Origin of the sequence: Comamonas sp. Z3 (genome assembly GCF_008121565.1) — a bacterium.
GTDB classification, from domain to species: domain Bacteria; phylum Pseudomonadota; class Gammaproteobacteria; order Burkholderiales; family Burkholderiaceae_C; genus Comamonas; species Comamonas brasiliensis.
Map to the genome: position 1 here is coordinate 339,944 of NZ_VOQU01000002.1, position 228,608 is coordinate 568,551.

General features: G+C 63.2%; 193 protein-coding genes, 7 tRNA genes, 1 pseudogene and 1 riboswitch (2 of these 202 running past the window's edge). Of the genes and pseudogenes, 96 read left to right on the forward strand and 105 right to left on the reverse strand.

All coding sequences use genetic code 11. From position 1 onward, the window contains the following. From FSY59_RS06235 to hemA, 8 genes are all read right to left on the reverse strand, one after another. Positions 1-607 carry the start of a hemolysin family protein gene (locus FSY59_RS06235; RefSeq protein WP_003058523.1) on the reverse strand. 779 nt of this gene lie to the left of the window's left edge, so 607 of the gene's 1,386 nt are visible here — the first part of the coding sequence; it begins with the start codon at positions 605-607; the stop codon falls past the left edge of the window. A 97-nt stretch (positions 608-704) separates the two neighbouring features. Continuing rightward, entirely contained in the window at positions 705-1,163 is a 459-nt protein-coding gene (locus tag FSY59_RS06240; RefSeq protein WP_148728674.1) for a ribonuclease HI family protein, read from the reverse strand. Positions 1,164-1,196: 33 nt separating this feature from the next. Next, positions 1,197-1,517 carry a Grx4 family monothiol glutaredoxin gene (gene grxD / locus FSY59_RS06245; protein ID WP_003058519.1) on the reverse strand — a complete coding sequence of 107 codons (321 nt, stop codon included), beginning with the start codon at positions 1,515-1,517 and terminating at the stop codon, positions 1,197-1,199. A 127-nt stretch (positions 1,518-1,644) separates the two neighbouring features. Further along, positions 1,645-2,520, reverse strand: a complete 876-nt coding sequence (prmC, locus tag FSY59_RS06250; RefSeq protein ID WP_148728675.1) for a peptide chain release factor N(5)-glutamine methyltransferase — start codon at positions 2,518-2,520, stop codon at positions 1,645-1,647. A gap of 13 nt (positions 2,521-2,533) precedes the next feature. Next, entirely contained in the window at positions 2,534-3,067 is a 534-nt protein-coding gene (locus tag FSY59_RS06255; RefSeq protein WP_148728676.1) for an SUKH-3 domain-containing protein, read from the reverse strand. 9 nt (positions 3,068-3,076) lie between these two features. After that, a complete protein-coding gene (locus FSY59_RS06260) occupies positions 3,077-5,053 on the reverse strand; it encodes a PEP/pyruvate-binding domain-containing protein (protein WP_043370932.1) in 1,977 nt (658 codons plus the stop codon). Positions 5,054-5,124: 71 nt separating this feature from the next. After that, positions 5,125-6,204 (reverse strand): peptide chain release factor 1, encoded by a 1,080-nt coding sequence (prfA, locus tag FSY59_RS06265; RefSeq protein ID WP_003058512.1) that lies wholly within the window; start codon positions 6,202-6,204, stop codon positions 5,125-5,127. Positions 6,205-6,335: 131 nt separating this feature from the next. Further along, positions 6,336-7,640 (reverse strand): glutamyl-tRNA reductase, encoded by a 1,305-nt coding sequence (gene hemA, locus FSY59_RS06270; protein ID WP_148728677.1) that lies wholly within the window; start codon positions 7,638-7,640, stop codon positions 6,336-6,338. 72 nt (positions 7,641-7,712) lie between these two features. Here hemA and FSY59_RS06275 point away from each other — a divergent pair, with 72 nt between their 5' ends. Then, positions 7,713-7,988 carry a hypothetical protein gene (locus FSY59_RS06275; protein ID WP_034400790.1) on the forward strand — a complete coding sequence of 92 codons (276 nt, stop codon included), beginning with the start codon at positions 7,713-7,715 and terminating at the stop codon, positions 7,986-7,988. Between the two features lie 89 nt (positions 7,989-8,077). Here the strand turns inward: FSY59_RS06275 and FSY59_RS06280 are convergent, their stop codons facing one another. Further along, positions 8,078-8,983 (reverse strand): LysR substrate-binding domain-containing protein, encoded by a 906-nt coding sequence (locus FSY59_RS06280; RefSeq protein ID WP_003058507.1) that lies wholly within the window; start codon positions 8,981-8,983, stop codon positions 8,078-8,080. A 146-nt stretch (positions 8,984-9,129) separates the two neighbouring features. Between FSY59_RS06280 and FSY59_RS06285 the strand changes: the two genes are divergently transcribed. The 4 genes from FSY59_RS06285 to FSY59_RS06300 all read left to right on the forward strand — a co-directional run bounded on the left by FSY59_RS06285 (position 9,130) and on the right by FSY59_RS06300 (position 14,008). After that, positions 9,130-10,119, forward strand: a complete 990-nt coding sequence (locus FSY59_RS06285) for a tripartite tricarboxylate transporter substrate binding protein BugE (protein ID WP_003058506.1) — start codon at positions 9,130-9,132, stop codon at positions 10,117-10,119. An 11-nt stretch (positions 10,120-10,130) separates the two neighbouring features. Further along, positions 10,131-11,024, forward strand: a complete 894-nt coding sequence (locus FSY59_RS06290; protein ID WP_148728678.1) for an N-formylglutamate amidohydrolase — start codon at positions 10,131-10,133, stop codon at positions 11,022-11,024. Positions 11,025-11,214: 190 nt separating this feature from the next. Then, positions 11,215-12,843, forward strand: coding sequence for an SEL1-like repeat protein (locus FSY59_RS06295; protein WP_148728679.1), 1,629 nt, complete (start codon positions 11,215-11,217; stop codon positions 12,841-12,843). 181 nt (positions 12,844-13,024) lie between these two features. Then, on the forward strand, positions 13,025-14,008 hold the full coding sequence (locus FSY59_RS06300; protein ID WP_003058499.1) for a tripartite tricarboxylate transporter substrate binding protein: 984 nt from the start codon (positions 13,025-13,027) through the stop codon (positions 14,006-14,008). 289 nt (positions 14,009-14,297) lie between these two features. Here FSY59_RS06300 and ugpQ read toward each other — a convergent pair whose 3' ends face one another. From ugpQ to ugpB, 5 genes are all read right to left on the reverse strand, one after another. Then, entirely contained in the window at positions 14,298-15,074 is a 777-nt protein-coding gene (ugpQ, locus tag FSY59_RS06305; RefSeq protein ID WP_003058497.1) for a glycerophosphodiester phosphodiesterase, read from the reverse strand. A gap of 179 nt (positions 15,075-15,253) precedes the next feature. Beyond that, a complete protein-coding gene (locus FSY59_RS06315; RefSeq protein WP_003058495.1) occupies positions 15,254-16,261 on the reverse strand; it encodes a sn-glycerol-3-phosphate import ATP-binding protein UgpC in 1,008 nt (335 codons plus the stop codon). Positions 16,262-16,326: 65 nt separating this feature from the next. After that, positions 16,327-17,178 carry a sn-glycerol-3-phosphate ABC transporter permease UgpE gene (ugpE, locus tag FSY59_RS06320; protein ID WP_003058493.1) on the reverse strand — a complete coding sequence of 284 codons (852 nt, stop codon included), beginning with the start codon at positions 17,176-17,178 and terminating at the stop codon, positions 16,327-16,329. Between the two features lie 2 nt (positions 17,179-17,180). Continuing rightward, positions 17,181-18,062, reverse strand: coding sequence for a sn-glycerol-3-phosphate ABC transporter permease UgpA (ugpA, locus tag FSY59_RS06325; protein WP_003058492.1), 882 nt, complete (start codon positions 18,060-18,062; stop codon positions 17,181-17,183). Between the two features lie 117 nt (positions 18,063-18,179). Then, complete coding sequence (gene ugpB, locus FSY59_RS06330) at positions 18,180-19,493, reverse strand: sn-glycerol-3-phosphate ABC transporter substrate-binding protein UgpB (protein ID WP_003058490.1); 1,314 nt, start codon at positions 19,491-19,493, stop codon at positions 18,180-18,182. Between the two features lie 493 nt (positions 19,494-19,986). Here ugpB and FSY59_RS06335 point away from each other — a divergent pair, with 493 nt between their 5' ends. The 16 genes from FSY59_RS06335 (at position 19,987) to FSY59_RS06410 (ending at position 37,873) form a co-directional block, all read left to right on the forward strand. Further along, entirely contained in the window at positions 19,987-23,904 is a 3,918-nt protein-coding gene (locus FSY59_RS06335) for an FAD/FMN-binding oxidoreductase (RefSeq protein WP_003058488.1), read from the forward strand. A gap of 112 nt (positions 23,905-24,016) precedes the next feature. Beyond that, positions 24,017-24,454 carry an HIT family protein gene (locus tag FSY59_RS06340; RefSeq protein WP_003058486.1) on the forward strand — a complete coding sequence of 146 codons (438 nt, stop codon included), beginning with the start codon at positions 24,017-24,019 and terminating at the stop codon, positions 24,452-24,454. A gap of 74 nt (positions 24,455-24,528) precedes the next feature. Then, positions 24,529-24,948, forward strand: a complete 420-nt coding sequence (locus tag FSY59_RS06345) for a gamma-butyrobetaine hydroxylase-like domain-containing protein (RefSeq protein WP_003058483.1) — start codon at positions 24,529-24,531, stop codon at positions 24,946-24,948. 243 nt (positions 24,949-25,191) lie between these two features. Further along, positions 25,192-25,923: a bifunctional demethylmenaquinone methyltransferase/2-methoxy-6-polyprenyl-1,4-benzoquinol methylase UbiE gene (gene ubiE / locus FSY59_RS06350; RefSeq protein ID WP_003058482.1), complete on the forward strand. Its 732-nt coding sequence runs from the start codon at positions 25,192-25,194 to the stop codon at positions 25,921-25,923. Between the two features lie 51 nt (positions 25,924-25,974). Continuing rightward, complete coding sequence (locus FSY59_RS06355) at positions 25,975-26,973, forward strand: Tim44 domain-containing protein (RefSeq protein WP_148728680.1); 999 nt, start codon at positions 25,975-25,977, stop codon at positions 26,971-26,973. 147 nt (positions 26,974-27,120) lie between these two features. After that, positions 27,121-27,732 (forward strand): SCP2 domain-containing protein, encoded by a 612-nt coding sequence (locus FSY59_RS06360; RefSeq protein WP_003058478.1) that lies wholly within the window; start codon positions 27,121-27,123, stop codon positions 27,730-27,732. Beyond that, positions 27,729-29,297 carry a ubiquinone biosynthesis regulatory protein kinase UbiB gene (ubiB, locus tag FSY59_RS06365; RefSeq protein ID WP_003058476.1) on the forward strand — a complete coding sequence of 523 codons (1,569 nt, stop codon included), beginning with the start codon at positions 27,729-27,731 and terminating at the stop codon, positions 29,295-29,297. The genes FSY59_RS06360 and ubiB overlap by 4 nt, the downstream gene beginning before the upstream one ends. Positions 29,298-29,332: 35 nt before the next feature. Continuing rightward, positions 29,333-30,784, forward strand: a complete 1,452-nt coding sequence (locus FSY59_RS06370; protein WP_003058475.1) for a sodium:solute symporter family protein — start codon at positions 29,333-29,335, stop codon at positions 30,782-30,784. Positions 30,785-30,885: 101 nt separating this feature from the next. After that, positions 30,886-31,164 (forward strand): FmdB family zinc ribbon protein, encoded by a 279-nt coding sequence (locus FSY59_RS06375; protein WP_043370938.1) that lies wholly within the window; start codon positions 30,886-30,888, stop codon positions 31,162-31,164. A 14-nt stretch (positions 31,165-31,178) separates the two neighbouring features. Next, complete coding sequence (locus tag FSY59_RS06380) at positions 31,179-31,823, forward strand: DUF502 domain-containing protein (RefSeq protein ID WP_003058473.1); 645 nt, start codon at positions 31,179-31,181, stop codon at positions 31,821-31,823. 18 nt (positions 31,824-31,841) lie between these two features. After that, positions 31,842-33,647 carry an aspartate--tRNA ligase gene (aspS, locus tag FSY59_RS06385; RefSeq protein ID WP_003058472.1) on the forward strand — a complete coding sequence of 602 codons (1,806 nt, stop codon included), beginning with the start codon at positions 31,842-31,844 and terminating at the stop codon, positions 33,645-33,647. A 243-nt stretch (positions 33,648-33,890) separates the two neighbouring features. After that, complete coding sequence (gene nudB, locus FSY59_RS06390; protein ID WP_003058471.1) at positions 33,891-34,394, forward strand: dihydroneopterin triphosphate diphosphatase; 504 nt, start codon at positions 33,891-33,893, stop codon at positions 34,392-34,394. A gap of 14 nt (positions 34,395-34,408) precedes the next feature. Further along, the gene (locus tag FSY59_RS06395; protein ID WP_043370940.1) at positions 34,409-35,173 is read left to right on the forward strand and encodes an endonuclease/exonuclease/phosphatase family protein; all 765 of its coding nucleotides are present in this window, start codon (positions 34,409-34,411) and stop codon (positions 35,171-35,173) included. Positions 35,174-35,338: 165 nt separating this feature from the next. Further along, entirely contained in the window at positions 35,339-36,061 is a 723-nt protein-coding gene (gene folE, locus FSY59_RS06400; protein ID WP_003058469.1) for a GTP cyclohydrolase I, read from the forward strand. 195 nt (positions 36,062-36,256) lie between these two features. Then, the gene (locus FSY59_RS06405) at positions 36,257-37,147 is read left to right on the forward strand and encodes a DMT family transporter (RefSeq protein ID WP_003058467.1); all 891 of its coding nucleotides are present in this window, start codon (positions 36,257-36,259) and stop codon (positions 37,145-37,147) included. 78 nt (positions 37,148-37,225) lie between these two features. Beyond that, entirely contained in the window at positions 37,226-37,873 is a 648-nt protein-coding gene (locus FSY59_RS06410; RefSeq protein WP_050871695.1) for a LysE family translocator, read from the forward strand. A 13-nt stretch (positions 37,874-37,886) separates the two neighbouring features. On the opposite strand, the gene FSY59_RS06415 is transcribed toward FSY59_RS06410, so the two are convergent. Beyond that, complete coding sequence (locus FSY59_RS06415) at positions 37,887-38,279, reverse strand: 4-oxalocrotonate tautomerase (RefSeq protein WP_148728681.1); 393 nt, start codon at positions 38,277-38,279, stop codon at positions 37,887-37,889. 111 nt (positions 38,280-38,390) lie between these two features. Between FSY59_RS06415 and FSY59_RS06420 the strand changes: the two genes are divergently transcribed. After that, complete coding sequence (locus tag FSY59_RS06420; protein WP_003058463.1) at positions 38,391-39,242, forward strand: LysR family transcriptional regulator; 852 nt, start codon at positions 38,391-38,393, stop codon at positions 39,240-39,242. A gap of 27 nt (positions 39,243-39,269) precedes the next feature. Here the strand turns inward: FSY59_RS06420 and FSY59_RS06425 are convergent, their stop codons facing one another. The 5 genes from FSY59_RS06425 to FSY59_RS06445 all read right to left on the reverse strand — a co-directional run bounded on the left by FSY59_RS06425 (position 39,270) and on the right by FSY59_RS06445 (position 44,652). Further along, positions 39,270-40,757: an ABC transporter substrate-binding protein gene (locus tag FSY59_RS06425; protein WP_148728682.1), complete on the reverse strand. Its 1,488-nt coding sequence runs from the start codon at positions 40,755-40,757 to the stop codon at positions 39,270-39,272. A gap of 168 nt (positions 40,758-40,925) precedes the next feature. Beyond that, positions 40,926-41,756 (reverse strand): ATP-binding cassette domain-containing protein, encoded by an 831-nt coding sequence (locus FSY59_RS06430; protein ID WP_003058461.1) that lies wholly within the window; start codon positions 41,754-41,756, stop codon positions 40,926-40,928. Further along, positions 41,753-42,781, reverse strand: a complete 1,029-nt coding sequence (locus FSY59_RS06435; RefSeq protein WP_043370949.1) for an ABC transporter ATP-binding protein — start codon at positions 42,779-42,781, stop codon at positions 41,753-41,755. The genes FSY59_RS06430 and FSY59_RS06435 overlap by 4 nt, the downstream gene beginning before the upstream one ends. A gap of 6 nt (positions 42,782-42,787) precedes the next feature. Beyond that, complete coding sequence (locus FSY59_RS06440; RefSeq protein WP_003058459.1) at positions 42,788-43,693, reverse strand: ABC transporter permease; 906 nt, start codon at positions 43,691-43,693, stop codon at positions 42,788-42,790. Further along, entirely contained in the window at positions 43,690-44,652 is a 963-nt protein-coding gene (locus tag FSY59_RS06445) for an ABC transporter permease (protein WP_003058458.1), read from the reverse strand. Before FSY59_RS06445 ends, FSY59_RS06440 begins: the two co-directional genes overlap by 4 nt. Positions 44,653-44,825: 173 nt before the next feature. Here FSY59_RS06445 and FSY59_RS06450 point away from each other — a divergent pair, with 173 nt between their 5' ends. Beyond that, positions 44,826-45,086 carry a YfhL family 4Fe-4S dicluster ferredoxin gene (locus tag FSY59_RS06450; RefSeq protein ID WP_003058457.1) on the forward strand — a complete coding sequence of 87 codons (261 nt, stop codon included), beginning with the start codon at positions 44,826-44,828 and terminating at the stop codon, positions 45,084-45,086. 80 nt (positions 45,087-45,166) lie between these two features. Here FSY59_RS06450 and pth read toward each other — a convergent pair whose 3' ends face one another. The 7 genes from pth to FSY59_RS06485 form a co-directional block, all read right to left on the reverse strand. Beyond that, positions 45,167-45,805 carry an aminoacyl-tRNA hydrolase gene (gene pth / locus FSY59_RS06455; RefSeq protein WP_003058456.1) on the reverse strand — a complete coding sequence of 213 codons (639 nt, stop codon included), beginning with the start codon at positions 45,803-45,805 and terminating at the stop codon, positions 45,167-45,169. Positions 45,806-45,933: 128 nt separating this feature from the next. Next, complete coding sequence (locus FSY59_RS06460) at positions 45,934-46,557, reverse strand: 50S ribosomal protein L25/general stress protein Ctc (protein ID WP_003058454.1); 624 nt, start codon at positions 46,555-46,557, stop codon at positions 45,934-45,936. Positions 46,558-46,713: 156 nt separating this feature from the next. After that, positions 46,714-47,673, reverse strand: a complete 960-nt coding sequence (locus FSY59_RS06465; RefSeq protein ID WP_003058452.1) for a ribose-phosphate pyrophosphokinase — start codon at positions 47,671-47,673, stop codon at positions 46,714-46,716. Between the two features lie 44 nt (positions 47,674-47,717). Continuing rightward, a tRNA-Gln gene (locus FSY59_RS06470) sits at positions 47,718-47,794 on the reverse strand. A 30-nt stretch (positions 47,795-47,824) separates the two neighbouring features. Continuing rightward, a complete protein-coding gene (gene ispE, locus FSY59_RS06475) occupies positions 47,825-48,688 on the reverse strand; it encodes a 4-(cytidine 5'-diphospho)-2-C-methyl-D-erythritol kinase (RefSeq protein ID WP_148728683.1) in 864 nt (287 codons plus the stop codon). Between the two features lie 57 nt (positions 48,689-48,745). Beyond that, positions 48,746-49,267, reverse strand: coding sequence for a lipoprotein insertase outer membrane protein LolB (locus tag FSY59_RS06480; RefSeq protein WP_148728684.1), 522 nt, complete (start codon positions 49,265-49,267; stop codon positions 48,746-48,748). Then, complete coding sequence (locus FSY59_RS06485; protein WP_003058445.1) at positions 49,264-51,051, reverse strand: tetratricopeptide repeat protein; 1,788 nt, start codon at positions 51,049-51,051, stop codon at positions 49,264-49,266. Before FSY59_RS06485 ends, FSY59_RS06480 begins: the two co-directional genes overlap by 4 nt. 50 nt (positions 51,052-51,101) lie before the next feature. On the opposite strand from FSY59_RS06485, the gene mutM reads away from it, so the two are divergent. The 3 genes from mutM (at position 51,102) to mutY (ending at position 55,277) form a co-directional block, all read left to right on the forward strand. Then, positions 51,102-51,941 carry a bifunctional DNA-formamidopyrimidine glycosylase/DNA-(apurinic or apyrimidinic site) lyase gene (gene mutM, locus FSY59_RS06490; RefSeq protein ID WP_148728685.1) on the forward strand — a complete coding sequence of 280 codons (840 nt, stop codon included), beginning with the start codon at positions 51,102-51,104 and terminating at the stop codon, positions 51,939-51,941. A 266-nt stretch (positions 51,942-52,207) separates the two neighbouring features. Continuing rightward, positions 52,208-54,205 carry a dynamin family protein gene (locus FSY59_RS06495; RefSeq protein ID WP_148728686.1) on the forward strand — a complete coding sequence of 666 codons (1,998 nt, stop codon included), beginning with the start codon at positions 52,208-52,210 and terminating at the stop codon, positions 54,203-54,205. A gap of 4 nt (positions 54,206-54,209) precedes the next feature. Further along, entirely contained in the window at positions 54,210-55,277 is a 1,068-nt protein-coding gene (mutY, locus tag FSY59_RS06500) for an A/G-specific adenine glycosylase (protein ID WP_043370956.1), read from the forward strand. A gap of 63 nt (positions 55,278-55,340) precedes the next feature. On the opposite strand, the gene FSY59_RS06505 is transcribed toward mutY, so the two are convergent. The 7 genes from FSY59_RS06505 to FSY59_RS06535 form a co-directional block, all read right to left on the reverse strand. Then, on the reverse strand, positions 55,341-55,622 hold the full coding sequence (locus FSY59_RS06505) for a hypothetical protein (RefSeq protein ID WP_003058435.1): 282 nt from the start codon (positions 55,620-55,622) through the stop codon (positions 55,341-55,343). Continuing rightward, positions 55,619-57,043 (reverse strand): cell envelope integrity protein CreD, encoded by a 1,425-nt coding sequence (creD, locus tag FSY59_RS06510; RefSeq protein ID WP_148728687.1) that lies wholly within the window; start codon positions 57,041-57,043, stop codon positions 55,619-55,621. Before creD ends, FSY59_RS06505 begins: the two co-directional genes overlap by 4 nt. Positions 57,044-57,150: 107 nt before the next feature. Beyond that, complete coding sequence (creC, locus tag FSY59_RS06515; RefSeq protein ID WP_003058432.1) at positions 57,151-58,605, reverse strand: two-component system sensor histidine kinase CreC; 1,455 nt, start codon at positions 58,603-58,605, stop codon at positions 57,151-57,153. A gap of 5 nt (positions 58,606-58,610) precedes the next feature. Then, positions 58,611-59,294 (reverse strand): winged helix-turn-helix domain-containing protein, encoded by a 684-nt coding sequence (locus FSY59_RS06520; protein WP_148728804.1) that lies wholly within the window; start codon positions 59,292-59,294, stop codon positions 58,611-58,613. 30 nt (positions 59,295-59,324) lie between these two features. Next, positions 59,325-60,242: an RNase adapter RapZ gene (gene rapZ / locus FSY59_RS06525; RefSeq protein ID WP_003058428.1), complete on the reverse strand. Its 918-nt coding sequence runs from the start codon at positions 60,240-60,242 to the stop codon at positions 59,325-59,327. Between the two features lie 4 nt (positions 60,243-60,246). After that, positions 60,247-62,004: a DNA repair protein RecN gene (gene recN / locus FSY59_RS06530; protein WP_003058427.1), complete on the reverse strand. Its 1,758-nt coding sequence runs from the start codon at positions 62,002-62,004 to the stop codon at positions 60,247-60,249. Between the two features lie 2 nt (positions 62,005-62,006). Next, positions 62,007-62,906, reverse strand: a complete 900-nt coding sequence (locus FSY59_RS06535; protein WP_003058424.1) for an NAD kinase — start codon at positions 62,904-62,906, stop codon at positions 62,007-62,009. A 29-nt stretch (positions 62,907-62,935) separates the two neighbouring features. On the opposite strand from FSY59_RS06535, the gene hrcA reads away from it, so the two are divergent. The 3 genes and pseudogenes from hrcA to FSY59_RS06550 all read left to right on the forward strand — a co-directional run bounded on the left by hrcA (position 62,936) and on the right by FSY59_RS06550 (position 64,838). Further along, complete coding sequence (gene hrcA, locus FSY59_RS06540; RefSeq protein ID WP_003058393.1) at positions 62,936-63,943, forward strand: heat-inducible transcriptional repressor HrcA; 1,008 nt, start codon at positions 62,936-62,938, stop codon at positions 63,941-63,943. Positions 63,944-63,995: 52 nt separating this feature from the next. After that, a tRNA-Ile gene (locus FSY59_RS06545) sits at positions 63,996-64,072 on the forward strand. 132 nt (positions 64,073-64,204) lie between these two features. After that, a pseudogene (locus FSY59_RS06550) lies at positions 64,205-64,838 on the forward strand (IS5/IS1182 family transposase). Between the two features lie 257 nt (positions 64,839-65,095). Here FSY59_RS06550 and FSY59_RS06555 read toward each other — a convergent pair. The 9 genes from FSY59_RS06555 to FSY59_RS06595 all read right to left on the reverse strand — a co-directional run bounded on the left by FSY59_RS06555 (position 65,096) and on the right by FSY59_RS06595 (position 79,271). After that, entirely contained in the window at positions 65,096-65,704 is a 609-nt protein-coding gene (locus FSY59_RS06555; protein ID WP_232536079.1) for an ion channel, read from the reverse strand. A gap of 1,863 nt (positions 65,705-67,567) precedes the next feature. After that, positions 67,568-68,209 carry a response regulator transcription factor gene (locus tag FSY59_RS06560; protein ID WP_003058337.1) on the reverse strand — a complete coding sequence of 214 codons (642 nt, stop codon included), beginning with the start codon at positions 68,207-68,209 and terminating at the stop codon, positions 67,568-67,570. Continuing rightward, a complete protein-coding gene (locus FSY59_RS06565; RefSeq protein ID WP_148728688.1) occupies positions 68,206-69,279 on the reverse strand; it encodes a sensor histidine kinase in 1,074 nt (357 codons plus the stop codon). Before FSY59_RS06565 ends, FSY59_RS06560 begins: the two co-directional genes overlap by 4 nt. Positions 69,280-69,423: 144 nt before the next feature. After that, positions 69,424-70,152, reverse strand: coding sequence for an MgtC/SapB family protein (locus FSY59_RS06570; protein ID WP_029158589.1), 729 nt, complete (start codon positions 70,150-70,152; stop codon positions 69,424-69,426). A 201-nt stretch (positions 70,153-70,353) separates the two neighbouring features. Continuing rightward, a complete protein-coding gene (mgtA, locus tag FSY59_RS06575; protein WP_148728689.1) occupies positions 70,354-73,140 on the reverse strand; it encodes a magnesium-translocating P-type ATPase in 2,787 nt (928 codons plus the stop codon). Between the two features lie 28 nt (positions 73,141-73,168). Then, the gene (locus tag FSY59_RS06580; RefSeq protein ID WP_148728690.1) at positions 73,169-74,563 is read right to left on the reverse strand and encodes a TolC family protein; all 1,395 of its coding nucleotides are present in this window, start codon (positions 74,561-74,563) and stop codon (positions 73,169-73,171) included. Between the two features lie 17 nt (positions 74,564-74,580). Then, positions 74,581-77,757 (reverse strand): efflux RND transporter permease subunit, encoded by a 3,177-nt coding sequence (locus tag FSY59_RS06585; RefSeq protein ID WP_148728691.1) that lies wholly within the window; start codon positions 77,755-77,757, stop codon positions 74,581-74,583. After that, positions 77,750-78,883, reverse strand: a complete 1,134-nt coding sequence (locus tag FSY59_RS06590; protein ID WP_003058324.1) for an efflux RND transporter periplasmic adaptor subunit — start codon at positions 78,881-78,883, stop codon at positions 77,750-77,752. The genes FSY59_RS06585 and FSY59_RS06590 overlap by 8 nt, the downstream gene beginning before the upstream one ends. 70 nt (positions 78,884-78,953) lie before the next feature. Beyond that, a complete protein-coding gene (locus FSY59_RS06595) occupies positions 78,954-79,271 on the reverse strand; it encodes a hypothetical protein (protein WP_003058322.1) in 318 nt (105 codons plus the stop codon). Between the two features lie 1,252 nt (positions 79,272-80,523). Between FSY59_RS06595 and FSY59_RS06600 the strand changes: the two genes are divergently transcribed. Next, positions 80,524-80,600 (forward strand) — tRNA-Arg (locus tag FSY59_RS06600). 82 nt (positions 80,601-80,682) lie between these two features. Here the strand turns inward: FSY59_RS06600 and FSY59_RS06605 are convergent. The 5 genes from FSY59_RS06605 to FSY59_RS06625 all read right to left on the reverse strand — a co-directional run bounded on the left by FSY59_RS06605 (position 80,683) and on the right by FSY59_RS06625 (position 87,731). Next, on the reverse strand, positions 80,683-83,031 hold the full coding sequence (locus tag FSY59_RS06605; RefSeq protein WP_148728692.1) for a CHASE2 domain-containing protein: 2,349 nt from the start codon (positions 83,029-83,031) through the stop codon (positions 80,683-80,685). Between the two features lie 116 nt (positions 83,032-83,147). After that, positions 83,148-84,854, reverse strand: coding sequence for a FecR domain-containing protein (locus FSY59_RS06610; protein ID WP_019043315.1), 1,707 nt, complete (start codon positions 84,852-84,854; stop codon positions 83,148-83,150). Positions 84,855-84,928: 74 nt separating this feature from the next. Beyond that, positions 84,929-85,639 (reverse strand): response regulator transcription factor, encoded by a 711-nt coding sequence (locus FSY59_RS06615; RefSeq protein ID WP_003058316.1) that lies wholly within the window; start codon positions 85,637-85,639, stop codon positions 84,929-84,931. A gap of 79 nt (positions 85,640-85,718) precedes the next feature. Next, complete coding sequence (locus FSY59_RS06620) at positions 85,719-87,020, reverse strand: tryptophan--tRNA ligase (protein ID WP_003058315.1); 1,302 nt, start codon at positions 87,018-87,020, stop codon at positions 85,719-85,721. 42 nt (positions 87,021-87,062) lie between these two features. Continuing rightward, entirely contained in the window at positions 87,063-87,731 is a 669-nt protein-coding gene (locus FSY59_RS06625; RefSeq protein ID WP_148728693.1) for a site-2 protease family protein, read from the reverse strand. 225 nt (positions 87,732-87,956) lie between these two features. On the opposite strand from FSY59_RS06625, the gene FSY59_RS06630 reads away from it, so the two are divergent. After that, positions 87,957-89,213, forward strand: a complete 1,257-nt coding sequence (locus FSY59_RS06630; protein WP_148728694.1) for a methyl-accepting chemotaxis protein — start codon at positions 87,957-87,959, stop codon at positions 89,211-89,213. Between the two features lies 1 nt (position 89,214). Here the strand turns inward: FSY59_RS06630 and FSY59_RS06635 are convergent, their stop codons facing one another. The 3 genes from FSY59_RS06635 to FSY59_RS06645 all read right to left on the reverse strand — a co-directional run bounded on the left by FSY59_RS06635 (position 89,215) and on the right by FSY59_RS06645 (position 91,152). After that, the gene (locus tag FSY59_RS06635; protein ID WP_003058311.1) at positions 89,215-89,538 is read right to left on the reverse strand and encodes a hypothetical protein; all 324 of its coding nucleotides are present in this window, start codon (positions 89,536-89,538) and stop codon (positions 89,215-89,217) included. A 10-nt stretch (positions 89,539-89,548) separates the two neighbouring features. Continuing rightward, on the reverse strand, positions 89,549-90,193 hold the full coding sequence (locus FSY59_RS06640) for an L-threonylcarbamoyladenylate synthase (protein WP_003058308.1): 645 nt from the start codon (positions 90,191-90,193) through the stop codon (positions 89,549-89,551). A gap of 95 nt (positions 90,194-90,288) precedes the next feature. Next, positions 90,289-91,152: a 3',5'-nucleoside bisphosphate phosphatase gene (locus FSY59_RS06645; RefSeq protein ID WP_029158590.1), complete on the reverse strand. Its 864-nt coding sequence runs from the start codon at positions 91,150-91,152 to the stop codon at positions 90,289-90,291. Positions 91,153-91,341: 189 nt separating this feature from the next. Here FSY59_RS06645 and FSY59_RS06650 point away from each other — a divergent pair, with 189 nt between their 5' ends. Continuing rightward, positions 91,342-93,087, forward strand: coding sequence for a methyl-accepting chemotaxis protein (locus tag FSY59_RS06650; protein ID WP_050872092.1), 1,746 nt, complete (start codon positions 91,342-91,344; stop codon positions 93,085-93,087). Positions 93,088-93,214: 127 nt separating this feature from the next. On the opposite strand, the gene recJ is transcribed toward FSY59_RS06650, so the two are convergent. Genes recJ through FSY59_RS06670 form a run of 4 tightly spaced genes read right to left on the reverse strand, consistent with a single transcriptional unit; the run spans position 93,215 to position 98,346 of the window. Continuing rightward, on the reverse strand, positions 93,215-94,954 hold the full coding sequence (gene recJ, locus FSY59_RS06655) for a single-stranded-DNA-specific exonuclease RecJ (protein WP_148728695.1): 1,740 nt from the start codon (positions 94,952-94,954) through the stop codon (positions 93,215-93,217). Beyond that, positions 94,951-95,922, reverse strand: a complete 972-nt coding sequence (locus FSY59_RS06660) for a phosphoglycerate mutase (RefSeq protein WP_148728696.1) — start codon at positions 95,920-95,922, stop codon at positions 94,951-94,953. The genes recJ and FSY59_RS06660 overlap by 4 nt, the downstream gene beginning before the upstream one ends. 52 nt (positions 95,923-95,974) lie before the next feature. Next, on the reverse strand, positions 95,975-97,348 hold the full coding sequence (locus FSY59_RS06665; RefSeq protein ID WP_255439216.1) for a sulfatase: 1,374 nt from the start codon (positions 97,346-97,348) through the stop codon (positions 95,975-95,977). Then, positions 97,345-98,346 carry a tripartite tricarboxylate transporter substrate binding protein gene (locus FSY59_RS06670; RefSeq protein WP_003058291.1) on the reverse strand — a complete coding sequence of 334 codons (1,002 nt, stop codon included), beginning with the start codon at positions 98,344-98,346 and terminating at the stop codon, positions 97,345-97,347. The genes FSY59_RS06665 and FSY59_RS06670 overlap by 4 nt, the downstream gene beginning before the upstream one ends. 158 nt (positions 98,347-98,504) lie before the next feature. Here FSY59_RS06670 and FSY59_RS06675 point away from each other — a divergent pair, with 158 nt between their 5' ends. The 3 genes from FSY59_RS06675 to lolD all read left to right on the forward strand — a co-directional run bounded on the left by FSY59_RS06675 (position 98,505) and on the right by lolD (position 100,989). After that, positions 98,505-98,975 carry a MarR family winged helix-turn-helix transcriptional regulator gene (locus tag FSY59_RS06675; RefSeq protein ID WP_148728806.1) on the forward strand — a complete coding sequence of 157 codons (471 nt, stop codon included), beginning with the start codon at positions 98,505-98,507 and terminating at the stop codon, positions 98,973-98,975. A gap of 78 nt (positions 98,976-99,053) precedes the next feature. After that, positions 99,054-100,307: a lipoprotein-releasing ABC transporter permease subunit gene (locus FSY59_RS06680; RefSeq protein ID WP_003058286.1), complete on the forward strand. Its 1,254-nt coding sequence runs from the start codon at positions 99,054-99,056 to the stop codon at positions 100,305-100,307. Then, entirely contained in the window at positions 100,300-100,989 is a 690-nt protein-coding gene (lolD, locus tag FSY59_RS06685; RefSeq protein WP_003058285.1) for a lipoprotein-releasing ABC transporter ATP-binding protein LolD, read from the forward strand. Before FSY59_RS06680 ends, lolD begins: the two co-directional genes overlap by 8 nt. An 86-nt stretch (positions 100,990-101,075) precedes the next feature. Here lolD and FSY59_RS06690 read toward each other — a convergent pair whose 3' ends face one another. Next, positions 101,076-102,500, reverse strand: coding sequence for a methyl-accepting chemotaxis protein (locus tag FSY59_RS06690; RefSeq protein WP_003058284.1), 1,425 nt, complete (start codon positions 102,498-102,500; stop codon positions 101,076-101,078). Positions 102,501-102,669: 169 nt separating this feature from the next. Here FSY59_RS06690 and FSY59_RS06695 point away from each other — a divergent pair, with 169 nt between their 5' ends. The 9 genes from FSY59_RS06695 to FSY59_RS06735 all read left to right on the forward strand — a co-directional run bounded on the left by FSY59_RS06695 (position 102,670) and on the right by FSY59_RS06735 (position 111,893). Continuing rightward, the gene (locus FSY59_RS06695) at positions 102,670-103,491 is read left to right on the forward strand and encodes a TatD family hydrolase (RefSeq protein ID WP_255439218.1); all 822 of its coding nucleotides are present in this window, start codon (positions 102,670-102,672) and stop codon (positions 103,489-103,491) included. A gap of 99 nt (positions 103,492-103,590) precedes the next feature. Beyond that, positions 103,591-104,127: a DNA-deoxyinosine glycosylase gene (locus tag FSY59_RS06700; protein WP_050872100.1), complete on the forward strand. Its 537-nt coding sequence runs from the start codon at positions 103,591-103,593 to the stop codon at positions 104,125-104,127. A gap of 15 nt (positions 104,128-104,142) precedes the next feature. Next, complete coding sequence (locus FSY59_RS06705) at positions 104,143-105,006, forward strand: spermidine synthase (RefSeq protein WP_148728698.1); 864 nt, start codon at positions 104,143-104,145, stop codon at positions 105,004-105,006. Positions 105,007-105,073: 67 nt separating this feature from the next. Further along, on the forward strand, positions 105,074-105,436 hold the full coding sequence (locus FSY59_RS06710; RefSeq protein WP_148728699.1) for a FlxA-like family protein: 363 nt from the start codon (positions 105,074-105,076) through the stop codon (positions 105,434-105,436). A 105-nt stretch (positions 105,437-105,541) separates the two neighbouring features. Beyond that, a complete protein-coding gene (locus FSY59_RS06715; RefSeq protein WP_003058276.1) occupies positions 105,542-107,344 on the forward strand; it encodes a GspE/PulE family protein in 1,803 nt (600 codons plus the stop codon). A gap of 191 nt (positions 107,345-107,535) precedes the next feature. Next, the gene (locus FSY59_RS06720) at positions 107,536-108,024 is read left to right on the forward strand and encodes a tripartite tricarboxylate transporter TctB family protein (protein WP_003058275.1); all 489 of its coding nucleotides are present in this window, start codon (positions 107,536-107,538) and stop codon (positions 108,022-108,024) included. Positions 108,025-108,039: 15 nt separating this feature from the next. Then, a complete protein-coding gene (locus FSY59_RS06725) occupies positions 108,040-109,551 on the forward strand; it encodes a tripartite tricarboxylate transporter permease (protein WP_003058274.1) in 1,512 nt (503 codons plus the stop codon). Positions 109,552-109,679: 128 nt separating this feature from the next. Then, positions 109,680-110,987: a DUF3422 family protein gene (locus tag FSY59_RS06730; protein WP_003058273.1), complete on the forward strand. Its 1,308-nt coding sequence runs from the start codon at positions 109,680-109,682 to the stop codon at positions 110,985-110,987. A 108-nt stretch (positions 110,988-111,095) separates the two neighbouring features. Further along, a complete protein-coding gene (locus tag FSY59_RS06735; RefSeq protein WP_003058272.1) occupies positions 111,096-111,893 on the forward strand; it encodes an SDR family oxidoreductase in 798 nt (265 codons plus the stop codon). Between the two features lie 63 nt (positions 111,894-111,956). Here the strand turns inward: FSY59_RS06735 and FSY59_RS06740 are convergent, their stop codons facing one another. After that, positions 111,957-112,856, reverse strand: a complete 900-nt coding sequence (locus tag FSY59_RS06740; protein ID WP_003058271.1) for a DMT family transporter — start codon at positions 112,854-112,856, stop codon at positions 111,957-111,959. Positions 112,857-112,991: 135 nt separating this feature from the next. Between FSY59_RS06740 and FSY59_RS06745 the strand changes: the two genes are divergently transcribed. Next, a complete protein-coding gene (locus FSY59_RS06745; RefSeq protein WP_043370991.1) occupies positions 112,992-113,807 on the forward strand; it encodes a DUF4743 domain-containing protein in 816 nt (271 codons plus the stop codon). A gap of 13 nt (positions 113,808-113,820) precedes the next feature. Here FSY59_RS06745 and FSY59_RS06750 read toward each other — a convergent pair whose 3' ends face one another. Beyond that, positions 113,821-115,485, reverse strand: coding sequence for a Na/Pi cotransporter family protein (locus tag FSY59_RS06750; RefSeq protein ID WP_003058269.1), 1,665 nt, complete (start codon positions 115,483-115,485; stop codon positions 113,821-113,823). A gap of 212 nt (positions 115,486-115,697) precedes the next feature. On the opposite strand from FSY59_RS06750, the gene FSY59_RS06755 reads away from it, so the two are divergent. After that, on the forward strand, positions 115,698-116,447 hold the full coding sequence (locus FSY59_RS06755) for a hypothetical protein (RefSeq protein WP_148728700.1): 750 nt from the start codon (positions 115,698-115,700) through the stop codon (positions 116,445-116,447). 58 nt (positions 116,448-116,505) lie between these two features. Here FSY59_RS06755 and lspA read toward each other — a convergent pair whose 3' ends face one another. The 3 genes from lspA to FSY59_RS06770 form a co-directional block, all read right to left on the reverse strand. Continuing rightward, on the reverse strand, positions 116,506-117,021 hold the full coding sequence (gene lspA / locus FSY59_RS06760; protein WP_003058265.1) for a signal peptidase II: 516 nt from the start codon (positions 117,019-117,021) through the stop codon (positions 116,506-116,508). A gap of 117 nt (positions 117,022-117,138) precedes the next feature. Beyond that, positions 117,139-119,994 carry an isoleucine--tRNA ligase gene (ileS, locus tag FSY59_RS06765; RefSeq protein ID WP_148728701.1) on the reverse strand — a complete coding sequence of 952 codons (2,856 nt, stop codon included), beginning with the start codon at positions 119,992-119,994 and terminating at the stop codon, positions 117,139-117,141. Positions 119,995-120,099: 105 nt separating this feature from the next. Then, positions 120,100-121,161, reverse strand: coding sequence for a bifunctional riboflavin kinase/FAD synthetase (locus FSY59_RS06770; RefSeq protein WP_043370995.1), 1,062 nt, complete (start codon positions 121,159-121,161; stop codon positions 120,100-120,102). Between the two features lie 182 nt (positions 121,162-121,343). Here FSY59_RS06770 and FSY59_RS06775 point away from each other — a divergent pair, with 182 nt between their 5' ends. Beyond that, positions 121,344-121,901 (forward strand): HNH endonuclease, encoded by a 558-nt coding sequence (locus FSY59_RS06775; protein ID WP_003058259.1) that lies wholly within the window; start codon positions 121,344-121,346, stop codon positions 121,899-121,901. A gap of 65 nt (positions 121,902-121,966) precedes the next feature. Here FSY59_RS06775 and FSY59_RS06780 read toward each other — a convergent pair whose 3' ends face one another. From FSY59_RS06780 to FSY59_RS06795, 4 genes are read right to left on the reverse strand one after another with little or no spacing between them, the layout of a single operon-like run. Further along, positions 121,967-122,455: a nucleoside deaminase gene (locus FSY59_RS06780; RefSeq protein ID WP_003058258.1), complete on the reverse strand. Its 489-nt coding sequence runs from the start codon at positions 122,453-122,455 to the stop codon at positions 121,967-121,969. 23 nt (positions 122,456-122,478) lie between these two features. Then, entirely contained in the window at positions 122,479-122,814 is a 336-nt protein-coding gene (uraH, locus tag FSY59_RS06785) for a hydroxyisourate hydrolase (RefSeq protein ID WP_003058256.1), read from the reverse strand. 41 nt (positions 122,815-122,855) lie between these two features. Then, complete coding sequence (locus FSY59_RS06790; RefSeq protein WP_003058255.1) at positions 122,856-123,374, reverse strand: hydroxyisourate hydrolase; 519 nt, start codon at positions 123,372-123,374, stop codon at positions 122,856-122,858. 14 nt (positions 123,375-123,388) lie between these two features. Continuing rightward, on the reverse strand, positions 123,389-124,726 hold the full coding sequence (locus FSY59_RS06795; protein ID WP_003058254.1) for an MFS transporter: 1,338 nt from the start codon (positions 124,724-124,726) through the stop codon (positions 123,389-123,391). A 130-nt stretch (positions 124,727-124,856) separates the two neighbouring features. On the opposite strand from FSY59_RS06795, the gene FSY59_RS06800 reads away from it, so the two are divergent. The 3 genes from FSY59_RS06800 (at position 124,857) to FSY59_RS06810 (ending at position 127,584) form a co-directional block, all read left to right on the forward strand. Beyond that, on the forward strand, positions 124,857-125,789 hold the full coding sequence (locus FSY59_RS06800; RefSeq protein ID WP_003058253.1) for a LysR family transcriptional regulator: 933 nt from the start codon (positions 124,857-124,859) through the stop codon (positions 125,787-125,789). A gap of 68 nt (positions 125,790-125,857) precedes the next feature. Continuing rightward, positions 125,858-126,409 carry a 2-oxo-4-hydroxy-4-carboxy-5-ureidoimidazoline decarboxylase gene (gene uraD / locus FSY59_RS06805; protein WP_043370997.1) on the forward strand — a complete coding sequence of 184 codons (552 nt, stop codon included), beginning with the start codon at positions 125,858-125,860 and terminating at the stop codon, positions 126,407-126,409. A gap of 227 nt (positions 126,410-126,636) precedes the next feature. Continuing rightward, positions 126,637-127,584, forward strand: coding sequence for a bestrophin family protein (locus tag FSY59_RS06810; RefSeq protein ID WP_003058251.1), 948 nt, complete (start codon positions 126,637-126,639; stop codon positions 127,582-127,584). A 58-nt stretch (positions 127,585-127,642) separates the two neighbouring features. Here the strand turns inward: FSY59_RS06810 and FSY59_RS06815 are convergent, their stop codons facing one another. The 4 genes from FSY59_RS06815 to FSY59_RS06830 form a co-directional block, all read right to left on the reverse strand. Next, positions 127,643-128,137, reverse strand: a complete 495-nt coding sequence (locus FSY59_RS06815) for a nucleoside deaminase (protein ID WP_003058250.1) — start codon at positions 128,135-128,137, stop codon at positions 127,643-127,645. A gap of 163 nt (positions 128,138-128,300) precedes the next feature. Beyond that, a complete protein-coding gene (locus FSY59_RS06820) occupies positions 128,301-129,416 on the reverse strand; it encodes an acyl-CoA dehydrogenase family protein (protein ID WP_148728702.1) in 1,116 nt (371 codons plus the stop codon). A 131-nt stretch (positions 129,417-129,547) separates the two neighbouring features. Continuing rightward, a complete protein-coding gene (locus FSY59_RS06825; protein WP_003058245.1) occupies positions 129,548-130,729 on the reverse strand; it encodes an acyl-CoA dehydrogenase family protein in 1,182 nt (393 codons plus the stop codon). A gap of 234 nt (positions 130,730-130,963) precedes the next feature. Next, positions 130,964-131,650, reverse strand: coding sequence for a YceH family protein (locus FSY59_RS06830; RefSeq protein WP_003058243.1), 687 nt, complete (start codon positions 131,648-131,650; stop codon positions 130,964-130,966). Positions 131,651-131,736: 86 nt separating this feature from the next. Between FSY59_RS06830 and purN the strand changes: the two genes are divergently transcribed. Next, positions 131,737-132,315: a phosphoribosylglycinamide formyltransferase gene (purN, locus tag FSY59_RS06835; protein ID WP_003058242.1), complete on the forward strand. Its 579-nt coding sequence runs from the start codon at positions 131,737-131,739 to the stop codon at positions 132,313-132,315. A gap of 294 nt (positions 132,316-132,609) precedes the next feature. Here the strand turns inward: purN and FSY59_RS06840 are convergent, their stop codons facing one another. Next, a complete protein-coding gene (locus FSY59_RS06840) occupies positions 132,610-132,867 on the reverse strand; it encodes a DUF1653 domain-containing protein (protein ID WP_043371001.1) in 258 nt (85 codons plus the stop codon). Positions 132,868-133,007: 140 nt separating this feature from the next. Between FSY59_RS06840 and FSY59_RS06845 the strand changes: the two genes are divergently transcribed. The 3 genes from FSY59_RS06845 (at position 133,008) to FSY59_RS06860 (ending at position 137,778) form a co-directional block, all read left to right on the forward strand. Continuing rightward, a complete protein-coding gene (locus FSY59_RS06845; RefSeq protein ID WP_003058240.1) occupies positions 133,008-134,339 on the forward strand; it encodes an RsmB/NOP family class I SAM-dependent RNA methyltransferase in 1,332 nt (443 codons plus the stop codon). 123 nt (positions 134,340-134,462) lie between these two features. Next, positions 134,463-135,683, forward strand: a complete 1,221-nt coding sequence (locus FSY59_RS06850) for a fatty acid desaturase (protein WP_003058239.1) — start codon at positions 134,463-134,465, stop codon at positions 135,681-135,683. A 568-nt stretch (positions 135,684-136,251) separates the two neighbouring features. Further along, positions 136,252-137,778 carry a PLP-dependent aminotransferase family protein gene (locus FSY59_RS06860; RefSeq protein ID WP_235214252.1) on the forward strand — a complete coding sequence of 509 codons (1,527 nt, stop codon included), beginning with the start codon at positions 136,252-136,254 and terminating at the stop codon, positions 137,776-137,778. Positions 137,779-137,794: 16 nt separating this feature from the next. Here the strand turns inward: FSY59_RS06860 and FSY59_RS06865 are convergent, their stop codons facing one another. The 4 genes from FSY59_RS06865 to trxB form a co-directional block, all read right to left on the reverse strand. After that, positions 137,795-138,553: a hypothetical protein gene (locus FSY59_RS06865; RefSeq protein WP_050872129.1), complete on the reverse strand. Its 759-nt coding sequence runs from the start codon at positions 138,551-138,553 to the stop codon at positions 137,795-137,797. A 139-nt stretch (positions 138,554-138,692) separates the two neighbouring features. After that, positions 138,693-138,863 (reverse strand): 50S ribosomal protein L33, encoded by a 171-nt coding sequence (rpmG, locus tag FSY59_RS06870; RefSeq protein ID WP_003058233.1) that lies wholly within the window; start codon positions 138,861-138,863, stop codon positions 138,693-138,695. A gap of 20 nt (positions 138,864-138,883) precedes the next feature. Further along, positions 138,884-139,117, reverse strand: coding sequence for a 50S ribosomal protein L28 (rpmB, locus tag FSY59_RS06875; protein WP_003058229.1), 234 nt, complete (start codon positions 139,115-139,117; stop codon positions 138,884-138,886). 277 nt (positions 139,118-139,394) lie between these two features. After that, positions 139,395-140,348 (reverse strand): thioredoxin-disulfide reductase, encoded by a 954-nt coding sequence (gene trxB / locus FSY59_RS06880; protein WP_148728704.1) that lies wholly within the window; start codon positions 140,346-140,348, stop codon positions 139,395-139,397. 258 nt (positions 140,349-140,606) lie between these two features. Here trxB and FSY59_RS06885 point away from each other — a divergent pair, with 258 nt between their 5' ends. Together FSY59_RS06885 and lolA are read left to right on the forward strand one after the other, a co-directional pair. After that, positions 140,607-142,967: a DNA translocase FtsK gene (locus FSY59_RS06885; RefSeq protein WP_050872110.1), complete on the forward strand. Its 2,361-nt coding sequence runs from the start codon at positions 140,607-140,609 to the stop codon at positions 142,965-142,967. 22 nt (positions 142,968-142,989) lie between these two features. Next, the gene (gene lolA, locus FSY59_RS06890; protein WP_050872111.1) at positions 142,990-143,625 is read left to right on the forward strand and encodes an outer membrane lipoprotein chaperone LolA; all 636 of its coding nucleotides are present in this window, start codon (positions 142,990-142,992) and stop codon (positions 143,623-143,625) included. 131 nt (positions 143,626-143,756) lie between these two features. On the opposite strand, the gene brnQ is transcribed toward lolA, so the two are convergent. Continuing rightward, positions 143,757-145,085, reverse strand: a complete 1,329-nt coding sequence (gene brnQ / locus FSY59_RS06895; RefSeq protein WP_003058223.1) for a branched-chain amino acid transport system II carrier protein — start codon at positions 145,083-145,085, stop codon at positions 143,757-143,759. Positions 145,086-145,487: 402 nt separating this feature from the next. Between brnQ and FSY59_RS06900 the strand changes: the two genes are divergently transcribed. The 7 genes from FSY59_RS06900 (at position 145,488) to FSY59_RS06930 (ending at position 152,943) form a co-directional block, all read left to right on the forward strand. After that, positions 145,488-146,828, forward strand: coding sequence for a replication-associated recombination protein A (locus FSY59_RS06900; RefSeq protein ID WP_003058221.1), 1,341 nt, complete (start codon positions 145,488-145,490; stop codon positions 146,826-146,828). 350 nt (positions 146,829-147,178) lie between these two features. Then, positions 147,179-148,108: a branched-chain amino acid ABC transporter permease gene (locus tag FSY59_RS06905; protein WP_003058220.1), complete on the forward strand. Its 930-nt coding sequence runs from the start codon at positions 147,179-147,181 to the stop codon at positions 148,106-148,108. 10 nt (positions 148,109-148,118) lie between these two features. Next, positions 148,119-149,198, forward strand: a complete 1,080-nt coding sequence (locus FSY59_RS06910) for an ABC transporter ATP-binding protein (RefSeq protein WP_003058219.1) — start codon at positions 148,119-148,121, stop codon at positions 149,196-149,198. Between the two features lie 30 nt (positions 149,199-149,228). Further along, on the forward strand, positions 149,229-150,011 hold the full coding sequence (locus FSY59_RS06915) for an ABC transporter ATP-binding protein (protein WP_003058217.1): 783 nt from the start codon (positions 149,229-149,231) through the stop codon (positions 150,009-150,011). Positions 150,012-150,013: 2 nt separating this feature from the next. Continuing rightward, positions 150,014-150,772: an ABC transporter ATP-binding protein gene (locus tag FSY59_RS06920; RefSeq protein ID WP_148728705.1), complete on the forward strand. Its 759-nt coding sequence runs from the start codon at positions 150,014-150,016 to the stop codon at positions 150,770-150,772. Positions 150,773-151,265: 493 nt separating this feature from the next. Continuing rightward, entirely contained in the window at positions 151,266-151,913 is a 648-nt protein-coding gene (locus tag FSY59_RS06925) for a DUF47 domain-containing protein (protein ID WP_003058214.1), read from the forward strand. A gap of 19 nt (positions 151,914-151,932) precedes the next feature. Then, complete coding sequence (locus FSY59_RS06930) at positions 151,933-152,943, forward strand: inorganic phosphate transporter (RefSeq protein ID WP_003058213.1); 1,011 nt, start codon at positions 151,933-151,935, stop codon at positions 152,941-152,943. Between the two features lie 107 nt (positions 152,944-153,050). On the opposite strand, the gene FSY59_RS06935 is transcribed toward FSY59_RS06930, so the two are convergent. Next, on the reverse strand, positions 153,051-154,832 hold the full coding sequence (locus FSY59_RS06935) for a bifunctional diguanylate cyclase/phosphodiesterase (protein WP_029158595.1): 1,782 nt from the start codon (positions 154,830-154,832) through the stop codon (positions 153,051-153,053). Positions 154,833-155,035: 203 nt separating this feature from the next. Then, complete coding sequence (locus FSY59_RS06940) at positions 155,036-155,521, reverse strand: NINE protein (protein WP_003058211.1); 486 nt, start codon at positions 155,519-155,521, stop codon at positions 155,036-155,038. A 281-nt stretch (positions 155,522-155,802) separates the two neighbouring features. Between FSY59_RS06940 and rpsP the strand changes: the two genes are divergently transcribed. The 6 genes from rpsP (at position 155,803) to FSY59_RS06970 (ending at position 159,926) form a co-directional block, all read left to right on the forward strand. Further along, complete coding sequence (gene rpsP, locus FSY59_RS06945; RefSeq protein ID WP_003058210.1) at positions 155,803-156,057, forward strand: 30S ribosomal protein S16; 255 nt, start codon at positions 155,803-155,805, stop codon at positions 156,055-156,057. Positions 156,058-156,160: 103 nt separating this feature from the next. After that, positions 156,161-156,730: a ribosome maturation factor RimM gene (rimM, locus tag FSY59_RS06950; protein WP_003058209.1), complete on the forward strand. Its 570-nt coding sequence runs from the start codon at positions 156,161-156,163 to the stop codon at positions 156,728-156,730. Between the two features lie 51 nt (positions 156,731-156,781). Further along, on the forward strand, positions 156,782-157,561 hold the full coding sequence (gene trmD, locus FSY59_RS06955; protein WP_003058208.1) for a tRNA (guanosine(37)-N1)-methyltransferase TrmD: 780 nt from the start codon (positions 156,782-156,784) through the stop codon (positions 157,559-157,561). A gap of 137 nt (positions 157,562-157,698) precedes the next feature. Beyond that, positions 157,699-158,085 (forward strand): 50S ribosomal protein L19, encoded by a 387-nt coding sequence (gene rplS / locus FSY59_RS06960; RefSeq protein ID WP_003058206.1) that lies wholly within the window; start codon positions 157,699-157,701, stop codon positions 158,083-158,085. 111 nt (positions 158,086-158,196) lie between these two features. Continuing rightward, a complete protein-coding gene (locus tag FSY59_RS06965) occupies positions 158,197-158,895 on the forward strand; it encodes a CoA pyrophosphatase (protein WP_003058204.1) in 699 nt (232 codons plus the stop codon). Between the two features lie 47 nt (positions 158,896-158,942). Continuing rightward, the gene (locus FSY59_RS06970) at positions 158,943-159,926 is read left to right on the forward strand and encodes a CobD/CbiB family protein (protein ID WP_003058202.1); all 984 of its coding nucleotides are present in this window, start codon (positions 158,943-158,945) and stop codon (positions 159,924-159,926) included. A 57-nt stretch (positions 159,927-159,983) separates the two neighbouring features. Here the strand turns inward: FSY59_RS06970 and FSY59_RS06975 are convergent, their stop codons facing one another. From FSY59_RS06975 to FSY59_RS06990, 4 genes are all read right to left on the reverse strand, one after another. Beyond that, a complete protein-coding gene (locus tag FSY59_RS06975) occupies positions 159,984-160,874 on the reverse strand; it encodes a lytic transglycosylase domain-containing protein (protein ID WP_003058200.1) in 891 nt (296 codons plus the stop codon). 143 nt (positions 160,875-161,017) lie between these two features. Continuing rightward, complete coding sequence (gene rsgA / locus FSY59_RS06980) at positions 161,018-162,004, reverse strand: ribosome small subunit-dependent GTPase A (protein ID WP_003058198.1); 987 nt, start codon at positions 162,002-162,004, stop codon at positions 161,018-161,020. A 5-nt stretch (positions 162,005-162,009) separates the two neighbouring features. Then, positions 162,010-162,348: a 4a-hydroxytetrahydrobiopterin dehydratase gene (locus tag FSY59_RS06985; RefSeq protein ID WP_003058195.1), complete on the reverse strand. Its 339-nt coding sequence runs from the start codon at positions 162,346-162,348 to the stop codon at positions 162,010-162,012. A gap of 19 nt (positions 162,349-162,367) precedes the next feature. Beyond that, positions 162,368-163,669 (reverse strand): M48 family metallopeptidase, encoded by a 1,302-nt coding sequence (locus FSY59_RS06990; RefSeq protein ID WP_148728706.1) that lies wholly within the window; start codon positions 163,667-163,669, stop codon positions 162,368-162,370. 30 nt (positions 163,670-163,699) lie between these two features. On the opposite strand from FSY59_RS06990, the gene orn reads away from it, so the two are divergent. Next, positions 163,700-164,308, forward strand: a complete 609-nt coding sequence (orn, locus tag FSY59_RS06995) for an oligoribonuclease (protein WP_003058191.1) — start codon at positions 163,700-163,702, stop codon at positions 164,306-164,308. 283 nt (positions 164,309-164,591) lie between these two features. Further along, positions 164,592-166,715, forward strand: a complete 2,124-nt coding sequence (locus FSY59_RS07000) for a DEAD/DEAH box helicase (RefSeq protein WP_003058190.1) — start codon at positions 164,592-164,594, stop codon at positions 166,713-166,715. Between the two features lie 180 nt (positions 166,716-166,895). On the opposite strand, the gene FSY59_RS07005 is transcribed toward FSY59_RS07000, so the two are convergent. The 8 genes from FSY59_RS07005 to FSY59_RS07040 all read right to left on the reverse strand — a co-directional run bounded on the left by FSY59_RS07005 (position 166,896) and on the right by FSY59_RS07040 (position 172,032). Beyond that, positions 166,896-168,128: a multidrug effflux MFS transporter gene (locus tag FSY59_RS07005; protein ID WP_003058187.1), complete on the reverse strand. Its 1,233-nt coding sequence runs from the start codon at positions 168,126-168,128 to the stop codon at positions 166,896-166,898. Positions 168,129-168,286: 158 nt separating this feature from the next. Beyond that, positions 168,287-168,362: transfer RNA gene (locus tag FSY59_RS07010), tRNA-Lys, on the reverse strand. 49 nt (positions 168,363-168,411) lie between these two features. Further along, positions 168,412-168,487: transfer RNA gene (locus FSY59_RS07015), tRNA-Lys, on the reverse strand. 49 nt (positions 168,488-168,536) lie between these two features. Further along, positions 168,537-168,612: transfer RNA gene (locus tag FSY59_RS07020), tRNA-Lys, on the reverse strand. A 49-nt stretch (positions 168,613-168,661) separates the two neighbouring features. Beyond that, a tRNA-Lys gene (locus FSY59_RS07025) sits at positions 168,662-168,737 on the reverse strand. A gap of 79 nt (positions 168,738-168,816) precedes the next feature. Next, entirely contained in the window at positions 168,817-169,695 is an 879-nt protein-coding gene (locus FSY59_RS07030; protein WP_003058186.1) for an NAD(P)-dependent oxidoreductase, read from the reverse strand. A gap of 513 nt (positions 169,696-170,208) precedes the next feature. Next, entirely contained in the window at positions 170,209-171,186 is a 978-nt protein-coding gene (locus FSY59_RS07035) for a GMP reductase (protein ID WP_003058185.1), read from the reverse strand. 213 nt (positions 171,187-171,399) lie between these two features. Then, positions 171,400-172,032, reverse strand: a complete 633-nt coding sequence (locus FSY59_RS07040; protein WP_043371015.1) for a TetR/AcrR family transcriptional regulator — start codon at positions 172,030-172,032, stop codon at positions 171,400-171,402. Positions 172,033-172,138: 106 nt separating this feature from the next. Here FSY59_RS07040 and FSY59_RS07045 point away from each other — a divergent pair, with 106 nt between their 5' ends. The 4 genes from FSY59_RS07045 (at position 172,139) to FSY59_RS07060 (ending at position 179,179) form a co-directional block, all read left to right on the forward strand. Beyond that, positions 172,139-173,635, forward strand: a complete 1,497-nt coding sequence (locus FSY59_RS07045; RefSeq protein ID WP_003058183.1) for an efflux transporter outer membrane subunit — start codon at positions 172,139-172,141, stop codon at positions 173,633-173,635. A gap of 124 nt (positions 173,636-173,759) precedes the next feature. Continuing rightward, complete coding sequence (locus FSY59_RS07050; RefSeq protein WP_003058182.1) at positions 173,760-174,932, forward strand: HlyD family secretion protein; 1,173 nt, start codon at positions 173,760-173,762, stop codon at positions 174,930-174,932. Positions 174,933-174,939: 7 nt separating this feature from the next. After that, positions 174,940-176,520, forward strand: coding sequence for a DHA2 family efflux MFS transporter permease subunit (locus tag FSY59_RS07055; RefSeq protein ID WP_148728707.1), 1,581 nt, complete (start codon positions 174,940-174,942; stop codon positions 176,518-176,520). Positions 176,521-176,695: 175 nt separating this feature from the next. Further along, on the forward strand, positions 176,696-179,179 hold the full coding sequence (locus tag FSY59_RS07060; RefSeq protein ID WP_003058180.1) for a UvrD-helicase domain-containing protein: 2,484 nt from the start codon (positions 176,696-176,698) through the stop codon (positions 179,177-179,179). Positions 179,180-179,261: 82 nt separating this feature from the next. Here FSY59_RS07060 and FSY59_RS07065 read toward each other — a convergent pair whose 3' ends face one another. The 4 genes from FSY59_RS07065 to FSY59_RS07080 all read right to left on the reverse strand — a co-directional run bounded on the left by FSY59_RS07065 (position 179,262) and on the right by FSY59_RS07080 (position 183,897). Next, a complete protein-coding gene (locus tag FSY59_RS07065; protein ID WP_003058179.1) occupies positions 179,262-181,268 on the reverse strand; it encodes a PhoX family phosphatase in 2,007 nt (668 codons plus the stop codon). Positions 181,269-181,515: 247 nt separating this feature from the next. After that, on the reverse strand, positions 181,516-182,334 hold the full coding sequence (locus tag FSY59_RS07070) for a BPSS1780 family membrane protein (RefSeq protein ID WP_003058177.1): 819 nt from the start codon (positions 182,332-182,334) through the stop codon (positions 181,516-181,518). Between the two features lie 121 nt (positions 182,335-182,455). Further along, entirely contained in the window at positions 182,456-183,412 is a 957-nt protein-coding gene (locus FSY59_RS07075; RefSeq protein WP_003058175.1) for a homoserine kinase, read from the reverse strand. A gap of 122 nt (positions 183,413-183,534) precedes the next feature. Further along, the gene (locus FSY59_RS07080) at positions 183,535-183,897 is read right to left on the reverse strand and encodes a hypothetical protein (protein ID WP_019043610.1); all 363 of its coding nucleotides are present in this window, start codon (positions 183,895-183,897) and stop codon (positions 183,535-183,537) included. 98 nt (positions 183,898-183,995) lie between these two features. On the opposite strand from FSY59_RS07080, the gene polA reads away from it, so the two are divergent. The 5 genes from polA (at position 183,996) to FSY59_RS07105 (ending at position 190,160) form a co-directional block, all read left to right on the forward strand. After that, positions 183,996-186,809 (forward strand): DNA polymerase I, encoded by a 2,814-nt coding sequence (polA, locus tag FSY59_RS07085; RefSeq protein WP_003058170.1) that lies wholly within the window; start codon positions 183,996-183,998, stop codon positions 186,807-186,809. Positions 186,810-187,016: 207 nt separating this feature from the next. Continuing rightward, the gene (locus FSY59_RS07090) at positions 187,017-187,679 is read left to right on the forward strand and encodes an AzlC family ABC transporter permease (protein WP_003058168.1); all 663 of its coding nucleotides are present in this window, start codon (positions 187,017-187,019) and stop codon (positions 187,677-187,679) included. Beyond that, positions 187,676-187,999 (forward strand): AzlD domain-containing protein, encoded by a 324-nt coding sequence (locus FSY59_RS07095; RefSeq protein WP_003058166.1) that lies wholly within the window; start codon positions 187,676-187,678, stop codon positions 187,997-187,999. Before FSY59_RS07090 ends, FSY59_RS07095 begins: the two co-directional genes overlap by 4 nt. A 92-nt stretch (positions 188,000-188,091) precedes the next feature. Continuing rightward, the gene (locus FSY59_RS07100; protein ID WP_003058164.1) at positions 188,092-188,997 is read left to right on the forward strand and encodes a dienelactone hydrolase family protein; all 906 of its coding nucleotides are present in this window, start codon (positions 188,092-188,094) and stop codon (positions 188,995-188,997) included. 200 nt (positions 188,998-189,197) lie between these two features. Further along, a complete protein-coding gene (locus FSY59_RS07105) occupies positions 189,198-190,160 on the forward strand; it encodes a ZIP family metal transporter (protein ID WP_003058162.1) in 963 nt (320 codons plus the stop codon). Between the two features lie 47 nt (positions 190,161-190,207). Here FSY59_RS07105 and FSY59_RS07110 read toward each other — a convergent pair whose 3' ends face one another. From FSY59_RS07110 to FSY59_RS07120, 3 genes are all read right to left on the reverse strand, one after another. Then, positions 190,208-190,945: a LytTR family DNA-binding domain-containing protein gene (locus tag FSY59_RS07110; protein WP_148728708.1), complete on the reverse strand. Its 738-nt coding sequence runs from the start codon at positions 190,943-190,945 to the stop codon at positions 190,208-190,210. Then, positions 190,926-191,996, reverse strand: a complete 1,071-nt coding sequence (locus FSY59_RS07115) for a sensor histidine kinase (protein ID WP_019043814.1) — start codon at positions 191,994-191,996, stop codon at positions 190,926-190,928. Before FSY59_RS07115 ends, FSY59_RS07110 begins: the two co-directional genes overlap by 20 nt. A gap of 192 nt (positions 191,997-192,188) precedes the next feature. Beyond that, on the reverse strand, positions 192,189-193,154 hold the full coding sequence (locus tag FSY59_RS07120) for a DMT family transporter (protein ID WP_148728807.1): 966 nt from the start codon (positions 193,152-193,154) through the stop codon (positions 192,189-192,191). A gap of 340 nt (positions 193,155-193,494) precedes the next feature. Between FSY59_RS07120 and argH the strand changes: the two genes are divergently transcribed. From argH to pbpC, 11 genes are all read left to right on the forward strand, one after another. Then, on the forward strand, positions 193,495-194,943 hold the full coding sequence (argH, locus tag FSY59_RS07125) for an argininosuccinate lyase (protein WP_003058153.1): 1,449 nt from the start codon (positions 193,495-193,497) through the stop codon (positions 194,941-194,943). A 99-nt stretch (positions 194,944-195,042) separates the two neighbouring features. Then, a complete protein-coding gene (locus FSY59_RS07130; protein WP_148728709.1) occupies positions 195,043-196,023 on the forward strand; it encodes a Bug family tripartite tricarboxylate transporter substrate binding protein in 981 nt (326 codons plus the stop codon). A 153-nt stretch (positions 196,024-196,176) separates the two neighbouring features. After that, positions 196,177-202,188, forward strand: a complete 6,012-nt coding sequence (locus FSY59_RS07135) for an alpha-2-macroglobulin (RefSeq protein WP_148728710.1) — start codon at positions 196,177-196,179, stop codon at positions 202,186-202,188. 225 nt (positions 202,189-202,413) lie between these two features. Continuing rightward, complete coding sequence (locus FSY59_RS07140; protein WP_003058148.1) at positions 202,414-203,535, forward strand: ABC transporter ATP-binding protein; 1,122 nt, start codon at positions 202,414-202,416, stop codon at positions 203,533-203,535. A 46-nt stretch (positions 203,536-203,581) separates the two neighbouring features. After that, on the forward strand, positions 203,582-204,871 hold the full coding sequence (locus tag FSY59_RS07145) for an ABC transporter substrate-binding protein (RefSeq protein WP_148728711.1): 1,290 nt from the start codon (positions 203,582-203,584) through the stop codon (positions 204,869-204,871). Then, positions 204,871-205,827, forward strand: a complete 957-nt coding sequence (locus tag FSY59_RS07150; protein WP_003058144.1) for a carbohydrate ABC transporter permease — start codon at positions 204,871-204,873, stop codon at positions 205,825-205,827. The genes FSY59_RS07145 and FSY59_RS07150 overlap by 1 nt, the downstream gene beginning before the upstream one ends. Next, positions 205,824-206,690 (forward strand): carbohydrate ABC transporter permease, encoded by an 867-nt coding sequence (locus tag FSY59_RS07155; protein ID WP_003058139.1) that lies wholly within the window; start codon positions 205,824-205,826, stop codon positions 206,688-206,690. The genes FSY59_RS07150 and FSY59_RS07155 overlap by 4 nt, the downstream gene beginning before the upstream one ends. 34 nt (positions 206,691-206,724) lie before the next feature. Then, the gene (locus FSY59_RS07160; protein WP_148728712.1) at positions 206,725-207,111 is read left to right on the forward strand and encodes a VOC family protein; all 387 of its coding nucleotides are present in this window, start codon (positions 206,725-206,727) and stop codon (positions 207,109-207,111) included. An 81-nt stretch (positions 207,112-207,192) separates the two neighbouring features. After that, positions 207,193-208,068, forward strand: a complete 876-nt coding sequence (locus FSY59_RS07165; RefSeq protein ID WP_148728713.1) for an endonuclease/exonuclease/phosphatase family protein — start codon at positions 207,193-207,195, stop codon at positions 208,066-208,068. 87 nt (positions 208,069-208,155) lie between these two features. Continuing rightward, positions 208,156-208,713, forward strand: coding sequence for an HdeD family acid-resistance protein (locus tag FSY59_RS07170; RefSeq protein ID WP_003058133.1), 558 nt, complete (start codon positions 208,156-208,158; stop codon positions 208,711-208,713). Positions 208,714-208,869: 156 nt separating this feature from the next. After that, positions 208,870-211,281 (forward strand): penicillin-binding protein 1C, encoded by a 2,412-nt coding sequence (pbpC, locus tag FSY59_RS07175; RefSeq protein ID WP_003058131.1) that lies wholly within the window; start codon positions 208,870-208,872, stop codon positions 211,279-211,281. Positions 211,282-211,308: 27 nt separating this feature from the next. On the opposite strand, the gene FSY59_RS07180 is transcribed toward pbpC, so the two are convergent. Further along, positions 211,309-212,226: a LysR family transcriptional regulator gene (locus tag FSY59_RS07180; RefSeq protein WP_148728714.1), complete on the reverse strand. Its 918-nt coding sequence runs from the start codon at positions 212,224-212,226 to the stop codon at positions 211,309-211,311. 80 nt (positions 212,227-212,306) lie between these two features. On the opposite strand from FSY59_RS07180, the gene FSY59_RS07185 reads away from it, so the two are divergent. Beyond that, complete coding sequence (locus FSY59_RS07185; protein ID WP_003058127.1) at positions 212,307-212,927, forward strand: nitroreductase family protein; 621 nt, start codon at positions 212,307-212,309, stop codon at positions 212,925-212,927. After that, on the forward strand, positions 212,924-213,805 hold the full coding sequence (locus tag FSY59_RS07190) for an EamA family transporter (RefSeq protein WP_148728715.1): 882 nt from the start codon (positions 212,924-212,926) through the stop codon (positions 213,803-213,805). The genes FSY59_RS07185 and FSY59_RS07190 overlap by 4 nt, the downstream gene beginning before the upstream one ends. A 40-nt stretch (positions 213,806-213,845) precedes the next feature. On the opposite strand, the gene lldD is transcribed toward FSY59_RS07190, so the two are convergent. From lldD to FSY59_RS07210, 4 genes are all read right to left on the reverse strand, one after another. Continuing rightward, positions 213,846-214,982, reverse strand: coding sequence for an FMN-dependent L-lactate dehydrogenase LldD (gene lldD, locus FSY59_RS07195; RefSeq protein WP_003058124.1), 1,137 nt, complete (start codon positions 214,980-214,982; stop codon positions 213,846-213,848). Then, a complete protein-coding gene (gene lldR / locus FSY59_RS07200; RefSeq protein WP_003058121.1) occupies positions 214,979-215,749 on the reverse strand; it encodes a transcriptional regulator LldR in 771 nt (256 codons plus the stop codon). The genes lldD and lldR overlap by 4 nt, the downstream gene beginning before the upstream one ends. A gap of 17 nt (positions 215,750-215,766) precedes the next feature. Beyond that, positions 215,767-217,431 carry an L-lactate permease gene (gene lldP, locus FSY59_RS07205; protein ID WP_148728716.1) on the reverse strand — a complete coding sequence of 555 codons (1,665 nt, stop codon included), beginning with the start codon at positions 217,429-217,431 and terminating at the stop codon, positions 215,767-215,769. A 498-nt stretch (positions 217,432-217,929) separates the two neighbouring features. Continuing rightward, positions 217,930-219,588 carry an L-lactate permease gene (locus tag FSY59_RS07210; RefSeq protein ID WP_148728717.1) on the reverse strand — a complete coding sequence of 553 codons (1,659 nt, stop codon included), beginning with the start codon at positions 219,586-219,588 and terminating at the stop codon, positions 217,930-217,932. 198 nt (positions 219,589-219,786) lie between these two features. Here FSY59_RS07210 and FSY59_RS07215 point away from each other — a divergent pair, with 198 nt between their 5' ends. After that, complete coding sequence (locus FSY59_RS07215) at positions 219,787-220,965, forward strand: alpha-hydroxy acid oxidase (RefSeq protein WP_003058113.1); 1,179 nt, start codon at positions 219,787-219,789, stop codon at positions 220,963-220,965. 55 nt (positions 220,966-221,020) lie between these two features. Here FSY59_RS07215 and FSY59_RS07220 read toward each other — a convergent pair whose 3' ends face one another. From FSY59_RS07220 to nhaA, 3 genes are all read right to left on the reverse strand, one after another. Continuing rightward, positions 221,021-221,779 (reverse strand): tetratricopeptide repeat protein, encoded by a 759-nt coding sequence (locus FSY59_RS07220; protein ID WP_003058111.1) that lies wholly within the window; start codon positions 221,777-221,779, stop codon positions 221,021-221,023. Between the two features lie 43 nt (positions 221,780-221,822). Beyond that, positions 221,823-222,626 carry a tetratricopeptide repeat protein gene (locus FSY59_RS07225; protein ID WP_148728718.1) on the reverse strand — a complete coding sequence of 268 codons (804 nt, stop codon included), beginning with the start codon at positions 222,624-222,626 and terminating at the stop codon, positions 221,823-221,825. Positions 222,627-223,092: 466 nt separating this feature from the next. Continuing rightward, a complete protein-coding gene (gene nhaA, locus FSY59_RS07230; RefSeq protein ID WP_148728719.1) occupies positions 223,093-224,481 on the reverse strand; it encodes a Na+/H+ antiporter NhaA in 1,389 nt (462 codons plus the stop codon). Between the two features lie 351 nt (positions 224,482-224,832). Between nhaA and FSY59_RS07235 the strand changes: the two genes are divergently transcribed. Continuing rightward, positions 224,833-225,765 (forward strand): DMT family transporter, encoded by a 933-nt coding sequence (locus FSY59_RS07235; protein ID WP_043371045.1) that lies wholly within the window; start codon positions 224,833-224,835, stop codon positions 225,763-225,765. Between the two features lie 159 nt (positions 225,766-225,924). Here the strand turns inward: FSY59_RS07235 and FSY59_RS07240 are convergent, their stop codons facing one another. After that, on the reverse strand, positions 225,925-227,193 hold the full coding sequence (locus FSY59_RS07240; protein ID WP_003058106.1) for a D-amino acid dehydrogenase: 1,269 nt from the start codon (positions 227,191-227,193) through the stop codon (positions 225,925-225,927). Between the two features lie 171 nt (positions 227,194-227,364). Then, a riboswitch (glycine riboswitch) is annotated at positions 227,365-227,464 on the reverse strand. 532 nt (positions 227,465-227,996) lie between these two features. Here FSY59_RS07240 and FSY59_RS07245 point away from each other — a divergent pair. Continuing rightward, positions 227,997-228,608 carry the start of an amino acid permease gene (locus FSY59_RS07245; RefSeq protein ID WP_019043807.1) on the forward strand. 909 nt of this gene lie beyond the right edge of the window, so the window shows 612 of its 1,521 coding nt (coding positions 1-612); its start codon is at positions 227,997-227,999; its stop codon lies beyond the right edge, outside the window.

A 228,608-nucleotide genomic window follows, 5' to 3' on the forward strand; every position in this document is an offset into this window, starting at 1 on the left:
TCACCTGCTGCTCGCGGGCGGCCAGCACGCCGGCCTTGGTGCCCGCTTCGGTCATGGCCAGGATGTCGTCGCTGGTGATGCGCTCGTCGCGCGTGGCCGGCAGGCCCAGCAGGCGAAACAGGGTGTCGGTCGCCAGGTTGTAGAACCAGATGACGGGCTTGAAGATCACCACAAACCAGCGCATGGGCGCGAGTACCCGCACCACATAGCGCTCGGGCTCGTTCATGCTGATGCGGCGCGGCAACAGGTCGGCCAGCAGGATGAAGGCCGAGGTGACTATGAAAAACGAGAGCAGGAACCCGAGGGTCGTCGAGAGGCTGGGCGAGAACCAGATCGAGAAAAACTCGGTCAGTGCGGGGCTGAACGCACCCTCGCCGACGATGCCGCCGAGGATGGCGACGGCATTCTGTCCCACTTGCACCACGGTGAAATATTCGCCCGGCTGCTCCTGTACGCGCAGGGCATGCTCGGCTCCCTCATTGCCATCGTCGGCCATCTGGCGCAGGCGCAGGCGACGCGAGGCGGCCAGAGAAATCTCCGCCACAGAGAAAAAGGCGCTGAGCAGAATCAGCAGAACAATCACCGCAAGGCTTTGGGACACACTCATAGGCAGGGCTGCTGCGGCACGTCGACGTGCCTGCGGCCGGTTATCAAGGAGTCTCTATTCGACCACATAAAGCCTGTGGCAGGCAGCTGTACTGGCTTCAGGACTGAAGCGGGGCTGCCGAATGGGCCATGCGTGCCAGCGCATCGGCCTCGGTATTGCGGTGTCTGGGCACCCATTGCAGAACCAGCTCGTCAAAGTCCTGCATCTGTGCACGGGCGGCCTCGAACAGCGGGGCGAGTCGGGCGATGGGCCGCGCCGGCTTGGCCGTCGGCGGGCCGAGCTGCTCCAGCAGGACCTGGGAGTCGGTGCGCACGGTCAGGCTGCGCGCGCCGAGATCGCGTGCCAGCTTCAGGGCGGCCATCAGGGCGCGCAGCTCTGCTTCGTTGTTGCAGCCGCTACGGTGCAGATTCTGCGACAGCGTATGGCGGCTGCCGTCGGGCAGCTGCAGCAACACGCCCAGGCTCATGGGGCCGGGGTTGGGCAGGGCGCTGCCATCGATATGGATGCAGCAGTGGTGGGGGGGGGCGGGTCTGGGAGGCGGCATGAAAAAAGCCACCGGGGTGCCGGTGGCTTGCAGACGGGATGGGGCTTACTTGGCGGCCAGCACTTGCTGCAGTTCGCCCGATTCGTACATCTCCATCATGATGTCCGAGCCACCGATGAATTCGCCCTTGATGTAGAGCTGGGGAATCGTGGGCCACTGGCTGTAGTCCTTGATGCCCTGGCGGATTTCCTGATCTTCCAGCACGTTCACGGTGGCGATGGACTTGGCATCCACGCCGCAGGCCTTGAGGATCTGGATGGCGCGGCCGGAGAAGCCGCACTGAGGGAAGCTGGCGTTGCCCTTCATGAACAGCAGGATGTCGTTGTTCTTGACCAGGTCGTCGATGCGTTGTTGAGTGTTGCTCATAGTGGGCTCCGGATTTTGGAAATGGCGGTACCAGCCGCGATGTCTGCAATTATTTCACCGACCGCAAGGAATGCGATGCTGTGAGGAAATCTTGCTGACTGGATATTTTGGGGTGGAGGTCTGGAAATCAAGCCTTGCCGCTCAGGCAGGCGCCCGTGCAGCGCGCAATGCCGGCCAGGTCGTGGCGGTGCTGGACCTGTTCGAAGCCGGCCGCTTGCATGAGCCGCGCCACGTCTTCGGCCTGATCCCAGCCATGCTCGAAGAGCAGCCAGCCGCCGTCTTTCAGGCGGGCCGGAGCCTGGTCGATGATGCTGCGTATGTCCTCCAGCCCATCCGCGCCGCTGGCCAGGGCCGACAGCGGTTCGTGGGTCAGCGCCGCCAGGTGCGGGTCGTCGGAGCGGATATAGGGCGGATTGCTGACGATCAGATCGACGGGTTCCAGCCCGTCCAGAGGCTCCAGCCAGCTGCCATGGGCGAACTGCACGGGTAGCTGGAGCCGGGCGGCGTTGCTGCGGGCCACGGCCAGGGCATCGGCGCTGGCGTCCACGGCGATGACCCGGGCTGAGGGGCGCTGGCTTTGCAGGGCCAGAGCGATGGCGCCGCTGCCGGTGCCCAGGTCTACAACGCGAACCGGCTGCCCTTCAGGTATGAGCTCCAGCGCCCAGTCCACCAGGGTCTCGGTATCGGGGCGCGGGTCCAGCACCCTGCTGTCCACGGCCAGATCCAGGCCGTAGAACTCCTTGCTTCCGGTCAGGTAGGCGACAGGCATGCCTTGCTGGCGCAGGGCGCACAGCTGGCCCCAGCGCTGCTGCTGCTCCTGGCTCAGGGCATCGCTGTCATGGGTGATGAGCCAGGCACGGGCATGCGCTGGCTGTCGCATCAAGTGCAGCAGCAGCATCTGTGCATCGACACGCGCCAGGCCTTGGCGGGCGGCTTGCTGCAGGGCTTGAGCGACGGAGAAAGTGGGGGGCGAGGGTTCGGTCATGGCTTGGCCGGTGGCCATCTTCTTCGGGAATTCAGCAAGGGTATATCTCGGGGTCGCCCGCCTTGTAGAGCGTGGCGTACAGCTGGGTCGACGACTGGCCGGGCTCCAGCATGGGGCGCGAACGTATACCCAGCAACAGATGTTCCAGCGCCTGCTGAATATTCTCGCCCTCGAAGCTCATGCCTACAAAGGACCAGGAAAAGCAGCGTCCATCGCCCGCCATCAGCAGCTGGCCGTGGGCATGGTGAACTTCGGCAACGGCTATCAGCCGGGTGTGCAGGCGCTGTTCCCAGGAGAGCAGGGCGTCGTCTGCATCTTCCCCGGTGAAACACGCTTCAAGCCAGTCAAACTCTATATCGCTGCTGGCGCATTCCCGGCCCTTGCCCACCTGGCCTATGTGCAAACCCGCCAGGTTCTGCAGTGCCGCCACGGCAGGGTGGGTGGCCAGACTGGGCTGACGTCCCAGAGCGCTTTGCACAGGCACGGGAATGGCGACCTCTCGCTGCGGGGTCCAGCCCCGGGCTTGCAGCATCTCAATGACGACAGGTGACTCGAAATTCAGCATGGCGGATCTTCAACGCCCGGGCGCCGAGATGAAGGGGCGCGCCTGCAGGATGATGAGCTGGTCGCCCTGCACGGCCCACTCGATGTCCTGATCCCGGCCGCCAAAGCGTTGCTTGATGCCGGCTCCGGCGCGGGCCAGTCGCTGCACCAGTGCGTCGCTGAGCACGGCGCGGCCGGCAGTCACCGCCACTTCACGCACGCCGCCCCTGGCATCCAGCTGCAGCGCCACATCGTCCTGGGAACGGTTGAGCACCTGCACGGCCTTGCTGCGGCTGGAGTAGAGGATTTGCTCTGCGACCCGTCGGCCCTCGACCACGCGGATGCCTATGCCGCGCTTGGCGGCGATATAGCTCATGTGGCGGTGCGAGGCGTCGAAGGGGTCGCGGGTGATCATCACGCCCGATGCGGAGGAGTCCACGGCTTTTTGCACAAACACCGACATCATCACCTGCGCGTCGTCGATGCCCGCTGCCTGTCTGGCTTCCCAGGCCTCGAAGTTGTAGACCGAGGCCCAGACCTTGCGCACGGCGGCGGCCAGATCCGTGCCGCTGCGCACATTGGGCACGGTGGTGTACAGGCCTGCTCCGCTGAAGTTGGGCAGGTCCTCGGAGCTGGAAGAGCTGCGTACGAACACGCCCTGGCTGCCCAGCTGGCCGGACCAGCGCTGTGCCCAGGCATCTGCCACGGCCGGGCTGACGGGCCATTGCTCGATTTCGGCCTGCAGCGCGGACAGGGCCTGCTTTCGAAGGCCTGCATCCGTCGGAAAACCGGGCTGCTGGCGCATGCGGGCAATGCGCTCGGTCAGGCCGTTGGCGCGCATGAAGTCGGCATAGGCGGCAAACGGAATGCAAAAGCCATCGGGCACGCTGACGTCCGCCAGGCCGGCGGACTGGATCTCGCCCAGATTGGCGGCCTTGGCACCGCAGCGGCGGCGATCCGCGCTGCGCAGGCCGGCCAGGGGCACCAGTTCGCTGCGACGCAGATCGGGCTGCAGCAAGACCTTGCTGCCCTTGGCGGGCTGGCGCAGTGCCTGCTGCTGCGCGCTCTGCTGTTCGGCAGCCGTGGCGGCGCGCAGCGCAAAGCTGGCGGGCTGAACGTCGATATGCACCCAGCGGCCGTTGAAGTCCGCGTAATGCTCGGCGGCTTTTTGCACATAGGCATTGGGTATGCCCCAGCCGCGCGCCAGCAGATTGACATGGGACAGCACCGTGGAGGGGCGCTCCGTCACCACACCGGCCACGGGCGGCAGGCTGATGGGCACTTCGCGCAGCAGCACGATGTCCCTGGGCTGGAGGTCATTCACCCCTTCGGCCTGGTTCAGGATGCGCAGCCGGCCCACGGCCTGGCCCTGGTTCAGCGGCAGATAGGTCTGGGCACCCAGCAGCTGGGCCTGCGTAACCGCTTCAACACCGGCCTGCCGGGCCACGGCTTCCTGCTGTGTGGAGTTGGCCTTGAAGCGAGCCGGCGCGAAAAATCCGGTGCTCAGCGCGGCGGCCGTGGTCTGCAGCAGCTCGGGCGTGAGCTGGTCGCCCTCCCAGAACTCGTAGCTGTAGTCCTTGAGCGCGGGCTGCCAGCTCAGCGTACCGAGAATGAAGCGACGACCCGGCTCGCGGTAATTGCGGTTGAGCGCAGGCTTTCCGCCCTGCAGCAGGCCTTTGGCGCGCAGAAAATCTTCGTGAAACGCGTATCGCGGCGTGTTGATGAAATGCAGCGGCGCACTCTTGCTGTGACGGTCGATCACAAACAGCACATGGGGCATGGCGCTGGCCGGGTCGAAGATGCGGGCCAGGCGATCGAAATCGGCGCGGCCGGCCAGCATGGGCAGGCTGGCGGGCGTGTTGCGGCTGCCCGCCGCATCGACTGGACGCCCCGCGCCCGAGTCATAGGCAGACGGCTTGCGCAGGGCCTGCGCCTGGGCGGCGGTCGATGCGAGCAAAAGACTGGAGAGCAGGGCCGAAACCAGAACCGGCAAAAAGCGCTTTGTCATCTTGAGATTGTCCCCATTTCTGGCGGAGCGTTCGAACGGACCCTGTTCGAGCCGGTGCAGCCTGTGCGGACTCAGGAAGCGGCCAGCTCCGCCAGCAGCTCGGCCTCGCGCGCATGTTGCAGGGCCTGGATCACATCCCCCAGATCGCCTTCCATCACTGCCAGCAGCTTGTACAGCGTGAGGTTGATGCGATGGTCGGTGAGGCGACCCTGGGGAAAGTTGTAGGTGCGGATGCGATCGCTGCGGTCGCCCGAGCCGATCAGGCCCTTGCGCATGGCCGCTTCCTTGGCGGCCCGCTCGCTGCGTTCCTTTTCCTGGATGCGGGCCTGCAGCACCTGCAGGGCCTTGGCCTTGTTGCTGTGCTGGCTGCGGCCGTCCTGGCACTCGGCCACGATGCCCGTGGGCAGGTGGACCACGCGCACGGCGGAGTCGGTCTTGTTGATATGCTGGCCGCCGGCGCCGCTGGCGCGAAAGGTGTCGATGCGCAGATCGGCAGGATTGAGCGTGATGGCCTCGGCCTCGTCGGGCTCCGGCATCACGGCCACGGTGCAGGCGCTGGTGTGGATGCGCCCCTGGGTTTCGGTGGCGGGCACACGCTGCACGCGGTGGCCGCCCGACTCGAAGCGCAGTGCGCCGTACACGTTGTCGCCCTCGATGCGCAGCACCACTTCCTTGTAGCCGCCGATTTCGTTTTCGCTGGCGCTCATCACTTCCACCTTCCAGCCCACGTTGGCGGCGTAGCGGGTGTACATGCGGGTCAGGTCGCCGGCAAACAGGGCCGATTCGTCGCCACCCGTGCCAGCGCGGATTTCGACAAAGGCGGGGCGGGCATCGTCGGGGTCCTTGGGCAGCAGCAGGCGCTGCAGCTCGTCCTCGAGCTTGATCAGCTCGGCTTCGCCGCTGCCGATCTCTTCCTGCGCCATTTCGGCCATGTCGGGGTCGTCCAGCATTTCACGCGCGGCGGCAATGTCGGCTTCGGTCTGCAGGTAGCGCGTGTAGCGGCTGGCAATGGCCGTCACATCGGCATGTTCGCGCGAGATGGTGCGGTACTGCTTCATGTCGCCCATGATGTCTTCGCGCGAGAGCAGGAAATCCAGCTCCTGCAGGCGTTGGGCATAGCGTTCGAGCTGGTTGCGCAAAAAGTCTTGCATAGGGAGTAGCTAAGGCTTGGAAAGGGTGGCGCGCAGCGGCCACCTTGGTGGGGACAGGAAAGAGAGGGGGGCAGGCCACGACCGGGCCATGCGCTGCACGAGGACGGCAGCGCCGAAGCGGGCGAGCGCCGCTAAAGCTTGCTGGGGTTGCGGCTGGCGCGCAGGAACAGACGGGAGACGGTGTCTGCGGTCTGGGCGCGTTCTTCGGCGTCGCCCTTGTGCAGCTCGGCCATGGTGCCGTGCAGCATTTTCTGTGTGAGACCGCGCGAGAGCGCTTCCAGCACGGTGTCGATGTCTTCGCCCTTGGCCAGCAGCTTCTTGGCACGGGCAATTTCCAGCGCGCGCCATTCGTCGGCCTGGGCGTTGACCTGCTGGATCAGCGAGACCGCGCCGCCCAGGGGGTTGCGCTGGTCCATCCATTGCATGAAGCTTTGCACGCCGGTGTCGATGATGACCTCGGCCTGTTGCACGGCGGCCTGGCGCTGGGCCTGACCGGTGCGCACGACGGTTGCCAGATCATCCACGGTATAGAGATAGACGTCGTTGAGGTTCTTGACCTCGGATTCGATATCGCGCGGAACGGCCAGGTCCACCATGAAGATGGGGCGGCGCTTGCGTTTCTTGAGGGCGGACTCCACGGCACCCAGGCCGATGATGGGCAGGGTGGATGCCGTGCAACTGATGATGGCGTCGTATTCGTGCAGATGCTCGGGCAGGTCGGCCAGACGCATGGTGCCGGCGCCGAACTGGGCGGCCAGCTTCTCGCCACGCTCCATGGTGCGATTGGCGATGGTGATCTGCCTGGGGTTGCGTGCGGCAAAGTGGGTGGAGACCAGCTCGATCATCTCGCCCGCGCCCACGAACAGCACGCGAATCTTGCTCAGGTCTTCAAACAGCTGGCCGGCCAGGCGCACGGCAGCGGCAGCCATGGAGATGCTGTGCGCACCGATCTCGGTGGAGCTGCGCACTTCCTTGGCCACGGCAAAGCTGCGTTGAAACAGCTGGTTGAGCGTGGTGCCCAGGGCACCTGCAGTCTCGGCCGCACGCACGGCGTTCTTCATCTGGCCGAGGATCTGTGCCTCGCCCAGCACCATGGAGTCCAGCCCCGAGGCCACACGGAAGGCGTGGCGGGCGACCAAGCCATCCTGCAGCAGATACGAGTGCTGGCGCAGAAGCTCAGGCGCCACGCCGCCGCTGTTGGCCAGCCAGTGCATGGTGTGGTCCATGGCGGGGGCGTCGGCAGCGCAGTAGATCTCGGTGCGGTTGCAGGTGGAGAGGATGGCGGTTTCCACGGCGCTGTGAGCCCGGCCCGCGTGGGACAGGGATGCGCGCAGGCCTTGCAGCGTCGGCGCGATCTGATCGAGCGCGAACGCAAAACGGCCCCGCATATCGAGCGGAGCCGTGTGGTGATTGATACCTAAAGCCCAGACTGCCATAACAGGGGATTATAAAATTTAGAACCGGATTGGGCACCCCCCGGTCTCAAAGCCTTGGAATCGATTGTTGCCATGGATCTTGTTGCGAGCGTTAATCATTTACTCAACTTCGTCGCCCCGGCTTTTTTTCTCGCACTGGGCCTGGCGATCTGCGCTCGATGGTTCAAGCAAAACAAGGCTGGAGCCCAATCATTCATTGCACAAGTAGCTATTAATTTCATATTGGGTGTAGCGGTTTTGCTGGCCAGTCTCTGGCTGTTTTCACGCGATGGCAAGATGCTCGCCTATGCCGCGCTGGTCTGCGCAAGTGCCTGCTGCCAGTGGGTGCTTTCCAGAGCCTGGCGCTGATTGGCGCATTGGCTGGAAAGCTGTTTTGCGTGAAATCTTGATCTGACTCAAGAGTGTTTGTTGTATTCGCGCCAGTGTCCGGCCGGGCCTCAGTCACTGACGGCCCGGGGTTCGGCCTGCTCCAGTATCCAGCTGCGAAACTGTCTTAAGGCCTCCGTGGGAGGCCGGTTGCCTTGCTGGCACAGAAAGTAGCCGCGCTCGATATGCACCGGCGCATCCAGCGCCAGCGCCACGCGGCCCGATGCCAGATCCTCTTCCACCAGGCAGCGCTGCACCATGGCCACGCCCATGCCGGCTGCCACGGCCTGCACCAGCAGGGCCACGGTCTCAAAGTCCGCGACCGGGGCGGGGCAGGGCTGGCTCAGGCCCCGGGCCTGCATCCAGCTGGCCCAGTTGCCCGGGTAGTTGGTGTGGAACAGCAGCGGGCGGCTCAGCAGATCCTGCTCGCTGCAGATGGGGTTCGGCCCTTGCAGCTCGCGCGGGTGGCAGATGGGGATGAGGTCGCGGCCGATCACATACTCGGCTTCCACGCCCGCCGGCCATTGCTGGCTGCCGACGCGAATCCAGGCATCGATCTCCGGCGCATTGAGCGGATCGTCGCGCCGGTAGGGCGCGAAGGAGAGCATGATTTGCGGATGACGGCGGTTGAAGTCGGGCAGGCGCGGAATCAGCCAGTGGCTGAACAGCGTGGGAATGACCGACAGGCGCAGCTGGGGCCCATGGCGGCGCCTGCGTGCGGCGGCCGATGCGGATTCGATCGCCATCACGGCGGGCTCAATCGCCTGCAGATAGTCCTGTCCTGCCGCAGTGAGCGCGTTGCGTCTGCCCAGGCGCTCGAACAGGGCAAAGCCCAGATGCTCCTCAAGCCTGGCAATGGCTCGGCTGATGCCGCCCTGCGTCACATACAGCTCCTGGGCGGCGAGCGAGTAACTGCCCAGGCGGGCGGCTGCGGCAAAGGCGTGAAGTTCGGACAGGGACGGGGAGTGCATGCGCATGACGGCTTGAATTATGACGGCTGGTAATACTTGCGTGCCTTCTTGTCGCTTTTCGTGGCGCGGCCTGCGGCACAGAATGAAAAAAAGGTTGGAGTGCCAAGTCCTGAGCCCTTCGACCGACTCATAACCAGTCAAGGAGAAGCCGCATGGCTATTCGTCGTACCGTTCTGTCATCCATTGCCGCCTGCGCCGCAGCCGCCGCGCTGTCCCCCGCGTTCGCTGCGAATGCAGCGGCGGACTACCCCAATCGCCCCATCCGCCTGATCGTGCCCTTTGGAGCCGGTGGCTCCACCGACATGGTGGCGCGCCTGCTGGCCGACAAGATGGGCCAGATACTGGGCAAGGCCGTGGTGGTGGACAACCGTGGCGGAGCCGGCGGCTCCATCGGCGCTTCGGAAATCGCCAAGGCCGCTCCCGACGGCTACACCATCGGCATGGCCACGGTGTCCACCCATGGCTCCAACCCGGCCATCTTCCGCAAGCTGCCCTATGACGCGATCAAGGACTTTGCTCCCATCACCAATGTGATGAGCGTGCCCAGCGTCTTCGTCGTGAACGCCAGCGTGCCTGCCAAGACCATGAAGGAATTCATCGCGCTGGCCAAGGCCAACCCCGACAAGTACACCTTTGCCTCGCCGGGCACGGGTTCGCTGGGTCATGCCAATATCGAGAACTTCATGAATCTGGCTGGTATCCAGCTGCTGCACATTCCCTACAAGGGGGCGGGCCAGGCCATTACCGATGCACTGGGCGGACAGGTCAATGCCATGACGGACAACCTGCCTTCGACCCTGCCGCATATCAAGGCCGGCCAGCTGCGTCCCCTGGCCGTGCTGGCCCTCAAGCGCAGCGATGTGCTGCCCGATGTACCCACCTATACCGAGCTGGGCTACCCCCAGATGGGCGACGGCGGCTGGTTTGGCCTGGTGGCGCCTGCGGGCACACCCAAGCCCATCATCGACAAACTCAATGCTGCGGCCCACAAGGTCATGGCTTCGCCCGACTATCTGGAAAAGCAGAAGTCCATCTCCGGCGAGTCCATGGGCAACACGCCCGAGCAGTTTGCCAAGCAGATCAAGACTGCGATCGAGCGCTACACGGCCGTGGCCAAGCGCGCCAATATCAAGCTGGACTGATGAAGGCTTCAATGTCTGTGCCTGATTTTCTGCAAGCCAGACCGGCCGAGCCGGTGCTGGTGCACCCGGCCCGGGGCGAGGTTCTGCCCATAGTCTGCGACTCGCCGCACAGCGGCACGGCCTATCCCGAGGATTTCGGCACCGTCGTGCCCATGAGCCTGCTGCGCCGCGGCGAGGACACGCATGTGGCAGCGCTCTGGGACCGCTGGCCCGAGTTCGGCGCCACATTGCTGGAAGCGACTTTCCCGCGCACCTATGTCGACCCGAACCGCAACGAGTCCGACCTGGATCCCGCGCAGATCGAGGGCGAATGGCCGGTGCCGCTGTCGCCCAGCATCAAGAGCCAGCAGGGGCTGGGCCTGATCTGGCAGCGCATCAGCAAGGCCGGCGTGGCCACTCCCCTGTATGAACGCAAGCGCACCGTGGCCGAGGTCCAGCACCGTATCGCCCGCTACTGGCGCCCCTATCACGCGGCGCTGGCGCAGGCCATCGACGACAGCGTGGCCCGCTTCGGGGCCGTGTGGCATCTGAATCTGCACTCCATGCCCAACGACGTGTACCAGCGACTGGGACGCAGCGATGCGCCGCCGTTGGCCGACTTCGTGCTGGGCGACCGTGACGGCACGACCTGCGCGCCCGAGTTCATCCATCTGGTGGGCGATACGCTCAAGGGCTTTGGCTACAGCGTTGCCTATAACGAGCCCTACAAAGGTGTGGAACTGATCGGGCGCATCGGCCAGCCGCAGCTCAATCGCCACTCCATGCAGATCGAGATCCGTCGCCCCGTCTATATGGATGAGGACACGCGTGAACCGAATGCCGGCTTCGAGCCGCTGCGCGCGCATTTTGCCGAGCTCATGCAGGTGCTGGCGGACTATGTGCGCCAGCAGATGAGCAGGGGCTGAAACCTTTGCATCCTGTCAGGCCCGGCATTGCCGGGCTTTTTTCATGTCACGGCCAAATGTCAAAAAACTGTGGCGAGGATGCCGCGATTGAGGGATTCCTTATCGAAGCTGCTATCAGAATCAGTTACGCTCGCAGGCTGGTGTCATCGTATGTCTGATGTAACAACACGCGTCTAGGAATCGTACCGGAATGAAGTTCACTCCCATCGCAGCGCTGGTCATGTCGAGTCTGGCGGCCTTTGCCCAGAGCGCATCCGCGCAAACCGGTGCGGAAGGTCGCATGAATTTTTTGCGCGATTCCAGAGCCGCCACATCGGGTCCACAGTTTGAATTCAGTCGTCTGCAATATGGCCCGCTGCCGATTGCAGGCTCGCGCGTGGCCTCCACGGCCGGTCCGCTGCAGGCGGCCGAGCGCGGCGATGCCAAGGCACAGAATCAGCTGGGCGAAATGTATGTGCATGGCCAGGGCGTGCCCCAGAATGCCGCCACGGCCGCGCAATGGTTCCGCAAGGCCGCGGCCCAGGGACATGCGGGTGCCCAGAACAGTCTGGGTGCGCTGTACGCCAACGGCCAGGGCCTGCCGCAGAACTACCGCGAGGCTGCCCAGTGGTACGGCCGCGCGGCGCAGCAGAACAATGCCGTGGCGCAGTACAACCTGTCCCACCTCTATCAGGATGGTCTGGGCGTGCCCCAGAGCTTCAGCACCGCTGCCCAGTGGCTGGAGAAATCCGCCGCGCAAGGCCATGTGACGGCCCAGTTCGAGCTGGGCCAGCGCTACCTCAAGGGCAATGGCGTGGACGTGAACTACATGACGGCCGCCGACTGGTTCAAGAAGGCGGCCGATCAAGGCCATGCGCAAGCGCAGAACCAGTTGGGCTCCATGCTGTCCGACGGGGTGGGCGTGAAGCTGGACCCCGTACAGGCTGCCCAGTGGCTGCAGCGCGCTGCCGAGCAGGGCGACGCCAGGGCCCAGAACAGCCTGGGCCGCATGTATATGGATGGCGTGGGCGTCCCGCGCGACTACAAGCTGGCGGCTTCCTGGTTCCAGAAGAGCGCCGAGCAATGGAATGCCGACGGCCAGAACCATCTGGGTCGTCTGTATCTCTACGGCCTGGGTGTGGAGCAAAGCCCTGCCTATGCGGCGCAATGGTTCCAGCGCGCGGCCGACCAGAATCATGCCGATGCCCAGTACAACCTGGGCACCATCTATGCCGAAGGTCTGGGCACGCCCCAGAACTACGGCACGGCGCTGCAGTGGTATCAGAAGGCGGCCGAGCAAGGCCATGCCGCCGCCATCAACAACGTGGGTACGCTGTACGCCGAAGGCCGTGGCGTGCCGCAGAACTATGCGACGGCCATGCAGTGGTTCCGCCGCGCGGCCGACAAGGGCGATGCCTCGGCCCAGTTCAACCTGGCGCGTCTGTATGCCGATGGCCAGGGCGGTGCCGCCAGCCCTGCTCAGGCGATGAAGTGGTATGCCGCGGCAGCCGAGCAAGGTCATTCCGGTGCACAGAATCGCCTGGGCGTGATGTACGCCGAAGGCCAGGGCGCTGCGCGCGACTACGGCAAGGCCGTGCAGTGGTACCAGCGTGCGGCCGAACAGGGTGACGCCGCCGCCCAGTACAACCTGGGCATGGTCTACGCACAGGGCCAGGGTGTGGCTCGTGACAATGCCAGGGCCTACTTCTGGTACAACCTTGCCGCCATGGAGCTGGGGGGCGACGCCGCCAAGCGCCGCGACGAAGCGGCCAACAAGCTCACCATTGCCCAGGTGGCCGAGCAGCAGAACAAGGCCTTGGCCTGGCAGCCCAAGCGCTGATTGCCGCTTGGCACCCTGGCAAGCAAGCGCTTCCCTCGAGAAGCGCTTTTTTATGCCGGCAGGCTCCCGTCATGGTTCAGAGCAAGGCTCGAATGCCGCTGCCCGGTGCAGGCTGGCCAAGCCGGGTTTGCCTGGGCAGTGCCTGGCGCGGCCGATGATTTTCAAAACCAAGGAGACAACAATGAACAAGATTTCAATGAATATGCTGGCCGGCCTGATGGCTGGCGCAGGCCTGCTTCTGTCCGCGGGCGCGCAGGCTCAGGAAGCCTTTCCGACCAAGCCCATCCGTATCGTGCTGGGCTTTCCTGCCGGCGGCCCGCTGGACCAGCATGCCCGTCTGCTCACCGACAAGCTGCAGGGCGTGCTCGGTCAGCCGCTGGTGGTGGATTACAAGCCCGGAGCGGGCGGCTCGGTGGGGGCGCAGGACGTGATGCGCTCGCCCGCCGACGGCTACACGCTGATGCTGGCCAATACCGGCGTGATGGTCATCAACCCTGCGCTCTACAGCAAGCTGCCCTACAACACGCTCAAGGACTTCACGCCGATTGCCCGCACCGCCATGCAGCCGCTGGCGCTGCTGGTCAACAACAAGGTGCCGGCCAAGACGCTGACCGAGTTCACGACCTATGCCAAGGCCAACCCCGGCAAGATCAACTTCGGCTCGGCCGGCAACGGCGGCATCAGCCATCTGGTGCCCGAGATGTTCAAGAGCGCCGCAGGCGTGGATCTGGTGCACATTCCCTACAAGGGCAGCGCGCCTGCGTTCACCGACCTGATCGGTGGCCAGGTGCAGTTCATGGCCGAGAGCATTCCCCAGGCTGCGGCCTATCACAAGCAGGGCAAGGTGCGCGCCCTGGCCGTGACCAGCAAGGAGCGCAACCCCGCGCTGCCCGAAGTGCCGACTGCCATCGAGTCCGGCCTCAAGGGCTTCGAGGTGGTGGGCTTCTATGGCTTCCTGGCACCTGCCGGCCTGCCCAAGGAGGTGACGGCCAAGCTCAGCAATGCCTTCCAGCAGGTGATGAACATGCCCGACGTGAAGAGCCGCATGGTGGAGCAGGGCGCCGATCCGGCCTTCCTCGGCTCTGAAGCCTTCGGCAAGTTCCTGGCCGGCGAGACGCCGCGCTGGGCGGCAGCCGTCAAGGCCTCGGGCACCAAACTGGATTGACACCCCCTGAGGCGCAGTGCCTAGGCGGCCCCGCGCCTTCCCCCGCTCTCGCAGTGCTGCGCACTGCGGGCAGGGGACGCAGCCAGCGCGGCGGGGCGGCCCTTGCGCGGCTGCCCTGATTTGTAAGTGCCAGTATTGGAGGTGGTGAACGCAAAAAAGCCCGGTCACTGCAAAGGGGCCGGGCTTTTGTTTTGCTATGAATATAGAAGCTGCTTGCGCTTGATTTGAAGGGAATTCAGCATTGATTGATGCTGAGGTTCTTAGTGGATCTACGTAAGCAGCTACTGATTTACAGCTGCTCGCCTGTCTGCGCGGGGCTGAACATATCCACGCGGTCGGTGATGATGCCGTCCGTGCCCAGGTCGATCAGGCGTTGTGCGGCCCATTGGTCGTTGACGGTATAGCTGCTGCAGCGCAGGCCTGCGCCATGCACCTTGGCCACCAGCTCGGGCGTCCACAGGGCGTGGTTGAGCACCATGGCGCTGCAGTCCAGCTCCATGGCCTGCTTCAGGTCGGCATCACCGTTGCCGTCGGCCAGCCTGTCCACCAGCAGGCCGCGTGGAATATGGGCTGCGGTCTCGCGGGCACCCTTGAGCGAGTCGGACTTGAACGAGGTGAACAGCGGCTGCACCTCGGTCTTCGGCCAGATGCGGTTCATCAGCTCGCCGCAGGCGCGGCCGGTTTCCAGCTCCTGGCCCGGGGTCGGCTTGATTTCCACATTCAGGTGCAGATGGTTGGCCAGGCACCAGCGCGCCAGGGCTTCCAGCGTGGGCAGGGCCTCGCCCGCATAGGCGCGAGAGTGCCAGCTGCCGGCATCGAGCTGGGCGATCTCGCCCATGCTGAGTTCGCCGCCAATGCCGTGGCCGCTGGTGGTTCGCTCCAGCGTGGCGTCATGCATCAGAAACAGCACGCCGTCCTGGCTGAGCTTGGCATCGCATTCAAAGAATCGGTAGCCATGCTGCGCGCCCAGGCGGAAGGCGCTCATGGTGTTCTCCGGTGCCAGCTTGCCGGCGCCGCGGTGGGCGACCCAACGTGGGTAGGGCCAGGGTTTCAAAGCATTCGTCATAGTGAGTCCAACAAAGTTTGCGGCTTCATACTTCAGGGTAGCTTTGGGCGCGTCGATGAGAACTGGCGCAACCCATCTCAGAGACACCGAGCAAGAGCCGCCTTGCGGCGAAGGTGTCGTCCCCCTCCCGCGTAGCGAGAGAGGGGGAAGCGGCGCAGCCGCTCAGGGTGTGTTTCGATTTAGGCGCGTTTGCCGGTTTCGGCGTTGAACCAGTGCAGGCGGTCTTCACGCGCCGAGATGCGGGCGGTCTCGCCGGGCTTGGGATAGGGCTTGCCTTCTTCCACGCGCACGGTGACGTCTTCATCGCCCACCTTGCCGTGCAGCAGGCGTTCGGCGCCCAGCAGTTCCACGGTCTGCACCTTGAATTCCACGCCACCGGTTTCCACCAGGTCGATGTGTTCGGGGCGGATGCCCAGGATCAGGCCGGGCTTGCCATTGGGCGAGTGCTTGAGCAGGTTCATGGGAGGGGAGCCGATGAAGCCCGCCACAAAGGTGGAGGCCGGTGTGTGGTAGACCTCTTCGGGTGTGCCGAACTGCTCCACATTGCCGCCGTTCATCACGACCATGCGCTGGGCCAGGGTCATGGCCTCGACCTGGTCGTGGGTCACGAACAGGCTGGTGATGCCCAGCTCGGCATGCAGCTTCTGGATCTCCAGACGGGTCTGGCCGCGCAGCTTGGCGTCCAGATTGGACAGGGGTTCGTCAAACAGGAACACCTGGGGCTGACGCACGATGGCGCGGCCCATGGCCACGCGCTGGCGCTGGCCGCCCGACAGCTGGCGCGGCTTGCGGTCCAGCAGATGGCTCAGTTCCAGAATCTTGGCGGCCTTGTCCACACGACGCTTGATCTCGTCTTCGGGCACCTTGGCGAGCTTCAGGCCGTAGGCCATGTTCTCGTAGTTGCTCATGTGGGGGTAGAGCGCGTAGTTCTGGAACACCATGGCGATATTGCGCTTGGCGGGCTCCAGGTCGTTGACCTTGTTGGAGCCGATCAGCAGGTCGCCATCGGTGATTTCTTCCAGGCCGGCGATCATGCGCAGCAGGGTGGACTTGCCGCAGCCCGAGGGGCCGACCAGCACGATGAATTCGCCGTCGTTGATCTCGACGTTGATGCCGTGAATGACGGGCACGGCGGACTTGCCCGTGCCATAGCGCTTGACGATGTTCTTCAGGGAGATGGATGCCATGGGAGGTATTCCAGGTATTCGTTCAATGGGTCAAAAGAAGGTGGTGGAGGTCGTGGTCGAGAGCCTTACTTCTCGGTATCCACCAGGCCTTTGACAAACCACTTTTGCATCAGCATGACCACCAGTGTGGGTGGCAGCATGGCCAGGATGGCGGTCGCCATCACGATGTTCCAGTCGATGGCGGCTTCGCCACCGCCAGCGACCATCCGCTTGATGCCCACGACCACGGGATACATGTCTTCCGAGGTGGTCATCAGCAGGGGCCAGAGGTACTGGTTCCAGCCGTAGATGAACTGGATCACGAACAGCGCGGCAATCGAGGTCTTGGACAAGGGCACCAGGATGTCCTTGAAAAAGCGCATGGCGCCGGCGCCGTCGATGCGGGCGGCTTCCACCAGTTCATCGGGCACCGTCAGGAAGAACTGGCGGAACAGGAAGGTGGCGGTAGCCGAGGCAATCAGAGGCAGCGACAGACCGGCGTAGCTGTTCAGCAGGCCCAGTTCGGCCACGACCTTGTAGGTGGGCAGAATGCGCACTTCCACGGGCAGCATCAGGGTCAGGAAAATCGCCCAGAAGCAGATCATCTTGAACGGGAAGCGGAAGTACACGATGGCGAAGGCCGACAGCAGCGAGATGGCGATCTTGCCCACGGTGATGATCATGGCCACGACAAAGCTCACCCACATCATGTGGACGACGCTGGTGTTGGAGCCCAGCTTGCCGGAGCCCAGCAGTGCTTCCTTGTAGTTTTCCCACAGGTGGGTGCCGGGCAGCAGAGGCATGGGCGCCTGCACGATCTCGCTGGCCGTGTGGGTGGAGGCCACCAGTGCCAGATACAGCGGGAAGGCCACGATGGCCACGCCAACGACAAGCACCAGGTGCGAGAAGAAATTGAGCCAGGGGTTGCGGTCAACCATGATCAGTACTGCACTTTCTTTTCAACATAGCGGAACTGGATCACAGTCAGCACAACAACAATCAGCATCAGGATCACGGACTGCGCAGCCGAGCCGCCCAGGTCCAGCGCCTTGAAGCCGTCCAGATACACCTTGTAGACCAGGATCGACGTGGACTGGCCGGGGCCGCCGTGGGTGGCCGCATCGATGATGCCGAAGGTGTCGAAGAAGGCGTAAACGATGTTGATCACCAGCAGGAAGAAGGTGGTGGGCGAGAGCAGCGGCAGCTGGATGTTCCAGAAGCGGCGCCAGGGGCCGGCGCCATCAATCGAGGCTGCTTCGATCAGGGCCTTGGGAATGGACTGCAGTCCGGCGAGGAAGAACAGGAAATTGTAGGAAATCTGCTTCCACACGGCGGCCAGCACAATCAGTGCCATGGCCTGGTTCTCGTTCATCAGGTGGTTCCAGTCATAGCCGAGCTTGCCCAGGAAATAAGCCACCACGCCGATGGACGGCGAGAACATGAAAATCCACAGCACGCCGGCAATCACGGGGGCCACGGCATAGGGAATGATCAGCAGGGTCTTGTAGACCATGGCGAAGCGCACGATGCGGTCCGCAAAAATGGCCAGGCCCAGCGATGTGGCAATGCCCACGCCCGCCACCAGCACCGAGAACAGCGCGGTGCGGTAGAAGGAGTCCAGATAGGTGGGGTCGGCGAACAACTGGCGGAAGTTGTCCAGGCCCACCCATTCGGTGCTCATGCCGAACGCGTCTTCCATCTGGAATGACTGGAGTACCGCCTGACCAGCGGGCCAGAAAAAGAAGATGCCGATGATGAGGAGCTGGGGTGCGATAAGCACCCAGGGCAGCCACCTGGATCGGAAAAGAACGCGTTTTTCCATGAGGAGTCACAAATAAAAAAACCACCGGAGCCTGGGTTCAGTCAACGTGGCATTCAAGGGGCTGTGCCTTGGGTGAAGGCACAGCGGGCCTGGGGGTGCCCTGCGGCACCCTCAGGATTACTTCTTGTAGGAACGCTCGAAACGGGCCAGCAGCTCGTCGCCACGGGTCACGATGGCGTCCAGAGCCTGCTTGCCGGTCTTCTTGCCAGCCCACACCTGTTCGAGTTCTTCGTCCTCGATGGTACGGATCTGCACATAGTTGCCCAGACGGATACCGCGCGAGTTGTTGGTCACCTTGCGGATCATCTGCGTCACGGCCGTATCGGTGCCGGGGTTCTTGGCGTAGAAGCCGGACTTGTCGGTCAGGTCATAGGCGGCCATGGTCACGGGCAGGTAGCCGGTGCGCTGGTGCGAAGCGGCCTGTACCTTGGTCTGCGACAGGAATTCGAAGAACTTGGCCACGCCCTTGTAGTGCTCGGCATTCTTGCCAGACATCACCCACAGCGAAGCGCCACCGATCACGGTGTTCTGGGGAGCGCCCTTGACATCGGGGTAGTAGGGCAGGGCAGCCAGGCCGTAGGCGAACTTGGCGTTCTTGGCCACATCGCCGTAGAAGCCGGACGATGTCTGGATCATGGCGCATTCACCGGCGGTAAACGAAGCCTGGGGAATGGAGCCGCGGCCCTTGTAGACAAACTCGCCGGCCTTGGCGGCTGCGGCCAGATTGTCGATGTGCTTGACGTGCAGAGGCGAGTTCACCTTCATGCGTGCCTTGTAGCCGTTGGCGCTCAGGCCGTTTTGCTCGGTGGCGAATTCCACGTTGTGCCAGGTGGAGAAGGATTCCAGCTGGGTCCAGCCTTGCCAGGCCAGGGTCATGGGGCAGCTGTGGCCGCTTTCCTTGAGCTTCTTGGCGGCAGCGAAGACTTCGGGCCAGGTGGTGGGGGCCTTGTCGGGGTTCAGGCCGGCCTTCTTGAAGGCGTCCTTGTTGTAATAGAAGATGGTGGTCGAGCTGTTGAAGGGGAAGCTCAGCATCTGGCCGTTGGGGGCGGTGTAGTAACCGGCCACGGCGGGGATGTAGGCCTTGGGGTCGAAAGCGACACCGGCGTCCTGCATCACCTTGCCCACGGGCACGGTCGCGCCCTTGGAAGCCATCATGGTGGCAGTGCCCACTTCGAACACCTGCAGGATGTCCGGTGCGTTGCCCGAGCGGAAGGCTGCAATCGCGGCTGTCATGGACTCATCGTAGGCACCCTTGTAGGTGGGGACGATCTTAAAGTCCTTCTGGCTCTCGTTGAACTGCTTGGCCAGGTCATTGACCCACTCGTTGTTCACGGCAGTCATCGAGTGCCACCATTGGATTTCGGTGGTGGCTTGTGCCGAGAAGGCAGTTGCGGCGACGGCGGCGGCCATGGCCAGTTGCTTGAATTGCATGAAGGCTCCTCTAACTTTCGTTGACGAAATATGCGGTGATGCACATTAAGTCATTCGTATGACATATGGATGTCATTGTTTGCATGGGCTTGTGCGCTTCACCATGGGCAGAACCCGCAGTCAAAAGCCGTTGCATGACGATCTGGTGACAATTGATGGTGCGCGAAGCTGCGCCATTCTAGGTCAACGGCATTTCGTTTGTTGTTGGTAGTCTTTCGTATTGAGTTGTTTTTGATTCGGAAATGTATGATTTTTGTCTAAATAGCCTATGGAAGATTCATCGATGATTGGGAGGCGCGTGCCGTGCACGAATTCGCAGTGCCGCGCCGCGTTGTCATGCAGCGAAGCTGCCCGGGGCTTGCTGCTGCTTTGGCGATAGCAGGGCTGACCACTCAGAACCCATAGCAAAGCATGGCTGAGCCGCCGTCGCTTAAAATCGCCATCCCACTGGCTTAGGGGCGCCACACAGAGGGCGCCCGATACGGTCTACCCCATGAATGTACCGATTGCGTTGGCTGCCGCCCTCCAGGCCCAGGCTGCCGAACCCGCACGACTGCGCGAGATTCCCTATAACTACACATCGTTCTCTGACCGTGAGATCGTGATTCGTCTGCTGGGCTCATCCATGTGGGATGTGCTCAACCAGCTGCGTCAGGAACGCCGCACCGGCCGATCCGCCCGCATGCTCTACGAAGTGCTGGGGGATATCTGGGTTGTGCAGCGCAATCCCTATCTCCAGGACGATCTGATCCACAACCCCGACCGCCGCAAGTCGCTGGTCGAGGCGCTGGAACATCGCCTGGCCGAGATCGACAAGCGCCGCGAGCCCAACGAGGATGCCGTGCGCGATCAACTGGTGGGTCAGCTGGTGGAGGCTGCCCATCGCGCCGTGCATGAATTCAATGCCACGTTTGTCGAAGCCGAGCAGTTGCGCCGTCGCGCGCAGAAGACACTGCGCCGCTATACCGCCAAGGACAACATCAAGTTTGACGGCCTGTCGCGCGTGGCTCATGTGACCGATGCGACCGACTGGCGCGTCGAGTACCCGTTTGTGGTGCTGACGCCCGATACCGAAGCCGAGATGGCCGGCCTGGTCAAGGGCTGTATCGAGCTGGGCCTGACGATCATTCCGCGCGGAGGCGGCACGGGTTATACGGGTGGAGCCATTCCTTTGACATGGCGTTCGGTGGTCATCAACACCGAAAAGCTGGAGGCGCTGACCGAAGTCGAGATGCGCATGATTCCCGGCGTGGACCACGAAGTGCCCACCATCTACTCCGAAGCCGGTGTGGTGACTCAGCGCGTTGCCGACGCGGCCGAGCGCGGCGGTTTTGTGTTTGCCGTGGACCCGACCTCCATCGAGGCATCCTGCATCGGCGGCAATATCGCCATGAACGCGGGCGGCAAAAAGGCGGTGCTCTGGGGCACGGCCCTGGATAATCTGGTGTCCTGGCGCATGGTCACCCCGGATGCGCAGTGGCTGGAAGTCACGCGCCTGGATCACAACCTCGGCAAGATTCACGACGCCGAGATGGCCTGCTTCGAGCTGAAGTACTTCGAGGCGGACGGCAAGACCCCTGTGCGCACCGAGCGCCTGGACATTCCCGGCCACACCTTCCGCAAGGAAGGCCTGGGCAAGGATGTGACCGACAAATTCCTCTCGGGCCTGCCCGGCATTCAGAAGGAAGGCACGGACGGACTGATCACCAGCGCACGCTGGGTGGTGCACCGCATGCCGGCGCACACGCGTACCGTGTGCATGGAGTTCTTCGGCAATGCCAAGGACGCCGTGCCCTCCATCGTCGAGATCAAGGACTATATGTTCGCCGAGCAAAAGCGCTCGGGCGTGCTGCTGGCCGGTCTCGAACACCTGGACGACCGCTACCTCAAGGCCGTGGGCTACGCGACCAAGAGCAAGAAGGGCAACGGCCGCCTGCCCAAGATGGTGCTGCTGGGCGATATCGCCGGTGACGACGCCGACGAAGTGGCCCGCGTGGCGGCCGAGGTGGTGCGCATCGCCAATTCGCGCAACGGCGAAGGCTTTACCGCCGTCAGCGCCGAGGCGCGCAAGAAGTTCTGGCTGGACCGCAAGCGCACGGCAGCTATCTCGCGCCATACCAACGCCTTCAAGATCAATGAAGACGTGGTGATTCCTCTGCCGCGCATGGCCGAGTACACCGATGGCATCGAGCGCATCAATATCGAGCTGTCGCTGCGCAACAAGCTCAAGCTATGCGACGAGCTGAGCGGCTTTTTCAAGCACTCAGATCTGCCCCTGGGCAAGAGCGACGATGCCGGCGACATCCCCAGTGCCGAGCTGCTGGAAGACCGCGTGCAGCAGGCTCTGACGCTGGTGGCCGAGGTGCGCGAGCTCTGGCAGGGCTGGCTGGACGGCGTGGCCACGCTGTTCCCCGAGCTGCAGGATCACCGCCTGCGTGCGAGCTGGAAGACCCAGCTCAAGGAGCCGCTGTCCAAGATTTTCGCGGGCGCTGCCTTCCAGCCGCTGCGCGAGTCCGTCAACGAGATTCACCAGAAGGTCCTCAAGGGCCGTGTCTGGGTGGCGCTGCACATGCACGCCGGCGACGGCAATGTGCACACCAACATCCCTGTCAACTCCGATGACTATGAAATGCTGCAGACCGCGCACGAAGCCGTGGCCCGCATCATGGAGCTGGCGCGCAGTCTGGACGGCGTGATCTCGGGTGAGCACGGCATCGGCATCACCAAGCTGGAATTCCTCTCGGATGCCGAACTGGCACCGTTTGCCGATTACAAGAAGCGTGTGGACCCCGAAGGCCGCTTCAACAAGGGCAAGCTGATCCGCAACGAAGAGTGGGATGCCCTGGCGCACCAGAGTCACGACGGGCGCTCGCCGCGCGAGTCGCTGATGTTTGCCGATCTGACCAATGCCTATACGCCCAGCTTTGGTCTGATGGGTTACGAATCCATCATCATGCAGCAGTCGGACATCGGTGCCATCGCCAATTCCGTCAAGGACTGCCTGCGCTGCGGCAAGTGCAAGCCGGTGTGCGCCACCCATGTGCCGCGCGCCAATCTGCTGTATTCGCCACGCAACAAGATTCTGGCCACCTCGCTGCTGGTGGAGGCCTTCCTCTACGAAGAGCAGACTCGCCGTGGCGTGTCCATCAAGCACTGGCAGGAATTCGAGGATGTGGCCGACCACTGCACGGTCTGCCACAAGTGCTTCAACCCCTGCCCGGTCAAGATCGATTTCGGCGACGTGACCATGAATATGCGCAATCTGCTGCGCAAGATGGACAAGAAGAGCTTCCGCCCCGGCAACAAGCTGGCCATGGCCATGCTCAACGCCACCAATCCCGACACCATCAAGTTCATGCGCACGGCCATGGTGGGCGTGGGCTTCAAGGCCCAGCGCCTGGCGGCCGACGTGCTGGGAGCGGTTGCCAAGAAACAGACTGCGCACCCGCCCGCATCGGTGGGTACGGCTCCCATCAAGGAGCAGGTGATCCACTTCATCAACAAGAAGCTGCCCGGCGGTCTGCCGACCAAGACGGCGCGCGCCTTGCTGGACATCGAGGACAAGGACTACGTGCCCATCATCCGCGACCCGCAGGCCACCAAGTCGGACACCGAGGCGGTGTTCTACTTCCCAGGTTGCGGCTCCGAGCGCCTGTTCAGCCAGGTGGGTCTGGCCACGCAGGCCATGCTCTGGCATGCCGGCGTGCAGACCGTGCTGCCGCCCGGCTATCTGTGCTGCGGCTATCCCCAGCGCGGCTCGGGCCAGTTCGACAAGGCCGAGAAGATGATCACGGACAACCGTGTGCTCTTCCACCGTGTGGCGACCACGCTCAACTATCTGGACATCAAGACCGTGGTGGTGAGCTGCGGTACCTGCTATGACCAGCTGCAGGGCTACCAGTTCGACAAGATCTTCCCCGGCTGCCGCATCATCGACATCCACGAATATCTGCTCGAAAAAGGCATTACGTTGCAGAACAAGGGCTCGTACCTGTACCACGACCCCTGCCACACGCCCATGAAGCAGCAGGACCCGATGAAGACCGTCAAGGCCTTGATGGGCGACAACGTGCTCAAGAGCGAGCGCTGCTGCGGCGAGTCCGGCACGCTGGGGGTGACGCGTCCCGACATCTCCACGCAGATCCGCTTCCGCAAGACCGAGGAAATCCGCAAGGGCGAGGCCGCGCTGCGCGACAACGGTCAGCTCGGCGCCCAGGACAACGTCAAGATCCTGACCAGCTGCCCCAGCTGCCTGCAGGGCCTGAGCCGCTACGGCAACGATCTGAACAACGGTCTGCTCGAAGCCGACTACATCGTGGTCGAGATGGCGCGCGACATCCTGGGCGAGAACTGGATGGCTGAGTATGTGAATCGCGCCAACCAGGGCGGTATCGAGCGCGTGCTGGTGTGATGCCCCCTGAGTCGCTTCGCGCCTTCCCCCAAGGGAGGCCGGGGCGGCCCTTCCTCGGTGTCTCTGGCCTGCGCTGGGGTCACGTCGATAAGCATTGCAATGGAGATTTCAGATGTTGGTTGAAAATTGTCCTCTGTGTGCAACCGATGGCGGCGCATTGATCTGGAGCGGTGAGAAGCTGCGCGTTATCCGCGCAGCGGAAGAAGGCTTCCCGGCCTTTTATCGCGTGGTCTGGAATGAACATGCGGCCGAGTTCTCGGATCTGAGCGCGGCGGATCGCATTGTCTGCATGGATGCCGTGGCCCTGGTGGAGCGCGTGCTGCGCGAGCAGCTGGCCCCGACCAAGATCAATCTGGCGGCTCTCGGTAATATGGTGGCGCATCTGCACTGGCATGTGATTGCGCGCTATGACTGGGACAGCCACTTTCCCGCTTCGGTCTGGGCTGCGGCCCAGCGCGAGCGCGATGAAGCCCGCGAAGCTGCGATTGCCCGTCAGCTGCCGCAGGTGGATGAAGTGCTGCAAAAGGCACTGGCCCTCTGGGCCGCGTGATGTTTTTCATCTCCGTCGGGAGATCCAAAGGGCAGCTCCAGGCTGCCCTTTTACGCATTGATTAGGAGAAAACCATGGCAGGACTGCAAGCCAACACTCCCACCCCCCAGTCGCTGACCGTGCACGGTGCATCGCGCGTGCTGGAGGTCTCTTATTCGGACGGCAAGACTTTCCGCATCCCGTTCGAGCTGCTGCGCGTGTACTCGCCCTCGGCCGAAGTCCAGGGCCACGGCCCTGGCCAGGAAGTGCTGCAGACCGGCAAGCGCGATGTGGGCATCAGCACCATCGAGCCGGTGGGCAACTACGCCATCAAGCCCTTCTTCAGCGACGGACACGAAAGCGGTCTTTACACCTGGGAATACCTCTACCAGTTGGGCAGCCAGCAGGACGCCCTGTGGCAGCAATATCTGCAGCGTCTCCAGGAGGCCGGACTGGAGCGCGACACGCCCATGCCCGAGAAAGGCGCCGGCGGCCATGGCTGCAGCGTGCATTGAGCTTTGACTCCCAGGGGCTTGCATGTCGGCCCAAAAGCCGGCAGCAACGTCCCGCACACGCCACAGCGTCCATGCGTGCAGCACAGGGTTATTGAGGCTGGTGCTATATTTCCAATAGCTGGCAGCGCATGTGAAATAAGCGCTCAAGGCGAATTCTTTCCAAAAACCATAGTGCTTCAAAGCCTGTAGCCATACGGGGTTGTCGCTGTACGCGCAAGCACTGCCTGCTTAGCATTCTTTGTTATGAGCTCCACACACTTCGGATTCCAGACTGTTGATGAAAGCGAGAAGGCATCGCGCGTACGCGGTGTGTTCGACTCCGTGGCTTCCAAGTACGACGTCATGAACGACGTGATGTCGGGCGGTCTGCACCGCGCCTGGAAGGCTTACGCACTGATGGTGGCCAACCTCAAGGAAGGCGACAAGGCGCTGGACATCGCGGGCGGCACAGGGGATCTGTCCCTGGCTTTTTCCAAGAAGGTCGGGGCCAGCGGTCAGGTGGTGCACACCGACATCAACGAAGCCATGCTGCGTGTGGGGCGCGACCGTCTGACCGACAAGGGCGTGATCCTGCCCACGCTGGTCTGCGATGCGGAAAAGCTGCCTTTTCCCGACAACTATTTCGATCTGGTCAGCGTGGCCTTCGGCCTGCGCAATATGACGCACAAGGATGCCGCGCTCAAGGAAATGAACCGCGTGCTGCGTCCTGGCGGCAAGCTGCTGGTGCTGGAATTCTCCAAGGTGGCCAAGCCCCTGGAGAAGGCCTATGACTGGTACTCGTTCAAGATTTTGCCGGCCATGGGCAAGATGATTGCCGGCGATGCCGAAAGCTATCGCTATCTGGCCGAATCCATCCGCATGCATCCGGGACAGAAGGAGCTCAAGGCCTTGATGCAGCAATGCGGCTTTGGTCATGTGGACTATCACAACATGACGGGAGGCGTCTGTGCCTTGCATGTGGGAATCAAGTGTTAAGTGCGCCTGGTGCGCAGATTTGTAGCGACTTTCTAGAAGAAGGGAGATGAGATGAAGAAACTTTGGTCAATCGCCTTGGTGGCAATGCTGGTGGTGGCGCATGGTCAGGCCGATGCCAAGCGCATGGGCGGCGGCTCATCGTTCGGCAAGCAGTCGGGCAACGTCACTCAGCGTGAAGCTTCTCGTGCTCCCGCTCAGAATACCCAGCAGGCCGGGCAGCAGAATGCGGCGCAGCAAAACCGCGCGGCCCCGCCCGCAACTCCGGCCGCTGCACCCAAGAAACCCTGGGGTGCCATGCTGGGCGGCCTGGCTGCAGGCCTGGGTCTGGCCTGGCTGGCCAACTCGCTGGGCATGGGCGAAGCCTTTGCGAATATGCTGATGTTCGGTCTGCTGGCCATGGTGATCATGGTGGTGGTCGGCATGATCATGCGACGTCGCAAGCCCGCGCCTGCGATGCAGGGCAATCACAGCCCCTTCGCCTTTCAGGGCGCAGGCAACCTGGGCGGTGATGCCAACGCTCCCCAGGCTCGCCAGTACAACCCTGAAAAAGTGGGCAACGATGCGTCGGCTCGTCCCTGGGAACAGAACCATATTCCCGAAACCGCAGCAGCAGCCGGTGGCTCCATGATCGGCTCTGCATTGTCGGGTTCGCAGAACTGGGGCGTGCCCGCAGACTTCGATGCCGAAGGCTTTCTCACGGCAGCCAAGCGCAACTTCGTGACGCTGCAATCGGCCTGGGACAGGTCCGACATCACAACCCTGCGCTCCATGATGACCGACGAGATGCTCTCGGAAATCCGCAGCCAGCTGTCCGAACGCGAGAGCCAGCGTGCCGGTGAACCCAACCACACCGATGTGCTGATGATCGATGCGCAGCTGCTGGGCATCGAGGACCTGGGCAATGGCTATATGGCCAGCGTCGAGTTCTCCGGCATGATCCGCGAAGAGGCATCGGCAGGCCCCAGCCCCTTCCGCGAAGTCTGGAACATGACCAAGCCCAAGAGCGGTGCCAGCGGCTGGCTGGTGGCAGGCGTGCAGGCGCTGCAATAAAGCCAGGGCTCGAACTGGCATGTCCCGACCCGGGACACCCAGCGAGAGCCTGGCCGGCCCTTTGCCTCGCAGCGAAGCCGGCGTCCCCTCAGGGCGAAGGTGCAAAGCGCCACAGGGGGGAATCAATTTCATGAATAATCGGGGACTATGGCAACACAGTCCCCTTTTTCTTTTCTGGGCGGTCTCGTCGAACGCGTGATGGCCGGCCCCCAAGCTCCCGAATGGCTGGTGAGTGAAATGCATCAGCGTCTGGTGCTTTTCCTCAACCATGTGCTGATGCAGGAAAAAGAGGCCAGGGATCGCCTCGTGCGCCAGAAAGGCCGTATTGCGCGCGTGCAGTGGCGCCAGTACTCGGTCGCCTTGCTGGTCACCCCTGCCGGCCTGTTCGATCTGGCTCCTGCCGAGGCGGCGCCCGATCTGATGCTGGAAGTCACGGAGACCTCTCCACTGTCGCTGGCCCAGACGGCCTTGCGTGGCGACAAGCCCAGCATTCGCATCGAAGGCGACGTGCAGTTTGCCGCCGAAATCAACTGGCTGGTGGATAACGTCAAGTGGGATGTGGAGGAAGACCTGGCCCGCCTGATCGGTGACGTGCCTGCCCACACCATCGCCAAGGTGGCTCGCACCGCTGCTCAGGGGCTGCGTCAGTTCGTCGGCGCACGCATGGGTGGCAAGTCCGCCTCTGCTGCCGATGCTGCCCATCCCGCCAGCACGGCCCCCGTGGCAGCCATGCCCGGCGCCGATTACACACAGCCATGAGCCGTTTTCTGCGAGGCTGGGCCATCCTCTGGGTGGTGTTTCGTTATGGGCTCGACGAGCTGGTGCTCTCCGGGATCCCGCATCCGCGACTGCGCAGCCTGCGCGGCGTGCTGACCTTCGGCCGCAAGCTGGACAAGCCACGTGGCGTACGCCTGCGCGAAGCGCTGGAAGAGCTGGGCCCGATCTTCGTAAAGTTCGGTCAGGTGCTGTCCACACGCAGCGACCTGATGCCGCCCGATGTGGCCGAGGAGCTGGCCAAGCTGCAGGATCGCGTGCCGCCGTTCGATTCCCAGATCGCGGTGGACACCATCGAGCGTTCCTTTCGCAAGCCGCTGGAGCAGATCTTCATCAGCTTCGAGCGCCAGCCCGTGGCCAGCGCATCGATTGCCCAGGTGCACTTTGCCCGGATCCGCGACAAGGACGGCATCGAGCACGACGTCGCTGTGAAGGTGCTGCGTCCGGGCATGAAGTCCGTGATCGACAAGGATCTGGCGCTGATGCACATGATGGCGAGCTGGCTGGAAAAGCTCTCCCACGACGGCAAGCGTCTCAAGCCCAAGGAAGTGGTTGCCGAGTTCGACAACTATCTGCACGACGAGCTGGATCTGATCCGCGAAGCCTCCAATGCCGCGCAGCTGCGCCGCAATATGGAAGGGTTGGATCTGGTGCTGATCCCCGAGATCCACTGGGATTACTGCCACACCGATGTGATGGTGATGGAGCGCATGAAGGGCGTGCCCATCAGCCAGGTCGAGCGCCTGCGCGAAGCCGGGGTGGACATCCCCAAGCTGGCGCGCGACGGCGTGACCATCTTCTTTACCCAGGTGTTCCGTGACGGCTTCTTCCATGCCGACATGCACCCGGGCAACATCATGGTCAGCCTGGAGCCCGATACCTTCGGACGCTACATCTCGCTGGACTTCGGCATCGTCGGTACGCTGACCGAGTTCGACAAGGAATATCTGGCGCAGAACTTCCTGGCCTTCTTCCGCCGCGACTACAAGCGCGTTGCCGCCTTGCATGTGGAAAGCGGCTGGGTGCCTGCCACGACACGCGTCGAGGAGCTGGAGGCTGCCATCCGTGCCGTCTGCGAGCCTTATTTCGACCGGCCCCTGGCCGAAATCTCGCTGGGCATGGTGCTGATGCGCCTGTTCCAGACCTCGCGCCGTTTCCAGGTCGAGATCCAGCCCCAGCTGGTGCTGCTGCAAAAGACCTTGCTCAATATCGAAGGCCTGGGGCGCCAGCTCGACCCCAACCTCGACCTCTGGAGCACGGCCAAGCCGTTCCTCGAGAAATGGATGCTGGACCAGATGGGGCCGCAGCGCCTATGGCATGAGCTGCAGGCGCAGGCACCGCGTTACGCCAAGATCCTGCCCGACATTCCACGGGTGCTGCACCAGTATCTGTCCAGGCATGGCGCCGGCAATGACAGCGAGACCCTGCTCAAGGAACTGCTGCAGCAGCAGAAAACGACCAACCGTCTGCTGCAGGCCATCCTCTGCGGCGGCATCGGTTTCGTCATCGGTCTGGTGGTGCTGCAGGTTCTGCTGCGCATCCGCTTCTGAGCTTTCCCTTTCTTTAGAGTTCGAGGAGTGCCAGCGTGCTGCTCTCATTGGTGATCGTCTACCTGTTAGTGACCATCGGCATTGGCCTGTGGGCCGCCAGACGCGTGAAGAACACGGCGGATTTCGCCATTGCCGGCCGTCATCTGCCGCTCTACATGATCATCACCACCACCTTCGCGACCTGGTTCGGGTCCGAGCTGGTGCTGGGCGTGCCTGCCAAGTTCATCGAAGGCGGACTGCATGCGCTGGTGGAAGATCCGTTTGGCGCGGGCATGTGCCTGATCCTGGTGGGCGTGTTCTTTGCGGCCAAGCTCTACCGCATGAATCTGCTGACCATCAGCGACTACTACCGCTCGCGCTATGGCCGGGCCATCGAGGTGGTCTGCTCGCTGATCATCATGCTCAGCTATCTGGGCTGGGTCTCGGCCCAGGTCACGGCGCTGGGCCTGGTCTTCAACCTGCTCTCGGGCGGTGTCGTCAGCATTCCCATGGGCATGACGATAGGCGTGCTCTCCGTGCTGGTCTACACCCTGTTCGGCGGCATGTGGTCGGTGGCCGTGACGGATTTCGTGCAGATGATCATTCTGGTCGCCGGCCTGCTGATCCTGGCATTTTTTGCCGGTGACATGGCGGGCGGCGCGGGCAAGGTGGTCGATCTGGCCACCAGCCGCGATCTCTTCAAGTTCCTGCCCGAGCCTTCGCTGCACGAAATCGTCTTCTTCATCGGCGCTGCCGTGACCATGATGCTGGGCTCGATTCCGCAGCAGGACATCTTTCAGCGCGTGATGTCGGCAGACACCGAAAAGTCGGCCGTGCGCGGCACCATCATCGGCGGTGCCTGCTATGTGATCTTTGCCTTCGTGCCCATGTTTCTGGTGGCCAGTGCGCTCATCATCATGCCCGCCGAAGCCACGGCCCTGCTGGCCGATGATCCGCAGAAGGTGCTGCCCACCCTGGTGATGGACAAGATGCCGTTCGCCATGCAGGTGCTGTTCTTCGGTGCGCTGCTCTCGGCCATCAAGTCCTGCGCTTCCGCCACCTTGCTGGCCCCCAGCGTGACCTTCACCGAGAACATCTGGCGCCAGTTCCGCCCCTACACCTCGGACAAGGACAATCTCAGGACCATGCGCATCAGCGTGCTGGTGTTCGCGGCCTGTGTGCTGGCCTATTCGATCGTCATGGAAGGCACGCCCATCTATGAACTGGTCGCCAGTGCCTATCAGGTGCCGCTGGTGGGGGCCTTCGTGCCGCTGGTGTTCGGTCTGTACTGGAAGCGCGCCACCACCCAGGGCGCCATCAGCGCCGTGGTGCTGGGCATCGGTGTGTGGCTCATCTTCATGGTCACGCCCGCGCTCAACCAGGCTTTTCCACAGCAGCTGGCTGGTCTTTTGGCTGCGGTCGCCGGCATGCTGGCAGGCTCGCTGCTGCCCCAGTGGATCAGCAACCATCACCGTGAAATAGAGTCCTTTGCCGAGATCAAGGCTTGAGGGTGCAAACCGGCGGCACCGGGGCTTGCTTGCGCAGTGCAGCAAAACCAGGGGCGGCGCCTATAATTGAGGGTTTTTGCACTTCCCCCGTTTTTAGCGCTATGCCTATCTATGCATACAAGTGTGGTTCCTGCGGCCACGCCAAGGATGTGCTGCAGAAAATCTCGGACGCGCCGCTGACCGTGTGCCCAGCTTGCGGGGCCGAGGCCTTTTCCAAGCAGCTCACCGCTCCGGGCTTTCAGCTCAAGGGTTCTGGCTGGTATGCCACGGACTTCAAGAACAGCGGCAGCAAGCCGGCTGCAAGCACCTCTTCATCCAGTGACAGTGCCGCTGCACCTGCAGCAGCTGCAGCTCCTGCCCCTGCCCCCGCCAATTCCTGAGGCTTACCCACACTATGTCTGCATTGCGCAAGTGGCTGATTGCCGGTTTGCTGGTCATCGTTCCCCTGGTGATCACGCTTGGCGTGCTCAACTGGATCATCGGAACGCTGGATCAGACGCTGGCCATTCTTCCCGAGGCCTGGCAGCCCGACAGATTGCTGGGCATGCATATTCCGGGCTTTGGCGTTATTCTGACCTTGCTGATTCTGCTGCTCGTGGGCGGTATTGCCAGCAATTTCATCGGCCGCAAGCTGGTGGGTTGGGGTGATGCGCTGGTGCGCCGCATTCCGGTGGTGCGCTCCATCTATTCCAGCGTCAAGCAGGTCTCGGACACCGTGTTCTCCGACAGCGGCAACGCTTTTCGCACGGCAGTGCTGGTGCAGTGGCCGCGCGAGGGCGTATGGACCGTGGCTTTCGTCACAGGCCAGCCCAGCGGTGAGGTGGCTGCCCTGTTGCGCGACGAATATGTGAGCGTCTTTGTGCCCACCACGCCCAACCCCACAGGGGGTTATTTCGTGCTGGTGCGCAAGAGCGAATGCATCGAGCTGGAAATGAGTGTGGATGCGGCGCTCAAATACATTGTTTCGATGGGCGTGGTGGCTCCGCCAGACCTCGCACTGATCGAAGAATCCAAACAAACAACCTTGTCGCACCCCTAAGGTGCAGGAAGAATTTTCATGGCAATGCGTTCTCAATACTGCGGTCTGGTGACCGAAGCCCAAATGGGCGAAACCGTGACCCTGTGCGGCTGGGTGAATCGCCGCCGTGACCATGGTGGCGTGATCTTCATCGACCTGCGCGACCGCGAAGGCTATGTGCAGGTGGTCTGCGATCCCGACCGCGCCGAGATGTTCAAGGTGGCCGAAGACGTGCGCAACGAGTTCTGCGTGCAGGTCAAGGGTGTGGTGCGTGCGCGTCCCGCCGGCACTACCAACGACAAGCTCAAGAGCGGCCAGATCGAAGTGCTGTGCCATGAGCTGAACGTCCTCAATGCGTCCGTCACGCCTCCTTTCCAGCTGGACGACGACAATCTGTCGGAAACCGTGCGCCTCACGAATCGCGTGATGGATCTGCGCCGTCCCGTGATGCAGCGCAATATGATGCTGCGCTACAAGACCGCCATCCAGGTGCGCAACTTCCTCGACAAGGAAGGCTTCATCGACATCGAGACTCCCATGCTGGGCAAGTCCACGCCCGAAGGCGCCCGCGACTATCTCGTGCCCTCGCGCGTGCACGATGGCGAGTTCTTCGCGCTGCCCCAGTCGCCCCAGCTGTACAAGCAGATGCTGATGGTCTCGGGTTTCGACCGCTACTACCAGATCACCAAGTGCTTCCGCGACGAAGACCTGCGTGCTGACCGCCAGCCCGAATTCACGCAGATCGACTGCGAAACTTCGTTCCTGAACGAAGAGGAAATCCGTGCCATCTTCCAGCGCATGATCAAGGAAGTGTTCCAGACCCAGCTGAACGTGGATCTGGGCGAGTTCCCCATCATGACCTACCAGGATGCGGCCTTCCGCTTCGGTTCGGACAAGCCCGACCTGCGCGTCAAGCTCGAGTTCACCGAACTGACCGACATCATGGGCGACGTGGACTTCAAGGTCTTCTCCACCCCCGCCACCACCAAGGGCGGCCGTGTCGTGGCCCTGCGCGTGCCCGGCGGCGCTGCCATCTCGCGTGGCGAGATCGACGGCTACACCGAGTTCGTCAAGATCTACGGTGCCAAGGGCCTGGCCTGGATCAAGGTCAACGAAGTGGCCAAGGGCCGCGAAGGCCTGCAGTCGCCCATCGTCAAGAACCTGCATGATGCTGCCTTGACCGAAATCCTCAAGCGCACCGGCGCCCAGGATGGCGACCTCATCTTCTTCGGCGCCGACAAGGAAAAGATCGTCAACGACTCCATCGGTGCCCTGCGCCTGAAGGTCGGCCACAGCGAATTCGGCAAGAAGAGCGGCCTGTTCGAAGACAAGTGGGCGCCTCTGTGGGTGGTGGACTTCCCCATGTTCGAGCATGACGAGGAATCCGGCCGCTGGGTGGCCGTGCACCACCCCTTCACCTCGCCCAAGGACGGTCACGAAGACCTGATGGACACCGATCCCGGCAAGTGCATAGCCAAGGCCTACGACATGGTCTTGAACGGCTGGGAACTGGGTGGCGGCTCGGTGCGTATCCACCGCGCCGACGTGCAGGCCAAGGTTTTCGAAGCCCTGAACATCACGCCCGAGCAGCAGCGCGCCAAGTTCGGCTATCTGCTGGACGCGCTGCAGTACGGTGCGCCTCCCCATGGCGGCCTGGCCTTCGGCCTGGATCGTCTGATCACGCTGATGACCGGCTCCGACTCCATCCGTGACGTGATTGCCTTCCCCAAGACACAGCGCGCCCAGGATCTGCTGACCCAGGCTCCCTCGCCCGTGGACGAGAAGCAGCTGCGCGAGCTGCACATCAAGCTGCGCAACCCCATGGTGGTCACCACCGAGGCTTGATTGCCAAGCTCCCCGTGAACAGCGCCGGTCGCTGTTCACACCCGGGCGCCAGTTCGCGAAAGCGGCTGGCGCTTTTTTATTGCTTTGAAATTGGGAGCTGCTTGCGCCTGTCAATATTGGAATTCAGACGGTTTTTGTTCTGAATTCACTGAATGGCAAGCGGTTGAAGCTATGAATATTGATGGCTATCAAGCAGCAGGGCGACTCAGCCTGCTGTCATCCTGGCCGCGCTAATATGCTGCGATGGAAGTCAGGCCCTACAAGATTCCGCAGTCCGTGCTGGTCGTGATCTACCGTGAAGACGGGAAGGTGTTGCTGCTGCGTCGCAGCATTGCGGCGCCCGAGGGCGAGCCTTTCTGGCAATCCGTCACAGGCAGCAAGGACAGCCTGGACGAGGAATGGCATGAAACCGCGGTGCGCGAGGTGCTGGAGGAAACCGGCATCGACGCGCTGGCGCCGGACTGTTGCCTGACCGACTGGGAACTCGAGAACGTCTACGCCATCTATCCTCAATGGCTGCATCGTTACGCGCCGGGTGTCAGTCATAACCAGGAGCGTGTCTTCGGCCTCCGTGTGCCATCTCACCTGACCGTGCACTTGAATCCCAGGGAGCACACCGCACATGATTGGCATGATTGGCGTGAGGCAGCCCAGCGCTGCTTTTCTTCTTCCAACGCAGAAGCTATTTTGCTGTTGCCGCGCTTCGAGCCGGCGCTGGCCGAACGCCGGTGCAGGCAGCAGCCTTGAAACCATCAGTGCCTATGTCTGAAGTTCAGTTGTCTACACCGCCAGAGCCGCAGATCCTGCGCGTGGCCACCTACAACATTCACAAGGGTGTGCAGGGCCTGGGCCCTGCCAGGCGCCTGGAGATTCACAATCTGGGACTCGCGGTGGAGCAGCTCGATGCGGACATCGTCTGCCTGCAGGAAGTGCGCAAGATGAACCGCAAGGAGGAGCAGTATTTCGACCGCTGGCCCAATGTGCCCCAGGCCGAGTACCTGGCTCCCGAAGGCTACGAGTCCGTCTATCTGACCAATGCCTACACCCGGGACGGCGAGCACGGCAATGCGCTGCTCAGCCGCTGGCCCGTGATCGGCTACCAGCACGAGGACATCTCGGACCATCGCTTCGAGCAGCGCGGCCTGCTGCATGTGGAGCTGGACATCCATGGCAAGCGCGTGCACTCCATCGTCGTGCACCTGGGTCTGATTCCGGGCAGCCGCATTCGCCAGATTGCACTGCTGCAGCGTTTCATCGAGCGCGAGGTGCCGCCCAATGCGCCGCTGGTGGTGGCGGGCGACTTCAACGACTGGGGCAACCAGATCAAGCGCATGCTGGCGGGCTTCGGCCTGTTCGAGTACGAGGAGACGCAGGGCATTCTGACCTATCCCTCGCGGCTGCCGATTGCGCAGCTGGACCATATCTATGTGCGCGGCCTGACGCCGCTGGGGCTGCAGGTGCCCAAGGGGCGCATCTGGTGGCGCATGTCGGATCATCTGCCGCTGATCGCGGAGTTCAAGCTGTAGCAGCCCTGAGCCCGGCCCTGCGCCTTTCTCGCCATCTCTGGCTCCGGGTGCAGGCTGATTGAGTGATTGCTACTGAAACAATAGCTTTCGACGCCTTCTGAATCTGCCTCTGGATGCCAAATCCTTTGTAGCTTCGGGACGTTGATTCACTGGTACCATCCTTGGATGTTCAGAGATCTCGCCGATATGAAAAAAGACAACCAGGCCGAAGGTACGCCCGTCTCGGTCAAGATCCGCGAGCGGCTGCAGGCGGCGAACAAGCGTTTCCACGCCAACGACAATATTTCCGAATTCATCGAGCCCGGCGAGCTGGAGAAAATGCTGGACGAGGTGCAGGAGAAGATGCAGGGCGTGCTCGACTCCATGGTGATCGACACCGTGCACGACCACAACACCCGTGCCACGGCCCGCCGCGTGGCCAAGATGTATTTGAACGAGGTCTTCCGCGGGCGCTATGTGGCCCAGCCTGCGATCACCGAATTCCCCAATGCCGAGCACCTGAACGAGCTGATGATCGTCGGCCCGATCACCGTGCGCAGTGCCTGCAGCCACCACCTGTGCCCCGTGATCGGCAAGATCTGGATCGGCGTGCTGCCCAACAAGAACACCAATGTGATCGGCCTGTCCAAGTACGCGCGTCTGGTGGACTGGATCATGGGCCGTCCGCAGATTCAGGAAGAAGCCATCATCCAGCTGGCCGATCTGATCATGGACAAGACCCGTCCCGACGGACTGGCCGTGGTCATGGAAGCCTCGCATTTCTGCATGTCCTGGCGCGGCGTGCGCGAGATGGACTCCAAGATGCTGAACTCCGTCATGCGCGGTGCCTTCCTCACCAACTCCGAACTGCGCCGCGAATTCCTCTCGCTCATAGCAGCCCGAAAATAAATGATCCCCCTGTGGCGCTTCGCGCCTTCCCCCAGGGGGGGACGACGCCTTTGCTGCGGGTCAGCCCTTGCTTGGCGCCCCTCGCATGTGATGCGCCAGTCACATCACGCACTGGCCATACCTGGCCAGATGAGCGACTGAATTTTTCTTTTCAAAAGGCTGCGCATCGCGCGGCCTTTTGCATTTCCGGCTCCCATGTCCCTGCAAGCGTTCACTCTCATCATCCTGGCCGGCCTGATTCATTCGGGCTGGAACATCGTGGCCAAGAAGGCCGGCGGAGACGCCCGCTTTTCGCTCTACACCGCCATCTGCAACGCCGTCATCTGGCTGCCGCTGGGCTGGTGGCTGGGCAAGGATGTGGTGCCTGGCTGGGGCTGGATGGAGTGGGCATTCGTCACCGCCAGCGCCGTGCTGCATGTGGCTTATTTCATAGTGCTGCTGCGCGGCTATCGCGTGGCCGACCTGACGGTGGTCTATCCGCTGGCGCGCGGCAGCGGGCCGCTGATCTCCTCGCTGGTGGCCGTGATCTTTCTCGGCGAGCAGATCTCCACGCTGGGTGCTGCCGGCATTGCGGGCGTGGTGCTGGGCGTGTTTCTGATCGCGGGCGGCCCGCGCATGATTGTTGCCATCCGCGAGGGGCAGGATCTGGAGGCGCGCCAGCGCGTGCTGTCCGGTCTCTACTACGGCCTGCTGACGGGGCTGTTCATTGCCAGCTACACGGTGGTGGACAGCTATGCCGTCAAGATGCTGATGATGTCGCCGATTCTGGTGGACTATATGGGCAATCTGATCCGGCTGGTGATTCTGGCGCCGCTGGCCGCCCGGGACTGGCCGGAGACCAAGCGCCTGTGGCGTCTGCAGTGGCGCTATGCGGCCGTGGTGGCGTTTTTCAGTCCCATTGCCTATGTGCTGGTGCTGTATGCGGTGCAAAGCGCGCCCATCTCCCATGTCGCGCCTGCGCGCGAGGTGTCCATGCTGTTCGCGGCCCTGATCGGCGGCAGGCTGCTGGGCGAGGGCGACCGGGCCTTGCGCATCGCCGGCGCCATCATGATCGCTCTGGGCGTGACCGCTCTGGGGCTGGGTTGAAATGGGCGGATGTATCGAATCGGCCTGCAGCCTTTGACTATGGATCGCAAGCCGCTGTTTTTTTGAAGAGACCTGACAATGCCGACCTGGGAAGTCCTGATCACATTCTTTGGCGTGGCCCTGCTGCTGGGCCTGAGCCCCGGCCCCGACAATCTGTTTGTGCTGGTGCAGTCGGCCCAGCGCGGCTGGCGCGTGGGGCTGTGCGTGGTGGCGGGGCTGTGTCTGGGCATTGTCGGGCACACGGCGGCGGTGGCACTGGGCCTGGCGGCCGTGGTGGCCGCATCGCCCATGCTGTTCACGGTGCTCAAGCTCTGCGGTGCTGCCTATCTGGCCTATCTAGCCTGGGGGGCCTGGCGTGCGCCCGTGCATGTCGAGGAAACTGCCAGGGCGCAGACCGAGCGCGATGTGTTGGGCTTGAGAGCCGCCATGCGCTGGATGGGCCGCGGTGTGGTCATGAACCTCACCAATCCCAAGGTGCTGATCTTCTTTCTGGCCTTCCTGCCCCAGTTCACCGACCCGGCACGCGGCAGCGTCGCGCTTCAGGTCATGGTGCTGGGTTGCGTGTTCATGCTGGCGGCCTGGCTGGTGTTCGGCTCCATCGCCTGCTTTTCGGGTCTGTTCGGTCAGCTGCTGCAGCGCTCCGCCCGCGCCCAGCGCTGGCTCAACCGCATTGCCGCCACCGTCTTCGGCGCGCTGGCGCTGCGCCTGGTGATGGTGCAAAGGTAGCGAGGGACAGTGCCTAGCGATGCTGGTGGCGAAACTCCTGCGTTTTTCCTCCGTATCCATAGGCAGCGGCACGCGCATCGATCAGATGCACATAGGAGACCTCGTGCAGCCTGGGCAGCAAGCCCGCCATGGCCTGGTGAACGGCCTCCAGATAGAGCGATTTTTCCGCCTTGGTATTGGTTTCGTCGGTGATGCTGATGCCCAGGTAGAACGAGCTATGGCCGGTTTCGGCCAGGGTCCGGCCGTCGATCCACCATGCATCGGCAGGCACATACCGAATGGAAATGGCGATCAGCTCGGGCTGCTTGTGCAGGATGTCCCGGGTCAGGCGCGCAATCTGCGAGCTGACTTCGTGGCCGAGCTGGGCATCGGCTTGTCCCGATAGCTGGATGTCGATATGTGGCATGGCATTGTCCCTGAATGGGTTGGTGAAGACAGCCTCATTCTGTGGACTCTCTATCCATTTGAAAAACGCAAAGATATGATTGATGTATCCGGTTTTTCCGATGGATGGAACATGGCCTCTCTCGAAATCTCCCAGTTGAGAACCCTGATTGCGGTGAGCGAGGCCGGCAGCCTGACGGCGGCCGCACCCCGATTGTTTCTGTCTCAATCTGCGGTCAGCGAGCAGATCAGGAAACTGGAGGACTGTGTGGGCCAGCAGTTGCTGCTGCGCGGCAAGGCCGGTGTGACGCCGACTGGCAGCGGTCTGCAGTTGCTCGAGCATGCCCGCCGCATCACGGCCATGGCCGACGAGGCGCTCCTGGACTTGCGTGGAGAGTCCCTGCGCGGACGGATCCGCCTGGCGGTGACGGACTACTTCAAGCCGGGCCTGCTGGCCCGGATGCTGAAGCAGCTGGCGCATATCCATCCTGGCGTGCGCATGGAGGTGAGCGTGTTGCGCAGCGTCGAGGTGCACGCAGCCGTGTCTTCAGGCCGCAGCGATCTCGGCCTGGTGATGTCGCTGGACGGCGCACAGTCGCAGCTGCAGCCCATGGGCTGCAGCGAGGCGCTGGTGTGGGCCAGTGCGCCGGGCTGGCAGCAGGCGGGGCCGCTGCCGCTGCTGGTGCTGCCGCAGAGTTGCGCCTTGCATCAGCTGGCAATCCGGGAGCTGGAAAAGCGGGCCATTGCGTATGAGATCGCGCATCAGGCCTCGGGCGTTGCAGGCCTGCAATCGGCCATCGCTGCAGGCCTGGGGGTGGCCTGCATCAATGCCTCGGCGCAGGCAGAGGGTGTGGTACAGGTTCCCGCGGGACTGAACCTGCCCGGCCTGCCCCGGGTCTGGTTTGGTTTGCTGCCGGCGAAAGGCGAGGAGCCGGAACTGCTGGGGCAGGTGCGCGCGCTGCTGCTGCAGCAGTGGTCGTTCTGAACCAGGGCTCCTGCGGGCAGGCCGGTGCTAGCCCCAGGACAGCGCCGAGAGATCGTTCACAAACACCGGCATGTCCTTCCACAGCCCGCGCAGCTTCTGGTTCGCCACGGTCACCCATTGCGGGGTGTAGAGAAAGCCGTGCACCGAGTCGTGGGCCAGCAGGCGCTGGGCATCGCCTAGCAGGCGTGCGCGATCGGCAGGGCGCGGTGTGCTCTTGATCTTGTCGAACAGCTCGTTGAACTCCTTGGACTGGTAGCCCCAGTAGTAGTCGGGCTTGGCGAAGTTGCCCAGATCAAACGGCTCGACATGCGAAATGATGGTCAGGTCGTAGTTCTTGTTGGTGTAGGTGCCAGACAGCCATTGCGCCCACTCCACGTTCTGCAGCTTGAGCTGAATGCCGATCTTGGCCAGCTGGGCCGCAACCAGCTCGCCGCCCTGACGCGCATAGGGCGCGGGCGGCAGCGTCATGGTCAGCATCAGCGGCGTCTTGATGCCGGCTTCGGCCATCAGTGCCTTGGCTTTTTCCAGATCGAAAGGGTTCACGCCCGTGGTGTCCACATAGCCAAAGGCCGTGGGCACGTAGTAGCTGCCGATGGGCACGCCATAGCCATCGGCGGCGCCGGCAATCACGGCCTTGCGGTCGATGGCGGCGGCAATGGCGCGGCGCACGCGGATGTCGTTCAAGGGCTTGCGTGCATTGTTGATGGCCAGAATGGTCTTGGCGCGCGAGTTGCTCACCACCACCTGAAAGCGGGCATTGGCCTTGAACTGAGGCACGCTGCGCGGCGAGACGCGCGGGAAGGCATCGACATCGCCGGCCAGCAGGGCGGCAACCTGTGCCGCGGGGTCGGGAATGAAGCGGAACACGGCGCGCTTGATGCGAATGCCCGTGGCCGAACGGTAGCCGGGCCAGGCGCTCAGCGTGACCGATGAACCCCTGGCCCAGGCCGCCAACTGGTAGGGGCCGGTGCCCACGGGCTTGCTGGCGTTGGTGGCGGCGCTCTTGGGCTCGACGATGATGGACGTGGCCTGTCCCATCATGAACAGAAAGTCGGGATCGATCTCCTGGCTGGTCAGCACCACCGTGTGCTCGTCGGCGACCTTGGTGCTCAGATTGGCAAAGGTGCGCTTGTCCTTGTTGGTGCTTTTGTCGGAGGCCGCGCGGTCGAACGAGAACTTGACGGCGGCAGCGTTGAAGGGCTCGCCGTTCTGGAACTTCACATCCTTGCGCAGGCGAAAGGTATAGGTCTTGAGGTCGGACGAGACCTCCCAGCTCTCGGCCAGCAGTGGCGAGACGCTGCCGTCGGCATTGATTTTGGTCAGGGTTTCGAACACGTTGTAGAGCACGACTTCAGCAATCGAGGAGGCGGCTCCGGCCGTGGGGTCGAGTCCTGGCGGCTCCAGGGTCATGGCCAGCGTGACACTGTCTTTCCTGGCCTGGGCGAGAGCTGGCCAGGTGGCGAACAAGGGCAAGCTGGCAGCCGAGCTGGCCAGCAAGGAGCGGCGATTGAGCATCAACAAAGTCTCCGATGGGGCAGGCCGCAAGCGGCCCGCAAAAGCGCTGCAAGTCATCGCGGGGAGCGGACTTGTTTCCTATGCGTTTTTACACCAGCTGCAACCGTCTTTGCGGGGGCTGCCGGTATATCGCTGCCGGGAGTGTGAACAACTGTTCGCCATACGACTTCAGAGGACTCGCGGCGCGGCCCGGACCAGGGCCTGGGTATACGGGTGAGCTGGGGTGGAAAACAGTTGGCGCGGCGTGCCGCGCTCCACCACCAGGCCCTGATGGAGCACCAGAACCTGATCGCATACATGCTGGACCACGGCCAGATCATGGCTGATGAACAGATAGGACAGGCCCAGCTCGCGCTGCAAGTCCTGCATGAGATTGAGCACCTGGGCCTGCACGGAGACATCGAGCGCACTGACCGGCTCGTCGGCCACGATCAGGCGGGGCCGGGTGATCAGTGCGCGGGCAATCGCGATGCGCTGACGCTGGCCGCCGGAGAACTCGTGCGGATATTTGTCGGCATCCTGCGCGCGCAGACCTACCTGTTCCAGCACCTCCAGTACCTGGAGACGCCGCGCCTCGCGGCCGGGTTTCTCGTTCAGGGTTGCCAGCGGCTCGCTGACGATGCGCTCCACCGTCATGCGTGGGTCCAGCGACCCATAGGGGTCCTGAAACACCATCTGGAAGTCGCGCCGCGCCGCGCGCAGCGCCTGTTCGCCAAGCTGATGCAGATTGCGGCCCAGCAGCTCCACCGTGCCCTCGCTGGGGCGATCCAGTGCCATGACCAGGCGCGCCAGCGTGGATTTGCCCGAGCCTGATTCGCCGACCACGCCCAGGCTCTGTCCCGCGGGCAATTCAAAGCTCACGCCGCGCAGCGCCTGCAGCGGCTCGGGCTTGTGCCACAGCGATGTGCGAGGGCGCGAATAGGCTCGTTTCAGGCCGCTGGCCCTCAACAGCATTTCGCTGGCGACTCCTGTCGCCCCGGTAGCGGCCGGCCCGTTCATGCCTTGGCTCCTTGCGTCAGTACCTGCTCATACAGGCAGCGCGCCACATGGGGCTGGCGCCAGAAGGCCAGAGAGGCCGGTGCCGCCATGCTGGGCTGGTGCAGGGTGCGGGCCGGTGGGGGCTGCACATAGCAGTCGTCCCGGGTGTGGGGGCAGCGGCCTGCAAACGGGCAGCCTGCGGGCAGGTCCACGAGCTCCGGCACGGCGCCTGCGATGGTGGGCAGATGGCCCGCAGCGGGCGCTGCCTGGAGTTGCGGTCGGGCTGCAAACAGGCCGCGCGTATAGGGGTGGGCGCGCCTGGCGAACACGGCTTCCGTCATGCCGGACTCAACCACGGTGCCGCCATACATGACCAGCAGCTGCTCCACATTCTGGGCAATCACCCCCAGGTCATGGCTGATGAGCACCAGCGCCATGGAATGCTCGGCCACCAGCTCCTGCAGCAGATCCAGAATGCGCTGCTGCACCGTCACATCCAGGGCCGTGGTGGGCTCGTCGGCCACCAGCAGATCGGGTCCGCAGGCCAGAGCCATGGCAATCATGATCCGCTGGCGCTGGCCGCCGGAGAACTGGTGCGGGTAGTCGTCCAGCCTCTGTGCGGCTTGTGCAATGCCCACACGCTCCAGCAGCTCGGTGGCGCGGGCGCGGGCCTGGGCGCGGCTCATTCCCAGATGCAGGCGCAGTGGCTCTGCCACCTGGCGGCCGATGCCGTGCACGGGGTTGAGGGCGCTCATGGGTTCCTGAAACACCATGGCCATGCGGTTGCCGCGCAGCGCACACAGCTGGCGCTCGCCCAGGCCCAGCAGCTCCTGGCCGTCCAGCTGGATGCTGCCGTCCACCTGGGCATGTTCGGGCAGCAGGCCCAGCAGCGCCAGTGCCGTCAGCGATTTGCCACAGCCCGATTCGCCGATCAGGCCCAGCGTGGCACCGCGCTCCAGCGTGAAGCTCACATCGCGCACGGCCTGGGCACGGCCACGATGGGTTTGCAGATTGATGCTGAGGTTGGAGACTTCAAGCAAAGCCATGTTGATTCAGCGCTCGCGTGTCAGTCGGGGGTCCAGCAGGTCGCGCAGACCGTCGCCCAGCAGGTTCAGGCCCAGTACCGACAGCGCTATCGCCACGCCGGGCCAGACGGCCAGCAGCGGTGCCTGGAACATCAGGGTCTGGGCTTCGCTGAGCATGCGCCCCCAGGAGGGCTCGGGCGGCTGCGTGCCCAGGCCCAGATAGGACAGGGCGGCCTCGGCCAGAATCGCCAGTGCGAACTGAATGGTGGCCTGCACGATCAGTACCGAGGCAATATTGGGCAGCACATGGCGCACGGTGATGGCCGTGCGGCTTTGCCCGCAGGCGCGTGCCGCCATCACATAGTCGCGCGACCAGACGGCATTGGCCGAGGCGCGGGTGATGCGCGCAAACGTGGGGATGTTGAAGATGCCGATGGCGATGATGGCATTGACCATGCCCGGCCCGTAGACGGCCGTGAGCATGATGGCGGACAGCAGGGCGGGGAAGGCAAAGGTGAAGTCCGCCAGCCGCATGATGATTTCCTCGATCCAGCCGCGCCGGGCGGCGGCGACCAGGCCCAGCAGCACGCCCAGCGCCAGTCCTATGCCCACGGCAATCAGGCCCACTGCAATCGAGGCGCGCGCGCCGACCAGAATCTGCGAGGCCAGGTCGCGCCCGAAGGCGTCGGTGCCCAGCCAGTGCCGGCTGCTGCTGGCCTGCAGGGCGGCATCCATGTCCATCTCGTAGGCCGAGCCCGGCGTCCAGACAAAAGACAGCAGTGCGGCGGCAATCAGCAAGGTCGTGAGCAGGGCTCCGAGCACAAAGCTGCGGTGCTGCCTGGCGCGCTGGCCAAGGCCGAGCGGCTTTGTGCGCGAGAAGGCGCGTGTCGGGTAGTCGGGCACGCGAACGCGGGTATCGGTCTGCCTGCTCATAGGTCGCTGGCTTTGAGGCGGGGGTCGATGGCGGCATAGAGCACATCGACGACAAAATTCACCACCACCACCATGGCCGCCAGCAGCAGCACGCAGTTGCGCACCACGATCACGTCCCGGTTGGAGATGGATTGAAAGATCAGCCGGCCCAGGCCCGGCAGATAGAACACGTTCTCCACCACGATGGTGCCGGCCAGCAGATTGGCGAACTGCAGGCCCATGACGGTGACGACGGGAATCATGGCGTTGCGCAGCACATGGCGCCAGAGCGCCGCGCCGCGTGACAGTCCCTTGGCGCGGGCGGTGCGCACAAAGTCCTCGCGCAGCACTTCCAGCACCGCAGAGCGCGTGATGCGCGCCAGGATCGCCGACTGCACCACGGCCAGCGACACGGCAGGCAGCAGCAGTGCCTGCAGCGCGGGCAGCAGGCCGCCGCCGGCTTCCTCGCTCCAGCCCGGAAAGCCGCCGGCCGAGAACCATTGCAGCTTGACCGAAAACAGCAGGATCAGAAGAATCGCAAACCAGAAATTGGGAATGGCAATGCCGATCTGGGCCAGGCCCATCAGGCCCACATCGCCCCAGCGCTTGTGGTTGGCTGCGGCCAGCACGCCCGCCGCAATGGCCAGCACGGCGGTGATGCACATGGCCATGACGGCCAGCGGTACGGTCACCGCAAGGCGCTCCCAGACCAGCTCGGTCACGGCGGAGCCATAGGCATAGCTGTTGCCCATATCGCCCTGCAGCAGGCCGCTGATCCACTGCCAGTAGCGCGTCAGCGCGGGTTGGTCCAGGCCCAGCTGCTGCGTCATGGCGGCCACGGCCTCGGGCTCGGCATCGGGGCCCATGAGCATCTGGGCGGCATTGCCGGGCAGGACTTCCAGCACGGCAAACACCACGATGGAGGCGCCGATCAATGTGGCAATCAGCGTGAGCAGGCGTTTGAGCAAGAAGATGCTCATGGCGTGAGGCGTTGTTTCATCGTGAAGTGGGCGCAGGCGGCGTGTGCGTGCTGCGCAGCATAGCGGCCATTGTGCCGCTTCCTGGAGGTGCAGGCTTTGTCCCGGGTGCAGCCATGTCTTGGGGAGCTTGGGATAATGTGGGCCGATACCGAGAACTGCACAGGAGCTGGCACATGGCATTGATGATTACCGATGAATGCATCAACTGTGATGTGTGCGAGCCCGAGTGCCCTAACGATGCCATCTACATGGGCGAGGAGTTCTACGAAATCGACCCGCACAAGTGCACCGAGTGCGTAGGCCATTTTGACGAGCCGCAGTGCGTGCAGATCTGTCCTGTGGCCTGCATACCGGTGAACCCCGAATACATCGAAAGCCATGAAGTGCTGTTCAAAAAATATGAGCAGCTTACGCACGCCAAGAAAGAAAGTTAAGGCTTTTTGAGTCTGAATTCTTTGTATATCAAGCGTAAATAGCTCCTGATTCAGGAGCTATTTTTCATTCTGCCTCAGGTTCAGGCTTCGCCACCTGCAGGCTGGGCGGCATCGGGCGCCGGCTTGCGTGCGGGCTTGGGGCGGGGCGCCTTGGTGGTGTGGATGGCGAGAGTGGCCTTGTCCATCTGGCCTGCCACCATCTCGGGCCAGGCCTTGAGCGAATGTGCGATGGCGTCTTCGATCAGCTTGAGCTGGTCGGGGGCCGGTTTCTTGAGCACCCAGCTGGCGACCTCGCCCTTGTGGCCGGGGTGGCCTATGCCCACGCGCAGACGCCAGTAATTGGGCGAGCCCAGCTGGGCATGGATATCGCGCAAACCGTTGTGGCCGCCATGGCTACCGCCGAGCTTGAGCTTGACCACGCCGGGCTCGAAGTCCAGCTCGTCATGCACGACCAGGATTTCCTCGGGCTGGATCTTGAAGAAGCGCGCCAGCGCGCCTACCGACTTGCCCGAGAGATTCATGAAGGTCTGCGGCTCCAGCAGCCAGACGGTCTGGCCGTGGATGCTGGTGCGGGCCATCAGTCCCCAGTAACTGCGTTCTGGAACCAGACTGACCTTGAGCTCGCGCGCCAGCGCATCAATCCACCAGAAGCCGGCATTGTGCCGGGTGTCTTCATATTCAGGGCCAGGATTGCCGAGGCCGACAAACAGTTTGATCATTGCTGGATTATCTTCTTGCTAGCAAAGCTGGGCTGGCACGCTGGTTCTGCGTGGCCCAAAGAAAAAGCCCACCGAGGTGGGCCTTTTCTTGGAGTACAGCGGCAGGCGCTGTACCGAAGACACAAGAATTACTTCTTGCCCTTCTTGGCGGGAGCCGCTGCGGGAGCAGGTGCGGCGCCTTCGGCAGGAGCCACTTCGGGCAGCTTGATGGAGATCAGCGAAGGGTTCTTGTTGGCGCCACGCACCACAGCCTTCACGCCGTTGGGCAGCTTCAGAGCTTGCAGGCCCAGCACGGACTTGGAAGTCAGGGCGCTCAGGTCCACCTTGATGAACTCGGGCAGGTTTGCGGGTTCGCAGATCACTTGCAGTTCGTGCATCAGAGGAGTCACGGTGCAGTTCTCGACCTTCACGGCGGGGGATTCAGCAGCGCCTTCGAAGTGCAGGGGCACGTTCATGTGCAGCTTGGTGTTGCCGTCCACGCGCTGGAAGTCGATGTGTTGCACCAGCTTCTTGTAGGGGTGGAACTGCACGTCGCGCAGCACGACCTTGGTCACTTGACCGTTGACTTCCATGTCCAGGACGCTGGAGTGGAAAGCTTCCTTGTGCACAGCGTGCCACAGGGCGTTGTGATCGATTTCGATCAGTTGGGCTTCACCAGCACCGTAGACGATACCGGGGGTCTTGCCCGACAGACGCAGACGGCGGCTCGCACCCGTACCTTGCTTGGCGCGCTCAGTAGCGACGAATTGCATAACTAACTCCTAGATGGGCGGACCGCGACCAGTCTCGCCCGATTGATAAAAGAATCTGCACCTTGCAGCAAGGCCGTGGATTCTTGCGGTGGCCTCGAAACGGTCAAACCTCCCGAAGGAGGTTTGCTTGGGCTCGAGGCCGAAAAACCAGAAATTTTAAGCGGTAAACAGACTGCTCACCGAATCACCTGTGGAAATGCGGTGAATTGTCTCGGCAAACAGGCCCGCCACGGACAGCTGGCGAATCTTGCCGCACTGCTGGGCTGCGGGGCTCAGAGGAATGGTGTTCGTCACAACCACTTCGTCCAGAGCGCTGCCGTTGCCGATGCGTTCCAGGGCCGGGCCCGAGAAGATGGGGTGCGAGCAGTAGGCGTACACGTTCTTGGCGCCGCGCTGCTTGAGCACTTCGGCAGCCTTCACCAGCGTGCCGGCGGTGTCGATCATGTCGTCCATGATCACGCAGTTGCGGCCGTCGATATCGCCAATCACGTGCATGACTTCGGACACGTTCGCCTTGGGGCGGCGCTTGTCGATGATGGCCAGATCGCAACCCAGTTCCTTGGCCAGGGCGCGAGCACGCACCACACCGCCAACATCGGGGGAGACGACGATCAGGTCTTCGTAGTTCTTCTGACGCAGATCACCCAGCAGCACAGGGGTGGCGTAGATGTTGTCCACGGGAATGTCGAAGAAGCCCTGGATCTGGTCGGCGTGCAGGTCCATGGTCAGGACGCGCTCGACGCCAACTGCCTGCAGCATATTGGCCACCACCTTGGCGGTGATGGGCACGCGGCTGGAGCGGGGGCGGCGATCCTGGCGGGCGTAGCCGAAGTAGGGGATCACGGCGCAGATGCGCTCGGCCGATGCGCGCTTGAGGGCATCGACCATGACCAGCAACTCCATCAGGTTGTCGTTGGTCGGTGCGCAGGTGGACTGAACCACGAAAACGTCGCGGGCGCGAACGTTCTGCTTGATCTCGACCGCGACTTCCCCATCGGAGAAACGGCCAACGTCGGCAGCACCCAGGGTGGTGCCGAGGTGCTTAACAATCTCTTCGGCCATGCCAGGATTGGCATTGCCCGTGAAGACCATGAAATCAGAGTGATGTGAATGCATTGTGCGTCCCAGTGCTGTGGGTTGCTATGACGCAAGAAGATGTTTGGCAGGGGAAGAAGGATTCGAACCTTCGCATGCCGGAATCAAAATCCGGTGCCTTAACCAACTTGGCGACTCCCCTACACAGGCCTTTTGTCGAAGACAAACAGCCTTATAACTTGTTCTCTGGAATCCAGCTGTGAAGTGGGTGTTTTTCCAGATTTTTGCAAACCTTGATTTGCCAGCTGCTTGGAGCACTGCTCAAATCAATATTTCGCGTGATCGGTGCAAATACTGCACTTCCTGAGCCCGTCATTGTAGCATGCAATTTCAGTGATTCGAGCCAGTCTCTGACTTTCTTCACTTCGGGCTGCAGACCTTCAGCGACGGGCTGCAAGTCGTTTCGGCCAAAACCGAAGTGATTCGCAGCGAAGTCCAAGATTCTAGCAGGCTTTGTATCGCGCTTAAGCGACTCGCTGGAAAAAATCCTTGCGGTCTCCAGGCCCTGTTCGGGTTTGACCACCAGAAACTGCTGCTGCGGCAGGGCGTCGCCGTCTGTCAGCGGGGTGATGACTTCGCCGATGCCGCTGACCCAGGCCGAGTGGCCGCAAAGAAAGAAGGGAACGTCGGCGCCGAGCTTCAGGCCAATGCGCTGCAGCTCCTGGCGCGAGAGCTTCAGATTCCAGAGACGGTTCAGTGCCATCAGCGTGCTGGCTGCATCGGACGATCCGCCGCCCATGCCGGCCTGGGCCGGCAACTGCTTTTCGATCCCTATGCGCACGCCCTGGGTGCAGCCTGTGGCCTGCTGCAGGGCACGGGCCGCGCGGGTGATCAGGTCATCGGCGGGCAGGGTGATGCCGTTGAGGTCCTCGCGGCTGACCTGACCGCAGGCAGTGCGTTCGAAATGCAGCACATCATGCCAGTCGATGAGCATGAAGACGGATTCCAGCAGGTGATAGCCATCAGGCCTGCGGCCGGTGATGTGCAGGAAGAGGTTGAGCTTGGCCGGGGCCGGCACGTCATAGAGCGAGTGCATGGCGTGTATGTGTCAGTCAGAAAAACGGTGCGGCGATGGTGCCGGGCAGCAGGCGTGTCAGCGGGCGCCCTGGTCGAGAACAATGCGCAAGGAAGCCTCGGGGGGCGGGCTGGTGCGGTCGGCGCGCAGGCGGCCCTCGCCGATGCGGGAAAGATCGGTTTGCCAGCCGCTGACGGCAGTGTTTCTGCCTTGCAGCCAGTCGAACAGCGCTGCAACGGGGATTTCGCTGCCGGTCATCCGGCTGATGAGTTCGGGCAGGGAGTCGGACTGGGTGATCTGATCGCCCTGCTGCAAGGTGGCTCCGGCACGTGTCCATTGGAGCCGGGCCATGATGGAGCCCAGAGGATTGAAGACCAGCAAGGTGCCGCTCTCGGGCTGACCTTGCAACTCGAAGCCGGCGCTGAAGGATTGTTGCTGAGCATCCTGAACCTGTAGCGCCATGCGGCCGGACCAGTGGTGGCTGGCCGTCGCATCGAGCTGCAGCTGCCGCACGGGCTGGGCGCAGCCGCCGAGCATGACCGCTCCCAGGGCCAGCCCGAGGGCCGGAAGCATCTTCAAGAAGGTCGGGCCGAGCTTCATGGCGTCACTTTGAGGCGTTTGAGTGTTTCCAGCAGCGTGTCATTGCTGCTGTCCGCCTTCAGGCCCTGGCGCCATACGAGTTGGGCGCGGTCCTGCTTGCCCAGGGCCCACAGGACTTCGCCCAGGTGGGCGGCGATCTCTGCATCCTGGCGCTTGGCATAGGCCTGCTCCAGCAGCTTTTCGGCTTCGTTCAGATTGCCTCGGCGGAAATTCACCCAGCCCAGGCTGTCGGTGATGAACGGGTCGCCGGGTTCCATGTCCAGAGCCGTCTGTATCAGGGTCTGGGCTTCTTCCAGCTTGATATTGCGATCCGCATAGGAGTAGCCCAGTGCGTTGTATGCATGCTTGAAGTCGGGGGCGCGCTTGATGATGTCGCGCAGCAGGCGCTCCATCTCGCTGAAATTGCCGGCTCTCTCTGCCAGCATGGCGGTGTCGTAGGCCAGTTCCACATCATCGGGGAACTGGCTCAGCAACTGGGCCTGCAGTGCATAGGCGTCCTTGTTCAGACCGGCATCGCGCAGCAACTGCACCTCGGCAATCTGCTTGAGGCGCTTCTGGTTGGGACCGTTGGCCGGAATGGCCTGGATCAGGGCGCGAGCTTCCTTCACCTTGCCCTGGCGGGCCAGCAGATCGGCGCGGCGGGCCTGCACGCTGAGCAGGTTGGCGGAGTCGGGGATGCGCTGCAGATAGATGTCGGCTTCATCGTAGCGCTGGCGTTTTTCTGCCAGATCGGCCCTGAGCAGATAGAGCTGGGATTCGCCGGCGGAGCGGCCCACGCCTTCAGGCAGTTTGGGCAGCAGGGAGCTGAACTGTGTCAGGGAAACGTCGGCCGCATCCAGCTCGTTGTCCTGCAGTTGCAGATTGGCGAGCATGGCCCAGGCTTCGGGGAATTCGGGCGCTTCGCGGGTGATGAGCTGCAACTGGTTCTTGGCATCGGCATTGCGCTTTTGTCCCAGCAGCACGCGGGTATAGGTCAGGCGCAGCTGCGGCGAATGATTTTTTTCCAGATAGCGCTTGACCAGCGGCTCCACTTCGGCGGAGCCCGATTCCAGCAGCTCCATGGCCAGCAAGGCGATGGCGCCCGATTCCGGGCTCAGCTTGGCGCCGTTCTGCAAGGCTTGCAGTGCGGCAGGCTTCTGGCCGGCAATCAGGCGCATATGACCTATGGTCGCCCAGGCCATGGGGCCATTCTGCGGGTCCTTGAGGTCGATCTCCAGCGCCTGCTCGACCACATCGGCGGCCAGGGGCTTGTCCGAGGCATTGTTGTAGAGCTGGGTGATGGCCAGAAAAGTGGCGCTGCGATTGGCTTGCGGGGTCAGCTCGACCTCGCGGCGCAGATAGCTGGCCGAGTCTGCGATGCGGTTCATCACCACCAGGATGCGCAGCACGGCGCGATTGGCGGCGCGTGACTCAGGGTAGGCCTCCAGCCAGGCGCGGGCATTGCGCAGGGCGCGGTCACCCGAGCGGGACTGGACGGCAAGCTCGGTGGCGCGGCGATAGAGGTTTTCGTTATTGCTGCTGCGCGCCGCTTCCATCATCAGGGCCTGGGCGTCCGTGAGGGCGCCTTCCTGGGCAGCCATCTCCCCCACCAGGATCTCGTAGAACAGCTCGGCAGACAGGGCTGCTTGCTCATTCTCACGCTCGGCGGCCCGTTCGAGATCGGTGCTTTGCTCGATCTTGTCCTGCTGGGGCGGCGGGTCGGCCGGCTGGGCGGATGCGATTGCCGATCCCATGGCCACAACGGCAGCCACGGCGAGTCCCTGAAAACGTAGAGGATGAACCATCGGCCCATAATAATCCAAGCTTGTTGAACACTTGGCGAAGAAGAGATTGCATGCCTGAGTTACCCGAAGTCGAGGTCACGCGCCGCTCTTTTGCAGACCGTATTGCGGGCGCGCAGATTGAAGCCGCCACCTTGGGAAAGCCCCTGCGCTGGCCTCTGGGCCTGCTGCCGCAGGCGCTGGTCGGCAGGGTGGTGCTGGGGGTGCGCAGACGCGGCAAGTATCTGCTGCTGGACCTGAGCGAAGGCCTGCTGCTCATGCACCTGGGCATGTCGGGCAGTCTGCGCTTCGCGGGCCGCGACGAGGCGCCGCTGGGCGAGGGCGGGCCGCATGATCACTTCGACCTGCAGACATCGCGTGGCTTGCTGCGCCTGCATGATCCGCGCCGTTTCGGTGCCGTGGTCTATGTTCCGGGCGAGAGCGATGCCCTGGCGCGCAAGCTGCTTGACCATCTCGGCATGGAGCCGCTGAGCGAGGGGTTCACGCTGGCGGCCTTCAAGGCCGGGCTGGCCGCCAGCCGTTCGCCCATCAAGCAGTTGCTGCTCAGCGGCAGCGTGGTTGTGGGTGTCGGCAATATCTATGCCTCCGAGGTGCTGTTTCTGTCGCGTATCCACCCGGCAACCCCGGCCCGCGATGTGGGGGCGCGCAAGGTCACGGCTTTGTATGAGGCCATTCGCGCCGTGCTGGCCATGGCGGTGGAAAAAGGCGGCACCACCTTGCGCGACTTTTCCGCTGCCAACGGCATGGAAGGGCATTTTCAGCTGCAGGCCCAGGTCTATGGCCGCGATGGCCTGCCTTGCACGCATTGCGGCGCCGCCATACGGCTCATGCGCCAGGGGCAGCGCAGTACCTATTACTGCTCCAGCTGTCAGAAAGCCGCGAAAGTTCTCTGAATTTGATAGCAAATACCTTAGCTTGAGTATGCGTTACACCCTGTTTTGACGTCACAATTCCAGGCGAGGCCTGATATGTTTCGTAGCTGTCGTCAATGCATCGGGACGGGCGCTGCTCCGTGCCACCGAGTGCAGATACTTCACAGTGACAAATATCAGGCCGGACTCTGGAAGAGCCGTAGATGCCGTCAAGGGGCAATGCTATATATTGATCAGGCGGCCAGCCTTGTCTGGCCTGCCGACTCAGACAAACAAGAGGGGTAGATGTGTCAGCTTCATTCAACGAGCAGTTCGGTCAGTATGGCGCGTGGCGACGAGGCTTTGCCACCCAGCTGCAGGAGTTGCGTGAATGGTTGATTGCCCAGGACTTGCTGGACGCCTCGGTACAGGAGCGCTTGCAGAGGCTAGAAGAGCAGATGCGCTCGGACAAGGTCATGGTGGCCTTTGTGGCCGAGTTCTCGCGTGGCAAGTCCGAGCTGATCAATGCCGTCTTCTTCGCCCATTACGGCCGCCGGCTGATGCCCGCCAGTGCCGGTCGCACCACCATGTGTCCGGCGGAGCTGGCCTGGGAGCCCGAGCTGCCGCCCTGCCTGCGTCTGCTGCCCATCGATACCAGAGAGTCGCCGGAGAGCCTGGGCCAGTGGCGCATGCGCGCCGATGCCTGGGTGCAGCACCCGCTGGATACCGCCAATGCGCAGCAGATTGCGGACACCCTGGCCAAGGTGGCCGAGGTGCGCAAGGTCTCCATCGACCAGGCCAGGGCCTGGGGCTTCTGGCATGACGACGAGATTGCCGACAACCCCATGGTCGATGCCGACGGCTGGGTCGAAGTGCCCATGTGGCGTCATGCGCTGATCAATATGCCTCACCCTCTGCTCAAGCAGGGGCTGGTGATTCTCGACACCCCCGGGCTGAATGCCGTGGGAGCCGAACCGGAGCTGACGGTCAATCTGATACCTCAGGCGCATGCCGTGGTCTTTGTGCTGGGCGCCGATACCGGCGTGACCAAGTCCGATCTGGCCATCTGGCGTGACCATGTGCTGCCGGCAGGAGCAGGCAAGGTCGGGGACGACGAAGCGCTGGCTGCGTCGCGTCTGGTGGTGCTCAACAAGGTGGATACGCTGTGGGACAGCCTGAGCTCCGGTGCCCAGGTGCAGGCTCAGCTGCGCCGCCAGCAGCAGGACTCGGCCCAGTTGCTGGGGGTGGCGCTGGAGCGCGTGCTGCCCGTCTCGGCACAGAAGGGGCTGGTGGCCAAGGTGGGGCACAACGACAGCCTGCTTCAGGCCAGCGGCCTGCCCGCCTTCGAGGACCTGCTGGCCAACGGCATCATGGGGCAGCGCCAGAAAGTGCTACAGACCGCCATGCGCACCAATGTGCAGCAGCTGCAGTCGCAGGTGGAGCGCGTCATCAATATGCGCCGCGGCGATCTCGATGATCAGCTGGCCGAACTTTGCGGTCTGCGCGGCAAGAATGCGACGGTGATCGCCAGCATGCGCTCCCGCATCGAGGCCGAGCACAGGGAGTTCGACCAGAGTGCCAGCCGCATCCAGGCCATGCGCAACATCCATATGCGCATGCTCAAGGAGCTTTTCCAGCTGTTGAGTTCGACCACGTTGAAGGCGGAGCTGTCGGAGCTCAAAGAGACCCTGGATCAGCGCGGGCTCAAACTGGGCCTGCGCAATGTCTATGAGCAGACCTTCGGGCGTCTGCATGCCGTGGCGGCCAGGGTGCAGGTCCAGGCCGATGAAATCCAGACCATGATGAGTGCCTCGTTCAAGGAGCTCAATGCGGAGTTCGGTTTCTCCCTGCAGACGCCGCCGCAGCTGGTGCTGTCCGAGTTCAGGGACGACTTGCGCGGCATCGAGGGCAGCTACACCCAGTACCTTGGGTTGAGCAGCGCTCTCAAGCTCAGCAGCGCCGATTTTTCGCAGCGCCTGATCAAGGCGCTGGCGCTGCGTCTGCGCACGGTGTTCGAAGCGGCATCGAACGATGTGGAGATGTGGAGCAAATCACTGACTGCGCCGGTCGATGCACAATTGCGCGAACGTAAACGCAGTTACACGCGCCGCCTGGAAGCGGTGGACCGCATCAGCGGCGCTGCCACGGAGCTGGAGGAGCGCATTGCCGACATGGAGAATGCGCAAACCCGCCTCGCAGCGCTGCAGACACAGCTGACCAGCGCATCGGCGCAGTTGCTGGATCCGCTCGGTGCCGGGCGGCCGCCAGTCGCTTCCATGCCGCTGGACATCAACCTGGTAGCCTGAAATCTTGACTCTCCCTTCGATTGCCACCGCCGTCGTGCAGTGGCAGGCCAGTCATGGCCGCAATCATCTGCCCTGGCAGCAGACCCGTGACCCTTACCGCGTCTGGCTGTCCGAAATCATGCTGCAGCAGACCCAGGTCAGCACCGTGCTGGGCTACTACCAGCGTTTCCTGGATGCCTTTCCCGATGTGGCCAGCCTGGCTGGGGCCCCTCAGGATGCCGTGCTGGCGCTGTGGAGCGGCCTGGGCTATTACAGCCGCGCGCGCAATCTGCACAAATGCGCACAGACCGTGATGCAGCAATGGGGCGGGGCCTTTCCGCAAACGGCCGAAGAGTTGGCGACCCTGCCAGGCATCGGCCGTTCCACGGCCGGTGCCATTTCATCGTTCTGCTTTTCAGAGCGGGTGCCGATTCTGGATGCCAACGTGCGCCGTGTTCTCACGCGGGTGCTGGCGTTTGATGGGGATCTGGCGCAGTCCCGAAATGAAAGGCAGCTGTGGGAATATGCCCAGCAACTGTGCCCCACCGAGAATCTGCACGAAGCCATGCCGCGCTACACCCAGGGCATGATGGATCTGGGCGCCAGCGTCTGCACATCGCGCAAGCCCACTTGCCTGGTGTGCCCCTTGGATTCCGAATGCCGGGCGGCCCGCGCCGGCAACCCGGAGAACTATCCTGTGCGCACGCGCAGGATCAAGCGCAGCTCCGAGTCCTGGTGGCTGCTGCTGGCGGTGGATGCGCGGCGCCGCGTATGGCTGCAAAAGCGTCCGCAAGCCGGTATCTGGGCCGGGCTTTACAGCCCGCCGGTCTTTGAAGACTATGCAGCACTGCAAAGCTATGCCCAGGCCGCCTGGTCTCAGGACGGGACCCGGAGCTGGCAGGATCTTCCCGGTTTTCTGCATGTGCTGACCCACAAGGATCTGCACCTGCATCCGGTTCTGGTGCCCGTCGATCAGGCCTATGGCGCCCTGGTGTCAGAGGCTGATGAATCCTGCTGGGCGGATGCAGCGGCATGGGCCGAGCTGGGTCTGCCGGCTCCGATCCGCAAGCTGCTCGACGCCGAGCTGGCCTGAGCGCCTGCCGCATGAATGAAAAAAGGTGACGGCCGACGTCACCTTTTTTCATGGCTGCAGATTTCAGAAGCGCAATCTGGGCATCAGCATGGAACAGCGCAGCCCCATCAAGGCCAGCCACAGGGCCCTGGCCTGCGGGTTGCTGCGCTGCGCTTGCAATTGCCGGCCCGCGGTCACCACCTGCTGGCGCAGGACTTGCTGTGCCCTGCGGTCGCCTTGGCGCTGTGCGCTCAGCCAGAGTTGCTGGTATTGCTGCACGCTGAGCTGGCAAGGCTCGCCGAGCAGATGGCGCGACGAAACGTTCAGCAAGGCCTGAGCCTGCGGGGTGTGTCGTGACTGGCTCATGCGGCCTCCTCTTGTTTCGAAGACTTGTCCGGCACGTCGCTCTCGCTGCGTCCAAACGCGTACCAGTCCACATGGCGGGTGCAGATCATGACCAGGGCCAGCACGCCGAACAGGGCGATGGAGCCGACGACCAGAGCGGTTTGCTCCAGCTGCAGCAGCACATACAGCAGGCCGTACAGGGCCGAGATGGCAATCGCGAACGGCAGGCCGCGTCTGATGCTGCCCAGGATATGGCTGGCATAGAAAGCCAGCAGAGCCACGCAGGAGCTGGCCGCAATCGCATAGGCCGTGGCAAAGCCCAGGTGTTCGGACAGGCTGATGAGCAACAGGAAGAAGCTGCACAAGGCCGAGCCGACCAGCAGGTACTGCACGGGGTGAACGCGCAGCTTTTTCATGACTTCGAAAAGGCCGACCGCGACAAAGGTCAGGATCACAAAAAGAATGCCGTACTTGGTGGCGCGCTCGCTCAGCGAGTAGACATTGACGGGGTTGACGAACTCCGTGTCCATGGTTTCGAGGCAGGGGCCGCTGTCGTCATGGCCGCGGGTTGCAGAGGCGGCATAGGTTTCCGAGCTGCCCCAGTAGCCGGGGCTGCAAAGACGTTGCTGGCGGGTAAAGGCCGTGCTGGCAGAGGTGGCCAGCGAGGACAGCTCCCAGCTGGCGGTGAAGCCGCTGTCCGTCACTTCGCGTCGACTGGGTAGAAAGCTGCCGCCAAACGAGGGATGAGGCCAGTCGGCAGTCAGCGTGACCTTGCTTTCCGTGGCGATGGGGCTGAAGGCGAGCTGCTCCGTGCCCAGCAGCTGCAGCTTGAGCTCCAGGTTCAGGGCTTCGCCTCTTTTCAGCAGGCTGGCATCAATCTCTGCCTGAATGCCTTTGCCGTAGCGCTCCAGCGGCGTGCCGGATTCGACCGCCAGATCCTGGCCGTTGGCCAGCAGCGTTGCGCTGCGGATGCCGCGCGGGTCGCTGAGCGCAAATGCCACAAGGACCTTCTTGCAGCGCACCACGGCATTGGGCTCGCTGGGCTTGGGCAGCTCGGCATACTGCGCGGCATTGGCAAAGCCGGCCGATATCTGGTCGTGCAGCACATAGGTGTTGATGTGATGCAGGCCGCGCGAGCGCTCCTCCATCTTGGCATTGGCATCGTGGTTGAGCGTGTCGGGCAGCAGCATGCGCTGGAATTCCCGTGTGCTGTATTCGATTTTCTTGCCATTGGTCGTGCTGGTGGTTTCCGTGCAGTTCTGCACCAGGGCCGGGCCGATCAGCGTCTGCGTGCCGGCCAGGCTGGAGACCACGCTTTGCACGGCGTAGTCGCGGTTGCGGATGCGGTCTTTGACCACATCCTGAATCATGGACAGGCCGGCCATGAGCAAGGCCAGAACGATCAGCAGTGAGACTGTCTTGAACAGCAGTCGGTTTTTCATGCGTGCTCCTGAATGAGGGATTTCAGGACGCAGTGTCGGCAGCGACTGTGTGGACCCAATGAAGTCTGTGAAGCGGGTGTGAAGTCCTGTCCGAAAGGCTTGATCGCTCAGCTCTGGGGAGCGAAATCCAGTGTCACGGCGAGACCGGGGTGACGATTGCGGACCTGGATGCTGCCGCCATGAAGATGCATGATGCGGGTGACGATGGACAGGCCCAGTCCGGTGCCGCTGCGCTCTCCGTTGGGTCTGGGAGTCGTGAAGAAGCGCTCGCCCAGGCGGGCCAGCAAGGGCTCGGCCACACCCGGGCCCCGATCGCTGACGGTGATGCGGTGCGGGGCCAGCTCAAGCTCGATCACGCTGTTCTCTGCAGAGAAATCCAGGGCGTTCTGCAGCAGATTGCTGATGGCCAGGGTCACCAGGCCGGCCTCCCAGGGGCCGCTGCTGTCCACGCCGCTCAGGCGCATGGCCATGCCGCGTTGCTCTGCATGGCTTTGCAGGGAGTTCATGGCTTGCCGGGCACATTCCATCAGGCTGCAGCCATGGCTGGTGTCCAGTTGCTGGCGCTGCTCGAGACGGCTGAGCTGGAGCAACTGGTCGATCAGGTTCTGCAGGCGCAGGCTCTGGTCTACCACCTGTCTGGCAAACATGGCCCGGTCCTGGGGCGGCAGCTCTTCCTGCAGCAACTCGCCGGCGCCGCGGATGGCGGCCACCGGGCTTTTGAGTTCGTGGGTCAGGGCGCGTACATAGCCCTCGATATAGTCGCGCCCTTCCAGGCGCTTGCGCATATTGTCCATGGCCTGGGCCAGCTCGCCAAGCTCGCCGGGCATGTCCGGTATGGCCGCAGGAGCCGAGGCCTGCGCGGGGTGGGCAGACTCGTTGAGCGTGGGGGCCTGCACCTGCTGTGCATAGTTGCGCAGCCGGCGCACGTGAAGCACAAACCACCAGGTCACCGCGCAGCCGACGGCGGCGGACAGCAGCACAAACAGCAGGCCGCCGCGCAGAATTTTCTGCTCCGCGCTGTCGACGATTTTCTGTACCGAGCTGGAGGGCTTGGAGGCAGTCAGCACCCCGGCAATCTGGCCGTCCACCATGATGGGCGCCGAGACATACATGACGCTGCTGGATTCGTCCTCCTTGACGGCTCGCGTGGTGCGTGCACCGTATTCACCGCGCAGCGTCAGATAGACATCGCGCCAGCGCGAGTAGTCTGCGCCCTGGTCCTTGCCCTGCGAGTCGAACAGCACCATGCCCCGGGCGTCGGTGACGGTGATGCGCAGATCCAGCGTGGTCTTGCGTGTGTCCCAGATCCAGGCCTGTATCGGTTTTCGCGTGTAGCCCTGCAGCTGGGTGGCAAAGGCGCTGTCCGCACCGGCTTGCAGCCGGCCTTTTTCCATGTCGGCACTGGCCAGCGTGGCCAGCGCATAGGCGGTCTCCACCAGCGTGTCCTCGGTCACCTTGCGCACGCTGGGCTTGATCTCCACTATGAAGACGCGCAGCACGAAAAAGGCGGCCAGGCCGTTGATCAGGAAGAAGGCAAAGAAGAGACGCAGGCCCAGACGCATACCGGCTATCCGGGCTGGTTCAGGCTATAGCCCAGACCGCGGTGGGTGACGATGAGCTCCTGATCGGGCAAGCGCTCGCGCAGTTTGGCGCGCAGGGTCTTGATATGGGTGTCCACCGTGCGGTCCGTGCTCTCGCTGTCCAGCCCCCAGATTTGCTCCAGCAAGGCGTCGCGGCTCAGGATGCGGCCCGCTGCGTTGACCAGGCTTTGCAGCAGCTGATACTCGCGCCTGGTCAGATCCAGCGCCCTGCTGTGGATCAGAGCCCGTTGGCCTTGCTCATCTATTTGAAGTGCTTTCTCAAGCTGGGCGGGCGCTGCAGGCTGAAATTGCTTGGAGCGGCGCAGCAGGGCGCGGGTACGCGCCAGTAGTTCGCGCGGGCTGAAGGGCTTGGTCAGATAGTCGTCCGCGCCCAGTTCCAGGCCCAGAACCTTGTCCATCTCCTCGCCTCTGGCACTGAGCACCAGTACCGGAACAATGGAGCCGGCAGAGCGCAGCTCGCGGCACCAGTCCAGGCCGTTGCCGTCGGGCAGGCCCACGTCCATGAGAAGCACATCAAACGTTGTCCTGCTCCATTGCTGACGCGCGTCGGCGATCAGCAGGCTGTGGGTGACGGCAATGCCCTCGCGCTCCAGAGCGTAGCAAACCGTGCGTGCAATGGCAGGGTCGTCTTCGAGCAGCAGCACATGCATGGCTGACGTCTGGGGGCTGAGCATGCGGGGTCAGAGGATCGGGGTTTCCGGGGCCAGAAACTGTTGAGAGACCTGAATGAACTTGTCGCGGAAATCCAGCGAGCGGTGGCGGCGCACGGTGGGCCACTGCTTCTCGAAATGCCTGGCCAGGGCTTCGACGAGAAAGACCGAGCGGTGCTGCCCGCCTGTGCAGCCTATGCCCACGGTGACATAGCTGCGGTGGTCTCTGGACAGCAGCGGCAGCCAGCGTTCGAGGAATTGCTGTATGTCCAGCTGCATCTGCTGCACCTCGGGCAGGGCTCCCAGATAGTCGGCAACCGGCTTGTCCAGGCCGGTCAAGGCACGCAGTTCCTTGTCGTAGAAGGGGTTGGGCAGCATGCGCACATCAAACACATAGTCCGAGTCGATGGGCATGCTGTGCTTGAATCCAAAGGACTGGAACATCAGCGTCATCTGCCCTGCCGGTGCTTCGATGATCTGCTTGATATAGCTTTGCAGCTGCGCCGACTTGAGATCGCTGGTGTCGATGACGATGGAGCGGTCGCGCAGCAGGCCCAGCAGCTCACGCTCCTTTTCGATATCGAGCTCCAGTGCCTGGCGCTCGTTCGTCAGGGAGCCAGGCGATAGAGGGTGGCGCCTGCGGGTTTCCGAAAAGCGTCTGATCAGCGTTCCGCTGTCGGCGTCGAGAAAAATCATGCGCGGCATCAGTCCCTGCTTTTTCAGGCGATGCAGCTGATCAGGCAGCTGAGGCAGGCCCTTGGCACTGCGCGCATCCATGGCAATGGCCACTTTCTCGTCCTGATGGGTGAGCTTGAGCTCCACAAAGGACTGCAGCAATTCCGGGGGCAGGTTGTCGACGCAGTAGTAGCCAGCATCCTCCAGCGCGTGCAGCGCAACGGATTTGCCCGATCCGGACATGCCGCTGATCAGAACAATCTCCATGGACATGATTTCACACTCCTCTGACTTTGCCGCTCTTGCGGACTGTCGTGCTGGCTTTGGCGCTTCGGGCCGGGGTGGCCGATGGACGCAGGGCGCTGTTGGCGGCCTGCTTGCCAGGCAATCTTGCCATGGCCAGCATTTCTCTGGCATGGGCCATGGTTGCTTCGGACAGGTGCTCGCCGCCCAGCATGCGGGCCATCTCCATCTCGCGCTCCTCGCCCGCCAGCGGGTCCACGCTGCTGATGGTGGTGTTGGATTTGGGGCGCTTGGTCACCCGGTAATGCTGGTCTGCATAGGCTGCGACCTGGGGCAGGTGGGTGACGGCCAGCACCTGGCGCGACCCGCCGAGAGAGTGCATGAGGCGGCCCACGGTTTCGGCCACGGCTCCGCCGACGCCGGAATCCACCTCGTCAAAGATCAAGGTTCCGGCCTGGCCCAGCTCGCTGGTGGTCACGGCAATGGCCAGCGAGATGCGCGACAACTCGCCGCCTGATGCCACCTTGGCCACCGGTTTGGGCGTGGCGCCGGTATGGCCGGCCACGAGAAAGGTGATGCCGTCCGTGCCGGCCGGGCTGGCGGCTTCGGCATGCTCCAGCTGCACTTCGAAACGGCCGCCCTTCATACCCAGACTTTGCATGGATTGGGTGATGGCGCGTGACAGGCGTGGTGCAGCCAGGGTGCGCTGCTGCGAAATTTTGCGCGCCTCGGCCTGATACTTGAGATGGGCAGCCTGCTCTTTGGCGCGCAGACCCTCGACATCGACGGCGGCATCCAGCTGGTGCAGCTCCTGCTTCCAGCCTTCGAGCAGGGCGGGCAACTCTTCGGGCGTGCGCTTGTAGCGGCGCGCCAGCTGCATCCACAGCGACAGGCGTTCGTCGAGATCGGCCAGCAGTTCGGGGTCCAGATCGGCGCGGCGCAGATAGGCCTGCAGCGAGTGGCGGGCATCGTGCAACTGGGCCACACAGGAGCCGAGCACGTCGGCAATGCTCTGAAACTCGGGCTCCAGATGCTCCTGATCCTGCAGCAGGTGGTGGGCTCTGCCCAATGGGGTGGCCGCTCCCGCATCGTCATCTTCCAGCAGCTGCAGGCAGGACTGGGCAGAGTCCATCAAGGTCTGCGCGTGCGACAGGCGCGTGTGCTGGGCGTTGAGCTCATCCCATTCTTCGGCGCGCGGCGACAGCTTGTCCAGCTCGGATATCTGCCATTGCAGTCGCTCTCGCTCGCGCTGCAGATTGTCCTGGGCCGAGAGCGCCTGCTCCAGAGCCTGATGGCTCTGGCGCCAGTCCTGCCACAACGACTTGAGCTGGGCGGTTTCAATACCGCCGTAGGTATCCAGCATGGCGCGTGCAGCGTCCGGGCGGGTCAGGCTTTGCCAGGCATGCTGGCCATGAACGTCGATCAGCTGATCGCCCAGATGGCGCAGCTGCGTGGCCGTGGCGGGCGAGCCATTGATCCAGGCGCGGCTGCGGCCCAGACTGTCTATGACGCGGCGCAGCAGCAAATCCTGCTCCTGCGCAAACCCCGACTCTTGCAGCCATTCGTGCAGATGGGGCGGGCAATCGAACTCGGCGCAGATATCGGCCTGGGGGCAGCCTTCGCGTACCACCTGTGCATCGGCGCGTGCGCCCAGCACCAGTTGCAGGGCGTCGAGCATGATGGATTTGCCGGCGCCGGTTTCGCCGGTAAGCACCGTGAAGCCGGTTTGCCAGTCCAGGTCGAGTGACTGAACAATCACAAAGTCCCGCAGGACGATGCGCTTCAAGGCCATGGTCAGACGCCTCCCTCGTTCCAGCCCAGCTTTTTGCGCAGGGTGTCGAAGTAATTCCAGCCCTTGGGGTGCAGAAAGTGCACGCTGTGATCGGCGCGGGTCACCAGGATGCGGTCGCCATGCTGCAGCGATTTCAGGGACTGCATGTCAAAGTTCGCGCTGGCATCGCCACGCCCGCCCACCACCTCGATAGTCACCTCCTGGGCGTCCGAGAGCACGATGGGGCGGTTGGAGAGGTTGTGCGGCGCGATGGGCACCATCACCCAGGCCGGAATCGAGGGGTGCAGCATGGGGCCGCCGGCCGAGAGCGCATAGGCGGTAGAGCCCGTGGGGGTGGCCACGATCAAGCCATCGGCGCGCTGGTTGGAGACAAAGCTGCCGCCGACCTCGATGCGCAGCTCCACCATGCCCGAGGTCGAGCCACGGTTGACCACCACGTCATTCATGGCCTGGGCTTCAAACACGCACTGGCCGTCGCGCATTACGCGAGCATTCATCAGCGTGCGTTCGTCTTCCTCGTACTCACCTTGCAGGATGGGCGTGATGGAGGCTTCGAATTCATCCAGGGCGATGTCGGTGACAAACCCGAGGCGCCCCTGGTTGATGCCGACCAGCGGCGTGCCATAGCGCGCCAGATGGCGGCACACGCCCAGCATGGTACCGTCGCCGCCCACGACCAGGCCGAGGTCGCAATGCTTGCCCAGACCGTCCACGTCCATGCTCGGGTAATCGGGCAGGCCCGCATAGATGGCCGACTGGGTATCCAGAATCACCTCACAACCCATGCTGCGCACATAACCGGCAATCCGTTGCAGTGCTTCGCTGGCTGCATCGGACGGAACCCCTGCTGCCGGTGTGTGGTACTTGCCGATCAGGGCAATATGGTGGAACGTGGATGTCATCTGGGAAATTACATCATTAAAATGAAATCATGCTCGACGAACGTGCCAAGTTATTGCTCAAAGCGCTGATCGAGCGTTACATCGCTGACGGTCAACCAGTCGGCTCGCGCACTCTTTCACGTGCATCCGGGCTTGAATTGTCGCCTGCCACCATACGCAACGTGATGGCCGACCTGGAAGAGATGGGCCTGATCATCAGCCCTCACACATCGGCAGGCCGCGTGCCGACAGCCAGGGGATACCGCCTGTTTGTCGACACCATGCTGACCGTGGACCGCTCCGATCTTGTAACGCCCGGCCTGATGCCCGAACAGCCGCAGAAGGTGATCGCCAATGCGGCCAACCTGCTGTCCAACCTCTCCCAGTTTGTGGGCGTGGTCATGGTGCCGCGTCGCAGCTCCGTCTTCAAGCATATCGAGTTCGTGCGTCTGTCCGAGCGGCGCTTCCTGGTCATCATCGTCTCGCCCGAGGGCGATGTGCAAAACCGCGTGATCTTCACCGATGTGGATTACGAGTCCTCGCAACTGATAGAAGCCTCGAATTTCCTCAATCACCATTACGCCGGCTTGACAATGGAGGAGGTGCGCACGCGCCTGCAGACCGAAGTGGAGCAGTTGCGTGGTCAGGTGGCCAGCCTCATGCAGGCGGCGGTGAATGTCGGCGCCGAGGTCATGAGCCACCACGATCGCGAGGATGTGGTGATCGCCGGCGAGCGCAATCTGCTGTCCGTGAGCGATTTTTCCAGCGACATGGGAAATCTGCGCCGTGCTTTTGACCTGTTCGAGCAGAAAACGCAGATTCTCAGGCTGCTGGATTTCTCCAATCAGGCCGATGGCGTGCGCATCTATATCGGTGGCGAGAGCCAGACCGTTCCTTTCGAAGATCTATCCGTAGTGAGTGCTCCCTATGAGCTCGACGGCAAGGTGGTAGGCACTTTGGGAGTGATAGGCCCCACGCGCATGCACTATGACAAGATGATCCAGATTGTAGATATCACATCCAAACTGGTGAGCAATGCTCTGAGTCACAAGCGTTAGGCCCTACAATGGCAGAGTTTTTCTGATGGCGGCCATGGCTGTTGTCGGTGTTGGGGCGTTAGCTCAGTTGGTTAGAGCAGAGGACTCATAATCCTTTGGTCGTCGGTTCAAGTCCGCCACGCCCTACCAATGAATTCAACGGGTTACGAGCAATCGTAGCCCGTTTTTGTTGAGGCTCGTCAACCAAGTGTCAACCAGCACAAAGGGTTGAGCTTCACGACTTCTGGCTAGCACCGCTTCGCCAGAAGCCCCAGGGCCGTGATGCTCGCGGCCCCCATGGCAGCCGACCCGTCAGCACCGACTGTGGCGACAGCTGCAGCCCCTCATCCCTGCCTTCGTGCCTTCTGCCCAAGTCGGTGCGCGCAAGCTCGCAGTCAGCGATGAAGCTGCCCTCAACGGCCTCTTGTTCCTGCTTCGAGCCGGTGCTCCATGGCAAGACTTTCCCCCAATCCCTTGGATACGCAGCGGCAGGAGCGCCGCAGATGCCTTGGAGCATTGATACCGGCCATGCGGACCCGCTTGCCTGAACAGGAGCAGATCGATTGGAGCCCGGCCAGCATTGATGGCTCCTCGGCACCCAGCCCCCGGTAGACCAGTAGACAGCCACCACTCCAAGATGTTCGAGAAGTGCGTGGACGCGATTGCTGCGATTGCAGGCCTGCCAGGACGAGCTCGTAGAAGGCCCGCCAGGCTGCAGGTCGATTCAAGCGATGCCGAGCTCACCTGAGACCAGGGTGCATCGTCAGCCGCATTGCCAGACGGTGGTTGGAGGCGGCGAGCGGCTGGGCAAGCACCGCTGCGTGGTGGAGTGGACGACGGCTGGATATCCACCCGGGGTTGCTGAAATGGGCGGCAGCAGATCATCTGCGCACGCTTCGTGGATCGGTGGGGTTAGCCACTCTTTGTCTATGCAGTGCCGCCCGTTTGTCGTCGACCAGGTTCGTCGCACTGCGCCAGGCGGACTAGCTTTGGTGCGCCAGAATGCCAAAATTGGTGCTTGCGCGAATGCAACTGTGTCACCAACAGTAGCGAGTGGTCATCTGGAATTTCGGTAAGCGTACGTCGGGCGCTCGCACAGCGGGCGTTGAGCCAGTGCCGGCACCTGCAGCCACACAAGATGCTCAAGAAAAGGCCGCGACTGCTGCTCTATCTCTATCGGCTTTGATTCATCCGCTGCACGAGGGAGGTGATGTAGACCGTGAAGATTGGGAAGATCGTCATTCCACAGGTCGCCAGCAGCGCAGTGCAGACTTTGCCCAGCGTTGTCTCGGGAACGATGTTCGAGCCTACGGTGGTGACCGTCATGGAAGCCCACCACAGCGCGTCATAGTAGGTCTTTACCAAGGGGTTCACTCCGTTTTCAAAAACAAAAAAGATCAGCGTCTGGAAGTAAACCACAGAGAAAAAACTCACCAGGTACGCGACAAAGAGCCCCGTGATCTTGTTGGCGACCACCATTTTGACGAGTACCACCAGCGCAGCTCCTCCACGCATGATGGGCAGAAACTTCAGCACATACAGCACTTCCGCCGAGAACGACAGTGAAAACAGCTGGATCAGGCTCAGATAAGGAATCGACAGCAGCACCAGCAGAAAGTGGCGCAAGAGAAAACGCATCTTTTTGGGTGCCAACAGCATCAGCAAAAAGAAATCGATCAGAAAGTACAGACAGACCCACAGCTGGATGCGTTCATAGACTGTGCCCTCTACAAAGACCTGGGCGGAGAACGCCTCCAGTGAAATGCTGACGATCAGCAGCAACGCTGCGCACATGCTTAGAACGCTCAACACGTGAGCAAACGTGAAACGCCAGCCGCTCTCAGGTGATACGGGGAGTACTTTCGATTCTGAAACTGAAGATGTCACCACATCAGACCTTGATAACGGAAAACCCAAACATCGGTGCAGCCATGAACTTGGTAAATGTTACGGCTTGAAAGCTACCCGGCATCCTGGGGCCGGTATCGGGTCGTCCCGAGCTGCAGTGGTTTCGCTCAATGCCTGTTGGAGGCCTTCGGTTCTTGCAAACGACGGCACACCCAAGCCAGTTCCCACATCGTCATCATCACTCGCAGCTTCCAGTGCTCCGAGGAACGTTTCGACTGTAGCCAAGCACGGTTTGACTTGGCAAGCCCAAGCTGGCAGTTATTTCACAGGCGACTCAAACAGGACGCTGGCTTGCAGATATGCACACTCGGAAGGTCAGAAGGCGGATCCCCGGGAAACTCCATGGTGCAGCCCGACCGAGGCGCGCCATGATCGTCCAGAGAGAGTGTTGCGTGCGCACTGCGGATTGCTTTTGTCTTGCCGGGCTGCGAGCTTGCGGCCAAGACTTGCTGGGCAGACACCATGGTGCGCAGCGAGACTGACCGGGGCGCAGACTGATGCGTACCCTGCCTGCGCCAGTGCCCGATATGCCTTGTGCAACTGGATGACCCATTCCGTGACCAGTAGCTTGCTCGCACGCTCCACCTCACAAGACACCAGAGCCGCAAGCGGGCCGCGCTGGCGATGTGCACCAGTTCCTGTGCCGCATCGTGGCTTTGCGACACAGTCTGCAATCCTTGGTCGGCTGAGAACGAGTCGCCAAGTGCATCCACAGCCTCATAGACCAGATGATTGACAGACGGGATCAGGGCTGGTGCGGGGACCTTGGTCGGTGCAGAACTACACAGGCCTTCGAAAAGATCGGACGTACCCCAGCTACTGCCTCAAGTACAAAGTAAACGAACTCTGCGGGGATATTGATATCCATCTCGACTTCTGACCAGAACAGCACAACGAACGCAACAGCCATTCAGAACCTGAATAGTGCGGTATCGGTGGGCGCCCAGGAACATCACGGAATACACACGGCAGGAGTGTCGTGGTGAATTTGTTAGCACAGAAGCGCACATAAAACTCAAGTTGGTGTTTTTTGTGTCGTTAACAAATGTGAAGAGACTTTTCTTCAAACGTTTCCTGAAAGTGGAGTAGCTATGAAAATCTGTCTATCAGTACTTGCTGTTGCGCTTCAAATGTGTGTTCCTTCTGTGACACAAGCAGCCACTGGAACCATCAAATTGGTCGGCTCGATTGTGGTGGCCCCGCACTGTCAAGCCTCCAGCCTTGGCGCAGGGCCGTTGATCAGTTGCACCAAACCTGCAAGCAAGTCTTTGCCTGACACCCCAAACATAGTCAGGACAAGCGTGACCGAAATACGTTCATTGGCGGCCGCTGAGAAAGGGACCAAGCATCAGCTTCGTCTTTTGACAGTTGAATATCTGTAGTCAAGCCAATTCGTTCAGACATGGACTGCCCCTAGGCAGGTAGTCCATGAGCTGGAACCGCATCGGTTTGCAGGGGCAGTGAGAGAGGGAGCGGGTAGATTCATTGACGCTGTCAGAGGTCCCTGCCTTGCTGGCGCAGCGCTGGTGGCGTTCAGTTATTTCCACGAAATCGCTTGCTGCCTGATTTGAAAATGAGGCTCTCCCAGAGCTTGCGAACGCAGCAGAGCTTGCCTGCAGAGTTGATTTGTTCCAAAACCTGCTCGGGTTTGATGTGCCGCAGCAAGCGAGCAATTCGTTTGTCCTGCACCCAGGTGGTCGCTGAACCTGCAAACCGCCTGCGGGCACCGAAGGCGGTTCATGGGAGAGCCAATCTATCAACCACCCGAACCAGCTCTGCCAGGGTCCTGACCTGTAGCTTGCGCATCGCCTGGGCGCGGCGCACTTTGATGGTGATCTCGCTCACGCCCAATTCGGCAGCGACTTGCTTGTTCAGCAGCCCGGCGGTTACTCTGCGCACGACATCCTGCTCACCGGCGGTAAGACTGTCCCATTGCGCCTGCAGCGATTGCCTGCTCAGGGTTTGGGCTTGGCGGCAGCGTCCCAGCGCAATTCCCTGATGTATCGCATCCAGCAGCTCCTGCTCACGGAATGGCTTGGTCAGAAACTCGATGGCACCGCTCTTCATGGCTTGCACGCTCATGGGGATGTCGCCATGACCGGTGACAAAGATCACCGGCAGCCCTATGCCAAGGTCTTGCATCTGTCGCTGAAATTCCAAGCCGCTTTGGCCCGGCATGCGGATGTCCAGGACCAAGCATGCGGGGCGCTCCTGAGGGATGCGGTGCCAGTGTGCGATGAACTCGGCGGTAGAGCTAAAGCCCAGGACGTCCAACCCGACGGAGGCGAGCAGATCTTCAATGGCGGTGCGTACCGAGCTGTCGTCGTCCACTACATAGACCATGGCGGTGGGTTTAGGGGTAGAGGGGATGCTGCTCATGGTCGGGAGCCCGTTGTTGCGGGCAGGCTGATATGAAACTGCGTGCCAGGCAGACCATCGTCTCGAGGTTCTGCCCAGATGCGGCCCCCATGGGCCTCGATCATATTGCGGCTGATGGTAAGCCCCAGTCCCATGCCATCTGATTTGGTGGTCCAGAAGGCATCGAATAAATGAGCCTGGACGGCGGGCGACAGACCGCTGCCACAGTCGGTGACCGTCAACTGCAGCTGTTGCTCGTCCAGGCGGCGTGCAGTGATGGTGATTTCAGCTTGCCGGTGTTCGGCCGTTATGGCCTCGATGGCGTTGAGCAGCAGATTGCCCACCACCTGCTGAATCTGGATGCGGTCGGCCCATGCCTCGGGCAGGTTGGGGGCAAATTCCCAGCGCAATCCAATGCCGCGTTTTTCCAGCACGCCCTGCGACAGCTGCGCCATTTCGCGTACCGCATCTTCCAGCACAAAGCGCTGTCGCTGTGGGGCTTCGCCACCCGCCAAGCCGCGGATACGGGTGATGACATTGCTGGCGCGCTCGGCGTCGGCCTGAATTCGCAGCAGTGCTTGGTTGGCCTTCTCCAGCTGGGGAGGCTGTTGGCCCAGCCAGCGTTGGCCGGCCTGGCTGCTCGTGACAATGGCCGCCAGCGGCTGGTTGACTTCATGCGCAATGGAGGCCGTCAGTTCCCCCAGGCTGGTGGTCCGCGCAATGTGCAGCAACCGGGTCTGGGCCGCATGGGCTGCGGCCTGGGCTGCCACCATCTTCAGTCCCAGGTAGGCGGTGATGGCAATGGCGAGAACGCTGATCCCGGAGTTGACCAGTCCCACCCGGTACATCCCCGTGGGTGTGAGAACAAAGCTGACTACGGTCAGCACAATGCACAGCACTGTCAGCACCACCACGGTACGTGGAGTGAACCAGCGCACGGCCATCAGGATGACGGCGGTGTAGAAAACGGCTGCGGCTACCGCATATTCCGTCATGGTGTCGGCCACAAAAATGGCTGTCATGACCATTCCCAGCACCAAGGCGATCAGGCTGCGACGCAGCGACAGGGATTGGGGCAGTTGCGACATCATCAAGACAGTCAATGTGACAAGGCAAAAATGGCCGGGATACCTATATGGTAGATGAGTGGTCGGCAGCGCTTGTTTGCGCCATCGCATCGGTTAAGGGGGGAGCGTAAAAATGCAGCCAGCTCAGCCAGTGAGTAGGGCTGAAGGTCAATCCTCCGCCCTGGCATTCCAGAAGGCTTGCAGCACCCCATCCTCGGCTTCCAGCCGGGCCATGATCTTGTCGAGCTCGTCGCCTTCGACTGCTGTGGCATAGAGCGTGGCCTCGATTTCGGTATCGCCTTGGCCAAAGGCATGCTGCTCTATGTCTCGTACCGGGTAGCTGGCCTGGTCCAGCCACTGCAGCAATTTCTCGCGGATCTCGGGCTGCTGGGTGTGGCGGCATATCACATAGACCGCGTAGGTGGCTTCGCTCAATTCCTCCTGTATGGGTTGGCGGTTGATGCGATTGACCACGGGACGCAGCAAGGTGTTGGCTGCCAGGACGAACAACGCGGCCAAAATGGCTTCAGGCAGCAACTTGGCTCCCGCGCAGCAGCCCACGGCGGCCGAGCCCCACAGCGTGGCTGCCGTGTTCAGACCTGAGACATTGGCACCTTCTTTCATGATGGCGCCTGCGCCCAGAAAGCCAATGCCGGAGACCACATAGGCAATGACCTGCATGGGGCTGGGGGAGCCTCCATACAGGTCGTGGAAACGCACTGCCAGATCGACAAACACCGCCGCACCCACAGCCACCAGCGTGTTGGTGCGCAGACCGGCCGTGCGCTGGCGGATCTGGCGCTCAAAGCCAATCAGTGCGCCCAGGCTGAAGGCGATGACCAGGCTAGCAAGTGTGCCGAGCGTGGCGGAAATATCGAAGGCGGGCCAGTGGTTCATGAAAATCCTGGAGGAGGTCGAGGCCAAGCGTGGTGCCAGTGTGTGGCAGACGATCACATCGATCACCACCCAACTATGGCACGTCAGCAGCAGAGAGTGCAGAAAGACCGTGGTGTGGCCATCGCGCTGCACCATCCATGAGTTCAGGGCCTGTGCATGCTCAGGTCCTGAGCTCTCGCCGTCAGCGCTCCGGGACCTGGCTTACTGCCAGCCAAATCTGTGGATGTAGTGGCGTTTGACCACGGTGGTCAGCGCAGCGTAACCCAGCAAGATGGCCACCAGAAAAGGCCAGTACAGCGGTGGCAGTGCCTCCATCTTGAAGTAGCCGGCCACAGGCCCCATGGGAATGAACACTCCGATGGCCATGATGGCGGCAGTGGTCAGCAGCAGCGGCCAGGCGGCACGGCTTTCGACAAAGGGAATGCGGGGAGTGCGGATCATGTGCACGATCAGAGTCTGGGTCAGCAAGCCGACCACGAACCACCCAGACTGGAACAGTGTTTGGTGCTCAGGCGTGTTGGCCTGGAAGATCCACCACATCGTGCCAAAACACAGAATGTCGAACAGCGAGCTCAGCGGTCCAAAGCACAGCATGAAGCGCCCTATGTCCTGAGGATTCCAGCGCAGAGGCTGGTGCACCAGCTCGGGGTCCACCTTGTCAAAAGGAATGGCGATCTGCGAGATGTCGTACAGCAGGTTTTGCAGCAAAAGCTGCAGCGGCAGCATGGGCAAGAATGGCAGGAACACCGAGGCCACCAACACCGAGAACACGTTGCCGAAATTGGAGCTGGCCGTCATGCGGATGTACTTCAGCATATTGCAGAAGGTACGTCGACCTTCGATCACACCTTGCTCCAGTACCATCAGGCTTTTTTCCAGCAGGATGATGTCGGCAGCTTCCTTGGCGATGTCCACAGCGCTGTCCACGCTGATGCCTATGTCCGCAGCGCGCAGCGCAGGAGCATCGTTGATGCCGTCGCCCATGAAGCCCACTACCCGGCCCTGGGCGCGTAGCGCAAGGACAATGCGCTCCTTGTGCAACGGGGTGAGACGAGCGAACAGGTGATGCTTTTGGAGGGCGGCAGCTAGCGCGGAGTCGCTCATGCGCTCCAGCTGTGGCCCAGTGACGGGCTGCCCCACATGCAGACCTACCTGTTCGCAGACCCGCGCTGCGACCAGCTCGTTGTCACCGGTGAGCACCTTGACTTCGACGCCATGTTCGGCCAGGGCCTTCAAGGCTGGTGCGGTGGACTCCTTGGGGGGATCGAGAAAGGCGATATAGCCCACCAGGGTGAGCCCGGCTTCGTCAGCCACGCCGTAGTTGCGGCTGGACAGCGGGCTGACGGGCAGATGGCGGCTGGCTACTGCCACCGCGCGCAAGCCCTGTTTGTTCAGCCCTTCGGTCACTGCGCGCACGCGCGCCAGCATGGCGCTGTCCAGCGGCACCGTGGCATCGCCGTTGCGCACCCCGGTACAAACGGCCAGCATTTCCTCTATAGCGCCTTTGCACACCAGCAGCGTACTGCTGAGGTCGTTGTCGGGATGCAGCAGCACCGACATGCGCCGGCGGTCGAAATCGAAGGGTATTTCATCGATCTTCTGCCAGTTTTTTGCAGGTCTGGAGGCAGGGTTCTGGTCCATGTGTTCGACGACGGCGCGGTCCAGCAGGTTCTTCAGCCCGGTCTGGTGGTAGCTGTTGAGCCAGGCCAGCTGCAGCGTCTCGCGTGACTCGTTGCCGAACACGTCGGTGTGGCGTTCCAGTGCGATGCGGTCCTGCGTCAGCGTGCCCGTCTTGTCGGTACACAGAACATCCATGGCACCGAAATTCTGGATGGCATCGAGTTGCTTGACGATGACTTTTTGCCGTGACAGCACAACCGCTCCCTTGGCCAGGGTGGAGGTGACGATCATGGGCAGCATCTCCGGTGTCAGGCCCACGGCTACTGACAGTGCAAACAGAAATGCCTCCATCCAGTCGCCCTTGGTGAAGCCGTTGAGCAGCAGTACCAGCGGAGCCATGACCAGGGCAAAGCGGATCAGCAGCCAAGAGACGCTGTTGACCCCGGCCTGGAAGGCGGTGGGGGCGCGGCCCGCGGCAACGGCACGGTGGGCCACCTGTCCGAAATAGGTCTGGTTGCCGGTGGCCACTACCACGGCCGTGGCCACGCCAGAGACCACGTTGGTGCCCATGAACAGCAGATTGGATTGCTCCAGAATGCCGTTGGAGAGGTGCTTGCGAACGGTGAACTTCTCCACCGGCAGGGATTCACCCGTCATTGCCGCCTGGGCCACAAACAGGTCCTTGGCCGTCAGCACGCGGCAGTCGGCGGGCACCATGTCGCCGGCGGACAGCCAGATATGGTCGCCGGGTACCAGCTCGCGCATGGGGACTTCGCGTCGGACAGGGCGGCAGCAGGCATTGATGGGTTCATCAGTGCTGCGCCGGAGCGCTTCGCTGCCCTGAGGTCTCAGGTCACGGCGAATCACCGTGGCGGTGCTGCTCACCATGGCCTTGAGCTGTTCGGCGCTGCGCTGGGAGCGGCCTTCTTGCACAAAACGGATGATGGTGGACAGCAGCACCATGGCAGCAATGATGACGGTGGCCTGGATGTCTTCGGTGGCCCAGGACACGATGGCCAGCAAGGTCAGCAACACATTGAAGGGGTTGCGGTAGCACTGCCACAGGTGCTGCCACCAGGGCAGCGGTTTTTCGTGATCGACCTCGTTGGGTCCGATGCGTTGCAGGCGCTCTGCCGCTTGGCCGTCGCTGAGCCCGGCTTCGCTGGACTGCAAGCGCACCAAGGCGCCTGGAATGTCATCGCAGGCCGCACGCCACAGGGCTCGGGTCAGTTGCTCAGGCACGGGGCTCCGGGCGACGGGCTTGCCGCCAGGTCCGCGCTCGAGGCCCGGCAGCGCGCTGCGGCGGAACAGTCTCAGGTTGTGGCGCCGGCGCAGGAAATGACCGAACCAGAATGTGAAGAAATTCAAAATTCTTTCCTTGGCTGGTTTCAATACCTCACAGAGCGGGCTTTTGTCCCACGCTCAGCTGCAACTCGACCGTGGCGGTCGCCAGGTCCGCTTGGGCCTGCAGATAGTTTTGATAGGCTTCATCGGCCGAGTACTGCGCCGATAACAGCTCCAGCAGCGAGGCCGCGCCCTGGCGATAGGAGAGGCGCATGCCCTCCAGCACTTTCTGTGCATCGGCCAGCACGCCGTTGCGGTAGCGCTGCACGTTCTCGCGGGCAGACATGAAGCGCAGCTGTGCGGCGCGTACCTCGGCCTCGGTCTTGTAGCGGGCATGGTCCAGCTCCAGCATGGCCTGGGTCACTTCGGCTTCGGCCTGGATCAAGGCCCCCTTGTTCAGTCGCGAGAGCGGCAGCGGCACGCTGATCCCAACCTTGAACATGCGCGAGCGCACGGCTGCGTCATAAGGATCTCCATCGCTGCCTAGCCCGGCCGGATGACCGGGCGTGCGCGCTACGCCCACCGACACCGTGGGATTGACCCAGCGCTCTGCCTGGGCCAGATCGACCTTGTCACGGGCGTTGGCCAGCGTGGCTTCGGCGATGCGTATGGCATCGCGGGCGCGCAAGGCCTTTGGCAGCAGGCTTTGCAGGTCATCGCCCTGTGAGAAAGGTGTGAAATCGCAAAACAGGCGTACTTCTTCCTGAGCAGCTCCCAACGCCTCGGCCAGACGGCCACCCAGCGGGACTGACAGCGCCAGCATGGCCGCCTCGACATCGGCGCGGGCCGAGGTCACGTCGGCCGCGAACTGGTTGCGTTCAACACGAGATTGCAGCAACTCCACGCCACCCACATCACCCGCCTTGCGGCGCACTTCGTTGGCTTGCACCACATCGCTGAGAGCCTTCAGTGTCTGCTCCTTGCGCTTGAGCACCTCGCGGCTGCGACAGGCCTCAGCGAAGGCGGTGGCAGCATTGCTGAACAGCGTGTTGCGAAATCCTTCAAGCTCGGCCTGTGTCAGTTGAGCCTGGCTTTTGGCCGCGCGAATGCGGGCATTGCGCTTGCCACCAGTCTCCACTTCCCAGCTCAGGGTGGGCGTAAAGGTTGTGGGGCGGGGCTCACCGGTGTGTATGCGCTCGCGTTCCCATTCAAGGGACAACTCGGGATCGGGACGCAAGCCGGCTATGCCAATCTGGGCCTCGGCGGCAGTGATGGTGGTTTTCTGGGCTTTGAGTTCCAGGCTGTGGGATTCCACGGCCTGCAGGTAGTCGGCAAAGTGCACGGACTGTGGAGGCTGGGCACTGACCGGTGCTGGGGGCGTTGCCGGTTCGCTCGCGGCGAGCGTCGATGGCCCGGCCAGTGTGGCCATGGTGCAGGCCAGGCCAAGGCTGCCCAGAGACAGTCGGAGCGCCTGGGTCAGTGGGGCGTGGATGTAGACAAAACGCATGGGAGACCTCGCTGGCTTCAATGTCCGGTGTGGGGTTGCTCGGGGTGGTCTGCAGAGGCTTGTGTGTCCAGCAGGTCCCAGTCGATGTCGCTTTGGTTCGCAGCGCCGGCAGCGCGGCGCTGTGCCCGGCGCTCCGTCCACGCTTCGACCGCGTAGTAGATCGAGGGCAGCAGTAGCAGGGTCAGCGCGGTGGCGCTGGTCAGGCCGTAGACCACCACCGTGGCCAGCGGGCGCTGCACATCGCTGCCCAGATCGGTCGCGAGCATGGCCGGCATCAGGCCAAAGGCGGCCACGGCTGCCGTCATCAGCACCGGACGCATGCGGTTGACTGCGCCCTCGATCACGGCCTCGCGCAGCGCCAGGCCTGCTTCCCGGCGCAATCGGTTGATCTGCGACACCAGCAGCACACCCGAGAGCACGGCCACACCGAACAGGGCGATAAAGCCCACGGCACTGGAGACATTCAGCGTCATGCCGCGCAGGTGCAGACCGGCCAGACCGCCAATCATGGCCAGAGGCACTGTGGCAAGCACCATCAGCGGCTGGCGCAGATTGCCGAAAGCACCAAACAGCAGCACCAGCATCAGGCTCAGCGTCAAAGGCAGGATCAGCGCCATTCGAGCCTCGGCGCGCTGCAGGTTTTCGAACTGGCCACCCCATTCCAGGCGGATGTGTTGCGGGTCTAACTGGATTTCTCGGTCGATGGTGGCATGTGCCTCGTCCAGAAAGCTGGCCAGGTCGCGGCCGCGGACGTTGAGCTTGACCAGAATGTGGCGTTCACCGCCTTCGCGCACGATCACGCTCTGGCCCTGGGTGGTGGAGATGCGTGCCACATCGGCCAGTGGCACCCGGGCACCGTTGGAGGAGCTCAGGCGAAGCTGGGAGATGGCGTCAACGCTGCCCCTGGCCGCCGGTGTGAAGCGCACGGCGATGTCGTAGCTTTTCTCGCCCACGTACAGATCGCCAATGCTGGCGCCGCCGATGCCGGTGGAGATCAGCTGGGCGACGTCGGCGGCGTTGACGCCCAGGCGGGCGGCAGCGGCACGGTCCAGCTCTATGCGCAGATTGGGCAGCGGCGGCTCGATGTCCACGGCCACATCGGCGGCACCTGGCACGGTCTTGAGCAGCGCTACCAGTTGGTCGGCCACGCGGCGGTCATGGTCCAGGTCGTCGCCGAAGACCTTGAGTGTCAAGTCGCTATGGGCGCCTGAGAGCTTGTCCTGCACGCCGTCGATCATGGGCTGCATAAAGCCTACGCTGTAGCCCGGCATGCGGGCAAAGCGTGCTTCCATATGGCTGATCAGCTCCTGCTTGGTCCAGCCGGATTTCCAGCTCTTGTAGGGGTGCAGGCCTACGCTGGCCTCGATGTGAGAAGGAGTCCAGTAGTCGGTGCCGTCGTCATTGCGCCCGGTCTGGGTGACCACGTAGGACACCTCGGGGAACTCGCGTGCTGCGCTGCGCAGCTCGTCCGCCATATGCTGGGCCTTGCTCAGTGTGATGCCGGGGGGCAATTGCACCTGCAGCCAGATGGAGCCTTCGTCCAGATAGGGCAGAAAGTCACGGCCGATGGTTGCTCCGAGGCCCAGCAGCGTCAACAGGGCCACGCTCAAGGTGACCGCCCACCAGCGACCCCGACCTACGGCGCGTTGCAGAAACCGTCCGTAACGTGTTTCCATTCTGTGCAGCACCGGGTTGTGGAAGATCTTGCGCGGATGGCGGAAAGCCAGCCAGGCCAGTGCCGGTGTCAGCAACAGGGCCACGGCCAGCGCACCGGCCAGCGCTGCAGACACGGCACTGGCCATCGGTGCGAACAGCTTGTATTCGATGCGCTCAAAAGCGAACAGTGGCAGATAGGCTGTGGCGATTACGCACATGCCGAAGAAAATGGGGCGGGCTACTTGCAAGGTGGCCGTGATCGCATCGCGTGGTGACAGTGGCCGACCGGCGCGCTGCTCACGCAGGCGCAGCATCCCTTCGACGACCACGACGGCCCCGTCCACCAAAATGCCGAAGTCGATGGCACCCAGCGACAGCAGATTAGCGGGGATGCGGGCGTGGTGCATGAAGACAAAGGCCAGCAGCAGCGACATGGGAATGGTCAGTGCCACGATCATTGCGGCGCGTGGGCTGCCCAGGAATAGCAGCAGCACCAAGGTGACGACCACAAGGCCTTCTATCAGCGTGTGGCCGACGGTGTCTATGGTGCGATCGATCAGTGTGGAACGGTCCAGATAGGGAACAACCTTGACATCGGCAGGCAGCAGACGGCCATTGAGTTCATCGACGGCGGCATGGATGCCTTGTAGTGCCTGAGAAGGGTTGGTGTCCTTGAGCAGCAGCACAATGCCGCTGACGGCATCGCTGTCATCGTCCTTGCCCAGCACGCCGCGGCGCTCCACTTCCCCATAGATCAAACGGCCCAGGTCCTTGACCAGCACTGGCACGCCGTCCTTGCTGGCCTTGACCACCACCTGGCCCATGTCCTCCAGCGAACGCAGCAGACCGACACCGCGAATCACATAGGAAACTTCACCGCGGTCCAGCACGCTGCCGCCACCGCTGGCATTGTTGGCATTGATGGCCTCCACCACCTCGGCAAGCGTCACGCCGTATTGCAGCAGGCGCTGAGGGGCCAGCTCCAGCATGTACTGCGTGGTCAGGCCGCCGAAATTGGTCACATCCGCTACGCCTGCCGCTTTTTTGAGCCGGGGAATCACGGTCCAGCTCTGCAGCTCGGACAGCTCGCGAAGACTGCGGACAGGGCTTTCCAGTGTGTAGCGGTAGACCTCGCCGGTCGGCGAGCTGTAAGGGTCCAGCTCAGCCTTGGCCTCATAGGGCAGGTTGACCTCGTTGATGCGTTCCTGCAGGCGCTGGCGCGCCCAGTAGCCGTCCACGCCGTCCTCAAACACCACGGTGATCAGCGACAGCGCAAACAGGCTGCGCGAGCGCAGCACATGCATGCCCGGCGTGGCCAGCAAGGCGCGCTCCAGTGGCACGGTGATCTGTTGTTCGATTTCCTCGGCCGCCAGCCCTGGCACCTGGACCACGATCTGGGAAGTGGTATCGGCAATGTCGGGATAGGCCTCGATGGGCAGTTGCTTCCAGCTGAATGCCCCATACAGTGCGGCAAAGGCGAATACCAGCCAGACCAGGTTGCGCCGCTGAAAGCACAGGGAGACAAAACGCTCAATCATGGAAGAGCACTCCTCCGTTGACGACCACGCGCTCGCCCGGCTTCAGACCTGCGCTGATTTCTACCTGCTGGTCCTGCTGGGAGCCCACTTGCACATCACGCTGCACGAAGTGGCCGGCAGACTGCTCGACAAATACCCGGGTGCCCACGCTGCTTTGCAGCAGGGCCGAGACGGGCACCACAGTTGCCTGGCGAGCCGGACCGTCAAAACGCACCTGGGCAAACATGCCGGGGAGCAGGCGCCCATCCTGGTTGTCGACGGCCACGCGCACTTTCACAGTGCGGGTTTCGAGATCCAGCAGCTCGCCCACATAGCGCACCTTGCCCTGCAGGGGCTGGTTCGGGTAGGCATTGAGAATGATGTGCGCGTTCTGTCCCACGCTGATGCTGGCCAGGTCACGCTCGGCCACGCTGGCGCTGAGCCAGACGGTGGACAGATCCGCCACGGTCATCACGGATTCGTTGATGTCGTTCCAGTAGCCGCCTTGTGCTCCGTTCATTTCTACGACGCGACCATTGATCGGTGAGCGCAGCACATAGTTGCCACGGCCACTGCCCTTGGCGGGAGCGCCCATCTGTGCCAGATGGGCCGTGACGGCTGCCATATCAGCTCGCGCTCTGGCCAGTTCTAGCTCGGCGGCTTCGTAGTCCTTGCGTGGAGCAATATCGGCTTCCAGCAGCAGCTTTTGACGATCGGCTTCGCGCTGGGCATGAATCATTGCGGCCTGGGCCTTTGCTTGGTCGGCGCGTACATTGGCCATATCGGCCGAGTCCATGGCGAACAGCGGATCGCCCAGGTGCACGGTATCGCCAAGTACGCGGTGGATCTGCACCAGACGTCCGGGCAACGGAGGTGCCAGCTTCACCAGTTTCTCCGGCGCGGCTTCGATACTGGCTGGGGCAGTCACCGGTGTGGATAGATCGGCCAAGCCCACGACCTCCACCTGCAGCTTGCTCAGCAGAGGAGAGTTCGGGGGAACTTCGAGGATATTTCCCTGGCGGCGCAGTGCGGGCACTTCTGCAGGCCGGGTGTCGGTAGAGGCTGTATTGAGATGGCAGGCGCTGAGCAAGCTGCACAGGAGCAGGGCGGTGCCAGGTCGCGGCATGGCGGCCATACGGAAAGTCATGGGAGCTCCTTGCGGGAGAAGATGGCGGCAAGAGCCGGCTTCACGTCGAGGGGGAATCGGCCCTGCAGAGTCAGGCTTGGATGCGCGCTGCGGTATCACCCCAGGCCAGCAGGTCCCAGCGTATGCGGCGGGTCGGATAGGGCGTGGCAACAGCGATTCCCAGCGGCAACAAGCTGTCGCACAGGTGGCGCGGCAGATGGCGCAGCACGGCATTGCGCTTGTCTTGAGGCAGCAGGCTCAGGGCATCGGCGGCAACGCGAGGAGAGCAAAGTGCCAAGGCCTTGGCGAAAGAAGGCAGACCATGGGTTGCCAGTAGGGCGCGGACTTGGTGCACATTGCGCGACATCAGGGCGGCGCGCAGTGCGATGTTGAGTGGTTGACGGGTCATGGGGGGCTCACTGTCAATGCGGCCAGCGAGAGCCCCTAGTCACAAAGGAATCAGAGGTTCTCGAGCGGCAGCCGAACGGGTGGGACATGGCAGTGCTTTTGCCATGCGTGGGTCGGGAAAAGGGCGGTGCACAAGCACCTATGAGGGTCGGGTTCCATAGACGTTTCTCCGTGGGATGGATAGACGTCAAGCAGTGCTGAGAAGCGATTGCTTGAGCGATGGGGGTGATTCTCTGGATTCCCCGTAGCAGCGTCTAGCCGCTTTTGGGAAGGAGCGGCTATACCTTGGTATAGATGCGGCTGCGACAGACGGCTTGCCAAGGCAACGGCGCTGAATGGCGACAACTTTGCCGGTGAGTTCCAGGGCAGCGCCAAGGGGCTGACTGGAGCGCGGCCTTGATTTGCATCGGGCCGGGCTCCCCCAAAAGCCGCAGCAGCACGGCACCAGCCTGCGACGGCGCATATGGCGTCACTGTCCATCCACCGCAAATACCGAAGCCGGTGCGCCGCAGGCGCATGAGCCGCTCAACCAAGCCGACGGTTCACGTCAGCAAGGATGCGCGCAAGTGCACGAGGGTGATGTCGTGCCGAGTGTTTACGCCTGTGAGGCTTCCATAGGTTGTGCCGGTTGTTCATCCGGATGGTCTTGAGCGACTGGCAGTCGCCACACACTCCGTGCGCGCATTGCCCTTCGCGCCATGCATTGCGGCGGGAAGATGCACGAAGCCGTCGCATTCCTGCACAACCGGGCGGCGCACAACGCAAGGCTGGGCAGGCGCATTGATAACCGGCAGCACCACTGCCACTGGCACAGAACGCACAGCAGCAGCGGCCATATCGCTCCATGTCCAGACGCAAATCTGCAAATAGGCACTTGAAGCTACTCACCGACTCACCCAGGCAAGGGCTCCTGCCCATGACGGGAGGAGCGTGGCTTGCCTACACGGCCGGCTGTCGGAGAGCGAGAGGTGGTGCCAACTGATCGTCAACAGCATTGCAGACTGCTGCGGACGCAGAGCAGGCCTGTTGTTGCCAAGTGGTCGACTTGCATTCCGCTGCCGGGACGGCGCTGCCCTGTCCGTATAGTTGAGACTCATCGTCCCTTGATCGTCGTTTCAAGCCCGCCACACCCTGCCAGACTGCATGAAAGCCTGCCGTCTTCATCAATGACAGGCTTTTTCTTTGCCGGGTGCGAAAAAGTTGCCAGATTTGACCGGGCAGCGGTTTTTGCGCTGCTACAATACAACCCTGTTGCGGCTGTAGCTCAGCTGGATAGAGTACTTGGCTACGAACCAAGGGGTCGTGGGTTCGATTCCTGCCAGCCGCACCACAAAACGTCAAACCTCAGAACTGCAAAGTTCTGAGGTTTTTTCGTTTTTACCCTCAGGTTTCCTGCGCGGTGCTGGGGCGCTTCAGACTTTGGGGATCAGCAAGGTGAAGCAACTGCCCTGGCCCGGCTGGCTGCTGATCTGCAGACGGCCGCCATGGCGCTGTGCCACGGTGCGCGTGAAGGCCAGTCCCAGGCCCACGCCGTCCATGCGCTGGTGCTGCTGCAGACGCTCGAAGGGCTGGCTGAGTCTGGCCAGCGATTCCTCATCCATGCCGGGGCCGTGATCGCGCACGGCAATACCCCAGTGGCCATCTTGCTCGACGATGCGGATGTCCACCACCGCGCCGGCATCCGCATCCTGCGGCTTGCCGTACTTGATGGCATTGGTCAGCAGGTTGATCACGGCGCGGTGCAGCAGGCCGGGGTCGCCATGCACGCAGGCTTCGGCATCCGGCAGTTCGAACGCCAGCTGCATGTTCTGCTGCTGGGCCTGGGCCCAGCAATCCGAGACGGCCTGATCTGCCAGAAGGCCCAGGTCCAGGACCTCGCTGCGGTATTGCTGCCGCTGGGCTCTGGCCAGATGCACAAAATCGTCCGCCAGTTGCAGGGACGACTGGGCATAGCCCTCGATGCGGGCAAACAGCGCATCCTCCGATTCGATGCGCTTGCCAGTGCGCTGCATCTCCAGCAAGGTGATGATGGAGCCGATGGGCGCGCGGATATCGTGCGAGATGAACTGCATGGCCTGGTCGCGCTGGGCCTGTGCACTGCGCAGGTCGCTGATATCGACCAGGGTGATGAGCCAGCCCGAGGTGGGCGGTGCCTCGAAGGTCTGGCTCAGCAGCATCAGATGGCGTCCCTGGGAGTCGCGTCCCTCGCTTTGGCGAGGCAGCGTTGCATTTTGCATGGCGCTGCGCGTCAGCAACGGGGTGTTGCCGCGTTCCTCGTCGCTGGCGGCATGGTGCAGTTCGGCCAGCAGGTTGACCAGGTCGTCGCCTTGCTGCAGGCTCAGGCCCAGGCTTTCGATATAGCGGTGGGCTGCGGTATTGGCCAGCAGTACCAGTCCGTTGCGGCCGCAGACAAAGGTGGCGGATGGCAGCTGGCGCAGGCTTTCGCTCACGAAGTGATGCAGGGAGCGCAGCTGGCGCGAGGCCTGCTCCACGGCCGAGATGCGCTGATCCAAGGCATCCCCCTTGAGAGCGCTGCGGCTGGCAGTCGGCAGCCCCTGGTCCTGCAGATCGCGCAGCTCCAGCGCCAGAAAGCGTGTCGCTGCGCGCAGGCGCAGCCAGCTCCACAGCGGATAGGCCAGCGCCAGACTCAGCAGCGCTGCCGCGGGCTCGGTCTGGATATGGCCCCAACGCGGTGCCAGGCCGGCAATCAGCAGACTGAGCAAGGCCAGCAGGATGCTGGAAATCAGCCCGCCGGAGGGGCCGAACCAGGCCAGGGCCAGCAGGCCCAGCAGCACGGGCAGCAGATTGAGGCTGCGGTTGAGTGCGGAAGATGCGGGTTCCAGATGTGCGCCCTGCAGGATGCCGTTGAGCACATGGCCCAGCATTTCCACATTGGAGATCAGGCGTGCATCCAGGCCGATGGGGGCAGTGAATTTTTCGCCGAGACCGGCAGCGGTTGCCCCGATCAGCACATATTTGCCGCGAAAGGCGGCCGCCGGAATGTCGCCGCGCAGGACGTCGATATAGGAGTATGTGGTGAACGGCGAACCCAGGCTTTTCTGGCGGTCCTGCGAGGCCCGGGCAAAGGCGATGAAGCGCGGCTGCAGCTTTTGCCAGGAGTCGGCGGGCGCCGGGCCGGCTGGCGACTGGGCTGGTGGCGGGCAGGGCCCGGCGTTCTGGCCCACGCAGTGCAGGCTCAGTGCCATATGCCACCAGGGCTGGGTGGGCGTGCCTTCCTGTGCGTAAAAGCGCCGAACAACCCCGTCGGCATCCATCGGCATCTGCGTGTGGCCCAGTGCGGCAGCTTCGCCGGCAAGACCCTTCAGCGGAGCGGTGGCGCCGTTCTGCGCGGCGCGTGTGACGGGCAGCACCACATTGCCGCTTTTTTTCAGTGCTTGCTGCAGCAGCAGATCGTCGCCGGGGTAGTCCAGGTCTTCCTCGCTGAAGACCACATCCATGCCGATGGCGCGAGGCTTGCCCTGCTCGATGCGATCCAGCAAGGCCGCATGCAGTGCGCGGCGCCAGGGCCAGCGGCCTATGCTGGCGATGCTGTCATCGTCGATAGCCACGATGACGACCTCGGGCGAGGCCGGACGCTGGTGCAGCCAGACCGAGGTGTCCTGAAGAATGCCGTTGATGCGCGGTAGCTGGCCCGGGCCGCTGAGCCACCAGGTCAGGCCGAGCAGGAAGGCGCTGAGCAGCAGCCAGCTCAGGCGCAGATTCTGCAAGCGGCTTTTGCGCGGGCTGGGAGCTTCAACCATGTAGATGGTCCGGGTTGATGCTCAACAAACCATAGCTGCTAGCACTTGGTAGATATGAATTTGAGGAATGAATCCTTTGGAATATCATGAAGTACAAGCGCTGGCAGCTATTGTTTTTACTGGCGCATCAGACGCAGGCCATCGCCGGAAGTCAGTGTCTGTCCTTCGGAGGTGGTCACCCAGTTGCCGGTCTGGAACTGACGCGCGGCAGAGAGGTTGCTGCGCAGGCCGTTGGCATCCTCGACCTGCATCTGCAGATAGTAGGTGCCGGGGGGGAGCTCCTGCGTGTTCCACTGCGGCTGGGTCACCCAGGTATCGACCAGGGGCGCGGCAAAACCGGCGTCGCTGGCCACCACGATGCGGTAGCGCTGGCCCTCTTCGCCTGTCCAGTGAATATGGCTGCTGCCCTCGCCGGGTGCGCCGCCGATCTGCAGTTCGGGCGATTGGGGGGGCAGGGCCAGCTTCATCTTTTGCGGGGCGGCGAAGGGGCCCGCATCCGGCTGGCCGTTGCCCAGCGTGCGGATGCTGCCCGCGCGCCACAGGTATTCGCCGACAGGCAGCCTGGCCAGCGCCTCGGCGGGCAGGGCGCAGTCCTTGAGCTCGCCGGCATCGATGAGGGGCTGGGCAAAGCTGCCGTTCGCCGCGACGACCTGGATACGGTAGGCCGAGGCTTCGGTCACCTGGGTGCACTTCAGGCCGTGCTGGCCCTGTCCGACGGTGGCGTCGGGGGCAGGCGACTCGTAGAGCGGAGGCACCGGATGGGCCTTCACGCGCAGCGCCTGCAGGCTGGGTTTGCCGGGAATGCCATTGGCATCGATGGCACGAATGGCGGCAATATAGCTGCCGTCCTCCACGCCCGTCAGGCGGGCCGGTGACTGGGTGAACAGGCCGCCGCGCACGATTTGCGTCAGATCCTTGTCCTGGGCCAGCAGCACCTGATAGCGCACGGCACCCGCCATGGCGGGCAGGGGCAGGCTGACCCAGCTGGCGTCTTCGACCAAGGCGGGCCAGGCCGCGATATCGGGAGCTGCCAGCATGGCCGTTGGCTTGCCGAGCTGGCCGTCGGCGGACACGGACAGGCCTTGACCGGGCTTGAGCAGGGCCGAGGGCTGGCCCGTATGCACGGCGACCGAGCCTTCGTCGACGGCAGCAGCCGTGCGGCCCTGCCCATCGCTCCACACCAGAAACCGGGTGCCGCGCACGCTGGTCGAGGCTGCCTGGGTGCGCACTTCGAAGCGGCGCTCGCCATTGGCTTGCCTGGGCACGTTGGCTTCGATAGCGCCCTCGCGCAGATCGATGACGGACTGCAGGCTGCCGGCACGGCCTTTGCGGCGCATCTGGCGCAGCTCGACATCGGACTCCGACTGCACGCGCACCAGTGAGCCATCGGCCAGGCGCACGGAGACAAAGGCGTTGGCGGGAACCTGGAGCGAATCGCCTTCCTGCAGCAGCTGGCCTTTTTGCACGGGCTGGGTCGGAACTTTGGCCGAGTCGGCGAGATGGTCGAGCGAGCGGGTGCTTTGCACATCGCCCTGCACAAATTCCACGGAGGCCATTGCCGCGCGCAGCAGGCGGGTGGGAATTTCCAGCACCGAGCCGGGGCGCAGGCGCAGCGGGTCCAGCACCTTGTTATGGCTTTGCAGCGCCGTCCAGCGCTTGTGGTCGCCCAGATAGCGGGCCGCCAGCACCTCCAGCGTATCTCCGCTCACCACGCGGTGGGCTATGGCATCGCTGGCGCGTGGCGTGATCTGGGCGTGGGCGACACCTGTCGCCGTCATCCCCCCGAACACCACCCAGAGCATGCCGGCGCCCAGCATGGGCAAAGGGGTGCGGGTAGAGCGGAGGGCGGGGCGTAAAGCAGGCATTTGAGGGTCAGGGGTATAGGGGCTGCTCAAACTCAAGCAGCCGGGGTTGCGGGCTCCGCGGTTTCGGGGGCATCCAGGCGGTAACCATAGCCATAAACGGCCGAGATGGCATAGGGCTGGCCAGCGCGCAGATTCAGCAGATTGCGCAGGCGCGAGACATGGGTGTCCAGCGAGCGCGACTGCACCTCGGCGTTATGGCCCCAGACGACTTCGCGCAGATGATCGCGCGAGAGCAATCGGCCCTGGTTCTGGAACAGCGTCAGCGCCAGCGTGTATTCACGGTGCGTGACCTCCACGGGCTTGCCTTGCATCTCAATGCCGTTGGTGGTGGTGAGAAATCGGTAGGGGCCGAAGTCCAGCACGCTTTGTGCCGTCAGCGGATAGGCGCGGCGCAGCAGTGCGGAGATGCGTGCGCGCAGCTCGCCCGCGCGGATGGGCTTGATCATGAAGTCATCGGCACCGCTGGCCAGGCCTTCGACAATGTCGGCCTCTTCGCTGCGGTGGGTCACGAAGATGATCGGCACTTCCTTGCTGATCTGCTCGCGCACCCAGCGCACGATGTCCGGCCCGCTGCTATCGGGCAGTTCCCAGTCGACAAGCAGCAGATCGAAGCTTTCACGCCGCAGGGCCTGCTGAAGGGCCGCCCCCTTGAGGTAAGAGTGACAGCTGTGCCCGGCTTCCGTCGCGACTTGTTGCAACAGTTCCAGTTGTAGTGGATCGTCATCCAGGGCCGCAATGCGCATCGGTCGTTCCTTTAGTGCGAAGGATTAAATCCGCGCTGCCTGTTGAATGCGCAGGCAGCGTCCCATAGGGGGTGAGGAGCTATTGCTCGGCGGCCTCACGCAGTTGTTCCAGAGCCTGGATCACCTGGTCGTCGCTGACGTCGGCCAGTGTCTGCAGGCGCGGCTTGAGGCCGGCCAGAGCCGTTGCGCCTTCGCGCTGCAGCTGGGCAATGCTCTGGCCCGCTTCCTTGGGCGCTGCAAAGCCAAGGCTTTGCAGCAGCAACTGGCCGTCAGCAGCCACCAGCTTGAAGTAGAACTGGCCGTCCGTCTCGCGATACTGCTTGAACTGGGGCAGCGCCGTCTTGGCAACCTTGGCCTTGGCCTTGCTGGCCTGCGCCAGATTGCGGATGCCCACGGCGGCGCGCAGCTGCTGCAGCAAAGGAGTCGCCAGCTTGCGGGCCTTGACCGCGCCGGCCTGAAGAATCTCTTCCAGCTCGGCGGGATGGGCAATCAGGTATTCGTAGCGCTCGCGCATGGGGGCGATTTCGCGGTCGATGCGCGCGAACAGGATCTGCTTGGCATCGCCCCAGGCAATGCCTTCGGCATATTGCTGGCGCAGTGCGGCACTTTCCTCTTCGCTGGCAAAGCCCTGGTAGATCTGGAACAGGGCCGAGCCCTCGACTTCCTTGGCTTCGCCGGGAGCACGCGAGTCTGTGGTGATGCTGTTGATGAGCTTCCTCAGCTGCTCGCGTGGTGCGAACAGCGGAATCGTGTTGTTGTAGCTCTTGCTCATCTTGCGGCCGTCAAGGCCGGGCAGGGTGGCGACGGATTCCTCCACCACGGCTTCGGGCAGGGTGAAGTACTCGCTGCCGTAGATGTGGTTGAAGCTGGACGCCATATCGCGCGCCATCTCCAGATGCTGGACCTGGTCTCGGCCCACAGGAACCTTGCTGGCGTTGAAGATCAGGATGTCGGCACCCATGAGCACGGGGTACATGAAGAGACCGGCGGTCACGCCGTCGTCAGGTTCGGTGCCGGATGCATTGTTCTTGTCCACCGCCGCCTTGTAGGCATGGGCGCGGTTGAGCAGCCCCTTGCCGGTCACGCAGGTCAGGAACCAGGTCAGCTCCGGGATCTCGGGGATGTCCGACTGGCGGTAGAAGGTCACATGCTCGGGGTCCAGGCCCGCGGCCAGCCAGCTGGCGGCAATCTCGATGGTCGAGCGCTGCACGCGCTCGGGGTCCTGGCACTTGATGAGGGCGTGGTAGTCGGCCAGAAAGTAGAAGTTCTCCACATTCTTGTCGCGGCTGGCCTCGATGGCCGGGCGCATCATGCCTGCGTAGTTGCCCAGATGCGGGGTACCGCTGGGGGTGATGCCGGTCAGAAAACGGGTGGTGCTCATAGGGATCAACAACAGATATCAGTAGCAGACCAGGCGCTGGGTTCAGCGCAGCAAGGCCATGAAGGGGTAGAGGATCAGATCGATGGCCGAGTAGCCCAGGCTCATCAGCGGGCGCAGCCAGAAGCTGCCGACCACGCCGGCGATCACCAATGCCATGACGATGAAAAAGCCATAGGGCTCGATGCGCGCCAGCACCTGCGCCTGCTTCCATGGCAGCAGGCCGACCAGGATGCGGCCGCCGTCCAGAGGTGGCAGCGGAAACAGATTGAAGGCCCACATCACCAGATTGACCAGGATGCCGGCACGGCACATCTCCAGGAAAAAGCGCTCCTGCAGACCTGTGCCTACCAGCACGATCAGCAGCAGGCCCCAGAACACGGCCTGCACGAAATTGGAGGCCGGGCCGGCCAGCGCGACCCAGATCATGTCGCGCTTGGGGTGGCGCAGATGGTCGAAGCGCACGGGCACGGGCTTGGCGTAGCCGAAAAGAAACGCGCCCGAAGTCGCGAAATACAGCAGCAGCGGCATCAGGATGGTGCCGATGGGGTCGATATGCTTGATGGGGTTGAGCGTGATGCGCCCCATCATGGCTGCGGTGTTGTCGCCAAAGTGACGCGCAGCATAGCCGTGCGCCGCCTCATGAATGGTGATGGCGAACAGCACGGGCAGTGCGTAGATCAGTACGGTTTGTATGAGTTCAGAGGGTTCCACGCGCTGATTGTCTCAGACGCCGCGTCAAGCTGCCATGTTGTGCCGGGACAAGCCGTGTGTGCTTGCAGAAATACGGGTTGCACATAGTTGTGTGGTAAACCAGATGTAGCAAAATGCAACTCGCGCAAATTCCCGGACATGGCCTGCTCGCAGGAACAGGTTGGTTCGGTTTGGCGACATCAACACATAACACGGCGTTCGGCAGGACAGGGCAAGGGGATCGATATGACGGTAAGCAAGCGACTGGTGATCGCATTTGTCAGCATCAGTGTTTTTGTGCTGGCTTTGATGGGAATTGCCTGGTCAGCAATGTCCGATGTGCTGGAGGTGCTCAAGGCGGGCTCGCTGACGGCGCAGCAGTCTGAGAGTCTGATGGCCGAGGTGGAGCGTTCGCGCTGGTGGCTGCTGGCACTGGGGGCCTGGGTCTGCATTTCCTGCGCCTGGTCCTGGGTCAGCCTGCGCCGACGCATCGTCGCGCCCCTGCAGGAGGCCATCCTGATTGCCGAGACCGTGGCGGCAGGGGACCTGAGCAAGGAGTTCTCTTCCAATGCCGAAGGCGAGTTCGGACGTTTGCTGACGGCGCTGAGCACCATGGAAGACACGCTGACCGAACTGGTGGGCCGTATCAAGCAGTCGACCGACTCGCTGGCCGTGTCGGCCTACGAGATTGATGCAGGCAACATCAATCTCTCCAGCCGTACCGAGCAGCAGGTCAGCGCGCTGACCGAAACTGCTGCCAGCATGGAGCAGCTCACCGTCACCGTGCGCCAGAATGCCGAGCGTGCCCATTCGGCCAGTTCCCTGGCCGTCACGGCTTCGGCCACGGCCGGGCGCGGTGGTGATGTGGTGGATCAGGTGGTTCACACCATGGACGCCATCAGCAGCAGCTCGCGCAAGATTGTGGACATCATTCAGGTGATCGAAGGCATTGCCTTCCAGACCAATATCCTGGCGCTCAACGCGGCCGTGGAAGCGGCGCGTGCCGGCGAGCAGGGACGCGGCTTCGCCGTGGTGGCCAGCGAGGTGCGCTCGCTGGCGCAGCGCAGTGCCGAGGCGGCCAAGCAGATCAAGGAGCTGATCACGGCCAGCGTGACCCAGGTCGAGAGCGGCTCGGGTCTGGTGGGCCAGGCCGGCAGCACCATGAAGGAGATCATGCAGTCCGTGGGCCAGGTCACCGGCTTGCTGAGTGAGATATCGGGCGCGCTGCAGCAGCAAAGCGAGGGCATTGCCCATGTGAATACGGCCGTGGCCCATATGGACAGCACCAATCAGGAGAATGCAGCCCTGGTCATGCAGGCGACGCAGGCCGCAGCGGCGCTCAATGCGCGCACGCAGGATCTGCAGCAGGCCGTGGGTGCCTTCAAGCTCGATGATGATGAGGCTCCGGGCCTGGCGCCTGCCGCCATGGCGGCGCCGCGCCGGGCTGCGACCGCTCAGGCTCAGCCAGCTCGCGCACCGGAGCTGGCCTACGAAGAGTTCTGATTCAGGACAGCTCGCGCAGACGCCCGTAGACGGCCATGGCTGTAAAGCCGCAGTGCAGGCAGATGGACGCCCCCAGCAGGACTCTGCGGCGCAGCATGGAGTCGCCCGCCTGTGCCGACAGGCCCGGAGAGACATGAAATGATTGGCATTTGCCATAGGCCCTGATCGCCCACGCCGTCCAGAGGGTGGCGAGGGCATAGATCAGCCATGACTGAGACGCCTGCCAGAACAGCACCGCCACCAGCACCGAGTAGGCGCACAAAAAGCCGATGAGCCAGGGCCAGTGGCGCTGAACAAAGTCTTGCGGCGGCTGCTTTTCCTGCATGAGGCCGCGCTTATTCGGGTTGCAGGCCGATGTCCTTCAGGCTGCCCATGCCCTGGCGCACCACGACAGGCGAATTGTTCAAGGCCATGGGCGTGAGGTCCAGCACCGTGGTGGGCTGCTGCGGGCAGGCACCGGAGTCGACCACGGCATCCAGCTCATGGGGAAAGCGCTCCAGGATTGAATCGGCATCATTGAGCGGCTCGGTCTCGCCGGGCGCGATCAAGGTGGTGGCCAGCAAGGGCTCGCCCAGTTCTTCCAGCAGCAGTTGCAGGCCCTTGCGATCCGGCACGCGCAGGCCAATGGTCTTGCGCGAGGGGTGGCTCAGGCGCTTGGGCACTTCCTTGCTGGCTTCAAGAATAAAGGTGTAGGGGCCTGGTGTGGCCAGCTTGAGCAAGCGGTACTGGCGGTTGTCCACGCGGGCATAGTTGGCCAGCTCGGACAGATCGCGGCACAGCAGCGTCAGGTGGTGCTTGTCGTTGATCTGCCGGATGCGGCGCATGCGATCCACAGCGTTCTTGTCGTCCAGGTGGCAGACCAGGGCATAGCTGGAGTCGGTGGGAACGGCAAGAATGGCGCCCTTGCGCAGCATCTCCGCCGCCTGCTTGATGATGCGCGGCTGCGGGTTCTCTGGATAGACTTCAAAAACGGTGGTCATGCGGCTTCTCCCTGTTCTTTAGGACTTACGCAAACAAAAATGCAACAATGGCCCGCCTTTTGAGGCAGTCGCACGTTTTGCGTAAGTCGTGCTCTTTATGCACGCTGTATGCGGTCCTGCAGCAGCTCCCAGACCGGTGTGAGCTGGCTGGGTAGATAGGGCAACTGCCCCAGGTCTATCTGCGATTCATCGGGGCTGTGAAAGTCGCTGCCGCGCGAGGCTGCCAGGCCGAACTCCACAGCCAGATCGGCGTAGCTTGCATATTCATGCGGGCGGTGACTGCCTGTGACAACCTCCACGCCCTGGCCGCCGAGTTCCTTGAACTTGGAAAACAGCGCATATTCCTCGTTGCGGCTCAGGTCGTAGCGCGCCGGGTGGGCAATCACGGCCACGCCGCCGGCATCCACGATCCAGCGCACGGCATCATGCAGATTCGCCCAGACATGGGCGACATAGCCGGGCTTGCCTTCGGTCAGATAGCGTTTGAAGACCTCATAGGTATCGGCGCAGACCCCGGTCTCCACGAGAAAGCGTGCAAAGTGGGTGCGCGAGATCAGTTCGGGGTTGCCTGCATGGCGCAGCGCTCCTTCATAGGCGCCTGCAATGCCGGCCAGCTCCAGCTGCCTGGCCATTTCGCGGGCGCGCGGGCCGCGGCCATGGCGTGTGTCGTAGAGGCCTTGCGTGAGCGCGGCATCGTCGGCGTCAAAGCCCAGACCCACGATATGTACGCCGCAGCCCGAGAAGCTGACGGAAATTTCCGTGCCTGTCAGATAGTCCAGTCCTGCCGACTTCGCGGCGGCGGCGGCCCGGTGCTGGCCGCCGACTTCGTCGTGGTCGGTCAGCGCCCACAGCTCCACTCCGCGCTCGGCCGCGCGCAGAGCCAGTTGCTCGGGCGTCAAGGTGCCGTCGGAGACGACGGAGTGACAGTGCAGATCGGCATTGAGATAGGTTTTGGGCACGGCCTCATTGTAGGCCGCTGCAGGCAATCATGACTTGGGTCATAGCACGAGCATGCTTGTGGCAGCGGCTTGTAACAAAGCTCAAATATGCCGCCCACATGCCGAAGAAGGATTGGCTACGGCGCTTGTGAGTTTTTGAATGCGTTAAGGCTGCCACGGTATTGCTTGATTTATTGAGATGGATAAAAAATGAAATTGAATCAGTTCTCGGTGTCACAAAAGCTGTGGGCTTTGGTGATTGGCCTGCTGGTGGGCTTGCTGCTGGTATCGGCAGGCAGTCTGATATACCTGGATCGCGTCTACGTGAGCATCTCCAAGGAGGCCACACGCACCCGGATGGCCGCCAACATTGCCAGCGAGTGGCGCCATCTGACCGAGCAAAGTGTGGATCGTTCCATCGTTGCTGCGATCTCTTCCGAAGAGAATCTGGTGGAGCAGCAGCGCAAGCTGATGAGCGACGGGATTGCGCATATCACCGAGCTGCAGAAAAAGCTCAACGAACTGGTCACCGACGAGGAATCGCGCAAGGTGCTGGATGAAGTCGCCGAGCGCAGGCGCGCGACGCTGGAGAGCAATGCCGCCGTGCAGGCCGCACGCAAGGACAATGACTTTGCAGCGGCCTTCGATCTGGTTGAAAAGCAGCTGCGTCCCAATGCCAAGGTCTACGTGGATGCGCAGCGCAAGTTCGTGCAACTGCAGGAGCAGCGCAGCCAGCGTGCGATTGCCGATGGCGAGGCACGCCAGTCTCAGGCCTATGTGGCTATCGGTCTGGTCTGCGGCCTGATCGTTCTGCTGGGTCTGGCGATGGCGGCTCTGATCCTGCGATCGATCATCGCTCCGTTGAATGAGGCGGTAGCTCTGGCCGACTCCATCGCTGCCGGCGATTTGACGGCGACCGTGCGCAATGACCGTCATGACGAACTGGGCCTGCTGCTCAAGTCCCTGAACGCCATGGCCGAGCGTCTGCGCTCCGTCGTCGGCCAGGTGCGTTCGGGCGTGGAGTCCGTCTCTTCGGCCTCGGGCCAGATTGCCACGGGCAACCAGGATCTGTCAGCACGTACCGAGCAGACGGCGGCCAATCTCGAGGAAACCGCAGCCAGCATGGAAGAGCTGACGGCCACCGTCACCCAGTCCGCCGACACTGCACGCCAGGCCAATCAGCTGGCCTCTACTGCTGCCCAGGCCGCCGAGCAAGGAGGCCGCGTGGTGCAGCAGGTGGTGCAGAGCATGGGCCAGATCACCGACAGCAGCCGCAAGATTGCCGACATCATCGGTGTGATCGACTCGATTGCCTTTCAGACCAATATCCTGGCCCTGAATGCGGCCGTGGAAGCGGCACGAGCCGGCGAGCAGGGCCGTGGCTTTGCCGTGGTGGCTGGCGAGGTGCGCAGCCTGGCGCAGCGCAGTGCCGAAGCCGCCAAGGAGATCAAGCAGCTCATCACCACCAGCGTGGACAATGTGCAGTCGGGCTCGCAGCAGGTGGAACTGGCGGGCCAGAGCATGAGCGAGATCGTGGCCAGCGTGCGCCGCGTCAGCGACCTGATCGGCGAGATCACGGCCTCGTCCACCGAGCAGCGCGACGGCATCAACCAGGTCAATCAGGCGGTGAGCAATCTGGACCAGATGACGCAGCAGAATGCGGCGCTGGTGGAGGAGTCCAGCGCAGCGGCGCTGTCCATGCAGGAGCAGGCGCGCCGCCTGGCCGAAGTGGTGTCCATCTTCAAGCTCGGTCATGAGACCAGTCATGCCAAGGTGGCCCCTCCCCAGCGCCCGGCCAGCCGCGCCATGCCGGCCATGGCCCCGGTGAAGCAGACTGCCGCTGCGGCCAGACCTGCGATCAGGAAAGCGCCTGCAGGCCCGGCTCCCTCGGCACTGAGCGCCAGCAAGGCCAAGCCTGCTGCGGACTCTGGCGATGGGGACTGGGAAACTTTCTAAATCAGCAAGTCGGCATCCGCTTGCAGGCCTGCCGCTTCTGACAGGAAGCGGCGGGCCTTTTCCGGGTGCAGCGTGAAACGGACAGCCGTCGCGTCCGCAGTGGCGGCCTCCCTGGCTGGAGCGAAGATCAGAAGCCCATGTTGCCGGCACCGCCCTCGAAGTCCTGCGCGGCTTCCACCAGAAACTGCACCTTGCGTTCACCGCGCCATTCGTTGATGTCCAGGCGATAGGCCAGGGTGGTGCGCGCGGGCAGCGGGTCGGTGTGGTTGAACCAGATGCCGTCGATCTTGGAGCCATGGTGCAGCAGCTCCAGCTTCAGATGCTTTTCGCCGACCAGGCGCTGCGAGGTGATTTCCAGCTCTTCGCTGAAAGTCGGCGCGGCAAAGCCCTGGCCCCAGACGGCCAGCTGCATTTGTTCGATCAGGCCGGTGTCCAGCCACTGGGGCGAAAGCGGCCCGTCGGTCTCCAGCCTGCGCGTCAGCGTCGCGGCATCCAGCCACTCCCTGGCGACCTGGGCAAAAGCCTTTTCGAACTCGTCAAAGTGCGCTTCCTCTATGGTGCAGCCTGCTGCCATGGCGTGACCGCCAAAACGCAGTATCAGACCGGGGTGGCGCTTGCTGACGAGGTCCAGCGCATCGCGTAGATGAAAGCCTGGAATGGAACGGCCCGAGCCCTTGAGCTCATGCTCCTTGCCCGGAGCGCCACTGGCTGCAAACACAAACGTGGGTCGGTGCAGCTTGTCCTTGATGCGCGAGGCCACCACACCGACCACGCCTTCGTGAAAGTCGGGGTCGAACACGCTGATGGCCGGTGGCGGCGTCATGCCGTCCTCGCACAGGCCTTCGGCCATGAGCAGGGCGTGCTCACGCATGCTGACTTCGATCTCGCGGCGCTCGCGGTTGATGCTGTCCAGCATGCGTGCCAGATTGTCGGCGCGGCTGACATCTTCCGTAGTCAGGCACTCGATGCCTATGGTCATGTCGGCAAGCCGTCCGGCGGCATTGATGCGCGGTCCCAGGGCAAAGCCGAAGTCGATGGTGGAGGCCATGTCGAAGCGGCGGCCCGATGCCTCGAACAGCGCGCGTATGCCGGGCTGCATGCTGCCTTTGCGAATCTGCTTGAGGCCCAGCGCCACCAGACGGCGGTTATTGGCATCGAGCTTGACCACATCGGCCACCGTGCCCAGCGCCACCAGGGGCAGCAATTGCTCCAGCCTGGGCTGGTTGTGGCGATCAAAGCGGCCGCGGTTGCGCAGCTCGGTGCGCAGGGCCAGCAGCACATAGAACATGACGCCCACGCCGGCCATGGACTTGCTTGCGAACTCGCAGCCAGGCTGGTTGGGGTTGACGATGGCGTCCGCTGGCGGCAGGTGGTCGCCCGGCAGATGGTGGTCGGTCACCACGACCGACATGCCCAGCTCCTTGGCCACGGCCACGCCTTCCACGCTGGCAATGCCGTTGTCCACGGTGATCAGCATGTCGGCGCCGGTCTCCTTGACGCGGCGCGAGATGGGGGCGGTCAGGCCGTAGCCGTCGACCACGCGGTCGGGCACGAGGTAGTCGGCATGGGGCGCGCCCAGCATGCGCAGGCCGCGCAGGCCCACGGCGCAGGCGGTTGCGCCATCGCAGTCGTAGTCGGCGACGATGCACAGGCGCTTTTGCGCGGCTATGGCATCGGCCAGCAGTTGCACGGCAGCATCGATGCCGCGCAGGCCCGAGGGTGGCAGCAGCCGGGCCGGGGCATCGTCCAGTTCGTCGGCCGAGCAGACGCCTCGCGCTGCATAGAGCTGGGCCAGCAAGGGATGAATCTTGGCCTGCAGCAGTGCAGAGACACTGTCGTTGGGGATGGATCTGGGAATTATCTTCATAGCATTTCCCGTAGATCTGGCAGGCGTTTCGTGCCAAAAACACCCTTTATCTTGTCCATCAGGCCGCGTGGCTGGCTTTGCCATTGCACGGCATTGCGCTCGCCGCAGAGCGTGAGCTTGACCGGTTCTCCGCGGGCAGCCCGCTGCTGCAGCTCGGCGATCAGGCTGCTGTCCAGTGACTGCCAGGCCTTTTGCCAGCCTTGCACATTGCCTTGCAGCGCAGTGTGGCGCAGATCATCCACGCACACGGTCCGGGAGTTCGCCGCAGGCAGGCTGGCAAGGTCTCCCGTGCCATGCACCCAGAAGGAGTTGATGGGCGGCAGACCGCGTTCGGCACGTCGGTCGTTGAAGACATGGGTGTAGAGCAGCATCTGCAGCTCGGTCTGCAGACGCTGAATGATGGCTCCCTGAATCGGGTCGGGCATCCAGGGGCGCACGTCGCGGCCCAGCGCACGGTCCATCGAGGCGGTGGCCAGGCCCTTGAAGGCCGCACCGCGCGCCAGCCAGAGGTCGGCGCGCCGATATTCCAGCGTGATGCCGTCGTCGCTGAACCAGGGAGCGATCAGCGCCAGCAACTGGCGGGATTCGTCTTCGTCCAGTGGCGCGCCGGCCGGGTCGGTCTGATGGACCTGGTCCGGCGTGATATGCCAGTGGCAGGGCGTGATGAAGGCACAGGCCTGGCTGCTGTCTCCAGCCGCCAGCGCAGCCCAGGGAATCAGCCCGGGTGTATCGGGCAGTTGCATGCCACGGGCCAGGGCGCGCTCATGCGGAGGAGAGAAGTCCATCTCGTCGCCCTGCACCAGCGAGGCCGGCGTCAGCGTTGCCAGCAAGGCCTGCAGGTGAGGGAGTTGCAAACCGTCCCATGCCTGGGGAATGTCGGCAGGGCCGCTGGCATAGGCAACAATGATTTCGGAGGCGCCTGTGCCCAGGGCTTGGGCGGCAGGCAGCAAAGGCGCGGTCAAAGACATGGGCGCTATTGTCGGGCATGGCCGCCGCCTGGGCACGGAGCGGGGGGCTTTGTCACCTCGCGGGCATATTTTTCAGGGTGTAGACCAGGCTGTAGCTAGCGTCCTCGGCAATGGCGGGCATGCCGGCATTCCAGTCGTCCCAGCGCTGGCGCATGGCCTGCATGCGCTCGGGTTGCTGGCCGGCCAGATTGGCACGCTCGCGCTCGTCCTGCGCCAGATTGAACAGGTATTCGTTGTCCTCCACGCGCAGGTATTTCCATTCGCCTTCGCGCAGCGCACGCTGGTTGCGGTAGAGCATGCGCCAGTACAGCGGTCGGGCAAACTCAGCCCCGTCGGTGCGCAGCACGGGCAGCAGGGAGATGCCGTCCAGCGGGTAGTCGGGATCGGCGCTCACACCGGCGGCATCCAGCACCGTGGCCGACCAGTCCATGCTCATGCATGGCTGGGCGCTGCTGCGATGGGCCTCGATCACGGCAGGCCAGTGGGCGATCCAGGGCACGCGGATGCCGCCTTCGGTCAGGTCCATCTTGCCGCCCACGAGAGGCCAGCTGTCCGAGAAGCGCTCGCCGCCGTTGTCGCTGGTGAAGACGATCAGCGTGTTGTCGAGCTGGCCGTTCCTGCGCAGGGCTTCGACGATCCAGCCTATGCCCTCATCCATGTGATGAATCATGCGCCGGTACTGGTGAATATTGCCTCCCGCCAGATGCGTGATGCCCGCTCCCAGCTGCTCGGCGGTTTCACGGTCATCACGGGTTTCCCAGGGCCAGTGCGGGGCCGTGTAGTGCAGGCTCAGGAAGAAGGGGGCATCGCCCTCGTTCATGCGGTTGACGAAGTCCACGCTGCGCTGGGACAGCAGATCGGTCAGATAGCCTTCGTCGTGATGCTCCTCTTCGCCGACCCACAGATCGTGCTGGCCCGAGCTGCTCAGATGGGTGAAGTAGTCCACGCCGCCCGACATGGGGCCGAAGTATTCCTCGTAGCCCGAGCGCAGCGGGCCGAAGTGGGGAGGGTAGCCCAGATGCCATTTGCCTATCAGTGCCGTGCGGTAGCCCGCGCCCTTGAGCAGCGAGGCAATGGTGGGGATTTCAGGCGGCAGGCCCAGCTTGGCGCCCAGCGGGGTGCCGCGCGTCTTGCTGTTGATGGGCTCCTCGGCCGCACCGCGCAGGCGGTATTGATAGCGGGCCGTGGCCAAGGCAAAACGCGTGGGCGAGCACACGGGTGAATTGGCATAGCCCTGGGTGAGCCTGAGGCCGTTGGCGGCCAGGCGGTCGAGCACCGGGGAGACCGGGCCGAAGTCGGCATCGCGGCCGCCGTAGCAGCCCAGGTCGGCATAGCCGAGATCGTCGGCGACGATAAAGATGATGTTGGGACGAGTCATGAAATACGGGTCGTTGTCATGGGGCTGATGGCTGGCGCAAGCGCTCATTCCATCTTCATGCCAGTGGCCTGGGCCAGCACCCGGTAGCGGTCGGCCAGGGCCTGAATGCGCCTGGCGGCTGCATCGCCTGTCAGTCCTTCGTAGACCATGTCGTTGACACGCATGCGCTCGCGCAGCGTGCCGTCCTTCATGGCCTTCTCGAAGAGGGCCTGGATTTTCTGCACCAGTGGCTCGGGTGTGCTGCTGGGCACCCAGGCGGCGAAAAGCACTTCCTGCTGCAGCTCCTTGTGCCCCAGTTCTGCCACCGAGGGGACTTCCGGCAGCAAGGGGTTGCGCTGGGCCGTAGTCACCGCCAGCGCGGTGATCTTTGCGGAGCTCACATGGGGCAGCATGGCGGTGGAGCTGATGACGCCGCCGTCCACTTCTCCCGAGAGCATCGCCAGCGTGGCTGGTGCATTGCCTTTGTAGGGCACGTGGTTGACCTTGGCTCCGGTGGCGTGGCTCAGGATGCTGGCGGCCAGGTGGCCGGGTGTTCCATAGCCGGCGGAGCCCAGGGTCAGGCCCTTGTCCTTGCCGCGGGCGATGAACTGCTCCAGCGTCTTGATATTGGTTTTGGGGCTGACAGCCATCAGCATGCCTTGCGAGGCGAACACCATGACGGGACGCAGGTCGCCATTCTTGAACGGCATGCTTTTGTAGATCAGCGGGTTGACCGTGAGACTGGTGTCCAGGCCAATCAGCATGGTGTATCCGTCGGCGGCAGCCTTGGCGACGTAATCGGCTCCGATGTTGCCGCCGGCGCCGGTGCGGTTTTCCACCACGAACGGCTGCCTGGTCTCGCGTTGGAGTACTTCCCCTACGCCGCGCGCCAATATGTCAACCGCCCCTCCGGGAGCGAAGGAGGCGATCAGTCGAACCGGCTTGCCGGGCCAGGCAGAGGCGGCGGCGCCATCGGCAGGCTGGCCTTGGGAGGCGAATGCCGTGCAGCCCAGCAGCAGAGCCAGGCTGGTTTGAAGAAGGCGGCGGGGTGCAATCAGGCGAGCCATGGAATCACTCTCTTGTCTGAGGAAAGTGCTGGCATTTGCGAAAATCCCAGCACTTCCCTTGTCTCTGTATGGGGAGCATCCACTGTAGAAGTGGCGGCCACAATTGATCTAATCAACTCATCTCCGTGAATACCCGACAACCCACCTCCATTCAGCAGATGCTGCTGTTTCGCATCAGCCGCTTCTTCGGCGTGGCGGGCGGCATGGCCATGCGCATGTGCGAGGCCCGTTTCGGCCTCACACGCTGCGAATGGGGCGTGATGGCGACGCTGGCGACCGAGGAGGGTTTGCTGTCATCCGAGCTGGCACAGAAGGCACAGCTGGACAGGGCGCGCACTTCGCGGGCGCTCAGCGGCCTGGAGGAAAAAGGCTGGGTGCTGCGCAAGCCTCTGGATGGAGACCGCCGGCGTGTGGCCATCTATCTGACCGAGGAGGGGCGGCGCATGTACGGTCTGATACTGCCCGAGATGGTCAAGATTCATGCCGATATCGTGTCCGTTCTCAGCGATGAGGAACTGGCCTTGTTTGACGGCCTGCTGGCAAAGCTCCAGGCCCATGCGGTGACGCTGGAGCAGCAGGATCAGTATGCGGATCTGCCGCGCATAGGGCGCAGCAGGCCGCCTCGGTAGAGGGGCGGCGGGCAGTCAGATCGCATAAGGCTGGCGCTGTCGGCAGGGCATTGCCGGCAATGCCACAATGCTGGCAACATGCAATTTCCCTACGAACTGGCCGTGGGCTGGCGCTATACCCGTGCAGGGCGCGCCACACGCCGCAATGGCTTCATCTCCTTTATCTCGGGTGTCTCCATGCTTGGCATTGCGCTGGGCGTGGCGGCGCTGATCATTGTGCTGAGCGTGATGAACGGCTTCCAGAAGGAAGTGCGCGATCGCATGCTCAGTGTCGTCTCCCATGTGGAAATCTACGCCCCGCAGGGCGCCCCCCTGCCCGATGTGGTGCGCACCATGCGCGAGGCCAGAGCCAACCCCGATGTGGTGGGGGCCGCGCCTTTTGTGGCGGCTCAGGCATTGCTGGCACGCGGCGAGGATATGAAAGGCGCCCTGGTGCGCGGTATCGATCCGGCGCGTGAGGGCGAGGTGACCGATCTGGCGGCCACCAGCGGCGAGGTGCTCAAGCGTCTGGTGCCCGGCGAGTTCAAGGTGGTGCTCGGCATCGAACTGGCGCGCAGTCTCGGTGTGAGCGAGGGCGATGTGATCACGCTGATCGCTCCCAGCGGACAGGTCACGCCGGCCGGCGTGCTGCCGCGCATGAAGCAGATGACGGTGGCCGGCACCTTCGATTCCGGCCACTACGAATATGACTCGGCGCTGGTGATGATGCATTACGAGGATGCCCAGCGCATCTTCCGCCTGGAAGGGCCGACCGGCATTCGTCTCAAGCTCAAGGACTTGCACGAGGCGCCGCGCGTGGCGCATGAACTCGCGGACACCCTGACGGACCGTTTGTTCATCCGTGACTGGACGCAGCAGAACAAGACCTGGTTTGCCGCCGTGCAGCTTGAAAAACGCATGATGTTCATCATCCTGACCCTGATCGTGGCCGTGGCGGCTTTCAATCTGGTGTCCACCCTGGTGATGAGCGTGCAGGACAAGCGTGCCGACATTGCCATCCTGCGCACCCTGGGCGCCTCGCCCTCGTCCATCATGGGCATCTTCATGGTGCAGGGCGCCATGGTCGGCGTCATCGGCACTTTGGCAGGTCTGGCACTGGGGCTGGCGATTGCCTTCAATATCGACGTCATCGTGCCTGCCATTGAGCAGGCGCTGCATGCCAACTTCCTGCCCAAGGACATCTACCTGATCAGCAAGATGCCCAGCGAGCCGCAGTCCACGGACATCGTGCCGATCGCCGTGATTTCTCTGATTCTTTCTTTTGTGGCCACGATTTACCCCAGCTGGCGTGCCAGCCGCGTGAACCCTGCGGAGGCACTGCGTTATGAATGATGTTGTGATGGACCAGAGCGTTCTGGAGGCACGCGGCCTGACCAAGCGCTTTGCCGAAGGCAAGCTGGATGTGACCGTGCTGCAGGGTGTGGATCTGCGGGTTCAGGCGGGCGAGACACTGGCCATCGTCGGCGCCTCGGGCTCGGGCAAGTCCACCTTGCTGCACCTGCTGGGCGGGCTGGATGCGCCCACCACGGGCAGCGTCAGCCTCATGGGCCAGCCTCTGCACCAGCTCAGCCCGCAAAAGCAGGGCGCGCTGCGCAACCGGCACCTGGGCTTTATCTACCAGTTCCATCACCTGCTGGCCGAGTTCTCGGCCCAGGAGAATGTGGCCATGCCGCTGCGCATTCGACGCGACGCCAAGGAGGATTGCATGGACCGGGCGGCCGAGATGCTGCGCGCCGTGGGTCTGGGCCAGCGCATGGCGCATCGCCCGGCCGAGCTGTCGGGCGGAGAGCGTCAGCGCGTGGCCATTGCACGTGCGCTGGTTACACGTCCGGCCTGTGTGCTGGCCGACGAGCCCACGGGCAACCTGGATCGTGGCACGGCCGATACGGTGTTTGCGCTGATGCTGGAGCTGGCGCGCAGCCATGGCACGGCGTTTGTGATGGTCACCCATGACGAAGGACTGGCGGCGCGCTGCGACCGCATGGTCAGACTGGGGCGCGGGCAACTGGCCTGATCGTCGCCAAGCGACGGCGAGGCCCGGGTCGTTGCAGCTGCAGTGATTCGGGCCTTTTTTATGAAAAATACGCCTGAGACGATTGATCAGTAAGCGCTGACAGCTGCATTTCTGATGGCAATCGTGGCCTGCTCACGCGCCGAGGCCTGCAGCGGCACGGCAGGGCGCGGCCTGGCCGAGCCCTGCTTGGCCGAAACATCCTGCGCCGTCAGATCGTCGGTGACCTCGCGCAGCCTGGCGGACTGGGCCAGCGAGGTCTGCACCACCTCGCCCATGATCTGCGTGACCTGGCGCGAGGAGTTCACGATCTCCGCCATGGTGGTGCCGGCTTCGCGCACCTGGGTCACCCCCTGGGTGACCTGGGTGACCGAGGTCTGGATCAGCTGCTTGATCTCCTTGGCGGCCTCGGCGCTGTGCTGGGCCAGCTGGCGCACCTCATTGGCCACCACGGCAAAGCCGCGTCCCTGGTCACCGGCACGGGCCGCTTCCACGGCGGCGTTGAGTGCCAGCAGATTGGTCTGGAAGGCGATGGAGTCCATCATGCCGATGATGTCGCTGATCTTGCGCGAGCTGGCGCTGATGGATTCCATGGTACTCACCACATCCTGCACGGTGCGGCCGCCGGCTTCGGCCACGCTGCAGGCGTCCTGGGCCAGTTCGTTGGCCTGGCGTGCATGGTTGGCACTCTCGGTCAGCCCTTCCACCGTGGCGCGCAGGGTTTGCGCCGCGGTCACGCGGCGTGTGATGTTGGTGGCGAACTTGACGACCTTGAAGGGCCGCCCTTCGGTGTCGAGGATGGGGTTGTAGCTGGCTTCGATCCAGACCTGACGACCGGCCTTGCCTATGCGCAGATACTGGCCTGCATCGTGATGACCCAGGGCCAGCTTGTGCCAGAAATGCTGATAGGCCGGGGATTGGCGCTCGTGCGGCTGGACAAACATGCTGTGGTGTCTGCCCACGACTTCGGCAAGGGAGTAGCCCATGGTCTGCAGAAACAGATCGTTGGCCGTGAGGATGTTGCCGTTCAGATCGAATTCGATGATGGCCTGCACCTTGGCAATGGCTTCGAGCTGGCCGCGGGCATCGTCTTCATGCTGCTGCTGTTCGGTGATGTCGGTGGCGTACTTGATGACTTTGCGCGGCTGCCCCTGGCTGTCAAAGATCGGGTTGTAGCTGGCCTGCAGCCACACATCCTCGCCCTGGCTGTTGATGCGACGGTAGCGGCCGCTGTCATGCAGGCCTGCCGCCAGGCGCTGCCAGAACTGGGCGTACTCGGCAGAGGCCCGGGTCTCCTCATCCACAAACATGCGGTGATGCTGGCCGACGATCTGCTCGGCGCTGTAGCCCATGGTGCGCAGAAAGTTGTCATTGGCCGTCAGCACATGGCCTTGCAGATCGAACTCGATCACGGCCTGCACCTGATCGAGTGCAGCCAGCTTGCCCTGCATGTCGGCGCGCTGATGACTTTGACTCAGGCGTTGCCAGAGCGTGCTTTGCAGAAGTCCCGTCATAACTTGCTCCTTTGGCCGGTAGCGCAGGGCAGTGGGTGAAGTTGCTTAATGTTTTATTTGTTTCAATGTGTGTACCGTAGGACAAGGCTGGAAACTGTCTGTAGTCACTTGACGTGTCATATGCCGGGGCCAGCCTGCGCAAGCAGCCTAGCCGATGCATGATGTGCAGATGCCCACCTGGATAGATACCCATTGCCACCTGGATGCACCCGAATTTGCGCCTGACAGAGATGCCGTGCGCGCCGCTGCGCAGGCCGCAGGCGTCAAGCATCTGGTCATTCCCGCCGTGCAGCGCAGCCACTGGCAAGACGTGATTGCGCTTGCGCATCGTCATGGCGACAGCTATGCGCTGGGCATTCATCCGCTTTACACGCCCGGCGCTCAGGAGTCCGATATCGCGGCGCTGCGCGAGTTGCTGAGCCGGCAGCGCGGAGACCCGCATCTGGTGGCGGTGGGCGAAATCGGTCTCGATTTTTTTGTCCCCGGACTGGACGAGCAGCGCCAGATCTGGTTTTACGAGCAGCAGATCCGGCTGGCTCGCGAGTTCGGGCTGCCCGTCATCCTGCATGTGCGCAAGAGCAGCGATCGTTTGCTCAAGACCTTGCGCCAGCACAGGGTTGTAGGTGGCATAGCCCATGCGTTCAACGGCAGCGTCCAGCAGGCGCAGGCGTTTATTGATCTGGGCTTCAAGCTGGGCTTTGGCGGCGCCATCACCTATGAGCGCGCGCTCAAGCTGCGCGAGCTGGCGGCCAGCCTGCCGCTGCAGGCTTTGGTGCTGGAGACCGATGCGCCCGATATCCCGCCGCACTGGCTCTACACCACGGCCGAGCAGCGCGCGGCCGGCCAGCCTCAGGGGCGCAACAGCTCCGCCGAGCTGCCGCGCATTGCGGCGGAGATTGCACAGTTGCGCGGCATGAGCATTGATCAGCTGGCGCAGGTCGGCACGGACAATGCACGCGCAGCGCTCTCAGGCTTGCCGGCGTTCTTGTAGGAAAACAGCATCTGGCCTTTTCAGACCAAGTGGCGGTTGCTCATCTTTTCGAATATCAGCCCAAGGGCCTTGCCAAGCATGGCTGGGCGACAATAGGGCATGACCGAGGATTCTTCTGCCACCGTGACAGAGACAGGCCCGCGCTGGCAGGGGCTGGCGGCGGTGGCCGATGCGCGCACGCAGGCACTGGTGCTGGGCAGTTTTCCGGGCCTGAAGTCGCTGCAGCTGGCGCAGTACTACGCCCATCCGCAAAACCAGTTCTGGCCTTTGCTGCAGGCCTTGTGGCCCCGCCATCCACAGCCGTCACGTGCCGATTACGCGGGCCGTTGCGAGTGGCTGCTGGAGCGTGGCCTGGGCCTGTGGGACGTGTATGCGAGCTGCGAGCGCGAGGGCAGTCTGGACAGCGCCATTCGCTGTGCCCAGGTCAACGACTTTGCCGGGTTGCGCCAGCGCTGCCCGGATCTGCAGCTGGCATTGCACAACGGCGGCGAGAGCTACAAGCATGCGCGCCAGACCGAGGCGCTGGGGCTGACGGCGCTCAAGCTGCCATCGACCAGCCCGGCCAATGCCAGCTGGTCTTTCGATAAAAAACTGCAGGCCTGGCGCCATGCGCTGGCGGCCCATGGCCTGCTTTGAAGATTGGTGTGAAACGTGATCCGTAAAACCCGTGGCGGTGCCAAATCCGCGCAGGACAAGAATGTGGGCAGCGTGCAGGAGCTGCCCGAAGTCAGCGTCTCCGATGATGGCGATATCCGCTATCTGCATCTCGGAACGCCCTGGGTGCAGGGCTCCATGCGCATTCGCGACCCTTTTGATATCGACCTGGAATATGTGCAGCGCATGATGGGCTGGCTGCTGTTTGCCGAGCCGGTCGAAGTGCCCCGGATGCACGCCATGCAATTGGGGCTGGGGGCGGCAGCCATCACCAAGTTCTGTCACAAGAAGCTGCGCATGAAGACCACGGCGGTCGAGCTCAATCCCCAGGTGCTGGCCGTGTGCCGCAGCTGGTTCAAGCTGCCGCCCGACAGCAGCACGCTGCAGGTGGTGCTGGCCGATGCGGCCCAGGAAATCAAAAAGCCCGAATGGCAGGGCACGGTCGATGCGTTGGCGGTCGATCTCTACGACCATGAGGCAGCGGCCCCGGTGCTCGACAGCGCCGAGTTCTATGCCGATTGCCGCAATCTGCTGACCGAGGACGGCATCATGACCGTCAATCTGTTTGGCCGCTCCTCAAGCTTTGACAAAAGCCTGGACCAGATGGCCCAGGCTTTTGGCGAGGACGCGCTCTGGGCCTTCCGCCCCACGCGCGAAGGCAATACCGTGGTGCTGGCCCAGCGCAGGCCGCGTGTGCTGCAGGGCACCGAGCTGGATCTGGCCTGTGACCAGGTGCAGGCGCGCTGGGATCTGAACACCACACGCTGGGCCAAGGTGTTCGTGCCGGCCCGCGATGCCGAGGCCGGCCGCAAGACGGCCAGATCCAAGGTCGTCCGAATCGACCGGGGTGCAGCCGAATGATTGCAAAGCCTGAGTAAAGCTGAGGGGGCGGCATTGATTGCAGCGGCGTTGTGCCGATGATGTTGACATGACGATCAGTGCCATCTCCTCCGGTTCTGCCAGCCCAGCCTCTTCGGGGGCCGGCGCGGCATCGCGTATCCAGCAGCTGCAAAAGCAGATCAAGGATGCAACCAGCGAGCTCAAGGAAGTCGCCAGCAGCGACGCGGATGCCAAGACCAAGCAGCAGCAGACGCAGTTGCTGCAGGCCAAGATCCAGATGCTGCAGGCCCAGATCGAGGCCCTGCAGAACCAGCAGGCGCAGCAAGCCCAGCAGGCTGCTCAGCGTGGCACCGAAGCCGTTCAGTCAAAGCAGGACGGTGCGGTGCAGGGCAGAAGTCGCAGCAATCCGGGTCAGGGTGGGTTGGGTGGTCTGCTGGACGAATACGCCTGAGCTGCATCAGACAACAGACCTTCATCTGCCTGTTATGCATCTTCCTGATCGGCAGCATGGGCCGATGGCGGTACAGTCAAGGCAGTTTTGTTGCTGCAGCCGCCCATGTCATTGACTGAATCCATTCTGCCCCGATCCGTCAAGCCAGCCCAGTACCAGGGGCCTCTGGACTGGCGTACGCTGGTGCAATGGCTGCAGGAAGACGGTGTGATCACGCCACAGGAGGCAGGGCGCACGGTGGCGCGCTGCTCGGCCGCCGAGAGTGCGCAGCTGCCGCTGGTGCGTCTGGCCAATGTGGGCGTTGTCGGCGCCCTGACGCACCAGCCGCTGGATCTGGAAACCCTGACCCAGTACCTGGCCCAGCGCAGCGGCCTGGCCTATCTGCGCATCGACCCGTTGCGCGTGGATGTGGGCCGCGTGGGCGAGATCATGAGCGCCAGCTACGCCGAGCGCCACAAGGTGCTGCCCGTGCAGGTCACGGCCAAGGAGGTGGTGATCGCCACGGCCGAGCCCTTCATCAAGGACTGGGTGAGCGAAGTCGAGCGGCAGGCGCACCGCAGCGTGCGCTGCGTGGTGGCCAATCCGCAGGATATCAAGCGCTATACGGCGGAGTTCTTTGCGCTGGCCAAATCCGTGCGTGCTGCAGAGAAGGCCGGCGGTGCGACCGGCGGCGCGAGCTTCGAGCAGCTGGTGGAGCTGGGCAAGAGCAACAAGCAGCTCGACGCCAACGACCAGGGCGTGGTGCGCGTGGTGGACTGGCTTTGGCAGTATGCCTTCGACCAGCGCGCCAGCGACATCCACCTGGAGCCCCGGCGCGAGCAGGGCGTGATCCGCTTTCGCATTGACGGTGTGCTGCATCCGGTCTATCAGATGCCCATGGGGGTGCTGAACGCGATGGTGGCGCGCGTCAAGCTGCTGGGGCGCATGGACGTGGTGGAAAAGCGCCGCCCGCTGGACGGGCGCATCAAGACGCGCAACCCGCGCGGCGAAGAGGTGGAAATGCGCTTGTCCACCTTGCCCACGGCCTTTGGCGAGAAGATGGTGATGCGCATCTTCGATCCCGAGAACACGGTCAAGAATCTGGATGCGCTGGGCTTCAGCGCCCATGATGCCCAGCGCTGGGAAGACCTGGTCAAGCGTCCGCACGGCATCATCCTGGTCACCGGCCCCACGGGCTCGGGCAAGACCACCACGCTGTATTCCACGCTCAAGCGGGTGGCGACCGAGGAGGTCAATGTCAGCACGGTGGAAGACCCCATCGAAATGATCGAGCCGAGCTTCAACCAGACCCAGGTTCAGCCTCAGCTCGACTTCGGATTCACCGAAGGCCTGCGCGCGCTGATGCGCCAGGACCCGGACATCATCATGGTGGGCGAGATCCGCGATCTGGCCACGGCCGAAATGGCGGTTCAGGCCGCGCTGACCGGTCATCTGGTGTTCTCCACGCTGCACACCAACGATGCACCCAGCGCCGTCAGCCGCCTGATGGAGCTGGGCGTGCCCTCCTATCTGATCAATGCCACCTTGCTGGGCGTGCTGGCCCAGCGACTGGTACGCACGCTGTGCCCCAGCTGCAAGTTGCGCGATGAAGATGCCAAGCCCGAGGATCTGGCTGAATCGGTCAGACCCTGGAAGCTGACCGGCAGCTGCCAGCCCTACAAGCCCGTGGGTTGCGAGGACTGCCGCATGACAGGCTATCGCGGCCGCATGGGGCTGTACGAGCTGCTGATGGTCACCGAGACCCTCAAGAAGCAGATTCACGATGCCCCGTCGATGGACGTTCTGCGTCGCCAGGCCGTGCAGGACGGAATGCGTCCCCTGCGTCTTGCAGGGGCCTTGCGGGTCGCCGAAGGCCTGACCACCTTGCCCGAGGTGCTGGCCTGCACGCCGCTGATGAGCGAAATCTGAGGATCAGACGGCAGGTGCTTGCTGTCCTGCCAGGGCAGCCAGGCAAGGCCGGCATGCATCGGGTTTGCCCACGCTAGATGGATGCAGAACGTCAGCATTAGGGTATGCCCTTTGTAGGTGGAATCCACATCAATTTGGCATATCTATGACACGAGAATCGCCAAGTCGTGATTTCCGTAAGGAGACGTTTTGTGAAAATCAAGAGCCAAAAAGACTTTTTCTCCGGTCTGATGTTCTTGGCCGTCGGTCTCGCATTTGCGATCGGCGCGTCCAACTACACCATTGGCACCGGCGCCCGTATGGGTCCAGGTTACTTCCCTCTGATCCTGGGTGTGCTCATGGCCATCCTGGGTGCAGCCATCTGCGTCGGCGGCCTGACGAAGGGCCCCGAAGGTGGTGACAAGATCGGTAAGTGGGCCTGGAAGCCTGTGTTCTTCGTGCTGGCTGCCAACTTTGCCTTCGGCATTCTGTTGGTGGGCGTGCCGGCTGTGGGCATCCCCCAGTTCGGTCTGATCATTGCGATCTACGCTTTGGTCTTTATCGCCAGCATGGCCGGTCAGACCTTCAACCTCAAGGAAACAGCCATCCTGGCCACCATTTTGGCGGTCGGCAGCTATTTCGCTTTCGTGTGGGCGCTGAATCTGCAGTTCCCCGTGTGGCCTAGCTTCATCGCTGGCTAATCAGGAGCATCGTCCATGGATCTGATTCAGAACTTGTCGACGGGTTTTGGCGTGGCTTTCACGTTCCAGAACCTGATCTACTGCTTTGTGGGCTGTCTGCTCGGTACGCTGATCGGCGTGCTGCCCGGCATTGGCCCTGTGGCGACCATCGCCATGTTGCTGCCAGCGACTTATGCACTGCCTCCCGTGGCGGCGCTGATCATGCTGGCCGGTATTTACTACGGCGCCCAGTACGGTGGTTCCACCACCGCCATTCTGGTGAACCTGCCAGGTGAATCGTCCTCTGTGGTGACCGTGATCGACGGTTACCAGATGGCCCGAAAAGGCCGGGCGGGGCCCGCGTTGGCGGCAGCCGGTATCGGCTCCTTCTTCGCAGGCTGCGTGGGTACCGTGATTCTGGCTGCCTTCGCTCCTCCCCTGACCGAAGTCGCTTTCAAGTTCGGCCCTGCCGAGTACTTCTCGCTGATGACCCTGGGTCTGATCGGTGCCGTGGTGCTGGCTTCCGGCTCGCTGCTCAAGGCGATCGCGATGATCGTGCTGGGTCTGCTGCTGGGCATGGTCGGTACCGACGTGAACTCCGGCGTGGCCCGTTACAGCTTCGATATTCCTGAGCTGACCGACGGCATCGACTTCGTCGTGATCGCCATGGGTGTGTTCGGTTACGGCGAAATCATTGCCAACCTGTCCAAGCCTGAAGACGAGCGTGAAGTGTTCGCCGCCAAGGTGACCGGTCTGATGCCCACAGGCGAAGACTTCAAGCGCATGATTCCCGCCATGCTGCGCGGCACGGCCCTGGGTTCGGCCCTGGGTATCTTGCCCGGTGGCGGTGCCATGCTGTCGGCCTTTGCTGCCTACACCATCGAAAAGAAGACCAAGCTGAAGCCCGGCGAAGTTCCTTTCGGTCAAGGCAATATCCGCGGCGTGTGCGCTCCCGAGTCGGCCAACAACGCCGGTTCGCAGACATCGTTCATTCCTCTGCTGACCCTGGGTATTCCTCCCAACGCCGTGATGGCGCTGATGGTGGGTGCCATGACGATTCACAACATCCAGCCCGGTCCTCAGGTGATGACCAGCAACCCAGAACTGTTCTGGGGTCTGATCGCCTCCATGTGGATTGGTAACCTGATGCTGATCATCTTGAACCTGCCGCTGATCGGCGTCTGGATCAAGCTGCTGACCGTGCCTTACCGCTGGCTGTTCCCGTCCATCGTGTTGTTCTGTGCTATCGGCGTGTACGGTACCAACAACAACGCCTGGGACGTGTGGATGGTGGGTATCTTCGGTTTCATCGGCTATGTGTTCCACAAGCTGGGTACCGAACCTGCTCCTCTGCTTCTGGGCTTCATCCTGGGCCCGATGATGGAAGAAAACCTGCGCCGTGCCCTGCTGCTGTCGCGTGGTGACTGGTCGGTCTTCGTGACCCGCCCCATCTCTGCCTGCCTGCTGGCCGCTGCCCTGGTGCTGCTGGTCGTGGTGCTGATGCCTGCAGTGAAGAACAAGCGTGAAGAAGCCTTCGTGGAAGACTGATGGTCTTGCCTGATTGCTGAATCAAGCGCAAAAGCGGCCCGCAAGGGCCGCTTTTTTGATATGAGGACCTTTGTTTCGGGGGCCATGGATTAGGGCGGCAAAATAGCTGCAGTTATTCGAAAGATTGCATGGCCTTGTCTCTATTGCCCGCGCAGCACCCCCAGCGGGTCTTGCTGCACAACGAAATTCACGCGCGTCCTGCGGAAATCATGCAGGCCCCTCTGGCCATCACGCATATCGTGATGCTCACCGATGCGGCCCAGCGCGAGGCCAGCCGCGAACATGTGGCGGCCCTGCTGCGCAACCACCACCGCCCCCTCCCCGATGCGGCAACCACCCATGTGCTGATCGACCTGGGCGCGTTTCGCCTGCGCTGGGAGCAGCACACCGAGTTTGTGGCCTGGACCTTCACCACGCCCATGGCGCAGGCCGGCGTGGCCGATGTGCGCGAGCCCGAGACCGCCATCGATGCCGTGCCGCGCGACTGGCTGGCCGCCCTGCCGGGGCAGTGCCTGAGCAGCCTGCACCTGTGGGCGCTGAACGAGCAGGATGTGGACCCGCACTATCTGATGCGTCACATGCTGCATGCCGATACCCTGGTCGGCTCACGTGTCTCCGGTGGCGCAGGCTCCATCTATACCGACTTTGCGATTCATCCCGACGGCTTCTCGCGCATGCTGCTGCTGGCGGGCGCCGATCTGTCGCCGCGCCGCCTGGGCCGTCTGGTGCAGCGGGTGCTGGAGATCGAGACCTATCGCATGGCGGCGCTGCTCGGCCTGCCGGCCGCGCGCAAGGCTGCAGCCGTGCTGGCCACGGCCGAGCGTGAGCTGGCCGAGCTGGCGAATGCCATTCGTGCGGCAGACCGCGACACCGAGCCGGCCCTGCTGGACCGCCTGACCCGGCTGGCCGGTCAGGTGGAGAGCGAGTACGCGGCCACGCATTCGCGCTTTTCGGCCAGCTCCGCCTATTTCGAGCTGGTGGACAGGCGCATTCAGGAAATTCAGGAGACGCGGGTGGATGGCATCCAGACCATTCGCGAATTCATGGACCGGCGCCTCACGCCTGCGCGCGCGACCTGCGAATGGGCGACACGCCGCCAGAATGCGCTGTCCGAGCGGGTCTCGCGCGTCAGCAGTCTGCTGCGCACGCGCGTCGAGATCGAGCAGCAGCAAAGCAGCCAGCAACTGCTGGGCACCATGAACGACCGCCAGGGCACGCAGCTCAAGCTGCAATCCACGGTGGAAGGTCTGTCGGTCGCGGCCATCACCTATTACATCACCGGCCTGATCAGCTATCTGGCCAAGGGCGGGCAGAAACTGGGCTGGCCCTGGTCGCCCGAGTCGACGGCGGCCATGGCCATTCCGGTCGTGGCCCTGGGTGTCTGGTGGTCGCTGCGCAGGCTGCACCACAAGCTGTTTCATGGTCGCAGTCATTGAACGTTGAAATGACTGCTGGTGCTTGGACAAAAAAAGCGCTGGCAGCTATGGATTTTGATAGTGTCGGGCAGTTTGCCCGGCTTGGAAACTGTGTGAAAGGACACTGACATGGACTTTGGTATCTCCGGGCGCTGGGCTCTGGTCTGCGGCGCCAGCAAAGGTTTGGGTTTTGGCTGCGCCAAGGCCCTGGCCGAAGAGGGTGTGAATCTGGTCATCAATGCCAGAAACGCCGAGACATTGCAGCTGGCAGTGCAGAAGCTGCAAGCCATTGCTCCTCAGATCAAGGTCATCGGTGTGGCTGCAGACATCACCACGCCAGAAGGTCGCACGGCAGTGTTCGAAGCCGCCGGCGGCCCGGGCAAGGACTACGACATCGTCGTGACCAACGCCGGCGGCCCGCCTCCTGGCGACTTCCGCACCTGGGATCGTGAAGCCTGGATCAAGGCCGTGGACGCCAATATGCTGACCCCCATCGAGCTGATCAAGGCCACGGTGGACGGCATGGCAGCGCGTGGCTTCGGTCGCATCGTCAACATCACCTCGAGCGCGGTCAAGGCGCCTATCGACATCCTGGGACTGTCCAACGGCGCGCGCAGCGGCCTGACGGGCTTTGTGGCCGGCCTGGCGCGTTCGGGCATCGCTGCCAAGGGCGTGACCATCAACAGCATCCTGCCTGGCAAGTTCGACACCGATCGTCTGGTGGCCACCCATCAGGCAGCGGCCAACAAGACCGGCCAGGACCTGGATGCCGTGCGTCAGGCCCAGGCCGCCCAGATTCCTGCCAAGCGCTTTGGCACGGCCGAAGAATTCGGCGCCATCTGTGCCTTCTTGTGCAGCCGCCAGGCTGGCTATATGACGGGCCAGAACATCCTGCCTGACGGCGGTCTGTACCCCGGCACTTACTGATCGTTGATCGACGGCCGAAACGACAAAGCCCCGCAGTGCGGGGCTTTTGTCTGGGGCGGCGGGCTATTTGCGCGACGACACGACGATGCCGGTCACGATCAGTGCAAACGCAAGCGCGTGGTAGAGGTGCGGGGTTTCGCCGAGCACGGGAATCGACAGCAGGGCCGTGAACAGCGGAATCAGGTTGCCGAAGAAGCCTGCAATGGCGGGCGTGGCGCGCTGCACGCCCATGCCCCAGAAGCGGTAGGCCAGAATGGCCGGGCCCACGGCGATGAACAGCAGGCTGCCCAGCAACGGCCAGCCCGGCACCAGACGGAATTCGCCCAGCAAGGCTTCGCCGCCCGTGAAGAGACCGGACCAGAGCAGGCCGAAAACGATCTGAGCGAGCAAGAAGCTGGCCCAGTGCGACTTCACCTCCTGTGGGCCGCTGCTGCGCGAAAGCAGCCAGGTGTAGAAGGCCCAGGCGATGGTTGCCAGCACCATGAACAGGTCGCCGGGCACAAAGTGCAGATCGAGCAGCGTCTGCCAGTCGCCGCGCGACATCACCACCGCCACGCCCAGCACCGACAGCAAAGCCCCTCCCATCTGCCGGCGGCTGACGCGAATGCCCCAGCACAGCCGGCCTATGGCCAGCATCCACACCGGCATGCTGGAGCTCACCAGCGTCACATTCAGCGGGGTCGAGGTCTTGAGCGCCAGATACAGCAAGGCGTTGTAGCAGCCTATGCCCAGCAGCCCCAGCAGCATGTATTGCCGCCACAGGGGCCAGATCGGACTGTTCCTGCGCAGCACTCGCCATGCCAGCGGCAGCAGCAACACAAAGGCGATGCACCAGCGAAAGAAGTTGAGTGCAAACGGCGAGATCAGATCGTGGGCGAGTCGGCCCACGATGGCATTGCCGGCCCACAGTGCCGGAGCCAGGCTGAGCATGGCGACCGTGGCGGGTTTCAAGGGGGAATTCATGGATTGTCACTGTAACCCGAGGCCGCTGGCGGGCAGTCCAGCTGCGCCTTGCTGCGGTGGCTGGCGCTCCTCAATAGTGATGCAAGCCTTCCCGTTTTGCGAAGCTGAGCACAATGCAGGCCTGGGAGATTTTTCATGAAGCAGCAAACCACGCCGCCGCAGCAACAATGGCTGCAGGCACAGCAGGCCATGGCCAGCAGGCATCCTCTGCGCCTGCGCCAGCCGCTGTGCATTGACGAGCAGCAGATCGGCAGTATCGAGGCAGACTTTGCGCGCAAGCTGGGGGCCGATCTGCTGGCTGCGCACGGCATAGCGCTGAGGCTGCAGGCCGGGCAATGGCGGCTGGAAGGCCAGGGCGGGGCGACGGACAAGCTGAACCGGCTGGCACAGGCCATGCGCAGCGCCGGTCTTGCCGGTGCCTGGCGCAACGAGCAACTGGCGGTCTGCGATGCGCAGGGACGGCAACTGGCAACCGTCGAGCGTGGTGCCGTGCGGCCGCTGGGCATTGCCACCCGGGCCGTGCATCTGGTGGGCGTCTGCGCGGACGGCGCGCTCTGGGTGCAGCAGCGCGCAGAAAACAAGGCCAACAACCCCGGCATGTGGGACACCTTGATGGGGGGCATGGTCTCGGCAGCAGACAGTCTGGCCGAGGCGCTGGCGCGTGAGACCTGGGAAGAGGCCGGTCTGCGGGTGGCCGAGCTGGGCGAGCTCAGGCATGGTGGCGAGGTGGTGTTCGCAAGGCCCAGCGACGAAGCCGAGGGTCAGGGCTATATGGTCGAGCGCATAGACTGGTTCTCGGCGCTGGTGCCCGATGCGCTGCGGCCCGCGAACCAGGACGGCGAGGTGCAGCGTTTCGAGCGGCTGGATCTGGCCGAGGTTCAGAGCTGGATGCTGCAGGGCTATTTCACGCCCGAGGCCTCCCTGGTGCTTGCCGCCTACATGGACTGGTAGGACGGCAAGGCTGCTAGCGCTGGCTCTCCAGTGCAGTGGACTTGAGACGGCTGGGCGCCAGGGCTCCGGCCTGCTCGAGAATCGGATAGGCCACCGAGCACAGCAGGGAGTTGATTCGCTTGAGGTCGCTGATCATGTCGATATGCAGAGAGCTGGTCTCTATGCTCGATACCGTGTGCTGCGACAGGCGCTCCAGGTGGGTGGCCGAGTAGGCCAGCTCCAGATCGCGGAAGCGCGCTTTTTCCTCGAGCAGTTTTTGCGCTTCGCGCACATTGCCGTTGAGAAAGACGCTCATGGCCAGGCGCAGATTGTCCAGCAGATGCTGGGTCAGCTCGTGAATCTCCAGCTTGCCGGCGGCCGAGAATTGACGGCCCTTCTTGATCTTCTTGTCTTCCAGATCCAGCAGCACGCGCTCGATGATGTCTCCGATCTGCTCCATATTGATGGTGAAGCTGATGATTTCCGTCCAGCGCTGACCTTCGCGCTCGTCGAGTTCGGCGCGCGAGATCTTGGTCATGTAGTACTTGATGGCCGAATACAGATCGTCCACCGTCGATTCCAGGTGGCGCACTTCCTCGGAGAGCTTGGCATCGTCGGTCTCGGCGACCTTCTGCAGGCCGATCAGCATGGACTCCACCACGTCGGCCTGGTGCAGCGATTCGCGCACGGCGCAGGTGATGGCCAGCGAAGGCGTGGACAGGGCCGACGGGTCCAGGTGGCGAGGGCGCAGCAGCTTGGCCGCGCTTTCTTCCTCGGGCTTGGGCAGCATGGCGGTCACCCAGCGGGCCACGAGCTGGGTCAGGCCGATGAAGCACAGGCTGTTGAAGATGTTGAAGGCCAGGTGGAACATCACCACGTTCTGGCCGGCGTTGGACAGATAGGGCTGGGCGTACTGCGTCCACAGTCCGATGAAGGGCGCAACGATGGCCACGCCCATGATCTTGAACAGCAGATTGCCCACGGTGACCTGGCGCTCTTCCACCGCCGACTTGGCAGTGGTGAGCGCCGCGACCAGGCCGCTGCCCAGGTTGGCGCCCAGGGTCAGGCCCAGAGCCACATCCAGCGGAATGGCGCCGGAGCTGGCCATGGCCGCAATCAGCAGCACCACGGCCAGGCTGGAATAGGCCAGCACGGCCAGTACCGCGCCCAGCAGCAACTCCATGAACAGATCGCTGCTGACCGAGGCCAGCAGGGTGCGCACGGCCGGGGCCTGCAGCAAGGGCTCGGTGGCTTCCACCACCAGGCGCAGGGCCAGCAGCATCAGGCCCAGGCCGATGAGCACACGACCGATGCGCCCGGGCTTGGAATCCTTGCGCGAGATATAGAGCACCACGCCGACAAAAATGAACAGCGGCGAGAGCCAGGAAAGATCGGTGGAGAACAGCACGGCCATCAGGGCCGTGCCGACATCGGCGCCGCGCATCACGGCCAGGGCCGAGGGCAGGGTGATCAGACCCTGGCCGACGAAGGACGAGGTCATCAGCGAGGTGGCGGTGCTCGACTGCACGAGGGCCGTGACGCCCATGCCCGAGAGCGCTGCCGAGAAACGGTTGCTCATGCTGCGGGCAAGAATATTGCGCAGGTTGGCGCCGAAGACCTGCAGAACGCCGGTGCGAACCATCTGAGAGCCCCAGATCAACAGGGCAATGGCTGCTAAAAGATTCAATAAATGCTTCATGTTCTGCCCGCGAAGGAGCGACCTAATATACCCCTGAGTGAGGCGGTTCTGCCCGGAGTCCTCCCTCTTCTCGCACAAATAAGTGCGGAATAAGGAAAACAATAGAACAAAAACGAAATATTTAAAACATCGTTTCTACGGATGCGAAATAGGAAAAAACCGAAATTTTTTGAAGTCTGCATTGCCTATGCTGCTATCAAAAAGGTGGTTTCATGATTCCTTCACTGCCCGGCGCTGCGGCTGTGGGCTTTCTTTTGACGCTGCTGGCGGCCCTGGTGGCCGTCGGCCTGCTGCTGTGGTGGGGCTGGCGGCTGTGGCATGTGCGCTGCGGCCGGCCCAGGCCGCCGCTGCGCATCTGGCAGTGGGAACTGGCCGTATGGCTGTCCATACTGCCCATTGCAACACTCGTAGGGCTGGCGCAGATTACCTGGGTCGATCACCGGCAGGAGCGGCAGAGGACCGCGCAGCAGCGGCTCACGCACATCACGCTGGAGCGGCCCGTGGTCTGGGGCGACATCGTCTTGCCCGCAGGCAGCCATATTCAGCGCGAAGCGCCCCAGGGCGCAGATAAGCGAGGCGGGCAGCCCGATCTGCGAGGCCTGAAGGAGATACGCTTTCCCCATCCCGTGCAACTGGGCGATATCTGGGTCAACGCCTTGAGCGTCTACCACCAGGTGCTGCTGGAGCTGGACCGGCCCTACGAATTCTCGGCACCGGGCCGGCAGAATGTGCGCTGCGAACCCGGAAACATGGTGCTGATGACTGCCGGCGAGCAGCCCCGCAGCTTCGACAAAAACCTGTTTCCCAGGCGCCTGAACGGCCTGGTGCTGGAGGACTGGGTGTTTGATGCCTGCTTCATCAGCACGCCCATCAGCGTGCGCTACTGGAAGGACGACAGGCTGGTCTGGGCCGATGCGCCTGTCTATGCGTCGGCCGCATCCGTGCCGGACACGGTGCAATGAAAAAGCCCGCTGTCTGCTTCAGAGACAGCGGGCCTTGCGCCTGGGTGGCGGCCGGTGCCTAGGAGGTCCGGGCCTTGGCACGCCTTGCACGCAAGAGCTCGTCGAGTATCAGCAGGATGGCCCCCAGGGTGATGCCCATGTCGGCCACGTTGAAGGCCGGGAAATGGCTGCTGCCCCAGTAGAAGTCCAGAAAGTCCACCACATAGCCGTGCTGCAGGCGGTCCACCACATTGCCGATGGCCCCGCCCAGGATGCTGGACAGCGACAGGCAGAACATCTTCTCGCCGGGGTGCTTGCGCAGTTGCCAGACGATGAGCACGGTGGCAATCACGCCGATGGCCACGAACAACCAGCGCTGCCAGCCGCTGCCGCCCGCAAGGAAGGAGAAGGCAGCGCCCGTGTTGTGCGCGCGCACGATGTTGAAGAAGCCGGTGATGGGAGTCCAGTCCCCATGCTGGTAGTGGCTCAGAATCATCTGCTTGGTGATCTGATCCACGCCGATGATGACAAGCGCCCACAGCAGCCAGGGCCAGATACGGCCAAGGCCTGCGGAGGAGGTCTGGGTGTTGCTCATGGCAGCTCTTTGCTAAGGTTTTTTGATAGCGGTTAGCGCTTGATTTAAAAGGATTTCAGCATAAATCAATGCTGAAAATGGCTGCCAGAAAGCGCTGGCAGCTCACTTTTTGATGGATCAAGCCTTGGTGCGGACTTCGCCCGTGCCGTGCAGATTGCTGTCGCAGCGGCCGCAGATCGAGGGATGCTCGGGGTTCACGCCCACGTCTTCGCGGTAGTGCCAGCAGCGCTCGCACTTGGCGTGCTCGCTGGCCTTCACGGTGGTGGTCAGGGCATCGCCGGCCACGGCAGTCGCTGCCGAGGTGATGAAGACGAACTTCAGATCGTCCTTGAGGCTTTGCAGCAGGGCCAGGTCTTCGGGCTCGGCCGTGAGCGTGACTTCGGCCTGCAGGGACGAGCCCACGGCGCCGGTCGTGCGCACCACTTCGATGTCCTTGTTGACCAGGTTGCGGATCTCGCACAGGCGCGTCCACTTGGCCAGCAGGCCTTCGTCGCCGGCGGGCAGCTCGGTGAACTTCTCCAGGAAGATGGATTCGCTGTGGCCCACGATCTTCCAGGCTTCCTCGGCCGTGAAGGACAGGAAGGGCGACATCCAGCGCAGCAGCGCCTGGGTGATCTGGTAGAGCGCGGTCTGGGCCGAGCGGCGTGCCAGGCTCTTGGGGGCGCTGGTGTAGAGGCGATCCTTGAGCACGTCCAGGTAGAAGCCGCCCAGGTCTTCGGAGCAGAACAACTGCAGCTTGGCGACCACGGGGTGGAACTCGTAGACCTTGTAGTGGGCCAGGATCTCCTGCTGCAGCTGGGCCGAACGCGCCAGCGCGAACTGGTCGATCTCCAGCATCTCGCCGTAGGCCACGGCGTCCTTGCTCGCGTCGAAGTCGCTGGTGTTGGCCAGCAGGAAACGCAGCGTGTTGCGGATGCGGCGATAGGCGTCCACCACGCGGGCCAGGATCTTGTCGTCGATGCCCAGGTCGCCCGAGTAGTCGGTCGAGGCCACCCACAGACGGATGATTTCCGCGCCCATCTTGCTGGACACGTCCTGCGGGGCCACGGTGTTGCCCAGCGACTTGGACATCTTCTTGCCCTGGCCGTCCACGGTGAAGCCATGGGTCAGCAGGCCGCGGTAGGGCGCGCGGCCGAAGATGGCCGACGCCAGCAGCAGCGAGCTGTGGAACCAGCCGCGGTGCTGGTCGTGGCCTTCCAGGTACAGGTCGGCCTCGGGGCCGTGGTCGTGGTGGTGCTCGGGATGGGTGCCGCGCAGCACATGCCAGAAGGTGGAGCCCGAGTCGAACCAGACTTCCAGAATGTCGGTGCTCTTGGTGTAGTGCTTGGCTTCCTCGGCACCCAGGATGTCTTCGGTGCTGACGCGGCTCCAGGCTTCGATGCCGCCTTGCTCGATCATGGCCGCCGCCTGGTCGATGATCTCCATGGTGCGCGGGTGCAGGGCGCCCGTGTCCACATGCAGGAAGAAGGGGATGGGCACGCCCCAGCTGCGCTGGCGCGAGATGCACCAGTCGGGACGGCCGGCGATCATGGCGCGCAGGCGGTCCTGGCCGTTTTGCGGGTAGAAGTTGGTCTGCTCGATGGCGTCCAGCGCGATCTGGCGCAGGGTCTTCTCGGGCTTTTGCGCGGGATCGGTGAACACGCCTTCGCCCTCGTCCATGCGGATGAACCACTGGGCGGCCGCGCGATAGATGACGGGCGTCTTGTGGCGCCAGCAGTGCGGATAGCTGTGGCTGATGGTGGTGGTGTCCATCAGGCGGCCCGCGACCTTCAGGGCGTCGAGGATGACGGGCACGGCCTTCCAGATATGCTGGCCGCCGAACATGGGCAGGTCGGCCGCGTATACGCCGTTGCCTTGCACGGGGTTCAGGATCTGCTTGTAGTCCATGCCGTTGGACATGCAGCTGTTGAAGTCGTCCACGCCATAGGCAGGGGCCGAGTGCACGATGCCGGTACCGTCGTCGGCGGTGGCGTATTCGGCCAGGTACACGGGCGAGATGCGGTCAAAGCCCTTGTCCACATGGGCCAGCGGGTGCTTGAAGGGCATGTGGTCGAGCTTTTCGCCCTTGGCGGTGGCGAGCACGCGGCCCTCCAGCTTCCAGCGGGCCAGGCATTTCTCGACCAGTGCGGAGGCCACGATCAGCAGGCCGCGCTCGGTCTCCACCAGGCTGTATTCCAGGTCGGGGTTGACGTTCAGCGCCTGGTTGGCAGGGATGGTCCAGGCCGTGGTCGTCCAGATGACGATGAAGGCTTCCTTGTCGAGCTTGTCCAGGCCGAATGCTGTGGCCAGTCTGGCCGGCTCGGCCGCGGGGAACATCACGTCCAGCGTCTGGCTTTGCTTGTCGGCGTATTCGATCTCGAACTCGGCCAGCGAGGAGGCGCAGTCAAAGCACCAGTACACGGGCTTGAGGCCGCGGTAGACAAAGCCACGCTCCATCACCTTCTTCAAGGCGCGCAGCTCGGCGGCCTCGTTGGCGTAGTTCATGGTCTTGTAGGGGTGATCCCAGTCGCCGAGCACGCCCAGGCGCTTGAAGCCCACCATCTGCTGCTCGATCTGCTCGGCGGCAAAGGCGCGGCTCTTGGCCTGCATCTCGTCGCGCGGCAGATTGCGGCCATGCAGCTTCTCGATGGCGTTCTCGATGGGCAGACCGTGGCAGTCCCAGCCCGGTGCGTAGAGCGCGTCGAAGCCTTCGAGCTGGCGGCTCTTGACGATCATGTCCTTGAGGATCTTGTTCACCGCATGGCCGATATGCAGCTTGCCGTTGGCGTAAGGAGGGCCATCGTGCAGGATGAACTTGGGTGCGCCGCTGCGGGCGTCACGCAGCTTCTTGTAGATGCCCTTGTCGTCCCATTCCTTGGCCCAGGCGGGCTCGCGCTTGGGCAGGTCGCCGCGCATGGGGAAGGGGGTGTCGGGCATGTTCAGCGTGGCGCGGTAGGCGGACGCTTCGGGCTTGTTGGACTTCGAATCAGACATGGGGAACCTTGAAAGCAATGCAATGCCCGGGCAGTTCTGCCTGGGCGTGAATGGTGAGGTGAGCGCCAGTGCGCTGCTGCGCCTGGGACGTGCGAGCAGCGAGCGTCAAATTCGGTCGCGCGTGGTCTGGCGACGAGTCTCTGTGTGCGACGAGGTATGGGACGGTATGTGGGCCGAGGCGAAAAACGCGCGCGCGTCATCGCAGTCCTTGGCGATGCCGACCGTCAGGGCATCGAGACTGTCATACTTCAGCTCGTCGTGCAGTTTGTGCAGAAGTTCCACGCGGATGATTTTACCGTAGGCACCTTCTCCACCCAGTTGGGCGGGCCAATCGAAACAGTGGGTCTCCAGCAGCACTCGCCCGCCGTTGATGTCGTTGGGGTCCAGCGAGGGGCGCACGCCGAGGTTGGCCACGCCCTGCAGCGGCTTGTCCGTCAGCCCATGCACCAGCACGGCAAAAATGCCGCTGGCGGCAGGCTTCCAGTGGTCGAAGCGCAGATTCAGCGTGCGAAAGCCGTCCTCGGCGCCGTCTATGGATTCGGCCAGCTTGCGGCCCAGCTTGCGACCGTGCACCACATGGCCGGAGATGCGATAGGGGTGGCCCAGCAGCTTGGCGGCCTGCTGCATGTCGCCGGCGGCCAGCGCCTCACGCACGGCCGTGCTGGAGACGCGCAGGCCATGGACTTCATAGCTGTTCATGCGGGCCACATCAAAGCCCAGGGCCTGACCGGCGTTGTCCAGCATGGCGTAATCACCGGCGCGCCTGGCGCCAAAACGGAAGTCGTCGCCCACCAGCACGTACTTGGCACCCAGGCCCGAGATCAGCACATCCTGAATGAAATCTTCGGGGCTCTGGCTGGCCAGGGCCTGATTGAAGGGCAGGATCACGACCTGATCGACGCCGCAGACCTCGAGCTGGCTGAGCTTGTCGCGCAACGTGCCCACGCGTGCCGGGGCCAGCTCCGGCTTGCCCAGCTTTTGCGCGAAGTAGTCGCGCGGGTGCGGCTCGAAGGTCATGGCGCAGCTGGGGATGCCGCGCTGGGCTGCCTCGGCCTTGAGCAGGCCCAGCATGGCTTGATGCCCCCGGTGTACACCATCAAAATTGCCGATTGTCACAGCGCAGGCCGGGGCCAGGCCGGGATGATTGATACCGCGGAAAATCTTCATGGACTGCTTCGTTCTTTATAGCAACTGGCGCCGATGCATGCGACACAAGCCGTCAATTTGACATAGTTTCAGAGTATATTGCTTCAAATCAGGCAGCCGTGGAGGCTGCATGAGTGTGCCCAAAAGCGCCAAGACGCTTGTCCGTTTTCCGTGGTCTAGGTTTGACTGTATGGAGGCTGGTTGTGAAAGTCTTGAAGCTGACAGCCCAGGGGCTGCCGCAGTCCTGGGTAACGCTGGAGCAGGCGGCGCTGCATTACGCAGCACAAGAGGTGCGCTGGGAAGCCGGTGTCGAAATCGCCTGCTTTCGTGGTGGCCACAATGCGGTGACGGGCAAGCAGTCAGTCATTCACATCAACTCCATCATCGGCACCAAGGGCATGCCGAACATCAACCCGCACGAGTTGCTGCCGGGGCTGACGAACGGCAAGCTCTTTGCACGTGACCGCTGTGTCTGTGCCTATTGCGGGCGGCAATTCCACGAGAGCGATCTCACTCGCGAGCACATTGTCCCCGTGAGCACCGGCGGGCAGCACAGCTGGATGAATCTGGTCACGGCCTGCCGCGCCTGCAACCACCGCAAGGGGGCCAGAACGCCGGAGCAGGCCCGCATGCCCCTGCTCTACACGCCCTACACGCCTACGCTGTGGGAGGATTTCATCCTGAGAAACCGCCGCATTCTGGCCGATCAGATGGAGTTTCTCGTGGCCCATGTGCCGCGTGGATCGCGCTGGCGCAGCTGAAAAGGCATGAAAAAAGCCCCGGGCTGGAACGCGCGGGGCTGTGAAGAGAGGACGCAGGCAGGAGATCAGGCGTTGGTGGCGACGGCTTTTTGCCAGGCCTCGTAGAGGTCTTCGCCCGTATCGCGCACGCGCTGGCCGATCAGGGCCATCTCGCGCTGGTCTTCAGGCTTGGCCAGTTCCACATAGCCGCGCGCGGCCGACAGGTCGTAGGGCTCGCCGTCTTCGTTGGAGTAGGCGAAGTAGACCTGCTTCACGCCGGCCAGCAGCATGGCCGTGTAGCACATGGAGCAGGGGTAGCCGCTGGCATACATGACGGCTCCCGACAGATCGGTGCTGCCCTGGGCCTTGGCCCCTATGCGCAGGGCCTGCATCTCGGCGTGGGCCGAAGGGTCGCAGAGCTCATCGACCTGGTTGACGGCGCGCGCCAGGATCTGGCCGTCCCTGACCAGCACGGCGCCGAAGGGCCAGGTCGCGGATTCGCGGCCCCTGACATTGCCCATGGCCAGGCGGATGGATTCAAGCAGGTATTTGCCGCTGTCGTTTTCGTTGTTCATAGAGTTGTTCTCCTTGGTAAGAATCAGCTGCCGCGGTAGGTATTGAAGAACCAGGGCGAGCACAGCATGGGCACGTGGTAGTGCTGGGCCGCGTCGAAGATGGAAAAGCGCACCAGCACTTCTTCCGACAGCGCCGTGGGCTCCTTGAAGTGCTCGCCCGTGTAAAAGCGCAGCTCGAAGTCCCCGGTGCGGGCCGCGGCGGCGGGCAGCATGGGGGCGTCGGTGCGGCCGTCGGCATTGGTGCGGGTGCTGCTCAGGCGCTGCGCCGGGGTCTGCGCCACGTCGTAGAGTTCCACCCGCATGCCGGCGATGGGACGTCCGTTGGTGAGGTTGAGTGCATGGGTGCTGATGCCTGCCATGGTGGTCTTTCGGTGGGTTGCGATAGAGCGGTGTCGGGGCCTCAGCTGCCGCGCGAATAGGTGTAGCTCCAGGGGCCGAACTGAATGGGCAGGTGGATGCGCTCTGCCGTGTTCACGATCTGGAAGCGCACCGGCACCTTGGACAGAAAGGCCGGGCGCGGCAGCCTGGCGCCCTTGGCCGCAAAGTACTCGTCCACGTGCAGCAGCATTTCGTAGCGGCCGCTGCGGTAGCTGTCGTCGATCAACAGCGGTTCTTCGGCGCGGCCGTTGGCATTCACGACAAAGCTGCGTATCGGAACATAGGTCTCGCCGTCGAAGCGAGAGAAGTCGATGCGCAAGCCCGTGGCTGCAGAACCATGGAAGGTGTCCACGGCATGCATGGTCAGGCGCGGGCTGACGCCATGCAGCACGATGGGGCCGGTGGCCTGGGCGGGCGCTACCGGGGCCTTGTCGGCGGCCAGTGCGCCGTGTGTGCCCGTCGTCAGGGTCGAGGCGCCGAGCGCCAGGCCCGAGAGTGCGAACTGCCGGCGCGACGGGGTTGATGTGGGTGTGGAATGCATGCGGGATGACTCCTTCAGGCGTTCTTGCGGCGCTGGATGCGGGCGACGAAGGCGATGGCGAGAACGGCTGCCAGGGCTTCCACGATGGCCACCAGGTACAGGCCCGGAGCGACCTTGCCGGTAGAGGCCTTGATCACGCCCATCAGATAAGGGGCGCCGAAGCCGGCCAGATTGGCCACCGAATTGATCAGCGCCACGCCCACGGCGGCTGCGCCGCCGCTGAGCAGCATATTGGGCATCTGCCAGAAGACGGGAATCGCACTCATGGTGCCCACCAGCGCCAGAACCATGGCCGTCAGCGCCACGATCACGGGGATGCTGTCCATGCCCATGGTGACGGCCAGGGCCAGCATGCCCGCGGCGCCCAGCAGGACCGAGCCCGCGAAGTGCCAGCGTACCTCGCCACGGTGGTCGGAATGGCGACCGTTGATGATCATGCCGGCCGCGCCGAGCAGATAGGCGGCACCGGCGATCCAGCCCACCTGCATGGGCGAGGTGAAGCCCGCTTCGCGAATCACGGTGGGAATCCAGAAGGTCAGCGTGGAGTTGGCGCACAGCAGGCAGAAGAACACCGCGATCAGCAGCCACACCATGGGGTTGCCGAACAGGGTGCGCCAGTCGCTGTGGCGTTCGCCCTGGGCCTTCTGGTCGATCTCGAGCTGCTGGCGCACGACGGCGCGGTCCGTATCGGTGAGCCATTTGGCTTGCTCGGGACGGTCGGTCATGTAGAAGTAGGCAAAGATGCCGGCCAGCACCGAGGGGATACCTTCGATGATGAACAGCCATTGCCAGCCGTGCATGCCGTGCGCGCCTGCCGCCCAGGTCATGATGCCGCCGGCCAGCGGGCCGCCGATGACGCCGGCGATGGCCGAGGCCGACATGAAGGTACCGAAGGCCTTGGCGCGGCGCTTGGACGGATACCAGTAGGTCAGGTAGAGGATGATGCCGGGGTAGAAGCCGGCCTCGAACACGCCCATCAGAAAGCGCAGGACGTAGAACTGGGTCGGTGTGGTCACCCAGGCCTGGAGGATGCAGATCAGGCCCCAGCCTATGGTGATGCGCATCACCGTCTTCTTGGCGCCTATCTTCTGCAGCAGCATGTTGGACGGCACTTCGAACAGGAAGTAGCCGATGAAGAAGATGCCGGCGCCCAGGCCGTAGACGGCTTCGCTGAACTTCAGGTCGTCGAGCATCTGCAGCTTGGCGAAGCCGATGTTGACGCGGTCCAGCCAGGCCAGCACCCACAGCACGCCCAGAAAGGGCAGCAGGCGCCAGGAGATCTTGGAATAGGTGGCGTCGACCTGATCGACGGAAGCAGCGGTGCCGCTGATCGGCACATGATGAGCACTCATGGCAAGTCCTTGTCTCGGAAATTTGTTGTTGGGTTTGCGGACACTTGCATGGTCGCGACTTGTGGCGATATGCGAAACTAAGCGCCTGCTATGAGCCGCATAGCAAAATGCATATCTCTAGGGAAAACACGTGTCTCGCAGCGAAGAACCGTTCGATACCTATTTGCTGCGCGTGCTGTGCACCTTGATCAGCGAGAAAAGCGTGTCGCGCGCGGCAATACGTCTCAATCAGTCACAGCCGGCCATCAGCGCGGCGCTGCGGCGCTTGCGGGCCATCTTCAACGACCCGCTGCTGGTGCGGGACAAGAACCGCATGGTGCCGACGGCGCGTGCACTCCAGGCCGTGGAGCAGGCACGTGCGGCGCTGGGGCTGATCGACGGTCTGCTGAGCGTCGGCAAGGAGTTTGTGGCCGAGACCACCCAGCTGCGCTTCACCATCGCCATGCCTGACTATCTGGCGCCGCCCTTCATGGCGCGCGTGGTCCAGCTCATGCGTGCGCAGGCGCCGGGCGCGAGACTGGTCCTGCTGCCGCTGGGCCAGAACTTCGACTACGAGCAGGCCCTGCAAAGCGGCGAGGTGGATATCGTCATCGGCAACTGGCCGAGTCCACCCGAGCATTTGCACATGTCCACGCTGCTCGAGGACGAGGTGGTCTGCCTGCTCGATGCAAAGCACCCGCTGGCGCAGCCGGGACGGCTCACGGCCGAGCACTATCTGCAGGCCGCGCATGTGGTGTTCACGCCTTACTCGCCCGATCAGCGCGGCGTGGTGGAGAGCAGTCTGGGCACCATGCGCGTGAGCCGTGACGGCCGCGTTCAATGCTCGCATTTCTCGATGGCGCCGGACCTGCTGGTAGGCACCGACCTGCTGCTGACCACCAGCCGCCATTTCGCGGCCTACCACGCCAGGCGGCTGCCGCTGGCCATGGTGCCTCTGCCCATGGGCAACCGCGTCATGCGCTTCTACCAGCTCTGGCATTCGTCCCGGCACCGGGATGCCTCCCACATCTGGCTGCGCGCCCTGCTGAATCAGGCCTCGCAGGTGCTGACGACATCGACGTAGCCGGCTGCTATACGGGCTATAACAAGCCAGCACTGTGAGATGGGAAACGCGCTTCCTACACTGGCCTCATGACCAGCACCACTACCTCCTCCATCCCCACGCTCGACGAGCTCAACACCATGACGCAGGCGGCCTTTGCGGCGGCGCTCGGCGAGGTTTTCGAATACGCCCCCTGGGTGGCCGAGGCGGCCGCACAGCAGCGCCCCTTCGCCAGCCTGGACGCACTGCACCAGGCCATGCTGGCCACCGTGCATGGCAGCCCGCGCGAGCAGGCCCTGCGCTTTCTCTGTGGCCACCCCGAGCTATCGGTCAGCGCCGTGCGCTCCGGCACGTTGACCGTTGACTCCCAGCAGGAGCAGCAAAGCGCGGGGCTGGGAGATCTGGCGCAGGAGCAGGGCGAGCGCCTGGCTGCGCTGAACCAGGCCTACCGCACGCGCCACGGCTTTCCCTTCATCGCCTGCGTACGCCATTACACGCGTGTCGGCCTGTTCGCCGAGCTGGCCTCGCGCGCCGAGCGCGACACCGAGCAGGAGTTCGCCGAAGCCCTGCGCCAGATCGGCTTCATCAGCCGTCTGCGCCTGTCGCAACGCGTGGGTGCTGGCCGCCTGCAGGCCGCCTGAGCGCCCGCATCGCCGCTCAAGCCCCGCGATGCGGGGCTTTCCTGCGCTTGCGGTGTTTTCAGGCCGGTTGGCGCCGGATGTCGGAGAGCGTGACTCGTTTGCCGGGCCGCACGGATGGCGCTGGCACGGGGCGGGCTGCCTACTGCCGCAGTGGGAGTTCTCAACGCTGGCTGAAATCCCCGCATGCTTGTGATTGAATTCGGGTTTAGACCTCATTTCTCGTTTTCATGATCGTCAGAGATCGCCCGTCGGGCTTCAAGCTGCTGTGGATTGTCCGGGGCTCGGTGCTGCAACGCATCAAAGGCGTGCTCGCCGTCAATATCGTGCTGGCCATCATCGTCACCGTGGCGCATGGCACGCTCTTCCACACCAAGATTCCCATTACGCCGATTCCGTTCACCCTGATCGGTCTGCCGCTGGCGATTTTTCTGGGCTTTCGCAACAACACCGCGTATGCGCGCTACTGGGAGGGTCGCAAGCTCTGGGGCGAGATCGTGATCTATGCGCGCACGCTGGCGCGCCAGTGCCTGAGCCTGATTGAACTCGACCACCCCATAGACCCGCGCCAGCGGGCCAACGATGTACGGGTGCGCATGGTGCACCGGGCCGTGGCTTTTTCTCATGTGCTGCGGGCCCAGCTGCGCGGCCTCAAGGACGATGTGGCAGCCCAGCAGTGGCTGACCCATGCCGAGTGGCAGCGCCTGCAGCTGCTGCCGCTGAATCAGCGCACCGATGCGCTGATGCTGTCCATGGGCCAGGATCTGGGGCAGTGCGTGCGCGACAGGCGCATAGACCCCTGCCTGGCCGTGGAGCTGGACCGCACGCTCAACGGCTTCACGACGGCCGCAGCCTCCTGCGAGCGCATCCGCAACACGCCGATTCCGTTTTCCTACACCTTGCTGCTGCACCGTACGGCCCATCTGTACTGCTTTTTGCTGCCGTTCGGCCTGGTGGACATCACGGGCTTCATGACGCCGTTTGTCGTGGCCATCGTGGCCTATACCTTCTACGGCCTCGATGTGCTGGGTGACGAGCTGGAGGAGCCGTTCGGCATGGAAAGCAACGATCTGGCGCTGGACAGCATCTGCCGCAGCATCGAGATCAGCCTCAGTCAGTCGCTGGGCGACCCCCAGGTGCCGGCACCGCTCAAGCCGGTGGACTATCTGCTGACCTGAGACTCTCCGCCATGCAAAGCCCTGAACTCATCATTCAGGGCTTTGTTCTTGATGGCGCCTAGACTGTGGCGCGATCCTCGTCCACGGCCTTTTGCCAGGCCTGGTACAGGTCCTCGCCGGCATCGCGCACGCGGTGGCCGATGACGGGCAGTTCGCGCCGGCCTTCGGGGCGGGCCAGCTCCTCATAGCCGCGCGCGGCCGACAGGTCGTAGGGCTCGCCGTCTTCGTTGGAGTAGGCGAAGTAGACCTGCTTCACGCCGGCCAGCAGCATGGCGGTGTGACACATGGAGCAGGGGTAGCCGCTGGCATACATGACAGCGCCGGACAGATCCGTGCTGCCCAGGGCCTTGGCGGCAATGCGCAGTGCCTGCATCTCGGCGTGGGCCGTGGGATCGCACAGATCATCAACCTGGTTGACGGCGCGCGCCAGGATCTTGCCGTCACGCACCAGCACGGCACCGAAGGGCCAGGTCGCGGATTCGCGGCCCTTGACATTGCCCATGGCCAGGCGGATGGACTCCAGCAGATACTTTTCGCTGTCTTGCTTGCTCATGCATGTCTCCTTTGATTCTTGTGAATGGCGCAAGAATCATAGGAAGAGCGATAGGGCCCATAGTGCATGCAGGAAGCAAAACAGCACGCCGAAGCGTGCTGTTGACTTTTAGTTTTGGGTTGAATGCAGTTGCCGTGATTTTGATGAATGTTGATGCAGCCTTTCAGGCAAAGACGCCGGCGCTGTCCTGCATATGGGCCGATACCGTGCCCAGGTGGTGCAAGGTGTCGCCGCCCGTCATCTCCATTTGCGTCAGACGCTTGAAATAGTGGCTGCCCACATATTCGTCCGTCACACCGATGCCGCCATGCAACTGCACGGCCTGCTGGCCCACATACCGCATGGACTGACCCAACTGCACCTTGGCGCGGGCGATGGCGACATGGCGCTCCTCGGCAGGCGCCACCAGCTTGAGCGTGCCGTAGTAGCTCATGGAGCGTGCCAGCTCCAGCTGCATCTTCATGTCGGCCACGCGGTGGCGCAGGGCCTGGAAGCTGGAGATCACCACGCCGAACTGCTTGCGCTGATTCATGTACTCGGTGGTGAGCTTGAGCGTCTGTTCCATCACGCCCACACCTTCGGCGCACAGCGCGGCATTGGCCACATCCTGCGCCAGGGTGAGGGCCGCCACGCCGTTGGTGGTGATCAGGGTGGCCGACGCGGCGTGGCAGACCAGGTCGGCCGCGCGTCCTTCGTCCTGGGTGGCATAGGGTTTGCTGCTCACGCCCTCGCGGCCGTTCTCGACGAGGAAGAGCGCAATCTTGCCGTCGAGCTGGGCCGGCACGATGAAGGCGTCGGCCTGGTCGCCTGCAGGAACAATGTTTTTCCTAGCATCTACCGTATAGCCATCGCCGGATTTAGACGCCTTTGCCGCGCAAACATCAATCTGGTAGCGCGCCTTGCGATCCTGCGATGCGAGCACCACCAGCTTTTCACCGCTGGCGATACGGGGCAGCCAGGCTTGCTTGACGGCCTCGTCACCAAACTGGCCGAGCAGGGCGGAGGCCACAAAAGCCTGGGTCAGCGGCTCCACCACCAGACCGCGGCCCAGCTCCTCCATGACCACCATCACATCGACTGCACCCTGGCCCAGGCCGCCATATTGCTCGGGCACCGTGAGGGCCGTCAGGCCCAGCTCGGCCAGCTCGTTCCAGACCTCGCGCGAGAAACCGCCCTGCTTGGCAATGCTCTGGCGGCGCTCGAAGGTATAGCCCTTGTCCACCCAGCGGGCGACGGCATCGCGCAGTTGCTGCTGGTCGTCGGAAAAATCGAAATCCATATTTGTCTCCTGCCACCAGGCCGCGATTGGCGCGAAGCGCCAAACCAGCCCAGCGAAGCTCAATCTAGAGCCCCCTCCCGGAGGGGGCACGGGGGAGTAGTCCTGTTTCGCAAGGCGAAGACGGTTCCTGGCTAGCCAAGAACCGTCTGCGCGACGATGTTTCGCTGCACCTCGTTGGAGCCGCCATAGATGGTGGTCTTGCGCATATTGAAGTAGGTCGCGGCCAGCGGCGCATTGCCTAGCACGTCGCCAGGAAAATCGCCCTGGTAGCCGGCTTCCATGGCTTCCTGGATATAGGGCAGGGCATAAGGGCCGGCGGCCAGCATCATCAGCTCGGAGTAGCGTTGCTGAATCTCGCTGCCCTTGATCTTGAGCAGGCCGGCAATGTCCAGCGGGTTCTTGCCCGATTTCATGGCCGACAGCACGCGCAGCACCAGCATTTCCAGCGCGATCACATCGATCTCCAGCAGGGCGATCTGATCACGGAAGCGCTGGTCTTCCCACACGCCTTCGGTCTTGGCGATGCGCTTGAGGCGCTCCAGCTCGCGCTTGGCACGGTTCACATCCGCGATGTTCGTGCGCTCGTGGCTGAGCAGGTGCTTGGCATAGGTCCAGCCCTTGTTTTCCTCGCCGATCAGCTGGTCGGCAGGCACTTCCACATTGTCGAAAAAGACCTCGTTGACCTCGTGCGAGCCGTCCAGCAGCTTGATGGGGCGCACGGTCACGCCAGGCGACTTCATGTCGACCAGCAGGAAGCTGATGCCGGTCTGGGGCTTGCCCTCGTTGCTGGTGCGCACCAGGCAGAAGATCCACTCGCCGTACTGGCCCAGTGTCGTCCAGGTCTTCTGGCCGTTGACGATGTATTTGTCACCCACGCGCTCTGCGCGGGTCTTGACGCTGGCCAGGTCCGAACCCGAACCTGGTTCGGAATAGCCCTGGCTCCACCAGACTTCGCCACTGGCGATGCCGGGCAGAAAGCGCCGATGCTGCTCCGGTGTGCCATAGGCCATGATCACCGGCGCCACCATCACGGGGCCGAAGGGCACGATGCGCGGCGTGCCGGCGAGTGCGCATTCTTCCTCGAACAGATGCTTCTGTACGGCGCTCCAGCCGGGGCCACCGAATTCCTTGGGCCAGCCGTAGCCGAGCCAGCCTTTCTTGCCCAGAATCTTTGCCCAGCGCTGCATGTCGTCGCGCGTCAGGTGCAGATCGTTGCGCACCTTGTGCGCAATATCCTCGGGCAGATTTGCCCGCACCCAGCTGCGGATCTCTTCGCGAAAAGCCTGTTCTTCGGGGGTGAATGCCAAGTCCATGCGTTGTCTCCTGCAAATGCTGGAGATTTGTAGCACGCACGTTCTTTTTCTGGCTGTCCGGGTTGCGACAAATGGTGGGAAACCCCAGGGATGAGCATCCCCTGAGCAGGCTGCGCTTGCCTGCCTTCCCTTGCTTGGCGTGCGCCAGTTTGGGCATGGGCGGGTCGTTTGTAATGAAACAGGCCGCCAGCGCTTATTGGATAAACGCTGGCAGCTATCAGTTTCTGTCTGGATCTATTCAGCCTGGGCTGCAGGCGGTTCCACGCCCAGCGATTCGCACAGCATCTGCACGGTGGCGCGCAGCTGGGCGACTTCGGTTTCGAGCGCATCCACTCGCTGCTGCAGGGCCGATGCATTGCCGCCCGTGCTGGCGCTGCTGGTGCTTGCCAGGGCGTTGACATCCACCGGGCCGCAAAGCAGGTGGGCCCAGCGCTGTTCACGGGCACCGGGGGCGCGCGGCAGCTGCACGACCAGCGGACCGCCTTTTTCCTCGCTGCGTTCGCGCAGTTCGTCAAGAAAGGCTTCGACCGAGGAAATGTCGGCAAAGCGGTGCCAGCGCTCGGAGTTGATGCGCAGCTCGCCAGCGGTCTGAGGGCCGCGCAGCATCAGCAGGGACAGCAGTACGGCGGACTGGTCGGGTACGCCAATGCCGCGCGGGAAGTTGTGCTCCCAGCGCGTGGAGCGCACGCTGCTGATCTGCACCGAAAGGGTCTTGAGGCGCAGGCTGTCCAGTGCCTCCTGGGCTTCACCCTCGCTGACCTCCATCACCGGGTCGCGGCTGGACTTCTGGTTGCAGCCCGTGACCAGGCTGTTGAGCGTGAGCGGATAGCTGTCGGGCACGGTGCGGGCCTTTTCCATCAGCGTGGCCAGAACGCGGGCTTCGATGGCGCTCAAAGGGGTGTTGCGTGGGTCAAACGGCATGGGATCTCCTCGAAAGTCTTAGGGCAGCGCACAGGAACTGGTGCAAACCCGATAGGGTTTGTCCGTCAATGCGACAATCGCCGCCCATGAAAAACATCGTGATCCTCATCTCGGGCGGCGGCTCGAACATGGCTGCCATTGTGCGTGCATCCCAGCAGCAGAACTGGGCAAAGCAGTACAACGCCCGCGTAAGCGCCGTGGTGAGCAACAAGGCCGATGCCCAAGGTCTGGTGTTCGCGCGGGACAACGGCATCGCCACCGAGGTGCTGGATCACAAGCAGTTCGACAGCCGCGAGGCCTTTGATGCCGAGCTGGCGCAGGTCATCGACCGCCATGCGCCCGATCTGGTGGTGCTGGCCGGTTTCATGCGTATTCTCACGCCGGGCTTTGTTGCGCACTATGAGGGCCGGCTGATCAACATCCATCCCTCGCTGCTGCCGGCCTTCACCGGTCTGCACACCCATCAGCGTGCCATCGATGCGGGCTGCAAGTTTGCGGGCTGCACCGTGCATCGCGTGACGGCCGAGCTCGATGTGGGACCGATTCTGGAGCAGGCCGTGGTGCCCGTGCTGCAGGGGGACACCGCCGAGCTGCTTGCCGCGCGCGTGCTGGAGCAGGAGCACATCATCTATCCGCAGGCCGTGCTCAATCTGATCAAGGGCTGATTCAGATTTGCTTGATGAGCAACGAGTCTCAGCCGATCTGAGAGGCGGAGGTGCCAAGGCCTCTTCGCACTACTGCCCAGTGCCCAAATCCCGCGCCAACTCAGGCAAAGACAAGCCGTGTTGAAACTGGATTCGGTCATGGGCATGGCGATAGCTCACGACTGCAGATATGCACGGCATCTTCCTAGGACTCTCACTCGTCTAGGAGTTCAGCTGGAGTTATCTGAAACACATTGCTGATCAAGCAGATTTGATAGCTGCTATCGATTTATAGCTAAGCAATTGGGTCTGTTTTTATGCTGTTTTTTGCAGCTCGGCAGGCAGGCGGCGAAAGCGTGGCTGCTCCACGCCGTCGATCACCACCGTCTCGTTGAACATGGCCGCGGGGCGCACCCACAGGCCATGCTCGCCATAGAGCGCGCGGTAAAGCGTCATGGGCTCCAGCGTCTCGCTGTGGCGCACGGTGGCTATGACTTCATAGCGCATGCCTTTGTAGTGTTCGTAGAGACCGGGCTCGGTGGTGATGAGTGCAGGCAGATCGTGGTCGGACATGATGCTTTAAAAAGATGAGCTGTCAGCGCTTTAAGGAAAAGGGCTGGAGCCTGTTTTTACTATGAATCGCTTGGAGCAGGCCGGCGTCATAGATTTCTGGTGCCAGCCAGGGCCAGGGCGAGAGTGGGACAATTGCGCCCATGCATCCCAAAGCCCTTCTCGACGCTTGCTCTGAACTCGTCAAGCGTGCCCTGACATTTGAACACCCGGCCGATGCCGTGGTGTCCCGCTTTTTCCGCGAAAACCGCTATCTGGGCCCGCGCGAGCGCGCCACCCTGGCTGAAACCGTCTACACCGTGCTGCGCAAGAAGCTGCTGTTCGAAGCGCTCGCGCATTCGGGCAGCGGCGCACGCGAGCGCCGGCTGGCCATTCTGGGCTTTGCCGCCGTGCTGCGCGAGCAGGCCAAGAAGGAAGGCAAGGTCAAGAACAAGGACGGCCAGGACAGCGAGACCTTTATCAAGGCCGCGCTGACGCCCCAGGAACTCAAGTGGCTGGCTGCCTGCGACGGCGTCAAGCCTGAAGAGCTGATGGAGGCGCACCGCCACAATCTGCCCGAATGGCTGGTCGAGCCGCTCAAGGCCCAGCTGGGCGATGAGTTCTGGACACTGGCTGCCAGCATGGAGCAGGCCGCTGCGCTGGATCTGCGCGTCAACACGCTCAACGACAAGCGCTCCGATCTGCGCAAGGAACTGGAAAAGGCCGGCATCAAAGCCGAGCCCACTCCGTTCTCGCCCATCGGTCTGCGTGTGGACGGCAAGCCCGCCCTGGCCAAGCTCGATGCCTTCAACCGCGGTGCCATCGAGGTGCAGGACGAAGGCTCGCAGCTGCTGGCCCTGATGCTGGACGCCAAGCGCGGCGAAATGGTGGTGGACTTTTGCGCCGGTGCCGGCGGCAAGACCCTGGCCATTGGCGCGGCCATGCGCAATACCGGTCGTCTGTATGCCTTCGACGTCTCGGGCCATCGCCTCGATGCGCTCAAGCCGCGTCTGGCGCGCTCGGGTCTGTCCAATGTGCACCCTGCCGCGATTGCCCACGAGCGCGACGAGCGCGTCAAGCGCCTGGCCGGCAAGATCGACCGCGTGCTGGTCGATGCTCCCTGCTCGGGCCTGGGTACGCTGCGCCGCAACCCCGACCTCAAGTGGCGCCAGAGCGTCAAGGCCGTGCAGGAGCTGACGCAGAAACAGGCCGCCATCCTCGAAAGCAGCGCCCGTTTGGTCAAGGCCGGCGGCCGCCTGATCTATGCCACCTGCTCCATCCTGCCGCAGGAAAACGAAGCCATTGCCGAAGCCTTCAGCGCCGCTCACCCAGAGTTTGTTCCGCTGGACGCGGGCGAGGTGCTGGAGCAGCTCAAGATTGCCGACGGCGACAAGCTCTGCAGCGGCGGCGACGAAGGTAGGCGCTATCTGCGCCTGTGGCCGCACCAGCACGAGACTGACGGATTTTTCGCCGCTGTTTGGGTGAAAAAGGCGTAACTTCGGTGCAAATCCGGTATCTGCTGCCGGGAAATCGGCAGCAGATCGGTCGGCGTCTCGCCTAAAATGGCACGACCGTTCTTATCGGGTGAGCGCGGTTTTTTGCCAAAGGCTTTGTTATTTATGTCGCTGGATATAGCCTCTATCGGGAATGCCGTCGTGGACTGGATGGCCAATGGCCTGTGGGATCTGTCGTGGTGGCAGCTGCTGCTCTACACCCTGATCACCACCCATTTCACGATTGCGGGTGTCACGATCTTTCTGCACCGCAGCCAGGCGCACCGGGCGCTGGATCTGGGGCCTGTTCCCTCGCATTTCTTCCGCTTCTGGCTCTGGCTGGGCACGGGCATGGTGACCAAGGAGTGGGTGGCCATCCACCGCAAGCACCACGCCAAGTGCGAGACCGCAGATGACCCGCACAGCCCGCAGACGCGCGGTCTGGCCAAGGTGATGCGCGAAGGTGCCGAACTCTACCGAGCCGAGGCCAGGAACGAGGAAACGCTCAGGAAATACGGTCACGGCACGCCTGACGACTGGATGGAGCGCAATATCTATCGCCATTCGGTGATGGGCCCTTCGCTGATGCTCATCCTCAATGTGGCGCTGTTTGGCGCGATCGGCCTGTCGATCTGGGCCGTACAGATGGTCTGGATTCCATTCTGGGCGGCGGGCGTGGTCAACGGTGTGGGGCATTTCTGGGGCTATCGCAACTATGAGGCGACGGATGCCTCCACCAATCTGGTGCCCTGGGGCATCATCATCGGCGGCGAAGAGCTGCACAACAACCACCATACCTTCCCCACTTCGGCCAAGTTCTCCGTCAAGCCCTACGAGTTCGATATCGGCTGGGTCTATATCAGCCTCATGCAGAAGCTGGGCTGGGCCAAGGTCAAGAAGACCCCGCCGCGCCTGCGCATGGGCGCCGTCAAGCCCGTGGCTGACGAGCTGACGCTGGAAGCCATCATTGCCAATCGCTACGAGGTCATGGCCCGTTATGCGCGCGGCGTGCGTACGGCGGTTCAGCATGAGCTGGATCTGCTCAAGCAGCGGCAGGCGCAGAAGTCGGATGTTTCGTTGCTCAAGGGCGTGCAGCGCTGGCTGCACCGCGATGCCGACAAGGTGCCCGAGCGTGCCCAGGGCCAGTTGGCGCAGGCGCGTGCTGCGCACCCGGTGATTGACCAGATGCTGGTCATGCGCGAAGAGCTGCGTCAGCTGTGGCTCAATACCAGCCTGAGCCGCGAGCAGCTGACCGGCCAGTTGCAGGCCTGGTGCCAGCGCGCCGAAGCCAGCGGCATTGCGGCACTCAAGGACTTTTCCGTCAAGCTGCGCGCTGCCCACGTCTGAGGCCGAGCTTGCCAAGCTGCTGCCAGATTCTGGCAAGCGCGAAGCTCAGGCCTTTTCCCTCTTCAAGCCGCCTGACTGCCCTGTTCGGGTGGGGGCGGCTTTGCTGTGTCCGTGCCGCCGGATATTGAATCCAGGCCGCGCCCGCCGGCGCGCTCAGCTGCACCCAGGTGCGGCTGGGGCAACGCCAGCTTTGCCCGGTTTGCAGCACCATGAGCTGGCCGAAGTGATTGTCGGTAAAGCTCAGCGGCCCGATGGCCAGACGCAGCGGCCCTTGCTGGCAGAACAGTTCGCTGCCTGGCTCAAACAGCAGCGATGCGGCTTGGCCGCTGTTGAGGCTATGTGTTTTCGGGGGCAGGTCCGGCTGTGACATGGTGGCTAGAGGTCTGTGATTCAGACCCTCAAGCGTAGGCAAGCACGGCTTGGCAGAACAGGCACAGCAACCGTAATGTGCAGGCGTAGCAGCGCGGATTCCGGTGTATCTGTTCTGCTGTGTTTGCTGACAATCTGTATCTGTTGCAGAACAGGGCTTGCTGGCATGATGCCTGCCCGGCCCTGCGTTTTTGTCATCATGCTGACTTCCTCCCCCTCCGAACCACAGCCTGTCGATGATGCGGCAAGCGATGTGCTGCTGCCGCTATATCAACGGCTGGCAGCGCACTACAGTGCAGCCATAGAGCTGGGGAGCCTGAAACCCGGGGAGCGCATGCCGTCGGTGCGCGAACTGATGGCGCGGCATGACATCAGTCTCTCGACGGCCTTGCAGGTGCTGCGCTTTCTGGAAGCGCAGGGCTGTCTGGAGGCCAGGCCCCGTGTGGGCTACTTTGTGTGCGCGACGAGAGCGGCCGATATCCCTCTGACCAGCGAGCCGGACCTGAGCCAGCCGCTGGCTCCGGGCGCACATGCGCATTTTGTGGGCATCAACGAGCATATTTCGCTGTTGCTCGAGCGCGGCCGCCAGGCCGAGGTATATATGGACATCGGCGGCTGCACGCCGCCTGCTTCCTTGTTCGATCATCACTATCTGAACAAGACTGTCACCAGGCTGCTGCGCGAGCATCCGACCCTGCTCTCGCAGGGGCGCTCACTGCTGGCCAATCAGGGCAATCACCCGCTGTTTCAGCAGACCATGGCCAGGCGGGCGCTGGCCTCCGGTATCCGTGTGGCGCCTGCCGATGTGCTGGCAACCACCGGCAATTCCGAAGCGGTGAGCCTGGCGCTGGCTGCCGTCGCATCCCCCGGGGATATGGTGGCCGTCGAGTCGCCAACCTATTACGGCCTGCTGCAGGTGGTGGAGTCCCTGCAGCTGAAAACGCTGGAGATTCCCTGCAGCCCACGCTCCGGCATGTCCATCGAGGCGCTGGAGCTGGCCTTTCAGACCCAGCCGCGCCTGAAGGCCGTGGTGGTGGTGCCGGATCTGCAGATGCCCCTGGGCGCGCGCATGCCGGATGAGAAAAAGGCCAGACTCGTGGCCCTGTGCGCGTCCCATGGGGCGGCGCTGATCGAGGACGACTCCTACGGCCTGTTTGTCGAAGGGCCGCCGGTGAAGCCGCTCAAGGCCTGGGACAGTGTCTGCGGGCATGTGATCTATTGCCAGGCCTTCAACAAAAGTCTGGCGCCGGGCCTGCGCCAGGGCTGGATGAATGGCGGCCAATGGCATGGCCGCATCCAGATGCTGAAATTTGCGCAAAGCCGCAATACCCAGACGTTGGGGCAACTGGTCGTGGCCGAGGTGCTGGGCTCACCCACCCATCAGCGCAGCCTGGAAAAGCTCAGGCAGCAGCTCAAGCGACAGCGCGAGGCCATGGCCAGACTGGTGGCGCGCCATTTTCCGCTGGGCACGCGAATGAGTCTTCCAAGCGGCGGCCTGTGTCTGTGGCTGGAGTTCCCCGGGCAGATGTCCACCTCGGACTTGTTCACGGCAGCATTGGCGCGCGGCATACGCATTGCGCCGGGCAGCATGTTCTCCAACTCCGGCAGGTATGAGCACTGCATGCGGCTGGCCTGCACCCATCCGGTCAACGAACTCATGGACAGGGCGATGCAGGATCTGGGCGCTATGGCCTGCCGGCAGCTGGGGCAGAATCCGCGCAGCTAGCGCTGGCCGGGGTCCTTTATTTCGTCGGCTGACCGGCCATGCACTTGCTCAGGAACTCACGGGCCTTGCCGCCTTCCTTGTAGAAGGTGCTGATCACTTCCTTGCCTTCCATGGAGACCTTGAAACGGGCTTCCTCCTCTTCACCCAGCTCCTTGACCAGTGCTTCGGGGCCGCCCAGCGCGTAGACGATGGCTCCCCATTTGCCATTGGACATGGTGTAGTTGATGGCACCAACCTCCTGGGGCCGGTCCTGGTTCTGGGTCAGAGTGGTTCTGATCTTGCGCGGGCTGGCGGGCTGGGGAATGTCCATGCCCAGAAAGGTCAGCAGGGCACCGTCGTGCTTGGCCGTGGGGCCGGAAAGCTGAACGGCACCGGACATGCTGCCAAAAATCGCCGCACATCCAAGACCCGAGCGCGGGTTTTTCTCGTCATGCGAGAACATCCAGTAGCCCTTGCGCAGCTTCTGGTACTGCGGGTCTTGTGCAATTCTCTGTCCTTCCTTGATCAGCTCCTGGCCTTCGCGCAGCAGCTCCAGCTGGCCGCGTGCCAAGCTACCCAGGGCATCGGCGGGCGATGGTTCGGCGCGTTGGGTGGCGGCGGGTGCGGAGCTGAACTGCTCGCACACGGGCACGGAGGCCAGACCCGGTGAGCCGCCCGTCATGCCGACCTGGCGCTGGCCGGGGCCGGGTCCCGTGGGGCAGATGAAGGTCTGGCCGAAGACGGCTGGCGACACGGCAAGCGAGAAAAGCAATGTGCTCAGCGTCTTGTGATTCATGTGATCCATCCCTGTTCGTTGCAAAGTGCCCAGTATAGGGAGGCTCGCCGCCTCAGCTCTTGCGCCGCGACAGGCGTCACTAAGGCATAAAAAAACCGCCTGCACTTGCGTGAGGCGGTTTTTCAGGAAACAGGCCGAATTACTTCAGCTTGGTTTCCTTGTACTCGACGTGCTTGCGAGCCTTGGGGTCGAACTTGATGATCGACATCTTTTCAGGCATCGTCTTCTTGTTCTTGGTCGTTGTGTAGAAGTGACCGGTACCAGCAGTGGAAGCCAGCTTGATCTTTTCGCGTCCGCCTTTAGCAGCCATGGTGTTTCTCCTTCAGGAAATTAAGCTTGGCCACGAGCGCGCATGTCTGCGAGCACGGAGTCGATACCGTTCTTGTCGATCAGGCGCAGAGCAGCGCTGGAAACGCGCAGGCGCACCCAACGGTTTTCGCTCTCCACCCAGAAGCGGCGGTATTGCAGGTTGGGGAGGAAACGACGCTTGGTCTTGTTGTTGGCGTGGGAAACATTGTTGCCCACCATGGGCTTCTTGCCCGTAACTTCACATACGCGTGCCATTGGGACACTCCGATAGTTGAATCGGCCGCCGGCTCTGGAATCCTGCAGGAGCAGGAGGTGCCGACAACCTCACCTCGCCAGTTTGTAATGGGTGGCGGTAGCCCGATTGCGGAAGTCCCGAAGCACGCTAAAGCGCGAACCTGGAATTCAGCAAAGTCTGCCATTATAGCGTTATCGCAAAAAAGCCCCTGGTGCCGGCCAAAACTGGCCAAACCCAAGGGCTTTTGCGCCGAACATGCGCTAACAGCCGCTCAGACGCCGAAGCGGTCTGGCGTCATCAGGACTCCTGTTCCAGGAAGCGCTGGGCGTCCAGGGCCGCCATGCAGCCGGTGCCGGCGCTGGTGATGGCCTGGCGGTAGACATGATCCTGGCAGTCGCCAGCGGCGAACACGCCGGGCACGCTGGTCTGGGTGGCAAAGCCCTTGAGGCCGCCCTGGGTGACGATGTAGCCGTTTTCCAACTCCAGCTGACCCTGGAAGATGTCGGTGTTGGGGTGGTGGCCGATGGCGATGAAGGCGCCTTGCAGCTTGACCTCTTCTGTGTGGCCGTCCTGGGTGCTCTTGATGCGGATGCCGGTCACGCCGCTCTGGTCGCCCAGCACTTCATCCAGGGTGAAGTGGGTCTTGAGCTCGATCTTGCCTTCCTTGACCTTGTCCATCAGCTTGTCTACGAGGATGGGCTCGGCCTTGAACCTGTCGCGGCGGTGCACCAGGGTGACCTTGCTGGCGATATTGGACAGATACAGGGCTTCCTCCACAGCCGTGTTGCCGCCGCCGATCACGCAGACGGGCTGCTCGCGGTAGAAGAAGCCGTCGCAGGTGGCGCAGGCGGAGACACCGCGGCCCATGAAGGCCTCCTCGGAAGGCAGGCCCAGGTACTTGGCCGATGCGCCGGTGGCGATGATCAGCGAGTCGCAGGTGTAGACGCCGCTGTCGCCGGTCAGGGTGAAGGGACGCTTGGAGAAGTCGACCTGGTTGATGTGGTCGAAAACGATTTCGGTCTTGAAGCGCTCGGCATGTTCCTGAAACCGCTGCATCAGCTCGGGGCCCTGCACGCCCATGACGTCGGCAGGCCAGTTGTCCACTTCGGTGGTGGTCATCAGCTGGCCGCCCTGGGCCATGCCGGTGATCAGCAGAGGCTTGAGATTGGCACGGGCGGCGTAGACGGCGGCGGTGTAGCCGGCAGGGCCGGAGCCCAGGATGAGAACTTGTGCGTGTTTGGTAGAGGACATGGAGCGGAACTCTGGAAAAAGCAGGCCGACAACCGGCGCGCGGTCATGAAAACATTGGAAAGATGTGGGAGTATCGCTCCGGATCAAGGTCTGCGCGTGCAGCGGTTTTTAATCACCGGAATTGTTAAAAATGATAGTGATGAAGCGAATCTGGCTGCCGTATGGCTGTTTTGTTGCATGTGCTTGCATTACGCTGAGCGATCGTCTTGGCCGAATGTACCGCTTGGATAAGGGCCTAAGGTAAGCTTGCGCCTGCGTATGACATATACATTGAACGCTTCGAACGCGTCTTCTTCCAGCAAATCAAAATCCCGCGCTGCCGCTCCGCGCTATGGAGTGATTCGCTTCAGCCAGGAGGTTTTGCTGTTGATCGGCCTGCTGGCACTGGTGTTCTGGCTCATGGCCATGTTCACCTACTCGCCGCAAGACGCAGCCTGGTCCACCTCGGGCGCCGGACAGAGGCCGTTTGTGCATAACTGGATGGGCCGTGTGGGCGCCTGGCTGGCTGATGCCTGCTACTTCGGCTTCGGCATGTCCATCTGGTGGCTGGTGCTGGCCGCCGTGCAGACCTGGGTGACATCGCTGGTGCGCTGGATGCGTGGCGGGGTGAACAAGGATGGCAGTCCTCTGGCGCTGATGCCGCTGTGGCGTCGCCGCTTTCTGTTCTGGGGCGGTCTGGCCATTTTGATGATTGCCAGCTGCGCGCTGGAATGGACGCGCCTGTACCGTTTCGAGAATCTGCTGCCTGGCCCCGCTGGCGGTGTGTTCGGTTACATGATGGGCTTCAACGCCCTCAAGTGGCTGGGCTTTGCCGGCTCGGGCCTGATCGGCATCTGCCTGTTCGTGCTGGGCGCCGCCATGGTGTTCGGCTTTTCCTGGGGCAAGCTGGCCGAGGGCCTGGGCGCGCGTCTGGACGGCATGGTGCAGTTCGGGCGTGAGCGCCGAGAAATTGCCAAGGATGTCTCGGCGGGCAAGAAAGCCGCTCGTGAGCGCGAGGAAGTGGTGTTTGACCGAACCGAGGGCGCGATCACGGCACCGGTGCACCAGCCTGTGCAGATCATCGAGCCCGTGCTGCAGGAGGCCAGCCAGCCCAGCGCCCGGGTGGTCAAGGAGCGCCAGAAGCCGCTGTTCACCGATCATCTCGACAGCAAGCTGCCTCAGGTGGACCTGCTGGACCAGGCCCAGCAGCGCCAGGAGCTGGTGTCTGCCGAGACGCTGGAGATGACCAGCCGGCTGATTGAAAAGCGCCTCAAGGACTTTGGCGTGGAAGTGCGTGTGGTTGCGGCCATGCCCGGCCCTGTGATCACGCGCTACGAGATCGAACCCGCCACGGGCGTCAAGGGCTCGCAGATCGTCAATCTGGCCAAGGATCTGGCGCGTTCGCTGTCCCTGGTGTCGATCCGCGTGATCGAGACCATTCCCGGCAAGAACTTCATGGCGCTGGAGCTGCCCAATGCCAAGCGCCAATCGATCCGCTTGTCCGAGGTGCTGGGCTCGCAGGTCTATCACGACGCCAAGAGTCTGCTGACCATGGGACTGGGCAAGGACATCGTGGGCAACTCCGTGGTCGCCGATCTGGCCAAGATGCCCCACGTGCTGGTCGCCGGCACGACCGGCTCGGGCAAGTCCGTGGGTATCAACGCCATGATTCTGTCCCTGCTCTACAAGGCAGAGGCGCGCGATGTGCGTCTGCTCATGATCGATCCCAAGATGCTTGAAATGTCGGTCTATGAAGGCATTCCCCATTTGCTGTGCCCCGTGGTCACCGACATGAAGCAGGCGGCCAACGGTCTGAACTGGTGCGTGGCCGAGATGGAGCGCCGCTACAAGCTCATGAGCAAGCTCGGCGTGCGCAATCTGGCCGGCTACAACAGCAAGATCGACGAGGCCAAGGCGCGCGAGGAGTCGATTCCCAATCCCTTCAGCCTGACGCCCGAGGAGCCCGAGCCGCTGCAGCGCCTGCCGCACATCGTCATCGTGATCGACGAGCTGGCCGATCTGATGATGGTGGTGGGCAAGAAGATCGAAGAACTCATCGCCCGCCTTGCGCAAAAGGCGCGTGCGGCCGGCATTCATCTGATTCTTGCGACCCAGCGCCCCAGCGTGGACGTGATCACCGGCCTGATCAAGGCCAATATTCCGACGCGTATTGCCTTCCAGGTCTCCAGCAAGATCGACAGCCGCACCGTGCTGGACCAGATGGGGGCCGAAACCCTGCTGGGCATGGGCGACATGCTCTACATGGCCAGCGGCACCGGTCTGCCGATTCGCGTGCATGGCGCTTTTGTCTCCGACGACGAGGTGCACCGTGTGGTCAGCTATCTCAAGGAGCAGGGCGATCCCGACTACATCGAAGGCATCCTGGAAGGCGGCTCTGTCGACGGCGAGGGGGGCGATGACGATGGCGAGGGCGGCGGCGAAAAGGACGAGCTGTACGATCAGGCTGTCGAAATCGTGCTGAAGGACCGCAAGGCCAGCATTTCCTATGTTCAGCGCAAACTGCGCATCGGCTACAACCGCTCGGCCAATCTGCTCGAGCAGATGGAAAAGGCCGGCCTGGTCAGCTCGCTCACATCCAGTGGGCAGCGCGATGTTCTAGTTCCGGCTCGCAGCGAGTGAGCCGCGCACAAGAAGGAGAGTCATGAAACGTCTTTTGACTGCAATTTTGATGGTTGGCAGCGCAAGTGCTGCAATGGCTGATGGTCTGAAAAGCCTTGAGTCCTTCATGAAGAATGCCCAGGCGGGCAAGGCCGACTTCACCCAGTCCGTGACCTCGCCCCCCAAGTCCGGGCAGGAGGCGCGTACCAAGGTGTCCAGCGGCAGCTTCGAATTCCAGCGGCCCGGCAAGTTCCGCTTCAACTACACCAAGCCTTTCGAGCAGCTCATCGTGGCCGACGGCAAGACGCTGTGGCTGTACGATGCCGACCTGAACCAGGTGACGGAGCGTGCCCAGGCCCAGGTGCTGGGCAGCACACCGGCGGCCATCCTGACCTCTGCCACCGATCTCAAGGCCTTGAAGGCCGATTTCGAGCTGGGCAACCAGCCTGATGCCGATGGTCTGGAATGGGTGCTGGCCAGTCCCAGGCAGAAAGGCGGTCAGCTCAAGAGTGTGCGCATAGGCTTCACACCCGAAGGAAAGCTGGCAGCGCTGGATATCGAGGACAGCTTTGGCCAGCGCTCGCTGATGCAGTTCAAGGGCCTGCAAACCCAGGCTTCCCTGCCGGCATCGACCTTCCACTTCACGGTGCCCAAGGGGGCCGACGTGCTCAAGCAGTAAAAGCGCGGCATGCATCGGCAAAAAGGCCTGCGGATGGTGTTCGCAGGCCTTTTTTATGTGAAACAAGGGTCAATCCCTTGTGAGTGAAGCACGGATGGCTATGCTTTTGGAAGCTATCCTCCAGCTTGAGATCAGGCTCGCGTGGCGTTTGCGGCAGCCCGCTTGTTGCCGAGGGCGAAATCCAGCAGGCCTGCCAGCACCAGCACGCAGACCACCGGGGTGACCCAGCCCATGCCCAGGGCGGCACCGGGCAGCATGTCCAGCCAGGCGGGCACCAGGAAGTCGAGCTTGGCAGCCCTGGCGGCATCAAACAGGCCGAAGACCAGGGAGGTGCTCATCACGGGGATGTAGACGAGCGCCGGCTGGTTCCAGCGGTGCAGCAGGCTCAGGGCGATCAGGGCGATGGCCACTGGATACAGGCCCACGAGCACAGGCACGGCCACGGCAATCAGCTGGGCCAGGCCCTGGTTGGCCACGGCAGTGCTGAAGATCGACAGGCCGATGACCATGGTGCGATAGGAGATGCCGGTCAGCTCGCTGAAGAAGCTGCTGCAGGCCGTGATCAGGCCCACGCCGGTGGTCAGGCAGGCCAGCATGATGACGGTGGCCAGCAGCCACAGACCTGCGGGGCCGAAGGTCTGCTGCACAAAGGCCGTGAGAATCTGCACGCCGGTGGAGGCGTTGGCGGCCAGCTGGCTGTTGGTGGCGCCCAGATACATCAGTGAGACATAGACCAGACCCAGGCAGGTCGCGGCAATGATGCCGGCATAGATGCAGTAGCGCGTATGAAGCCTGCTGTCGCTCACGCCGGCGGCCTTGATCGCGTTGACGATGACGATGCCGAAGATCAGCGAGGCCAGCGCGTCCATGGTCTGATAGCCCTGCAGAAAGCCTTCGGAGAAGGCGGCTGCCTGCGAGGCATAGGCCTCGGTGCTGACGCTGTAGCCATCCACGGGGGCCAGCACGGCAGAGCCGCCGAGCACGGCCAGCGCCAGGATCAGCACGGGCGTGATGATCTTGCCCACGTTGTCCATGAGCTTGCCGGGGAACAGCGACAGCAGCGCCACGGCCACGAAATAGGCGATGGTGAAGGCCAGCAGCATGGCGGGCGTGTTTCCGACGAAGGGGGCCAGGCCCATTTCGAAGGACACGGTGGCCGTGCGTGGCGTCGCAAACAGAGGGCCTATGGTCAGATAGATGGCCACGGCCAGCACCAGGCCGGCAATGCGGCCTATGGGGCTGGTCAGGGTGTCCAGACCGCCGCCCACGCGGGCCAGGGCGATCACCCCGAGCAGGGGCAGACCGACGCCGGTCAGCAGAAAGCCGGTCGAGGCTCCGAGCAGGTTTTCACCGGCGGCCAGGCCCACCATGGGAGGGAAGATGATGTTGCCTGCCCCGAGGAACAGGGCAAAGGTCATGAAACCAAGGGCAAAAATGTCCCAGGTCTTGAGTTTTTTCATACGCGTAGGCTCAGGCGTGCAGCGCTGGCACGCCCTGGAGCAGTGTGGAACCAAGGAAAGTTTGCGGATGCTTTCGATTGATTTCTGGCTGATGGCGGTAGCCCTATCAGGCACAGGCATTGCGCGGCGCAGATGAGGCGGCCCGCAATGAATCTAAACGCGCTGCCGGGCCTGGCTGGCCTGGTTTTTGGCAGGCCGGATGGGGGCAGTACCTCCATGGGGCGAGGGGTGGCCTCGTTAATGGAGAGATTGAATCCGTTAAAACGCTATTTTGTCTTATGAAAAATTCTGATAGGAGTGCTGGGGTTAAGCGCTATCGATGGTGGCTGCAATCCAGTGCGTAAAACAGTCCCGACCCATTTGGCTGCACGGGCGGCCGTAGCGTTGGATACTTGAGGGGCCATGGTTACGCACAACAACTCCTCATCTTCGGCCATTCCCCATCAGCCCCTGGCCGAGCGCCTGCGGCCGCGCACGCTGGCCGAAGTCATTGGCCAGCAGCATGTGCTGGGAGAGGGCATGCCGCTGCGTCTGGCCTTCGAGTCGGGCCGCCCGCACAGCTGCATACTCTGGGGGCCGCCCGGCGTGGGCAAGACCACGATTGCCCGGCTCATGGCCGATGCCTTTGATGCACAGTTCATTTCCATCAGCGCCGTACTGGGTGGTGTCAAGGACATCCGCGAGGCCGTGGAGCAGGCGCAGGCCGCGCGAAGCGGCCTGCTGCAGCAGCGCACCATCGTGTTCGTGGACGAGGTGCACCGCTTCAACAAAAGCCAGCAGGACGCTTTTCTGCCCCATGTGGAAAGCGGACTGTTCACCTTCATCGGTGCGACCACGGAGAACCCGTCGTTCGAGGTCAACTCGGCCCTGCTGTCGCGGGCAGCTGTCTATGTGCTGCAAAGTCTGACGACCGACGATCTGAAGCAGATTGTGGCCAAAGCCCAGGTCATCAAGGCGGTTCCCACTATCGAAGATGAAGCGCTGGATCGCTTGATTGCCTACGCTGACGGCGATGCACGCCGCTTGCTGAACACGCTGGAGACCCTGTCCATCACGGCCGAGCAGGCGGGGGTGGAAAGCATTACCGATGGCTGGCTGCTCAAGGTGCTGGGCGAGCGCATGCGCCGCTATGACAAGGGGGGCGAGCAGTTCTACGACACCATCAGCGCGCTGCACAAATCCGTGCGCGGCTCGGACCCCGATGCGGCGCTGTACTGGTTTTGCCGCATGCTGGACGGCGGGGCCGATCCGCGCTATCTGGCGCGCCGCATCGTGCGCATGGCCTGGGAAGACATCGGACTTGCCGACCCGCGCGCCATGCAGATGTGCAACGATGCCGCTGCGACCTATGAACGCCTGGGCAGCCCCGAGGGTGAACTGGCCCTGGCCCAGGCCGTGATCTACCTGGCTGTGGCGCCCAAGAGCAATGCCGGCTATATGGCCTACAACAAGGCCAAGGCCTTTGTGAAGGGCGACACCACAAGGCCTGTACCGCTTCATCTGCGCAACGCCCCAACCAAGCTGATGAAGCAGCTGGACTACGGCCGGGATTACCGCTATGCCCACAGCGAGGAGGGCGGCTTTGCGGCGGGAGAGCGCTATCTGCCTGAAGGAATGGAAGACCCCGGCTTCTACCAGCCCGTGGCGCGGGGGCTGGAAATCAAGATCGGCCAGAAGCTGGCAGAGCTCAAGGCGCTCAACGACGCCGCTCGCGCGGCAGATGATGAGCAGGCCGGCTTGTAAAGCGCGAGTTGCCCAGGTGTTGCACAACTGGCACTGGTTGAATGCTGCATTTTTTGCGGCGTTTCTAGGGTTTTTCGCTAGTTCGGGTGGCAAGTCGTGACTAAGTGCCTGTATTTATTGGGCTTGTGCTATCGATGAAATTATTGCGTTGCAGCATTTTGGGCCTGCGCACGGGAAACCCCGGCCCTGAGTCCTGAAAACAGCTCCCTAGAATCGATTCACTCTTTTGCGACAAGCAGCCCACAAAGCGGCGGACTGCAGAAGAGGAACCTTGGCATCGCTGGCTCCGTCGTTCGGGATGAGAGGCTCGCAGTGTCTCCGTCTTGGATCGAGGGAAGGGGAGCGCGCTTATGGATATCTTGCTGCAGCAGATCATCAATGGTCTGGTGTTAGGCAGCATGTACGCCTTGATAGCCCTGGGCTACACCATGGTGTACGGCATCATTCAGCTGATCAACTTCGCGCATGGCGAGGTGCTGATGGTAGGGGCTTTGACCAGCTGGAGCTGCATCGGCCTGATGCAGGAGGCAATGCCTTATCTGCCGGGCTGGCTCATGCTTTTGATCGCCGCCATCATCGCCTGCGTAGTGGCCGCATCGCTGAACTTCGTGATCGAGAAGGTGGCCTACCGGCCGCTGCGCAGCAGCCCGCGCCTTGCGCCGCTGATCACGGCCATCGGTGTCTCCATCCTGCTGCAGACCCTGGCCATGATCATCTGGAAGCCCAATTACAAGGCTTATCCCACGCTGCTGTCGTCCACGCCCTATGAGATCGGCACGGCAGTGATCACGCCCACGCAGATTCTGGTGCTGGCGGTCACGGCGATTGCGCTGGCCACGCTGATGTACCTGGTCAACTACACCAGGCTGGGGCGCGCGATGCGGGCCACGGCCGAAAACCCGCGTGTGGCAGCGCTGATGGGCGTCAAGCCCGATATGGTGATTTCCGCCACCTTCATCATCGGTGCCGTGCTGGCTGCGATTGCCGGCATCATGTATGCCTCCAACTACGGCACGGCTCATCACACCATGGGTTTCCTGCCGGGTCTCAAGGCCTTCACGGCGGCCGTATTCGGCGGCATCGGCAATCTGGCCGGAGCCGTGGTGGGCGGCCTGCTGCTGGGGCTGATCGAGTCCATCGGGTCAGGCTATATCGGCGATCTGACGGGCGGCGTGCTGGGCAGCCAGTACACCGATATCTTTGCCTTCATCGTGCTCATCATCATCCTGACGCTGCGCCCTTCGGGCCTGCTGGGTGAGCGTGTGGCGGACCGTGCCTGAGGGAGTGCCCATGAAGAACAACAAGACACTCCACTGGATCCTGGGCGGCATAGGCCTTCTGGTGCTGCCGCTGATCCTGCAGTATTTCGGCAATGCCTGGGTGCGCATCGCCGATCTGGCCCTGCTTTACGTGATGCTGGCGCTGGGCCTGAACATCGTGGTCGGTTACGCCGGCCTGCTGGATCTGGGCTATGTGGCTTTCTATGCCGTGGGCGCCTATATGTTTGCGCTCATGGCATCGCCGCATCTGGCCGAGACCTTCGAAGGCTTTGTAGCCATGTTTCCCAACGGGCTGCACACCTCGATCTGGCTGGTGATTCCGCTGGGTATGTTGCTGGCCGCCTGTACGGGGGTGTTGCTGGGGCTGCCGGTGCTGCGGCTGCGCGGAGACTATCTGGCCATCGTGACACTGGGCTTCGGCGAGATCATCCGCATCTTCCTGAACAACCTGGATCAGCCCGTCAACATCACCAACGGCCCCAAGGGCATCGGCCAGATCGATTCGGTCAAGATCTTCGGCTTCGACCTGGCCAAGCGGCATGAGATCTTCGGCTACGACATCTCCTCCGTCACGCTGTACTACTACCTGTTTCTGGTGCTGGTGCTGGCCACCATCGTGATCTGCTACCGCTTGCAGGATTCGCGCATAGGCCGTGCCTGGATGGCGATCCGGGAGGATGAAATCGCCGCCAAGGCCATGGGCATCAATGTGCGCAATATGAAGCTGCTGGCCTTCGGCATGGGGGCTTCGTTTGGTGGCGTGGCCGGCTCCATGTTTGCTGCCTTCCAGGGCTTTGTCTCGCCCGAGTCCTTCAGCCTCATGGAGTCCGTGATGATCGTGGCAATGGTCGTGCTCGGCGGTCTGGGCCATATTCCCGGCGTGATTCTGGGGGCGGTGCTGCTCTCGGCCCTGCCCGAAGTGCTGCGCTATGTGGCCGGGCCGCTGCAGCAGATGACCGATGGACGCCTCGATGCTTCCATCCTGCGCCAGCTGCTGATCGCCCTGGCCATGATCGTCATCATGCTGATGCGCCCGCGCGGCCTCTGGCCCACGCCCGAGCATGCCAAAAGCCTGGATCGCCAGTCCTGATGACTGCACAGACAAGGAATGTGAACTGATATGGCAGAGAGCACGACTTCCGCAGTCCTTCATGTCTCGGACATCTCCAAGCGCTTTGGCGGGTTGCAGGCGCTGTCCGGTGTGAGCATGAAGATTGAGAGAGGCCAGGTCTATGGCCTGATCGGCCCCAATGGCGCGGGCAAGACCACGTTTTTCAATGTGATCACCGGCCTCTATACGCCCGATACCGGCAAGTTCGAGCTGGCCGGAAAGCCCTATGAGCCGACGGCGGTGCACAAGGTGGCCAGGGCCGGCATTGCCCGGACCTTCCAGAACATCCGCCTGTTTGCCGAGATGACGGCACTGGAAAACGTCATGGTCGGGCGCCATGTGCGCACGCATTCGGGCCTGCTCGGAGCGGTGTTTCGCACCAAGGGTTTCAAGGCCGAGGAAGCCGCGATTCGGGCCCGCTCGCGCGAGCTGCTCGACTATGTCGGCATCGGCAAGTATGCGGACTTCAAGGCGCGTACCTTGTCCTATGGCGACCAGCGTCGGCTGGAGATTGCCCGTGCTCTGGCGACAGACCCGCAGCTGATTGCGCTGGATGAGCCGGCTGCCGGCATGAACGCAACCGAGAAGGTGCAATTGCGTGAGCTGATCGACCGCATTCGCAACGACCACCGCACCATCTTGTTGATTGAGCACGATGTGAAGCTGGTCATGGGCCTGTGCGACCGGGTGACGGTGCTGGACTATGGCAAGCCGATTGCCGAAGGCACGCCTGCCGAAGTGCAGAAGAATGAAAAAGTGATTGAAGCCTATCTGGGCACGGGAGGCCATTGAAGATGCAGGATCAAGTGCTGGAACAGGCGCAGGCCTCCAAGTCCACGGCCCCGGTGTTGCTGCAGGTGAAGGGCCTGAAGGTGGGCTATGGCGGCATTCAGGCTGTCAACGGCGTGGACTTTCAGGTGCATCAGGGTGAGCTGGTTTCGTTGATCGGCTCCAACGGCGCGGGCAAAACCACGACCATGAAGGCCGTCACGCGAGGGCTGCCGATTGCCGATGGCGAAATTCTCTACCTGGGCCAAAGCATCAAGGGCAAGGGGGCTTGGGATCTGGTAGCCGAAGGATTGGTCATGGTGCCCGAGGGGCGCGGCGTGTTTGCCCGCATGACGATTACCGAAAATCTGCTCATGGGTGCCTACACCCGTAAGGACAAGGCCGGCATACAGGCGGATATCGAGCGCATGTTCGGCATCTTTCCGCGTCTGAAGGAGCGCAAGGATCAGCTGGCGGGCACCATGTCCGGGGGCGAGCAGCAGATGCTGGCCATGGCGCGCGCGCTCATGAGCCAGCCCAAGGTGCTGCTGCTGGACGAGCCGTCCATGGGCTTGTCGCCCATCATGGTGGACAAGATCTTCGAGGTGGTCAGCAATGTCTATGCGCTGGGTGTGACCATGGTGCTGGTGGAGCAGAACGCCAGTCGCGCGCTGGCGCTGGCCGATCGGGGTTATGTCATGGAGTCCGGCATCATCACCATGACGGGGCCGGGCCAGACCTTGCTGAGCGATCCGCGCGTGCGTGCGGCCTACCTGGGAGAGTAAGCCTCGACGAGGGGGCCTTCGATCGCTGTGCGCTGTACGATCGTGGCGCTCTCCCGCAGTCCAGGGCGAACCCTAATTCCCCTGAAATTCAAGAAAATGACAAAAAAATGACGTTTTTCATGGTTCTTTGATTGTTTTATTCATTTCTTTTTAGTTCCTTTTAATTCTTTTTTGTCGTTGCATAGAATTTGTATATTACAAAAAGAAGTATTTGGAACGTTTTCGCGTGGCAGAGTGACATGCTCCTGCGGTCGGTGCATTCGACGGGCGGATTTCTGCTTTGTGCTGCTGTCTGGAGGAATCACAGGCTTTGTGACAGTTCCTAACATGGCGCAGAGCTTGTATTTTATTTTTCGTGGTGCCCGAAGGGGTGTCTTGAAGACGCGCTGAAACGCACAATGACTCAAGAGTAAACTCCGCCCCGTTTGAGCCGGGAACCATGCACCTTTTTGCAGTGAGTCGCCTGGTTTCTTTTCCCCGGTAAGGAGCATTCATGCTGTTTGGCAAGCTATTGCCGCGCGAAGGCAATTTTTTCGAGATGTTCAATCAACATGCGGACCGCATCGTTGAAGCAGCTCATGCTTTCTCGCAACTCGTTGCAAATTACAACGATCCCCATCTGCGCGAAAAATACAACGCCGATGTGGACAACGCCGAGCGCGCAGCCGACCGTGTGACCCATGATGTCACCAAGCTGCTGCACAAGACCTTCATCACGCCCCTGGATCGCGAACATATCCACTCGCTGATCAACACCATGGACGACGTGGCCGACCTGATTCAGGACTCGGCCGAGACCATGGCCCTGTATGACGTGCGTCACATGACAGACGAAATCACACGTCTGACCGATCTTTGCGTGCGCTGCTGCGAACGTGTGCGTGATGCCGTCAAGCTGCTGGACCGCCTCTCGGACCCCACGATCGTGGACGCCGCCAGCAAGACCTGCGACGAGATCGACCGCCTGGAAGGCGATGCCGACCGCGTGATGCGTGCGGCCATGAGCAAGCTGTTCCGTGAAGAGCCCGATGTGCGTGAGGTGATCAAGCTCAAGGCTATCTATGAGCTGCTGGAAACCATCACGGACCGCTGCGAAGACGTGGCGAACCTGATCGAGGGCATCGTCCTCGAGAATTCCTGATTCTCGCTGGAGTCCGATCATGGAGCCGGTACAGGCAGCCCTCTGGGTTGTGATTTTGCTGGTGGTGCTCGCCTTGCTGTTCGATTTCATGAACGGCTTTCACGACGCTGCCAATTCGATTGCCACCGTGGTTTCCACGGGGGTTCTCAAACCTACTCAGGCCGTGGCATTTGCCGCGTTCTTCAACGTTGTGGCGGTTTTCGTCTTCCACCTCAGTGTGGCGGCAACCGTGGGCAAGGGTATTGTTCAGCCGGGCATCGTTGACACGCATGTCGTGTTCGGCGCTCTGGTGGGGGCCATCACCTGGAACATCATCACCTGGATCTACGGCATTCCCAGCAGTTCCTCGCATGCCCTGATAGGCGGCATCGTGGGTGCGGTGATCGCCAAGGCCGGCGCGGGCGCGCTGATCGCCAGCGGCATCTGGAAGACCGTGGCCTTCATCTTCGTCTCTCCCGTGCTGGGCTTTCTGCTGGGTTCGCTGATGATGGTGCTGGTGGCCTGGATTTTCCGCCGGGCCAGCCCGAATCGCGTGGACAAGTGGTTCCGCCGTCTGCAACTGGTGTCTGCCGGTGCCTACAGCCTGGGTCACGGCGGCAACGATGCGCAAAAGACCATCGGCATCATCTGGCTGCTGCTGATTGCCACGGGTTATGCCAATGCCGGTGATGCCGAGCCACCCTTGTGGACCATCGTGAGCTGCTATCTGGCCATCGGTCTGGGCACCATGTTTGGCGGCTGGCGCATCGTCAAGACCATGGGTCAGAAGATCACCAAGCTCAAGCCCGTAGGTGGCTTCTGCGCCGAATCCGGTGGTGCACTGACCCTGTTCTTCGCCACCTTCCTGGGGGTTCCCGTCTCGACCACGCACACCATTACCGGTGCCATCGTGGGCGTGGGCTCCACGCAGCGCGCGAGTGCCGTGCGCTGGGGCGTGGCTGGCAATATCGTCTGGGCATGGATTCTGACGATTCCTGCCAGCGCCTTTGTGGCATCCATTGCCTACTGGGTCAGCCTGCAACTGTATTGAGCTTGTGTACTCCTTGATTGATGGCGGTTAGCGCTTGCCAATCAGGGGTGAAATGCCAAAAAGGCTTCGCATTGCGAAGCCTTTTTTTCATGGCTGAAACACGGTAGTCAAGCTGCAGTTTCCTGCAGGCTGGATACGACCTGCCGCTGCAGCAGCGACCTGAGCTGGCCGACCGGTGCCGGGGGGCTGAGCAGATAGCCCATGAAATGCTCGCAGCCATATTGCGCCAGCAGGGCGCGCTGCTCCAGGGTTTCCACTCCTGCGCCGACTATCGTCATCTGATGGCGGGCGGCCAGCGCGATGGCCGCCTGCACGGCAGCTTCGGCGGCATTGTTGGGGCCCAGGCGCTGGACCAGGGAGTGCGAGAGCTTGAGCTGGTTCAGGGGAAGCTGCTGCAGCGCTTGCTGCATATGGGAACTGTCGCCAAAGTCGTCGAGTGACAGCCGCAGTCCCATGGTGCGAAGACGGGTGAGGGTCGGAACGATATCCGCGTGCGAGGGGCTCAGCGCTTGGGTGGAAAGCTCCAGCAGCAGCAAGGCCGGGTCGGCCCCTGTCTGGCTGATGATGTCCTGCAACTGCTCGGCCAGATCGGCCTGCCTGAGCTGCTTGGCGCTGATGTTGACGCAGATGGGCAGCTTGCCCAGTTGTGGATCGGCTTTCCATCTGGCCAATTGCTCGCAGGCGGCTTGAATGCTCCAGCGGCCCAGCGGAACGATGATGTCGGTTTCCTCGGCCACGGACAGGAAGATGCTCGGTGGTACCAGTCCTCGCCTAGGATGGCGCCAGCGCAGCAGGGCTTCCAGACCGTTGACGTCACCGCCGGCGGAGTATTGGGCCTGGTAATGCAGCTCGAACTGGCCCAGACGCAGGGCTTCGCGCAGCTCCTGCTCAAGGTGCTGGCGATCATTGGCCAGGATGCGCTGCTCGGGGCTGAAGAAGTGCAGGCCCCGGGCTTCCTCGTCGCGCAGGCGGTACATGGCGATCTCTGCCTGCTGAAGCAATTCGGTGGCGGAGCGAGAGTGCGGGCCGAACAAAGTGGCGCCGATATTGGCCTCCAGCATCGCGCTTTTGTTGCCGAGCGGGTAGCTGCCGTTCAGGCTTTCCTGCAGACGCTCTCCCAGACGTTCCACCAGTACCGTGCTCATCTCGATATCCGGAGAGAGATCCGAGACCATGATGACAAAGTGCGCAGCGTCCAGTCTGGCCACGGTATCGCAGGAGCGCACGCAGCCGAGAAGACGCTGTGCGATGTTCTGCGCCAGGCCGGCCGGGCTGTCCCCCGTGCTGGCGGGCGAGCCCGCCACCGGTTCCATGTCTATGGTCAGCAAGGCCCCGCGCCAGCCCGTGCGCTCGGACTGGATCATGGCCTGGGACAGCCGGTCCAGCAGCAGGCGCCGATTGGGCAGATTGGTCAGCACGTCGAAGAAGGAAAGGCTTTCAGCCTCGCTTGCATGAGGCAGCAGCTCCTTGCAGGCCAGCACGGTGTAATTGGCCGACAGGGCATGAGCCGACAGATTGAGCCTGCGTCCGTTGGGCAGCTGGAACTGGGCATGGGCCTGCTGGCGCGCAATCAGTGCTTGATGGCTTTGGGCGATATGGCTCAGGGCCGGGGCCAAGCTTGCCGGGGCTGCGCTTGCAGCTGTCTGCAGAGCGGTTTGCAGAGATGTGCCTACCTTGAGGGTGGGCCCCAGCCAGGGAAACAGCTGCAGATAACCATCATTCCAGCGCTGAGCCCGATTCTGGGCATCCAGCAGCACATAGCCGCTGCTGGTCTGCTCGAGAATGCGGAAAAGCTGCTCTCCGTACACGCCCACCAGACTGGTGGCGGCGGGAAAGGCGCTTTGCCCGTGCATGTCGGATCTGGCAGACTTTTCGTTAGTTGCAGACATAAGACCTCTTCAGGCTGGCGCAGCAAAGCCGTCGCATTGCGAAAACCGCCGGGATGCAGTCGTTGCAAGATGTTCCTCAGATCGGCATTGTGGGTTCTGTGGAATGTGCCGGCGGTGCTTTGGGGTCCAGAGGCGAAAAATTAGACTTTTGCTTACAAAAGCGGCGCGGCCGAATCAGCTTCGCAGTGCTTGAGACGCTGGGCCTATTGCGAAATCTTGCGTGCCTCTTCGACCTGATATTCGAAGTAGTGCTGGAAGCTGTAGGCAATACTGGCCATCAGCACGGTGGCCCCCAGCATCAGGGACAGGCTTACGGCAAAAATCGTGGCCCATTGGGTGCGTCCCGCAGGCGCGTCGGCCTCGATCGAGGGATTGAAGAGCCGGTTCCAGTTTCCCTGCTCCATCAGGCCGTAGAGAATGGCGCGCAGGGCGCAGCCCGCAATGGTGAAGCCGAGCAGCGGGATCAGCAGCCAGCTCAGCCTGTCGTCCTGCCCCAGCTGCTGCACGCGCTCGATGCCGTAGATGCCGAGCGCCGTGGGAATGGGCAGCAGCCAGCCAAGCCAGTCCCCAAGTCCGTGCAGGTAAAAGCGATGCAGCCCCAGCGGCCCGCCGATCAAGGCCAGCCAGGCGGCAACCGTCTTGTTCTTGGGGCGAGCAGGCATGGTGGAGGTGGAGGCAAATGGGTTCATGTCCGGAAGGCAGGCAGAAAACGAAGCAACGCATCCATTATTCCCTGCACCCGACCTGGGCGGCTCAGGGCAATTGCGCTTCACATGCCGGGAAGCTTCAGTGAGGATTACGCCCATTTGCCACAGCTATAGGCAGCTTCGGCAGAACTCGATATAATTTCCGGTTTTACGGCGTGTCGCTGGCCGGGTGGTCATGTCGCGTGTCTCAAACGCTGTAAGAAAACCTGCGCAGCTGGTCAAATTTTTGATGGCACTGGCTGTAACCACCCGAAGGAAACATCATGGTTGTTATTCGTCTCTCCCGCGGCGGCTCTAAGGCTCGTCCTTTCTACAACATCGTTGCAGCTGACAAGCGCGTGCGTCGCGACGGTGCTTTCATCGAACGTCTGGGTTTCTACAACCCTAGCGCTCGTGGCGCCGAAGAAGGCCTGCGTCTGGCTCTGGACCGCGTGAACTACTGGAAGAGCGTTGGTGCTCAAACTTCCGATACGGCTGAACGCCTGATCAAGGAAGCTGCAAAGAAGGTTGCTGCCTAATTTAGGCGGTTGCTCTCTAGGCACCTTTATCAAAGCGGGTTCCGTTGGCTTGCCTGACGGGACCCGTTTTTTATTGAATTTCTGCAATTTTTCTGCTGATCCCATGAGCCACATGCCTGTTCTTCAAACCACGAGCTTGCCTGCTGATGCCATTGAAGTCGGTCGCATTGCCGATGCCTGGGGCATCAAGGGCTGGTTCAAGGTTCATGCCTTCAGCAGCGCCCCCGAGGCCCTGTTTGCCGCCAAGGACTGGTTCTTGCAGCCGGCGGAAAAAGGAGCCAAGCATTTCGCGGGCACCGTGGTTCTGCCCGTCAAGCAGGCCCGTTTCCATGCCGACACCATCGTGGCCACCTCGCAGGAGGTCGCCGACCGCAACGCCGCCGAGGCCCTGCGCGGTGCCCGCATCTTTGTGGCGCGTGAGCATTTCCCCAAGACCGATGATGGCGAGTTCTACTGGGTGGACCTGATGGGCCTGCAGGTGGTAAACCGCGAAGGCGTGGCGCTGGGCGTGGTCAGGGACTTGATGGCCACCGGCCCGCAGACCGTGCTGGTTCTGGGATATGAGCAGGATGGCAAGGAGCAGGAGCGCCTGATTCCCTTTGTCGATGCCTATGTGGACTCGGTGGATCTGGCCGGCAAGAAAATCGTGGCCGACTGGCAGCCCGACTATTGAATTGGAATGCGTGACAGCTATTGAATTTGTAGCTGTAAGCGCTTTTAGATCATGCGTTTTGACATCATTACACTGTTCCCTGAACTGTTCGCGCCGTTTCTTGAAAGCGGGGTGACACGCCGTGCCTACAGCTCGGGTCAGGTGGCGGTGCATCTGTGGAATCCGCGTGATTGGGCCGAGGGCAATTACCGCCGCGTGGATGACCGTCCGTTTGGCGGCGGCCCCGGCATGGTGATGATGGCAGAGCCGCTGCAGCATTGCCTGGAGGCGATTCGCGCAGCCCGCGTCGAGGCTGATGCGCGGGAGCAGGCCGAGCCGGCTCCTGTGGTGCTGTTCTCTCCCATAGGCACCACCCTCAGGCATGCGGTGGTGGCCGACTGGGCCGAAAGCCGTGGCGCGGTGCTGCTCTGCGGTCGCTACGAGGGCATCGACCAGCGCTTCATCGATGCCCATGTCAGCCATCAGATCAGCCTGGGCGACTTTGTGCTTTCCGGCGGCGAGCTGGCGGCCATGGTGTTGCTGGACTCTCTGGCGCGTCTGCAGCCCGGTGTGCTCAACGATGAAGGCAGCTTTCAGCAGGACAGCTTCAATCCTGCGCTGGACGGCTTGCTGGACTGCCCTCACTACACGCGTCCGGAAGTCTGGAATGGCCAGGACGTGCCACCGGAGCTGCTCTCCGGTCACCATGCCAATATCGAGCGCTGGCGCCGCGATCAGCGCCTGCGCATCACGGCCGAACATCGACCCGAGCTGATAGAGCAGGCCCGCGATCAGGGGCTGCTCAATGCCAAGGACGAAGGGTTTTTGGCAAAAACAGCGTCCAAGCTATAATCTCAGGATCTTTGATCCTCTATCCGGCCGCTGCAAGGAATGGCGGAGCCGCTTTCGGCGGTTCTCGTAATGCAGCAATAGCACCAATCCCGGTGCTTGCCAATTCTGGCGCGGACAAGATCAAGGTGGACTAAATCATGAATCTGATCCAGACCCTCGAGCAAGAAGAAATCGCTCGCCTGAACAAGACCATCCCCGAATTCGCCCCCGGTGACACCGTCATCGTGAGCGTGAACGTGGTGGAAGGTAGCCGTAAGCGCGTGCAGGCTTACGAAGGCGTGGTGATTGCCAAGCGTAATCGCGGCCTGAACAGCGGCTTCACAGTGCGCAAGATCTCCAGCGGTGAAGGCGTGGAACGTACGTTCCAGACCTACTCTCCCCTGATCGCCAAGATCGAAGTCAAGCGTCGCGGTGATGTGCGTCGTGCCAAGCTGTACTACCTGCGTGAGCGCAGCGGCAAGTCTGCTCGTATCAAGGAAAAGCTGCCCCAACGCGTTAACAAGACTGCTGCTGCAGCCGAGTAATACGCGTATCGGAAGCGATTCCGTAAAAGCCGCTACAGTTCGCTGTGGCGGCTTTTTTTATGTCTGCCTTGGCTTCGTGATTCTTGCTTTCGGTTTTGGCTGAACACCTACATGCCTGCATCTGATAATTCTCCGCTCCCCGTGTTGGGCATTGTTGATCCTCGCCAGGCGCGCCTGCTGGGTGTCGATAGCCAGCTGCCGGCTGTTCCGCTGGATGCGCAGACGCCGCAGGCTCTGCGCACGCGCTTTGCCCAGCCGCCACAATGGCTGCCCGAGGCCATGCAGGAAAAACGCATCACGGCCAGGCAGCCTTCCGATGCGGCCGTGCTCGTGCCCATCGTCATGCGCGAGCAGCCCACGGTATTGCTGACCGTGCGCTCGGCCAGACTGTCCACCCACTCGGGTCAGGTGGCTTTTCCCGGCGGCAAGCGTGATCCCCAGGATGTATCTGCCGAGGCGACGGCATTGCGCGAGGCGCACGAGGAAGTTGGACTGGCCCCCAGGAATGTCGAGGTGCTCGGGCGCCTGCCTCTTTATGTGACGGGCACGGCGTTTCACATCACCCCTGTGGTGGCCTTGGTCCACCCTCAGGCCAGCTACTTTCCCAATCCCGGGGAGGTGGCGGATCTGTTCGAGGTCCCGCTGTCCTATCTGCTCAATCCCGCGCATCATGAGCGTCATGCCATGCAGTGGCAGGGCGTGGATCGCGAATGGTTTGCCATGCCCTATCAGGATGGTGAGCAGCAGCGCTATATCTGGGGTGCGACAGCGGGCATGTTGCGCAATCTTTACCGTTTTTTGGCGGCTTGAGACAGCAGTTGTAACGAGCCGACAAACAGCGCCGCTATGATGAAGCAATGAGCTTTTTTGCCATCCTGATCGCACTGCTGCTGGAGCAGGCACGTCCGCTGGCCCGGTCCAACCTGGTGCAGGCCGGTTACCGCGCCTGGACCGTGACCGTGCGAAGCAACTTCGATGCCGGCAAGCCCCATCACGGCTGGCTGGCCTGGGCCATGGCCGTGCTGCTGCCCAGTCTTATCGTGCTGGGCATATTCTGGGCGCTGATGGAGTTCATCGGCTGGCCCGTCGCGATGCTGTGGAACGTCGCCGTGCTCTATGTCACGCTGGGTTTTCGCCAGTTCAGCCACCATTTCACGCGGATTCGCGATGCGCTCGATGCGGGCGATGAATTTGCTGCCCGCCAGGCCCTGGCCGACTGGCAGCAGGTCGATGCCAGCGAGGTGCCGCGCAGCGAGGTGGTTCGCCATGTCATCGAGTACTCGGTGCTGGCCGCACACCGTCATGTATTTGGCGTGCTGTTCTGGTTTTCGATTCTCTCGGCCCTGGGGCTGGGGCCGCTGGGGGCCATCCTCTACCGTATGGCCGAATACCTGTCGCGTGCCTGGTCGCGCAAGGGGGCCGAAGGGCTGCGGGCGCCGACCAGCGAGCGCTTGCACTGGGCTGCCGCCAAGGCCTGGTATGTGATCGACTGGCTGCCGGCACGGCTGACGGCGCTTTCCTTTGCCATGGTGGGCAGCTTCGAGGAAGCCATAGACAACTGGCGCGTCTATGCCCAGCGCTTTCCCAATGACAATGACGGCGTGATTCTGGCGGCCACTGCGGGCGCCATCAATGTACGCCTCGGGGGCGAGGCCTTGCGCCGCCGCGATGCGGCTGACGGTGAAGAGGGCGACGATGCACAGTGGGCGGGCAGCGATGTCACTCCGGGGCGAGAGCCGGAAATGTCTCATCTTCGCAGCGTGGTGGGGCTGGTCTGGCGTTCGGTCGTGGTCTGGCTTCTGCTGCTGGCCTTGCTGACCTTTGCCCGTCTGCTCGGCTGAGTCTTCAGGCCTGGCTTTCGGCGGAGAAAAAGCCCGCCGCAGGGATGCCGGCCTGGATCAGTGGGCAGGGCGCTCGTGGCGCCTGGCGCGATAGAAGCTCAGTATGCGTCGCACATATTCACGCGTCTCCGCATAAGGAGGCACTCCGCCATACTGCTGCACGGTTTTCTCGCCTGCGTTGTAGGCGGCCGATACCAGTGCCACATCGCCCTCGAAGCGCTCCAGCAGCCAGCGCAGATAGGCCAGGCCGCCGCGCACGTTCTGCTCGGGATTCCAGGCATCGCGCACGCCAAAGCGCTCGGCCGTCTCGGGAATGAGCTGCATGAGGCCCTGAGCGTTGCGCGGCGACAGCGCCTGCGCCTCGAAATTCGACTCCGAGCGCACGATGGCCAGTGCCAGCCGCGGATCGATCGAGAAGCGTGGCGCCAGGCGCTGCACCAGCTCGGCCATGCGCCGCTTCTGCCTGGGCAGACTGCTCACATAGCTGGCCACCACCTCGTGGGGCACGGCCTCCTGGCCGGAGTCGGCGAACTCCTGAGGCGGAGCATCCCCCTGGGTCAGGCAGTCGGGCAGCCGGTCGCCGGGCAGCTTGCCGGCCAGCAGCAGCTGGGCTTTTTCATGTCCGCGCTGGGCAGCCAGGGCCAGCAGCGTCGTGCCCGTGGCAGGGTCGGGTGTCATGCCTCGGCCCTGCAACAGCAGCCGGCCCAGCCGGTATTGGGCCTCGAGGCTGCCATAGCGCGCCGCCGCGCAATAACGCTGGGCGGCGCGCCATGGCTGCTGGCGCTGCTCGGCCTTGTAACCCTCTTCGATCCAGCGAGACAGCGTGGGCGGCTCGTCGTCCCAGCTCGGGGCGGACTCCGTGCCCTGGGCCCAGCCCGGGCTCATGCCCGCAGACAGCGCGACGGCGAGGACGGCTTGCAGGCAGGGCTGAAAAACTCTGGGTCTCATGGCGTGAACACCGGGTTGTGGCCGGCAGCCTATCCCGGATGCGGCGCAATCGTGCCGGCGCTCGTCGGGCTTGGAATGGCTGCGTGGCAAACGCTGAAATTGCTCTCATATGGCGCGGCCTTCCGGCTTGGCTGGCCTCGCGCTCAGTAGCGTGGTTCCTGACTCAGTTCCTCGAACAGCTCGCCATAGATCCGGTAGCGGTTGGCGTGGATGGCGTGGGGGCTGTCCTGTGCTTCTACCTGGGCCATGACGGCGCAGCCCGGCTCATGCAGATGGGTGCAGTTGTAGAACTTGCACTGGTCCGCCAGCGCACCGATGTCGGGCATGCAGGCGGCCAGCTGCGTGGGGGCGAGGTGATACAGGCCAAATTCCTGAAATCCCGGCGAGTCAATGATGGCGGTGGTGCGTGCCTCGTCCACCCAGTACAGGGTGGTGCTGGTCGTGGTGTGCTTGCCAGTGTTCAGCGCCTGCGAAATTTCGTTGGTCGCCACCTTGGCATCGGGCAGCAGCAAGTTGATCAAGGTGCTTTTGCCTACGCCCGAAGGACCGAGAACCAGGGTTGTCTTGCCTTGCAGCAGACCGATGATGGCGTCGCGATCCTCGTCGTCCGCATCTTCCAGCGACAGCGGCAGCACCATGTAGTGCGGCGCCGCATCCGCTGCATCGCGCATGGTCCGGTAGGGCTCGAGCCGCTGCCAGGCGCGCAGGAACGGCTCTTCCAGGTCCATCTTGTTGAGCGCAATGATGGGCTTGATGTGCGCGGCCTCGGCGGCGATCAGCGCACGGGCGAGCTGCACTTCGCTGAATACCGGTTCGGCGGCTATCAGAATCAGGAGCTGGTCCAGGTTGGCTGCAAAAGTCTTGGTGCGAATGTCATCCTGGCGGTAGAAGACGTTGCGGCGCTCCACGATTTTCTCGATCGTGCCCTCATCGCCCTGGCCGGGCGGGGGGGCCAGCCATTGCACATGGTCGCCCACCACGGCCTGGCTTTTCTTGCCGCGCGGATGGCAGATGCGGCGCTCGCCGTCCGGGGTCTCGACCACGCAGTGGCGGCCATAGCTGGCTACCACCAGGCCTGTCTGGGTGCTGCCTGCTGCTTGGGCGCCTGGGCGCCGTCCTTGTTTTGCCATAGAGATCAGGCCGGCTTCAGCAGTGCTTCGATGCGGCGCGCGCAATCGATGTCGGTCTCGGAGATGCCGCCCACATCATGGGTGTTGAGGCTGACCTTGCAGCGGTTGTAGCCGACTTCCAGATCGGGGTGGTGGTCCTGCTGATGGGCAATCAGGGCCAGTGCATTCACAAAGGCCATGGTTTCGTAGAAGTTCACGAAACGGAAGGTCTTGCCGATGGCCGCAGGGCCGGCCGCCAGCTCCCAGCCCTCGAGGGCTGCCAGCTGCTCTTGCACTTGCTCTGTGCTCAAGGCGCTGCGCTTGAGCTGGGACCAGTCTTTCTGTTGCAGTGTGGGTGTGCTCATGTCTGAAACCGTTGTGGTGTTACAAGCTGCCTGCGGGAGCCGGCATGCGCGCCAGGCGATCCACGGCAGGAGGATGTGAATAGTAAAAGCTCACATACCAAGGGTCTGGCGTGAGTGTGGACGCATTGTCCTCGTAAAGCTTGAGCAGTGCCGAAGCCAGCTGTGCACCATCAGCCTGCTGCATGGCATAGGCATCGGCCTCGAACTCGTCGCGGCGCGACATCGCCGACATCAGCGGTGTGACGAAGAAGCTGAACACCGGCACGGCCAGCATGAACAGCAGCAGTGCCAGGGCATTGTTGTCGGTCGCGATGCCCATCTCCGGCCCCAGCAGCACCGAGACTCCGAGTCCGGTGTAGAACCACATTTGCTGGCTGAGCCAGCCCAGCAGCGCAAAGCCCAGCAGCGAGACGCCAAACATCAGGACCATGCGCTTGCTGATGTGCTTGTGCTTGAAGTGCCCTAGTTCGTGCGCCAGCACGGCTTCGACTTCACCGGGGCTGAGCTGTCTGAGCAGGGTGTCGAAGAAGACCACGCGCTTGGAATTGCCGAAGCCCGTGAAATAGGCGTTGGCATGCGCCGAGCGGCGGCTTCCGTCCATCACGAACAGCCCTTTGGCCGCAAAGCCGCAGCGCTCCATCAGCCGGGTCACGCGGCTCTTGAGGCTTTCATCGGCCAGCGGCTCGAACTTGTTGAACAGCGGTGCGATAAAGCTGGGGAAAATCCACATCAGCAGCAGATTGAAGGCCGTCCAGGCGCCCCAGGCCCAGAGCCACCACAGCGGCCCGGTCGATCCCATGAGCCAGAGAATCAGGGCCGCCAGCGGCAGGCCGATGACGGCAGCCACCAGCGTCGACTTGAGCAGATCGCCCAGCCACAGAGCTGGCGTCATCTGGTTGAAGCCGAAGCGCTGCTCCAGCCTGAAGGTCTGATAGAGCGACAAAGGCAGCTCGATCAGCGCCGAGATCACGGCAAAGCTGGTCAGCAGCGCCAGTTGCTGCCACAGGCCGGGGCCCATGGACTCAAGCAGCCAGCGGTTGAGCCAGTCCAGTCCGCCCAGCAGCGTCCAGCACAGCAGCACGGCGGCCGACAGCGTGATGTCGATCAGCGACACCTTGGCCTTGGCCAGCGTGTAGTCGGCCGCCTTCTGGTGGGCGGACAGGCTGATGCGATGGGCGAATGCCGGCGGCACGGCGCCGCGATGGCTGGCCACATGGCGCACCTGGCGCGAAACCAGCCACGCGCGCAGCAGCCATTGCAAGGCTACGGCTGTCGCAAACAGCAGCGAAAGTGCCAATGTGAAATCTAGTCTGGAAGCCATGTATTGGCAGTGTAGGCGACAATTTGCGCCATGTCTGAAGCTTCCTGTACGAATTCCGTCAGCGCCGCACCCGTGGCCGCTACCCCACCGGTTCTGCCCAAATCCGATCTCAATATGGTGTGGCTGGACTGCGAAATGACGGGGCTGAACCCCGACCGCGACCGCATTATCGAGATTGCCGTGGTGGTCAGCAGCTCCGATCTGCAGATTCGCGTCGAAGGCCCGGTATTCGCCATTCATCAGTCTGACGAACTGCTTGGCGGCATGGATGCCTGGAACAAGGGCACGCATGGCAAAAGCGGTCTCATCGACAAGGTCAAGGCTTCGACCATCAGCGAAGCCGAGGCGGAGGCCGCGCTGATTGCCTTTCTGGGCAAATACGTGCCCAAGGGCAAGACGCCGCTGTGCGGCAACAGCATTGGTCAGGACCGGCGCTTCATGGAGCGCTACATGCCCAAGCTCAACAATTTCTTTCACTATCGCAATATCGACGTGAGCACGCTCAAGGAGCTGGCCAAGCGCTGGAAGCCCGAGGCCTATACCTCCTTCAAGAAGGCGCAGCGCCACACGGCCCTGGCCGATGTGCACGAGTCGATCGACGAGCTGCAGCATTACCGCCGCCAGCTGCTCAGCGTCTGATGGTGCGGTGGCGGGATGGTATAGCCCTGCCACTTGCGGGAAAACCCGGTGCGTGCGACAATGCACTGCTTACCCGATCAATGGGTAATTTTTGCGCATCTCCATCACACACCGGGTTCTTACTTGCGTGCAACGGCCTGCATACAGCCGACACGACAAGCCATAACGCCCATCTGCCCCGTTTTGCGAACGGGCCAGTCAAAGTCTGACGGTGGATGTTGATAACCAACCGTCAAAGAAGCGAGCAGCACGCTGACTGCGTCGCTTTTTGCGTGAGCTATTCATGACAGAAAACTCCCTGGAGCAGGGCCAAGTGGCCGCTGCTGATATTGCTTTGTCTTCGCCTGAAATCGATTCCCGTCTGGACGCCATGCTGGCTGACATGGACGCAGAAGACGCTGCTGCTGAAGAAAACACTGCAGAAGAAACTGCTGCTGAAGAAGTCCCTAACGGCTTCGTTGAACTGGGCCTGGCCCCAGAGCTGGTTCAGGCTGTGGCCGACCTGGGCTACACCCAGCCCACACAGGTGCAGCAAAAGGCCATTCCTCTGGCCATGGGCGAAGCCGCTGATGCCAGCGGTTTCATCGACCTGATGGTGTCCAGCCAGACCGGCTCCGGCAAGACCGCCGCTTTCCTGCTGCCCGTGCTGCACACCCTGATTGAGCAACGCGCCCAAGCCGATGCCGATGCCAAGGCCGAGTTCGAGCGCCTGTGCGCAGAAGCCACCGCCAAGGGCGAGCCTGTGCCCAAGCGCAACAAGCGCAAGGACCCTACCAACTCCCGCAATTTCAAGGCTGCCGTACCTGGCGCCCTGGTGCTGTGCCCCACGCGTGAGCTGGCCCAGCAGGTGGCGCATGATGCCATCGAGCTGGTCAAGCACTGCCGCGGCATCCGCATTGCCAACGTGGTGGGTGGCATTCCTTACCAGTTGCAGATCGCCAAGCTGCAGAACGCCGATCTGGTGGTGGCCACTCCCGGCCGTCTGCTGGACCTGCAGCGTTCCATGCAGATCAAGCTGGACAAGGTGCAGTTCCTGGTGGTCGACGAAGCCGACCGCATGCTGGATCTGGGCTTCTCCGACGATCTGGCTGAAGTCAATGTGATGACTGCCCAGCGCAAGCAAACCATGATGTTCAGCGCGACGTTTGCACCTCGCGTGCAACAGCTGGCCATGCGCGTGATGCACGACAACGGCTCCGGCGTGAAGAAGGTGACTGTTGATACGCCTCAGGAAAAGCACGCCAGCATCAAGCAAGTGCTGTTCTGGGCCGACAACGCTCAGCACAAGCGCAAGATGCTGGACCACTGGCTGCGTGACAGCAGCATCAACCAGGCCATCGTGTTTGCATCCACACAAGTGGAATGTGACGGCCTGGCTACCGACCTGCAGCAGGATGGCTTCTCTGCCGTGGCCCTGCACGGTGCTCTGAGCCAGGGTCTGCGCAATCGCCGCCTGATGGCGCTGCGCAACGGTCAGGTCCAGATCCTGGTGGCTACCGATGTGGCTGCTCGCGGTATCGACGTGCCCACCATCACCCACGTCTTCAACTACGGCCTGCCCATGAAGGCTGAAGACTACACCCACCGTATCGGTCGTACCGGCCGCGCTGGTCGCGAAGGTACTGCTGTGACGTTTGCGGAATTCCGTGACCGTCGCCGCGTGTTCGACATCGAAGGCTATACCCGCCAGCAGTTCAAGGCCGAGACCATTCCCGGCATGGAACCCCAGCAGCGTTTCCCCGCCTCCGGCGAGCGTGACGGTCGCCGTGGCGGCGGCGGCGCCGGTGGTCGCGGTGGCTTTGGTGGTCGCCGTGATGGCGACGGCTATGGCCGCAAGTCCGGCTTCGGCAGCTTCGGCGCCGGCCGTGGAAATGATCGCGGTGGTTTCGGTGGTGATCGTGGTGGCGACCGTGGCGGTGACCGCTTCGGTGGTGATCGCGCCGGTTTTGGTGCACCTCGCGGCGAGCGCGGTGCGGATCGTGGCTTCGGCGGCGGTCGTCCCGGCTTTGGTGGTGGCGAGCAGCGCCCGGAGCGCAGCTTCGAGCGTCGTGATGACCGCGGCAGCTTCGGCGGCGGCGATCGCGGCGAGCAGCGCGGCGGCGGCTTCCGTGGTGGCGAATCGCGCGGCTTCGGCGGCGGTGAATCGCGTGGCGGCTTCGGTGGCGGCCAGCGCCGTGAAGGCGGCGACTTCGGCCGCAAGAGCTTCGGCGGTGGCCGTGAAGGCGCTCATGCAGGCGCTCCCCGCGAAGGCGGCTTCCGTGGTGGCGAATCGCGCGGCTTCGGCGGCGGCGAACGTCGTCCTGCCTTTGGTCAGGGTGCCGGCAAGCCTTACCAGCCCCATGGCGAACGTGGTGGCGAGCGCAGCTTCGAGCGCAAGCCCCGCGCACCGCGTCGCGACGAGCGTTGATCGCTGATTCGGGCTGCGGCCCGAAGCATGAAAAAAGCCGGCTCTCGAAGCCGGCTTTTTGTTGCCCGTACAGGACTGGGATCGTTCTTGAAAAGTGAGCTGCTAGCGCATGTCATTCAAGGATTTCAGATACTTTTCAATCTGAAATCTATAGATTACAAGCGGTAGCTGCTCCTTTTTTTAATGTTCGGAGGCATGGCGGCCGATGTCCGGCCAGTGGTGGTGCAGATAGATCCAGGCGACCAGGCCGATCAGCATCATCAGAATCGAGCCCGTGGCCAGCAGTGCCGCCGAATGCATGACCAGCGGCGCGATCACACCGGCCACAAAGCCATTGGCCACCGAGCCCACCACAGCCTGCAGCGAGGAGGCCAGACCGCGTCGCGCAGGGTGGATGTCCAGCACCAGCAGCGTCACCACGGGCACCATCAGCGCCCAGCCGTAGGCGAACAGGCTGATGGGAATCAAGGCCCAGCTCACATGTGCAGGCCAGATCAGATTGGCCACCAGATTGATGATGGAGGTCACGCACATCACCAGAAAGCCGTGGCGGATCTGGCGCTTGGGCGGAATGCGTCCGGCCAGGCGGCCGCTGGTCCAGCTGCCGGCCATGATGCCGCCGATGGTGGCGATGAAGAACCAGAAGAACTGCGTGGGCTCCAGCTGCAGGATATCGCCCAGAAAAGCCGGGGCCGACAGCAGATAGAGAAACATGCCGTTGAACGGAATGCCGCTGGCCAGGGCCAGCAGCAGAAAGCGCGGATCGGTGAGCAAGATGCCATAGCCCTGCATCAGTGGCCTGAACTGGAAGGGCTGGCGCTTTTGCGGCGGCAGCGATTCGGGCAGGAACTTGATGTTGATGAGCCAGAGCAGCACGCCCACGATGGTCAGGAACCAGAACACGGCCTGCCAGCTCAGGTGCACGAACAGCCAGCCGCCGATCACGGGAGCCAGTGCCGGCGCAACGCCGAAGAAGATGGTGATCTGCGCCATCACGCCCTGGGCCTGGGTCGGCGGAAAGATGTCGCGCACGATGGCGCGCGAGACCACGATGCCGGCACCGGTAGACAGGCCCTGCAGCGTGCGGAAGATCACCAGCTGGGTGATGTTCTGCGACAGCGCACAGCCGGCCGAGGCGATGGTGAACATCACCAATCCCCAGAGGATGACGGGGCGGCGTCCGAAGCTGTCGGCCAGGGCGCCATGAAACAGGTTCATGAAGGCAAAACCCAGCAGGTAGGCCGACAGGGTCTGCTGCATTTCTACGGGGGTTGCGCCCAATGCCTTGGCAATGCCCGAGAAGGCGGGAATATAGGTGTCAACCGAGAACGGGCCCAGCATGCCGAGGATGGCAAGCAGCATGGCCAGAGTCCAACGCGGTCCGCGCCAGAACGTGGAGAGGTCGTTTTGCATAGTGAGTCTTGGGTGGGCAAATACTGCCCGGAGATGTCTGCATGATGCCTGATATGGCGCGGCTCTGATGTCGGCACCCATGCTTTTGCAGATTCGGCGGCGCTCGGGCGCGGCCAAGAAAAAAGCCAAAGTTCCTGAGAACTTTGGCTTTTGAATTTTGGTGGGCCCTGAGTGATTCGAACACTCGACCAACGGATTAAGAGTCCGCTGCTCTACCAACTGAGCTAAGAGCCCGCCGTATAAACCGGAGGATCAACCTGAAGAATCAGATCGAAGAAAATTTTGGTGGGCCCTGAGTGATTCGAACACTCGACCAACGGATTAAGAGTCCGCTGCTCTACCAACTGAGCTAAGAGCCCGCCGGATAAACCGGAGGATCAACCTGAAGAATCAGATCGAAGAAAATTTTGGTGGGCCCTGAGTGATTCGAACACTCGACCAACGGATTAAGAGTCCGCTGCTCTACCAACTGAGCTAAGAGCCCGCCGGAGTAAATCCGGAGGATCAATCTGAAGAATCAGACCGAAGGAATTTGGTGGGCCCTGAGTGATTCGAACACTCGACCAACGGATTAAGAGTCCGCTGCTCTACCAGCTGAGCTAAGAGCCCCACACAACGCCTGCGCTGCAAGCGAGACCGCAATTATGCGCTAATTCTGGAGGGCTTGCAGGAAAACCCGCGGGTTTTTTTAATCCAGTGCGTTGCGGCGTTGCAATTCCACGAACAGGCCCGCCTGGTCCAGGTCGCCCAGGCCGTTTTTCACGCCCTCGGCATAGAGCTGTTCCAGCAGGCCGGTGATGGGTGCGTCAAAGCCGATTTCCTCGGCCGTGGCGGTGGCGTTGCGCATGTCCTTGAGCTGTACCGTCATGCGCCCGCGCGGTGCAAAGTCGTGCTTGACCATGCGTTCGCCATGCACTTGCAGGATGCGGCTGTCGGCAAAGCCGCCGGAGATGGCTTCACGCACCTTGGCCGGGTCGGCCCCCCCGCGTTCGGCCAGCAGCAGGGCTTCGGCCACGGCACCGATGGTGATGCCCACGATCATCTGGTTGGCCAGTTTTGCGAGCTGGCCTGCGCCATGCGGGCCCACATGGGTGGCACGGCCCAGCGCCGCAAAGACGGGCAGGGCTTGTTCGAAATCCGCCGCCTCGCCGCCGGCCATGATGGCCAGGGTGCCGGCTTCTGCGCCTAGCGTGCCGCCCGAGACCGGAGCATCCAGATGGCGCAGGCCCAGCGCGGCAAGCTTGCCGGCATGTTCACGCGCCTCGCGCGGCTGGATGGAGGCCATGTCGATGAACAGCGAGCCTTTGGGCATGGCTTCGGCCACGCCCAGGTCGAACAGCACTTCGCCCACGATGGCGCCGCTTTCCAGCAGGCTCACGGCAAAGTCCACGCCGCGCACGGCATCTGCCGCGCTGTCGTGGATGTTCACGCCATCGGCAGCCAGCGGCTCGGCCTTGGCGCGGGTGCGGTTCCAGGCGTGGACCTCATGGCCGGCCTGGGCCAGGCGGCGGGCCATGGGCAGCCCCATCATGCCCGTGCCCAGAACGGCGATCTTCAGTGTGTTCATGGCGTTGTTTCCCTGGAGTTATGGAACGTCAGCACGTTCTTGTGAATGACGACATGCTAAGCCCTAAGAACGTGTTTACGATCTCCTCGCGCCGCGACAGTGGCTTTGCGGGATGAGATGCTAGGGGGCGGCCCCCCGCGCGCGATACCGCAGCAATAGCGCGCTATTGCGAGGATTCGCGCGGCCGGCGAGGCAACGCCGCAGACCGCCCGCAAAGCCGCTGTCCCGAAGGGTTGGAGCGAAATCGGGCGATTTCTGCGCGCTGACTCTTGCTTGCGCCCTGGTGCAAGCGGCGAGCCATCGCTTCGAACTCATCCCGATTGCGCTCCAACGCGGCTGCGTAGAGATCGTAAACACGTTCTGAAGCAGCCCGCGATCGCGGTCATGACCACAGATCAGTTGTGCGTGGGGGATGCGGAAAATGCAGGGCCACAAACAACAAGGGCAGCCTGAGCTGCCCTTGATGCTTTTTTTGGAGGTTCACCTTCGCGCTGGTGAGTCGCGCCTGGCGGCCTACATCAGCAGATGCTCGCCGGCGTTGTCGCCGCCGAGGATGACGTAGTTGACCTTGCGGATGTCCATGAGCTTGGTGCCGCCTGCGTAGCTGATGGAGGACTGTACGTCCTGCTGCATCTCGACCAGCGTGTTCATCAGCGGGCCCTTGACGGGCTCGAGAATGCGCTTGCCTTCCACATGCTTGTACTCGCCCTTGTTGAAGTCGGAGGCCGAGCCGTAGTACTCCTTGAACAGCTGGCCGTCCACTTCCACGGTCTTGCCGGGCGACTCTTCATGGCCCGCGAACAGGGAGCCGATCATCACCATGGTGGCACCGAAACGGATGCTCTTGGCAATGTCGCCGTGGCTGCGGATGCCGCCGTCGGCAATGATGGGCTTGGTCGCCACGCGGGCGCACCACTTGAGCGCCGACAGCTGCCAGCCGCCCGTGCCGAAGCCGGTCTTGAGCTTGGTGATGCAAACCTTGCCGGGGCCCACGCCGACCTTGGTGGCGTCCGCACCCCAGTTTTCGAGGTCGATCACTGCTTCAGGCGTGGCGACGTTGCCGGCAATCACAAAGGCCGCAGGGATCTTGGCCTTGATGTAGGCAATCATGTTCTTCACGCTCTCGGCATGGCCGTGGGCAATGTCGATGGTGATGTATTCGGGGCAGATGCCGTCGGCCACGAAGCGGTCTACCGTTTCGTAGTCGGGTTGCTTGACGCCCAAAGAAATGGAGGCAAACAGTCCCTTGGACTGCATGTCCTTGGTGAAGGCCACGTTGTCGATGTCAAAACGGTGCATCACATAGAAGAAACCGTTTTGTGCCAGATAAGTGCAGATCTTCTCGTCCACCACCGTCTTCATGTTGGCGGGCACCACGGGCAGCTTGAAGCTGCGGTTGCCCAGCACGACGCTGGTGTCACATTCCGAACGGCTTTCCACGCGGCATATGCGGGGCAGCAGAAGAATGTTGTCGTAGTCGAAGATTTCCATGGTTCCAAGCTCCGGAAAAGGTCACGGCGGGAATCTCACCCACCTCAATTTTCAAGGATAGGCGCTTGGCTTGGAGCCCGGTTTTCGGCAGTGCCGGCATGCAGCAGGCAAAAAAAACCGGACCTCAAAAAACTTGGGCCCGGTGATTGATTCTATACGGCGTCGGCGCAAATCGTATGTTCCGACATCGTTATGAGGGTTATAAGGATTTTCTTATAGGGCTGCCTTGTCCTGCGTCTCGCCGGCTGTGCCATAGACCCGCATGAAGGCATCCACAGCATGCTCGGTGCACAGGGCAATCTCCTGCGCAGAAGGGGCGGGCAGATGCTGGAACATGAAGCGCGGCAGCAACTCGGCCTCCAGCAACGCCAGCAGGTGATGGCGCATGACCTCGGTGTCTGCATTGCGCAGCAGGCGGCGCTCGATGCCCTGCTGCAAAAAGGCATTGATGGCGGCGTTGCCGCGCGCCGGTCCCATGTCCCAGCAGCGCTGGCCGATATTGGCGCGCCCGCCTTCGCAGACCAGCAGGCGGCGCACGGCCATCACCTCCGGCGAGTACAGCAGGCCCAGGAAACGCTGGCCAAAGTTGCGCAGCGTCTGTGCCGCATCGTCATTGCTGGCCTGCAGCGCCAGCATGGTGTTCTGGAAGTCGGCCTCGGAGGCCTGGAACATCACCTCCAGAAACAGCGCTTCCTTGGACGGAAAGTAGTTGTAGAGCGTGGCCTTGGAGCCGCCCAGCCGCGTGCAGATCTCGGACATGGAAGTGCGCTCGAAGCCCAGTTCGCCAAAGGTGGCCGCTGCAACGTCAATGATGGCTTGTCGCTTTTCTTCCGTTTTGGTGCGCATGGAGCGAAATGTCCTCGGGTGGTTGTGATGTCTTTCAGTGTAGCGCTTGCGATCTTGAATCCTGAAAATATATACTGTACCGTACAGTTCATTATTAAAGTATTTCATGACTCAATGCATAGCCGCCGCGCCGCAGAGGACTCGGCGTGGGCGCCATGGCTGGTGGGTTCTGGGCTTGCCTGCGCTACTGGCAGCCTGCGCCCAGGTTCCCGAATGGGAGGGCAAGGCCGTGCTGGCGCAGCCCGTGCCCGAGACTCTGCAGGCTGCAAACCATGCCCCGCCCATGGACTGGCCCACCCAGCAATGGTGGCAGCGCTATGGCGATGCACAGCTCGATCAGTTGATCGCCCAGGCTCTGGAGGGCGCTCCCGATATGGCTGCCGCCGCAGCCCGCGTGCAGCAGGCCCGGGCCATGCTGGGTGTGAGCGAAGCGGCCTCTGCGCCGCAGCTTTCCGCCCGCGCCTCGGTCAGCGAGGACAAGCTCAGCTACCACCATCTGACGCCAGAGGCCTTCGCGCCGCGCGGCATGAATGACTATGGCCGCGCCACGCTGGACCTGAGCTGGTCGCTGGACCTGTGGGGCAAGCAGCGCGCCGCCGTGGCCGCCGCTGCCGGCGAGCTGGCAGCGCGCGAGGCCGATGCAGCCCAGGCGCGTCTCTTGCTGTCCAGCAATGTGGCCCTGGCCTATGCACAGCTGCTGCGCCTGGCTGCCAATGTGCAGACGCTTGAGCAATCGGTGCAGGTACGCCGGACCACGGCCGAGTTGTTTGAGCAGCGCTATGCCAACGGGCTCGAAAACCAGGGCAGCGTGCACAGCGCCAGGGCGCGTCAGGCCGCGGCACAGGCCGAACTGGCACAGATGCAGGAACAGGTCGCCTTGCAGCGCAACAGCATTGCTGCGCTGATGGGAGCCGCTCCCGATCGTGGTGCGGCTATCGCGCTGGATGCCGGGCGCCTGCAATCACCGTGGCAGCAGCAATGGGCCTTGCCGCCGCAGTTGCCGGCGCATCTGCTGGGCCGTCGCCCCGATGTGGTGGCCGCCCGCCTGCAGGCGCAGGCGCTGGAGTCGCGCGTGGCATCGCAGCAGGCCGAGTTCTATCCCGATGTGAATCTCAGCGCCTTTGTCGGCGTGCAGTCGCTGGGCCTGGACATGCTGACCCGAAGCGGCTCCGGCATCGCCAGCCTGGGTCCGGCCGTCAGCCTGCCGATCTTCAATGGCGGCCGTTTGCGCTCGCAGCTGGGGGCCGCGCGTGCCCGCTATGACGAGGCCGTGGCCCAGTACCGCAGCACGCTGAACCGGGCCTTGCAGGAGGTGGCGGACAACGCCGTCAGCCAGCGAGCGCTGCAGCAGCAGCTGACGGCCATGCAGCAGGCCGTGACGGCTGCGACCGAGGCACATCGTGTGGCGCGCAACCGCTATGAGGGCGGTCTGGCGCGCTATCTCGATGTGCTGTCGGCGGAAGACCAGCTGCTGGCCAGTGTGCGCCAGCTGGTCGATGTGCAGTCGCGTGCCCTGACGCTCGATATCGGTCTGCACCGCGCACTGGGCGGCGGCTGGAGCGAGTCCGCCGGCGCTCCTGATGCGACCGCGCCAAAGGCCTGAGCCGCTTTCCTGAACTGAATCACGACCTACGCACAACGGGTTCAGGCAAGACGACTGTCTCAGCAGGCAGACCGTGATTGCAATCCCGTTTGCGTAAGTCCCATGAATATTTCCAAGGTTTTGTATGACTGAAAACGCTTCTTCCGTGAACGCGAATCCTGCTGCGCGCGAACAGCGCCGCAACCGGCTGCTGGCCGCGCTGGCAGGTGTGGTGCTGCTTGCCGGTGGGGCCGCCGGCGCCTATTGGTGGCTGCATGCCTCCCACTTCGTCTCCACCGACAACGCCTATGCGGCGGCCGAGGTGGCACAGGTCACGCCGTCCATAGGCGGCACGGTGCTGGAGGTGCTGGTCAGGGACACCCAGGCCGTCAAGCAAGGCGATGTGCTGGTGCGCATCGATCCCACGGACGCCAGGCTGGCACTGGCCCAGGCCGAGGCCGAGCTGGCCCGCGCCACGCGCCGCGTCAAGGGCTATGTGGCCAACGATGGCGGGCTGAAAGCGCAGGTCACGGCACGCGAGGCCGACGAAAAGCGCGCGGCCGCCCAGTTGCTGGCGGCCGAGGCCGATATGGAGCGTGCCACCATCGATTTGCAGCGCCGCCAGGCCCTGGCCAAGAGCGGTTCGGTCTCGGGCGAGGAACTGACGCAGGCGCAGAACGCTTTTGCCGCAGCCAAGGCACAGCTCGCATCGGCCGTGGCCGCGCAGGCACAGGCCAGGGCAAACCGTGAAGCCGCCATTGGTGCCAAGCAGGTCAACGCCTCCTTGATCGAGGGTGCGGATGCCCAGACCAATCCCGAGGTGCAGCTGGCGCAGGCGCGGCGCGACCAGGCCCAGGTCGATCTGGATCGCAGCACGGTGCGTGCTCCCGTCGATGGCGTGGTGGCCAAGCGCAGCGTGCAGATCGGTCAGCGCGTGCAGGCCGGTGCGCCATTGATGACGGTGGTGCCGGTGCAGCGGATCTATGTGGATGCCAACTTCAAGGAGGGCCAGCTGGGCAAGGTGCGCGTGGGCCAGCGCGTGCAGCTGCAGTCCGATCTGTACGGCAGCGATGTGAAGTACAGCGGCACTGTGGTGGGCTTCAGCGGCGGCTCCGGCTCGGCGTTTGCGGCCATTCCCGCGCAGAACGCCACGGGCAACTGGATCAAGGTGGTGCAGCGCCTGCCCGTGCGCATTCAGCTCGATGCCGCCGAGCTGGCCAGGAACCCGCTGCGCGTGGGCCTGTCCATGCAGGTGACGGTGGACACCCGCAGCGGCCCTGCCGACGCAGCCGGCGTGGCGACCACGGCCGCGCAGTGAGTGCCTCATGAGCGATCACAACGCAAGTGCGGCCGCAGCGGCCGATGCGCCTGCCGTGCCCATGGCCGCCGGCATGGTGCCGCTGACGGGGGGCACGCTGTGGCTGGCGGCCCTGGTGTTGGCCGCAGCCAATTTCATGGCCGTGCTGGACATGACGGTGGCCAATGTCTCCGTGCCCAGCATCGCCGGCAATCTGGGCGCGACCACCAGCCAGGGAACCTGGGTCATCACCAGCTATGCGGTGGCCGAGGCCATCACCGTGCCGCTGACCGGCTGGCTGGCGGCGCGCTTCGGCGCGGTGCGCGTGTTTGCCACGGCCATGGGCCTGTTCGGTCTGGCATCGCTGCTGTGCGGCCTGGCCAATTCCCTGGGCATGCTGGTGTTTGCGCGTATCTTGCAGGGTCTGGCCGGCGGCCCGCTGATGCCGCTGTCCCAGTCGCTGCTGCTGCGCATCTTCCCGCCGCGCATGGCGCCCGCAGCCATCGGCCTGTGGTCCATGACCACGCTGATTGCCCCCGTGCTGGGCCCCATCGTGGGCGGCTGGATCTGCGACGAGTACACCTGGCACTGGATCTTTCTGATCAACATCCCGGTGGCCCTGGTCTGCGCGTTTGCGGTCTGGCATCTGGTCAGGCGCTACGAGCGGCCGCTGCTCAAGAACCCCATAGACACCGTGGGCCTGCTTCTGCTCATCGTCTGGGTGGGCTCGCTGCAGCTGATGCTGGATGAAGGCAAGAACCTGGACTGGTTTGCCTCGCCCATGATCGTGGCGCTGGCTGCGGTGGCCGTGGTGGGCTTTGCGGCCTTCATGATCTGGGAGCTGCATGCCGAGCACCCGATCGTGGATCTGCGCGTCTTCAGGCACCGCGGCTTTTCCATGGCCGTGCTGACCATCAGTCTGGCGTTTGCGGCCTTCTTCGCCGTCAATGTGCTCACGCCGCTGTGGCTGCAGAGCTTCATGGGCTACACGGCCACGCTGGCGGGTCTGGTCACGGCATGGACGGGGCTGTTCGCGCTGTTCGTGGCGCCGGCCGCCGCCGGGCTGGCGGCCCGGGTGGACCCGCGCCGGCTGATCTTTGGCGGGGTGTTCTGGATGGGGGTGATCACCTGCTGGCGGGCGTTCGCCACGACGGACATGGGCTATTGGGACATCGCCCTGCCACTGATGTTCATGGGGCTGGGTCTGCCGTTCTTCTTCATCCCGACCACCGGGCTGGCGCTGGCCAGCGTGGAGCCGCAGGAGATGGATAACGCCGCCGGCCTGATGAACTTTCTGCGCACCCTGTCGGGCGCGGCGGCGGTCTCCGTGGTCAACACGGCCTGGGAGAACGGCACGACGCGCAAGCATGCGGATCTGGTGGGTTTGAGCGATGCCGGCGGCGAGGTGCTGCACGGGCTGCAGCAGTCGGGCATGAGTGCCGATGCGGCGCTGTCGGCGCTTGATCAGCTCATCACCAGCCAGAGCGTGATGCTGGCCACCAATCAGATCATGTTCATCATCGCGGGCGGCTTTGTGCTCGCGGCCTGCGCGATCTGGCTGGCACCGAGGCCGACCCGCACGGTCGATCCCGGTGCGGGCGGCCACTGAGTGCCGTGGCTTGAATGAATTGATAGCTGCTTGCGCTTGATATTCATGAGTTTCAGATACAAAAGTATCTGAAATCCATATTTATCATGCGCAGGCAGCTTTTCTTTCAGGAGCACGAAGCCGCGAAAGCAGCAGCAGATCGCAGGGAGTCGCCAGCATTTCTACAATGGGGGCTATGTTCCCGATCGACCTGCTTGACTCCGCGCCAGACGGTGCAAATTCCGGCGCCAATCCCGCCTCTCACTCGCCCCTGCTGACCGGCCTCAACGATGAGCAGCTGGCCGCAGTGACCCTGCCTGCGGGCCATGCGCTGATTCTGGCAGGTGCCGGCTCGGGCAAGACGCGTGTGCTGACCACGCGCATCGCCTGGCTGCTGCAGACCGGGCAGGCCACGCCCGGCTCCATCATGGCTGTGACCTTCACCAACAAGGCCGCCAAGGAGATGCTCACGCGCCTGTCGGCCATGCTGCCCTACAACGTGCGCGGCATGTGGATCGGCACGTTCCACGGCCTGTGCAACCGACTGCTGCGCGCCCACTATCAGGCAGCCAGGCTGCCGCAGGCGTTCCAGATTCTGGATACCCAGGATCAGCTTTCGGCCATCAAGCGCCTGTGCAAGCAGTTCAATGTGGATGACGAGCGCTTTCCGCCCAAGCAGCTGATGTACTTCATTGCGGGCTGCAAGGAAGAGGGCATGCGCCCTGGCGATGTGGTGGCGACCGACCCCGACACTCGCAAGAAAGTGGAGCTGTACCAGCTCTACGAAGAGCAATGCCAGCGCGAAGGCGTGGTCGATTTTGGTGAGCTGATGCTGCGCAGCTACGAGCTGCTGCGTGACGATGTCCATCTGCGCCACCACTACCAGCGCCGCTTTCAGCATATTTTGGTGGACGAGTTCCAGGACACCAACAAGCTGCAGTACCAGTGGCTCAAGCAACTGGCGGGCGACGATGTGGGCGGGCGCTACGAGTCGGCTGCCAGCGTGATTGCCGTGGGCGATGACGACCAGAGCATCTATGCCTTTCGCGGCGCGCGCGTGGGCAATATGGCGGACTTCATCCGCGAGTTCGACGTCAAAAACCAGATCAAGCTGGAGCAGAACTACCGCAGCTACAGCAACATCCTCGACTGCGCCAACGCCCTCATCAGCCACAACAGCAACCGCCTTGGCAAGAACCTGCGCACCAGCCAGGGCCCGGGCGAGCCGGTGCGCATCTACGAAGCGCCCAGCGATCTGGCCGAGGCTGCGTGGATGGTTGACGAGATCAAGCAGCTGGTCAAAAACGATGGCTTCACGCGCCAGGAAATTGCCGTGCTCTACCGCAGCAATGCGCAAAGCCGGGTGATCGAGTCGGCGCTGTTCAATTCCAGAATTCCCTACCGTGTGTATGGCGGCCTGCGGTTTTTCGAGCGCGCCGAAATCAAGCATGCCCTGGCCTATCTGCGCCTGCTGGAGAATCCGCACGACGACACCAGTTTCCTGCGCGTGGTGAATTTCCCCGCACGCGGGATCGGCGCGCGCACGATCGAAGTCCTGCAGGACACGGCGCGCAGCAGCGGCACTTCGCTGAGCGACGCCGTCACCGCCGTGGGCGGCGCGGCAGGCACCAAGCTGCAGGGCTTTGTGGCACAGATCGATGTGCTGCGCGAGCAGACGCAAGGGCGCACGCTGCGTGAAATCATCGAGACCGTGGAAGAGCAAAGCGGCCTGATCGAGCATTACCGCAACGAGAAAGAGGGCGCGGACCGTATCGAGAACTTGCAGGAACTGGTCACGGCTGCCGAGAGCTTTGTGACCCAGGAAGGCTTTGGCCGCGATGCCGTGGCCATGCCGCTGGACGAGCAGCAGAACGCGCCGCAGCTGAGCCAGTCGCCGGTCAGCCAGGGGCTGGACCCGAATCAGCCGCTGCTGGACGAGGCGCTCAGGGCGCCGGCCGGTACGGCGGCCTCCATGGTCAATGCCGATACCGGTGAGACGCTGTCGCCGCTGCAGGCCTTTCTCGTGCATGCGGCACTGGAAGCGGGCGACAACCAGGCCCAGGCAGGCCAGGATGCCGTGCAGCTGATGACCGTGCATGCTTCCAAGGGCCTGGAGTTCGATGCCGTGTTCATAGGCGGTGTGGAGGAGGGCCTGTTCCCGCACGAGAACGCCATGATGGATCGTGGCGGTCTGGAGGAGGAGCGGCGCCTGGCCTATGTGGCCATCACGCGTGCGCGCAAGCGTCTGTATCTGAGCCATTCGCAGACGCGCATGCTGCATGGCCAGACGCGCTACAACGTCAAGAGTCGCTTCTTTGACGAGCTGCCTGAAGAAGCGCTCAAGTGGATCACGCCCCGGCAGAGCGGCTTTGGCAGCTTCGCCCCTTCCTCAGGGGCTGGCGGTGCCTGGGGATCCAGGGGCGCAGGCCAGTTCGGCTCCGGCTCGGGCTGGGGCGGCAAGCAGACCGAAGTCTTTGCCAGCCCGCCCGTGCCGCAGCAAAAGGCCGAGCCCGCGCACGGCATCAAGGCCGGTATCGCGGTGTTCCACAACAAGTTCGGCGAGGGCAAGGTGCTGGCGGTGGAAGGCACGGGTGACGATGCACGTGCCCAGGTCAGCTTCGGTCGCCATGGCACCAAGTGGCTGGCGCTGGCGATTGCCAAGCTGACAATCGTTGACTGAGTTGCCCTAGGTCCCTGGCGTATGAAAAAAGCCGCGGCCTTTTGCAAGGCGCGGCTTTTTTGTCGAGGCCCGGGTGCGGCGCTTACTTGGCGCTGAGCTTCATCTGGGCGGGCGAGGCCGTGATGTAGCCCACGGCGGAGCCGAACTTGTCCTTGTAGTTGGCCTTGATCAGCGGATCCAGCTGGGTCTTGACGTTGGCGTGGATGCCGCCCCAGTCACCGGCGTGCTGGAAGTTGCTCATGATGTAGGTCCAGCCGTTGATTTCGTCCACGGCATGCAGGCCCGTGGATTCGCCGCCGGCGGGCACGGACAGCACGCGCGACAGCTGCTTGGTGTCCACGTTGTAGGCCCACATGAAGTTGTTGACGTGCTGGCTGCTGTCCTCGCCGATGAACAGGGTGCGCATTTTTTCCGAGAACTTGAGGTTGTCGGGGTTGGCAATCTTGTTGGGGTTGGCGGTGTTGCCCAGGGCGTCGCCCTTGAGGGTCTTGCCGTCGGTGTCCAGCAGATCCTCGCCAGCCAGCAGGGCAGCCGTGTCCACGGGCATCCATTCGCTGTTGATGGCCGTGCCGGTCGTGTCCTTCTGGCCGCCCTTGAGGTTCAGCGCCATCACGACGCCGGCCACCAGCTGCTTGGGCACCGAGACGCCGTTGCCTGCCACGTTGGCGGCATTGCCGGCCACCATGGAGGACTGCACGTTCTGCAGTGCGGAGTAGGCAATCTTGTCCTTGGCGTTGACGGTCGTGCCTTCCATCTTGGTGAAGCCCAGGCTGGCGCCCTTGAAGGCGGCATAGCGATGGGTCTCGAGGAAGGCTGCGGCCTTGTCCATGCCGGCGTTGATCTTGATCCACTCGGTCTTGCCGTTGGCCACGATCTTGGTGTAGCTGGAGTCGCTGGGGTCGGTCTTGGACACGGTCATGATGTCCGTGGGCTTGAGCGTGTTGGCCAGGTTTTCGATTTCGGCGCTGGTGGCCGAGCCCAGCTTGATCCAGGTCAGCGGCGCGGCGCTCTTGGCGGCGGGGTCGATGGAGAAGCCCGCGCCGACCTTGGCGGCGTACAGCGTGCCTGAGGACAGGTCTTTTTCCTTGTCGGCGACGAAGACGAAGTAGCCGCTGTTGGTGGCGTCGTCACCCATGAGCGCGGTGCGCTGGTCGGGCATGACCTGCACCAGCTCGTGCGAGATGCGGCCCATGCAGAAGTGCTTCTTGATGGTGGCCGTGCCGTCGACATTGACGATCACTTCGGGCATGTGGCCGTAGTGGTAGGGGTTGGCCTTGCTGGAGTCGCCGTAGAGGTTCTGGCTATAGGCCTGGAACATGGTGTTGCTGGCGATGCTGAAGGCATCGGGCTCGTACTCTTCCGAGGACAGATGGGTGCCCCAGGGCGACAGGCTGGCGCCGCAGGTGATCCACAGGCCGTGGACCTTGGAGGTGTCCACATTGTGGTACTTGACCAGGCTCAGCTTGCCCGTGGTCTGGTCCTGGTCCAGCGTCAGCACGGCGATGGGCGAGGGCAGCTTGCCGTACATATCGGTCGTGCCGTCCTGGGCCCAGGTGGTGTATTCGAACTGCACCACGGCAAACACGGGCTGGCCCTTGACGCCGTCGACCTTGGCATTGGGCACGGTCAGCAGCGAGGTGCCGTCGGGCGAGTCGGAGAAGAAGTGGCGCTCCTTGCCGGAGACGGTCTTGTCGATGATCTTGTTGTTGTAGATGTCGTAGTAGCCGCCGGCCAGCAGCTGGCCGCCCTTGCCGTCGGAGACCATGTCGCCGGTCACGAAGAAGGGCTGGTAGCCCAGGTCGTAGACCTGCTCGCTCTTGTCGTCGAATGCGACCTTGAGCTGGGAGGCCACATACATGGTGGCCATATTGGCGGGCGTGGTCAGCGAAGGCGCGGCCATGGCGGTGAAGCTGGCCGAGACATAGTTCTTGGTGACGGGAGGCGTCGTAGGCGTTGTCGGGGTGTCGTCATCGCCACCACCACATGCGGCCAGCAGGCTGGATGCGGACACGACCGAACCCAGGGGGAGCAGGGGAGCGCCGGAAAAGAGTTGCAGGGCCTTACGACGGCTGAGCAGATTTTGTGCCATGAGAGTTTCGCAGTGTGGGGTGAAGCGCAGACTTGGGGCCGCGCTGAATTGGATGAATGCCAGGACATGAGATGCATGCCCTGTTCAGTCCTGCGAATCCTAGGAAACGAATATGACAGCGGCGTGGCTGCTTGATGACATCGGCATGAATGATGGTTTGCGCCACTGCCGGGCGCGGACCGGCGTGCGGCCCATAAAAAAAGCCCCGACCTGGGAGGGCGGGGCTGCTGCGGTCTGCCGCTGGCGCTTACAAATCCGGCGCGGGCGGTGCGCTGTCGATCAGCGTCTGCTCGGCGTCGGGAGGGCTGAAGCTGTCACGGAAGGTAAACACGATGGAGGTAAAAAAGATGGCAGCCAGCATCAGGGCCGTTGCCACCATCAGACCCCCGGCAATGCTGCCGATGAGCATGGCCAGAATGCCGGTGACGATGGCCAGAGCCATGCCGGAGACGATGAACACACCGATCCAGCAGACACCGAACACCAGATAGGCACCGATATTGCGGATGCAGCCGACAAAGCTGAAGAACAGCGATTTGACGGGGCTGATGCCATGCCAGTGAATGAGCGCCGGTGCATGCCAGAAGGCCAGCGACAGCGGCAGGTAGAGAAACATGCTCAGCCACATGGCGGACTGGAACTCGGGCTCCTCGGCGAGTTCGCGGGTCATGGGGGTCTGGCCCAGGTAGACACTGGCGAACGTGCCGCCATCGACCAGGCTGGAGGCACCGATGATGAGCAGAAAGCCGGCGGCATAGAGGCCGCCCAGGATCAGCATGGAGTGCAGGTGCTGGCTGCCGGAGCGAAAAGACACCAGCAGCAGCGCCGGTGTGGGCTTGCGGCCGTGGGCGGCTTCGGAGGCAGCGACCATCATGCTCAGCGAGATGCAGGGCAGCAGTGCCAACGCGATGACGGGGCCGATCAGCGGCACGGCCGAGATCAGCGACATGCTGGCCATGCCCAGAAAGAACAGGGCGGCCAGGGCCAGGGGCTGGCTTCTGAAGGTGCGCAGGCCCTGCAGCACCCATTGCAGACCGGTGCCGGGTGGAACGATTTGAAGTTTCATGGAAGAGGCTGAAATACTTTTGCGAGAGCGTGCAAAAGTCGCTCTTGCACTGTACCCGAGACGGCTGGGCGGGGCCATCAAAAGCCCCGGGGCACCCAACTTCTTGGCGCCGGGCTGGCGCTCAGTCCAGCGTCAACGGATGGGCGATGCGCTGGCTCAGCACGCGCTCGAAGTGGGTGGGGTCGTGGGGCTGCAGCAGGGCGGCTTCACGCGGCAGATGGAAGTCCCAGAGGCGGGAGATCCAGAAACGCAGGGCGCCGGCACGCAGCTGGGCGTTGAGCAGTTCGCGCTCGGCTGCGGCCAGCGGGCGCACGGCCTGGTAGGCCGCAAGCATGGCCTTGGCGCGCTCGGCATCATGGGCACCTGTTGCGTGATCGATACACCAATCGTTGAGGCAGACCGCCAGATCGAAGAGCCAGGTGTCCACGCCCGCGAAATAGAAGTCGAAGAAACCGGTGAGCCGTTCGCCGTCGAACATCACGTTGTCACGGAACAGATCGGCATGGACGGGGCCACGCGGCAGGGCCGCATAGCTGGCCGAGGCGGCGACATGGTTCTGGTAGGCCAGCTCGGCGCGCAGCATGGCGGCGGTTTCCTCGCCCAGATGCGGCAGGACCACGGGCACGGTTTCATTCCACCAGGGCAGGCCGCGCAGATTGGGCTGCTGGCGGTCGTAGTCCTGACCGGCCAGATGCATGCGCGCCAGCATGTCGCCCACGGCCGCGCAGTGCACGGCAGCCGGGGCCAGCTGGCTCTTGCCGGCCAGGCGGTTGACGATGGACGCAGGCTTGCCGCAGACCTTGAGCAGAATGTCGCCGCTGCGAGTCTCGCTTTGCGGGTCCGGCACGGGAATGCCGGCCCGTGCCAGATGCTTCATCAGGTACAGATAGAACGGCAGCTGTTCGGCGCTCAGGCGTTCGAACAGTGTCAGCACCCACTCACCCTGGTCGGTCGTCAGAAAGTAGTTGGTGTTTTCGATACCGCCTTGAATGCCGCGCAATTCCTTGAACGAGCCTAGGGACATGCGGCGCAGCAGGTCGCGCGCATCTTTATCGGAAACTTCGGTGAAAACAGCCATGGTGAGTGAATACGCCGGTCTGGGGCGACCGACCGAACTAGCAGGGAGAAGGTGTCTATATGCAACAGGGCAGTGCTCTGAAGCACTGCCCTGTCATGAATGGGGGAAAAGCGCGCCGCGCTTCAGAACTTGAGGAAATTCCAGACGCGCGTACCCGTGGTGTCGCCGCTGTTGCTGTCGCGGTTGCGGGCTGCGCGGGCGCCGTCGTTGGACTGCACCTCGTACTCGGGCATGGAGCCTACCTTGGGTTGCACGGTGATGCTCTGGGTCTGGCCGCCGACGCGGGTTTCATCGACTCGGCTGCCGGCGTCCTCCACGCGGATATGTTCGATCCGCTGGTTGTGCTTGCCGGTCGCCGCCGCATTGTCCTGCTGGCCCTGGGGCGCAGGAGCGATTGCGGCATCGGCCGGCGCAGGGGTGGGGGACTGGGCCAGAACGGATCCGGCGGCCAGGCTCAGCATAATGAAAAGTGGTGCAGCGCGCATAGTGTGGATTGTAGGGCGACTTCGAATTGTCCCACCAGGTGCTATCCGTCTCGGGTCTGCGGACCGGCGGAGCCGGGCTCGCGTGCACAATCCGGGGTATGAGCAATTCCAAGACCCTGGTGCTGGTGGACGGCTCCAGCTACCTCTACCGCGCCTACCATGCCATGCCCGACCTGAGGGCGATTCCCGGCGACCCGGCCAGCCCGGCCACGGGTGCCATCCGCGGCATGGTGAACATGATGCAGGCGCTGAGGAAGGACGTGCAGGCCGATTACGCCGTCTGCGTGTTCGATGCCTCGGGGCCGACCTTCCGCGACGAGATGTACACCGAGTACAAGGCCACGCGCTCGCCCATGCCCGACGATCTGCGCAGCCAGATCGAGCCCATCCACGAAGTGGTGGCCATGCTGGGCTGGAAGGTGGTGGCCGTGCCCGGCGTGGAAGCCGACGACGTGATCGCGACGCTGGCGCAGACCGCTGCGGCTCAGGGCATACAGGTCATCGTCTCCAGCGGCGACAAGGACTTGAGCCAGTTGGTCAATGAGCATGTGACCATCATCGACACCATGAACGGCAAGAAGCGCGACGTGGCCGGCGTGACGGCCGAGTTCGGCGTGCCGCCGGCGCTGATGATCGACTACCAGGCCCTGGTGGGCGACACCGTGGACAACGTGCCCGGCGTGACCAAGGTCGGGCCCAAGACCGCCGCCAAATGGCTGGAGGAGTTCGGCACGCTGGACAATCTGATTGCCAACGCGGCAGGCATCAAGGGCGTCGCGGGCCAGAACCTGCGCGATGCGATTGCCAGCGGCCAGCTGGCGCTGAGCCGCCAGCTGGTGACCATGAAAACCGATTGCGATCTGTCAGCCTACATTGGCGGCCTGCCGCAGCTCGATGCCGTCACGCTGGCCGAGCCCGATAGCGCCGCGCTCGCGCCGTTCTACGAGAAATACGGCTTCAAGGGCCTGGTGCGCACCCTGGGCGCCGCTGCGGCCGACGTCAAGGCGGCCAAGCCCGGCAAGGCTGCCAAGGCAGACAGTGCCCAGGGCGGCCTGTTCGATGCCGATGACGCGGCGGCCACCGAGGTGGCCGTGGCGGCCCAGCAGCGCGATGTGCTCTACACCACGATTCTGAGCGAGGCGCAACTCGATGAATGGCTGGCCAAGATCGAGGCCGCCGAGCTGACCGCGCTGGATACCGAGACCGATTCGCTGGACGAGATGGTGGCCCGCATCGTCGGCATTTCCTTCAGCGTGGCCGTGGGCGAGGCCGCCTATATTCCGCTGCGCCACGAGGGCATGGACGTGCCCGAGCAGCTCGATCTGGACAAGGTGCTGGCCAGGCTCAGGCCCTGGCTCGAGGATGCGTCCAGGAAGAAGCTGGGCCAGCATGTCAAATATGACCAGCATGTGTTTGCCAACCACGGCATCACCGTGCGCGGCTATGCGCACGACACCATGCTGCAGTCCTATGTGCTCGAAGCCGACCGCCCGCACAATCTGACCAGCCTGGCGCTGCGCCATGTGAATCGCAGCGGCATCAGCTACGAAGACCTGTGCGGCAAGGGCAAGAGCCAGATTCCGTTTGCCCAGGTGCCCGTGGACAAGGCCGCAGCCTACAGCTGCGAGGACTCCGACCAGACGCTGGACGTGCACAACACCTTGTGGCCGCGCATCCAGGTCCATGCCGGGCTGCTGCATATCTACGAGCTGGAAATGCAGACCAGCGAAGCGCTGTTTCGCATCGAGCGCAATGGCGTGAGCATCGACGCGGGTGAGCTGGCACGCCAGAGCAATGATCTGGGCGCACGCATCCTGAAGCTCGAGGAAGAGGCTTACGAGATTGCGGGCCAGCCCTTCAATCTGTCCTCGCCCAAGCAGCTGGGCGAGATCTTCTTCGACAAGCTGGGCATGCCCGTCGTGAAGAAGACCGCCACCGGCGCGCGCAGCACGGACGAGGAAGTGCTGGAAAAGCTGGCCGAGGACTATCCGCTGCCCGCCAAGCTGCTGGAGCACCGCAGCCTCTCCAAGCTCAAGGGAACCTACACCGACAAGCTGGCGCAGATGGCCTTGCCCAGCGACGGCCGCGTGCACACCCACTACGCCCAGGCCGTGGCGGTGACGGGGCGTCTGTCCAGCAACGACCCCAATCTGCAGAACATTCCCGTGCGCACGCCCGAAGGCCGCCGCGTGCGCGAAGCCTTTGTGGCCCCCGAGGGCAAGCTGATTGCCAGCGCCGACTATTCGCAGATCGAGCTGCGCATCATGGCCCATCTGTCGGGCGACGAAGCCTTGCTGAGCGCCTTCAAGAACGGCCTGGACGTGCACCGCGCCACGGCCGCCGAAGTCTTCGGCGTGAGTGTGGACGAGGTCAGCAGCGAGCAGCGCCGCTATGCCAAGGTGATCAACTTCGGCCTGATCTACGGCATGAGCAGCTTCGGCCTGGCCAAGAACCTGGGCATCGAAACCAAGGCGGCGGCCGCCTATATCGACAAATACTTCCAGCGCTATCCCGGCGTGAAGCGCTATATGGACCAGACCGTGGAGCTGGCCCATGCCCAGGGCTATGTGGAGACCGTCTTCGGTCGGCGCCTGGTGCTGCCCGAGATCAACGGCGGCAACGGCCCGCGCAAGAAAGCGGCCGAGCGCGCTGCCATCAACGCCCCCATGCAGGGCACGGCGGCCGATCTGATCAAGAAGGCCATGGTGGCCGTGCAGGCCAGGCTGGATGCCGAAAAGCCCGAGGTGCTGGTCATCATGCAGGTGCACGACGAGCTGGTGTTCGAGCTGCCCGAAGCCGCCCGGGACTGGGTGCAGGCCGAGATCCCTGCCATCATGGCCGGCGTGGCCGATCTGTCCGTGCCGCTGCTGGCCGAGATCGGCTTTGGCAGCAGCTGGGAAAAGGCGCATTGAGCTTTTCACCCAAAGGCGCACTGATACGCTTTCGTCCCGGGGGCGCCTAGGTCTTGCCGAGGTGGTCCCTTAAAAAAGAGAGCTGCTTGCGCTTTCTGAAAAAGCACTTCAGGTTGTTTTTGACCTGAAGTGCTTTGTTTACAAGCGCTGTCAGCTCCTGAATTGTTCTAGGTTGTTGCGGGAAATATCTTGTTCAAAGGCTTTGCAATGACGCCCGCCGTGCGCACGGGGCTGTCGATTTCGGTGGCGACGGGGCTGTACGGCATCTCCTTCGGCGCGCTGTCCGTGGCGGCCGGCCTCAACCTCTGGCAGACCATGGCGCTGAGCGCGCTGATGTTCACGGGCGGTTCGCAGTTCGCCTTCATCGGCGTGGTGGCGGGCGGCGGCAGCGGCATGGCGGCCGTCAGCGCGGCCTCGCTGCTGGGCGTGCGCAATGCCATCTACGGCATGCAGATGAGCCGTCTGCTGGGCGTCCAGGGGCTGCAGCGCTGGCTGGCGGCGCACTGGACGATCGACGAATCCGCGGCCACGGCATCGGGCCAGGAGGAACTGGCCGAGCAGCGGCGCGGCTTCTGGGTCGCCGGGGCGGGCGTGTTCCTGCTCTGGAACCTGTTCACCTTGCTGGGCGCGCTGATGGGCAACGCGCTGGGCGATACGCGCCGCTTCGGCCTCGACGGGGCTGCCGTGGCGGCCTTTCTCGGCCTGCTCTGGCCGCGCCTGAACGCGCGCGAGCCGGTGGCGCTGGCGCTGGGCTGCGGGCTGGTCACGGCCCTGGCCATACCCTGGGTGCCTGCAGGCGTGCCGATTCTGCTGGCCGCAGCCCTGGGCGCCTTCTGGGGCTGGGTGCGCCCTTCGGAGGCCGGGCAATGACGCTGTCCCTGTCCTTGTCCCTGTGGCAATGGATCTTGCTGGCCTGTGCGCTGGCCTTTGTGACCAAGCTGCTGGGCTACAGCCTGCCCGAGCGCTGGATGCGCAGCCCGCGCATGGCCCAGATCGCGGCCTGTCTGACGGTGGCGTTGCTGGCTTCGCTGACGGTGATGAACACCCTGGCCAGCGGCACGCGCATCAGCCTGGATGCGCGCCTGGGCGCCTTGCTGGTGGCGGCGCTGGCCCTGTGGCTGCGGGCACCATTCTTGCTGGTGGTGATTCTGGGGGCCGTGGCTGCGGCGCTGCTGCGCTGGCTGGCCTGAGGTGCCTGCAACGCACTGGCCTTAGACTGCATGGCCAGCCAGGCTTGAGATCGTCAACACGTTCTGAAATTCCATCAACCCAAGGAGGATCCATGAAGTACGAAGACATCGCTCAGGATATGCAGGGGCTGCTCGGCGCTCGCGCCGATGCCCAGCCCAGCCGCCGCACGGCCTTGCGCGCAGCCCTCGGGGCCGGCCTGGGCGTGGGCTATGCCTGCGCCGCCGGCCCGGTCATGGCTCAGACGGCCATCAAGACCCCGGTCGACGGCCTGACGGCAGGCGAGGTCAGCATCGATGTCAAAGGCTTCAAGCTGCCGGCCTACCGGGCCATGCCTGCGGGCAAGCAGAATCTGCCCGTGGTGCTGGTGATCTCCGAAATCTTCGGCGTGCACGAATACATTGCCGATACCTGCCGCCGCCTGGCGCGTGCGGGCTATCTGGCGATAGCGCCCGACCTGTTCGTGCGCCAGGGCGATCCCATGGCCTATGGCGAGATGGCCAAGCTCATGAGCGAGGTGATCGCCAAGGTACCCGATGCCCAGGCCATGGGCGATCTGGACGCTGCCGTGCAATGGGCAGGCACCCAGGGCGGCGATGTCAGGAAGCTGGCCATCACCGGCTTTTGCTGGGGCGGGCGCATCACCTGGCTGTATGCCGCACATGCCCCGCTCAAGGCCGGCGTGGCCTGGTACGGGCGTCTGCAGGGCAACAAGAACGATTTGCAGCCCAGCTATCCGCTGGACCTGGTGGGACAGCTCAAGGCACCGGTACTGGGCCTGTACGGCGGCAAGGACACGGGCATTCCGCTGGAGTCGGTCGAAGCCATGAAGGCCGCGCTCAAGACCGGCTCTGCGGCGGCCAGGGCCTCGGAGTTCGTGATCTTCCCCGAGGCGCCCCATGCCTTCCATGCCGACTACCGCCCCAGCTACCGCGAGCAGGCCGCGCAGGACGGCTGGGCCCGCATGCTGACCTGGTTCAACCAGCATGGCGTGGCTTGATGTCTCATTCGCTGAAATTTTCGGCCCGGGGGGCTTGACAGCTTTGCTAAGGTGAAAGAAGTCCCGGCGAGCCATGCATGTCATGCGCATCCGGGGCTGACGGTATGGGGATAGTCGCAAGCGGGCCGCGTTGGGCGGCGCATTCTGCGAAAATCCTCAAGATTCGCCTGTAAAAGGTTGCGGTTAAGCCATATAAAGCTATGACATTGGTAGCAATTATTCTGGCCACCCTGGCTGCTGGTATCGGCAGTGTCTGGGTGGCCGCGTTGTTGATGAGTCTGGGAGGGGGGCGCACGCCAGGGCTGATGCCCCAGCGTCTGCTGAGCCTGGCTGCGGGAGCCTTGCTCGCCACAGCCTTCATGCATTTGCTGCCCGAAGCGTTCGAGAGCCATGGCAAATCCCATGATCTGTTCGTGGTGCTGCTGATCGGGCTGGTGTTTTTCTTTCTGCTGTCCAAGGCCGAGCTATGGCACCACGGCCATGAGCATTCGCATGGCGACGCCCACCAGCCTGTTGCCGTGCACCATGCTCACAGTCATGGTCATGACCATCAGCATGGTCACGCCCACCATGACGACCATGGAGAGCACGCGCATGGTCACAGCCATGGCAAGGGCGGCTGGGCCATTCTGACGGGCGACAGCGTGCATTGCTTTGGCGATGGCGTGCTGATTGCATCGGCCTTCGTGGCCGATATCCGCCTGGGCCTGATTGCTGCCCTGTCGGTGCTGGCCCACGAGGTGCCTCACCACATGGGCGATATCGTGGTGCTGCGCCAGTCCAGCAGCAATCGCCGCGTGGCGCTGATCAAGGTGTCCATGGCGGGAGCCGTGACCACGCTGGGCGGGGTGGCCGGCTATTTCCTGATCGGACAGCTGCACGAGCTGCTGCCGTATTTCCTGGTCGTTGCGTCGAGCAGCTTCATCTATGTGGCGCTGGCCGACCTGATTCCCCAGCTGCAAAAGCGCCTGAGCGCCAAGGAAACCGCAGCCCAGGTCTTCTGGCTGCTGCTGGGCATCGTCATCGTGACGGTGATGAGCGGTGCCGCGCACAACCATGGACACGAGCATGACCACGATCATGGTGCCGAGGTCGGGCATTCGCACGAGCCCGCCCCCGCGCCTGCGGCTGTCCACGAAGCAGCGCACAAGCACGAGCATTGATTGCAACTGCAGTCGATAAAAAACCGGCTTCCAGCCGGTTTTTTCATTCAGGAAACATCTTTCAGTTCGGTCTTGACCGCCGCCAGCTGGCGGCGCGAGACCGGCAGCAGCTCGCTGACGCCCTGCAGGCGCAGGCCCCAGCCTTCGCCTTCCTGCGGATCGTCATATTTTTCGAGGCCGCGCAAGGCCGCACGCAGCACCAGGGCGTTGCGGTGTATGCGCAGCAGATGTTCGCCATGGCGGGTTTCGAGATCGGCCAGCGCTCCGTCGAGGATGTAGTTGCGCTGCACGGTGCGCACGGTGATGTATTTCTGCTCGGCCTTGAGAAAACGCACTTCGGACAGCGGCAGCCGCAGCGTGCCGCCGCGCTCCTGAATCAGCAGCATGGGGCCGCTGTCCACGACGCTGCGCGTGCTCAGCGCACGTTCTGCCTTCTGCAGCGATTGCTGCAGGCGTTCCAGGCGTACGGGCTTGGTCAGATAGTCCACGGCATCCAGCTCGAAAGCATGTACCGCATGGCTGGCATGCGCCGTCACGAACACGATGGCGGGCGGGTTGGCCAACTCCGCCAGGGACGCTGCCAGCTGCAGCCCGTTGTGGCCGGGCATGTGGATGTCCAGCAGCACCAGCTGGACGGGGGCGGGCTGTGCGGCCTGCAGCATCTGCAGGGCCTGGTCGGCATCGGCGGCTTCCTGAACATGGTGGGGGCCATGTGCGCAGTCGCCGAGCAGAGTGCGCAGTCTGGCGCGAGCCAGAGCTTCGTCATCAACGATCAGAATGTGCATGACGGGATTCTCCCGGTTTTGGCGCGGTCTGCTGCAAAGGCACGCTCAGGCGCACCACATACAGCCCGTCGCGCACCTTGGCGCTGAAACTGCCTTGCAGGTCGTGCAGCAGCGACAGCCTGGCCCTGACGTTGTCCAGGGCCATGCCATGGCCGGTGCTTTGATGCCCGGCACTGGCCGGCGGCAAGGTGTTGATGATCTGGATCAACGCTTCGTTGCCGCGCCTTTCGGTGCGTACCTGCAGCTTGCCGCCGCGCGCATTGGGCTCCACTCCATGGCGGATGGCGTTCTCCACCAGCGGCTGCAGCAGCAGCGGCGGCAGCAGCGCTCCATGCACGCTTTCATCGAGCTGCCACTGCATCTGCAGGCGCTCGCCAAAGCGTACCTGCTCTATGGACAGATAGCGCTGGGCCAGCTCTATCTCCTGCGCCAGCGTGGTGGTCAGATGGGGTTCGGCCAAGGCATAGCGAAACAGATCGCTGAGATCCTCGAGCAAGGCTTCTGCCTTGGCCGGCTCGGCGCGCACCAGCGCAATCGCGCTGTTGAGGGTGTTGAACAGAAAGTGCGGTCTGATGCGTGACTGCAGCTCGGTGAGACGGGCCTGGGTCTGCGCCGGCGTGTTGCCGCGCGCGCGCAGCACCAGCGCCGTCACGAGCAGCGCGGCCAGCAGGCCTCCCGTGACGGCACTGGCCAGCCAGGGGGCTTTGTCGATGCCGATGAAGAACAGCATGCCGCAGGCATAAAGCCCTGCGAGCGCGCCCAGCAGCACGCCGGCCAGATATTGGCCGCGCATGTCCAGACGCTGCAACTGGTGCTTGAGGCTGCAGGCGGCGATCAGCCAGACCAGGGTGCCTGGCAGGCAGGCACCGGTGAGCAGAGCCGCGCTGGCAAACCACTCCCAGAGCGAGTCCGCACCATAGATGGCAGCCGTGCCCACCACCACCTGTACAAACAGCACGGCGCGCAGCACCACGCCGGCATTGCAGGCGTCGAACACCAGGACCGGGCGGGCCGAGGTTGGTGTGGCAGCGATGAGCGGTGAGATGGGCACGGGCGGTATGGAGCAGGACGGTGTTCGGGATGCAGACTGGAGCGAGCTGAAAATGCACCAAGGGCATTCCTGTCGACAGGGCAGCATGCCCGGTCCGAACTGGCGCAAGTGCTGCGATTATTGGCCAGCAGCTGCGCTGCAGCGGCAATTCGCGCGGCATCTGTCGGTTCGATGCATCAGCTTTGTGCTGACTCAAACAGAGGCCGCTGCCCGGCTGGCGGCCTGATAGCGTCTGAGCGACCAGACCACGCCCGCAAGAATCAGCAGTATGGGGGCCAGTTCGGCGAGCAGTGGCAGGCGCTGTTCATAGAGGAAGTGGTAGGCCAGGGCAAACAGGGTCTCGAACACCAGCAACTGGCCCACGAAGGTGATGGGCAGGCGCTGGCTGGCGGCATTCCACATCCAGTTGCCCAGCCAGGACGAGAGGATGGCCACGGCCAGATTCAACAGCCAGAACAGCTGCCAGCGCTGGGCCGGAATGTCGGGGCTGCCGGCGCCGCTGGCCTCAGGCGATATCAGCCAGAGCAGCACCCAGAGCAAGGCGCTGATCAGACCGACGACCAGACCCCAGAGCGTGGACCACTCCGTGCCGTTGAAGCGGCTCTGTGCCAGGTAACGGGTGTTGTCCAGCGCATAGCGGCTCCAGCAGAGCATGGCCAGCACGGCCATCAGCACGCCCAGCAGATAGCGCCCCTGGTTGCCTGCGGGCCCCGTGGTCAGCGCATGGGCGTTGACGAGCACGATGCCGGCCAGAATCAGCGCCATGGGGGCCAGCATGCGGCGCAGCGCAAGCGCGCCCTGGGTGTTGCGGCCCAGCAGCGGCACGGTGACGGGAACCAGGCCCACGATCAGCGAGGTCACGGCCATGCCTATCCATTGCACGGCGGTGGCGACCAGGGCGAAATAAACCACATTGCCCGTCAGGGCCAGCCATACCAGATGCCGGACATCGGCCGCTTGCAGCCTGGGCAGCAGCCTGGTGGCCCGGGGCAGAAAAACGCATAGGGCCACCACGCCGTAGAGCACGAAGCGGCCAAAGGTGATCTGCAGCGGCGAGAACTCCGGCAGCATGGCCGGCACGAGAAAAATCGCGCCCCAGAGCGCGCAGGCGGCCAGCGCAAAACCGAGGCCGGAAATCAGGGAAGAGCGGGAATGCATGCCGGGCGGCGCACCGGCCGCCTGGGCAGCGGCCGTGAAGGGAAGGTGAGCGGAGACGGCGTGATTGTCCGCGAAGGCCAGAAACCGGGTGGCTGCAGCCGGATTTGCCAGCTTGGCGAGATAAGGCTTGCAGGCCTTATCTATCAATCGCAGGGTGCTATTGAATCGTGAGTATGCGGAGCGCGAACAGCGCTTTGTCGCAGTGGCCGGCAATGGCTCTGGAACGCTGTGGCGCCCAAGCCGGGTCAGGCCGATAAAATCCCTGTTTCTGCTTTGCACAGCCGTCACGCCAAACTTCTGCATTGGGCGGCCTGTGGTTTTACGGGATTGTTGCCCTCACATGTCTACATCTGCTCCTTCGCACAACCAGCTCGATTCCAAGGCCGAAGCCTGGTCTGCCCTGTTCTCCGAACCCATGAGCGACCTGGTCAAGCGCTACACCTCCAGCGTGTTCTTTGACAAGCGCATGTGGCAGGCCGACATCCAGGGTTCTCTGGCGCATGCCGAAATGCTGTCGGCCCAGAAGATCATTGCGGCCGAAGATTTCGCCTCCATCCAGAAGGGCATGGCGCAGATCACGGCCGAAATCGAGGCCGGCACCTTCGAGTGGAAGCTGGATCTGGAAGACGTTCACCTGAATATCGAAGCGCGCCTGACCCAGCTGGTCGGCGATGCCGGCAAGCGCCTGCACACCGGCCGCAGCCGCAACGACCAGGTGGCCACCGACGTGCGCCTGTGGCTGCGCAGCGAGATCGACCTGATCGAAGGCCTGCTCAAGGAGCTGCAGCGCTCGCTGGTCGACGTGGCCGCGAAGAACGTGGAGGTGATCCTGCCCGGCTTCACCCATCTGCAGGTGGCTCAGCCCGTGAGCTTCGGCCATCATATGCTGGCCTATGTGGAAATGTTCAAGCGCGACGCCGAGCGCATGCTGGACGTGCGCAAGCGCGTCAACGTGCTGCCCCTGGGCTCTGCCGCGCTGGCCGGCACCACCTACCCGCTGGACCGCGAGCGCGTGGCCAAGACCCTGGGCATGGAAGGCGTGAGCCAGAACTCGCTGGACGGCGTGTCCGACCGCGACTTCGCCATCGAGTTCACTGCGGCGGCCTCGCTGTGCATGGTGCACGTGAGCCGTCTGTCGGAAGAGCTGATCATCTGGATGAGCCAGAACTTCGGCTTCATCAAGATCGCCGACCGCTTCACCACCGGCTCGTCCATCATGCCCCAGAAGAAGAACCCCGATGTGCCCGAACTGGCACGTGGCAAGACCGGCCGCGTGGTCGGCCATCTGATGGGTCTGATCACGCTGATGAAGGGCCAGCCCCTGGCCTACAACAAGGACAACCAGGAAGACAAGGAGCCGCTGTTCGACACGGTGGACACCCTCAAGGACACGCTGCGCATCTTCGCCGAGATGATCGGCGGCCAGCTCAACCCCGCCAGCGGCGTCAAGGAAGGCGGCATCACCGTGAATGCCGAGAACATGCGCGCTGCTGCCCTGAAGGGCTATGCCACGGCCACCGACCTGGCCGACTATCTGGTCAAGAAGGGGCTGCCCTTCCGCGACGCCCACGAAACCGTGGCTCACGCCGTGAAGCTGGCCACCATGAAGGGCGTGGACCTGACCGAGCTGCCACTGGCCGAGCTGCAGGCCTTCAATCCCAACATCGAGGCCGATGTGTTCGAGGCCCTGAGCCTGGAAGGCTCGCTCAACGCACGCAACACGCTGGGCGGTACGGCACCGGCGCAGGTGCGTGCGCAACTGGCCAAGCATCAGGCTCGCCTGGCCTGATGGGCCCCGGCACTGTGGCGTAACGTTGACGCCTTGAAAGCGCCCTTTGCCGGGCGCTTTTGTTTTGGTTAGTCTGCAAAAGAGATAAGGAGAAAACACATGACGCAATCTCGTCGTCAATTGCTGAAAGCCGGTGCGGGAGCGGTTGCAGCATCGGCCCTGGGGCCGCTGGCCTGGGCCTCGTCGGGCCAGCCCATCCGCATTCTGGTGGGCTTTCCGCCCGGCGGTGGCTCGGACGCGATTGCGCGCCTGCTGGCCGACAAGCTCAAGGACGAGCTGGGCGGCGTGACGGTGCTGGTGGAAAACCGCCCCGGAGCCGGCGGCCAGATTGCAGCGCAGCTGCTCAAGGTCTCGCCTGCCGATGGTCATACGCTGTTTCTCACGCATGACCACACCATCTCCATCCTGCCCAAGGTCGTGAAAAAGCCGGGCTTTGATCCGCAGCAGGACTTCATCCCCGTGGCCGGGGTCGCCACTTTCGTGAATGCGCTGGCCGTCTCCAGCAACACGCCGGCCAGGAATCTGGCCGAGTACGCGGCCTGGGCCAGAGGCAGTGCCAAGAACGGCACCATCGGCATTCCGGCGCCGGCATCGACCCCCGAATTTCTGGTCAAGATCCTGGCCGATCACTACCAGCTCGATCTGGTGGCCGCTCCGTATCGCGGCAGCGCCCCGCTGCTGGCCGATATGCTGGGCAATCAGATTCCGGCCGGCATTGCTTCGGTGCCCGACTTCATGGAGAACCAGAAGGCGGGCAAGCTGCGCGTGATCGGCGTGCTCGGCGCCAAGCGCCAGGCGTCCATGCCCGAGGTTCCGACCTTGCTGGAGCAGGGCATCAAGGGCTTTGAAGACATGCCTTACTACGGCATTTTTGCGCCCCGGGGCGTGCCCCAGGCCTTTGTCGAGCGCTTCTCGGCAGCGGTGGGCAATGTGCTCAAGCAGCGTGACGTCTACGCGCAGCTGACGGCACTGGGTCTTACAGTTGGATACATGAATCCCCGCCAGTTGGGGGAGCGCGAGGCCGCTTATTCCAAGGTCTGGGCCGGTATCATTCAGCGCAGCGGTTTCCAGCCGCAGTAGTTTCGCGCGTGCAGCACATGCTCAAGGCCCTGCTTCACCTGTGAGGCAGGGCTTTTGCATTCTGCCGCCCCGCACTGCTGCGTCGCTGATTCCAGACTTCAGATTCAAACAGCCAGGGCCGGCGGCATGCCTGCCCCAAAAGGAAGTGACTGTATGACTGTGCCTTATACAGAGGGAAGGAAGAGGGAGCAGGTCGCGCCGCTTTGGCGCGGGCTGCTGAAGGCGGGCCTGTTATGGGGTCTGGCGGCCACGGCGGCGCATGCCGTCGGGGTGCGCCAGTTCAGCCCGCAAGGCGATGTGAGCAAGGTGGGGCAGGTGGTGGTGCAGTTCGATGCGCCTGCCGTGCGCTTTGGCGACCCCAAGGCTGAGGCGCCGGTCAACCTGCAGTGCAGCAATGCCCAGGCCGCCAAGGGCACGGGGCGCTGGAACAGCGAAAAGGAATGGGTCTTCGACTTTGCCCAGAACCTGCCCGCAGGCGTGCGCTGCACGGCCCAGCTCAACCCGCAGTTCAAGAGCGTCTCGGGCGGGGCACTGACAGGCGCGGCCAGCTATCAGTTCCAGACCGGCGGCCCGCAGGTGGCCGGCATTGCGCCCGACACCTATGAAGAGGTGGACGAGCAGCAGTATTTCGCGCTGCGCCTGACGGGCGCAGCATCCGTCGACAGCCTCAAGCAGCGCGTCTGGTGTACCTCCGAAGGCGTGGGCGAGCGCATTCCCGTGCAGCTGATCGAGGGCAAGGACCGCGAGGCCGTGCTCAAGCAGCGCCACTGGGACAAGGATGCGGCCCGGAATCCGCAGAACTATGCGGTGCTGGCCTGTAACCGCCGCCTGACCTCGGGCAGCAAGATGACCCTGGTCTATGGCAAGGGCGTGGCCATGGCCAACGGCCTGGCGAGCAAGGACGAGCAGCGCTACGAGTACCAGGTGCGCCAGCCGTTCAGTGCCGACTTCAGCTGCGAGCGCGAGAACGCCAATGCCGCCTGCCTGCCGATCCGCCCCATGCGGCTGTCCTTCAGCGCGCCGGTGCCGCGCAAGCTGATCGAAGGCATACGCCTCAAGAGCGGTGCCTCGGCCGTGGCACCGATCATCGAGCAGAACGGCGACAAGCTGGCCGAGGATTCGCTGGTGGATAGCGTGACCTTCCCCGCCACCATGCAGCCGAACTCCAAGTATGTGGTGGAGCTGCCGCCGCAGTTCAAGGATGCCGCGGGTCGCACGCTGAGCAATGCCAATATGTTCCCGCTGGCCACGGCCACGGGCAATATGCCGCCGCTGGTGAAGTTTGCCGCTGCGCCCTTCGGCATCGTCGAGCGCTTTGCCGAAGGCCCCAAGGGCCCGGCGCTGCTGCCCGTGACGCTGCGCAATGTGGAGCCGCAGCTTCTGGGCAAGTCGCTGGACGCCAGCGTGGTGCGCACCAAGAAAGGCGGCTCGGATGCCGACATCATCGCCTGGCTCAAAAAGGTCGAGCGCTATGACAGCTATAGCGTGGAGCGCAAGCGCGCTGCGCGCGATGTGAAGGTGCTGCCACCGGTCATCAACGACGACAAGCACTGGGTGCAGACCCGCATGCTGTCGCTGCTGGACGGCCAGAGCCAGACCCAGACGCTGGAGCTGCCCAAGGCTGCCAGGAACGATCCGCGTCCCTTCGAGGTCGTCGGCATTCCGCTGAACCCGGGCTTCCAGGTGGTGGAGATTGCCTCGCCCATGCTGGGCCAGTCGCTGCTCGACGAGGGCTATGGCGCGGGCCGCACCATGTATGTGCGCACCTCGGTGCTGGTGACCAATCTGGCCGTGCACTTCAAGCTGGGCCGCGAAAACTCCGTGGCCTGGGTGACGACGCTGGACAAGGGCAAGGTGGTGCCTGGCGCCACGGTGCAGGTCTCGGACTGCAACGGCCAGGCCATCGCATCGGCCGTGAGCGACGCGCAAGGCATTGTGACCTTCAACGGCCTCAACCCCAATCCGCCCTCCTGCAGCAACGAAGACGGCTACTACCGCAGCAGTTCCTATTTCGTGAGTGCGCGGGCCAAGACCGATGCCGGTGAAGAGCTGGCTTTCGTCTGGAGCAACTGGAACAAGGGCATAGAGTCCTGGCGCTTCAATGTGCCGACCAGCTCCAGCAACAAGCGCGATGAAGTCGCTCATACGGTGTTTGACCGCATGCTGTTCCGTGCCGGCGAAACCGTGTCCATGAAGCACTTTCTGCGTGCCCTGACCGGGCCAGGCAAGAACTCCAAGGGCTTTGAGCAGACCCAGGACAAGCCCGACCGCCTGACCATCACCCATCTGGGCAGCGGCCAGCGCTTCACCCAGGTCCTGAGCTGGAATGCCAATGGCAGCGCGACCAGCGAGTTTCCCATCTCCAAGGCCGCCAAGCTGGGCGAATATGCGGTGGAGCTGGGCTATGCCAATGGCAGCGGCCGCCGCTCCAGCTTCAGCACCGGCATCTTCCGTGTCGAGGAGTTCCGACTGCCCGTGATGGAAGGTCGCGTGGGGCCTGCCGGCAAGGATCAGCTCTATGCGGTCAGCAGCGTGCCTGCCGAGGTGCAGATCAACTATGTCTCCGGCGGTGCCGCCGCCAATCTGCCGGTCAAGGTTTCGGCGCTGCTGCGTTCCAAGTCGCTCAATTTCGCGGACTGGGACGGCTTCAGCTTCAACCCGCCGCGCAGCGCCCAGGACATGGGCAGCAGTGACGACGAGGAAAGCACGGCAGCCGACGAGACCAAGGTGGTGGCCGACAAGCTGCCCGTGACGCTGGACAAGAACGGTCTGGGCAAGGTGAGCATCGACAAGCTGCCCAAGTCCGGCGAGCCGCGCGAGCTGCTGATGGAAGCGACCTACGCCGACTCGAACGGCGAGGTGCAGACCCTGCGCAGCACGCGCACCATCTGGCCTGCCGCCGTGGTGGCGGGCGTGCGCTCCGAGAACTGGATCTCGGTGGATCGCAAGCTGCGCTTCCAGGCGCTGACACTGGATACGGCGGGCAAGGCCCAGGCCGGAGTGCCGGTCAAGGTCGATGCCGTGGCGCGCATCACCACCTCCAGCCGCAAGCGACTGGTGGGCGGCTTCTACAGCTACGACAACCAGACCACGCTCAAGAATCTGGGCACCGTGTGCTCGGGCACCAGCGACAGCCATGGCCTGGTGCAATGCGAGGCCCAGCTGTCCCAGCCCGGCGAGGTGGAGCTGATCGTCAAGGCTGCCGACAAGGATGGCCGCAGCAGCCAGGCCGCGACCTCGGTGTGGGTCACGGGCCAGGGCGAGCTCTGGTTCGGTGGCGAAGACCATGACCGCATGGACGTGCTGTCCGAGCGCAAGAGCTATGAGCCTGGCGAGACCGCGCGCTTCCAGGTGCGCATGCCCTTCCGCCGTGCCACCGCGCTGGTGGCCGTGGAGCGCGAAGGTGTCGTCAGCACCCAGGTGGTGGAGCTGACAGGCGAGAACCCCACGGTGGACGTCAAGGTCGAAGACAACTGGGGTCCCAACGCCTATGTCAGCGTGCTTGCGCTGCGCGGCCGCCTGATGGAAGTGCCCTGGTACAGCTTCTTCACCTGGGGCTTCAAGTCGCCGCTGGAGTGGTGGCGTGCCTTCTGGAATGACGGCAAGGAATTCATCGCGCCGACCTCCATGGTGGATCTCTCCAAGCCTGCCTTCCGTTTCGGCATGTCCGAAATTCGCGTGGGCCTGAAGAGCAACACGCTGGACGTCAAGGTGTCCTCGGACAAGTCCAGCTACAAGGTGCGCGGCACGGCCAAGGTCACCATCAAGGCCACGCTGCCCGATGGCAAGCCCGCTGCAGGTGCCCATGTGGCACTGGCGGCGGTGGACCAGGCCTTGCTGGAGCTGATGCCCAACAGCAGCTGGAATCTGCTCGATGCCATGCTGACACGCCGCGAATGGGGCGTGCAGACGGCCACGGCCCAGATGGAGGTGATTGGCCGGCGCCACTATGGCAAGAAGGCCGTGCCTGCGGGCGGTGGCGGTGGCCGCAGCCCCACACGCGAGCTGCTGGACACCTTGCTGCTGTGGAAGCCCGATGTGGTGCTGGACGGCAACGGCATGGCCCTGATCGAGGTGCCGCTCAACGATGCCCTGACCACCTTCCAGGTGGTGGCCGTGGCCGATGCGGGCGTGAGCCTGTTCGGCACCGGCCAGGCGGCGATCCGCACCACGCAGGATCTGCAGATCATCAGCGGCCTGCCGCCGTTGGTGCGCGAGGACGATCAGTTCCGTGCCCAGGTCACGCTGCGCAACACCTCGGCCAAGGCCATGAAGGTGGAGGTCACGCCGCGCGCCACCATGCTGGAGCTCAAGGCCCAGACCGTGGAAATTCCCGCCGGCGAGGCGCGTGAAGTAGCCTGGGATGTGAAGGCTCCGGCCCAGCTCTCCGGCACGCGTGCCGAAGCGCTGATCTGGGAGATTTCCGCGCGCGATACCGCTGGCGGCGCCGACGCTGCGCAGGATGCGCTCAAGATCAGCCAGCGCATCGTGCCCGCCGTGCCGCTGTCGGTGCAGCAGGCCACGCTGGTGCAGGTCAACGGCAGCTACAGCGTGCCCGTGAATCCGCCCGCCGACGCGCTGCCCGGCCGTGGCGGCCTGCAGATGTCGCTGGTGCCCAAGCTGACCGAAGGTCTGCCCGGCGTGCGCGACTGGTGGGCCCGCTACCCCTACTCCTGCCTGGAGCAGACCACCAGCAAGGCCGTTGGCATGAACAACGCCGAGCTGTGGGGCAGCACCATGGCCCAGCTGCCCAACTATCTGGACGGTGACGGCCTGGCCAACTACTTCCCGCCGCAGGACGGCTCGGCCAGCCGAGGCAGCGATACGCTGACTGCGCATCTGCTCAATATGTCGGCCATGGCACAGGGCGTTGACAAGCGCTTCGTGATCCCGGCCGCAGAGCGCGCACGCATGGAGGACGGTCTGATCGCGTTTGTGGAAGGCCGCATCCAGCGCAACTTCTGGAGCCCGCGCAAGGATCTGGAAATGCGCAAGCTGGCTGCCATCAGCGCGCTTGCACTGTCAGGCAAGGCCACGCCGCGCATGCTGGACAGCATCAATGCCACCCCCAACCAGTGGCCCACGCACACGGTCATCGACTGGGTGATGCTGCTGCAACGCATGAGCGATGCGCCGCAGCGCGATGAGCGCCTGGCCCAGGCCATGCAGATCCTGCGCGCCCGTCTGACCTTCAACGGCACGCGTGCCGGCTTCTCGACCGATCAGGACGATGGCTGGTGGTGGCTGATGCAGGGCCCGGACGTGAATCTGGCGCGCCTGATTCTGGCGACCATCAACGATCCTGCCTGGACCGAGGACATGCCGCGTCTGGTCAGCGGCTTCATCGCGCGCCAGCAGGCCGGTGCCTGGAACACGACCACGGCCAACCTCTGGGGCGCTCTGGCGCTGCGCCGCTTCTCGCAGAAGTTCGAGTCCGAGCCCGTGGCCGGCAGCACCGTGGCCAGCATGAACGGCAACGAGGCCAAGGTGAACTGGGCCGATGTCAGGCGCGCCACTGCCGAGGATGCGCAGGGCTCTGCCCATGCCAACAGCGTCTTCGGTGAACCCGTGCGCGCCGGCGGCCTGATGAACAACACCATGTTCATGCCCTGGGCCAAGGCCGGCAAGGGTCAGCTCAGCGTGACGCAGCAAGGCACGGGCAAGCCCTGGCTGACCGTGCAGTCCGTGGCGGCCGTGGCCCTCAAGGCGCCGTTCAGCGCCGGCTACACCATCAAGAAGACCGTCACGCCCGTGGAGCAGGCGGACAAGGGTCTGTTTGGTGGCGGCCAGTACACGCGCGGCGATGTGCTGCGCGTGACGCTGGAGGTGCAGGCCAAGACCGATATGACCTGGGTGGCCATCACCGATCCCGTCCCCACGGGGGCGACCATTCTGGGCGGCGGCCTGGGCCGTGATTCGGAGATCGCGTCCAAGGGCGAGAAGCAGGAGGGAGCTGGCTGGCTGGCCTACGAGGAGCGCAGCTTCGAGTCCTACCGTGCCTACTACCAGTACCTGCCCGCAGGGACGACCAAGGTCGAATACACCGTGCGCCTGAACAATGCCGGTGAGTTTGCCCTGCCGCCCACGCGTGCCGAAGCGCTGTATGCGCCCGAGATGTTTGGCGAGATTCCCAATGCCAAGCTCAAGGTGGTGATGCCCAAGTAAGCCCTCTGCGGTTTCTCGGCCCGACGCCAAGCCCCGGTCTGCGCCTGCAGCCGGGGCTTTTTCATGCACTGGTGCTATGGATACAGAAGCTGCTTTCGCCTTTGAAAAGGATGATTCAAAGGTATTTCTATCTGAAATCAATGAATGGAGAGCGAAATAAGCTCCTGTTTTTGACAGTATCCGGGATGACACGCGGCTGTCATCCAGTCTTTCTAGACTGGCGCGATGTCTTTGATCGAGCTGGAGAACGTCGCCAAATCCTGGGGTGACGCCACGGCCCTGCATGCCGTGAATCTGCGCATTGAACCGGGCTCGTTCTGCGTCCTGCTCGGTCCTTCGGGCTGCGGCAAATCCACTACCTTGCGCATGATTGCCGGGCTGGACATGCCCACCTCGGGGTCGGTGCGCATCGATGGTCGCGACGTCACCCATCTGCCGCCTGCGCAGCGCGGCATTGCCATGGTGTTCCAGAACTATGCGCTGTTCCCGCATCTGAGCGTGGCCGACAACATCCAGTTCGGTCTGCAGGTGCGCAAGGTTGGCAGGGCCGAGCGCAGGCAGCGTCTTGAGCAAACGGCCGAGCTGCTGGGGCTGACGCCATTGCTGGACCGTCGGCCAGCCCAGCTCTCGGGCGGCCAGCAGCAGCGCGTGGCACTGGGCCGTGCGCTGGTGGCGCAGGCCAGGGTCTGCCTGATGGACGAGCCGCTGTCCAATCTCGATGCCCAGTTACGCCAGGAAATGCGCACCGAGCTGCGCGAGCTGCAGCAGCGTCTGGGTCTCACGGTGGTCTATGTGACCCACGATCAGGCCGAGGCCATGAGCATGGCCGATCAGGTGGTGCTGCTCAACAAGGGCCTGGTGGAACAGGCCGCCGGGCCGCGTGAAATCTATGCCCGGCCCGCAACCACGTTTGCCGCGCGCTTTATCGGCACACCCGCCATGAACATCGTTGCCCTGCAAGGCAACCGGATTGCCGGCAGCGATGTGGTCGCGGCCCCGGATCTGGTGGCGGGCGGCGCCTATCCGCAGGCACTGGGCGTGCGGCCCGAGGTGATTGCCGTGGCACGCGATGCCGATGGCGCCGTCGCGGGCGATGGCAAGCGCATTGCGGCCACCGTGCAGGGCTTTGAATATCTGGGCGCCGATCTGGTGCTGCGCTGCCGGGTGGGCAGCGAGCTGCTGACGGCGCGTGTGCCCGGCCATGCCCATGCCGACCTGCGGCCCGGGCAGGCCGTGTTCCTGTGCTGGCCGCAGCAGGCTGCGCACTGGTTCGATGCGCAGGGCGGGCGCATTCATGTGTGCGGGCAGGCGGTGGAATCCGCCCGCTCCTTGCTGGCCGCAGCCTGAGTCGCCAGCGTTTTTCATTGTCTGCAAATCCCGAGGAGAGATTCCCATGCGTCGTCAAACCTTTGTTCACGGCCTGTTCGCCGCTGCCGCCGGCCTTGGCCTGGCGGGCACTGCTCTTGCACAGTCCCCGCTGGAAGTGCCTTTCTATTACCCCGTGGCCGTGGGAGGCCCCATCACCAAGGTGATCGATGGCTATGCGGCGGACTTCAACAAGGCGCATCCGCAGTACAAGCTCACGCCCATCTATGCGGGCACCTATCAGGAAACCATCGTCAAGGCATTGACGGCGCACAAGGCGGGCAAGGCGCCTGCGACCTCGGTGCTGCTGTCCACCGATATGTTCACGCTGATGGACGAGGGCGCGATTGCGCCCATTGACGACTTCGTGAAGACCGATGCCGACAAGGCCTGGCTCAAGGGCTTCTACCCGGCCTTCATGGCCAACAGCCAGACCGGTGGCAAGACCTGGGGCGTGCCCTTTCAGCGCTCCACCGTGGTGATGTACTACAACAAGGAAGCTTTCAAGGAGGCCGGCCTGAACCCCGACAAGGCGCCCCAGAACTGGAAGGAGCTCAGGGAGGCCGCCCACAAGCTGACCAAGAAGGACGCCAGCGGCAAGGTCGTGCAATACGGCATCCAGATTCCGTCCACCGGCTTTGGCTACTGGATGCTGCAGACCCTGACCACGCCCAATGATGTGCTGCTGGTCAACGAGTCCGGCACCCGCGTCACGCTCAACAACCCCAAGGTGGTGGGAGCGCTGAACTTCTGGGTAAGTCTCGTCAGGGACGGCGTGCATCCGGCCGGCGTGGTGGAGTGGGGCACGACGCCCAGGGACTTCATGGAAAAGAAGGCCGCCATCATCGTGACGACCACGGGCAATCTCACCAATATCCGCGCCAATGCCAAGTTCGACTTCGGCGTGGGCCAGATCGCCGGCAATGTCCGCAAGGGATCGCCCACGGGCGGGGGCAATTTCTACATCTTCAAGAACGCGCCCAGGCAGCAGCAGCAGGCTGCATTCGAGTTTGCCAAATGGGTGACCCAGCCCGAGCGTGCAGCGCAGTGGAGCATGGACAGCGGCTATGTGGCGGTCTCGCCAGCGGCTTACGAGACGCCCGTACTCAAGAAGTACGGCCAGGAATTTCCCCAGGCCCTGGTGGCGCGCGATCAACTGCCCGTGTCGGTGGCCGAATATTCCACCCATGAGAACCAGCGCGTGACCAAGGTGCTCAACGATGCGATCCAGGCGGCCCTGAACGGCACCAAGACCGCAGCCCAGGCCATGGACGATGCGCAGAAGGAGTCCGACCGCATTCTGCGTCGCTACCAGTAATGAGCAGTCCGGCGCTTGACACCGGCAGTGGCGCCATGGCGGCGCCCCTGTCATCCAGGGCCGCCCGCAGGCTGGCGCAGGCCGCGGCACGCCAGCAGGCCGTGCATGCCTGGCTGCTGCTCATGCCGGCGCTGGTGCTGCTGCTGGGCTTTACGCACTGGCCGGCCTTGTCCACCCTGATCGACAGCCTGCATGCCACGGCGCGTGGCGGCCAGTCCGGCGAATGGGTGGGACTGGAAAACTATGCGCTCATGGTCGACGACCCCGTGTTCTGGCAGGCCGTGCGCAACAACCTCTGGTTTGCCGCTGCCACCATTCCGCTGTCCATGGGGCTGGCCTTGCTGATGGCGCTGTGGGTCAACGAGAAGCTCGCGGGGCGGGCCTGGCTGCGCATGGCGTATTTCACGCCCACGGTGCTGCCCATGATTGCCGTTGCCAATATCTGGCTGTTCTTCTACACGCCGCAGTACGGACTGCTGGAGCAGGTGCGCGGCGCACTGGGCCTGGACGCGCACAACTGGCTGGGCGATCCTTCCACGGCCCTGGCCTGCATCACGCTGGTGGCCGTGTGGAAGGAGGCCGGTTTTTTCATGATCTTCTATCTGGCCGCGCTGCAGACGCTCAATCCCAGCCTCAAGGAGGCGGCGGCCATCGAAGGCGCATCGCGCTGGTATTTCCTGCGCCGCGTGCAGTGGCCGCTGCTCATGCCGACCACGCTTTTCATACTGGTCAACGCCGTCATCAATGCCTTCCGGCTGGTGGATCATGTGTTCATTCTCACGCGCGGCGGGCCGGACAATGCCTCCACGCTGCTGCTCTATCACCTCTACGAAGTGGGCTTCAAATTCTGGGATACCGGCTATGCCGCGGCCATCACCGTGGTGCTGGTCACGGTGCTGGCTGCCGTGGCGCTGTTGCAGTTCTTCGTGCTCGACAAGAAGGTGCACTATCAATGACCGCTGCTGCATTTCTGTCAGGGCGCAGCAGCGCCGGGACGGACCGGGGCCTGAGCTTTCATGGCACTTCATGGCTGGACACCCTGGCCGCCTGGACGCTGGCGCTGCTGTGGCTGCTGCCGCTGGCCTATGCGGTCTGGACGGCGTTTCACCCGTCCGATGCGTCCACGCGCCTGGATCTGTCCGCGCCCTGGACGCTGCAGAACTTCCGCCATGCCTGGGAAGCCGCGCCGTTTGCGCGCTATTTCCTCAACACCATCTTGCTGGTGGCCATGATTCTGGTGGTGCAGCTGCTGCTGTCCACGCTGGCTGCGTTTGCCTTTGCGCGCTTGCGCTTTCGCGGCAGCAATGTGGCGTTTGCGCTGGTGCTGGTACAGCTGATGATCATGCCGGACATTCTGCTGGTGGCGAACTATCAGACCATGTCCAGGCTGGGCGCGGTCGATACCCTGGTGGGCATGGGGCTGCCGTATTTTGCCTCGGCCTTTGCCATCTTCCTGCTGCGCCAGACCTTTATGGGCATACCCCGCGAGCTGGACGAGGCCGCGCGCGTGGAAGGTGCGAGCACGCTGCAGATTCTCTGGCGTGTCTACGTTCCGCTGGCCAGGCCGGTCTACACCGCGTTTGCGCTGGTTTCGGTGAGCTTTCACTGGAACAATTTCCTCTGGCCGCTGATCATCACCAACAGCGTGCAGGCGCGTCCGCTCACCGTGGGCCTGCAGGTTTTCTCCAGCGTGGAATCGGGCGTGGAGTGGTCGACCATCTGCGCTGCCACGCTGATGACTTCGGGGCCGCTGCTGCTTGCCTTCCTCATCTTCCAGCGCCAGTTCGTGCAGAGCTTCATGCGCGCGGGCATCAAGTGAACGGGATACAGTCAGACTCTTTGAGGAGCTGACGATGCCCGGTCCCGCTGCTGCTGGTGTGCTGATCTATGCCAAGGACTTCCAGGCCCTGGCGCGCTTTTACGAGCAGGTGCTGGACATGCAGCGGCTGCATGAGGATGAGCACATCATCGTGCTGGAATCCGCCGCCCTGCAGCTGCTGATTCACGCCCTGCCTGCCGAGATCGCGGCGCGGGTCCAGGTCGGCAAGCCGCCGCAGCGCCGTGCCGATGTGGCGCTCAAGTTCTTCGTCACCGTGCCCGCGATCGCCGAGGCCGCGAGCGTCGTGCAGGCGCTGGGCGGCCAGGTGTTCGACGAGCGCTGGCAAGGCCCCGGCTTTGCGGTCTGCAATGCCATGGACAGCGAAGGCAATGTGTTTCAGCTGCGCGAGACCCTGGCCTGATCGGCTGCTCTGAAAATAGCCGCTGCCTGCACTGCGGAGGCAGGCGCTGCAGTCTTTTTCGATGTGGAAAGAAGCGACAAGATGAATATCCTGAGCTGGAATGTGCAATGGTGCTGTGGCATGGATGGACAGGTCAGTGCGGAGCGCATCGTCCGCCACGCGCTGCAAATGGGCGAGCAGGCCGGCGGACTGGATGTGCTGTGCCTGCAGGAGATCGCCGTCAACTACCCCGATCTGCAGGGCCAGCCCGGCGACCAGCCGGCCGAGTTGAAGGCGCTGCTGCCGGGCTGGCAGATTGTCTTTGGTGCCTCGGTCGACGAGTTCACGTCCCGGGGACATCAGCGCTTCGGCAATCTGGTCGCCACGCGCCTGCCGCTGCTGCAGCTGCAGCACCATCCGCTGCCCATGCCGGCCGATGCCGATGTGCGCTGCATGCAGCGCATGTGCTCGGTGGTCACGGTCGCTGACGCGGCACTGGGGCCGGTACGCATCATGACCACGCACCTCGAGTATTTTTCGAAGCGCCAGCGCATGGCCCAGGCCGGCGCCCTGCGCGACCTGCAGATGCAGGCCTGCGCACTGGCCGATGCCCCGCCGCAGCCGGCCAGCGACGGCTCGCCCTACCAGACCAAGCCGCATACCCGCCATGCCGTGCTTTGCGGGGACTTCAACTTCGAGCCGCACGAGCCCGAATATGCCGTCCTGTCTGCCCCGTGGGCGGCCGGTGAACAGGGCTGTCTGCAGGCCGGCCAGTGGCGCAATAGCTGGGATCTGCTGCACCCTGGCCAGCCGCAGCCACCCACCTTCAGACTGGTGGACCGGACCTGGGGCGCCGAGCCCGGAGCCTGCGATCTGCTGTGGGTGAGCGACAGCCTGTGCCAGCATGTGCAGGCCTGGCGTGTGGACAGCACCACAGAGGCGTCCGATCACCAGCCGGTGATGTTGACGCTGAGCTGAACTTGTTGTTAGGGTCGGAGCTGGATTCGAGAGACCTGCTGCTGCGCAAGTCGCAGTGATGTGGAACCCTGAAAGAGAGGAGTCTTCATGCCTGTAGAAATTCCGTCCATGTCCATCATGCTGCACCGTAGCTGGTGGGTGCTGTTGCTGCGCGGTGCCGCCGCGATCATTTTCGGCGTGCTGACCTGGATGCAGCCCGCAGCATCCGCGGCCGCACTGGTGCTGGTGTTCGGCGCCTATGTGTTTGTCGATGGCCTGCTGGGCATCTACACCGCCATCAAGAGCCGCCAGCAGTCGCGTCACTGGTGGTTGGTTCTGCTGTGGGGGCTGACGGGTGTGGTGGTGGGGGTGCTCACGGTCATCAACCCGGCGATCACCGCATTGGTGCTGACCATCTATATCGGTGTCTGGGCTCTGATGACCGGTGTGCTGCAGATCGTCGCAGCGCTGCGTTTGCGCAAGGAAATTCAGGGCGAATGGCTGCTGGTGCTCGGCGGGCTGCTGTCGGTGCTCTTCGGCATCTTCGTGCTGATGCAGCCCGGCGCGGGCATGATGGCCATGCTGTGGGTGCTGGCGACCTATGCCGTGATCTTCGGCGTGCTGATGGTGATACTGGCGTTCAAGATCAAGAAGTTCACGGCCTGAGAACGTAAACTCGTTCCGAGAGGCAGTGACTTCGGGAGAAAGCGGCTTGCAGAAGCCGCTTTTTTGTTGCCGCTTGTCTGAGCAGTCTGTTTGCCGGGCCATCTTTGGGACAATGCCTGCTGACTTCCAACAGCGCACAACGACATGGAACAAGGCATGCAGCGGTATTTCCAGCCCCCGAGAGTGAAACAGTCCTGGCGGGCCGTCGGCATGACGGCCGCCTTGTGGCTGGGTCTTGCCTCCAGCAGCCATGCCGTGCCCAGCTACGACGAGGTGCGCAGCGAGCATCGCTCCTCGGAGACCCTGCTGCTGTCGCGCGAGGGCGAGCTGCTGCAGCGCCTGCGCACCGACAGCACGGTGCGCCGCGGGCCCTGGGTGGCACTGGCCGATGTCTCGCCGGCGCTGCGCACCGCCCTGGTGCTCAGCGAGGACAGGCGTTTCTACGAGCATAGCGGTGTGGACTGGGCTGCCGTCACCGCCGCCGCCTGGGGCAATCTCTGGAACACGCGCACGCGCGGCGCGAGCACCATCACCATGCAGCTCGCAGGTCTGCTCGACGGCGACTGGCGTCAGGGACCGGGTGGGCGCAGCGTGGTGCAGAAAGTGGGGCAGGCCGTGGCCGCCCAGGTGCTGGACAGGCGCTGGCGCAAGGACCAGATTCTCGAGGCCTATCTGAATATGGTGCCGTTTCGCGGCGAGATCGTGGGCATCGACGCGCTGTCGCAAAGCCTGTATGGCAAGGCAGCCCATGGGCTGGATGCGCGCGAGGCGGCCATTGCCGCGGCCCTGGTGCGTGCGCCCAATGCGTCGGTGGAGCGCGTCGCCCAGCGTGCCTGCGGCGTGCTGCAGGTGATGGTGCCCGACGATGTGGCGGCCAAGGATTGCTCGGCCATGCAGCTCTATACCTCCAGCGTGCTGCAGCGGCGCCAATGGCTGGCCAGCGAGGGTGTGGCTCCGCATTTTGCGCGGCGCTGGCTGGCGCTGCCGCAGAACCGGGGGCACGAGCAGGTGCGCTCGACCTTGAACGCTGCCTTGCAGCGCTTTGCCGTGGCCAGCCTGCAGCAGCATCTGCGCGAGCTGCAGGGCCGCAATGTGGAAGATGGTGCGGCCGTGGTGCTGGACAACCGCAGCGGCGAGATTCTGGCCTGGGTGGGCTCCTCGGGCACGCTGAGCCAGGCATCCGAGGTCGATGGCGTCACCGCTTTGCGCCAGCCCGGCTCCACGCTCAAGCCCTTTCTCTATGCGCAGGCGATGGCCGAAAAGCGCATCACGGCCGCCTCGCTGATCGAGGATTCGTCGGCCCATATCCCCACGCAGAACGGCCTCTACATTCCGCAGAACTACGACCGGCGCTTCAAGGGCTGGGTGTCGGCGCGCACGGCGCTGGCGTCCTCGCTCAATGTGCCGGCAGTGCGCACGCTGGTCATGGTCACGCCCGATGCGTTTTTCGAGCAACTCAAGAAGCTGGGCCTGCCGCTGCGTGAAAGCGGCGGCTACTATGGCTTCAGCCTGGCGCTGGGCAGCAGCGAGGTCGCGCTGCTCAATCTGACCAATGCCTACAGGGCGCTGGGCAATGGCGGTCAATACCGCCCCGTGAGCTGGGCCTTGCCCCGGACAGACGGCCGCAGATCCGGCGATGCAGCGCCGGGCAGCGAGGCACCGCTGCAGGCACTGGATGCGCGGGCCGCCTTCATCGTCGGCGACATTCTTTCCGACAATATGGCGCGGGCCCCGACCTTCGGTACCGACAGCGTGCTGGCCACGCGCTTCTGGACGGCTGTGAAAACCGGCACCAGCAAGGATATGCGCGACAACTGGGCCGTAGGCTGGTCCGAGCGTTACACCGTGGGCGTCTGGGTCGGCAATGCTGGTGGCGAAGCCATGCATTCCGTGAGCGGCACCAGCGGCGCAGCGCCCATCTGGGCCGAGATCATGGGCTTCCTGCATCGCAATGTGTCCAGTCATGCACCCCGGCCACCCGCTGGCGTGCTGCAGCAACAAGTGCAGTTTGGCGCGCTGGCCAGTGGCGGCACGCCCATCGAAAGCGCGCGTGGCGAATGGTTTGTGGAAGGCACGCAGCAGTCGCTGTTTGCCATGGATCACGTGGCGGGCAGTGCAGAGCAGAAAAGCCTGGCCAGGCAAAAAGGCAGCAAGTCCGGCAGCGCTGCGGCTGCGGCCGCTGTGCGTATCTCGCGCCCGGCCAATGGCACGATTCTGGCGCTGGACCCCGATATTCCACCCGACAGCCAGCGCGTGCAATTGGTGGCGCGTCAGGCTGGTATGGCGGCCGAGCAGGACTGGCGTGACGGCAGCTTGCGCTGGCGGCTGGTAACCCGGCAGTACGGCCCGCCTGCGGCTGCCGACAAGAATGCGCAACCCGTGATGCGGGAAGTGCAGCGCGAGCTGGGGCGTGGCAGTCAGCTGGGCTGGCTGCCCTGGCCGGGGCGCCACAAGCTGGAGCTGCTCGATGCCTCCGGCAAGGTGCTGGACAGCATCGCGCTGGAAGTGCGCGGCGCCGGTGCCCTGGTGGCCGGGCCGGAGCAGATCCAGAGCCAGCGCCGGCGCTGAATGCCGGCCGGTCAACCGGTCAACCGGTCAACCGGTCAACCGGTCAGGCGCTCGGGTGCCGGAATCGAACTGCGCTACCAGAAAGTCCAGCAGCGCCCGCAGCTTGGGCGTCATATGCTGGCGTGACGGATAAATGGCATAGAGCGCGGTCTGCACCGTGCTCCAGTCTTCCAGGGCGGCCTGCAACCGGCCCGTGCGCAGGTCTTCCTCGACATAGGGCAGCGGGATCAGGCTGACGCCAAAGCCCGCGCGCAATGCATCGCGCACCGCCAGGCTTGAGGACACCGAGTAGCGCGCATTGACCGCCACGCGCTCCATGCGCCCGCCTTGCTCAAATTCCCAGACATCTGCATGGCCGGAGAGGCTGAAGCGTATGTGCTCGAGGCCGCTGAGGTCGGCAGGCGTGTGCGGGCGGCCGCGCTTCTCGAAATAGCCGGGCGCGGCGCACAGTACATGCGGCATCGAGGTCAATGGTCGCGCAATCAGCGAGGAGTCCTCGAGCCGGTCACTGCCGCGTATGGCCAGGTCGAAGCCTTCACGCACGATATCTACGCGTCTGTCGTCCAGGTGCAGGTCCAGCTGCAGCTCGGGGTGGCGCTCCAGGAAGGCGGGGAGGGCGCAAGAGATCTGCGTCAGCGTGAATGTCATGGGCGCGCTGACCTTGAGCAGGCCGCTGGGCGCAGCCTTGAACGGGCATAGTGCCGAGTCTGCATCGGCCAGCGCATCGAGCGCCCGCGTGACATGTTCGAGATACAGGCGGCCTTCTTCCGTCAGCGCCATGCGCCGCGTGGTGCGCTGAATGAGGCGCGTGCCCACATGGGCCTCCAGCTCGGCGATGTTCTTGCTGATCGCAGCCGGCGACAGGCCCAGGCTGCGGCCCGCCTCGGCAAAGCTGCCGCGCTGCGCGATGCGATGAAAGACTTGCAAGGCGGTCAGTCGGTCCATGTAATTCTTCTCTGCTGGTGAATGGTTTATTTTAATAAACGCCAATTATCAATTCATGGTGAATTATCTACAGTCATGCCATGACCGCACTTCATCCCACACTCACCCTCATCGAGCAGCGCATCTCGGCCAACCGCTTCGATACCTCGCACCATCTGGCGGATGCCGACATATCAAGGCTGGTGCAGCTGGCTACGCGCGCACCCACGGCCTACAACCTTCAGAACTGGCGCTTCATCGCCGTGCGCACGCCTGGGGCCAAGGCCAGGCTGCGGGCCGTGGCGCAGGACCAGGTCAAGGTGCAGGAAGCGGCCGTCTGCTTCATCGTCTGCGGCGTGCTGGCCGACCCCGAGGCGCTTGCCGAACGGCTGCAGCCCTGTGTGGACGCGGGCTTCATGCCTGCCTCCATGGCGCAGGGATGGCTGCAGGCCGCGCAGCAGCAGTACGCCAGCACGCAGGCGGTGCGCGACGAGGCCCTGCGTTCGGCCAGCTTCGGCGCCATGACGCTGATGCACGCGGCGCAGGCGCTGGGCCTGGCGTCCTGTGCGATGACTGGCTTCGACGCCGAAGGCGTGGCAGCGAGCTTCGGCCTGTCGAGCGAGGAGGTGCCGGTCATGCTCGTCACCGTGGGCCGTGCTGCGCCCGGCAACTGGCCGCAGAAGCCACGCCGGCCGCTGGATCAGGTGCTGGAGTTCGCATGAGCGCCGCTCAATCTGCGCTTGCGTTCAGGCGGACCCAGGCGCGCGATCTGCTGCTGACGGCGCTGGCACCCGCCATCTGGGGCAGCAGCTACATCGTCACCACCCAGCTGCTGCCGCAGGTGCCCGCGATGACCGTGGCCTTGCTGCGCGCGCTGCCCGCAGGCCTGTTGTTGCTGGTATTTGCACGGCGCCTGCCGCAGGGCGTGTGGTGGCTGCGGGTGTTCATTCTGGGAGCGCTCAATTTCTCGGTGTTCTGGAGCATGCTGTTCGTCTCGGCCTACCGCCTGCCGGGAGGGGCGGCCGCCACCGTCGGGGCCGTGCAGCCGCTGGTGGTGGTGTTTCTTGCGGCCTGGGTGCTGGGCAGCGCGCTGCGGCCGGCCTCGGTGCTGGGAGCCCTGGCCGGTCTGGCGGGTGTGGCCTTGCTGGTGCTCACGCCTGGTGTGAGGCTGGATGCGACGGGGATTGCGGCGGGCCTGGCCGGAGCGGTTTCGATGGCCTGTGGCACGGTGCTCACGCGCAAGTGGCGTCCTCCCGTACCGCTGCTGACCTTCACCGCCTGGCAGCTCACGGCCGGCGGAGTGTTGCTGCTGCCGGTGGCGCTGTGGGCCGGACCGGATTTTCCGGCGCCCACACCGGGCCATCTGATCGGACTGGCCTGGCTGGGTCTGGTGGGCGCGGCGTTGACCTATGTGCTGTGGTTTCGCGGTATTGCCCGGCTGGAGCCGAACATGGTGGCGCCGCTGGGTTTTCTGAGTCCGCTGACGGCGATTTTGCTGGGCTGGGCATTCCTGGACCAGACGCTGACGGCCGTGCAGATGGCTGGCGTGGCCCTGGTCCTGGGCGGCATCTGGCTGGGGCAGCGGGGCCCGGCGCGCTGATCCCAGCAAGGCCCGGCCCTGGGCCGGAGCCTGTGCGGGATCAGTCCCGTACCAGCAGATCGCCGGTGATCTCCGAGACGTTCTTGACGCTGGTCAGCGTCATGGCCACCCGCATTTCCTTTTCGAGCAGGTTCAACAGGTTGGTGACGCCGGCTTCGCCTTCAGCGGCCAGCGCGTAGACGAAGGCGCGGCCTATCATGGTGCAGTCTGCGCCCAGGGCCAGCAGTCGCACGATGTCCAGGCCGTTGCGCACGCCCGAGTCGGCCAGTATCTTGATCTGGCCCTTGACGGCATCGGCAATGGCAGGCAGGGCGCGTGCCGACGAGAGCACGCCGTCGAGCTGGCGCCCGCCGTGGTTGGAGACGATGATGCCGTCGGCCCCGAAACGCACGGCATCCCTGGCGTCCTCGGGATCGAGAATGCCCTTGATGAGCATGGGACCCTTCCAGAAGTCGCGGATCCACTCCAGGTCCGACCACGAGATGGAGGGGTCGAAGTTCGCGCCGAGATAGCCCATATAGTCTTCGAGCGAGACGTTCTGACCTTTGTAGGTGGAGATATTGCCCAGCGTGTGCGGGCGGCCCATCAGGCCCACGTCCAGGGCCCAGTGCGGATGGGTCACGGCCTGCAGGTAGCGGCGCATGGCGGCGTTGGGGCCGCTCATGCCCGAGTGTGCATCGCGGTAGCGGGCGCCGGGTACGGGCATGTCCACGGTGAAGACCAGGGTGGAGACGCCCGCAGCCTGGGCGCGCTCCAGCGCGTTCTTCATGAAGCCCCGGTCCTTGAGCACATAGAGCTGGAACCACATCGGGCGGCCCAGCCGGGGCGCGACTTCCTCGATGGGGCAGACCGAGACGCTGGACATGGTGAAGGGAATCCCCTTCTTGTCGGCAGCCATGGCGGCCTGCACTTCGCCGCGGCGGGCGAACATGCCGGTCAGCCCCACGGGAGCCAGCGCCACGGGAATCGAGAACTTCTCGCCGAACAGCTCGATGCTGGTGTCCAGCTGGCTCATGTTCTTGAGCACGCGCTGGCGCAGCGCCACGTCGGCCAGGTCGTCGACATTGCGCGCCAGCGTCTTCTCGGCATAGGCGCCGCCGTCAAGATAGTGGAACAGAAAGGGCGGCAGGCGCTTTTGCGCAGCCGCGCGGTAGTCGGTGGTGGAGGAGATGATCATGAAAAAATGGCGGAGGAAGAGGAGAAACGATCCAGCCGCTTGCGTCGGGCCGCTTCGGCATCCGACTCGGACAGCTTTTCGTGAACATAGGCCAGGTGCTGGCCGATAGCGCTTCTGGCCTGCTCTGGCTCGCCGTCGACAATGGCCTGCATGAGATTGCGGTGCTGCGCAGTCAGATGCTCCAGCGTCGAGGGATCATCATGCACGAACATCAGGCGCCGATTCTGGGCCACGGTACCCAGCACCAGCTCGAACAGGCTGCCCATGAGCTGTACCAGCACGGCATTGTGCGAGGCTTCGGCAATCGCCAGATGGAACTGGGCGTCGGAGCGGGCCGCGCTGGCGGCATCGCGCGCCTGCTGGTGGTGAAGCATGTCGTCGAAGCAGTGGCGGATGCGATCCCTGTCCTTGTCGGTGGCACGCTGGGCCGCATACCAGGCAGTGCTGAGCTCCAGCGCCTGGCGTGCTTCCAGCACGTCGTAGCGGTATTGGGGGTCGTCGCGCAGCAAGGACTCCAGCGGTGCGACGGCCTGCTCGTGCCACAAGGGCACGCGCGAGCCGACAAAGGTGCCGGCCCCCACGCGGCTTTCGAGCACACCTCGGCTGGCAAGCTTCTGTATGGCCTCGCGCAGCGCCGTGCGCGAGACCCCCAGCTGCTCGGCCAGCGCCCGCTCGGTCGGCAGCTTGGCGCCGCTCTGGAGCTGGGTGCTCTGGATCAGCTCCAGCAACTGCTGGGCAACGCGGTCGGACAGGCGGATGGCGGGCATGGGGTCTGGCAGGAGTTTCAGGTGGTAGGAATCATCCACGGAAACACATAAGCCTGCAGCGTGCAGATGATGCCGATCAGCACCAGGAAGGCCAGACTGTGCTTGACGGTAAATCGGAACAGGTCCGATTCCTTGCCGGCCAGGCCTACGGCCGCGCAAGCAATGGCGATGGACTGGGGCGAGATCATCTTGCCGGTCACGCCGCCGGTGGTGTTGGCTGTCACGGCCAGAACCTCGGGCAGCCCCAGCTGTGCTGCCGTCGTGGCCTGCAGGGCGCCGAACAGCGCATTGGCCGAGGTGTCGGAGCCCGTGAGGAACACGCCGACCCAGCCCAGGAAGGGCGAGAAGAACGCAAAGGCCTTGCCTGTATGGGCCAGCGCCATGGCCAGCGTGGTGGACAGGCCGGAATAGTTGGCGATGAAGGCGAAGGCCAGCACCATGCCGATGGAGTAGATGGGCAGGGCGAGCTCCCTGAAGGTCTCGCCCAGGGTCCGGACTGCCACGGCTGGCTTGAGGCGCAGCAAAAGAATGGCGAGCACGGCGGCGATCAGGATCGCGGTCCCCGTGGCCGACAGCCAGTTGAAGGAGTAGACCGCGCCATAAGGCGTGGGTGTGGCAACGACGGGCGCCATCTTCTGCACCAGATTGTGCAGCATGGGCACGGGAATGCTGAAGACGGTGCCGGACAGCGCGCCACCCGAGGCAAACAGCGCCTTGAAGGGCTTGAGGCTCCAGATGGTCACCATGGCGGTGAGGATGATGAAGGGCGACCAGGCCTTGATCACCATGCCGGTCGTCAGCTTGACGGGGGCCGTCGTCTGGATCTTGGCTGCGCCCGGCTCGGTGTCGAAGCGGAAGATGCGCTTGGGTTGCCAGAACTTGAGAAAGGTGGTCAGCGTCACCAGGGCGAAGATGGCCGAAGTGATGTCCGGCAGTTCGGGGCCGATGTAGTTGGCCGTCAGGAACTGCACGAGTGCAAAGCTGCCGCCGCCGACCAGCACCGCAGGCCAGGTTTCCTTGACACCGCGCCAGCCGTCCATGATGGCCATGAGCCAGAACAGCACGATGATGGTCATGAACGGCAACTGGCGGCCTGCCATCTGGCTGATGGCCATGACATCGACGCCCGAGACCTGACCGGCCACGATGACGGGAATGCCCATGGCGCCGAAGGCCACGGGAGCGGTATTGCCGATCAGGCACAGGCCCGCTGCATGCAGAGGCCTGAAGCCCAGGCCCACCAGCAGCGCCGCCGTGATGGCCACGGGGGCGCCGAAACCGGCGGCTCCCTCGAGGAAGGCACCGAAGCAAAAGCCCACCAGGATCAGCTGCAGGCGCTGGTCTTCGGTGACCGAGAGAATGGACGAGCGGATGATGTCGAACTGTCCGGTCTTGACCGAGACCTTGTAGAGAAAGACCGCCGCGACAATGATCCAGGCAATCGGCCACAGGCCGTAGAAGAAGCCATAGACGCCTGCGGCCAGCGCATTGGCCACCGGCATGCGGTAGAACAGCAGCGCCACGGCCAGGGACAGCGCCACCGTGATGGTGCCCGCCACATAGCCCTTGAGGCGCAGCTTGGTCAGCGCGAGAAAGAAAAAGATGATGGGGATCAGCGCCACCAGCGCCGATACCCACACATTGCCCGCGGGGTCGTAGTTCTGCGACCAGATTTCTTGCATTGCCTTGATCTCCTGGATTTATGCGGGGAGGGCAACCCTCCTGAGCGACCAGAAGCTTCCCCGTCAAATTTTCAAAAATGACCGTGCGCAAAACCGGCTGTGCCGCGCCATAGGCGGGCCTGAGCTATTCCAGTCTTGCTTGTTAAATTGGTATTACCAATATCGGACGATTTCAAGTGGGATGGATTGTATGAAGCGGAATAAATCTTGAATTTCATGGTTTTCCCTTGGTTTTAGTAATTAATTGGTAATACCAATTTAAAGAAGCATGGAATTTTGAGAGCATAAAAAAACCGCAGGCCTGGGGCGCTGCGGCTTTTATGGACAAGCTCATTGCCTGCCTGACGGCGGGTTTTGAGCGCGGTGCTTGAAACCTCCACGGCATAACCCTGGGGCAACGAGCAAGAGCCTGGGCGCCCCCGCCGCCTCTCGGCGGGGGCGCCTCGCCGAAGTTGCCGTCCCCCTGGGGGGACGCCACAAAGCGGCTCAGGGGGCGCGTCAGTTCACCATCAGCTTGAACGGCCAGACATAGGCCTGCATGGTGACGAACAGACCCATCAGGCAGGCCAGGGCGATCGAGTGGAAGAACACATAGCGCAGGATGTCGCCCTCGCGGTTGAACCAGCGTGTGGCGGTCGAAGCCACGACAATGGATTGCGCATCGATCATCTTGCCCATCACGCCGCCCGAGCTGTTGGCGGCACCCATGAGGTTGGGCGACAGGCCCAGCTGGTCGGCGGCGACCTTCTGCATGCCGCCAAACAGCACGTTGGACGCCGTGTCCGAGCCCGTGAGCGCCACGCCCAGCCAGCCCATCAGCGTGCCGAAGAAGGGGTAGAACACGCCGGTATTGGCAAAGGCCAGGCCCAGGGTGGTATCGGTGCCCGAGTAGCGTGTCAGCGTGCCCAGGGCCAGCATCAGCACGATGGTCAGCAGCGAGTAGCGCACCAGCCAGGTGGTCTTGAAGAAGGTGCGCACGATGGTGACCGGGTTGTACTTCATGACGAAGGCGCTGACGATGGCCGACAGCAGAATGGCGGTTCCGGTGGCCGACAGCAGGTTCAGCGTGTAGACCGCGCCTTCCTTGGTCGGCTGGGGCACCACGGGCGGCATTTTCTCGATCAGATTGTGCAGGCCCGTCATGGGGAAGGCGGGGGCAAACAGGCTGTTGAGCCAGGCCTTGACCGGCGGCAGGCCCCAGATGAAGACAAACACCGAGAGAATGATCCAGGGCGTCCAGGCGGCGATCAGCGCGCTCTTGCTGTGCTTGGCCACGGGCTGGGGCGGCTTGACTTCGGAGGCGCTGACATCCTTGCCGCTTAGCGAGGCCGAGGTCCAGATCTTCTTGGGCTGCCAGACGCGCAGGAACAGGATCAGGCTGGCCATGGAAACAATGGCCGCGATGATGTCCACCAGCTCGGGTCCGATGAAGTTGGAGACCAGATACTGAGGAATCGCAAACGACAGGCCGGTGACCAGAATCGCGGGCCAGATCTCCATCATGCCCTTGCGACCGGCAAAGGCCCAGATCAGCCAGAACGGCACCAGCACCGAGAAGAAGGGCAGCTGGCGGCCGATCATGGCGGTCACTTCCATCAGGTCGTAGCCATGGACCTTGGCCAGCGTGATGACGGGAGTGCCCAGGGCACCAAAGGCCACGGGAGCGGTATTGGCGATCAGCGACAGGCCGGATGCCGCCAGCGGCGAAAAGCCCAGGCCGATCAGGATGGCGGCCGTCACGGCCACGGGCGTGCCGAAGCCGGCAGCGCCTTCGAAAAAGGCACCGAAGGAGAAGGCAATCAGCAGCAGCTGGATGCGGCGGTCTTCGGTGATGCCCGAAAGCGAGTCCTGCAGCACCTTGAAGCTGCCGTTCTGCTCGGTCAGCTGATGCAGGAAGATGATGTTCAGCACGATCCAGCCAATGGGCAGCAGGCCGGTGAAGCCGCCGAACAAGGCGGCACGCCCCGCCATTTCGCCGGGCATGTTGTAGACAAAGACTGCAATCAGCAGCGCGGCAATCAGGCCTGCGCCTGCGGCCAGGTGGGCCTTCATGTGCAGAAAGCCCAGGCCCACCAGCATCACCACGACCGGAATGGCCGCAAGCAATGTGGACAGCCACATATTCGATAGGGGGTCGTAGACCTGTTGCCAAACCATCTCTCTTCTCTCCTGCTTGTTGTGATGACAAGGATGGTCGCTGGACGAATAGGCTTGCACACCTAGCATTAGCCCTTGATTTGCCCTCGCTGAAGAAAATTTCAAAAGCGGCATAAATCACTTCAAACCAGAGCACAACGCCGATAGCTGCGATGAGGGCTACCATCGGGCTCAACTCCCATTACAAGGCTAGAAGTCGTGAGCGATCTCTCCAAAATCACCTGTATCGAAGACCTGCGTGTGGTGGCCAAGCGCCGTGTGCCGCGCATGTTTTATGACTACGCCGATTCGGGCTCCTACACCCAGGGCACGTACCGGGCCAACGAAGACGAGTTCCAGACCATCAAGCTGCGTCAGCGTGTGGCCGTGAACATGGAAGGGCGCAGCACGCGTACCACCATGATCGGCGAGGAGGTCGCCATGCCGGTGGCGATTGCGCCCACGGGTCTGACCGGCATGCAGCATGCCGATGGCGAGATTCTCGGGGCCAAGGCCGCCAAGGCCTTTGGTGTGCCGTTCACGCTGTCCACCATGAGCATCTGCTCGCTGGAGGACATTGCCGAGCACACCGATCACCATCCGTTCTGGTTCCAGCTCTATGTGATGCGCGACAAGGCCTTCATGGAGCGCCTGATCAACCGCGCCAAGGCGGCCAACTGTTCGGCGCTGGTGGTGACGCTGGATCTGCAGATCCTGGGCCAGCGTCACAAGGACATCAAGAACGGACTGTCCACTCCGCCCAAGCCCACGCTTGCCAATCTGCTCAATCTGGCGACCAAGCCGCACTGGTGCCTTGGAATGCTGGGTACCAAGCGCCGCAGCTTCGGCAATATCGTCGGCCATGTGGATGGCGTGGGTGATGTGTCCTCGCTGTCGTCCTGGACGGCAGATCAGTTCGACCCCTCGCTGAACTGGAACGATGTGGAATGGATCAAGAAGCTCTGGGGCGGCAAGATCATCCTCAAGGGCGTGATGGATGCCGAAGACGCGCGTCTGGCGGCACAAAGTGGTGCTGACGCGCTGGTGGTCAGCAACCATGGCGGCCGTCAGCTCGACGGTGCGCCGTCCTCGATTGCAGCCTTGCCGTCGATTGCCGAGGCCGCGGGCAAGGACATCGAAGTCTGGATGGATGGCGGCATTCGCAGCGGGCAAGACGTGCTCAAGGCCCGTGCCCTGGGCGCGCAGGGCACGATGATAGGTCGCAGCTTTCTCTACGGTCTGGGGGCCTATGGCCAGGCCGGCGTGAGCAAGGCGCTGCAGATCATCCACAAGGAGCTGGATACGACCATGGCCTTCTGCGGTCACACCCATATCGACCAGGTCGGCAAGGAGATCCTGTTGCCTGGCACCTACCCCAAGCCGTTTGCCGTGATCTGATCTGCGTTGTCGGCGGCTTGCTGCATTGCGAGCCGTCGCGACCTCTGCCCGGAGGTCAGGATCTACCGGTCTTGGGCTTCCATTCCTGAACCTGCAGCTGGATCTTGGCCCGTTGCGCCGGCTTCAATTTCTTGGCGATGATTTCCTGCTGCTTGGCCGAATCCTTCTCGCCATCCCTGGCTGCCAACAACGCCCAGAAGTAGGCCTGAGGCCAGCTTTGCCTGACACCGCGTCCCAAGGCATACATGGAGCCCACGTTGAACTGGCTGTTGGCATCCCCTTGTTCCGCCGCAGTCATATACCACCTGAAGGCCTCCTGGCTGTCTTGCGCCACGCCACGGCCATGGTCGTACATGTATCCGAGATTGCTCTGGCTCGACACATGGTTTTGTGCCACGGCAAGGCGATACAGCCTGACGGCCTCTTCCTGATTCTCAGCCACGCCACGGCCGTCGTCATACATCACCGCGAGGTTGAACAGACCGTCGGCATCGCCTTGTTCTGCGGCCAGGCGATACCATTTGACCGCTTCCTCATCGCTTTGCGGAACGCCGCGCCCGCGGCCGTACATCAGGCCGATATTGGACTGGCTCTCGGCGTGGCCCTGCTTTGCTGCCAGCATGAACCACCTGGCTGCTTCCTCATCGTTTTTGGGGGCTCCACGGCCTGTGAGGTAGGCGGCTGCGAGTTTGAACTGTGACTGGGCGTCGCCGCCCTCCGCTGCCTGCAGCAGGTCGGGCGATTGTGCGATGGACAAAGTGCTGCAGAGCAGCAAGGCGGCTGCGCAAAGGAGATGGCTGAAGGGCTTTTTCATGGCTTGCTTGTCAATGGGGAGTTGCGGCTTCAAGCGTGCAGATTCAGCGAATCTGCGGCTTGGGTTGCCAGCGGCTGATTCTTGAGTCCTGTGCAGCTCGCTCTGCGGGCTTGAGCTTGCGGGCCACAGCGTCGCGCAGCGATACGGTGTCTTCCAGGCCCTGGGCGGCCGCCAGGGCATACCAGAAATAGGCCTGAGACAGGCTGCGTCTGACGCCACGGCCTTCCTCGAACATCGTGCCGAGGTTGACCTGGGCCGTCGCATTGCCCTGTTCTGCGGCCAGGCCCAGCAGTCTGGCTGCTTCCTTTTCGTCGCGTGGCACACCGCGACCGGTGGCATACATCACGGCGAGGTTGGCCTGGCCTGAGTCATGGCCTCTTGCGGCCGTTATGCCGAACCATCTGGCGGCCTCCTGATCGCTTTGCTCCACGCCACGGCCGCTGACATACATCAGTCCCAGGTTGTACTGGGCATCGAGAAGGTTTTGCGCTGCAGCGAGCCGATACCACTTGACGGCCTCCTGATCGCTTTGCTCGACGCCGCGCCCATCTTCATACATCACGCCCAGATTGAACTGGCCGTTGGCCTCTCCCTGCGCTGCCGAGAGGCGGTACCACCTGACGGCCTCCTGGTCGCTTTGCTTTACGCCACGGCCCCGGTCATACATCAAGCCGAGATTGCTCTGGCTCAATGCATTGCCTTGTGCTGCCGCAAGACCAAACCAATGAGCGGCTCTCTCATCGCTTTGTGCCACACCACGGCCTTCCACGTATATCTGGCCGAGATCCAGCTGCGCCTGTGCATCCCCCGCTTGCGCTTTGTGCAGCAGGTCCGCTGGCTGAGCCATTGCCAAGGTGCTGGCAAGCAACAATGCGGCAGCGGAGTAAAGGTGAAGCTTTTTTTTCTGCATTTCTTTTGATGTTCCTGCGATAGATGGGCTGTGCCCGGCCTGCAACGGCAAGGCGGCCCCTGATTTCAGGCTGCCCTGATGTCTTGCCCTGCATGCTCGGGCTGACCCACGGTCAGCAGTCGGCAGAGCGTGAGCGTGCTGCGAAGCAGCATGGCGAGAGCGCCGACCATCGGGCCATTGCTGATTCACGCCGGTTATGGGTCTGGAACCTCCGGAGCATCAGTCGGCGCCCTTCATGGCACAGGCATTCAGATGTCCGGACGGCCGGGCCAGGGCGAGGAGGCATTCTAGTCACCTAACGGACTGCAGCCGCCAGTCGCTCATCGCGTCTGGCGGCTGCAGTCCGTTGATCAGGGGCGCTTGTCAGCCCCGAGCCCGGCTGGGCATTGTGATCGGGAAGTGCTTATGCGCACTGCAGGCGCTTGCGCATGGCAAAGCCATAGCCCAGTCCCAGCAAGGCGGCGATGGCCGAGCCGGCCAGAATGCCCAGCTTGGCCGCACCCAGCAGGGAGGCATCCGCAAAGGCCAGACCGCCGACAAAGATGGACATGGTAAAGCCGATGCCGGCCAGCAGGCCCACCAGCAGCACGCCGCGCCAGTTCAGGCCCTCGGGCAGGCTGCACAGCCCGCTTCTGACGGCCAGCCAGGTACAGATGAAGACCCCCAGGGGCTTGCCCAGCACCAGGGCCACCAGCACGGCCATGGCCGTGGTCTGCGGTGCGGCAGCGCTCAGGTCTATGCCTGAGAACTGCACGCCGGCATTGGCCAGTGCAAAGATGGGCATGATGCAGAAAGCCACCCAGGGATGAAGAATCATGGGCAGGCGCAGAGCAGGTGGCAGCAGGTCGCGCTGTGCGAACTGGGCGGTACGCAACTCCTGCAGCAGGTGTTGCGGATCGGGCCGCCCGCTGAGCACCTGCTCGCCGGCCTTGCGCATGGCCGTCTGTGCCGTGATCAGCTGCGGCATGGAAGCGGGGCGGGCAAACACGGGCGTCATCAGGCCCAGCACCACGCCTGCCAGGGTGGGATGTGCCCCGGTCTTGAGCAGGCCGAACCAGAGAACCGCTCCGGGCAGCACATACAGTGGAGCGGCGGCAATGCCCATGCGGTTGAACAGCAGCACCAGCAGCACGCCGGCTGCGGCCACCACAAAGCCCATGGCCTGCAGCCCGCCCGAGTAGAAGAAGGCGATGATGAGCACGGCCACGATGTCGTCGATGATGGCCAGGGCCAGCAGGAAGATGCGCAGTGCCCCCGGAATATTGCGGCCCAGCAAGGCCAGCACGCCCACGGCAAACGCGATGTCGGTTGCCGTCGGGATTGCCCAGCCGTTGAGCAGTGTCCTGTCATTGCCCGCCAGGGCCATGTAAAGGAGTGCGGGCACGGCCACGCCGCCGATGGCAGCGATCAGCGGCAGACTGGCCTGGCGCAGGCTGGCCAGCGCGCCGTTGTGCAGCTCGCGACGGATCTCCATGCCCACGACCAGGAAGAACACCGTCATCAGCACATCGTTGACGATGAAATGCAGATCGGTGCTGAAGCTCCACGGGCCCAGCGTCAGCGCGACGGGCGCATGCCACAGTGCAAAGTAGCTTGGCGCCGCAGCGGAGTTGGCCCAGATCAGGGCGAAGGCGGCGGCCAGCATGAGCACCATGCCGGCAAAGGACTCGATATGCAGCAGGTGCGAGATTTGCGCCTGCACGCGTTCGGTGGCGGATTGCAGCGCGGGGATGCGGGGTGAATTCTGGGATGCAGAAGGCGCAGGGGCCTGCACAAGTGTTTGTGGGTCCATGTGTCGGTAGGTGTCTGAAGTCGTCTGCCGACAGGCGTATTGCACCCGAGCCCATGCCTCTTGGTGCAGTCAGCACTGCAAACGACTGGCGCGCTGGCGGCCCGACCTGCGCATGAACATTCACCTGCCATCGCCACCTTGTGTGACGGGCACCCAGTTGAAATTGTAGCTAAAGATGCAGCAATGGTCTGGATATGGGGTTTATTTGCGGGGAAACAGACCTCGCCATCAGGACGGTTGCCTCTCGCGCTTCGCGTCGCCTTGGCTCAAGCGGGTGGACTGCACGAATCACGTCAGCGCCGTCTGGCAGCCGGCGCTATGCTGGCGCGCTAACGAAAGAGAAGGCGTGTCATGTCGGGCATAGGAATGGAATATCTGTGGGTGGGCGTGGTGCTGTTTGCTGCGGCGGCGCAGACGGTACGCAACACGGCCCAGCGCTCGCTGACGGCGCAGGTCGGCACGCTGCCGGCCACGCTGGTGCGCTTTCTCTACGGCCTTCCGTTCGCCGCCGTCTATCTGCTGGCGCTGTATGTGCTGGGCGATCCGTCCCTGGTGCTGCCGAAGTTCAGTGCCGCCTATCTGGGCTGGATTGCGCTCGGAGCCTTCTTTCAGGTCACGGCCACGGCGGCCTTGCTGATGGCCATGAAGGAGCGCAACTTTGCCGTGGCGGTCACGCTGTCCAAGACCGAGGTGCTGCAGGTGGCCTTGTTTGCCGCCATGTTCCTGCACGAGCTGCCGACCCGCCTGGCACTGCTGGCCATGGTGCTGGCCACGGTGGGCGTGCTGATGCTGTCGCTGCCGCCGCGCGGGCAGCTCTTCACGCTCTCGGCCTGGACCAGCAAGTCCTCGGTATACGGTCTGATCTGCGGCGCCTGCTTTGCGCTGGCCACGGTGGGCTTTCGCGGCGGCGCGGTCGAGATCGCAACACTGGGCGTGAGCTCGCCCTGGCTGTCCGGGGCCTGGGGCGTGCTGATCGCGCAGACCATGCAGTCCGTCGTCATGAGCGCCTGGATTGCCAGAACCCATGAGCAGGGCCTGCGCCCCATCTTCAAGGCCTGGCGCATCTCGCTGCTGGCCGGCAGCATGGGCGCTGCGGCCTCGCTGGCCTGGTTCACCGCCTATGCCATGCAGGGGGCCGCTGCCGTGCGCACCCTGGGCATGGTGGAAGTGGTGTTCAGCTATATCGTCTCGCGCAAGGTGTTCAGCGAGAAGCTGTCGCTGACGGAAAAGCTGGGCATGGCGCTGATGATGCTGGGACTGGTGCTGATCTGTCTGCAGCTCTGATTTCAAGAGCTGCTTGCGCTTTCCAATGTTCATTTTCAAGGTAAAAAGTCATTGAAATTAAGCATGGAAAGGCGCAATAAGCTCCTGAAAAAATAGCTTCTTGTAGCGACGGTGCGCGATGCCGCGCCTGGCTTGTTGGTGCAGTGCCTTGAACCGCTGTCAGGCGCTGGCGGTGGTCAGCGTGGCCGGCCGGGACTGTCTGCTGGCGCTGCCCATGGACTGCAGCACGAGGTCGCCGACCATGTCGGCGGTGACGGCAGACAAGGTCCAGCCCAGATGGCCGTGGCCGGTGTTGTAGAACACGCAGGGCTTGATGCCAGGGCCCACGCGCGGGAGCATGTCCGGCATCATGGGGCGCAGGCCCGCCCAGGGCACGACGCTGCGCGTGCTGACGCCCGGGAAGCACTGCTGCACCCATTCGATGAGCGGTCGGATGCGGTCGGCGCGGATGTCCTTGTTGTAGCCGTTGAACTCCGCCGTGCCGGCCACGCGAAAGCGGTCCTCGCCGAGGCGGCTGGTGACCAGCTTGGTCTCGTCGTCCAGCAGGCTCACGACGGGAGCTGCGGCGCGGCTGGCTTCGTCCTGCAGATTGACCGTGATGGAATAGCCCTTGACCGGATAGATGTTGACGCTGTCGCCCAGCTGGGCGGCCATGGCGCGGCTGGCCGTGCCCGCGCAGACCACCATGGCGTCGAAGGTCGAGGTCTCGGCCTCCAGACCCTGGCGTACGGTCACGCTGGCCTGTTTGCCGTTGCTGTCCACCGACACGATTTCCTGGCCGTAGCGGCATTGCACGCCCAGTCGCTCGCAGGCGGCGGCAAGGCCGCTGGTGAACTTGTGGATGTCGCCGGTGGAGTCGCTCTCGGTGAAGTAGCCGCCATAGAAGGTTCCGGACAGGGTCGGCTCGATGGCCTTCATTTCATCGGGCGTGACGGCGCGGCGCTCCAGCCCGCCCAGGGCGAGCAGCTGCGAGACCTTGCCCGCATGTTCGAAGCCGTCGCGGTCGCGGTAGATATGCAGGATGCCCTTTTGCTTCAGATCGAAGTCAATGCCTTCGGCGGCTGCCCATTCGAACAGGTGCTCGCGTGCCGCAATCGCCAGCCTGGCGGTCTCCACGGTGTTCTTCTGGTAATGGGGGATGGCGGCGAGAAACTGGCAGAACCAGGAAATCTTGTGCCAGCCGGGCTTGGGGTTGAGCAGCAGCGGAGCATCGCTCTTGAGCATCCACTTGAGGCCTTTGACGATGGTGGACCAGTGGGTCCAGACCTCGGCATTCGAGGCCGAGAGCTGGCCGCCATTGGCGAACGAGGTCTCCATGGCGGCATAGCGCTGTTTCTCGAACAGGGTGACGGAAAATCCGCGGCGTGCGAGGGCGTAGGCGGTGGTCACGCCCGTGATGCCACCGCCGATGACGGCGATTGTCTTCATGATTCAGATTCCAGACACGTCAAGGGTGGAGCCCGTGCGCAACATGCGCAACGGACGCCCCCTCTGTTCTGGACCTGAGAGATTCACGAGGCAGCACCCTGGGGCGCTGCTCGCTTGCTCCTTCGGTATGTCCGGCGGACGATGGCGTCCGGACATTCTTCAGAGTGTGTGAAAGCGATGCCGATCCTTTGGCCTGAGAGTTTCCGGGGCGGTTGCTCCTTCGGCGCTGCATGCGCCAAGTTTGCGCTGCAGTCTCTCTCGGCATCACCGGGCTGAGAGCCTGTGGACGAATGTAGGAAGAATGGCGGCGCCTGGATATACGGGTTTTCTAGACTTCTGCACCGGGGCAGGCCGTGCTTCGTTTCTTTTATTTGATAGCGGCTCACGCCTGTTTTTGAAAGACTTCCTTATGTTTTCATAAGGAAAGTAAATTTATTCAAGCGCAAGCAGCTTCCGAATTCATAGCGTCAAGCGCTGTCAAGTGCCGCTGAGCAGCCCCAGAGTCAACCCCTGCATTGACATGACGGGCCATGGTCGGCGGTGGATTTGGGCAAAATATCGTCTTTGCCTGTCAATGGGCCCGGCGATATCACCGCTTTGCCATTGAAGCGCCCGACCGGGGTGGCTGCCGATTCAGGATGCAACTGGCCTATCCGCCATGGCGTTCTGCTGTCATGGCTTCGTTCCTTTGTCCTTGTTGCCCGCGACCGTCATGGTCGCCTTTTTGCGTTGCCTGTCGCAGCGCCTGCGGGATGGTTGGGTGTTTTGTCCGGACGGGCGCAAACCATTACAACAAGACATTTATGTCCCAACCCAACTCAAGCCAGCAGCTCGCGCCGACTGGCGATGGTGACGATAACCAGCCCCGCTTGCACCGGGTGCTCAAGCAGCGCCACCTGAGCATGATCGCCATTGGCGGCGCCATCGGCACGGGCCTGTTTGTGGCCTCCGGCTCGGCCATCGCCCAGATCGGCCCGGGCGGTGCCGTGCTCACCTATCTGCTCATCGGCATCATGGTCTACTACATCATGACCAGCCTGGGCGAGCTGGCCGCCTTCATGCCGGTGGCCGGTTCCTTCTCGACCTATGCCTCGCGCTATGTGGATCGCGGCTTCGGCTTTGCGCTGGGCTGGAACTTCTGGTTCAGCTGGGCCGTGGTGGTGGCGGTGGATCTGGTGGCCTCGCAGCTGGTCATGGCCTACTGGTTTCCCAATGTGCCGGGCATCCTCTGGAGCGGCCTGTTCCTGCTGCTGATGGTGGGGCTGAACGCGTTTTCCGCGCGCGGTTTTGCCGAGGCCGAATACTGGTTCGCGCTGATCAAGGTGCTGGCCGTGGTGGCCTTTCTGATCACCGGCGTGCTGATTCTGTTCGGCATCATCAGCAACGGCCATGTGCCCGGTTTCGAGAACTGGACC

What these genes read in the sequence shown, in the direction of transcription:
- FSY59_RS07145 (WP_148728711.1), top strand. Translation starts at nt 203,582, where the DNA reads ATGCGTCGTCAAACCTTTGTTCACGGCCTGTTCGCCGCTGCCGCCGGC.
- FSY59_RS06715 (WP_003058276.1), top strand. Translation starts at nt 105,542, where the DNA reads ATGTCATTGACTGAATCCATTCTGCCCCGATCCGTCAAGCCAGCCCAG.
- ugpE (WP_003058493.1), bottom strand. Translation starts at nt 17,178, where the DNA reads ATGGTTGACCGCAACCCCTGGCTCAATTTCTTCTCGCACCTGGTGCTT.
- FSY59_RS06930 (WP_003058213.1), top strand. Translation starts at nt 151,933, where the DNA reads ATGGAGCCGGTACAGGCAGCCCTCTGGGTTGTGATTTTGCTGGTGGTG.
- FSY59_RS06570 (WP_029158589.1), bottom strand. Translation starts at nt 70,152, where the DNA reads ATGAACCACTGGCCCGCCTTCGATATTTCCGCCACGCTCGGCACACTT.
- FSY59_RS06315 (WP_003058495.1), bottom strand. Translation starts at nt 16,261, where the DNA reads ATGGCATCCATCTCCCTGAAGAACATCGTCAAGCGCTATGGCACGGGC.
- FSY59_RS07225 (WP_148728718.1), bottom strand. Translation starts at nt 222,626, where the DNA reads ATGGCTCAGCCAGCGGACCTGCTGCACAAAGCGCAAGCGGGGGATGCA.
- lldP (WP_148728716.1), bottom strand. Translation starts at nt 217,431, where the DNA reads ATGCAAGAAATCTGGTCGCAGAACTACGACCCCGCGGGCAATGTGTGG.
- FSY59_RS06735 (WP_003058272.1), top strand. Translation starts at nt 111,096, where the DNA reads ATGGACTTTGGTATCTCCGGGCGCTGGGCTCTGGTCTGCGGCGCCAGC.
- FSY59_RS06900 (WP_003058221.1), top strand. Translation starts at nt 145,488, where the DNA reads ATGGTTACGCACAACAACTCCTCATCTTCGGCCATTCCCCATCAGCCC.
- FSY59_RS07070 (WP_003058177.1), bottom strand. Translation starts at nt 182,334, where the DNA reads ATGAAACTTCAAATCGTTCCACCCGGCACCGGTCTGCAATGGGTGCTG.
- FSY59_RS06665 (WP_255439216.1), bottom strand. Translation starts at nt 97,348, where the DNA reads ATGAGCGCTTGCGCCAGCCATCAGCCCCATGACAACGACCCGTATTTC.
- FSY59_RS06635 (WP_003058311.1), bottom strand. Translation starts at nt 89,538, where the DNA reads ATGCAGGAAAAGCAGCCGCCGCAAGACTTTGTTCAGCGCCACTGGCCC.
- FSY59_RS06440 (WP_003058459.1), bottom strand. Translation starts at nt 43,693, where the DNA reads ATGAGCAGGCAGACCGATACCCGCGTTCGCGTGCCCGACTACCCGACA.
- FSY59_RS07045 (WP_003058183.1), top strand. Translation starts at nt 172,139, where the DNA reads ATGACTCAATGCATAGCCGCCGCGCCGCAGAGGACTCGGCGTGGGCGC.
- FSY59_RS07190 (WP_148728715.1), top strand. Translation starts at nt 212,924, where the DNA reads ATGAGCGCCGCTCAATCTGCGCTTGCGTTCAGGCGGACCCAGGCGCGC.
- FSY59_RS07095 (WP_003058166.1), top strand. Translation starts at nt 187,676, where the DNA reads ATGACGCTGTCCCTGTCCTTGTCCCTGTGGCAATGGATCTTGCTGGCC.
- argH (WP_003058153.1), top strand. Translation starts at nt 193,495, where the DNA reads ATGTCTACATCTGCTCCTTCGCACAACCAGCTCGATTCCAAGGCCGAA.
- FSY59_RS06640 (WP_003058308.1), bottom strand. Translation starts at nt 90,193, where the DNA reads ATGACCACCGTTTTTGAAGTCTATCCAGAGAACCCGCAGCCGCGCATC.
- FSY59_RS06285 (WP_003058506.1), top strand. Translation starts at nt 9,130, where the DNA reads ATGGCTATTCGTCGTACCGTTCTGTCATCCATTGCCGCCTGCGCCGCA.
- trmD (WP_003058208.1), top strand. Translation starts at nt 156,782, where the DNA reads ATGCGTTTTGACATCATTACACTGTTCCCTGAACTGTTCGCGCCGTTT.
- FSY59_RS07130 (WP_148728709.1), top strand. Translation starts at nt 195,043, where the DNA reads ATGACGCAATCTCGTCGTCAATTGCTGAAAGCCGGTGCGGGAGCGGTT.
- FSY59_RS06815 (WP_003058250.1), bottom strand. Translation starts at nt 128,137, where the DNA reads ATGAGCAAGCAAGACAGCGAAAAGTATCTGCTGGAGTCCATCCGCCTG.
- FSY59_RS06755 (WP_148728700.1), top strand. Translation starts at nt 115,698, where the DNA reads ATGATTCCTTCACTGCCCGGCGCTGCGGCTGTGGGCTTTCTTTTGACG.
- pbpC (WP_003058131.1), top strand. Translation starts at nt 208,870, where the DNA reads ATGCAGCGGTATTTCCAGCCCCCGAGAGTGAAACAGTCCTGGCGGGCC.
- FSY59_RS06335 (WP_003058488.1), top strand. Translation starts at nt 19,987, where the DNA reads ATGAATGTACCGATTGCGTTGGCTGCCGCCCTCCAGGCCCAGGCTGCC.
- FSY59_RS07170 (WP_003058133.1), top strand. Translation starts at nt 208,156, where the DNA reads ATGCCTGTAGAAATTCCGTCCATGTCCATCATGCTGCACCGTAGCTGG.
- FSY59_RS06420 (WP_003058463.1), top strand. Translation starts at nt 38,391, where the DNA reads ATGGCCTCTCTCGAAATCTCCCAGTTGAGAACCCTGATTGCGGTGAGC.
- creD (WP_148728687.1), bottom strand. Translation starts at nt 57,043, where the DNA reads ATGAAAAACCGACTGCTGTTCAAGACAGTCTCACTGCTGATCGTTCTG.
- trxB (WP_148728704.1), bottom strand. Translation starts at nt 140,348, where the DNA reads ATGTCCTCTACCAAACACGCACAAGTTCTCATCCTGGGCTCCGGCCCT.
- FSY59_RS06970 (WP_003058202.1), top strand. Translation starts at nt 158,943, where the DNA reads ATGAGCTTTTTTGCCATCCTGATCGCACTGCTGCTGGAGCAGGCACGT.
- FSY59_RS07065 (WP_003058179.1), bottom strand. Translation starts at nt 181,268, where the DNA reads ATGGCACAAAATCTGCTCAGCCGTCGTAAGGCCCTGCAACTCTTTTCC.
- FSY59_RS06985 (WP_003058195.1), bottom strand. Translation starts at nt 162,348, where the DNA reads ATGAGCACACCCACACTGCAACAGAAAGACTGGTCCCAGCTCAAGCGC.
- uraD (WP_043370997.1), top strand. Translation starts at nt 125,858, where the DNA reads ATGACCAGCACCACTACCTCCTCCATCCCCACGCTCGACGAGCTCAAC.
- FSY59_RS06480 (WP_148728684.1), bottom strand. Translation starts at nt 49,267, where the DNA reads ATGAAGCTCGGCCCGACCTTCTTGAAGATGCTTCCGGCCCTCGGGCTG.
- prfA (WP_003058512.1), bottom strand. Translation starts at nt 6,204, where the DNA reads ATGCAAGACTTTTTGCGCAACCAGCTCGAACGCTATGCCCAACGCCTG.
- FSY59_RS06850 (WP_003058239.1), top strand. Translation starts at nt 134,463, where the DNA reads ATGTCGCTGGATATAGCCTCTATCGGGAATGCCGTCGTGGACTGGATG.
- FSY59_RS06450 (WP_003058457.1), top strand. Translation starts at nt 44,826, where the DNA reads ATGGCATTGATGATTACCGATGAATGCATCAACTGTGATGTGTGCGAG.
- FSY59_RS06990 (WP_148728706.1), bottom strand. Translation starts at nt 163,669, where the DNA reads ATGGCTTCCAGACTAGATTTCACATTGGCACTTTCGCTGCTGTTTGCG.
- FSY59_RS06780 (WP_003058258.1), bottom strand. Translation starts at nt 122,455, where the DNA reads ATGAACAACGAAAACGACAGCGGCAAATACCTGCTTGAATCCATCCGC.
- FSY59_RS07110 (WP_148728708.1), bottom strand. Translation starts at nt 190,945, where the DNA reads ATGCACATTCTGATCGTTGATGACGAAGCTCTGGCTCGCGCCAGACTG.
- hrcA (WP_003058393.1), top strand. Translation starts at nt 62,936, where the DNA reads ATGCTCGACGAACGTGCCAAGTTATTGCTCAAAGCGCTGATCGAGCGT.
- FSY59_RS07050 (WP_003058182.1), top strand. Translation starts at nt 173,760, where the DNA reads ATGACTGAAAACGCTTCTTCCGTGAACGCGAATCCTGCTGCGCGCGAA.
- recN (WP_003058427.1), bottom strand. Translation starts at nt 62,004, where the DNA reads ATGGCCTTGAAGCGCATCGTCCTGCGGGACTTTGTGATTGTTCAGTCA.
- lldD (WP_003058124.1), bottom strand. Translation starts at nt 214,982, where the DNA reads ATGATCATCTCCTCCACCACCGACTACCGCGCGGCTGCGCAAAAGCGC.
- rapZ (WP_003058428.1), bottom strand. Translation starts at nt 60,242, where the DNA reads ATGTCCATGGAGATTGTTCTGATCAGCGGCATGTCCGGATCGGGCAAA.
- FSY59_RS07235 (WP_043371045.1), top strand. Translation starts at nt 224,833, where the DNA reads ATGTCGGGCATAGGAATGGAATATCTGTGGGTGGGCGTGGTGCTGTTT.
- FSY59_RS06675 (WP_148728806.1), top strand. Translation starts at nt 98,505, where the DNA reads ATGCTGCTGTTTCGCATCAGCCGCTTCTTCGGCGTGGCGGGCGGCATG.
- lldR (WP_003058121.1), bottom strand. Translation starts at nt 215,749, where the DNA reads ATGCCCGCCATCCGCCTGTCCGACCGCGTTGCCCAGCAGTTGCTGGAG.
- FSY59_RS06585 (WP_148728691.1), bottom strand. Translation starts at nt 77,757, where the DNA reads ATGATTGAGCGTTTTGTCTCCCTGTGCTTTCAGCGGCGCAACCTGGTC.
- FSY59_RS07185 (WP_003058127.1), top strand. Translation starts at nt 212,307, where the DNA reads ATGACCGCACTTCATCCCACACTCACCCTCATCGAGCAGCGCATCTCG.
- rplS (WP_003058206.1), top strand. Translation starts at nt 157,699, where the DNA reads ATGAATCTGATCCAGACCCTCGAGCAAGAAGAAATCGCTCGCCTGAAC.
- brnQ (WP_003058223.1), bottom strand. Translation starts at nt 145,085, where the DNA reads ATGAAAAAACTCAAGACCTGGGACATTTTTGCCCTTGGTTTCATGACC.
- aspS (WP_003058472.1), top strand. Translation starts at nt 31,842, where the DNA reads ATGGCAATGCGTTCTCAATACTGCGGTCTGGTGACCGAAGCCCAAATG.
- FSY59_RS06620 (WP_003058315.1), bottom strand. Translation starts at nt 87,020, where the DNA reads ATGAGCACCACCCGTTTTCTGACCGGCATCACCCCCAGCGGTACCCCG.
- FSY59_RS06595 (WP_003058322.1), bottom strand. Translation starts at nt 79,271, where the DNA reads ATGACCCGTCAACCACTCAACATCGCACTGCGCGCCGCCCTGATGTCG.
- FSY59_RS06415 (WP_148728681.1), bottom strand. Translation starts at nt 38,279, where the DNA reads ATGCCACATATCGACATCCAGCTATCGGGACAAGCCGATGCCCAGCTC.
- hemA (WP_148728677.1), bottom strand. Translation starts at nt 7,640, where the DNA reads ATGGCAGTCTGGGCTTTAGGTATCAATCACCACACGGCTCCGCTCGAT.
- FSY59_RS06615 (WP_003058316.1), bottom strand. Translation starts at nt 85,639, where the DNA reads ATGCGCATTGCGGCCCTGGATGACGATCCACTACAACTGGAACTGTTG.
- FSY59_RS06750 (WP_003058269.1), bottom strand. Translation starts at nt 115,485, where the DNA reads ATGAAGCATTTATTGAATCTTTTAGCAGCCATTGCCCTGTTGATCTGG.
- FSY59_RS06430 (WP_003058461.1), bottom strand. Translation starts at nt 41,756, where the DNA reads ATGAACGGGCCGGCCGCTACCGGGGCGACAGGAGTCGCCAGCGAAATG.
- FSY59_RS06920 (WP_148728705.1), top strand. Translation starts at nt 150,014, where the DNA reads ATGCAGGATCAAGTGCTGGAACAGGCGCAGGCCTCCAAGTCCACGGCC.
- FSY59_RS07090 (WP_003058168.1), top strand. Translation starts at nt 187,017, where the DNA reads ATGACGCCCGCCGTGCGCACGGGGCTGTCGATTTCGGTGGCGACGGGG.
- FSY59_RS06560 (WP_003058337.1), bottom strand. Translation starts at nt 68,209, where the DNA reads ATGAGCAGCATCCCCTCTACCCCTAAACCCACCGCCATGGTCTATGTA.
- FSY59_RS06345 (WP_003058483.1), top strand. Translation starts at nt 24,529, where the DNA reads ATGGCAGGACTGCAAGCCAACACTCCCACCCCCCAGTCGCTGACCGTG.
- FSY59_RS07030 (WP_003058186.1), bottom strand. Translation starts at nt 169,695, where the DNA reads ATGAACACACTGAAGATCGCCGTTCTGGGCACGGGCATGATGGGGCTG.
- ugpB (WP_003058490.1), bottom strand. Translation starts at nt 19,493, where the DNA reads ATGCAATTCAAGCAACTGGCCATGGCCGCCGCCGTCGCCGCAACTGCC.
- FSY59_RS06795 (WP_003058254.1), bottom strand. Translation starts at nt 124,726, where the DNA reads ATGAGTGCTCATCATGTGCCGATCAGCGGCACCGCTGCTTCCGTCGAT.
- FSY59_RS06260 (WP_043370932.1), bottom strand. Translation starts at nt 5,053, where the DNA reads ATGACAAAGCGCTTTTTGCCGGTTCTGGTTTCGGCCCTGCTCTCCAGT.
- FSY59_RS06690 (WP_003058284.1), bottom strand. Translation starts at nt 102,500, where the DNA reads ATGACGGGACTTCTGCAAAGCACGCTCTGGCAACGCCTGAGTCAAAGT.
- FSY59_RS07150 (WP_003058144.1), top strand. Translation starts at nt 204,871, where the DNA reads ATGAGCAGTCCGGCGCTTGACACCGGCAGTGGCGCCATGGCGGCGCCC.
- FSY59_RS06605 (WP_148728692.1), bottom strand. Translation starts at nt 83,031, where the DNA reads ATGGTTGAAGCTCCCAGCCCGCGCAAAAGCCGCTTGCAGAATCTGCGC.
- FSY59_RS06820 (WP_148728702.1), bottom strand. Translation starts at nt 129,416, where the DNA reads ATGGATTTCGATTTTTCCGACGACCAGCAGCAACTGCGCGATGCCGTC.
- ubiB (WP_003058476.1), top strand. Translation starts at nt 27,729, where the DNA reads ATGAGCCGTTTTCTGCGAGGCTGGGCCATCCTCTGGGTGGTGTTTCGT.
- FSY59_RS06725 (WP_003058274.1), top strand. Translation starts at nt 108,040, where the DNA reads ATGGATCTGATTCAGAACTTGTCGACGGGTTTTGGCGTGGCTTTCACG.
- FSY59_RS06660 (WP_148728696.1), bottom strand. Translation starts at nt 95,922, where the DNA reads ATGTCTTTGACCGCGCCTTTGCTGCCTGCCGCCCAAGCCCTGGGCACA.
- FSY59_RS07100 (WP_003058164.1), top strand. Translation starts at nt 188,092, where the DNA reads ATGAAGTACGAAGACATCGCTCAGGATATGCAGGGGCTGCTCGGCGCT.
- FSY59_RS06590 (WP_003058324.1), bottom strand. Translation starts at nt 78,883, where the DNA reads ATGACTTTCCGTATGGCCGCCATGCCGCGACCTGGCACCGCCCTGCTC.
- FSY59_RS06355 (WP_148728680.1), top strand. Translation starts at nt 25,975, where the DNA reads ATGAAGAAACTTTGGTCAATCGCCTTGGTGGCAATGCTGGTGGTGGCG.
- FSY59_RS06435 (WP_043370949.1), bottom strand. Translation starts at nt 42,781, where the DNA reads ATGGCTTTGCTTGAAGTCTCCAACCTCAGCATCAATCTGCAAACCCAT.
- FSY59_RS06375 (WP_043370938.1), top strand. Translation starts at nt 30,886, where the DNA reads ATGCCTATCTATGCATACAAGTGTGGTTCCTGCGGCCACGCCAAGGAT.
- FSY59_RS07160 (WP_148728712.1), top strand. Translation starts at nt 206,725, where the DNA reads ATGCCCGGTCCCGCTGCTGCTGGTGTGCTGATCTATGCCAAGGACTTC.
- FSY59_RS06300 (WP_003058499.1), top strand. Translation starts at nt 13,025, where the DNA reads ATGAACAAGATTTCAATGAATATGCTGGCCGGCCTGATGGCTGGCGCA.
- FSY59_RS07080 (WP_019043610.1), bottom strand. Translation starts at nt 183,897, where the DNA reads ATGCGCGCTGCACCACTTTTCATTATGCTGAGCCTGGCCGCCGGATCC.
- pth (WP_003058456.1), bottom strand. Translation starts at nt 45,805, where the DNA reads ATGATCAAACTGTTTGTCGGCCTCGGCAATCCTGGCCCTGAATATGAA.
- FSY59_RS07135 (WP_148728710.1), top strand. Translation starts at nt 196,177, where the DNA reads ATGACTGTGCCTTATACAGAGGGAAGGAAGAGGGAGCAGGTCGCGCCG.
- ispE (WP_148728683.1), bottom strand. Translation starts at nt 48,688, where the DNA reads ATGCACTCGCTCTATGACGTGCCGGCCCCGGCCAAGCTCAACCTCTTC.
- FSY59_RS06740 (WP_003058271.1), bottom strand. Translation starts at nt 112,856, where the DNA reads ATGAATTCCCCCTTGAAACCCGCCACGGTCGCCATGCTCAGCCTGGCT.
- FSY59_RS06670 (WP_003058291.1), bottom strand. Translation starts at nt 98,346, where the DNA reads ATGGCTCGCCTGATTGCACCCCGCCGCCTTCTTCAAACCAGCCTGGCT.
- FSY59_RS06860 (WP_235214252.1), top strand. Translation starts at nt 136,252, where the DNA reads ATGCTGACTTCCTCCCCCTCCGAACCACAGCCTGTCGATGATGCGGCA.
- orn (WP_003058191.1), top strand. Translation starts at nt 163,700, where the DNA reads ATGTCTGAAGCTTCCTGTACGAATTCCGTCAGCGCCGCACCCGTGGCC.
- FSY59_RS06465 (WP_003058452.1), bottom strand. Translation starts at nt 47,673, where the DNA reads ATGCATTCACATCACTCTGATTTCATGGTCTTCACGGGCAATGCCAAT.
- FSY59_RS06460 (WP_003058454.1), bottom strand. Translation starts at nt 46,557, where the DNA reads ATGCAATTCGTCGCTACTGAGCGCGCCAAGCAAGGTACGGGTGCGAGC.
- mutM (WP_148728685.1), top strand. Translation starts at nt 51,102, where the DNA reads ATGCCTGAGTTACCCGAAGTCGAGGTCACGCGCCGCTCTTTTGCAGAC.
- FSY59_RS07240 (WP_003058106.1), bottom strand. Translation starts at nt 227,193, where the DNA reads ATGAAGACAATCGCCGTCATCGGCGGTGGCATCACGGGCGTGACCACC.
- FSY59_RS06905 (WP_003058220.1), top strand. Translation starts at nt 147,179, where the DNA reads ATGGATATCTTGCTGCAGCAGATCATCAATGGTCTGGTGTTAGGCAGC.
- FSY59_RS06810 (WP_003058251.1), top strand. Translation starts at nt 126,637, where the DNA reads ATGATCGTCAGAGATCGCCCGTCGGGCTTCAAGCTGCTGTGGATTGTC.
- FSY59_RS06925 (WP_003058214.1), top strand. Translation starts at nt 151,266, where the DNA reads ATGCTGTTTGGCAAGCTATTGCCGCGCGAAGGCAATTTTTTCGAGATG.
- FSY59_RS06745 (WP_043370991.1), top strand. Translation starts at nt 112,992, where the DNA reads ATGAAGCAGCAAACCACGCCGCCGCAGCAACAATGGCTGCAGGCACAG.
- FSY59_RS06825 (WP_003058245.1), bottom strand. Translation starts at nt 130,729, where the DNA reads ATGGACTTGGCATTCACCCCCGAAGAACAGGCTTTTCGCGAAGAGATC.
- rimM (WP_003058209.1), top strand. Translation starts at nt 156,161, where the DNA reads ATGAGCCACATGCCTGTTCTTCAAACCACGAGCTTGCCTGCTGATGCC.
- FSY59_RS06340 (WP_003058486.1), top strand. Translation starts at nt 24,017, where the DNA reads ATGTTGGTTGAAAATTGTCCTCTGTGTGCAACCGATGGCGGCGCATTG.
- rsgA (WP_003058198.1), bottom strand. Translation starts at nt 162,004, where the DNA reads ATGGCAAAACAAGGACGGCGCCCAGGCGCCCAAGCAGCAGGCAGCACC.
- folE (WP_003058469.1), top strand. Translation starts at nt 35,339, where the DNA reads ATGTTCAGAGATCTCGCCGATATGAAAAAAGACAACCAGGCCGAAGGT.
- FSY59_RS07180 (WP_148728714.1), bottom strand. Translation starts at nt 212,226, where the DNA reads ATGGACCGACTGACCGCCTTGCAAGTCTTTCATCGCATCGCGCAGCGC.
- FSY59_RS07140 (WP_003058148.1), top strand. Translation starts at nt 202,414, where the DNA reads ATGTCTTTGATCGAGCTGGAGAACGTCGCCAAATCCTGGGGTGACGCC.
- ugpA (WP_003058492.1), bottom strand. Translation starts at nt 18,062, where the DNA reads ATGGAAAAACGCGTTCTTTTCCGATCCAGGTGGCTGCCCTGGGTGCTT.
- FSY59_RS07105 (WP_003058162.1), top strand. Translation starts at nt 189,198, where the DNA reads ATGACATTGGTAGCAATTATTCTGGCCACCCTGGCTGCTGGTATCGGC.
- rpsP (WP_003058210.1), top strand. Translation starts at nt 155,803, where the DNA reads ATGGTTGTTATTCGTCTCTCCCGCGGCGGCTCTAAGGCTCGTCCTTTC.
- rpmB (WP_003058229.1), bottom strand. Translation starts at nt 139,117, where the DNA reads ATGGCACGCGTATGTGAAGTTACGGGCAAGAAGCCCATGGTGGGCAAC.
- lolD (WP_003058285.1), top strand. Translation starts at nt 100,300, where the DNA reads ATGAATGATGTTGTGATGGACCAGAGCGTTCTGGAGGCACGCGGCCTG.
- FSY59_RS07000 (WP_003058190.1), top strand. Translation starts at nt 164,592, where the DNA reads ATGACAGAAAACTCCCTGGAGCAGGGCCAAGTGGCCGCTGCTGATATT.
- FSY59_RS06255 (WP_148728676.1), bottom strand. Translation starts at nt 3,067, where the DNA reads ATGCTGAATTTCGAGTCACCTGTCGTCATTGAGATGCTGCAAGCCCGG.
- FSY59_RS06790 (WP_003058255.1), bottom strand. Translation starts at nt 123,374, where the DNA reads ATGCATTCCACACCCACATCAACCCCGTCGCGCCGGCAGTTCGCACTC.
- FSY59_RS06910 (WP_003058219.1), top strand. Translation starts at nt 148,119, where the DNA reads ATGAAGAACAACAAGACACTCCACTGGATCCTGGGCGGCATAGGCCTT.
- FSY59_RS06650 (WP_050872092.1), top strand. Translation starts at nt 91,342, where the DNA reads ATGAAATTGAATCAGTTCTCGGTGTCACAAAAGCTGTGGGCTTTGGTG.
- FSY59_RS06845 (WP_003058240.1), top strand. Translation starts at nt 133,008, where the DNA reads ATGCATCCCAAAGCCCTTCTCGACGCTTGCTCTGAACTCGTCAAGCGT.
- FSY59_RS06965 (WP_003058204.1), top strand. Translation starts at nt 158,197, where the DNA reads ATGCCTGCATCTGATAATTCTCCGCTCCCCGTGTTGGGCATTGTTGAT.
- lspA (WP_003058265.1), bottom strand. Translation starts at nt 117,021, where the DNA reads ATGAGCAACACCCAGACCTCCTCCGCAGGCCTTGGCCGTATCTGGCCC.
- lolA (WP_050872111.1), top strand. Translation starts at nt 142,990, where the DNA reads ATGAAACGTCTTTTGACTGCAATTTTGATGGTTGGCAGCGCAAGTGCT.
- FSY59_RS06275 (WP_034400790.1), top strand. Translation starts at nt 7,713, where the DNA reads ATGGATCTTGTTGCGAGCGTTAATCATTTACTCAACTTCGTCGCCCCG.
- FSY59_RS06290 (WP_148728678.1), top strand. Translation starts at nt 10,131, where the DNA reads ATGTCTGTGCCTGATTTTCTGCAAGCCAGACCGGCCGAGCCGGTGCTG.
- FSY59_RS06535 (WP_003058424.1), bottom strand. Translation starts at nt 62,906, where the DNA reads ATGACATCCACGTTCCACCATATTGCCCTGATCGGCAAGTACCACACA.
- FSY59_RS06580 (WP_148728690.1), bottom strand. Translation starts at nt 74,563, where the DNA reads ATGCGTTTTGTCTACATCCACGCCCCACTGACCCAGGCGCTCCGACTG.
- FSY59_RS06410 (WP_050871695.1), top strand. Translation starts at nt 37,226, where the DNA reads ATGCCGACCTGGGAAGTCCTGATCACATTCTTTGGCGTGGCCCTGCTG.
- FSY59_RS06700 (WP_050872100.1), top strand. Translation starts at nt 103,591, where the DNA reads ATGACCGAGGATTCTTCTGCCACCGTGACAGAGACAGGCCCGCGCTGG.
- FSY59_RS06295 (WP_148728679.1), top strand. Translation starts at nt 11,215, where the DNA reads ATGAAGTTCACTCCCATCGCAGCGCTGGTCATGTCGAGTCTGGCGGCC.
- FSY59_RS06940 (WP_003058211.1), bottom strand. Translation starts at nt 155,521, where the DNA reads ATGAACCCATTTGCCTCCACCTCCACCATGCCTGCTCGCCCCAAGAAC.
- FSY59_RS06380 (WP_003058473.1), top strand. Translation starts at nt 31,179, where the DNA reads ATGTCTGCATTGCGCAAGTGGCTGATTGCCGGTTTGCTGGTCATCGTT.
- FSY59_RS06280 (WP_003058507.1), bottom strand. Translation starts at nt 8,983, where the DNA reads ATGCGCATGCACTCCCCGTCCCTGTCCGAACTTCACGCCTTTGCCGCA.
- FSY59_RS06680 (WP_003058286.1), top strand. Translation starts at nt 99,054, where the DNA reads ATGCAATTTCCCTACGAACTGGCCGTGGGCTGGCGCTATACCCGTGCA.
- FSY59_RS07155 (WP_003058139.1), top strand. Translation starts at nt 205,824, where the DNA reads ATGACCGCTGCTGCATTTCTGTCAGGGCGCAGCAGCGCCGGGACGGAC.
- FSY59_RS06975 (WP_003058200.1), bottom strand. Translation starts at nt 160,874, where the DNA reads ATGAGACCCAGAGTTTTTCAGCCCTGCCTGCAAGCCGTCCTCGCCGTC.
- ileS (WP_148728701.1), bottom strand. Translation starts at nt 119,994, where the DNA reads ATGTCTGATTCGAAGTCCAACAAGCCCGAAGCGTCCGCCTACCGCGCC.
- nhaA (WP_148728719.1), bottom strand. Translation starts at nt 224,481, where the DNA reads ATGGACCCACAAACACTTGTGCAGGCCCCTGCGCCTTCTGCATCCCAG.
- FSY59_RS06885 (WP_050872110.1), top strand. Translation starts at nt 140,607, where the DNA reads ATGACATATACATTGAACGCTTCGAACGCGTCTTCTTCCAGCAAATCA.
- FSY59_RS07165 (WP_148728713.1), top strand. Translation starts at nt 207,193, where the DNA reads ATGAATATCCTGAGCTGGAATGTGCAATGGTGCTGTGGCATGGATGGA.
- FSY59_RS06695 (WP_255439218.1), top strand. Translation starts at nt 102,670, where the DNA reads ATGCCCACCTGGATAGATACCCATTGCCACCTGGATGCACCCGAATTT.
- FSY59_RS06710 (WP_148728699.1), top strand. Translation starts at nt 105,074, where the DNA reads ATGACGATCAGTGCCATCTCCTCCGGTTCTGCCAGCCCAGCCTCTTCG.
- FSY59_RS06840 (WP_043371001.1), bottom strand. Translation starts at nt 132,867, where the DNA reads ATGTCCGACCACGATCTGCCTGCACTCATCACCACCGAGCCCGGTCTC.
- FSY59_RS06565 (WP_148728688.1), bottom strand. Translation starts at nt 69,279, where the DNA reads ATGATGTCGCAACTGCCCCAATCCCTGTCGCTGCGTCGCAGCCTGATC.
- recJ (WP_148728695.1), bottom strand. Translation starts at nt 94,954, where the DNA reads ATGAAGATAATTCCCAGATCCATCCCCAACGACAGTGTCTCTGCACTG.
- ubiE (WP_003058482.1), top strand. Translation starts at nt 25,192, where the DNA reads ATGAGCTCCACACACTTCGGATTCCAGACTGTTGATGAAAGCGAGAAG.
- rpmG (WP_003058233.1), bottom strand. Translation starts at nt 138,863, where the DNA reads ATGGCTGCTAAAGGCGGACGCGAAAAGATCAAGCTGGCTTCCACTGCT.
- FSY59_RS07220 (WP_003058111.1), bottom strand. Translation starts at nt 221,779, where the DNA reads ATGAAAAAGCCCTTCAGCCATCTCCTTTGCGCAGCCGCCTTGCTGCTC.
- FSY59_RS07075 (WP_003058175.1), bottom strand. Translation starts at nt 183,412, where the DNA reads ATGGCTGTTTTCACCGAAGTTTCCGATAAAGATGCGCGCGACCTGCTG.
- FSY59_RS06405 (WP_003058467.1), top strand. Translation starts at nt 36,257, where the DNA reads ATGTCCCTGCAAGCGTTCACTCTCATCATCCTGGCCGGCCTGATTCAT.
- FSY59_RS06630 (WP_148728694.1), top strand. Translation starts at nt 87,957, where the DNA reads ATGACGGTAAGCAAGCGACTGGTGATCGCATTTGTCAGCATCAGTGTT.
- FSY59_RS06445 (WP_003058458.1), bottom strand. Translation starts at nt 44,652, where the DNA reads ATGAGCATCTTCTTGCTCAAACGCCTGCTCACGCTGATTGCCACATTG.
- uraH (WP_003058256.1), bottom strand. Translation starts at nt 122,814, where the DNA reads ATGGCAGGCATCAGCACCCATGCACTCAACCTCACCAACGGACGTCCC.
- FSY59_RS06520 (WP_148728804.1), bottom strand. Translation starts at nt 59,294, where the DNA reads ATGCATGTGCTGCTGCTCGAAGACGACCCTGCCATTGCACGCACGGTT.
- polA (WP_003058170.1), top strand. Translation starts at nt 183,996, where the DNA reads ATGAGCAATTCCAAGACCCTGGTGCTGGTGGACGGCTCCAGCTACCTC.
- prmC (WP_148728675.1), bottom strand. Translation starts at nt 2,520, where the DNA reads ATGGCCACCGGCCAAGCCATGACCGAACCCTCGCCCCCCACTTTCTCC.
- FSY59_RS06865 (WP_050872129.1), bottom strand. Translation starts at nt 138,553, where the DNA reads ATGAATCACAAGACGCTGAGCACATTGCTTTTCTCGCTTGCCGTGTCG.
- FSY59_RS07210 (WP_148728717.1), bottom strand. Translation starts at nt 219,588, where the DNA reads ATGGTTTGGCAACAGGTCTACGACCCCCTATCGAATATGTGGCTGTCC.
- FSY59_RS07055 (WP_148728707.1), top strand. Translation starts at nt 174,940, where the DNA reads ATGAGCGATCACAACGCAAGTGCGGCCGCAGCGGCCGATGCGCCTGCC.
- ugpQ (WP_003058497.1), bottom strand. Translation starts at nt 15,074, where the DNA reads ATGACGAATGCTTTGAAACCCTGGCCCTACCCACGTTGGGTCGCCCAC.
- FSY59_RS06485 (WP_003058445.1), bottom strand. Translation starts at nt 51,051, where the DNA reads ATGGTTCATCCTCTACGTTTTCAGGGACTCGCCGTGGCTGCCGTTGTG.
- FSY59_RS06830 (WP_003058243.1), bottom strand. Translation starts at nt 131,650, where the DNA reads ATGCCGTTTGACCCACGCAACACCCCTTTGAGCGCCATCGAAGCCCGC.
- FSY59_RS07005 (WP_003058187.1), bottom strand. Translation starts at nt 168,128, where the DNA reads ATGCAAAACGACCTCTCCACGTTCTGGCGCGGACCGCGTTGGACTCTG.
- FSY59_RS07060 (WP_003058180.1), top strand. Translation starts at nt 176,696, where the DNA reads ATGTTCCCGATCGACCTGCTTGACTCCGCGCCAGACGGTGCAAATTCC.
- creC (WP_003058432.1), bottom strand. Translation starts at nt 58,605, where the DNA reads ATGCGTCTGGGCCTGCGTCTCTTCTTTGCCTTCTTCCTGATCAACGGC.
- FSY59_RS06730 (WP_003058273.1), top strand. Translation starts at nt 109,680, where the DNA reads ATGGCCTTGTCTCTATTGCCCGCGCAGCACCCCCAGCGGGTCTTGCTG.
- FSY59_RS07040 (WP_043371015.1), bottom strand. Translation starts at nt 172,032, where the DNA reads ATGCGCACCAAAACGGAAGAAAAGCGACAAGCCATCATTGACGTTGCA.
- FSY59_RS06935 (WP_029158595.1), bottom strand. Translation starts at nt 154,832, where the DNA reads ATGTCTGCAACTAACGAAAAGTCTGCCAGATCCGACATGCACGGGCAA.
- grxD (WP_003058519.1), bottom strand. Translation starts at nt 1,517, where the DNA reads ATGAGCAACACTCAACAACGCATCGACGACCTGGTCAAGAACAACGAC.
- purN (WP_003058242.1), top strand. Translation starts at nt 131,737, where the DNA reads ATGAAAAACATCGTGATCCTCATCTCGGGCGGCGGCTCGAACATGGCT.
- FSY59_RS06770 (WP_043370995.1), bottom strand. Translation starts at nt 121,161, where the DNA reads ATGAAGATTTTCCGCGGTATCAATCATCCCGGCCTGGCCCCGGCCTGC.
- FSY59_RS06425 (WP_148728682.1), bottom strand. Translation starts at nt 40,757, where the DNA reads ATGCTCAATCGCCGCTCCTTGCTGGCCAGCTCGGCTGCCAGCTTGCCC.
- FSY59_RS06915 (WP_003058217.1), top strand. Translation starts at nt 149,229, where the DNA reads ATGGCAGAGAGCACGACTTCCGCAGTCCTTCATGTCTCGGACATCTCC.
- FSY59_RS07035 (WP_003058185.1), bottom strand. Translation starts at nt 171,186, where the DNA reads ATGGAAATCTTCGACTACGACAACATTCTTCTGCTGCCCCGCATATGC.
- nudB (WP_003058471.1), top strand. Translation starts at nt 33,891, where the DNA reads ATGGAAGTCAGGCCCTACAAGATTCCGCAGTCCGTGCTGGTCGTGATC.
- FSY59_RS06505 (WP_003058435.1), bottom strand. Translation starts at nt 55,622, where the DNA reads ATGAGCCAGTCACGACACACCCCGCAGGCTCAGGCCTTGCTGAACGTT.
- FSY59_RS06360 (WP_003058478.1), top strand. Translation starts at nt 27,121, where the DNA reads ATGGCAACACAGTCCCCTTTTTCTTTTCTGGGCGGTCTCGTCGAACGC.
- FSY59_RS07120 (WP_148728807.1), bottom strand. Translation starts at nt 193,154, where the DNA reads ATGCATTCCCGCTCTTCCCTGATTTCCGGCCTCGGTTTTGCGCTGGCC.
- FSY59_RS06395 (WP_043370940.1), top strand. Translation starts at nt 34,409, where the DNA reads ATGTCTGAAGTTCAGTTGTCTACACCGCCAGAGCCGCAGATCCTGCGC.